Origin of the sequence: Mycobacterium yunnanensis (assembly GCF_025823185.1) — a bacterium.
GTDB classification, from domain to species: domain Bacteria; phylum Actinomycetota; class Actinomycetes; order Mycobacteriales; family Mycobacteriaceae; genus Mycobacterium; species Mycobacterium yunnanensis.
Genome location: NZ_JACKVK010000004.1, coordinates 171,325 through 363,248 on the forward strand (window position 1 = coordinate 171,325; position 191,924 = coordinate 363,248).

A 191,924-nucleotide genomic window follows, 5' to 3' on the forward strand; every position below is an offset into this window, starting at 1 on the left:
TGATGCTCATCGAGCCCGGTACCAAGGATCGCTGCCGGCTCGACCGGTTGAGTCTCGTCACCGCCTGCACCACCAGGTTTTCCGAATTGCCCGTTGCCGTCGACGGCGGGGTCACCGAGGAGATCGCACCCCTGTGCGCCGCCGCCGGTGTCCAGCAGATGGTCGTCGGCCGGGCCCTCTTGACCTCCGAACGAAGGGAAGCAATGTGACCAGCACGATGCGCGCCAGTGTGATGACCGGCGTGGGCACACTCGTGATCGAAGACCGACCGGTTCCGACGCCGGGGGCCCACGAGGTCCTCGTCGAGGTCGCCGCCGTCGGGGTGTGTGGTTCCGACGTGCACTACTACCGCCACGGGCGCATCGGCGACTTCGTCGTCGACGAGCCCATGATCCTGGGGCACGAACTGTCCGGCCGCATCACCGCGGTCGGCGACGGGGTCGACCCGACCCGGGTCGGGCAGCGGGTGGCCGTGGAACCGCAGCACCCGTGCCGACGGTGCAAGCAGTGCACCGCAGGCCGGTACAACCTGTGCCCGTACATGGAGTTCTACGCCACCCCGCCGATCGACGGCGCGTTCTGCCGTTACGTCGTGATCGACTCCGAATTCGCGCATCCCGTACCGGATTCCATGTCCGACGAAGCCGCCGCGCTGCTGGAGCCGCTGTCGGTCGCGGTGACGACGATGCGCAAGGCGCACGTCGCGCCGGGCACCTCGGTGCTCATCGCCGGTGCCGGACCCATCGGCGTCATTTGCGCGCAGACCGCACGCGCGTTCGGCGCCGCCCGCATAGTGGTGTCCGATCCGCTCGAGTCGCGCCGCGAGGCGGTGCTCGAGTTCGGTGCTACCGAGGTCGTCGATCCCATGGTCGACGACGTCGCCGCGCTGGACCCTCAGGTCGACGCGTTCATCGACGCCAGTGGTGCCGCGCCGGCGGTCGTCAGCGGCATCAAGGCGGTCGGTCCGGCCGGCTACGTCGTGCTGGTCGGCATGGGCTCCGGTGACTACCCGCTGCCGATCGGGCACATCCAGAACATGGAGATCAACGTGACCGGTGTGTTCCGCTACACCGACACCTGGCCTGCCGCAATCCATCTGGTGACCTCGGGCGCGGTCGACCTGGACGGCATGGTGACCGGGCGCTACGACCTCGAGCACGTCGGCGAGGCCCTCGACAGCGACACCGACCCGGCCAGCCTCAAGTCCATCGTCGTCCCGAAGTGAAGGACAGTTCTCTCGTGACCAAGCGTTCTCCATTCGACCTGACCGGGCGCACCGCCCTGGTGACCGGCGGCAACCAGGGCCTCGGACGTGCGTTCGCCTTCGGCCTGGCCGACGCGGGTGCCACCGTCGCCATCGCCGGTCGCAGCGCCGAACGCAACGACCAGGTCGTCGCCGAAGCCGCCGCCGAAGGCCACACGATGCACCCCATCACCGCCGACATCACCAAGTCGGCCGACGTGGAACGCATGACCGCCGAGGCGATCGAGGCGCTCGGACACGTCGACGTGCTGGTCAACAACGCCGGCACCTGCTACCACGCCGAGTCCTGGGACGTCACCGAGCAGCAGTGGGACGACGTGTTCGACCTGAACGTCAAGGCGCTGTGGGCCTGCTCCCTGGCCGTCGGAGCCCACATGCGCGAGCGCGGATCCGGTTCGGTGGTCAACATCGGGTCGATGTCGGGGCTCATCGTGAACCGTCCGCAGATGCAACCCGCGTACAACGCGTCCAAGGCGGCGGTACACCACCTCACCAAATCGCTTGCCGCCGAATGGGGCCCGTTGAACATTCGAGTCAACGCGGTGGCCCCGGGCTACTGCAAGACTGAGATGGCGCCGGTGGACCGGCCCGATCTGAAGCGCTACTGGATCGACGACGCCCCGCAGCAGCGGTACGCGATGCCCGAGGAGATCGCGCCGAGCGTGGTATTCCTGGCCAGTGACGCCGCGTCGTTCATCACCGGGTCGGTGTTGGTCGCCGACGGCGGGTACACCGCATGGTGAGCCCGGTGGCCCCCGGCGTGAATCGGCGCGTCGTCGTCAACGCGATCGACGACGTCGTCTTCGAGACCGTGACCGAAACCGGTCCCGCGGCAGGCGAGGTGCGCATTCGCGGCACCGTCGTCGGCATCTGCGGATCCGACACGCACGCCGCGTGCGGGCACCACCCGTTCATCGACCTGCCCTATCGACCCGGCCACGAGGTCATCGGTGTCGTCGACGCGGTGGGCGACGGTGTCGAGGATTCGTGGGTCGGAACCCGCGTCGTCGTCGAGCCCAACCTCGCCTGCGGGCACTGCACGCAGTGTCGTGCCGGCCGGTACAACATCTGCCGGGAACTCCTGGTGCTGGGGTGCCAGACCCCCGGTGGGCTGGCCGACAGCTTCACCGTTGCCGTCGACCGGGTGATCGCCCTGGACCCCGAGCTCGACGACGACCGCGCGATCCTCATCGAACCGTTGGCCACGCCGGTGCACGCCGTGCGCCGCGCCGGCGAGACGGTGGGCGATCTGCGCGACCGTCCGGTCGTAGTGATCGGCGCAGGCCCGATCGGACTGTTCGTCCTGTTGGCGCTGCGCGACGCGGGCGCGAAGGTCGTCGTGGCCGATCTGCTGGACTCCAAGCGCGAGCGCGCCGAACGTCTCGGCGCCGCAGGCACGTTCGACCCCACGGCCCCGGACGCGGTCTCCTCCGCGCTGGCGCTGCTCGGCGGACCCGCCGCGGTGGTCGTCGACTGCGTGGCCAGGGAGAGTTCGGTGGCCCAGGCGATCGAACTGGTCGACAAGGGCGGGGCCGTCATGGTCGTCGGCGTGGCGGCGGGTGCCGTGCCGGTGCGGTTGGATCTCATCCAGGATCGCGAGATCGCCCTCATCGGCAGTCTGATGTACGTCCGCGAGGATTACCTCGCCGCAATGGACCTGCTGGCCTCCGGTGCCGTCCCCGTCGACGAGATCATCACGGCGAGATACGAGTTCGAGCAGTCTGCCGAGGCGTTCAGTGCTTCGATGGACCCGGAGAACGTCAAGGTGCTCGTCCAATTGGGAAGTAGATCATGAGTTCAGCCATCCTCGAATGTGCCGAGATCACCAAGAGTTTCGGTGGGGTCCCGGTTCTGAAGGGCATCACGTTGGACCTGCAGCCGGGGACGGTCACCGCCCTGGCCGGGGAGAACGGTGCAGGCAAGTCGACGCTGATGAAGATCGTCAGCGGCCAGTACAGCGCCGACGGCGGATCGGTGACGGTGTCGGGAAACGCTCTGGTTCCTGGGAACCCGCGTGATGCCGTCCGGCACGGCGTGGCGATCGTCCCGCAGGAGCTGGCGTCCATCGAGGACATGACGGTCTACGAGAACCTGTTCGTCGGACGCGAGATCAAGGCCGGACCGTTTCTGAACCGCAAGGCGATGATCGGCGAGGCGAAGGAAGCGTTGGCGGTCTTCGGCGTCGACATCTCGCCGACCGCGCGCATGGGTAGCCTGCCCGTCGGCCTGCGGCAGATCGTCGAGATCGTGAAGGCCGCCCGCACCGGTGCGCAGGTCGTGATGCTCGACGAGCCGACCTCCGCCATCTCCGAACGCGAGGTCGAGGGCCTGTACGGCATCGTGCGGCGGCTGCGCGAACACGGCGTCGCGATGGTGTACACCACGCACAAGATGGCCGAGATCCGCGCGATCGCCGACCGCGTCGTGGTGCTTCGCGACGGCGGGCTGATCCTGGACAAGCCTCTCGCCGACGTCTCCGACGACGACATCGTGACCGCCATGATCGGCCGGGAACTCGACGCGCTGTTCCCCGAACGGGTGGCACCGAAGACCGACGCCGTGCTCGAAGTGCGCGACCTCCACGTCGACGGTGCCTCCGAGCCCGTGTCGTTCTCGGTGGGTTCTGGGGAGATCGTCGGTCTGGCCGGTTTGGTCGGGGCGGGGCGAACTGAGCTGCTGGAGGCCATCTTCGGAGCTCGGCACACCAGCTCCGGTGAGGTCGTCGTGCGCGGCAAGTCGGTCAAGCGCAACTCCCCGGCAGCGGCGATCACCGCGGGAATGGCGATGGTGCCCGAGGATCGCAAGATCAACGGCGTCGTGCTGTCCATGAGCGTCCTCGACAACGGATCGCTGCCAAGACTGTCGTCGTTCAGCGTTGCCGGATGGTTGCGTGGCAAGACCCGCACCAGCGCCGTGTCCGAGGTGATGAAGTCCGTCCGGTTGCGTAGCAGCGGGATGGGCCAACTCGTCGGCACGCTCTCGGGCGGCAACCAGCAGAAGGTGGTGCTGGCACGCTGGCTGACCGGTGACGTCAACGTACTGCTGCTCGACGAGCCCACCCGCGGGGTGGACGTCGGGGCGCGCAGCGAGATCTACCGCATCATCACCGAATTCGCCGAAGCAGGTATGGCGGTGCTGATGGCGTCGTCGGACATGCCGGAGATCATCGGACTGTCCCATCGCGCGTTCGTCATGCGCGAGGGCCGATTCGTCGGCGAGCTCGACCGCGACGCCCTCGACCATCCGGCGGTGCAGGAATCCGTGTTCCGGATGGCGACTGCGCTCGACGGACCCACACACGTCCCACATCCCGACCCGGAGGAAGAATCGTGACCACCCCAGTCGACACCGACACGACCCCGGAGCCGTCAGGCACACCGGTCGTCACGTCGCCGATCACGGGGGAGCCCGTGCGGCTGTTCTCCCGCGAGTGGATCGGCGGCATCGCCCTGCGCTACTCGATGGTCATCATCATGCTGTTGGTGATCGCCTACTTCAGCTACCGCAGTGCGCGTTTCGGCACCGTGGACAACCTGCTCACCATCCTGGTGGCGGCCGCTCCGTTCGCGCTGATCGCACTGGGGCAGACCTTGGTCGTGCTGACCGGTGGCATCGACCTGTCGGTCGGCTCGGTGATCGCGGTGTCCGCCATGGCGGGTGCGGCGACCGCGAAGGCCAACCCGGGTCAGGTCTGGATGACCGTGGGCGTGGCCATGCTCGTCGGTCTGGCGGTCGGATCGCTGAACGGAATCATGGTGTCGCGCATCAACGTGCCACCGTTCATCGCGACCCTGGGTACGTTGACGGCGGGGTCGGGTCTGGCCTACGTCATCGGCGGCGGCGCACCCATCAACGGTCTGCCCGCCGAGTTCGGTTCCATCGCCAACACCAAGATCATGGGTCTGACCATCCCCGTGCTGGTCATGATCATCGGCATCATCGTGTTGGCCGTCGTCATGAAGCGGACCACGTACGGCATGCGCGTGTACGCCGTCGGCGGCAACCGCAACGCCGCCGAGATCGCCGGCATCAACGCCAAGAACGTGTTGTTCAGCGTGTACGCCCTGTCCGGTCTGCTGGCGGGGATCTCCGGGGTCATGCTGGCCTCCCGCGTCATCTCGGGGCCGCCCAACCTGGGCCAGGGCTACGAGCTCGACGCCATCGCCGCGGTCGTCATCGGTGGCGCCAGCCTGATGGGCGGTCGGGGCACCATCTGGGGAACGGTGCTGGGCCTGTTCATCATTCAGACGCTGAACAACGGTTTGGACATCCTCGTCGTGCCGGCGTACTGGCAGGACGTGATCAAGGGGGTGCTGATCGTCGCAGCGGTTGCCGTCGACGTGTGGTCCACCCGTCGGCGAACGTGATCCATCCCCGTCAACCGATCGACCCAACGAAGAAGAGAGAGAACAGATGAGACTGACAACGAAGTTCGTCGCCATCGCCTCGGCAGGGGCACTGGCGTTGGGCATGACCGCGTGCGGCGCGGGGGACACCGAGTCCAAGAGCGGCAAGACGCGGATCGGCGTCTCGGTGTACGACATGAGCTCGTTCATCACCGCGGGCAAGGAGGGGATGGACCAGTACGCCAAGGACAACGACATCGAATTGGTCTGGAACTCGGCCAATCTCGACGTCTCCACCCAGGCCAACCAGGTCGACCAGATGATCAACCAGGGCGTCGCCGCGATCATCGTGGTTCCCGTGCAAGCCGATTCGCTTGCCCCGCAGGTGGCCTCGGCCAAGGCCAAGGGTATCCCGCTCGTCCCGGTCAACGCCGCGCTGAACAGCAAGGACATCGCCGCCAACGTCCAGCCCGACGACGTCAAGGCCGGTGAGCAGGAAATGCAGATGATGGCCGACAAGCTCGGCGGCAAGGGCAACATCGTCGTGCTGCAGGGTCCGCTCGGCCAGTCCGGTGAACTGGACCGCACCAAGGGCATTCAGAACGTCCTCGCCAAGTACCCGGACATCAAGGTGCTGGCGATGGACACCGCCAACTGGAAGCGCGACGAAGCCGTCAACAAGACGAAGAACTGGATCTCCGGTTTCGGACCGCAGATCACCGGGGTGGTCGCCGAGAACGACGACATGGGTCTCGGTGCGCTGCAAGCGTTGAAGGAAGCCGGGCGCACCGGGGTGCCGATCGTGGGCATCGACGGCATCGAGGACGGTCTCAACGCCGTCAAGAGCGGCGAGTTCATCGGCACGTCGCTGCAGAACGGCACCGTCGAACTGTCCGCGGGCCTGGCCGTGGCCAATGCGCTGGCCAAGAAGGAACAGGTCAACACCAACCCGGTCTACATCATGCCGGCGATCACCCAGGCGAACGTCGACGTGGCCATCGAGCACGTCGTCACCAAGCGCGCCGACTTCCTGGCCGGTCTCTCGGAACTGACCAAGAAGAACCTCGAGACGGGCGACATCGCCTACGAGGGCATCCCGGGCCAGAAGCAGCCCTGAACCAACCACTCCACCGATCACAGAAGAGAAAGCGAATAGATGAGACTGACCACCAAGTTGGGCGTCGTGGCCTCGGCAGGCCTGCTGGCACTGGGCATGACCGCCTGTGGGGCGGGTGACACCGACGCCAACAGCGGCACCACCAAGATCGGTGTCACGGTGTACGACATGAGCTCGTTCATCACCGCGGGCAAGGAGGGCATGGACACCTATGCCAAGGCCAACAACATCGAGTTGGTGTGGAACTCGGCCAACAACGACGTGTCCACCCAGGCCAGCCAGGTCGACTCCCTGATCAACCAGGGTGTCAAGGCCATCATCGTCGTTCCGGTGCAAGCGGATTCGCTCGGGCCGCAGATCGCGTCGGCGAAGGCCAAGAACATTCCGTTGCTGGCCGTCAACGCCGCACTCGACAGCCCGGACCTCGCGGGCAACGTGCAGCCCGACGACGTGGCAGCCGGTGCCCAGGAGATGCAGATGATGGCCGACCGCCTCGGCGGCAAGGGCAACATCGTCATCCTGCAGGGCCCGCTGGGTGGCTCCGGTGAGATCAACCGCGGCAAGGGCATCGACCAGGTGCTGGCCAAGTACCCGGACATCAAGGTCCTGGCCAAGGACACCGCCAACTGGAAGCGTGACGAAGCGGTCAACAAGATGAAGAACTGGATCTCCAGCTTCGGACCGCAGATCAACGGCGTCGTATCCCAGAACGACGACATGGGCCTGGGTGCACTTCAGGCGCTGAAGGAAGCCAACCGCACCGACGTCCCCATCGTCGGCATCGACGGCATCGAGGACGGCCTCAACGCCGTCAAGAGCGGCGAATTCATCGGCACCTCACTGCAAAACGGCACCGTGGAGCTGTCCGCGGGCCTGGCCGTGGCCAACGCGCTGGTCAAGGGCGAAGAGGTCAACAAGGCGCCGGTCTACGTGATGCCCGCCATCACCAAGGACAACGTCGACGTCGCGATCCAGCACGTCGTCACCGAGCGGCAGAAGTTCCTCGACGGACTGGGCGAGCTGACGGCCCAGAACCTCAAGACCGGCGACATCGCCTACGAGGGCATTCCGGGACAGAAGCAGCCGTAGCACGCAGCGACGAGACGGGGCCGGCCACACACGTGGCCGGCCCCGTTCGTCGTCCGCCGATGAGTTCGGTCGGCCGTCGTGGTCTGATTCGACATGACCTTCCAACACGTGCTCGCCGTCGTCCCCGTCACCACCCTGGGCGCGGCGAAGGACTTCTACGAGAAGCTGTTCGGCCGCGCACCGGACAACGAACCCATGCCGGTGCTCGCCGAATGGCAGGTGGTACCCGGCGGCTGGCTGCAGGTCTTCGTCGACTCCGAGCGCGCTGGCTCCGGCCTGGTGAACTTCGCCGTGGACGACATCGCGGCCCACGTCGCCGAGGCCGAGGATCGCGGGCTGGAGCCCGGTGACGTCGAGGTCGTGAACAAGGGCGTCGAGTTGGCGACGCTGACGGACCCAGACGGCAACCTGATCCGCCTCATCGGCAACTTCCGCGTGGAGTACTGACTCCTTCGTAGCGTCGCCGTTACGCGCGTCTCATCGTCACGACACGTGGTCGACGTATCCATTGTCGATGACCGACTACCCGCAAGCCATGACCGGCGAGGTGGACACCCCGGCGAGATCGCGGTGGTACACGTCGCTGTTCACCCAACTCTTGGTCGCCATCGTCGCCGGCATCCTGGTGGGCTGGCTCTGGCCCGCATTCGGTGCCGATCTCAAGCCGATCGCCGACGCCTTCATCAAGCTGATCAAGATGCTGATCGCGCCGATCATCTTCTGCACCGTGGTGATCGGGATCGCCCACGTCGGCGATCTCAAGTCGGTGGGTCGCATCGGCGTCAAGGCCCTCGTCTACTTCGAGGTCGTCACCACCTTCGCGCTGTTGTTCGGGTTGGTGATCGCCAACGTCGTCAAGCCAGGGGCCGGCTTCGACATCGATCCTCAGACCTTGGCCTCCGGGGCCGACGCGGTCGCCAAGAAGACCGGCAGCGGCGAACTGCCCCACACCGTGGAGTTCCTGCTCAACATCATTCCCACGTCGGTGTTCTCGGCCTTCGCCGAGAACCAACTGCTGCAGGTCCTCTTCTTCGCGGTGCTCTTCGGTTTGGCCCTCGCGAAGTTCGGTGAGCACGGTCCGCCGGTGGTGTTCGAGCTGATCGAACACCTCAGCAGCCTGCTGTTCACCATCATCGGGTGGATCATGAAGCTGGCGCCGCTGGCCGCCTTCGGTGCGATGGCCTACATCATCGGCCAGTACGGCATCTCGTCGTTGGGCAGCTACGCCAAACTGATCGGCGCCTGCTACCTCGGGGCTGCTCTGTTCATCTTGGTGCTGGGGGCCATCGTGTGGTTCGTTGCAGGTGTCAACCTGTGGCGCTTCGTGGTCTACATCAAGGACGAGCTGTTCCTCGCCTTGGGAACTGCCTCCACCGAAGTGGTGCTGCCACGCATCATGGACAAATTGATCTTCGCCGGATGCTCCAGGACGACAACGGGTTTGGTGGTACCGACGGGCTATTCGTTCAACCTCGACGGTGCCACGCTGTACCTGTCGATCTGTGTTCTCTTCCTCGCCCAGGCGCTTGGCGTCGACCTCAGCCTTGGCGAGCAGATCACGGCGGTGCTGGTGCTCATGCTGACCTCCAAGGGAATGGCCGGCGTCCCGGGATCGTCGTTCCTGGCACTGTCGGCGACCGTCGCCGCCATCGGGCACGGTGCCATTCCGGTGGCCGCGGTCGCCCTGCTCCTCGGCGCCGACCGGATCATGGATTCCATGCGGGTGTCGGTAAACCTGCTCGGCAACTGCGTGGCGACCATCGTGGTGGCACGCTGGGAGGGCCAGTTGGACTCCGTGCGCATGAGCGCGGTGCTCCGGGGGGACGTGACCGAACCCGTTGAGGCAGAAGAGCTTCCCGACGTCCCCGAGGTCGAGGTGTCGTCCCGCTGACGTGTCGTCAGCTCTTCGGCTCCAGCGGACGACGCGCCAACTCGAGGACTTCCTCGGTGGTGAGCGGACTGTTCGGGTGCTGCGACAGGCACCACGGCGTCGTGATCCTCTGGAACGCCGTGCCTTCGAGCGCAGCGTAGAAGTTTCCCGCCCGCAACCTGCTGATGTCGGGCACCAGGCCACCCTTCACCCGCGCCATCTCCTTGGCGACGGCGATCTGAACGGGCGCGTTGAGCAGTCCGAACAGTTGGGTCGCCGCATTGCCGGGAATATTGGGGTTGAGCCCGCGCGGCGCCTGGGTGGCGTACACCAACCCCAGGCCGTACTTGCGGGCCTGCGACGACAGCGCCAACGTGCTGCGGGTCGCCACCGTGGTGCGGCCCGAGGGCGCGAAGTTCTGCGCCTCGTCCATCACCAGCAGACCACCCAGCGGTCGGTCACCCGCCGGATTTCTCTTGATCCACGCGAACAACGCCATCTGCAGCTGATTCACGAACCCTTCGCGCTGCGTCCCCTCGGACAGCCCGACCATGCTGATCACCGACACCCTGGCGCGGTAGCCAGGCGACGGGGTCAGCAGCGACCCCGGATCGGCCGAGGCGCCGTCGCCGCCGAACAGCGGGTCGTTGACCATGGCGGCCCGCAGGTTTTGGCTCAGCTCCGCCGCTCGGTCCCGGGCGTTGGCGATGACGCTGACGCCGTCCGGTAGATCGGCGAGCGCGGCCAGGAATCCGGTCAGCGTGGGCGACGGCCGTCGGCCGTACCACTGAAGTGCCTCGCGGAGCACCGCCCGCGATTGGTTGGCCTTGGGGGTCTTACCCGCGATGTGAGCATGCGGTTCCATTGCGGCGAAGGCAGATTCGACTGCCTCGTTGAATTCGTCGTGATCGTCGACGACACTGGCGAAGTCGGGCAGCGGTTGAAACGACAGCGGTCGCCCCGCGGAGCGACGCGGCGTCCACACCACCACCTCGGTGTTGTCGAAATAGTCCGCGGCCAGCGCCGAGTCCGACGCCCGCCACCCGCTGGGGTGTTCGGTCCACGGCACGCCGAGCCGCGCCAGATCGTTGTTGGGGTCCAGCACGATCGACGACACCCCGCGCAGCGCGCACTCCTCGACGAGCCGGCGAATCAACACCGTCTTGCCGGATCCGGATCCGGCGAAGATCGCCGTGTGCTTGCGAAGGGCGAGCAACTCGACCCCGAGCGGTCGTCCCGTGGCGTCGTCGGTGCCGAGCGGGATGGCCGTCGCGCTGACGTGCTCGACCGGGGTGGCCGTCGACGACCGCTTGGCCCACGGTGCCGGTCGAGGCTCGGGCTCCGGCTCGGAATCCGTTGTCACCTCTGGTATCTCGGCCGAGTCCGGACCCGCTTCGTCACCGAGCGCATCGCGCAGGAACGCCAGCCCATGTGCCGGCTTGCGCGCCCGCAGCCATTCCACCAGCTCGGCGTCGTCGTCGTCGATGAGGTCACGTAACGCGGACAACGTCCGAAGGTCGTCGTCGGACAGGGCGATCGTGCGGCCACCGGACTCCTCGAAGGAGCTGACCACCTCGGCGGTCTTCGCACCGCCCGGCCAGGGGGTGTTCCGAAGCAGGAACAACCGGCGCTTGTCCAGGTTGGTGCCGAAACCGGCTGCGACACGAGCGTTCTTGATCCGGTTCTGCACCGCGATCGCGTTCGGGCTCGCAATTGCCCGAAACGCCCAGTGCAATTCGTCGTCGGTGGCGGTGTCCAGGGTCTGCCTGAGCCGGCCGTGCAGCCGCACCTGCTTGCCAGGCGGTGGGTCGAGCGCGAAGATCTGATCGGCGTCGCCGCGCTCGGCGATCCAGGCATCCAGCGCCGCCGACAGGAGAGCCGGCACCGTGGTGTCCTCTCCCTCGGGATCCAGTGCCGCCGCCCCGACCGCGCGTCGTCGGTAATCGGCGAACCGTCGGTCGAGATCTGAGGCCTGCGCCGGCGTCGCGTCGTCGTCACGCGGCGCCGGCGCGGCGGATTCACCGAGGTGCGCGAGTTCCTCGACCTCACCGCGGTCGAGGCAGGCGCGGACGTGGGCGTCGGCACGCTGAAGGAGTCGACGTGGGGTGTACGCGGGAGCGTCCTCGAAGGCCGACGGCAAGATCGGCCAACTGGGATACGGCGGGGTGAAGTCGACCGACCGGTAGCTCGCCGTGAACCGACGCTCCAGAATCGCCCGGCCGATGTCGGCATTGGGCAATTCCTTCAAGGGGGCGGTCTCGCGGAACCGGTCTGCCACCGTGGCCGTCGCCCCCGACCGGATCGACTCCCAGACCGACGGCAGGCAGGCGACGACCTCCGCGGTGCGGCGCATCGTCTCGCGGAGCGACATGAGCCCGTGCGCGACGTGCTCGAGGTCGCGGTTGTCCGAGGCGCCGTCGTCGCGGGCCGCCGTCGACGTGGCGGACTGCGCCAGCAGGGTGTCGATCTGGTCGACGGCCATGACAGACGGCCCGGCCAGGGCGACCAGCCGGGAGATGTCGCGCACGCACTCCTGCGGGGTCAACGTGGACACCCCGATCGACCAGTGCCTGCGGCCGGTGTCGTCGACGTCCTCCGCGGAGTTGAGGTAGGCCTGCCCGATGTCCTGCACGCCGAGATCGTCGGCGCCGAGCAAGGTGAGGGCGCGCAGGGTGTGCTGCGTCTGGCGGACGGTCTGCGGCGCCGCCTTGTGCAGGGCGTTGACAAAGGTGCCAAGCACCTCCGGCGTCAGCTCGTCCTCCCCGGACACGGCGCGGCGGTCGGCGCGCGACACGTGGGCGACCGACGCCAACTGCCACAGCAACTCCTTGAGTTGCGTCTCACGGTTCTGTGCCGGACGGCCGAGGCTCTCCAGGATGCTGCTCCGCGTGGACTCCCAGAAGCTCGTCGCGTCGAGCAGTTGCAACAGGAAGAAGAACCCGCCGCTTGACTGCACCCGCTCCCGGACTTGGCCCAGCAGATGCGTCTTGCCGGAACCGGCGGTGCCGCGGACCACCACGCCCAGCGGGCTCGACTCCGGGTGCCGCTCGGCGTCGGCGAAGGCGTCCATCACCTGCTCGAGCGCCTCGTCGTGGACGCCGGGCACGTGGAAGGCGCCCTGGGCGTGCCACAGATCGTCGGCCGACGGCGCGAAGGACAGGCGAAGGGACTTCAGGGCGTCCCGGGGCGCGGGGTCCATCACGACTCGATCGCGATCAGGTGCCGCGCCCGGTTGCCGATCTCGACCGCGGCGGCGCGGTCGCGATCGGTCAGGGTCTTTTGGTTCTCCTCGGGGATGAGGCTGACGTCCGGCTTGCGCTGCATCTGCGTCAGCGCGGCGTCCAACTCGGACTTCGACACGTCGGGCAATTCGGCGCGCAGACGCACCAGGTCCACCCAGCCGCCCGCCCGAGCGGCCAACCTGACGTAGGCGGCGCGGACCTGGGACTCGACGTCGACTGTGTCGTCCAGCGCGACGAAGACGTCCGCGGGGGCGAGGTCCTCCCGATCGAGATAGCGGCGCAGCGCACCGAGCACCGTGTAGAGCGCCTTGCCCTGACCGGAGGCACGTTCGGGCGTCTCGGTGCCGATGACGGCCGCGCACGTCGCCCATCCCCGGTCGGTCAGGTCCAGCGTGATCGCCGGCTTCGTCGCGGTGATCTCGACCAAACCCTTCTCGATCAGGCGTTCCCGACTGGGTTTGTCCAATTTGGGCCCCAGGACGGCGAGTTCGGGGTTGCGGACGGGTCGCGCTTGGGCCATCAGAACCAGCAGCACGGCCTGCTCGGTGCCGGTGAGTTCGTCGGGGGCGACGCTCAACTCGGATTCCCTTCGTTGGTGAAGCGCGGCACGGCGAAGCCGTCGAGGGTCAAGCCATTCTGTCCTACCCGCCGCGCGGCGGTCAGATCAGCAGCTCGCGCAGCCGCGTCGCGTTGCGCACCGCGTGGCCACCCAGATCGTTGTTGAAGTACACGACCACGCGTCGACTCTGCTCGTGCCATTCGCCGATGCGGTCGGCCCACCAGCGCAAGTCGTCGTCGGTGTAGGAGCCGTCGTAGAGGTTCTCGCCACCGGGCCCGTGCAGCCTGACGTAGACCAGATCCGAGGTCGCCCGCAGGACGCACGGCAGGTGGGCGCCGCTCATCACGACGTACGCGGCACCGTACTGCGCCAGCAACTCGTAGACCGGTTCGGCGTCCCAGGAGGGATGGCGCAATTCGAACGCCACCCGGATGTCGCGGGGCACCTGCCGAAGGAAGGCCTCCAGCCGACCGTCGTCGCGCTGCATCTGCGGATGCAATTGGATCAAGATCGCCTCGTGCTTGTCGCCAAGGGCGTCCCAGCACCGGCGGATGCGGTCGATCCACTCCTCGGGCGACGCCAGCCGCCGGTAATGGCTGAGCCCGCGGTGCACCTTGACCGCCATGGTGAAACCCTCGGGCAACCGCTCCCGCCACCCCGCGAACGTCGCGTCCTTGGGCTAGCGGTAGAAGCTGGCGTTGAGCTCGACGGTGTCGAAGACCTCGACGTAGCGGGCCAGTCGCCGCGCGACGGGCAGGCCGGGCCGGTAGAGCACGTCCGCCCAATGGTCGTAGGACCAACCGGAGGTGCCGATCCGGACCGCCATGTCGGTCAGCCGGTCACCGACGCCAGCAGGTCGTCGTCGAGGGACGCCCGCACCAGGGCCGCGGCGAACTCGGCGTCACGACCCGTGGCGAGCGTGCTCAACTCCTGAGGATCGGTCGGCAGCCCGAGCCGGCGGGCGGCGTCGCGCGCCCGTTGGTCGTAGTGGGGCCGCACCCACGTCCACGTGTGCTGCACCTCGCGAAGGAAGATGTCCGATCCGACCGCGCCGATGCCCTTGAAGCGCTGCAGCAGTGACGCGGCCTCGGCCGGATCGCCGTCGGCGGCGTCGGCGAGGTTGCGAAGGTCGTCTCGGTACTCGTCGTGAACGGTCTGAGCCATCTCGGTCAGTCGCGTCGCGGAACTCTCGTCGTAGCGGGCGTAGCCGGCGCGGCCGAAGGCGTCGATCATGGTCCGGCGATCGGCGTCGCGAACGGCCTCGGGCGTGCGCAGGCCGGCGTGAAACACTTCGCGGGCCGCGGTGACGGCGATGCCCGCGTCGATCGGCTTGCTGGCGAGCATGCACAGAACGAGAAGTTCGAACAGCGGCATCGGGGTGTCCTTCAGCGCGATGCCGGCCTCGGCGGCGTAGGTGGTCCCGGCCTCCTTCAGCAGCCGCGTGGCGATGTCGGCGGGGCGGGAGTCGTCGAGCGCCATGGCTTGGGCATACCCGAGAGGGTGGTCGACAAACGCCGCTACTTGGCAGGCAGGCCGGCGGCGTAGTGGGTGCCGCGCTCCACCCAGGAGCGCAGTTGGCGCGTGGTCGTCAGCCCCTCGGTGCCCACCCGGATCCAGCCGCGCGTCTCCCGCCCGGCCATCACCATCGGCTCGACGTGCTTGCGGGCCAGCAGCGCGTCGGTGTCCTCGGCGGGAACGCGCACCATCAGCCCGCCCTGGCCGCTCACGCAGACGGCCATGTTGCCACCGACCATGAAGGCCAAGCCGCCGAACATCCGCCGCTCCTCGGCGCCGCCGACGAGCTCACGGACGCGGTTCGCCAGGTCCTCGTCGTAGGCCATGGGTCAAGGTTCTCACGCCGTGGGCGTCCAGCCCAGCCGTGGCCCAAGGCGTTCGGCGAGGTCGGTGACGATCTGACGGTAGTCGGCCTCCTCGAACGAGAAGGGCAGGGCGACGGCCATCTCGTCGGCGCGCTGGAACCCGGCGTGTTCGAAGAGCTGGTCGGCCAGTTCGTCGGAGGTGCCGACGTAGTCGGGCGAGAACAGCATCCGGCGCGGGCCCTGCGGGGACGTGGTCCGGTCGAAGCGGCTGGCCGCATACTCTCGGTAGCGACGGATCTGGTCGTCGGTGGCCGAGTCGGTGGGAATGATCACCAATCCTTGTGACACTCGGGCACTTTCGGGTCGAGGGTGGTGGGCGCGGTAGGCGTCGATCTGTTCCCCCTGGATGGTGGCGAAGTCACGGGACTCCGTGCCCTCGGTGCTGACCACCGAGCTCGTCAGGTAGTTGACACCTTGGTCACCAGCCCATTTCGCCGATTCGAGGCCGCCGCCGTACCAGACGCGGTCGGCCAGGCCGGGAGAGTGCGGCTGCACGCGGCGGGTGAAGCGTTCGATGCCGACGACGCCTTCGAAGTCGCTGACGGGCTCGCCACGCAGGGCGCGCAGCAGGCGCAGCACCCGTTCCTTGGAGAAGTCCTCGACGTCGTGGGTGTCGGGGTAGAGCGCGGTCTTGTAGTGGTCGTACATCATCGGCGTGCCCACCGAGACACCAGGGTTGACGCGACCACCGGAGAGCACGTCGACCGTGGCGAGGTCCTCGGCGAGACGGAAGGGATTTTCCAGGCCCAGCGGGATGACGGCGGTGCCCAGCTCGATGCGCGAGGTGCGCTGGCTCGCGGCGGCCATGATCGCCACGGGGCTCGAGATGCCCGGTTGGAGATGTCGATCGCGCAGCCAGACGCTGTCGAAACCCAGTGCCTCGGCGCGTTCGATCACCTCGAGCGTCTCTTCGATGCCCGGGCCGGGGTTGGCGTCGTCGAACCGGCCGATGGTGAGGAATCCGAGCTTGCGCAACGGTTCTCCGCGTCTGGGCACGAGGTCTCCTTGGGGGCGGGGTGGTGGGTTGGTCGGCGGGGTGGGGTGGTGGTCGTCATCGGGTGATGACGTTCGTCAATTCTTGGTGACGGTGTGTAGCGCGGTGGTGGTTCGGTCTGGCGTCACACCGCAATGGTGTCAGACCCCCGTCGCATACTGCGATCGTGACGGCACCGACACCCTGGTGGGAAAACGACCCCGAACTGGAGGAGATCCGCAGGCGAACGGCCGAGCAATTCGGAATCGACTTGGACGCAGCCAGATCCGCCGAGCCAGGGGATTCCGACGGCTTCGACGACCTCGAGGATCTTCTGGTCGTCGAGGACGAGCCCGAGGACCCCGACCCGGTCATGGTCGAATTCCTCGTCGGCCGCTGCCGAGCGGAACTCGGGGTAGCCCGTGACGTCCTCGCCGACGCCAAGATGCGTTACGACGCAGCGGTACTCGGGGCTCGCGCGGCGGGGTACTCGTGGGGTGAGATCGGCAACGTTCTTGGCGTCTCGAAACAACAGCTGCACCGCCGGTTCCGCACACGACAGCGGGGCCGACCGTAGTCGACCCCGCTGCACATGCCACCGGTCAGGCCGCCGCGACCGTAGCCGCCTCCGCCGCAGGCTCCAACGCCTGGGCGACGATGTCGGCCACGTCGGTCATTGGCTTGACCTCCAGTGCGGCGAGCACCTCGGCAGGGACGTCGTCCAGATCGGCCTCGTTGCGGGCCGGGATGAACACCGTCTTAAGACCGTTGCGCTGCGCAGCGAGCAGCTTCTGCTTCACCCCGCCGATCGGGAGCACCCGACCGTTCAGCGTGACCTCGCCGGTCATGCCGACGTCACCGCGGACCTTGCGCCCGGTGGCCATCGACACCAGTGCCGTGACCATCGTGACGCCCGCCGACGGGCCGTCCTTCGGCACCGCACCCGCCGGGAAGTGCACGTGGATCTGACGATCCAGCGCAGCGCGGTCGACGCCCAACTGCTCGGCGTGGGCCTTGACGTAGGACAGCGCGATCTGCGCCGACTCCTTCATCACGTCACCCAGCTGGCCGGTCAACTGCAGACCGGCGTCACCGGAATTCGAGTTGGCCTCGATGAAGAGCACGTCACCACCCAGACCGGTGACCGCCAGGCCGGTAGCCACGCCGGGCACCGCGGTGCGCTCCTCGGACTCCGGCGTGAAGCGCGGACGGCCAAGGTAGCCAACGAGATCCGGCTCGTCGATCACCAGCTTGGTCGGGTCGGCGGCCAACTTCGTGGTCGCCTTGCGCAACGCCTTGGCCAGCAGTCGCTCGAACTGACGCATGCCGGGCTCGCGGGTGTAGTCCGCGGCGATCTTGCGGAGCGCCTCGTCGGTCACCGTCACCTCGTCGGCGGTCAGCGCCGCGCGGTCCCGCTGCCGAGGCAGTAGGAAGTCACGTGCGATGGCGACCTTGTCGTCCTCGGTGTAGCCGTCGATCTGCACCAGTTCCATGCGGTCCAGCAGGGCCGACGGGATGTTCTCGATGACGTTGGCCGTCGCGAGGAACACGACGTCGGACAGGTCGAGGTCGAGATCGAGGTAGTGGTCGCGGAACGTGTGGTTCTGCGCTGGGTCCAGCACCTCGAGCAGCGCCGCGCTCGGATCGCCACGGTAGTCCGAGCCCACCTTGTCGATCTCGTCGAGCAGGATGACGGGGTTCATCGACCCCGCCTCGCCGATGGCCCGGACCAGCCGGCCGGGCAGCGCGCCGACGTAAGTCCGCCGATGCCCGCGGATCTCGGCCTCGTCACGCACGCCACCGAGCGCGACGCGAACGAACTTGCGGCCCAACGCCCGTGCCACCGATTCACCCAGTGACGTCTTGCCGACACCGGGAGGACCGGCCAGCACCATCACCGCGCCGGAACCCCGGCCGCCGACGACCTGCAGACCCCGCTGGGTGCGACGGGCACGCACGGCCAGGTACTCCACGATGCGATCCTTGACGTCGTCGAGCCCGTGGTGGTCGGCATCCAGGATCTCGCGGGCCGACGCCAGGTCGGTGGAGTCCTCAGTCGACACATTCCACGGCAGGTCCAAGACGGTGTCCAACCAGGTCCGGATCCAGCCGCCCTCGGGGCTCTGGTCGCTCGAGCGCTCCAGCTTGCCGACCTCGCGCAGTGCGGCCTCGCGCACCTTCTCGGGCAGATCCGCCGCCTCGACCCGGGCGCGGTAGTCATCGGAACCCTCGGGCTCGCCCTCGCCGAGCTCCTTGCGAATCGCGGCCAGTTGCTGGCGCAGCAGGAATTCCTTCTGCGTCTTCTCCATGCCGCTGCGCACGTCGTCGGCGATCTTGTCGTTGACCTCGGTCTCGGCCAGGTGTGCGGCCGTCACGTCGATCAGCAGCCGCAGGCGCTGCGCCACGTCCTCGGTCTCCAAGAGCTCGCGCTTCTGGACGTCGGTCAGGTACGAGGCGTACCCGGCGGTGTCGGCCAACGCCGACGGGTCGGTGATCTTGTTGACCACGTCGACGATCTGCCACGCCTCGCGGCGCTGCAGCATCGCCAGCAGCAGTTTCTTGTACTCAGCGGTCAACGCCTTGGTCTCGTCGGTGATCTCGGGCTCGGTGGCTTCGTCCACCAAGACCCAGAGTGCGGCGCCGGGCCCGGTGGTGCCGGAGCCGATGTGGGCGCGCTTCTCACCGCGGATCACCGCGGCGGCACCTCCGCCGGGAACGCGGCCCACCTGCACGATCGAGGCGATGACGCCGTACGTGGGGTAGCGGTCCTCCAGCCGGGGCGCGATGAGCAGCTTGCCGCTCTCACTTGCCTGGGCGGCGTCGACCGCGGCGCGTGCGGCTTCGTCGAGTTCGATCGGGACGACCATTCCTGGCAGGACGATCGGCTCGCTGACGAAGAGCACGGGTACTGCGATGTTTTCAGACATCAGACTCCTTCAAAGTTCAGCCTGATGCGCTCAACTATGGGGCGAGTCGGTTTGTTCCCTCGTGCTAGGCGCTGGACCCGCGGCCGCCGCGGCCCGGCGGCCGATCACGACGGTCGCCAGCACCAGGAGGCCGATGACCGGCAGGGTGATGGCCGAGTTCACGCCGTTGGCGGCGTCGACCGACAGCCGGGAGATGACCACGAGCCGGATGGCGACCTCGATCAGCAGTCCGACTCCCCACATCGCCGAGAGCAGAACGTGCACACGCCGTCTCCGGCGGGCCTCTTCCGGGGTGGGTGCAGCTTCGTCGGCAGGACGGAAGCGCTCGCCGACGACCTGGGTCAGCGGGGTTCCGACGACGCAGCTGCCGAGGAACAGCAGCCCGCCGATTCCGTTGACGAGCGTGTTGCCGATCAGGATGAGCTTGGGATTGGTGGTGGCCAGTCCGACGGCAAGGCTCAGGCCAAAGGTGAGAAGGAGGTAGACGGCGAAGGGGTCCAGCCGGCGACTCTTGACCACGCCGTAGACGACCCGAACTCCAGAGAGGACCGTCGCCGAGAGCAACGCGGCGTATTCCGAGACGCCCATGGCGCGTAACCCGTAGTAGGCGACCAACGGTGGTGCCACGTCGAGCAGGATCGTCTGGAACAGCGGACGCATCGACCGACGCTGCGCCGGGGCCGGTTGGCTCACGGCGGCCACCATATGTACGTCACCTGGAGACTGGCTGGGAGGGAATAGACCCGGAGGCCGACCCGTCGTAGCTACCGTGACCGAGACCATGATGAGGGCAGTTCGTTTCGACGAGTACGGCGACGTCGACGTGTTGGACGTACGTGACGTCCCGCGTCCCGTACCGACGGGTGGCGAGGTACTCGTCGAGGTGAAGGCAGCCGGCGTCAATCCCGGCGAGGCGATGATCCGCCAGGGACTCCTGCACGACCGATATCCGGCCACGTTTCCCTCCGGAGAGGGCAGTGATCTCGCCGGTGTCGTCGTCGAGTTGAGCACCGGCGCATCGGGTTTCGCGGTGGGGGACGAGGTGCTGGGATTCTCGTTCGGACGCTCCAGCCATGCCGAGTTCGTGGCGGTCCCTGCCGAACAGTTGACGCGCAAACCCGCCGAGGTGTCCTGGGAGGCGGCGGGCGGCCTCTACGTCGCGGGGTCGACGGCCTTTGCCGCCGTCCGGTCGGTGAACCTGACCGCGGGCGACGTGGTCGCCGTATCCGCGGCCGCGGGCGGCGTTGGCACCCTCGCCGTCCAGCTCGCCGTTCAGACGGGTGCAACGGTTCTCGGCATCGCCGGACCCGCCAACCACGACTGGCTGGCCGACCATGGCGTCGTCCCGGTCAACTACGGAGACGGTCTGGCAGACCGGCTCCGGAAAGCGGCGTCCTCCGAAGCGGCGGGCCGGGTCGACGCCTTCGTCGACCTGTTCGGCGGCGGGTACGTGAAAATGGCGGTCGAAGAGCTCGGCGTCACGCCCGAACGGGTCGACACCGTCATCGACTTCGCCGCCGTCGAGCAGTACGGGGTCAAGGTCGAGGGCAGTGCGGTGGCCTCGACCGCAGAAGTGCTCGCCGAATTGGCCGGCCAGATTGCCACCGGTGACCTGGAGGTCCCCATTGCCGGAGTGTTCCCGCTCGAGGACGTCCGCGAGGCGTATCGGACGCTCGAGCAACGACATTCGCGCGGGAAGATCGTCCTGGTCACCGGCGGGCGGCCGTAGCCGACGAGCCGGGGCCGGCGACTCAGGCGGCGTGTGGCTCGGGAAGAAGCCGCGCGAGGAGGTCGGTCAACGTCACGAGCCCGAGCTCGCGACCGTCGCCGTTGAACACGATGGCGACGTGCGTCCTGGCCTCGCGCATGGTGCTCAGCGCCGCGTAGACGGGCGTCGCGGCCTCGAGCCGCAAGGCCGGTCGCATCAGGGTGGTCGCCGTCGCGTCCGGCGGAGCCGTCAGGGTGTCGCGGACGTGGACCACGCCGACCGCGTCGACGCCGTCCCGGACGATCAGGCGCATGTGGCCGGACAGCCGGGACGCCTCGCGAACGTCGAGAGCGCTCGCCCGGGGGGAGACCTCGGCGGGGTCACGACCGACGTCGACGATGTCGCCGACCCGGACCCCGTGCAGCCGCAGGGCGCCGCTCAACCCGAGGTGATGGTGTGAGTCGAGGGTGCCTGCCGTAGCCGAGTGCTCCACCAGATGTCTTAGGGTCTCGGGGTCCTGGCCGGTCGAGACGTGGTCGACCGGGTCGACGCCGACGCGTCGCAGACACCAGTTGGCGACGTGGTTGAGCCCGACGATGACCGGCCGTGTCACCCACATGAAGGCCCGCATGGGGAGCGCCAGCAGCACCGCCGACCGCTCGGGGTGGGCGATGGCCCACGACTTCGGTGCCATTTCGCCGACCACCAGGTGCAGGAAGGTGACGATGACCAACGCCAGTACGAACCCGCCGACGTCGGCCACCCATGACGGTGCACCCCACGATGCGATCGCCGGGGTCAGCCAGTCGTGGACGGCTGGTTTGGTCACCGCGCCGAGTAGCAGGGTGCAGACGGTGATGCCCAGCTGGGAACCGGCGAGAAGGACCGACAGCTCCGACGAGCTTCGCAGCGCGGCCCTAGCCGAACGGCTTTGCGTCGCAAGGTCTTCCAGGCGATGCCGCCGGGCGGCGATCAAGGCGAACTCCACTGCGACGAAGAAGGCGCTGGCGGCGATCAGACCGGCGGACACGAGCACGATCACGGTGAGGTCATTCATGGCGTCGTCCCGTCGTCGACGTGGTCTCGGACTTCTGTTCGATGGAGACGAATAGCTCTGCCGGAACGTGTCTTTCGACGGCGCGAACCTCGGCGATCAGGATGTCCGACGAGCCGTCGTGGGCACGAATCTCGACGACGTCACCTACCGCTGGAAGTCCGCCGAATCGTTCCACCACCAGGCCGGCGAGGGTCTCGGCGTCGCGTCGGCGCAGGTCGACCGCGAGCATCCGACACACTTCGTCCAGGTGCGCCTGTCCTCCGACGTGCCACCCGCCGTCGACCCGGACGATGTCCTGGTGCGGGGGATCGTGTTCGTCGGCAATCTCACCGACGAGCTCCTCGGCCATGTCCTCCACGGTCACGATTCCGGCAAAACCACCGTATTCGTCGATCACCAGCGCCATCTCCTCGTCGGCGTCGACCAACCTGGCCTGCACGGCCGTCAACGGCAGCGACGCGGGCACGATCACCGCGGGCCGGCAATGGGATTCGACGGTGTCCTGCGGCGGAGCGCCGAGGAGGTCTTGCAACCTGACCACCCCCAGGAGGTCGTCGGTGGAGCTACCGATGACGGGGTAGCGGCTGTGACCCGTCGCCATCGTGGCCAGCACGTCGGCGACGGACTCGCCCGCGCCGACCACGTCGGTCAACGCGCGCGGCACCATCGCGTGTTCGGCGGTGCGGGTGGGGAAGTCGAGGACCCGGTCGAGCAGGGTGGACAGTTCGGCGGGCAGATCGCCGGAGCGCCGGGACTCGGCCACAATGTGCGCCAGGTCGCGCGGAGTGGCGGCGTGCTCGACGTCGTGTACCGGCTCGATGCGCAAGAGTCGCAACAGCGCATTGGACGCTGCGTCGAAGATCGAGATCAACCAGCCGAACGCCGCGAGATAGAGAGTGGTCGACCGGGCCAGCCAGCGGGCCACCGGTGCCGGTCGGGCGATGGCCAGGTTCTTGGGGAACAACTCGCCGAACACCATCTGCACGACCGTCGAGAACACAACGGCCACAACGGCTCCCGCAGCGACGGACCATCCGCGGGGAACGTCCCCGCCGATGAGGGCGGCGATGCTGCCGCCGATGAGCGGCTCGGCGACGTAGCCGACCAGCAAACCGGTCACCGTGATGCCGAGCTGGGCGCCGGACAGCATGAACGAGGTACGACGGGTCACCGCGAGAGCTCGCGTCGCAGCGCCGTCACCGGCCTCGGCGCGGGCCTTCAGCTGCGACCGGTCGACGGCCATGTAGGCGAATTCCTGGGCGACGAAGTAACCGGTGAGCGCCGTGATCGCCAGTACGACCAGCACTCCGACGGCCAGGGTAAGGGCGGCGGTCACGCCGTCGGCCCCACGCATTCGAGTTTCGTGTCAGCCTGTCGGGGTGGGCGCGTGGCGCGTCTCATTGCTCTCTTCGGGTGTGGGCATCGGCGGGTCGTCTCCCTGTATGACGAACCGGCCCACCCGAGAGTTCCCCGTCGCTGAGAGTCTCTCAGCAACGGAACCGATGTCCCGCACGGGCGGCCCGTCGAGTGCGCTGTCCATCTCCACCGTGCCGTGCTGGCGGATGTCCACCGACCCGCCGGAGGCCTGATGCTGGCGTCGCCAGTCCGCGATCGCACCATGCGCCGCATGGTCGATGAAGTCGACCGACAGGTCGACGCTGACCTTGGCACCCGGTGGCACCGAGGCCAACACGCTGGTGAGGCGGGGCAGGGACAGGAAGCTGCACGAGCCCTCGATCACGATGCGCCAGTCGCCGTCGTCCTGGCCGCCATCGCCTGCGCCGAGGGGCTCGGCGACGATGTGGGTGCGCACCACCCGCCAGACGGTCAACGCGATGGACAGGGCCAAGCCGATGAGCACGCCTTCGAGCAAGTTGAGGAAGACGACGCCGAGGACGGTCACCGCGTAGACCGCGATGTCACCGGTGCGGCGGGCGGTTTCGATGTGCACCCGCTTGACCAACTGGATGCCGATGAAGACGAGCAGACCGGCGAGCGCGGCCATCGGGATCCGTTCGGCCAGTCCGGCGAAGGGAAGGGCGAAGGCCAGCACCCACACGCCGTGCATGACGGCCGAGGCCCGGGTGCGAGCACCCGCCGCCACGTTCGTGGAGCTTCGCACGATCACGCCCGTCACGGGCAGGCCGCCCAGGGTGCCCGAGGCTATGTTGGCCGCGCCCTGGCCGACCAACTCGCGGTCGAAGTTGGTGCGCGGACCGTTCTGCATGCGGTCGACCGACACCGCGGAGAGCAGACTCTCCACGCTGGCAATCAGCGCGACGGTGAGCACGCCGACGGCGAAGGCGCCCCACTTGCCCTCCGGCAGGCTTGGCAACGCGATCGCGTCCAGCAGCGACCCGTTCAGGGTCACGCGGTCCACGTCGAACTCGAACGCGACGGCGATCGCCGTCGAGGCCACGATGGCCACCAGGGGGCCCGGCACCTTGCCGAGCCGCCCGGGCACCCATTTCCAGCCGACCAGGACGGCGATGACGAGCGCACCCAGGAACACCCCTGGGCCGTGCGCGTCGAGTACCTGTCCTGGCAGTTCCGTCACGTTGGCCCAGGCCGAACTCCGAGATTCGCCGCCCAGCAATACGTGGACCTGTTGCAATGCGATCACGAGTCCGATGCCGGCCAGCATCGCGTGAACCACCACCGGCGAGATCGCCAGCGCGGCGCGGGCCACCTTGCTCAACCCGAAGAGCACCTGGAGGACGCCGGCCGCGACCGTGATGGCGCAGGTGACCTTCCAGCCGAACTCGCCGACGAGGCCGGCGACGATGACGGTGAGACCTGCTGCCGGACCGCTGACCTGCAGCGGTGAGCCGCCGAGCGCACCGGCGACGATGCCGCCCACCACTGCGGCGATCAGGCCGGCCAGTGCCGGAGCGCCCGACGCGATCGCGATGCCCAACGACAATGGCAAGGCGACCAGGAAGACCACCAGCGAGGCGGGTAGGTCGTAACGCAGTACCGGACCGAGTCGTGGGGAGAGTGCTCTCTCCGAGCGTTGCAAGATGTCGAACTCCTGTCGGTGGTGGCTGCCGGAGCCCGCCCGCCTCGCGGTGATCCGATACGCCGTCCGGTATTGACGTAGGCGAAAGTGATTCTCTTGCAACCCGAATAACGGGACTGCGCGTCAATTCACAAGGGCCAGAGTATTAATCGTCCGTCGGTGCGACAAGGACGTCGCCGAGACGCATAGAGAATGCAAAATTTGGCAGGTGATCCGGTGTTGGTGCCGTCACATCGCCGTTTCCCGTGGAATGCAGTCGGCACGCCCGAAGACGTTGTCGCGCAACGGTCGTCGAGCAAGATGGCTTCGCGGTGACGGGCGCCCGGCCGGCGCTCTACATGAGAGGAACCTGTGAGTTGGGTGACAGCGGCCCCGATCGTCAGCACACTCGGAGGCATGACGACGACGTCGACGAACACCGGCCCCCGGCAACCCCGCACGGCCGTACTCGGACAGTTGCCGCCAATCCGGCGGCCGGACGGGTCGGCGATCAAGGTGCTGCTGGTCGACGACGAGCGCGCACTGACCAATCTGGTCACCATGGCCCTGAAGTACGAGGGGTGGGACGTCGACGTCGCACACGACGGGCGCGAGGCACTCACCAAGTTCGCCGCGACCGACCCGGACATCCTGGTGCTCGACATCATGCTGCCCGACGTGGACGGGCTCCGAATCCTCCAGCGGGTCCGGGCTGCGGGCACCTACACCCCGGTGCTGTTCCTGACCGCGCGTGACTCGGTGAGCGACCGCGTCACCGGGCTTACCGCCGGCGCCGACGACTATCTCACCAAGCCCTTCGACCTGGAGGAACTGGTCCTGCGATTGCGTGGGCTGTTGCGCCGCGGTGTCGAGCCCACGGCGTCCGCCGACGAAACCGAGGACGAGACCCTTCACGTCGCCGATCTCACCCTCGACGTCGCCAGCCGGGAGGTGACCCGAGCCGGCGAGCGCGTCGAGTTGACCACCACCGAGTTCGACCTGCTGCGGTATCTGATGCGCCACCCGCGGCGGGCGTTGTCGCGCGAGCAGATCCTCGAACAGGTGTGGAACTACTCCTTCGGCGGCCGGACCAGCATCGTCGACTTGTACGTGTCCTATCTGCGCAAGAAGGTGGACCGCGGCCGCGAGCCACTGATCCACACGATTCGCGGTGTGGGATACCAAATCCGACCGCCTCGGTGACCCCCACCTCAAAGCCCTCGGCGCCGCGGGCTCCCTGGTGGCGTCCACGCACGCTCAGCAGGCAACTCGTCGGAGGCGTGGCCGTGCTCGTCACCGTGGTCACCTTGGGTACCGGTGCGCTCTCGGTGTACAGCCTCCACACCTACATGACGACGATGAGCGACGCCGAGGTGCAACACTCGCTGGCCGCCTTCGAACATTCCTACGACAAGCTGCGGACGGGTCCCTCCGGAGCCGACGGCGACCCGCTGACCGACTTCATCGGTCAGGCCCCTGGAACGCTCATCGCGGTCATGGACGGGGACTCCGTCGTCGACTCGGCCATGTTCTCCGAGGGCGACACGGACCCCACCCCGGGTCCAGCAGTCAACTCACTGCAGTCCACGACCTGGCACACCGGCCACCCCCAGACCGTCGAACTCAACGGACTGGGGAAATACCGGGCCGCCAGCACCGAGGCCGACGACGGTCGGCGGCTGGTGTCGGCGGTGTCGATGGAGAGCGCCAATCGAGTGCTGGCGGCGAAGACCGTTGCCGTCGTGCTGATCACGTTGGTCGCCGCCCTCTTCGCCGGCTTCGGAACCGTGCTGCTGGTGCGCTGGACGTTACGCCCGCTGCGCCGCGTCGCAGCCACCGCGGCCAAGGCTGCCAAGATGCCGCTGGCCGATGACGACCACCGCATCACCACCCGGGTGCGACGGGCCGACTCGGATCCGGACAACGAGGTCGGCATCGTCGGCGAGACGTTGAATCGCTTGTTGTCCAACGTCGATTCGGCCTTGGCCGCGCGTGCGATGTCCGATCGACGCATGCGCCGGTTCCTCACCGACGCCAGTCACGAACTGCGCACACCGCTGGCCGCCATCCAGGGCTATGCCCAACTGACCCGTCAAGAGAGCGCCGCCCTGCCGCCGACGACCGAATACGCGTTGGCACGCATCGAATCCGAGTCTCGTCGGATGACGGCATTGGTCGGAGACATGCTGCTGCTGTCCCGCCTCGACGAGCGGCAGGGCCTCGAGATTCAGCGAGTCGACCTGACCCGGTTGGTCGTCGACGCGGTCAACGACGCCATCGTGTCGTCGCCCGACCACGAGTGGCCCACCGACCTGCCTGACGAGCCCGTGTGGGTGATGGGGGACCGGGCGCGTCTGCACCAGGTGGTCAGCAACCTGCTGTCCAACGCGCGCCACCACACACCGCCGGGTGTCACCGTCACCACCGCACTGCGGATGGTGTCTGCCGAGTCGCCGACGATGGTGCACGTGACCGTCACCGACGACGGTCCGGGTATCGACGCCAAGCTGCTGCCGGAGTTGTTCGAGCGATTCGTCCGGGGGAACCGCGCCCGCGCCGACCAGCCGGAGTCGACTGGCCTGGGTCTGTCGATCGTGGCGTCGATCGTCGAGGCTCACGGTGGCACGGTGTCGGCTCGATCCGGCGGCGGCAGCACGGAATTCACGGTAAAGCTGCCTTCCGCCGGCGAGGTCGCCTAGGGGTTGTGGCACACCACGTCGACGTAGACGGTGCTGTGCAGGTCGGGATCGATCTTGTTTCCCGTCTCGTCGTAGTTGGACCCGTTCAGGCCGCTGGTGCCGGTGACCTTGCACTGCGACAGCGGCACGGCCCCCGTCGATCCGTTCAGCTGAACGTGGTGACCCTGGGCCTCGAGCTGGGCAATGGTGTCGGCAGTCGAACCGACGTTGGTCGCGGCCGCGGGGGCCGCGACGCCAAGGCCAAGGGCTGCCGCGAAGCCGATGGTCGCCGCCGAGATGAAGATCTTGGTCATCAGTGAACTCCTTTGTCCGTGGATGTGTTTGGCCTCTTCGTCTATCAGCCTAGAGCGGTGTGAACGGACGCCGGATCATCGCCAGACTGGGGGATGTGGAGTGAATTCCATTGTCTTGCAGTGAATTCGACGACTTTGACGGTGTGTCGACGCCGCGTCGGCCCCGCCGGCCTCATGTCGAATTCACATCTTTGGCCGGGCCGCCGACGTGTTTCATTTGCGTTTCGCATGAAGAACGGCTTGGACGGTGAAAGATGCTCTGCCGTCGGTAAATTGGTCCTTGTCAGACGAGAACCATTCTCGAAGCACCGAATAAGGGAGAAGAAGATGAAGATGCGTTACATCGCCGCCAGCCTCATGACCGGATTCGCCGCGGCGGCCATCGCGGCGGCCCCGATCGCAGGCGCTGCCGCGAACCCCAGCACCGTGACCGACAACGGTCGCGCCACCATCACCGACAAGAAGGGGCACAACGCGATCGTCGTGCAGCCGCCGACCGTGTCGTCCCCGAACTCGTACGGCAACTTCTCCTCGCCGGCGCCGTTCATGTTCTTCGACTGATGCTCGGCCGGCGGGTGACCGCCACCGGCGAGCAGACGTAAAAGGCCCTGAAACCTCGTGTTTCAGGGCCTTTTACGTCTGCTCGCGCGGAGGGGGATCGTGGGAAGGGGGTTCGGACATGAAGAAGGGGAACCTGCCGCCCGGGGGTGGCGACAGGTTCCCCTTGGTTCTTCGTGCGTACTGCCCCTAGGCGGAGGCCTGGGCTCCCAGCGTCTTCTGGACGTCGGGGATCATCTGCTGCAACTGCTGGCCCCAGTAACCCCAGCTGTGCGTACCGGTGGGCGGGAAGTTGAACACACCGTTGGTGCCGCCCGCGGCGATGTAGTTGTCGCGGAAGCTCTGGTTGGTGCGCAGCGTGAAGCCCTCCAGGAACTGGGCCGACATCAGGTTGCCGCCGTCACCGGTGTCCAGATCCGAGGGTGTGCCGGTGCCGCAGTAGATCCAGATCCTGGTGTTGTTGGCGACCAGCTGGTTGACGTTGACCATCGGGTCGTTGCGCTTCCAGGCCGGGTCGCTCGACGGGCCCCACATGCTCTCGGCGCTGTAGCCGCCGGCGTCGTTCATCGCCAGCCCGATCAGCATCGGCCACCAGCCCTCGGAGGGGTTGAGGAAGCCCGACAGGGACGAGGCGTAGATCCAGTTCTGCGGGTGGTAGATCGCGTAGGTCAGCGCGCTGCCACCGGCCATCGACAGGCCGACGACCGCGTTGCCGGTCTGCGACACCCCGTAGTTGGCCTCCAGGTAGGCGGGCAGCTCCTGATTCAGGAAGGTCTCCCACTTGTAGGTGTAGTCCTGGCCGTTGCCCTGCGACGGCTGGTACCAGTCGGTGTAGAAGCTGGACTGACCGCCGACGGGCATGACCGTCGACAGACCCGACTGGTAGGTCATCTCGAAGGCGTTGGTGTTGATGTCCCAACCGTTGAAGTCGTCTTGAGCGCGCAGCCCGTCGAGCAAGTAGATGGCGTGCGGACCGCCGCCCTGGAACTGGACCTTGATGTCCCGGTTCATCGCCGCCGAGTGCACCATGAGGTATTCGACCGGAAGCCCCGGCCGAGAGAACGCCCCAGCCGTCGCCGATCCTCCGACGAAGCCGATCAGCCCGGGCAAGGTCACCGCTGCCATCAGTCCAACGGCCAAGCGGCGCAACCACGTACCACGAATCATTCTGTCGAACTTCATAACGGCAACAGTCCGCCTCTCTCTTTGCATCTCGTGTCCACGAGCAATCGCCGTTGCTCTCGAAAGAGAGTGAATCACGCGGATGTGGTTCGGAACCGCCCTCGACACCGTGTGGTGACGTCGCGAATGGCTAACGATTCCGACTCGGGGCAGAGACCTTGACCGGGGGGCGACGACCAATTCGCCATGTGACCTGTGTGAATGATGTGACCACTGTGGTTGGCGACCAGCAAGAAGGCACGGCGCCCGGCGGGGGCGGGATGTCATCGACGATCGGACGGCGATACGTCACAGCCGGCGGGCGCGAATGCAGCAAACTTTGGAGTCGCTTCGGAGCGGTCAGTCGGTGGTCGCGGCCGACAGTGCTCGCGACACGTCGGCGTCTCGTTCTTCGATTGTGCGGCCGATCTCCTGTAGCAGCAACGGCTTTCGTGCGACCAGTTCCTCGACGTCGGCTCGCTCGATCTGCAGCACCGTCACCTCGTCGAGGGCATATGCCCCGCTGGTGACGGGTTCTCGCGTCAAGGTGCTCGAACCGAGGAAGTCACCCTCGTCGAGGGTGCGGACCGGGACGATCTCGCCGTCCTTGCCGCGGGCGATCAGGCGCACCCGGCCGTTGACGATGAAGGTCATCCGCTTCGGCACGGTGCCCGGGGTCTGAATCGCCTCGTCGGCGCCGTAGCGGGTGAGCCGTACGTGCGGGGTCAGCGATTCCCGGTCCTCCTCGTCGAGGCGCAACGTCGGCGCCACCATGCGAACAGATCGCTCGAGTCGCTCCGCGGAGGCGAAGTCGTCGTCGACGTCATCCAATCGCAGCCCCGCCCGCCGCGAGGCATACCAGGTCCACCGCAGAAAGGTGGCGCGGGCGGTGGCGTCGTCGACGGGGGAGCGCAGCGGAATGGCGGTCGTGTACTCCCCGGCGCCGGTCGTCACGCTCGACGGGGATGCCTCGGGTCGCAGCTGTGGCAGGCCGCTGGCCACCCGGGTCAGCATGGCGCACACGTCGTCGGGCGGGTCGTTGAGGGAGAACGTGGTGGCCACCGTGATGGAGTGCTCACCGGGTGGGCGGCTCAGATTGGCGAAGGACGCGGCGGCCAGCACCGAGTTGGGGATGACGTGCAGACCGCTACCGGTACGGATGTGCGTTGCGCGCCAGTTGACTTCGACGACGCGGCCCCGCGCTGAGGTCACGTCGACCCAGTCGCCGATCCGGAAGGGCTGCTCGAACAGCAGCAGCAGGCCCGAGATGATCTGCCCGACCGAGTTCTGCAGGGTCAGGCCCAAGACGATGGAGGTGATGCCGAGCGCGGTGAACAGGCCGCCGACGTTGGCTCCCCAGATGTAGGAGAAGATGACGGCCAGGCCGACGGCGATCACCACGAAGCGGGCCACGTCGAGGAAGATCGACGGAATTCGCTTGCGCCAGGACCCTTCCGGGGCCCCCTGGAAGAGCGTCGCGTTCAACCCCGAGAGCATCAGGACGAGCAGGACGAAGCCGAGCACGGTGGCGAGGATGCGAACGGGGGTTGCCTGGGCTGGCACCTCGGTGGCCTTGATGAGCAGCAGCAGCAGCGCGGCCAGCGGAAGGATGTAGTTGCGTATCAATCCCACCGGACGTGCCAGGCCACTGCCGCGTCGAGTCAGGGCGACGCGGATCTCGGTGAGCACCACCAGGCCGATTGGCAGTCCGATCGCGACGCCGATTGCCCAGTAGAACCACGAGGAGTCGACCACCCTGGTCACGGTTGACGCTCCTTGAGCCGCCAGATGGGTTGCGGCTCGTCGCCGACGGTCACCTCACCGGCCGGGGTGAACTCACGGGTGTCGCGCATCGCGTCGTACACGCCGGCGGTCACGTAGACCCCGGGCTGCGGCGATCCGCTCTGCACTTGATAGGCGAGATCCACCGCCGCGCCCCACATGTCGTAGGCCACGCTGGAGCGGCCGACGAGTCCGCTGCTGACCCGGCCGGTGTCGATGCCGGCCCGCAGTCGCAGGGTGTGCCGGCCCTCGGCGTTGAAGCGGTCGACGATGCGGTTCATCTCGACGGCGAAGTCGACGGTGCGCCGGACGTTGTCGATGCGCGGCACGTTCAGGCCGCAGCTGGCGAGATATCCGTTGCGTAGTGACCGAACCCGCTCGATGCCCAGACCCTCTGCGGCGGCGTCGAATTGGCGCACCAGCTTGTTGAGGATGGCAAGGGATTCCGCCGAGGTCAGGCTTGCCGACAGCTCGTCGAGCCCCACGATGTCGGCGAAGATGACCGTGACGTCCTGATGGTCCTGGGAGATGGTCTCCTCGCCCTCGCGGTACCGCGCCACGACCTGCTCGGGCATCAACGACAGCATGATGCGGTCGTTCTCGCGCCGCTGCTCGTTGAGCAGGTCTTCCTTGATGGCCAGATTGCGGCTCATGTCGTTGAATGCCACCGTCAGATCGCCGAATTCGTCGCGGGACACCACCGGCAGCGTCGTGCCGTAGTCACCGGAACTGATCTGCTGCGCGCCGCTCTCCAGCCGCCGGATCGGTCTCACGAACAACCGGGCCAGCAGCATCGCGGCGATGCACACCACGAGGATGATGGCCACCGTCGAGAGCACCAACCGCCTGGTGAACGCCGAGACCGGTGCGAACGCCTCGGACGTGTCGATCTTGGCGACCACGGCCCAGCGCAGCCCGGGAATGTCCGCGGGTGCGTAGGCCTGCAACGTCTCGTGGCCCAGATAGTCGTCGGCGATCAGGGTTCCGCGCCGCCCCTGTTGTGCCAGTTTCGTGGCTTCGGTCGCAACGGGTTGGACCAGCGTGGTGCCATGCTGACGAATCGCGTTCTGGGCGACGTCGGGAGGGGTGCCCGCCTCCACCGCGTCCTTCTCGTACAGCTCGTCGTCCTCGATGAACAAGCGTGAATTGGACCGCATCAGGTCGTCGGACCCCACGATGAACGTCTCCCCGGTGACGCCCATCCCGGCCTGTTCCCACTTGCCGTCGAAGGTCATGAGCTGGTTGATCTTCGAGATGGGGAACTGTAGTGCGAGTACGCCGTCGACGCGGCCCTGCGGTCCGACCGGCGAGACGAACCACGCCGTCGGCTCGGTGGCGGGTTGGTAGTCGCCGAAGTCGGTCAGTCCGACGTAGTCCACCTCGTTGGAGTCCAGCGCCTCCTGAAAGGCGTCGCCAAGCTTGCTGCCCTTGTAGGGCCCGGTGAGGACGTTGGTGCCGAGGTCGACGCCCTTGTAGGCGCTGTAGACGACGTTGCCCCTGGTGTCGAGCAGCAGCGCGTCCTCGAACTGAAAGCGGGTGACGATCTCCCGGAAGAAGTCGTTGAACTGGGCATTGGCCGCCGACCACGCGCTGCCGTCACGGGCGTCGTCGTTGTCGATCGCCCCGTTCCAGTCGGCGGTGGGCTTGTCGTAGGCGCCGAAGGGCACGGTGTAGAGCGACTGCAGGTAGGCCGCGGCCCCCGAGGTCGGCAACAGCGCCTCGACGTCGACGTCCGCGCCGGTTTGGGCGAACTCGTCTCTGGCGAACCGCTTTTGGTAGTACTCGGCGAGGGCCCGTTGCCGTGCGGGATCGACGGGGGCGGTGGCGAGTTGGTCGAAACCGGCGGTGAAGGCGGATATCGCCATGGTCGCCGTCGACCCGCGTGAGTACACCACCAGTGAGTTCTTCAGGTCCTGGAGGCCGTTTTGCAGGCTGCGGCTCTGCGACTGCCGAATCTCGGTCAGCCTGTCGAAGACCGACGCTCGCAGTGAGCTGCGCCCAGACTGATAACCAATGGCGCCCACCACGGCCGCCGACAGGATGCTCGTCATCAACAGCATTACGAGGAGCTTGGACTGAATGCTCACGCGCGACATCAGCCGGCGGTGGCTGCGCCTGGCCGATGCGGTCTGCTCGGCCGTCCCCACCCGTTCTTCGCTTCCGGTCGACGTCGTCATCGATTCGTCAGACTAGCCGTCGAACCCGCTGGTCGCGCTGACTCGCGAATGTTCGGCGCGGTCGGATCAGGGGCACTCCGTACCCATGGATGATCCACACCGGCTGCGGCGCTTCCTCGACGCCCAGGAACCCGTCCTCGGCGCCGTGCTCGACGAACTGCGCTCCGGTCGCAAGCGGTCGCATTGGATGTGGTTCGTGTTTCCGCAGATGCGTGGGCTGGGCCGCACCCCGACGGCGGAGTTCTACGGCATCGCCTCGCGCGAGGAAGCGTCGGCCTACCTCGCCCACGAGGTGCTCGGACCCCACCTGCGGCAGTGCGCGGCGCTGGTCGTCGGGTCGGGGGCGGTCAGCGCCGAGGCGCTGATGGGGCCGGTCGACGCGCTGAAACTGCGGTCGTCGATGACGCTGTTCGCCGAGGTGGCCGACGACGACCGCGACTTCGTGGCCGTTCTCGACCGGTACTACGACGGCGAGCGGGACGCGACGACCCTGGGACTGTTGGCCGGCCGTTAGACCGTCAGGACGGCCCATCCGTGCGGTTCGACGTCGACCGCGTCGACGTCGTCCTCCGGAGGCGCACCCGACCCTGCGACGACACGGCCGCTGCCAAGACCCCACTCCGCCAGGGGCATCCGCAGCGGCGCGTCGTCGACGTTGAGTGCGACGAGTAGCGTGCCCTCCGCCGAGAAGGTCCGGTAGACGTACTGTCCGTTGGTCAGATGCAGGGCCGAGGTGCGGGCACGGTACAGCCAGGGATGGCGTCGACGCAGGCCGATCAGATGCTGGTGCAGGCGGAACGTGTCGTGCCCGAGGTGCTCGGATTCGCCTGGGTGCGTGGGGAACTCGGGGCGGACGGCGTCGTCGCCGCCGACGCGCTCCTCCTTGACACCGCGGTAGGCCCACTCGTCGCCGGCGTACACGCTCGGCGTGCCCCCGACGGTCAGCAACACCGCAAGGGCGTGTCCGACGTGCCGTTCGTCGGTGAGCTGGCTGGCGATGCGGGTGACGTCGTGGTTGCCGACGAACGTCAGCGGCGCGAAGGTCTCGAGAAACGTGTCATGCCTGCCCAGCGCGTGGTCGAGTTCGTGGAAGTTGACGTCGTTGAGGCTGCTCCACATCGCCTTCCACAGCTCGTACTGCGTCACCGAGTCGAACGTCGACGCCGCCACCGTGCCCACGTAGTCGCCGTGGATGACCTCGCCGACGAACCACGCCTCGGGGAACTCGGCGCGCACCCGCGGCAGCACCGTGGCCCAGAATTCGTCGGGCACGGCGTATGCCGCGTCGAGTCGCCAGCCGTCGGCCCCGCGGCGCAGCCAATGGAGCATGACGTCGACGACGTAGTCGACCACCTCGGGGTTGCGATGGTTGAGCGTGATGAGCCCGCCGTGCCCCTCGAAGGTCGCGAAACCGTTACGGCCCTTGCGGAACCAGGAGTCGTCGCCACCGGCCAGCGCCTCCTGATGTCGTCCGAACTCCGTGCCGACGTGGTTGAAGACGCCGTCGAGCAGCAGTCGGAGTCCGCGGCTGCGGGCCTGTTCGACGAGGTGGTCGAAGTCGGCGTCGTCCCCGAGACGGGGGTCGACGGCGTAGTGGTCGGTCGTGTCGTAACCGTGGGTCTGGGAGGCGAACACGGGACCCAGCGCGACGCCGGATGCACCCAGTTCCAGTGCGTGGTCGAACCACTCCGCGACGCGGCGCAGGCGATGCTCGTCGGCGGTGGGCGCCGGGTCGGCCGGGAACGCGCCGACGAAGCCCAGCGGGTAGACCTGCCACCAGATCGCGTGCTCGACCCAACCCGGAGTGCTCACGAGCGGAATGCCTTTTGGTACATCGCCTTCATCTCCTCGGCCAATTCGGGTGCCGGACCGTCGACCTGCACGCCGGGGGCGATGGTCGGGATCGGCAACGGGGCCACCGGCGACGCGGCCACCCCCCACCCCTGCTGCCAGGCGACTAGCTGGGCGCTGGATGCCGCGTAGACGATCCGCCCAAGTCCTACCCATGCGTGCGCGGCGGCACACATCGGGCAGTGCTCGCCGGAGGTGTACACCGTGGCGCGGGCCCGGTCGTCGGCGGTCATGTTGTCCGTCGACCATCGGGCGATCGCGAATTCGGGGTGACGCGTCGCGTCGCCGTCCTTGATCCGGTTGCGGTCCTCGAAGCGAACCACGCCCTCGGCGTCCACGAGCACCGAGCCGAAGGGTTCGTCACCCGCGGCGAGGGCCTCCCCGGCCAGTTCCACGCAGCGGCGGAGATGCCCGAGGTCCTCGTCGCTGATCGCCACAGCGGGAGTGTACGCAGGAGCCGAGGCGCGGCGGCCACGCGTCAGGGGGTAGCAGGCCAACCCGATGAGCAGCGCGCACAGATGTCCCAGCGAGGTGAAGGTGGTCTGGTAGAGCAGCCCGCCCACCACCAGCGCGGCCGTCGCCGCCAGGTAACCCCAGCGCCACCGCCGCGGCACGCGGTAGAACAGCACCCCGGCGATGCCGACGACGAAGTAGCTCACGCCGACGTCGCGGGCGTCGATCAGTCGCGAGGACGCCCCGTTCTCGTGGATGATCCAGTAGAGGTAGCCCTCGCTGAGGTAGGTCGCCCCCACGTGACAGATGAGCCCGGCAACGGCCCAGCGCAGGTGGCCCAGCCACCGTTCGGCCGGCGCGACGAACACCGTGAAGATCAGCAGGTAGGGCCACCAGTACCGGCCGTCGATCCACAGCAGGCTTTGGAACAGCACGCGCAGCGGGTCAGACGCCAGGTGGTGAATGTTGGTCGACGTCGACTGCAGCAGCGTGCGCAGTACGCGGGGCGTGAGCTGATGCTGCACCAGCGTCGTGGCCAGCAGTATGGCGAGCCACGCGTAGGTCAGCGGGGCGCTACGGACGTAGTCCTGGACCCGATCCCACACGCGGTTCACGGTCATCGACGATAGAGGGCGCCGCTGTCAAGACCGGCGTGATCACGCCGAGCCGCAGCACCCGTCGATATCCGTGGTGTCCAGCCGGCACGCGCACGACGCGGTGATCGGCACGTCGGCGCGGGCGGCGGCGGCGTGCAGTCGACCGGCCACGGCGGCCGCTTCCTCGTCGCGCCCCAACCGGGTCAGGCATTCGTGGTACCCGTGCAGCGCCCACACGTTTCCCGGGTGCTGGCAGCAGCGGCTGAGGGTGTCGTCGAGCCCGAGGTCGGCGGCGTACACCGCGGCCGCCTCCTGCACCCGGCCCTGCTCGAGGAGCAGCGCGCCATAGGCGTGCCGGGTTGGCTGCATCCAGCCCCACGGTTCGTCGTACGGCAGCGCGTCGTCCAGTTCGACTGCCCGCCGCAGGTGCTCGAAGGCCTCGTCGAAACGTCCGTCGCGGTAGGCGATCTCGCCGTCGAGCATCTCGACGGCCACGGCGAGGATGTCGCGGCTGGTGTTGTTGAAGAGGTACCTGCTGTCGGGGATCGCGGCGTAGGCGGCGTGCAGGGCGTCGCGTTCGGCGAGCGCCTCGGCCACGCGCCCGGTGGCGGCGTAGGCGATGCCGCGGCCGTAGTGGACGGTCGCGGTGGTGGTGCAGTACAGGTCGGGATCCTCGGGCAGGGGATGGGCGAGGAGGTCCTCCCAGCGGCCGAACCGGATGAGCACGTGCACCCGCAGTGGGACGAACGCCTCGAGCCAGTCCGCCATCGGCGGCGATTCGATGGACAGCAGATCGGGTGTCAGTTGAGCGGCGAGTTCGTCGGCCGCGTCGACCGCCGTCTGATAGCGGCCCTCGAACATCGCCGAATAGACCACGAAGTGCAGGTCGTGCGCCCGGTAGAGGGAGTAGAAGTTGAGCGGACCCTCGCGTTCGACGAATCGTCGGTCTGCCTGCACCGCAGCGGTATTGGAGTCGATCGAACTGCGATAGTCGCCGCAGAGCACGTCGATGTGGCTGGGCATGTGCTGGAGGTGGCCGGCGTCGGGCACCAACCCACGCAACAGGTTGGCCGCGGGCAGGGCGACCTCGGGACGGGCGGACATCTCCATCGCGTGCAGGTACAGATGCAGGACTCCGGGGTGTCGTCGGCCCTCCTCGGTGGCCAGGGCCGCCTCCAGGAGCCGGGTGGCCGCCACCACCCGTGAACCCGGTGCCGGCTCGCCGGTTCTGGTGTCCCACAACGCCCATGCGCTCACGTTCATGGCGGCGTCGGCGCCCAGCGCCTGCACGTCGACGTCGTGCGGATTCTCGGCGGCCAGGGTGGCCATCGCGTCGGCGTAGCGGGCGTGCCCGGCCGCCAGGTCGTCGGTGGGGAAGCGGGTGGCCAACGCGGCGATCAGGCCACGCTCGACGTCGTTGGCACGGCCGTGGGCCGCCAGCTCGAGCTCGTCGCGTGCCCGGGCCAGCGACTCGGCCAGGTCCTTCGGGTCGAACGCGTCCCAAGCCTTGTTGTAGTTCGGGCCGACGGCATACGCGATGCCCCAGCGCGCGATCGCGAGGTCGGGGTCATGCGTCAACGCCCGTTCGAAACAGCGGATCGACTCCTCGTGGTTGAACGCGTACGCCCAGACCATGCCGCGGTCGAACCACAGCTGGGCCTGGGCGGACGGCGTGTCAGTCGACCGATGAAAGGACCCGAGGTCGTAGTACGGCTCTTCCGGCGCGGACGCGGTAGCGGTCATGACTGGCACGATAAGTCGTCCACGCCTTGGGGGCGAGCACGGCGATCACCGCGAGTGTTAGACCGGCCGCGCCCCAGGCGGTCAGGGTGAGGATCGGAGTCAGGGCGCCGTTGCCGCCGAAGTAGGTCACGCTGCGCAGCAGCGCCACGCCCGAGCCCTGGGGCACGATCGCGTTGAACGTCCGGTAGAAGCCGGTGAGCAGCGGCAGTCCGACGGGCCCGGCGGCCGCGGCGTTTCCGACGATGATGAGGAACAGTGTCACGACGGCCGACGCGACGGTCCCGAAGGCTGCCGCGACGCCGGTGACGGCCCCCGCGACGCCGAAGGCATAGAGCCACAGCGCTCCGAACACCTGCCAGGTGTGGGCGGTCAGCGCACCGAGTACGGCGTCGACGTACACGGTGACCGCACCCGCCAGCAGCGCGGAGTAGGCGGCGAGGCTCATCGTGCGCAGCGCCAAGGTCGACAGCCTGCGGACGCTGCCCATCATCAACCCGAATGCGGCGGCGCCCATCGTCGCCCCGATCGAGAGGAAGATGACGGCGTAGAACTCGACGGTGCCCTGCGGGTCGGCGGCCGGAGTGGGTGCGACGTCCTCGACGCGGGGTGTCAGGCCGGCCTTGGCGGCGACGGCACGGCCCACGGCCTCCGAGGCGTTGGCGACGCTGCGGCCACCGCCGCCCGCGACGTAGATCGTCAGCTCACCGGTCGGGCTGACGGCCATGGCTGCGTCGGTCTTGCGTTCGTAGACCTGGGCGCGAGCGGCGGCGGCGTCGGCCACCGGTGTCACTTCGAGATTGTTTTGGGCTGCCATGCCGTCCACCAGTTGCGGGGGCCCGGCGACGGCGACGTCGAGGTGGTGCAGCGTCGGCTTGGCGAATGCGCCGGAATAGCTTGCGATCATGGCCACGACGAAGACGGTGAGTGCCGCCATCGCCATGGCCATCTTGCGGACGTCGGCGCGCGAGACGTGCCGGTTGGCCAGCGGAAGGCTCGGAACGTGGTGTTCGTGGGGAGCTTCGTGCCTACCCATGGGTGAATGCCTTTCTCAGCGAGTCGAATTGGGGTGTGCGGGCAGACGCAGCAGTGCGTCGACCGTGTCGAGTGCGGCGCCAACGCGGGCGCGGAGGTCGGAGGTCGGGTCAACGGGGGAGGGGTCCTCCATCCAGGACCGCAACACTTCCTGGAAACCTCCGACCAGGAAGCGGCTGACGGCTTCTGGAGCGACGTCGGCGATCGGGGCGACGACGGCCATGCCTTGGGCGGCGATCTCCTCGCAGGCGGGCAGCAACTCCTCCCGGAAGGCCATCACCACGCGCTGGGTGACGGCGCTGGGCACCACGTTGCGGTACACCGCGCGGTGCTCGGCGGCGAAGGCGAACAGGCCGGTGATCCTGGCGCGAGCATCGCCGTCGATGTCGGCGACCGCCGCCGCGAACGCCGCGATGACGGCGGTCGCGACCGCGTCGTCACGGTCGGTGAAGTGCCGGTAGAACACCTGGCGGCTGACCCCGGCGCGGGCCACGAGATCACCGACGGTGATCTCGTCGACCGGACGCTCGTGCGCGAGGTCGAACGCGGCGGTTCGCAGCAGGCTGCGAACGCGTTCGGCGCGCGGGTCGGCGCTGAGGGTGCGACTGGGCATGCCATCAGCATAGGCCTTTTCGTGGACAACTGACTACGAAGTCCAGGGTTAGTCGCGACACGCTGGCGCGGTGGTGTGACCGGCGCCTCCGCCGTGCGACCCCTCCTGTCCCGCGAACAGACGCAAATGTGCGCGACACGCCGGGCATCGACGCACATTTGCGTCTGCTCGCGGGAGGAACGGGAGGGTCAGTCGGTGAACGACCGGGAGTAGCGGCAGCCGTCGCGGTCCACCCACGGCACCATCGCCCCGACCCGGGGGCCGAAGGTGAGGCGTTCGGGAAGCCTTGGGTCAGCGCCGATCCGGAAACTCGAGCCCTCGAGGTGCACGAGTTCCATGTCCTCGGATGGAGCCTCAACCCCGCCCGCGGCGACGAGGAAGGGTCGTCCTCGCCGAAGGACGACCCGGAAGTTGGTGAACCAGGGGGTGTAGGAACGGTAATGGCCACACAGCGGTTCCCAGTCGTCCACCGGGGCAGGCAGGGGAACCGGATCGCCAGCGCGGGTGAACTCGCGGGGACCCCACCGCCACACCCCGGCCTCGTAGTCCAGGGCAAAGCGTCGCAGCGACGGGTGTGTCGTGACGCCCCGGCCCGACCAGTTCCGCCAAAGTGGCGACCGGGTGCCGTCGCACTCCACCGACATCGCAACCCGCTCACCGTCGCGGTCCTCGACTCGAACCGTGATCGACGTTGCCGCGGAGGTGAATACGACCGTATCGGCGGGATGCTCGAGCACGCCGGCGTCCCACCAGCGCGGGTCGAGCGCCTCGGGGTCCACAGCGCCGGGGGACCGGTACTCCGCGGCCACGCAGCGCGCGATCGCCTCGGCGACGGGGGAGTCGCCGTTGGCATTGGTCAGGACGCACACCGCGACACCGTCGTCGAGGTCGGCGAGGAGAAATGAGGCGTACCCAACCATGCCGCCGCCATGCGACAGCACGGTCCGGCCGCAACTGCGTTCGACGTTGACGCCAAGCCCGTAGTGGCTGGTGTCGGCAGGGGTCACGCCGGGCAGCGCGAGAACGTCCTCGCCGTCGGGAGCCGTCGACGTCCACATCGTCGCGAAGTCCGCGGCGTCTAGGACCGACGAGCCCTCCAGCTCGCCGCGACCGAGCAGCATGCGCGCGAACCGGCCGAGGTCCGATGCGGTCGCTGCGACGTTGCCGTCGGCGCCTGCGACTTCCAGCCACGGCGCACCGACGAGGGCGGCCCCTGGCGCCCACGGCCGATCATCGTGCAGCGGTTGACATCCGCGGGCCAGCGACCGGTAGTCGTCATGGGTGACGCACGCGATGGATGACGTCATTCCGAGAGGTGCGAAGACGTCGTCGCGCACTAGGTCGACGAGCCGGCGCCCGGACACCCGACGCACGACGAGGCCGAGCAGGATGAAGCCCAGGTTCGAGTAGTGGAAGAACGACCCCGGTGAGGCGGGCGACACCTCACCGGTGAAGGACGCCACCTGCCCGATCTCGTCGGGGAGCGCGTCGACGCTCGCCACCAGACCCGCGGTGTGGTTGAGCAGTCGCCGGATGGTGATGCCGTCGGCGCGCAGCGGCTCCGGCAACCAGTCCAGCACCGAGCCGACCGACTGGTCGAGGTCGACCAGCCCCCGGCGACGAAGGTGGAGCACGACGATCGAGGTAAACACCTTGCTGATTGATCCCACCTGGAAGAGGTGATGCGGCGCAACGAGATTGGCCCCGGCGACGTCGGCGAACCCAAACTGGTGCGAGAACACCTCCCCGCTGCGGCCGACGATCAGGACCGCACCTCCCGGCACCGCCCACTGTCCGGCAATCCCGTCGACGAGGGTGCGGAGGGAGTCAGTCATCGGTGCCCGGCAGCAGCCGCTCCCGGCGCAGCAGGTCGTCGAAGGTCTCCCGACGGACGGCCAGCCGAGACTCGCCGTCTCGGCAGAACACGACGGGTGGTCGCAGCGCCGCGTTGTAGTTGTTCGACATCGTGTAGCAGTACGCCCCCGTCACGGGGACGGTGACGAGGTCGCCGACCCGTGGGGACACGACCTCCACGTCGTGAGCGAGTTCGTCACCGGATTCGCAGTGCCTGCCGACGAGGTCGACGACTTCGGCGGGCCCGCTGCGGTCGATCACCGATGGTTGAAAGGCCTGTCCGTAGAGCGACACCTCGAGGTTGTCGCCCATGCCGCCGTCGACCGCGACGTGGGTGCGCGCCCCGCGCTTGACCGTCACGACGCGATAGGAGGTGATTCCGTTGCGCGCCACCATGGATCGTCCCGGTTCCACCAAGAGCTCGACGTCCTCGCCAAGGTGCCGGTGGACCGCGGTGACGAGGCGTTCGGCGTAGTCGTCGATCGACGGTGCGTCGTCGGCGCTGGTGTAACGGACGCCGAGGCCGCCGCCGAAGTCGTAGACCGGGAATCGTTCGAACGCCGCGAGGGCCCGCACCGCCGCCTCGAATTGGTCGAGGTCGAGGAGTTGGGAACCGACGTGCGCATGGAGGCCGCGCAGATCAAGCATGGGCTCGCGTCGGATTCGTCGGATCACGTCGTCGACCTGACCCGACGGGATACCGAACTTGGAGGCGTCGTGACCGGTCATCATGGCGGCGTGGGTCTTGGCGTCCAGCGAGGGACTCACTCGAAGCAGCACCGGCACGGGCTGGCGGGCCAGGCGACCGATGCGTTCGACGTCGTCGAGATTGTCGACCACCACGTAGCGCACGCCGGCGGCCAGGGCGCTCCGAACGTCGTCGTCGGTCTTGGCGTTGCCGTGGAACACGATTCGGGTGGCGTCGGCTCCGCCCGCGAGCGCGAGGCCGAGTTCCCCCGCGGCGGCGGCGTCGACGCCGCACCCCTCCTCCGCGAGGACGCCGATCACCGAGGCGGACGGAAAGCTCTTGGACGCGAACAGGACCAGGGAGTTGCGATGACGGCTGGCGAAGGCGTCGACGTATGAGCGTGCCGTCCGGCGCAGGGCTCCCTCGTCGACGAGATACGCCGGCGTCCCGTAGGTCTCGGCGAGGTCGGCCACCGCGCACCCGCCGATGAGAAGCCGCCCGTCGGCGTCGAGCGAGGTCCCGCCGGGGTACAGACTGAGGTCGACGGCGGCGGTAGAACTCGTGTCGGTCATGTTGACCTCTCGTCACGTCTGGCGGTTTGGGACTGGCGTGCTGCGTCGTGGCGTTCGAAGCGGTGTGCCCAGCGCTTGGCTTGCGCTGGGTCGGGTTCGACGACGCTGGTCTCGCCCGCGGAGTCGGTCGTCTCCGGCCAGTGCAGTGTGGCATGACCGGCCAGCAAGGCGGCGCCAACGGCGGAGTGGTCGAGTTCGTGACGGTCGAAGGACACCGTCCGTCCGGTCGCGTCGGCGAGATCCTGACGGAAGACCTGGGCGGCGGCTCCCGACCCGCTCATCAGGATCGTGCCGCGTCGTCCGGACGCGTGCTCCAACACGTCGAGGCATCGGCTGGACTCCAGGACTATTCCGGCGAGCAGGCCCCGCGCCAGTTCGGCGGCCGTGGTGCGCAGGGTCAGGCCCTCGACGGCACCGGTCAGCCGAGGGTCCCACAGTGCGCCTTGCTCTCCCGGCGAAAAATACGGCAGGACGAGCGGAGCGGACGCTAGGTCCGCCGTCGCGGCCAGTTCGGCGAGCGCCGCGGGTCCGCCGGCGACACCGAGCAGTCCAGCCAGCCATTCCATCGCGGAACCCGTTGCCAGCAAGTCCATCTCGAGACCGTATCCCTCGCTGGCCATCGGGGTCACCAGATAGCGCCCAGCCTCGTCGACGCGGGGTGACGCCGACCATCCCAGGATGACGTTGCTGGTGCCTGCGATGTATGCGACGTCGCCGGCGGCTCGTACCCCGAGTGCATGGGCTCCGAGGACCGAGTCGGCGGCCCCGACCACTACGGGAATGCCGGGCCGACAACCCCACCTGGCGGCCGTTGCCGAGCTCAGTGGGCGGCTCTCCCGTGAGTCGACCACGGCGGGCACGTGGGTGACCCCGGCCGCTGCCAGCACGGCGTCGTCCCAGGCCTTGGACCTCAGGTCGTACGCGCCGTAGCCCGACGCAGTACTCGGATCGGTCAGCAGCTCGCCGGTCAGCGCCTCCAGGAGGAAGTCCTTCGCCCCGGCGACGATCGTGTCGGACGGCAGTCCGAGGCGGACCCGTCTGGCGTGCATGGCGAGCAGGTAGCGGCCGTCGACGCGCTGTCCCGTTCGCCGGTACAGCGCGTCTGGCCCGACGGTGGCCGCGATGCTCCTGCCCTCGGGTTCGGCGCGACCGTCCTTCCAGGTGATGGCCGGGCCGACCGGTGTGCCGTCGGGTGCGATGCTGACCAGGGTCGGCATCATGCCTGACAACCCGATGGTCAGCCACGACGACGGGTCGGTGACGGTGGCAAGCTGACCGATCGCGGTGTCACAGGCGATCAGCCAGTCGCTCGGATCCTGTTCGGCGGCATCGGGTTCCGGTTGCGCCGTCGGGTATCCGGCGCGGGCCTGCGCGACGCATCGGCCCCTCTCGTCGACGGCGACGACCTTGAGACTGCTCGTCCCAAGGTCGACGCCGACGGCGAGGGGACCGGTTGGTGACCTACCGCTCACGCGCCACCACGGTGAGTGCGGCCTCGGCAGCGGTGAGCGTCTCGTCGATGTCGGTGTCGGTGTGTACCAGCGAGACGAAGAGGTTCTCGAACTGCAGCGGGTGGAAGAGGACGCCGCGCACCACCATCTCCTGGTACCACCGCGTGAACACCTCCTCGTGTGCGTGGGCAGCAGCGTCGCGCCAGTTCTTGATCGGGCGGTCGGTGAACCACAGCTGGAAGACGGTGCCGATGCCCTCCACGTAGGCGTCGACGCCCTTCTCGTCCGCGATCGCCTTCAGGCCGCGCCCAAGACGGTCGCCAAGCGCGCGCTGCCGCTCGTACAGGCCGGGTGTCGACAGTACGTCCATGGTGGCCGACACCGCGGCGCATTGCACGACGTTGGCGTTGTAGGTGCCCGAATGCGAGTACGTGCCGTCGGCGACGAGCCGCATCGCCTCCGTCGTACCTGCGACCGCGGCCACGGGGAAGCCGCCGCCGACGCCCTTGGCGTAGGTCGTGAGGTCGGGCGTGACGCCGAACCATTCCTGGGCGCCACCGCGGGCGAACCGGAACCCGGTGATGACCTCGTCGAAGATGAGCATGGCGCCGTACTTGGTGGTCTGCTCGCGCAGCAGTTCGAGGTAGCCGGGCTCGGGGAGGATGCACCCGGTGTTGAACACGGCGGGCTCGGTGAGGACCGCGGCGATCTCCTCGCCCCGCTCCTCCATGAGGCGTACGAAGCTCTCTGGGTCGTTCCAGGTCAGGACGACGAGGGTGTCCTGAAGTTCGGCCGGTACGCCCGGGCCCATCGCGACGGGGCTGGGCCGGTCCGCCGGGCCTGCGAGCTCGGGGTCGACGTGGTTGGACCAGTACACCGTGTCCTGCCACCCGTGGTAGTGGCCCTCGAAGCGAACGATGATGCGGCGTCCGGTGGTCGCGCGGGCGAGGCGGACCGCGGTGCCGACGGCCTCTGAGCCCGAGTTGGTGAATCGCACCTGCTCCACCCCTGGCACGGCCGCGACGACCTTCTCGGCCGCCTCGATCTCGAGTTCGTAGGGCAGGCCGAAGCACGTGCCGAACTCGCGTACTGCGTCGACGACGGCCTTCGTGACCACCGGGTGCCGATGTCCGAGGATCATCGGTCCGAGGCCGAGTAGGTAGTCGACGTACTCGTTGCCGTCGACGTCGCGCAGGCGCGAGCCCTGCCCCTCGGCCATGAAGAGGGGGTAGGGCTTCCAGCCGTTGCGCGGCAACCGGGCCGTGCTGCCCGCGCCTCCGGGGATGGTGTGGAGCGCGCGCTCGTATAGAGACTTGGTGACTGCGGTGCGCCCGGCGTATCCGGTGTCGAACGTCGTCATGATGCTCTTCTTCTTTCACTGGTCGTCTAATGCATGCTTAGTATACTAAGTATGCACCGCGATCGGGCAAGCTGTCAGGGACCTGGATGTAGGAATTCCAGAAGGGCCCGCAGCGGGGTCCCGGTGGCACCCGCCGGCCAGGGATACGCGTCGCGCTCGAGCCACGCCGCCGAGCCGTTGTCCACGTGCACCCACGGCACGTCGCCGACGAACGTGCTCAGGTAGGTGGCGGCCACCAGGCTGGAGTCCGGTGCGTCGGCGGGCGCGTTGGCGACGTCGGCGACTCGAGAGGACAGCAAGGCCAGGTAGGTCGGATGCAGCGGGAGCGCCCAGCCGGGGTCGAAGGCGCGCACCCCGGCGTCCACCAGGTCCGTCGCGACCCCCGCTACGTTCGACCAGCAGCCCCAGTACGCGGTGCCGAGCGCTCCTGAGTCGAAGAGCGTGCCGACGTCCACGATTCGCTCCGGGCGTTGCCCGCTGAGGTAACCGAGCGCGTCGGCGAGCACCAGGCGACCCTCGCAGTCGGTGTCGAGCACCTCGGTGGTGCGTCCGCCGGGATGGGTCACCACGTCACCGGGCCGAAGCGCCGACCCGCCCGGCATGTTCTCCGCCACCGGCAGGATAGCCACGACCGAAGCCGAGCGGCCGAGTGCCGCCGCCGCGATCACCGCGGCGGCCACCGACGCGGCCGCCGCCATGTCGGACTTCATCCAACTCAGTTCGCCCGCATCGCGTTTGAGATTGACGCCACCGGAGTCGAACGTGATGCCCTTACCCGCCAGCGCCGTGGTGGGTCCGTCGCCGGTGAGGCGAAGCTCGACCACCAGAGGAGAATGGACGCTTCCCGCGCCGACGGCCAGCGTCGCTCCGAAGCCGAGGGCCTTCAGCGTGGCCTCGTCCCACGCCTCCACGACCACCGACTCGGGAGCCAGCTCGCCGGCCAGGGCGCTCACCGCGTCGGCGAACTCATTGGGGCGCAGGGTGTTCGGCGGAGCCTCGACCAGTTGCCGCACCCATCCGGTGACCCGCGCGATGACGGCAGCTCTGGCCAGGACCGCCTCGGCGGTCCCGTCGGCCACACCAGCGTCGACGAGGGTGACCGGCACCGTGGGAGCCGGCACACCGGGCTCACGCCGATAGCGCCATGCACCAAGGGCATGGCCCAGCGCGACGGCGCCGAGTGCACCGTTGGCCTCCGCGGCCAGGGTGGACGTGGACGGCCTGGCGACGTTGGCGGCCACTGCCGCGTCGAACAGGGTTGCGGGAGAGGCGGGATGCTCGCCGAGGCCGACGAGCACCAGCCGCGTGGTGCCCGCCGGCCCGGTGACCACCGCCACGGTCCTGGCGGACCGCGTGCCGTCGAAGTCCGGGTCGGTGGAAGCCACCGCGACGACGTCGACGCCAAGTGCGTCACCGGCGAGGGCGGCTCCCCGCCCGCCGCGCACGCCGTCGGGCCCCGAGAACAGCCCGACGACGACGTCGTGGTCACCGGGGCGGATCAGGTCCGCGTCGGCAAGGTCGGCACGGGTGACCGACACGGTGCTCACGAGGCCGGCCGCACCTGAAGCAGCGTCTGGGTCGACAGGTTGTTCACCGAGCCGACCAACGGCGAGAGCAGGAAACCGGTCCACTTTGGGGTGCGCGCCTCGATGACGTTTTGGTAGACCAACACGATGTACGGCCGGTCGTCGAAGGCGATCTGCTGCATCTGGTCGACGATCTTCTGGCGTTCGGCGCGACCGCGGGCCACCCCCTGCGCGGCGTATAGCTCGTCGTACTTGGGGTTGCAGTAGCCGCTGTCGTTGTTGTTGCCCCACTGCGCACACGTCAGCACGCTGAGCTGAAAGTCCGGATCAACCGGTGGGATCCAGTCCCACAACGCGAGGTCGAAGTCGTCATAGGTGCTGTCCGGGCCCATGATGGCCGCACTGGCGGCGTCGGTGTCCATCTTGCGCATCACCAGGTTCACCCCGGCCTCGCGGAGGTTGTTCTGCATCGTCTGGAACATCCGATCCCCGGCGCCGTTGATCTCGGTCGGGAAGATGACGTCGTAGGACATCGGCACGCCGTTGGCCACCCGGATGCCGTCCGCGCCCTTCCGGAAACCCAGCCCGTCGAGGATCGCGTTGGTCTGGGACACGTCGAACGGCAGGGCCTTTATGGAGTCGTCGTGCCATCCGGTGGCGGGCGCGACGATCGTGGACCCAGGGGTGGCCATGCCCAGCCAAGCCGTCTTCACCATCTCGTCGCGGTTCATCGCGTACTCGAAAGCCCTGCGTACCTGGGGATCGAGCAGTTCGGGGTGGTTCTTCTTCTTGGGGTTCGTGTTGACGATGAGCTCGTAATACCCCGTGCTGGCGGTGGTCCCGACGTCGAGGTTGGCCTCCTTGAGCGAGGGCACCGTGGTGGCGGGCGTCGACTCACCGATCATGTCGACCTGACCGGTCCGTAGTGCGGTCACCATCGCGTCGGAGTTGGCGAAGATCTGCAGACCGAATCCGGCGATGTGCGGCTTGGTCGTTCCCCACCATTGGGGATTGCGATCGAAGAGTGCGAGCTGGTCCTTCTTGTACTCCGTGAGCCGGAAGGGGCCGCCCGAGACCATCGGCGCCTCGTTTTGAAAGGTGGTGAGCGCCTTGCCGTCTCCTTCGGCGTACTGGGACCAGATGTGCTCGGGAAGGATCGGCAGCTGCGTCATCTGCGCCAGCACGTTGGACACCGGCGCGGAGTACGTCACGGTCAGGTGGTCGTCGTCGGTGGCCACCGCGGAGGTCACCCCCTGCATGAAGCCGGCCAGCTTGCCTGCGGTTCCGTCCTTCAACCGTTGAATCGTGGTCAGCGTGAACGCGGCATCCTTGGCGGTGAGCGGTTCGCCGTCGGACCACTTCGCACCGCTCACCGTCTGAAACGTCCACGTCAGCCCGTCGGGCGAGGTATCCCACTTCTCGGCGAACGAGGGCTTCAGCGACATGTCGCCGGTGTCGTATTCGGTGAGGTGCGGGTAGACGTACTCGAAGACGACACTGCTGTAGTCCGAGCTCGACACGAACGGGTTGAGCGAGTCGATGGTGGCGCTCACTCCGATGCGCAACACCGAGGACGCGGAGTCCGTAGACCCGCTGCCGCCGCCACCGCATCCGGCGAGCGTGATCACCGTCGCGGTGCTGGTGAGTACTGCGACAAGACGTCTGAACCTCATCTACGACCTTCCCTTAGGGGGCTCCGACCGGTCGTCGCCGACCGCTGACGCCACCGGCACGAACGCCTCGAGGGACCTCGTCGTTCGTAACACGTGGTTCACTTTGCGTGCTTAGTATGATGACCATCTGAAGTCGCGTCAACAGGAAGGAGCACGGGTGCGCGGATACCTCTGGAAGCGTTCTCTGTTCGCCGTCGTCACCGTCTTCGTCGCGCTGACCGTGAACTTCGTCCTCTTCCGGGTCCTGCCGGGCGACGCGGTGACGCGGTTCTCGCGCATACCCAACGCCTCGCCGGCACTCAAGCACACGCTCGAAGTCGAGTTCGGACTCGACAAGTCACTGTGGGAGCAGTACGTCCTGTACCTGCAGCAGCTGTGCCAAGGCAACCTCGGGGTGTCCTTCACCAACCGGCAACCCGTGCTGGACAACCTGATCGAGGCCTTCGGCAACACCCTGCCCATGGTCACGCTCGGGACGGTGATCGCCATCGTGCTCGGGGTGTCGGTCGGCGTCTACGCCGCCGTGCGCCGAAACACCGTTGGCGATCACCTGGCAACCGGTGTCGCCGTGGCCTTCTACGCGTTTCCCACGCAGTTCCTCGGCATGATGCTGCTCATCCTCTTCGCCGGGGCGCTGCCGTCGGTGGGCATGAGCGACCCCTTCGCGGTGGCACTCTCGCCTGGCGAACAATTCGTCGACCTGATGCGACACATGACGCTTCCCGTGCTCACCCTGGTCCTGACGCTCTATGCCGAGAACGCGCTCATCGTCCGATCGGCAATGCTGGAAACCCTTGGCGAGGACTACATCCTGACCGCGCGGGCCAAGGGGCTGACGCGCCGCAAGATCATCTGGTCCTATGCGCTGCGCAACGCCGCACTGCCCACCATCACTCAGGTCGCGCTCTCACTCGGTGCGGTCGTGAGCGGATCGATCCTCGTCGAGGTCATCTTCTCCTGGCCGGGAATTGGACGCGCACTGTATGACGCCGTCCTGCAACGCGACTACCCGATGCTCCAAGGCGGCTTCCTCGCCATCACCGTCACGGTCGTCGTCCTCAACTACCTGGCCGACCTGCTGTACTTCCGCCTCGACCCGCGGGTCGCCCAGTGAGTGAGGAGATCGACGTGACGGCCACCGAACCCGCGCTGGCGCGCCGGCGAGGAGTATGGGGCGCCATGCGCACGGCGGTGGCAAGTCCGCCGGCGATCATCGGACTGGTGGTGATCGGTCTTTTTCTGACCGCATCGGTGTTCTCGGGCTTCCTCAAGCCCTACAGCACCACCGCCCCGTCCTGCGGCGTCTTCGAGCCGCCGTCGGCGCGGCACTGGCTTGGTTGCGACGACGGTGGCGTCGACGTGCTGAGCCTGGTGCTCCAGGGCGGGCAGGTCTCGATGTTCGTCGGCTTCACGGCCGCGATGATCGCCATCCTCATCGGTGCCATCTTCGGCGTGGTGTCGGGTTACTTCGGTGGCTGGGTGGACGCGGTGCTGATGCGAATCACCGATTACTTCATGGTCATTCCGCAGATCGTGCTGATGATCGTCGTCGCCGCGGTCTGGGGCCCGAGCCTCAGCCACGTCATCATGGTGATCGGCTTCCTGATGTGGACCAGTACCGCCCGGGTGGTGCGTGCTCAGGTCAAGAGCCTGCGCGAGCGGGTATACGTACGACGAGCCGTGTCGATCGGCGCCGGTCACATCCGAATCATCCTGACGCACATCGTTCCTCAGCTCGGTCCGCTGTTGATCGCGAACACCGTGCTGGCGATCACCCTGGCCATCTTCAACGAGACGGCGCTGGCCTTCCTCGGACTCTCGGATCCCACCGCGGTGACGTGGGGGACCATCATGGAGCACGCGTTCGAACGCGGCGCGATCAGTACCGGTGCGTGGTGGGCGATCGTGCCTGCCGGGGTGTGCGTCGCGGCGCTGATCGTCGGGTGCTACCTGGTCGGCAACTCGATCGAGGACGGGCTCAACCCGCGGCTGCGCGCGTCGTATCTCTCGACGAGATCCTGGCGGTTGCGACCCTTGGTCGGACGAGGGAAGGACGCACTGTGAGCCAACTGCACGCGCTCGAACTGGTCGACCTCGACGTGTGGTTCGATCCGCGAGATCACAAGGGTGGCAACCCCGTTCATACCGTCAAGGGAATCTCGCTGATGGTCGACCCTGGCGAACGGGTCGGGCTGGTCGGCGAATCGGGGTGTGGAAAGACCACCACCATCCTGGCCGCGATGGGACTGCTACCGGCCTCGGCCACCGTCGGCGGTCAGGTGCTCGTCGACGGCGTCGACGTGATCGCCGACGGGGAGTCCGGGATGCGCCGACATCGATGGACCGACGTCGCGATGGTGTTCCAGGGCGCGATGAGCGCATTCAACCCGGTCAAGACGATCGGTTGGCAGATCCGCGAGGCCCTCGAGGTACACGGGATTGCCCGCGGCCGCGGCGCCGTGGACCGCACCAGGGAACTCCTCGACCTCGTCGACCTTCCACCGGGCACCGACGGCCGCTACCCGCACCAACTCTCGGGTGGAATGAAGCAGCGGGCGGTGATCGCGATGGCACTGGCCTGCGAACCCAAGGTGCTGCTCGCCGACGAGCCGACCACCGCACTCGACGTCGTCGTCCAGGACCAGGTGCTTCGGCTGCTGGTGCGGCTGTCGACCGAACTCGGGCTGGCGCTTGTTCTGGTGACCCATGATCTCGGCGTGGTGGCGCAGGCGTGCACGCGCGCCGCCGTCATGCGCGACGGCGTGATCGTGGAGGACGGCCTCGTCGACGACCTCTTCCGCAGGCCGGCGCACCCGTACACGCGCGCGCTCTTCGAGTCGACGCCCAACCTCGACGACGTCGCTCCGAACCACACCACGGGTTCGGTCACCAATCCGGCCGCACCGGCACTGCTCGAGGTGTCCGACGTCCGCGTCACCTACGGCGGACTCACCCGCTCCCGGCGGCGACGGTTCTCCCGGACGGCGCCGGCGGTCGAATCCAGCGCGGTCGAATCCACCGACGCCGTCGCCGACGTCAGCATCCGGGTCGACGACGGCGAATTGGTCGCCCTCGTCGGTCAATCCGGCTGCGGAAAGACCACCACGCTGCAGGCCATCCTCGGGATGCAGCCGGTGCAGTCGGGTTCCATCCGCATCGACGGAGTCGAGACCACCGGACTCGGCGCTCGGGCGTGGCGTCCGTTGCGCCGCAACGTTCAAATGATCTACCAGGACCCGTATGAGGCGCTAGACGGCCGACTTCGCGTGGAGGACACCGTCATCGAGCCGCTGGTCGTGCACCACATCGGTGACGGCAAGCAGGCGCGCCGCGCCTTGGCGGCGGAGGCGCTGCGGGAGGTGGGCCTCGATCCCGATCTGTTCGCGGGACGCTATCCCCACGAGCTGTCCGGCGGACAACGGCAGCGGGTTGCCATCGCGGCCAGTCTCGTCCTGCGGCCCCGGCTGCTGTTGGCCGACGAGCCGGTGTCGATGCTCGACGTGTCGGTGCGGACCGGGGTGTTGGAGCTGCTCGACCGGCTCCGCCACGGGCATCGGATGGGCATCCTCATGATCACCCACGACCTGTCGACCGCAGCGGCCTACGCAGATCGGATCATCGTCATGCGCAACGGTCGCATCGTCGAGGTCGGCGAACCGTGGCAGATCGTCAACGAGCCGACCCAGGAGTACACCCGGCAGCTGCTGGACAGCGTGCCGAGCCCTGACCCCCAGCGTCATCGTGCCCAATGACCGGACCGCGGCCCAGCGTTCAGTCGGTGGGCGCGGGCGGGGGAGTGCCGAGCGGTCGCACCGACCAGGGTCCGCCGTCGTCGTGCTCCATCAGCCGCGGGCCCGAGCTGCCGGAGACGTAGAACAGGAACTCCCGCGCCGGATAGGTCTGCTGGAAGCTGTCGAACGCGATGCCCGCGGCGTTGACGCTGATGCCGCGGATGCGAACCACGCTCGCCTTGGCCGACAGCTGAAGGTGGGTGCGTTCCCAGGAGTTGGGCTGGTCCACCTCGAAGACCTGCTCGACGAAGTCGTCGGTCAATCCGTAACGCTCGGAAAGGAATTCGTAGAGCGATCCGCCGTCGGCGATGCGATTCTCGTCCAGGGAGGGCACGATGCTCAGCGGGAGAACGGCCTTTTCCAACACCTTTGGTGCGCTTCCGAGGAGGCGCAGCCGGGAGATCTCCCACACGGGTTGACCGGCGTCGATGCCAAGAGCGGCGGCGTGTTTGGCGCTGGGCAGGCCGACGATCATGGCCACCAGCCTGGTGTCGAGTTCGACTTCACCGCCCCGACCCCGCAGCGTCTCGAGAAGTGCGCCGGGGCGCGACGGTTCGCTGACCAAACGCTCCGGTGCGACGAAGGTCCCAACTCCCTGGTGCCGCACGATCTTGCCGCTGCGGGTGAGTTCGTCGAGTGCGCGGCGCACGGAGATCACGCTGACTCCGGCCATCTCGGCGAGTTCGGCGGTACTGGGCAGCTGGTCGCCCTCGCGCATTCCCTGCTCGTCGATCAGCGCGACCACGAGGTCGTACACGTGTTGATAGCGGAGAGCGCGTGGCGAGCCCTTGCTGCGCGGTGGTGCGCCGTCGTGCGGTGCGTCGTCGGTCACGAGGTCCTCCAGTCGGCGGGTCGACCCGTCGTTGTCACATACATCGTTATACAAGGAATGAGGAATGACGTGGAAATCATCATCGCAGGCGATGCCCGCGGCGTGTCCACCGCTGCGGCGGACATCGTCACCGACCTGGTGCGCGCCAAGCCGAACGCGGTGCTGGGCCTCGCCACGGGGTCGAGCCCCCTCGGTCTGTACGCCGAACTGGCCGCGCGTGTCGTCGACGGTCTCGACATGACCGCCGTGCGCGGCTTCGCCCTCGACGAGTACGTTGGTCTCGCTCCCGACGATCCACGCAGCTATGCCCACACGATTCGGACCACCGTCACGGAACCGCTGCGCCTGGATGCGGCGAACGTCCACGTGCCCAGTGGCGTGGCCACCGACCTGGAGGCGGCGTGTGACGGCTTCGAGAGCGAGATGGTGCGCGCCGGTGGCGTCGACGTCCAGATCCTGGGCATTGGACGCAACGGACACCTTGGGTTCAACGAGCCGGGGTCGGCCTTCGAATCACGCACCAGGATAACGACACTCGCCGAGCAGACGCGGCGGGACAACGCACGCTACTTCGCGCAACCCCAGGACGTGCCAACCCGATGCTCGACGCAGGGCTTGGCCACGATCATGAAGGCGCGCACCGCCGTGCTGATCGCCACCGGAACCGCCAAGGCCCACGCGGTCGACCGAGCCCTTCGTGGCCCCGTCACCGTCGACTGCCCGGCGTCGATCCTGCAGCGACACCCAAGCGTGGTCGTGGTGCTGGACGAGGACGCGGCCCATTCAATGTCCCGCGACTGCCTTCAGTGGCCGGCGACGACGTCCGACTCGTCGACGACCACGGGGTCCTTGGCCCCTGGAAGGAACGAATACGCCACGCACACCAGGCCGAAGAACAGATAGCCAAGCGCGACGGAGGGATTTGCGGCCCAGGCCACCTGCGGCGCGTGGATCAGACCAATGAACGACAGCACCGCACCGACGGCGGACGCGATGGCGGCGTACACGAACTTCTTCTCCAGGATGAACGTGACCATGGTGCCGAGCACCAGGCCGACGAGCACCGCGCCCTCACCGAGGGTCTGCAGGCCCTCGTACACCACACCCGCGCCGTTGAGCTTGTCCATGCCGACCGTGCTCGCCGACGTGCCCGCGGCGTTCAGCGCGTTGTCGATCAGACCGCTGGCCCACTGCGCGAGGTTCGGCAGGATGGCCGCCACGACGGCGATGGCGTGCAGCCTCGGCACGGCCTGGAACGCCTGGGCGCCGATCAGCAGCCCGATGTACAACAGGATCGGCACGATGGCCGGCACGGGGAGCAGCGCGTCCAGCACGCCAAAGAGGCCCAGGAAGCACAGGATTCCGATGACGACGCCGCTGGCCAATGAGTAGCCGGCGCGACCGCCCGCGTCCTTCCACCCGGGATGGCCGATGTACACCGCAGGCGGGAACGGCGAGCCGAACGCCGAGCCGATGCAGGCGCCTGCGCCGTCGGCCAGCAGGACGCTGCGCAGGTTGTAGTCGTCACCGGCGGCAGCGGCGCTCTCCACGTTGCTCATGGCCTCGGTGAAGTTGTAGACGCCCAACGGTATTGCGGTCCCCAGCAGGGGCGCGAGGTTCGCCAAGCCGGAGACGAGCATGTCGACGCGAAGGTCTGGCACGCCGATCGCAATGTCGGAGACCGCTTGGCTGACGTCGGGTGCGGACATGTAGCCGCCGATCCAGCCGATCGCGGTGCCGACGAGCAGCGCCACCAATCCGACCGGGATGCCGAACGGCAGGCGCACGTCGGTGAAGAAACCGATCAGGATGATCGCCATGACGGGCAGCCCGATCCACGCTGCCTCCCACATCTGCGCGGCGGGCCGCATCGAGATGAACGTGATCGAAATACCCGCCAACGTACCGAGCATGGCCGCGCGTGGGGTGAGCTTGCGGATGTACGGACCGACGAACGCGCCGATCATCACGATGATGCCGATCATGAACGCCCATGCGAGGCCGGCCTGCCAGGCCTGCATCGCATCCTTGGTGTTCAAGTACACCGGCAGCATCACCACGAAGACGACGATGAACATGTGCGGCACGCTGGGGCCGTAGGGCAACGCCGTGACGTCCGTGCGGTTCTCGCGACTGGCGAGGCGTCTGGCGAGGAACGTGTAGTACAGGTTGCCGAGGATCAGTGCGACGCCCAACGCCGGCAGGACCGTGCCGAGCACGTCTCCCGCGGGCACGTTGACCACGCCGATCATCAGCCCGGTCAGGGTGAGGACGTTGACCAGGATGTTGAACCCGAGCCCGAAGAAGGCGTTGGTGTCACCGCGCGTCCACCACGGAATGGACACTGCGGCAGTGGATTGCGGACCGTCGGCGGGTGGATCCGAAGGAGGCTTGGTGACTTCGGTGCTCATGGGGTGGTCCTCTCAGGCGGCGGTGGTCGCGAGCTGCTGCATTGCGGGAATGACGGCGGCGCTGTCGGCAACCCAACCGAAGATGCCGCCTTGGGCCTTGATCATCTCGAGACCCACGCGTTGGAATTCGGGGAAGTACGAACCCACGCAATCGGATACGACGAGGCACTCGTAGCCGCGGTCGTTGGCCTCCCTCGTCGTCGTGTGCACGCACACCTCGGTCGTCACGCCCGTGACCAGAAGCTGGGTGATGCCCGCACCCACCAGCACGTCCTGCAGCTCGGTGGCGTAGAAGGCGCCCTTGCCGGGCTTGTCGATGACGACCTCGCCGTCGACTGGGGCCAGTTCGTCGACGATGTCGTGGCCGTACTCACCCTGGATGAGGATGCGGCCGTACTTGCCGGGGTCGCCGATGCGTTTACTGGGCGCACCGCGATTCAGCTTGGCGGGCGGGCAGTCCGACAGATCCGCACGATGCCCCTCGCGGGTGTGGATCACCATGATGCCCGCCTCCCTGGCCGCGGCGATGAGGGCGGCCAGTGGGGGCACCACCCTCAGCAGCTGGTCGACGTCGTTGCCGAGGCTCTCGCCGAACCCGCCGGGCAGGATGAAGTCCCGCTGCATGTCGATGACGATCAGCGCGGTCGCGTCGGCCGACAGTGAGAAGGGCGTCGGTTCGGCGGGTATGTCGACGGAGGTGGTCATGACAGCTCCTTGCTGAGGGTGGACGCCGGTACGTCGGCGGGCGCGGCGGAGGCGGGGCGGGGTTCGTCCAGGATCTGCGAGGCCAGCTGCAGAACCGTGTCGTCGGTCTGCGCGGCGCCCAGAAGCATGGCGCTGTAGGGCTTTCCGGCGGCGTTGGTACCGAGTGGGATCGCGACGCCGAGGAGGTCAAGCAAATTTCCAAAGTGTGTGTAGTGGCCGAGCATCGTGTTGCAGTCGATGGGCCTGGCCAGCACCTCGTCGACGGTGAAGGTGGTGCCGATGGTGGGCACCACGATCACGTCGACCCCCTCCCACACCCGGCCGACCACCGCCTTGAGTTCCTGCAGCCGCTGCAGCGCCGCGAATGCGTCCACTGCGGTGTACTTCTCCCCGCTGCGCAGGATGTCGCGCACGACGGGATGGATGGAATCGGGGTGCTCGGCGAGGAAGTCGCCGAACTCGACGAGCCTCTCGGCCACCCAGGGACCTTGGTACAGAAGGGCGCCCGCGGCCAGGAACGGTTCGAGGGAGACGTCGACGATGGTGGCGTGGCGGGCGAGGTGTTCCCGGAACCCGACGTGGGCGGCCGCCATGGCGTCGTCGCCGAAGAACTCGAGTTCGGCCACCGGGGGAAGCCCGACGCGGATGGGCCCACCCGCGTATCGGGCCCCCCGGTCGCGCGACCACGCATCGGCGTCGTCGCGGCCGATCATCACCTCCATCACCCGGTCGACGTCGTCGACCGATCCCGCCATGAGGCTGATGCAGTCCAGCGACTTGCAGGCCGGCACCAGGCCGACCGTGCTGATGAGCCCGCGGGAAGGCTTGTAGCCGACGACGCCGTTGAGCGCCGCCGGCACCCGGCCCGAGCCCGCGGTGTCGGTCGCCACCGCGAACGGCACCTGACCGAGCGCCACCGCCAGGGCCGACCCCGAACTCGAGCCGCCCGAGATCATGTCGCCGCCGTACACGCTGCGCGGCACGGTGTACGGCGTCCTCGTTCCGTTCAGCCCGGTGGCGAACTGGTCCAGGTTGGTCTTGCCGACGTAGAGCGCACCGGCGTCGAGCAGCCGTTGGACCGCGGGTGCGGTCGCCGTGGCCACGTAGGCGTAGTCCGGACAGGAAAGCGTGGTCGGCACGCCCTCGACGTCGATGCTGTCCTTGACCCCGAACGGCACCCCGTAGAGCGGCAGAGTCCTTGCCCCAGGCCGGTTCTCGATGTCGGCCGCCGCCGCCAGGAGTTCGTCTCGCGGCACTGTCGAGAGCCAGGTGCCGTCGTCTCCGCGGGCCGCGATGGCGTCGGCCACCCGGGTCGCCGTCTTGGTGGGCGATCCCGTGCCGCCGGCGTGGGAGGCGAGGATCTCGGCCACCGACGGGCCGATCGACGGTCCGTGTGCGTCATGAGCCATAACTGTCGATTGTCGACAGAATGATTCCGGTCCTGGTACGGCTGTGTGTCGATCGTGTTAGCGATGCGCTCCCAGGTCGAGGTAGTCCAGGTGGCCGTGGCCCTCCAGGGCGGCCAGCACCGTGGCCGCGTCGTTGGTCTCCAAGGCCGTGAGGATGTCGCGATGCCGCGCGACCCCGTCCTCGGCGTGGTGGTGCCGTGCCTCGGACCGAAGGTTGATCGCCATGGGCAGTTGCAGCTTGAGCAGGATCGGCTCCAGCGTGATGTTCAGCTGGCGGTTGTCGGCGAGTTCGACGACGGCGGCGTGGAACACGCGGTGGGCGTCGTCGCGCGCCAGGTCGTCGGCCGCGTCGTGCATGCCGTCCAAGGCGATGCGGACCGGGTGCAGGGCGGTCGCCGGATCGGCGAGCGGCAGCGCGGTCTGGACGGCGTGGCGCTCCAGGACGTGGCGGAGCGCGAAGAGTTGCAGGATGTCGGTCGGCGACCACTCCGCCACGCGGGACCCCCGGCGCGGCAGGTGCTCGACGAGGCCTTGCTGCGCGAGCAGTCGCAACGCCTCCCTCAGCGGCGCCCTGCTGATCCCGAAGTCGGCGCACAGCTGCTCTTCGACGATCTTCTCGCCTGGCTGGAGCGCACCCCGCAGGATCGCGTCGCGGAGTCGTTGGGTGGACAGCTCGACCAGGGTGGCCGGCAACCCGGACCCGTCCGACCCCTGCGACCCCACTGCTCACCACCTTTCGTGACCGTCACGTCGACGCTCCGTTGGTGGCCGATCCTAGGGGAGCCGGGCGTCCGGCACGAGGCAGCGGCCGCAGCCGTACTCGACACCAGAGCTGGAACGTGTTCTAGTTTCAGGCGTGCTTGACTTCCCCGTGGAGAACCTCAGCGCCGAGGACGTCGAACGGCTCCGCGGCATCTTCGAGCCGCTGACCCGCTCCGTGCGCGAGCTGATCGACGCCACCATCCGCACCGAGGCCGACGCGGACGCGGTCGCCCAGGCGAAGGCCGAGATCGACGCCGCCACCGCCCGCCTTCGCGAACGACAGCTGGAGGGCTCGTTCGGGGTGCGCTTCGGCAGCGACGGCGACCAAATGCCTTGGGGCAACGTCGTGATCGGCATGCGCAACCCCGTCGCCCCGCCGCTGGTGTTCGTGCCGTCGGAGATCGGCGGGGTGCGCGCCGACTTCCACCTCGGCGCGGCCTACGAAGGGCCGCCAGGACACGTTCACGGTGGCGTCGCCGCGTTGATCCTCGACCACGCCCTCGGCGGCGCGGCGAGCTCGATGGACCAACCACGACTGACCGGCACCATCACCATGCGCTACCGCCGGATGACGCCGCTGGGCGACCTCCACGTCGACGCCGCCGTCGTGCGCACCGAGGGGGTCAAGACCTTTGCCGTTGGCCACCTCTCCGACTCCGAGGGCGTCACCGTCGAGGCGGAGGGCGTGTTCATCCGGCCCCGCTGGGCCAGGGAATGACGTCGGCCGTCAGTCGGTGATGCCGACGAGACTGCGCGTGATGTCGCCAATCTCGGCCACCAGGACTCGGCTCGCGGTGTCGTCGGGGCCCAGACTGCGGCCCGCCTCGCGAATGCGTTGCTCTGCGGCGGCCAGTCGGTCCCCGTCCAGGCGCCACGGGGCGCCGGGTGCGGTGGGTGCACCAGAGAGTGCCTCGGCGTACTCGTCGACGGCCACGACGAAGTCGGTGTGCAGCGTGGCGGGAGGCCGGGCGGGCAGGTTGGACTCCAGCGTCGCGCACGACGTGGTGATCGCGTTGAGCGCCGTGCGGTAGGACTTCAGCCAGCGCCGCAGGTCACCCGAGTCCGACGTCGTCGCGCCCGCGGCCGCCTCGAACGCCGCCCGCGCGCGGAAGGCCCGCTCCCACGCCGCTGCCAGGGCCTCACCGGGATGGTCGAGACCGTGGACGAATGCCTTGATGACCGTCGCGGCGTAGTCGATCTCGGTCTTCAACAGTTCGCCGGCCCGCTGCCGCAGGCGCACCATCGAGTGGTCGGGCAGCACCACGTGGACGAGCACCGCCAACGCGCCGCCGATGAGCGTCGCGATCAACCGGTCGGTCGCGGTGCCTGCGTCCGCGGCGTCACTGACGTCGACGAGGAACACCACGACCGCGGCCAGGGCCGCGCTCGTCGCGACGTACCCGTACCCGGAGACGACGTAGGCGACCCCGAGGGCGAGTACCGCCAGGACGGCGGCCGCGAGCCCGGTGGGGTGCCAGATGACCGTCACCACCGACGCCGCCACGATGCCGACGGCATTGCCGGCCACCCGCCCCGCACACCGCGTGTAGGTGTGGGCGGTCTCGGGCCGAAGGACCATCAGCACGGTCAGCGGGATCCAGTAGCCGTAGGGGACGTCGGCGAAGCGTTCCACCGCCACGGCGGCGCCGACGCCCGCCGACAGCCGGACCGCGTGCCGCAGAATTGGCGATCCCCAGGACAGATGCGCCCGGATCGCCGCCGCGGCGATCGGCAACGCGGACAGGGCGCCCCGTCGCCGCAGCCGCGAGACGTGCTCGACGTCGGGCGTCAACTCGCCGAAGCGCAGCGCGACGGCCTCACGCAGCTGGTGGGAAAGGCGGTGTGCGAGAGCCACGTTGATTACCGCGACGGAGTCGCTGGCCGCTTCGACCTGTAGCACTCCGAGACTGGCGTCCCGTTTCGCGGTGTGACTGCGGCTTGCGACCACGTCGAGAACCCCCGCGGCGGCGCGCAGCACGGTGGGCACCGCCGGGTCGTCGGCCGACCGGGCCGCCAGCGCGGTCAGCGTCACCGATATCCGTTGGGGCAGGCCGTACCAGGCGCGGTAGGCCAACGGCCGGCGTCGGGCCTGGCGGTCGGTCATGGTCACCGTGTCGCGCAACCACTGCAGCGGTGCCGCGTCGACCCCGGCGTTCGGGTCGGCGGCGAGGCGCTTGGCGTCCTCGCCAAGGGACCGGTAGGCCCTCGTCAAGGCGTCGCGTTGCGTCCGCCACCGGCGCCGCGGCCACAGGCCGATCAGCACGGCTTGCACCAGGCCGCCACCGAGGGTCAGCAGCGCCGTGGTCAGCACGCTCGTCGGCGTCGGTGGCACCGGCGGTGCGGTGACGAGCAGCGCACCCGTCGCGGCTGCGATCAATCCGGCATTGACGCTGACTGCCCACTGGATGCCGGCCAGGAAGCACCACGCCGTCGCGGCCAGCACGAAGAGCACGCCGTAGGAGGACGTCGACGTGCCCAGCGCCACCGCGAAGCTCATCTGTACCGAGATGGCTCCGACCAGGGCCAGTGGTCCGCGTGGACTGTCCTGCAGCGCAGCGGCTCCCGCGATCGCAGCCGCCCCTGCGGCCGCCGTCGCCGCGCCGGCGGTGCCCCATTGCAGGCCGGCGATCGCGGCCAGCAGGACGCCGACGAGGCTGCGCCCCACCGCACCGAGATCGGGCATGGCGAGTCGCTCCGGCAGCCCCTTCATCGCCTGTCCATCACAACGCCTCGAAACTACCGGGCCGATCGGCGATTGTGGGTCAGGGGTGACGGCCGTGGCGGTACGTTCGAACCGTGGAGAAGGTGATCGCGACCCTCAGGGCGGCCCCGGGTGACGACGCGTGGTGCACACGGTTGCGCACCGAGGTCGCCGACGACCTGCTGGCGCTGGGGGCCTCCGGGCTCGCCGTCAACGTGCGGGACGCGGCGGTCACCGACTCGCTGATGACGCTGACGACGCTCGACCCGCCCGTCGTCGCCGTCGTCGAGATCTGGACCCAGCAGTCCTACGGCCCACACGTCACCGGCGCGCTGAGTCGGTTGACGGGCGAATGCGCCCGGGTCGACGCCTACCTGGTGACCGAATCGGTGCCGCTGCCACCGCCTCCGACCGAACCGGGCGCGCGCACACCCGGTTTTGCCAACATCGCGCTGCTGCGGCGCCCGGCCGATCTCGACGAGGAAACCTGGCTGGCCCGCTGGCATCTCGACCACACCCCGGTCGCCATCGCCACCCAGTCGACGTTCGGCTACACCCAGAACACCGTCGTCCGCCCGCTGACCCCGGGCGCACCGGTGGTCGACGCGATCGTCGAGGAGCTGTTCCCGTTGGAGGCGACGCGGGACCTGCACGCCTTCTTCGGCGCGGCCGACGACGCCGACCTTGGCGATCGGATGAACCGCATGGTGGCCAGTACGTCGGCCTTCGGGGCCAACCGCGACGTCGACACCGTGCCGACGAGCCGCTACGTGCTGCGGTCACCGTTTGCCGCCGAGGTGACGCGATGACCCTCGACGAGGCCGTGGCGCTCGCATCGGCCGAGAGCGGTCTGGCGGTGGTCTCGACCGTCCGTGGTGACGGCACCGTGCAGGCGTCACTGGTCAACGCGGGCGCCGTCCGGCACCCGGTGACCGGTGAGCCGGTGTGTGCGTTCGTCACCTACGGCAAGGTCAAGCTGGCCAACCTGCGCGCCCGGCCGCCGATCGCGGTGACGTTCCGGGACGGCTGGCGGTGGGCGACGGTCGAGGGTGACGCCGAACTCGCCGGCCCCGACGACCCGAAGCCGTGGCTCGACGGGGAGACCCTGCGGTTGCTGCTGCGCGAGGTGTTCACCGCCGCCGGTGGCACGCACGACGACTGGGCCACCTACGACCGAGTGATGGCCGAGCAGCGGCGCACGGTGGTCTTCGTCACACCCAGCCGCGTCTACTCCAACGGCTAGCGCATACGCTGCAGCCGTGCTGGTGGAGATCGAGGACGACCGCGGGGTGCGAACCCTGACCCTGAACCGCCCGGAGGCGTTGAACGCCTTCAACGAGGCGCTCTACGACGCGACGACCGTCGCCCTGCGCGAGGCCGACGAGGATCCGTCGGTCGCCGTGGTGCTGCTGACGGGGTCGGGGCGCGCGTTCAGCGCCGGCAACGACCTCGTCGAGATGCAGGCGCGAATCACGGATCCAGAGTTTCAGTCCGGCCAGTACGGCTTTCCCGGGATGATCGAAACGCTCACCGCGCTACGGAAACCGTTGATCCTGGCGGTCAACGGCCTCGGCGTCGGCATCGGCGCGACGATCCTCGGATACGCCGACCTGGTGTTCATGTCCACTGCGGCGCGGCTGAAGTGCCCGTTCACCAGTCTCGGCGTCGCGCCGGAGGCGGCGTCGTCGTATCTGCTGCCGCAGCTCGTCGGCCGGCAGAACGCGGCGTGGATGCTGCTGTCCTCGGAATGGGTCGACGCCGCCGAGGCTCAGCGGATGGGGTTCGTCTGGAAGGTGTGCGAGCCCGACGACCTCCTGCCCGACGCCCGTCGGCACGCCGAAGTCCTTGCCTCGCGGCCGATTTCGAGCCTGATCGCCGTCAAGCAGACGATGGTCGAACCCACCCGCGGTGAGATCACCGCCGCCGCGGCACGCGAGTACGCCCAGTTCGCCGAATTGCTCGGGGGAGTGGCCAACGCCGACGCGCTGGCGTCGTTCGCCAACCGGCAGGAGTCGAAGTAGTCAGCTGGCGGCGTGCAGGGGGCAGGCCGTCGTGGCGCTGGCCGCCTCGATGATGGCGCGCACGGTGCGACGGCAACGCCCGCAGTCCAGCCCGGCTCCGCAGGCCTCGGCGACCTGCTTGGAGGTCGACGCCCCGGAGGCGACGAGATCGGTGACGGCTTGGCTCGTCACGCCGGTGCACAGACACACGAACATCAGTCGATCGCGTCCCTTCTCATCGGCTGGGGGTTCACCACGTCAGGTTAGCTCAGACTAACCTTAGTTAGGGTAGCCAGTCCATCACTATCTGATGATTTCGGCGGTTTGGCTATCCTCACCTGCGGCTTCGTCGAGGCGGCTGATCTCGGCGACACGCCACCAACTGCTCGCGTTCCCGCGCTTCCGTGCCTGCGGTCATCTAGATTGTGGGGACGATCACGCCTCGCTCGAGGCGCTCGACAGACAGCGGCCGAGGAGCGACACATGAACGGCGATCCCGAGGTCCTCAAGTTGCTCAACGAGCAGCTGACGAGCGAATTGACGGCAATCAACCAGTACTTCCTGCATTCGAAGATGCAGGAGAGCTGGGGCTTTACCGAACTCGCCGCGCACACCCGCAAGGAAGCCTTCGAGGAGATGAACCACGCGGAGGCGATCACCGACCGCATCCTGCTGCTCAACGGCCTGCCGAACTATCAGCGGCTGTTTTCCTTGAAGGTCGGCCAGACGCTGCGTGAGCAGTTCGAGGCCGACCTCACGATCGAGTACGACGTGGCGGCCCGCCTGAAGCCCGGTGTCATCATGTGCCGTCAGAAGGAAGATTCCACCAGCGCGATCCTCCTCGAAGGCATCCTCGCCGACGAAGAGGGGCACATCGACTACCTCGAGACCCAGCTCGAGTTGATGGACAAACTCGGCGAGCAGTTGTACGCCGCACAGTGCGTGGCTCGGCCGCCGCAGTAGAGGGCGTCAGGCGCGGAGGCGTCAGGCGCGCAACGATTTCGTCATGCTCCGCAGGATTCGCAGGGCGGCATCTTGATCGGCGCTTGACAGTCCCGAGGTCATCGTGAGTTCGACGGACCGTACCGCCGCGGAGGCGTGGGCCAAGCTGCGCCGGCCGCGCGCGGTGAGCCGTGTGGGAAGCGCCTTGCCGACGGGCGCTTCGGCGGGCCTGGTCACGTAACCATCGCGTTCCAGGTTCTGCAGGAGCACGTTCATCGACTGCCGGGTGACGAATGCGCCGCGGGCCAGTTCGGAGTTCGACGATCCGGGGCGTTGGGCCAGCAGTTCCAGGCACGCGTAGTGCGTCACGCTCATCCCCAGTGGCCGCAGCACGTCCTCCATGGCGTTCCGAAGCGCGCTCGCCGCTTCCTTCAGCAGGTAGCCCAGTGACGTCTCGAGCTCCACCCCGTCTTGACTCATGTCAGCATTCTGACATACGGTCGGTTGTGTCATATAACTGACACATACGATTCGACCGAGGAGTTCACATGCCCGTGACCGGACCCGACTTCATCTCCCTGCAGGCAAGGGATCTCGAGGCGTCCCGCGCCTTCTACGAGCACTACCTCGGACTGGTCCGGTCGCCGTCCGGTCCACCGCACGCCGTCGTGTTCGACACGGCGCCAATCGCCTTTGCGCTGCGCGACGTCGCCCCGGGAACCGATTTCGCGTCGGTGGCCCACCCGGGCGTCGGTGCCGGAATCTGGCTGCACGCCACCGACGTCCAGGCCATTCACGACGCCATGGCCGCCGACGGGCACACCGTCGTGGCACCGCCGTACGACGGACCATTCGGTCGAACGTTCACCTTCGCCGACCCCGACGGCTACCACGTCACGCTTCACGACGGGGCCTGAGCACTGGAAAACTAGAACCTGTTCCAGAAATGCGGTCTCCGGCGTACGATGCGCCCATGAGCAGAATCGGAGACTTCGCCGACGACGACGCCGCGGCCTGGATCACGCGCTCACCCGACATCGGCGTGGCCATGGCCGGCTTCACCCACGCGGTCTACAACAAGAACCGGCTGCCCATGCGCACGCGCGAGCTGGCCCGCATGGTGCTCGCGCTGGACAACGAGTGCGTGGTCTGCCAGAACACCCGCGACGCCGAAGGGGCCGCGGCGGGCGTCGACGAGGACCTCTACGACCATGCCGCGCAGTGGCGCACCTGGCCCGGCTATTCCCCTCAGGAGCGCGTCGCGGCCGAGTTCGCCTCTCGGTTCGCCAACGGCCACACCGAATTACGCGACGACGAAGACTTCTGGGCGCGCTGCAACGAGCAGTTCAGCCCCGAAGTGCTGACCGACCTCGCCCTGTCGTGCGCCATGTGGCTGGGCATGGGTCGCATGCTGCGGACGCTCGACATCGGTCAGGCCTGCAAGATCACGCTCTAACCTGCGCCACGGCCCGGCCCGTGCAGAATGGTGGCCATGGCAGCCACACCGCTCACCGCCGCGGCCACGTCCACCCTCGAATCGGCCGGCGTCACCACGCTCGTCGGCACCGTCGTCAACGCCGCCGGTCTCTGTCACGCCAAGACCGTTCCCTTGAGCAAGATGAGCGGGTTCGCCAACCCCGGCCTCGGGGCCAGCCCGGTATGGCACGTGTTCACCGTCGACCAATCGGGCATCGCCCTCGGCGGTGCCATCGGCGTGGTCGGCGACCAACGGATCCGCGTCGACCTCGACGGGTTGAGGATCCTCGGGGACGGCCTGGCGTGGGCACCGGGATCGTTCTTCAGCCAGGACGGCGCTCCCGATCCGTTCTGCAGTCGAGGCGCCCTGACGCGCGTGGAAGACCGGTTGGCCGCAGCAGGTCTCACCGCGCTCGTCGGCCACGAGATGGAGTTCGTCTTGGTCGGGCCGGACGGCGCGGCCCTGCCGTCGCACCTGTGGGCGCAGTACGGACTGGCGGGCGTCCTGGAATACGAAGGCTTCGTCCGCGACGTCATCGAAGCTGGCACCGCCGCCGGGGTGTCGATCGAGCAGTTCCATCCCGAGTACGGCGCCAACCAGTTCGAGATGTCGCTGGCACCGAAGACGCCGGTCGCCGCCGCCGATCAGTTGATCGCCGCGCGCATCGTCGTCGGAAGGACCGCGCGCAAGCACGGCCTGCGCGTCAGCCTCTCGCCGGTGCCGTTCGCCGGTGCCGTCGGTTCCGGTGCACATCAACACTTCTCACTGCGTCACGACGGCGTTCCGCTGTTCTCCGGCGGCCAGGGCGCCCAGGGGATGCGTCCCGCTGGGGAGGCCGCCGTCGCCGGTGTGCTGGCCGGTCTGATCGATGCGCAGGCTCTGCTGTGCGGATCCATCCTTTCGGGACTTCGGATGCAGGTGGGCAGCTGGTCGGGTGCCAGCGTCTGCTGGGGTACCGAGAACCGCGAGGCCGCGGTTCGCTTCCTGCGCGGTGGCCCGGGCAACGCGCACGGGGCCAACGTCGAGGTGAAGGTGGTCGACCCCTCGGCCAACCCGTACCTCGCATCCGCGGCGATCCTCGGTCTCGCCCTCGACGGCATCGAACGCGAATTGCCGCTGCCGGCGGAGGTTCCGGTGGATCCGGGGACGCTGTCGCCCGACGAGCGGAGCGCGGCCGGAATCGGGCTGCTGTCCGACGATCAGGCTGCCGTGGTGGGCGCCCTGGCCGAATCAAGCCTGTTGCGAGGCATTCTCGGGGACGCCGCGGTCGACTCTGTCGTCGCGGTTCGCCGGTACGAGCACGAGCACTTCGCCGATCTGACGCCGGAGCAACTCGCAGAACGGTTCAGGCTGGCGTGGAGCGTGTAGGTGGCTCGATGCCAGGTGTGCGGTTCGTCCGGCGCGTGGACGGTGTGACCTATGACTTCGTACGCGATGGAGAGGCTCACGGCCATCCGTCCTTCAAGCGAGTCGACGCGGACGTCTGGTGCCGACGACTCCCGGAGTTCGGGTGGGTGGTGTGTGACGGGGCCGCCGCGGTGTCGAGCCGCCCATTCGGTGATGCGGGGTGGGGCGATCTTCCGCCCGCCGGCGTGTGGGTGAGTTACAAGGGTGATCGGTCGTACGTGTACGACTTGGCGCACGTCGCTGCGAGGGTGTAGCACGCACCTCTGACATTTCGGGGCGTCTGGGCGGGGTTGTCCACAGTGCGGCGTTCATCCACAGAACGCTTGTAGCAGAACACTTTTCGTCGGTGTGTCACCGTAGACTGGGTTCATGTTCGACGACTTGGTTGACGCGACGACCGGCACCCGCGGTGCCTGGGCACTGTCGTCATGGGCGCGGGTGGAGAACGCGGCCTGCGCCCGTCGGGTCGCGACGATGGCCGCCATGCTCGACGAGGCCCATGCCGCCTCCGGATCAGCCGACCGAGACCAATGGTGCCTGGACAACCTCGACGCCGTCGCCGCCCACATCGGCGCCGCCCAGAACATCACCCCCGGCACCGCCTCCCACCAACTGTTGATCGCCGTCGCGTTGCACGACCGGTTCCCCCGCGTGGCTGCCGTGTTCGCGGAGGGGTTGATCACCTATGCGTTGGTGAAGACCGTGGTGCAGCGCGGCGCCCTGGTCATCGACCCCGATGCCCTGCGGACCCTCGACGGCTTGCTGGCCGAGGCGTTCGGGGACTGGGAACCGCGGTCGGTCGACAAGACCGAGAAAGCCATCGACTCGTTCGTGGCCCAGGTCGACCCGAACGCGGTCCGCCGGAGCGAGGCCAAGGCGCGAGGCCGGTCGGTGGAGGTGCACATCGAGGAGGACGGCAGCGGAATGGCCACCGTGTTGGCCACCCTGTTCGCCCACGACGCCAAGGCATTCGAGGGCCGATTGAAGAACCTGGCCGCCACGGTGTGCTCGGGTGACCCGCGGACCGCCGACCAACTGCGCGCCGACGCCGTCGGTGCCCTCGGGACCGACCGCATGGCGTGCCTGTGCGGCAACGACGACTGCCCGGCCGCGCAGAACCCGCCCGCGACGGGGGTGGTGGTCTACGTGATCGCCAGTGAGGACACGCTGGCCGACCCCGCAGATCCGCCAGAGTCCGGCCCGCCTGCGCCCAAGCCCGAGACACCCGCACCGACGACCCCTGTGGACACCGACGAATCTTCGGCGGCCGATGAGCGCGCGGCCATTGACGGCGACGAACCACCGCTATTCGACAAGCCCCTGCGTGACCTCACCCTCACCGAGGCCCTCACCCCGGCACCCGGATACTTCGCCAAGCTGCGCCCCGCGGCATTGATGGGCGGCCAGTTCCTCCCCGGCGCGATTGCCTGCCGCGCCACCGTCGGGGCCACGATCACCCGAATCGTGCACCCCGGCCAAGCCCCACCAGAGAATCGGTACCGACCGTCGAAGAAACTGGCCGACTTCATCCGCTGCCGCGACATGACGTGCCGCTTCCCGGGCTGCCGCGTACCCGCCAGCCAGACCGACATCGATCACACGATTCCGTGGCCACACGGACCGACTGCCGCGTCCAACCTCAAGTGCGTCTGCCGTCGACACCACCTACTCAAGACGTTCTGGGGTGGTGAGAATGGTTGGCGCGACAAACAACTCGACGACGGCACCGTCATCTGGACCGCGCCCGACGGCCAAGAGTTCGTCACCACGCCGGGCAGCCGGTTGCTGTTCCCCGAACTGTCCGCACCCACCGCCACGGTCACGACGACCGGACGACCCGCGCCGCACACGGCCGGGCTCACCATGCCGCGGCGCAGAATCACCCGCGCCCAAGGCAACGCGGACCGCGTCCGCCGAGAACGCGGGGGCCCCTACTAGACCACGCCGGTCGCGTCGTACATCCACGACATGTCGGCGTTGGCGAAGTCCTCCAGCCACGTCGGGGGAGCATGGTTGGCAAGAGCGCTCATGTCCCAGTAGTCCTTCCAGAGCGAGATCTTGCCGTTCTCGACGCGGTGCACGGTGACGAATCGCAACACTGCCGACTCACCCGTCGCCCAGTGCCATTCCTCGTGGTGCTCGTACATTGCGTCCGCACCGTCGACGACGAGCAGGCCGGTGAAGTTCTCGTAGGACGCCAGTGGCTCGAGGCCGATCTTCAATCTCTTGACGATGTTCTCGGGCCCCTTCGCCGCGGCGGTCGGGCCGACCGGGACGTCGAGGTAGATGCAGTCCTCGGACAAGAAGGACTTCAGCGACTCCCAATCGCGTGCCGACAATGCGGCCCACATGCCGAGAACCGTATCCTCAACCGACACTGGACAACTCGTCCTTCGGTGCGCCGACGGCGGGGGACTGGTGCGCTGCGCGTAGGAAGCGGCCGGTCCGCTGCCGACCGACCAGCTCGGTGGGCTCGCCGCCCAGGAACACCGCCCGGCCGCCGACGAGGACTGCCCGCACCGTCTCCCGGTTGCGGTTGACCATGCGCGACAGCCCGCCATACTGCTGCACCGATTCCTCGGCGTAGGCATCCAAGCGGTCGTCGAGACAGGCCGGGTCGACGATCGCGACGTCGGCCCGGTCCCCAATCCGCAGATGTCCGGCGTCGAGCCGGTACCAATCGGCCAGCTCACCGGTCAATCGGTGCACCGCCTGTTCCACCGTCAAGAACGGCGTGCCCGCGGCCTCGGCGTCGCGGACGTGGCGCAGCAGGCGCAAGCCCATGTTGTAGAAGGCCATGTTCCGCAGGTGCGCCCCGGCGTCGGAGAACCCCATCTGCACGCCCGGGTCGCGGGCCAACTTCTTGAGCACCTCGGGCCGATGGTTGGAGATCGTGGTTCGCCACCGCAGCGCCGAGCCATGGTCGAGCACCAGGTCCAAGAAGGCGTCCACGGGATGCAGGCCGCCGCGGTCGACGCCGACCTGACCGAAGGACTTGCCGACGACCGTCGGATCGGGGCACTCGACGATCTCGGCGTCGAAGAAGTCGCGGTGCCAGACACGCATCCCGAACTTGCTCTCGTACTCCTTGCGGAACCGGCGGCGGTACTGCTCGTCGCGCATCATCTCGTTGCGCTCGACTTCGTCACGCAGGTGCAGGGCGGCCGCGCCGGCGCCGAACTCCTCGAAGATCACCAGGTCGATACCGTCGGCGTACACCTCGAACGGCACGGGCAGGTGCTGCCAGCGGAAGTTCCCGCCAAGGCGGTTGACCAGTCGGGCGACCGGCCCCATCAACGCGATCGCGTACGGGTTGGACTTCACGTCGGCCGCCGAGAGCAGGCTGGTCTTCAGCGGGTTGCGCAGCACCCCGACCGACTGCGCGACCTGTGACAGCAGGTTGAGCGGGTTCTCGATGTTGGGCCCCGACTGCAGCACTCGTCCGGCCCTGCGCAGCAACGACTTCAGGCGGCGTTGTTCGCGAGCGCCGGCGTAGGTCGACGGCAGGGTGCGCGACCGGCAGACCTCGCCGTCGATCTTGTCGAACAGCAACTGCATCGACGACATGCCGACGAAACCGGCGCGCAGCGCCTCGGCGAGCATGCGCTCCATCTCGGCCTGCTCGACCCGGCTGGGACGCTCGCGCTTGCGGGTCGCCCGGTCGAGGCCCATCACCGCGGTCCGCATGTCGGAGTGTCCGATGAACGCCGCCAGATTCGGTCCTAGCGGCAGGGCCTCGAGCGCCTCGACGTACTCCTCGCAGGTGCGCCAAGTCTTGCGGCCGTCGACCGCGGCGATGACGTGCTCGCGGGGGATCGCCTCGACGCGACCGAAGAGGTCACCGGCCTGCGTGCCGTCGACGTGGATGGTCGACAACGAACACGAGCCCAGCATCACCGTCGTCACGCCGTGACGCAGCGACTCCGCCAACGCGGGACCGTTGAGCACCTCCACGTCGTAATGGGTGTGGATGTCGAGCAGTCCGGGCAACACCCACAGACCGGTCGCGTCGATCACCCGGGGGCAGTCGGTCGCGTCGAGATCGTCGGCCGAGACCGCTGCCACGTGCCCGCCCCGGATGCCGACGTTGCGGATCGCCGATGCGGCGCCGGTGCCGTCGAACCAGCGGCCGTTGCGAATGATCGTGTCGTAAGTCACTCCGTCATAGAACAGCCGTCGCGCACCGGTGTCAACGAAATCGTGAACAGATTTCTAGAATTGTCTACTGCTCGGCCCAGGCGTCGGGTTGGCGACCGTCGACGTCGGTGAAGCCGTACTCGCGCGCCAACTGCACCGAGCTCGCCGACCGCTGATTCCAGCGGGCCCGGTCGGGATCGGCCGCGATCGCCGCCACTCCGCGACCCACGAAGCGTGGCGTCTCGGACTCGGTGAACGCATGCGGGGCGACGGGCCCGCCGTCGGCGCGGCACGGGTCAAGCGCGTCACGCCAACTGGCTTCGCTCACCCCGTAGTTCTCCAGCATCATCTCCGAGCGCAGCCACCCGGGCGTGACGGCGACGGCCACACCCCCGTAGGGCGCCAGGTCGTGGCCCTGGCTGAAGGCGATGCGGTTGACCGACACCTTGGCCAGGTCGTAGAACGCCGAGAGTCGGTAATGGTGGGCGTTGAACTCGGCCGTGCCGTCGGTGACCTCCACCAGCAGGCCACCAGGTCGAGTGACGATCAGCGGTAGGAGGCAGTGCGAGGTGATGAGGTGCGTGTCGACGCCCAGCCGCAGGATCCGCAACCCGTCCTCCAGGTCGTGCTCCCACAACGGACGGTTCCACGTCGACGGCGGCCCCTTGAGGTTCTCCGCCCCCCAAATGTCGTTGACGAGGACGTCGATCGCGCCGTAGTCCGACCGGAGACGGTCGGCCAAGGCGCGCACCTGCGCCACGTCGAGATGATCAGTCGGCACCGCGACACCCACGCCGCCCAACTCGGTGACGAGTCGTGCTGTGTCCTCGACGGTTTCGGGCCTGTCGTAGTCGGAGCGCAGAGTCACCTGCGAGCTGGTGCGACCCGTGCACACCACCGTCGCACCCGCTTCGCCGAGTGCCGCCGCGATGCCCCGACCTGCGCCACGAGTGGCCCCGGCGACCACGGCCACCCGCCCAACCAGGGCGCGGCTACCCGCTGGGGCGATCATGACGTCGAGTATCGGGTGTGGAGAGCGCCGCCATCGCAACTTGGAAAATCTGCGGGCATACTCGATCCGGTGACTCCGCTGCAGCGCTACATCGCCGAAGAGATCGCCACCGACCACGTCGAGGGTCTGATGTCGCGCCGCGAGGCGTTCCGACGACTCGCGCTCATCGGAGTGGGCGCCGCCGCGGCCTCCTCGCTGATCGCCGCCTGCAGCTCAGCCGAGAAGCCCGCCGCCGAGTCGCCCGTCACCTCCACCGACGCGTCGACCGAGAAGGCGCCCCCGCCCGGCATCGAGAACGCCCTGCAGACCGAACCCGTCACATGGCCCGGACCGCGTGGCGAATTGCAGGGCGCATGGGCGGCCGCGCAGACGCCCAAGGGTGCCGTGCTCGTCGTGCACGAGAACAAGGGCCTCACCGATTGGGCGCGGTCGGTTGCCGGACGCTTCGCCGGCATCGGCTACTCCAGCCTCGCGGTGGACCTGCTGTCCGGCAAGGGCGGCACGGCGAAGTTCACCGACCCGGCCGAGGCCACCGCCGCGCTGAGCAAGATCTCCCCGCAGGACTTCACCGCCGACTTGAAGTCCGGGGTCGAAGAACTGCAGCGCCGCACCCCCGGGGTGAAGGTCGCTGCCGTCGGATTCTGCATGGGCGGCGGCCTGGTTTGGCAACTGCTCGCAGCCGGGGAGCCGCAGCTGGCCGCCGCGGTGCCGTTCTACGGTCCGACGCCGGACGATGCGGACTTCAGCGGTTCCAAGGACGTCGCGGTGCTGGCGTTCTACGGCTCCAAGGACGCCCGCGTCACCGGCACCAAGGACGCCGCCCAGCAGGCCCTCGACAAGGCCGGGGTCGTCAACGAGCTCGTCGTCGAACAGGGCGCCGATCACGCGTTCTTCAACGACACCGGCGAGCGCTACGACCCCACGGCCGCTGCGGACGCCTGGCAACGCGTCCAAGCGTGGTTCACCAAGTACGTCGGATAGCAGCTCCGGCGGCCCCCGGTTTGAAGATCCGCGGTCCAGGGCAACCCCTCCTCCAGCGTGCGCGTCAATAATTGGCGCGCGTAAACGAAGGAGCGGACATGAGCACCAACACCGTCATCGCAATCGTCGTGGCCGTCGTGGTGGTCCTGCTGGTGATCCTCGGGCTGTCGTTCATGGCCCGCAGCGCACGCGACAAGAAACGCCGAGCCGAAGCCGACCGCATCCGCGATGAGGCCCGTGAGGAGAGCGCTCGCGTGGAGAAGCGCGAGGCCATCGCCGCCGAGACGGAGGCCAAGGCGCGCGCCGCGGCGGCCGAGGCAGAGGCCAAGGCAGCCGAGGCGGCCCGGCTTGCCGACCGTGCCGCCAGCCATCGCGACGAGGCCGCGTCATCCCGCGAGCAGCTCGACTCCAAGTTCCAGCACGCCGACGAGCTCGACCCGCGCCGCAAGGACGATGCCGACGCCGCATACGCCCTCGCCGAGAAGGAGCGCGCCAAGCACGAGGATCTGAACGACGGCACGCACGCCGATCACGTCGAGCGGGTCGAGCACGACCCTCAGCACCGGGTCGTCAACTAATTCGCGCTAGCGCGGGGGAGTCCACGCGACGGGCAGTCGCTTGATGCCGTGGATGAACGCCGATTGCAGCCGAGCGGGCTCCTCGACCGCCGCCAGGTCGGGGACCCGCCGGTGCAATTCCTCGAAGGCGACCGTAATTTCGCGGCGCGCCAGGTTGGCGCCCAGACAGAAGTGGGCACCGCCGCCACCGAAGCCGACGTGCGGGTTGGGGTGACGGCGCACGTCGAATAGGTGCGGGTCGTCGAACTTCGACTCGTCGCGATTGGCCGACCCGTACCAGAGCGAGACCTTGTCGCCTTCGGCGAGCCTCACCCCACCGAGGTCGGTGTCGCGGGTGACGGTGCGCCGCATGTAGGCCACCGGCGAGGCCCACCGCACCACCTCCTCGACGGCGGTGGGGGCGACGGCGTCGTAGTCGTCCCACCAGACGTCGCGTTGGTCGGGGTAGCGGCTCAGCGCAAGGACGCCGTGGCTGATGGCGTTGCGGGTGGTTTCGTTGCCCGCCACGACGAGAAGGATGAAGAAGGACGCCACCTCGGCCGAGGTCAACCGTTCGCCGTCGAGTTCGGCCTGCACCAGGCTGGTGGTGAGGTCCTCGGCCGGCCGGGCCCGCCGGTCGTCGGCCAGGGCAGCGGCGTAGGCCCCGATGTCCATGGCTACCTTCACGAATTCGTCGAAGTCCGCCGTGATCTCGGGGTCGCCAAAGCCCAGAATGACGTTGGTCCAGTGGAAGACGTTCTGATGCTCCGCCTCGGGAATGCCCATCATGTCGCAGATGATCTGCAGGGGGAGCGGCCCGGCCAGCTCGGCCACCAGATCGCAGGAACCGTCGGGGTGACCGGTGATCATGGCCTGCACCAACCGGCGGGCCCGATCCCGGACCGAATCCTCGATACGGGCGAGAACCCTTGGCGTGAAGGCACTTCGGACGATGTTGCGCAGACGGCTGTGCCGCGGATCGTCCATCGCGATCATGGAGCCGAAGTACTCGGCCAACTCCGGTGACTGGTCCCCGATGACGATGCCCTGGGCGGAGCTGAAGATCTCTGGATGCCTGCTGGCGTGGAACACGTCGTCGTAGCGGGTGACGGCCCAGTGCCCTCGGCCCTCCTCGAAACCGTCCTGGACGAACTCGGGGTGCTTGGACACCGGCGCCTCGCGCCGCAGCGTCGCGAAGGCACCCTCACGCACGTCGTCGTCGGCGGCCCAGAAGTCCCACGACCCGAGATTGACCTCGGAGAGCGCGACGTCGGGCGGCGGTGCCCCGTTGACACGTGTCGAGATACCCATTGACGCGAGCGTAGCGTCACGGCCGCGCTTCGTGCCCCGATCGGCCGCGACTGCGTCGGTCCTCCTTCATGTTGGCCTCGAACAGGTGGCGTTCACCGCCGACCAGTTCGTCGCGCACCCGAGCGTCGTGCTCGCGGAACCTGCTCCAATAGCCGTCGTCGAACTCCTCGACGATCTGAAAGGTCCACCGTCCGTGCAGGACGTTCCGACCCACCATGTCGGTCTCGAGACGGTCGGCCACCTCGCCGTGGCCTGCTGTGCGCAAATCGTCGCACGCCTCTCCCAGCGTCAGGTCGGCGTGACCCATCAGCTGATGAAAGGAGTACAGGTGGCCGCGGGCGCGTTCGACGTACTCGAGGGCCTCGGACACCTTGCCGACCGCGGCGACGGTGTCGTCGTCATGGGCTGTCATGCGGGCCTGATACCCGGCCCATAAGGCACCCAACCGCCCGTGGCGTGTGGTAGCACCGACGGGTGCGCAACCCACATGCAGGGCAACCGTTTACGACCTCTGATGTCGAGATCGCCGAAGCGCTGCTCGACGTCAGCATCCCCACGCTAATGCTCAGCCTGGTGCACATGTCCGGCGATCCGGCCCTGATCCGCGGCGCGTTGCGGCCGGCCGGCCTGTTCCTCAACGAAGTGCAGGGCTACATGTCCGAGGACGACAAGGCGGCGGCCCGCGCCCTCGCGCTTCGCGTGATCGCCGACTACCGCGATCGCGGCTGTCCCGAACCGGCACCGGTCGACGGCGCTCTGCTCAAGGAGATGATGGAGTGGCTGGTCTGCGAACCGGTGCCCGACGAGTACGTCCCCATGGTGCTCGAGGAGATGGAGCTCGACGGCACCGACGGCCGCGCGGTGAGGGACGGCCCGTACGCGGACGCGTCGGCGGCCGCGCGCCGAGACTTTCCCGTCGTCGTCATCGGCTGCGGGGAGTCCGGTCTGCTGGCAGGCATCCGGCTGCTCGAGGCGGGAATCCCGTTCACCATCGTCGAGAAGAACGCCGGACCTGGTGGCACCTGGTACCAGAACACCTACCCGGGCGCGCGGGTCGACGTGGGAAACCACTTCTACTGCTACAGCTTCGAACCGACCGACCAGTGGACCCACTTCTTCGCCGAACAACCCGAATTGCAGGCGTACTTCCAACGCGTCATGGACGACCGCGGCGTCACGCCGCACGTCCGGTGGCAGACCGAAGTCGTCGCCGCAACGTGGGACGAGGCCGCCGCGACGTGGGACGTTCGCACCCGTGCCGCCGACGGCACCGAGTCGACGCTACGTGCCCGCGCGGTGATCAGCGCGGTCGGTCAGCTCGACCGGCCGCACATCCCCCCGATCGACGGGCGGGAATCGTTCGCCGGCAACGCCTTTCACTCCGCCCGGTGGGACCACTCGGTCGACCTGCGGGGTCGTCGCGTGGGGTTGATCGGCGCGGGCGCCAGCGGCTTTCAGATCGCGCCGGCCATCGCCGAGGACGTCGAACATCTCACCGTCTTCCAGCGCACCGCCCAATGGATGTTCCCCAATCCCAACTACCACGAAGCCGTCGGACCCGGCGTGCAGTGGGCTCTGCGCCACCTGCCGTTCTATGGTCGGTGGTACCGGTTCCTGCTGTTCTGGCCGGGGTGTGACAAGGGATTGGCGGCGGCCCGCGTCGACCCCGACTATCCCGATCAGCAACGGGCCGTCAGCGAGATCAACGAGCTCACCCGGCTCGTGTTCACGGAGTGGATCACGAGCCAAGTCGGCGACGACACCGAACTCGCGGACAAGGTCGTCCCGGACTATCCGGCGACCGGCAAGCGCACTCTGCAGGACAACGGCAGCTGGCTCAAGACGCTGACCCGCGACGACGTCGACCTGGTGCGCACCCCCATCGACCATCTCACTCCCGACGCGGTGGTGACCGCCGACGGCACGCACCACCACGTCGACGTCATCGTCTACGCCACCGGCTTTCGTGCCGGGGATCTCTTGTGGCCCATGACCGTCACCGGTCGAGACGGCCGCGACCTCCGCGGTCAGTGGGGCGAACGACCCGCGGCCCACCTCGGCATCACGGTGCCCGGCTTCCCGAACTTCTTCTGCATGTACGGCCCCGGCACCAACCTCGCCAGCGGCGGCAGCCTGATCTTCCACTCCGAATGTCAAATGCGCTACATCGCAGGCTGTTTGGAGCACCTGATCACCGACAACCATCGTTCCATGGAGCCGCGCCAAGACGTCACCGACGAGTGGGTGCGACGCAGTCAGGCGGAGATGCGCACCCTGGTGTGGGCGCATCCGAGTATCGAGCATTCCTTCTACAAGAACAGCCACGGCGAGGTGTACACCCTGAGCCCGTGGCGACTGGTCGACTACTGGGCCTGGACGCGGGTCGTCGACCCGGACGACTTCGTCTTTCGTTGATTCGTCACCCCCACCAGTCCAAACATGAATTCCTGCAGCCACATTGGCTGCAGGAATTCCCGCGCCACGCGTCGGCGTCACGCCTCGACGACGGCCTTGATTCGCTCCAGGGTCTTGCGCATGTCGCGGACGTTGCGGCGAGTGCGCAGCTGCCCGCCGAATACGCCGAACAACGTCGTCATCAGCCCCTCGTTCATCCGGAAGGATTCGGTAACCTCGGTGCCGCCCCCGGCCGGGACGAATCGGTAATGCCAGTTGTTCACCGGCCGGTCGCCGATGAGCACTTCGAAGCCGAACTCCCGGCCGGGGTCGCACGCCGTGACGCGACACGTCGTCCAATAGACGGGGCCGATCTCGTTGCGCTTGACGTGCCCCCGGAACATCGCGCCGAGCGCCGGCCCCGTAGCGCCGCCGAGCCACTCCGCCTCGAACGTCTCAGGGGAGAACCGGCCGGTGTTGCGAACGTCGGCGACGAGATCCCACACCTTCTCCGCGGGGGCATCCATCGCCACGGTGACAGCTGCCTGCATCCGGGAACCCGCCTTCGTCAGTCGAACGCCATGGTCAGCTGTCACGATAGGCGGGTGACCGACTGGAACGGGGACGAATACGCCGAGCTCAGCGGGTTGCAGCGGATGATGATCACCGAGGCGATGGCGGGGCTCGAGTTCCGCGCCGACGACCACGTCCTCGACATCGGTTGCGGTGACGGCTTTCTCACCGGCGCCATCGCTTCCCTGGCGCCGCGCGGGATGGTGATCGGAGCCGACCCGTCGCACCGGATGATCGCCACCGCGGCCACCGCAGCCACCGTCGGGGATGCCGGCCCGCAATTCGTCGTCGCCGACGTCCGCGCGCTGCCGTTCGCCTGCGTCTTCGACGCGGCGGTGTCCTTCAACGCGCTGCACTGGGTGCCGGAAGGACGCCTGGCCCTGAGTCAGATCGCCGCCGTGCTCAAACCCGGTGGGTCGTTGGTGGTGCAGGTGGTCTGCGCCGGACCGCGCCCCAGCCTGGAGGACGTGACGACCACCGTGTCCCGTCGACCTCGGTGGGCGCCGTGGTTCGAGGGCTTCGACCCGCCGTTCGTGCACGTGAATCCCGATGGATACGAGGCGTTGGCAGCGTCGGCCGGCTTGGTGCTCGACGATCTCGTGGTCAACGACCGGCAGTGGGACTTCGGATCCCGGGAGGCCTTCCAGCGCTGGTCTGCAATGGGGTCGACGGCCTGGACCGATCGCCTGCCAGTCGAGGAACGCGAACGATTCGTCGCCGATCAGGTCGACGCCTACGAGCGAGTGACCGGAACCGCGGGTCTGTTCGCCTTCATGCAGATGCGGGCGCGCATGCATCGCGGGCAGACTGGGTGAGGTGAAGATTCGATTCGGCGTGAGCCTCGGCTCTGGCCCCGCCGCCAGTCCCACCGAGTTGGCCGATCTCGTCGACCGACTGGAAGCTGCCGGCGTCGACTCGCTGTGGTTCTCCGAACTGGTCTACGACGACGCCGTCGACCCCGTCGTCGGCATGGCCTACGCGCTGGCACGCACCACCAAGCTCAAGGTGGGCACGTCGGTGGCGATCCTGCCCGGCCGCCACCCGGTGCTCGTCGCCAAGCAGCTCGCGTCGCTCGCCGCCCTCGCTCCCAAGCGGGTACTGCCCGTCTTCGGACTCCGGTCGGCGCTCCCCGCCGAGCGGGACGCCTTCGTCGTGCCCGACGGCAGTCGCGGCGCGGTCTTCGACGAAGCCCTCGCCATGCTCCGGGCGGCACTGCGGTCCGACGGCGACGACTTCACCGGTGAGTTCTTCTCGGCGCGATCGATGGCCGTCGGTCCCCGCGCGGCCCGGCCGGTCGACATCTGGCTGGGCGGATCGGCGCCGAGTGCGTTTCGCCGCATCGGCCGGCTCGCCGACGGCTGGCTCGGCTCGTTCCTGACCCCCGAGGAAGCGCGCCGCGGTCGCGAAGCGATCGAGGTGGCCGCCGCCGAGGCGGGTCGAGCCGTCGAGGCCGACCATTACGGCATCAACGTCGCCGTCGCCGAGAACGGCTTGTCCGACGACGTCGTCGCCGCGGTGCGGGCACGACGGCCCGACGTCGACCCGGCCGAGTTGGTCGCCGACGGGTGGCCTGCGTTGCACCGAATGATCGACGGGTACGTCGGCGCGGGGTTGACCAAGTTCGTGATTCGCCCGACCGGCGGCACGCGTGCCGTCGACTTCGTCGACCGCTTCGCCAGCGAACTGCTACCGAGGGAGAATTGAGCACGTGACCGAGGACGTGGACCGCAGCGTCGTCGTCGCAGGACATCTGATGGTGGACCCCGACGGGCGCGACGACTACCTGGCCACCTGTGTCGAGGTCGTCCGGCAGGCGCGTGCCGCATCGGGGTGCCTGGACTTCGCCATCTCGGCTGACGTCCTGGATCCGGGTCGTGTCAACGTCTACGAACGGTGGGTCTCGCAAGCCGCTGCCGAGACCTTTCGCGGTAGTGGTCCGAGCGACGAACAGGGCGCCGCGCTGCTGGGGGCGTCGGTTGCGGAGTACGACACCACCTCGCAACGATTCCTCACGTGAGCGGTCAGCAAACCGTGCTTACGGCTCGGTGACACCGGCGGTTGCTGGCCGCACCGAATTAGAGGTGCACTCGCCGTTTCGGGTAGTCTTCCTCAGATTGCGCGGACCTACGGGGGATGGCTCTCGAGAACGCGGAGCCGCCGACTCTACTCAAAATCCTGACGCCGAAGGCTGAACTGTGCCAGATACGAAGAACGACACCCAGGGCTTGACGCCGCACTTCGAAGACGTGCAGGCGCACTACGACCTCTCCGACGACTTCTTCCGGCTGTTCCTGGATCCCACCCAGACCTACAGCTGCGCGTACTTCGAGCGTGACGACATGACGCTCGAGGAAGCCCAGATCGCGAAGATCGACCTGTCGCTCGGCAAGCTCGGACTCGAGCCGGGGATGACGCTGCTCGACATCGGCTGCGGCTGGGGTGCGACGGTCAACCGGGCCCTGGAACGCCACGACGTCGACGTCGTCGGGCTGACGCTCAGCAAGAACCAGCAGGCCTACGTCAAGGAGTTGCTGGCGAAGTCGGACAGCCCCCGTCGCAAGGACGTGCTCCTGCAAGGCTGGGAGCAGTTTCGCGAGCCGGTGGACCGCATCGTGTCGATCGGTGCGTTCGAGCACTTCGGCCGCGACCGCTACGACGACTTCTTCGAGATGGCCTACGGCGTGCTGCCCGAGGACGGCGTCATGCTGCTGCACACCATCGTCAAGCCCAGTGACGACGAATTCGCCGACCGCAAGCTGCCGTTGACGATGAACAAGCTGAAGTTCTTCAAGTTCATCATGGACGAGATCTTCCCCGGCGGAGACCTTCCTCAGGTCACCAAGGTGGAGGAGCACGCCACCAAGGCCGGCTTTACGGTGACCAGGGTCCAGCCGTTGCGGCTGCACTACGCCCGCACGCTGGAAATCTGGGCGGCGGCACTCGAGGCCCGCAAGGACGAGGCCATCGCGATCCAGTCCCAAGAGGTCTACGACCGCTACATGCGGTACCTGACCGGCTGCGCGGAACTGTTCACCGAGGGCTACACCGACATCTGTCAGTTCACGCTCGCGAAGTCCTAACGGCGCCCGGGCGGCCCCATCTCGGCTCCCGCAGCGTCGCGGCGCCGGGCCGCCATGCCGGCGAGGGCCTCGAACACCACTCGGTGCGCGGCGTTCACCGTCAGCTCGGCATGGTCGTAGGCGGGTGCCACCTCCACCACGTCGACTCCCGCGACATCGTGGTCGTAGCAGAGCTGGCGCACCATCCGAAGCAAGTCGACGCTGGTGATCCCGCCGGGCTCCGGGGTGCCCGTGCCAGGGGCGTGGGCGGGGTCGAGGACGTCGATGTCCACCGACAGATACAGCTTGTCGGCCTTGGCCAGCGCCTCGCCGACCGCGTCGGCCATCACGGCCTTGAAGCCGCGCTCCCAGATCTCCTGCATGGTGTGCCACACCATGCCCTGTTCCTGCATCCACTCGAAGGTGTCCTGCGGCGGCCAGTACCCACGCAGACCCACCTGCACGAAGTGGGTGCCGGGGACCGCGCCGGACTCGATCAGCCGGCGCATGGGGGTGCCGTGGCTGGCCAGGTTGCCGTCGATGATGTCGGCGGTGTCGGCGTGCGCGTCGAAGTGCACGATGCCGACGTTGCCGTAGCCGTGCACGTCGGCGACCGCGGTGGCCGACGGCCAGGTGATCGAGTGATCCCCGCCCAGCACCACCGGCACGATGCCGCGGGAGGCGACCGCCGCCACGCGCTCACGGATGTTGGCGTGCGACACCTCGGTCATGCCGTGCGGGCAGAACGCGTCGCCGAAGTCGACGACCTCCAGCCAGTCGAAGATCTCCAGGCCCAAATCCATGTGATAGGTACCCGGTTCGTAGGCCGTCGCCCGAATGGCCCGCGGGCCGAACCGCGCACCAGGGCGATTCGTCGTCGCGACGTCGAACGGTGCTCCCACGATCGCGACGTCGGGTTGCCACGCGTCGAGTTGCTCGACCTCGGTCAGGAACGGTCGATGGCCGAAGGTGGCAAGCCCCGAATAGGGCAGGTCCAGTTGCTCGGCCATGCCCGGCGGGAGTTCGCGACGGGGTGCGTCGGCGTGCGAATGGTCCCCGTGATCATGGCTCATGGGGCGACGGTACCGCCATCGGGCGCGTCAAGCCCTTGACTCGCAACGCGAGTGAGCGCGTCGCGCACTTCGGGAGGGATCTCGCGGCTGGTCCAGTCCTGCGTCGACACCACGACGTAGACGTTGCGGCCCCGGGTCGTGGTGACCTCGGTTCCGTCGGCGGCGCGGCGCACCGCCTCGAAGGCCAACGAGAAGCTCGTCCGCCCGGTCGACACGCAGCGTGCCTCGACGCGGACGTCGTCGCGCCAGCGCACGGGGGCGAGGTAGTCGAGCTCGGCGTGCACCAACTGCAGATCCAGGCCCCATTCCTCGAATCGGGCGATCGACACCCCGAGGTGGTCGAGGTAGGCCGTCGAGGTCTCGTCGAACCAGGTGAGGTAGTGGCCGTGGAACACCACGCCCTGCTGGTCGACTTCGGCGTAACGGGGGACGATCGGCAGGCAGAACGCGTCGGTCACACCGACACCCTTGCAGTCGACGCCTGCTGACAGACTCGAGGCATGCACGTGGTCACCGTCGACGACATCAGGGCCGCCGCCGAACGCATTCGTGGATCGGTCGTGCGGACGCCGCTGATCCCCGCCCCGTGGGGCGATCCGGAGCGTCCGCTCTTCCTCAAACCAGAGAACCTGCAGGCAATCGGTGCGTTCAAGGTCCGTGGCGCGTTCAACGCGATCAGCCACCTCGATCCCGCCGTCCGGGCGCGGGGTGTCGTGGCGTATTCCAGCGGCAACCACGCCCAGGCCGTGGCGTACGCGGCCGCGACGTTCGGCGTCGCCGCCTCGATCGTCATGCCGGAGGAGACGCCGACGGTCAAGGTGGACGCCACCCGCAGCCACGGCGCCGAGGTCGTGCTGTGCGCCGCCGGCCAACGCGAGAAGGTGGCCGCGGACGTCGTGGCCAGGACCGGCGGGGTGCTGATCCCGCCGTTCGACCATCCCGACGTCATCGCCGGGCAGGGCACCATCGGGCTGGAGATCGTGGAGGACCTGCCCGACGTCGCGACCGTGATCGTCCCGGTGAGCGGCGGGGGCTTGGCGTCGGGCATCGGCACCGCGGTCAAGGCGCTCGCGCCCGGTGCCCGAATGATCGGCGTCGAACCCGAACTCGCCGCCGACACGGCCGCGAGCCTTGCGGCGGGGCGCCGGGTCGACTGGTCGATCGAGGATCGCAACCGCACGATCGCCGACGGGCTCCGATCGCAGCCCTCGGAGCTGACCTTCACTCACCTTCAGCGGGTACTCGACGATCTGATCACCGTGTCCGAGAACGACATTCGGGCCGCCGTGCGAGAGATCGCGCTGCGGGCGCACCTGGTGGCCGAACCCAGCGGCGCAACGGCGTTGGCGGCCTACCGAAGCCGCGACACCCCGCCCGGTCCGACGGTGATCGTGCTGTCGGGCGGCAACGTCGAACCGGCTCTGCTCGCGGAGATCCTCGCCAGCTGACTGGTACGGCCGTACCGGACTACCAGGTCAGCACCAGTGGGGTCGACACCTCACACCGGTCGCGCATGGCGTGCGCCCACGCGTCCTGCTCCGCGGCGGCCGTCAGCACTCGGCGGCGGCCCGACCACCCGCACGAACAGCTGGCGGTCGCGTCGAACCGGCCGAGCCGACGCACGGAAGCCACGCCGGATTCCACCAGCAATTCCGGTGCCGTCATGACGCCTCCTTCGCCGAAGCTCTCGGGTTCCATCATCGCGCCGACGTGGCGTGGATTCGGCCTACGACAGGTCACAACTCGGCCAAGGCGCCGGTCGCGACGATCAGTGCACGCCCTCCATGAGTGAACTGATCCACCCGCTCAGGGCGAAGACCACCACGCCGACGGCGATGGCGACGACCCCCAGAATGCCGAAGTACGCGAATTCCCTCGCCGGGTCGTAGTACTTGGCCAGCACCCCCGACATCGACGTGCCCAGGCCCACGGAGAAGAAGTACAGCGCCATCATTTGTGCGCGAAATGCCTTGGGCGCCAGCTTGGTCGTGACCGACAGCCCGATGGGGGAGAGCATCAGCTCCGACACGGCGAAGACGGCCAGGATCGCGGCCACCAGCAGCGCGGGCACCGCCTTGCCCGTCGTCCCCGCCATGGGCAGGAACAGCAGGAACGCCACACCCATGCCGACGACGCCGTAGGCGAACTTGCGCGGGGTGGTCGGAGCCCGGTTGCCGAGCTTGGTCCACAGGGCGGCGAACACCGGCGACAGCACGATCACCCATACCGGCTCGATCGACCCGATCCAGTTCGACGGCGCCGTCCACCCGAACACCGTCCAGTTCATCCGCTCGTCGGAGTACACCGCCAGGACGGTGAAGATCTGCTGGAACAACGACCAGAACACCGCGTTGGCGACGAAGAGCGGGATGAACGCGCGAACCCGGGTGCGTTCGACGCGGTCGACCTTGGGGCTGCGCAGCATCACCACGAAGTAGACGACGGCGGCGACGACGATGACGCCGGTCGTCACCTGCGACAGGTTGTCCAGCCGCACCAGCCCGAGTGCCAGTGACGCTGCGACCACCGCCACCACGACGACCAGGGCGCCGACGTAGACCTTGATCTGGCCGTGCGGCAACGGGTTTGGCACGTCTCGGCCGTGCGTGCCCAGGTTGCGTCGAAAGACGACGTACTGGCCCAAACCCAGCGCCATCCCGACCGCCGCGGCGCCGAATCCCCAGTGGAAGCCGACGCTGGTCTGCAACAGCCCGGTGATCAAGGGCCCGACGAACGCGCCGAGGTTGATCCCCAGATAGAACAGCGTGAACCCGCCGTCCGAGCGCGGGTCGCCCTCGTCGTAGAGCGTGCCCAGCAGTGAGGACGCGTTCGCCTTGAGCGCCCCGGATCCCAACGCGACGAGCGACAGCCCGGCACCCACGCCCGTCAGCCCGGGAAGGACGGCGAGTGCGATGTGACCGAGCATGACGACGACGCCGCCGTAGAACACGGTGCGCTCCATGCCCAGTACGCGGTCGGCGATCCAGCCACCGAGCACCGTCGACAGATACACCAAACCGCCGTACGCGCCGACGATGCCCGTGGCCGTGGCCTGTGGGAGGCCGAGGCCGCCGTCGGTCACCGAGTAGTACAGGTAGTAGCCGAGGATGGTCAGCATCCCGTAGAAGGAGAAGCGCTCCCACAGTTCGACGCCGAAGAGGTTCACCAACCCGATGGGGTGGCCCATCACGGTGCGCGTCGACCTCTGATCCTCGGTCCTTCCGTCAGTCATGGGGTCACCCTGCCACGCGCGGGTGGGGGACAACGGGTAATGTCGCGCGCAATGGTCCTCCACGCTGATGCTGCCCGTGTGAGGCGGCCTCGTGGCTCCGAAGGGGAACGTGTGGACGCCGTCCTCGGTTTGTCGATGACGCCGACGTCGGTCGGTTTGGTGCTGGTCGAAGGCCAGGACGCCGACGGCGCCACGATGGATCGCGATTCCATCGCGTTCTCCGACGGTGACGTGCACTCTTCCGCGCAGGCGACCGCCGCGGTGCTGCGGACCGAGGCGATCGCCGCGACCAGGGGATTGCGCCTGCACTCCATCGGCGTGACCTGGAGCGAGGACGCCGACCTGCAGGCCTCCATGCTGATGGAGTCGCTGTCGGAGTCTGGCTTCGACAACGTCGTGGCGATTCGCATGCCCGAGGCCACCGAGGCGCTGGCTCGCGGTATCGCCGACGTGCTCGGCTACACGACCACCGCGGTCTGCGTGATCGACCCCGACTCGGTCATCTCGCTGATCGTCAACACCGACGACGGGGCGGTGCAGACCGCGTTCAACCACTCGGTCGACTCCGACGACGCCCTCATCAGCTGGTTGAGCACGGTGTTCACCCGCGCCGACTGGGCGCCCGAGGCGTTGGTCGTCGTGGGCTCCGCCGGTGATCTCGACCCCGTACTGCACCAACTCGAGGACGCTTTGTCGGTGCCGGTCTACGCACCCGAAGAGGCCAAGCTCGCCCTGGCCCGCGGCGCGGCGCTCGCCTCGGCGCAGACCACCGAGATGCCGCGTGCCGCGCTGGAGGACGCCTTCGTCGTCCAGGCCCGCGACGATCGCACCGAAAGGGACGCCCTCACCGCGCGACACGGCCGACGTCGCACGCTGGCCATCGCCGGCCCACTTGCGATGCTCGCCGTCGGCGCCGTGACCTTCGTCGTGTCGGTGTCGATCGCGATCAGCACCCAGCTCACTCCGACGCGCGCGGCGCTGCCCAGCCAGCCCGCCCCCGCCGTCCGGGCCGACATCCCGCAGGTCGCCTCGGTTCCGCCGCCCGCGGCACCCCCGCCACCGGTCGTGCTGCCGCCGGAGCCCGTCGTCGAGGCCGTGACTCCGGCCCCGTCGGAGGCGCCGCCGTCGGTCGACGACCAGGTGCCCGTGGCCGTCGTCGACGCACCCGCCGACGCGCCGTCCGTGGATCAAGCCCCCGTCGACCAGGCACCCGTCGACCAGGCACCCGTCGTCGCACCCGACGCACCCGCGCCCGTCGACCCCGCAGTCGAGACGCCCATGGTCGGCACGCCGCTGCCGCCGTCGGTCGCACCTCCGTACGTCGCGCCGGTTCCCACGAAGAAGCCTGGCATCCTGACCCGCATCAAAGAGAAGTTGACGCCCGGGCCGGGCTAGTTTGACGACCTTTCTCCCGCCGACGACGCGCGCCGCCCTGCACCTCGTCCTTCGCCTCGCGATCGTGCTGGCGGTCGCGACGGCGCTCGTCGTCGTGGAACTGACCTCGCGATCCGGGGTGGCCTGGCGGTTGATCACCTTCACCTATCAGGCCAACCTGCTGGCCGCGGCCTACTACGCGTGGACGCTGTTCTCGCGGCGCGCCGACGACCGCGCGGGCCTGCGAGGTGCCGTCGTGCTCTACGTCGTCGTGGCCGGCGTGGTGTGGAACCTGCTGTTGACCGGGCGCAGCATGGGCTACACCCCGGCCAACTTCCTGCTACACGTCGTCGTGCCGGTGCTCGCGGTCGCAGACTGGGTCCTGGTGCGGCGCGGCGCCGCCCGCTGGTGGCAGCCGTTGGCGTGGCTGGTGTATCCCGCCGCCTACTTGGGCGTGGCGCTGGTGGTCCTCAACCGGGTGGGGCGGCGCGCGCCGTATTACTTCCTCGATCCCGGCAGCGTCGGCGCGGCCGGGGTGACGGTGAACGTCGCGGTGCTCGCGGCGGGTTTCGTCGGGCTGGGCTATCTGTTACTGGCAGTGGCGCGCCCCACACCGGCTAACGTCTTGGCGCCCCCGACCGATCTATCATCGAGCTAAGCCCGACACCACCCGGAGGTTGTTCACGTGCGTATGACTCTGCGACATGCGTTGGCGGTGGCGGGAATTGCGACCCTGCTGCTCAACGGTTCCGCGGCGACCGGTCTGGCGGCCGTCCCGGCACCGGACGCCGTCGCAAACGTCTCCCCGGCGCCGGGGCAAGTCGTCGGCGTCGCCATGCCCGTCACGGTGACCTTCGCCAGCCCCGTCGCCGACCGCGCCGCGGCGGAGCGGTCCTTTCGGGTCACCTCGCCGGACGCCCCGAAGGGCACCTTCGCGTGGTTGACCGACGACGTCGTGCAGTGGACTCCGAGCAGCTACTGGCCGGCCCACACCACGGTCGCGCTGTCGGTGGGAGGGGCGAAGACCACGTTCCAGGCAGGCGCGTCGGTCGTCGGCGTCGCCGACTTGGACGCCCACACCTTCACCGTCAGCGTCGACGGTCAGGTGGCCCGCACGATGCCGGCCTCGATGGGCAAGCCCAAGCACACCACCCCGATCGGTTCGTTCACCGCCTTGGAGAAGCAGTCCCCGGTGATCATGGATTCGCGCACCATCGGCATCCCGCTCAGCGACCCCGAGGGGTACAAGCTGACCGTGTACGACGCGGTGCGGGTCACCTGGGGTGGGGTCTACGTGCACGCCGCCCCGTGGTCGGTGGCCCAGCAGGGGATCTCCAACGTCAGCCACGGCTGCATCAACCTCAGCCCCGACAACGCGGCCTGGTACTACGACCAGGTCAGCATCGGAGACCCGATCATCGTCCAGGCGTAGCCGAGTGGAGGTTCTTCGCCGTCGGCGATGACGGGACCTCAGCCGGGTCCGGGTAGGTGCCGAACATGCGGTCGGCGGTGCCCGCGCTGGTCACGGTGAACCAGTAGTGCTCGTTCTTGTAGTGGTGCTGCCGGTGATTGCGCCAGATCGCCCGGTAGAACCGCGTCTTGGGCTTTATGGTCAGAGGTCAAGTGGTAAGACCAGTCCTCTCTGTGGTCCTCAGCGTGCTGCGGCGGACCCCGTGTAGTCGACCTGCCAGTGCTTGATCCCGTTGAGCCATCCCGACCGCAACCGCTCCGGTGGGGACAGCGGCGTAATGTCCGGCATCGCGTCGGCAATGGCGTTGAACATCAGGTCGATGGTCATCCTGGCCAGGTTCGTCCCGATGCAGTAGTGCGCCCCGGTGCCGCCGAAGCCGACGTGGGGGTTGGGGTCACGGAGGATGTCGAAGGTGAACGGGTCGTCGAAGACGTCCTCGTCGAAGTTGGCCGAGCGGTACATCATCACGACCCGCTGCCCCTTCTTGATGGGCACGCCGGCGAGCACGGTGTCCTGCAGCGCGGTGCGTTGGAACGACGTCACCGGGGTGGCCCACCGGACGATCTCGTCGGCGGTGGTCGCCGGACGTTCCCGCTTGAACAGCTCCCACTGGTCGGGGAACTCGGTGAAGGCCATCATGCCCTGGGTGATCGAGTTGCGGGTGGTCTCGTTGCCCGCGACGGCCAGCAGGATGACGAAGAAGCCCAGTTCGTCGTCGGAGAGCTTGTGTCCCTCGACGTCGGCCTGGACCAGTTTGGTGACCAGGTCTTCACCCGGCTGGTCGGCCCGCTCGGCCGCGAGTTGCATGCCGTAGGTGATCAATTCGACCGACGCGCTGATCGCGTCGTTGCCTGCGAACTCCGGATCCATGTCACCGACCATCTGATTCGACCAGTGGAACAGCTTCATCCGGTCTTCCTGTGGCACGCCCATCAGCCCGGCGATCGCCTGCAGCGGCAGCTCGCACGACACCTGCTCGACGAAGTCGCCGGTGCCTTCGCTCAGCGCTTTGGCCGCGATGTCCCGCGCGCGCTCGGCGAGCTCCCCGCGCAAGCGCTCGACGGCCCGCGGCGTGAAGGCGCGCGAAACGATCTTGCGAAGGTGGGTGTGGTGCGGGGCGTCCATGTTGAGCAGGACGAAGCGGCCGGTCTCGATTTGCGCGCCCACGGTGCCGTCGGCGTACCGGGGCAGGGCCGTCTTCTCCAGGCTCGAGAAGACGTCACTGCGCCGCGACACTTCCTTGACGTCCGCGAGCTTGGAGACGACCCAGAAGCCGCCGTCGCCGAACCCGCCGACGTCGTCGGGTTGAGCGTTCCACCAGATCGGGGCGACCCGGCGCATCTCCGCGAGTTCGTCGACGGGGAGGCGTTCGGCGTAGACGTCGGGGTCGGTGAAGTCGAATCCCGGAGGCAGATGTGGGTTCGTCTTAGCGTTCGGCATGGTGTGGAGGCTCCTCACGATGACGCGGTCTAGCGGTATGAGGCATTGCTACACCACAGATGAGGGGCGTCGCGGCGGCTTGTCGAAAGTCGCGACTAGAACGTGTTACCGCTGATCATTAGACCTTCGTTAATCAATCGCTCAGGGATTGCCCTGTAACGCGAAGGGGTCGATTGTGGATGCACCCATTGGCAACATCAGTCCCTGAGGCCACAGGGGAAGGGGTCATGCACATGCAGGCATCGAAGAACGCCGTCGCGGCGAGCGCCGTCTCGGGATTGTTCCTCGCGGTGATGGCCACGGCGTGGCCCGCCGCGGCGGATCCGGTGAATCCCGGTACGCCGCCGCCGCCCGCTCCGGCAGTGGTGCTTCCACCCGCACCGGGACCCGCACCCGGACCGGACGCGATCGTGCAAGCCGCGGCTCCCGCGGATCCCGCCGCCCTACCGGCCGCCGCGCCTGGTGACCCCGCCGCCGCGCCGGTGGCCGCGCCGCCGAACGGCATACCGCACCTCGCCAGCCCCGACGCGCTGCCGCCGGGCTCGACGCTCGATCCCCAGGGGCAGGATTCGCCGAACGTCAGCTACCTCAAGGACCTGTGGCAGGCCGTCCAGAATCACGAGATCAGCGGCAAGGAGGCGCTCATCATGGGCCTCGCCCAGCGGGGGATGAACACGCCGATCCCCGCTCAGGCGCCAGGCCCGAACGTTCCGATCACACCGGGTGACCCGGCCCCCGCCCCGCCGCCGCCCGCACCCGCCGCGGACCCAGCCCCGCCGACGCCGTAGCCGCGTCCGGGTCTTACTGCCACACCCGGACGTAGTCGACGAGCATGTCCGCGGGGTAGGTGCCGCCCGACGGGTCCCCGCCACCGGACCCGGCGACGGCCAGGTTCACGATCGGGAACAGCGTGTAGCCAGGAGTGTTGAACGGCCAGTCCGGCAGCGCGCTGGCGGGCACGTCGAAGTACGGCTGCGCGCCGTCGACGTAGTCCTTCCAGAAGCGGATGCCGTTGGCGTCCCACTGGGTGCGCCAGGTGTGCCATGCGCTGTCGACCGCGATGGTCTGGCTCGAGTGCTCGCCACCGTTGAGCTTGGCGTGCACGGTGGTTCCGGGCGCCCAGCTCCCGTTGCCGTACCACTCCATGATGTCGACCTCGCCGCCGTTGACGGGGTTGTTGTTGGCCAGATACCAGGCCGGCCACGCACCGGGGGTGAGGCAGTTCAGCTTGATCCGCGCCTCCCAGGTGGTGCCGATCGGACCGCGGTACTTGCCGAACAACTTGCCGCTGTAGAACGTGTTGCCGTCCTTGGCCGCGTGGAAGACGAGGTTGGACTTGCCGTCGAGGTACACGTTGCGGCGGTCGTCCCGGTACTGCCCGACATTGCCCGGCAGCTCCCAGAACGTCGGGTCCTCCATCGACTCGCGCTCGGTGGCCGTCTCCCACTTGAAGGGGTCCGGCGCCGAACCGGCCGGACCGTCGAATTCGTCGCGGAACAGGTACTTGACCGCCGGGGGAGCCGCATGTGCGGTGGCTCCGGGTAGGGCGACCGCGGCGCCGAGCACGCCGATCCCCGTCATCAGCATCCGGCGTCGATCCATTTCGGGCATGCCGACCATGTAAGTCGCTCCGTCGCGCCGGGTGCAAGTCAGCCCGCGGTGGGTACTGCCTCGACCCGTGCCGGCACGTGCTTGTGCCACGGCGTGCCCGCGTAGGCGTCCCGCCAGTCGGTCGAGGTCAGGGCGTTGGGAGCGACGCCTGGTGTGGTCGAGGACCCGTCGGCCTCCCGGTAGTCGACGCCGTAGCCGTTGGGCAGGGACACGTGGCCGGCCAGCATGGTGTCGGTGATCTCGACGGTCGCCTCCGCGCTACCCGCCGCCGTGGTCACCCTGGCCCGGCCACCCGCGGCGAGCCCGATCGCGGTGGCGTCCTGCGGGCTTATCCGCAGCGCACCCTCGACGTCGCGAGTGCGCCAGCGCGGGTCACGCAAGATGTCGTTGGCGGTGAATGCTCGGCGTTCTCCGGCCGAGAGCACCATCGGAAACTCCGGGGAGGTCAGCGCCGCCGGTGCCGACCGCAACGCGCGCACGTCGTCCAGCAGCTCGGGGATCGCCAGGGCGATCCTGCGGTCGGGATGGGTGATCAACGCGAAGTCGTCGGCGTACTCGTGCACCGTGAACGTCACGCCCGACGGCTCGGTCAGGATCGCCTCGAACAGTGCGTTGCCGTCGGCGTGCCCGGCCCGCCGGACCGCCTCGGGGTAGGTCATCGCGGCCTTCTGGGCCAACCCCCACAGCGCGGCCGCGCCGGCCAATCCGTCGGGCAGCACCGGACCCAACGTCTCGTACAAGACGTACGGCAGCACCCGGCCGAGACCGGGGTTGGCCCCGACGGCGGTCAAGAACGCCCCAGCGTAGGCGTCCAACCCGTCGGCGGCCGCCCGACGCAACGGATCCAGCTCGGCGTCGTCGACCACGCCGAGGGCGCGGACCAACCGCGCCCAGATCTCCGGTTCGGCCAACGTGCCCGCCAGCGGTTCGAGCACGGGGTGACGAAGGTGAAAGGTGTTGTGCGGGAACTCCAGATTGAAGAACGTCGCCTCGGGCTTCTCGAACTGACTCGACGCGGGCAGCACGTAATGGGCGAGTCGGGCGGTCTCGGTCATGGCGACGTCGACGACGACGAGCAACTCCAGCGAGCGCAGCGCCTCGACCACCGCCGCGGAATCGGCCACCGAATGCGCCGGGTTGCTGCTCTCGACGATCATGGCGCGGATGCGGTCGGGATGATCGGTCAGGATCTCTTGCGGCACGACGTTGCTGGGCACCAGGCCGGCGATGATCGGGGCGCCGGTGACGGGCGTGCGCCCGACGCCCGAGCTGGCGAACAGTGGTGCGAACGACGAATGCAGATGCTGCGCACCGCGTTTGGCGAAGTTGCCGGTGAGGATCCACAGCATCTTGTTGAGGTAGGAGCTCAGCGTGCTGTTCGGCGCTTGTTGGATGCCGAGGTCCTCGAACACCGAAACGCTCGTCGCAGAGGCGATTCGGCGAGCTGCGGCACGCAGCAGTTCTTCGTCCACGCCACATCGCCGGGCGTAGTCGCCGACCGGAACGTCGGCGAGCACCTCGCGTACGGCGTCGGCCCCGGTGACGTGTTCGGCGATGAACGCCTCGTCGCAGAGCCCTTCTTGCACCAGTACAGCGGCCAGCGCCGCCAGGCACCAGGCGTCGGTGCCCGGTCGCACGCGCAGATGGAAGTCGGCCAGCTTGGCGGTGTCGGTGACCACCGGATCGATCACGATCATCGAGCGGGCGGGGTCCTTCGCGATCTCGTTGAGCACCACCCGGGCTCGCGGAAAGCTCTGCGACATCCACGGGTTCTTGCCGACGAACACCGACACCTCGGCGTGCTCGAACTCGCCACGGGTATGCCCGCCGTAGAGCTGCGCGTCGACCCAGTGCTCACCGGTCTTCTCCTGCGCCAACGCATTCGAGCGGTAACGGGACCCGATCGCCTTGAGGAACGCGCCGCTGTAAGCCCCGCCGAGATGGTTGCCCTGCCCGCCGCCACCGTAGTAGAAGACCTTGTCACCACCGTGCTCGTCGCGGACGGCCGCGAAGGCCGCGGCGATCTCGTCGACCGCGGTGTCCCAGTCGATTTCCTCGTAGCTGCCGTCGGGCCGACGGCGCAGCGGGGACGTCAGCCGGTTGCCGCTGTTCTGGTAGTGGTCCAGCCGCAGCGCCTTGTTGCAGGTGTACCCCCGTGACGCCGGGTGCTCCTTGTCGCCGCGGATCTTTACCAGGGTGCGGTCCTGCACCTGAACCACCACCCCGCAGTTGCACTCGCAGAGGATGCAGGCGGTCGGTTGCCAGTCAGCGGTCATCGCGGGTACTCCCCATCTCGGCGTGCAACAGCGCCGCCAGTTGGCGGTGCGTGGAGTCCAGTGGCGCGAGGTCGCGCGTCGCCCGGGCGACCACGACGGCGCCCTCGATGGCGGAGGTGAGGAACAGCGTCAGTTCGCGGGCGCGAGCCTCGGCGAGGCCGTCGGCGACGAGGCGTTCGGCGATCAGGTCGTGCCATCGCGTGAACGCTGCGCCGGCACGGTCCAGCACCGGGCCGTTGTCGGCCTCGACGGCCACCGCCGCCACGGGGCAGCCGGCGCGGAAGTCCGACTCCAGCAGCGCGTCGCGGAATCTGCCCACCACGCCGTCGAGCAATTCGAATCCGGTCGTGGCGCCGGCCATCTGGGTGGCCACGTGCTCGGCCGCGAAGTCGACGGCCTCACCGAGCAGCTGGGTGCGGCCCCCCGGAAAGTGGTGGTAGGCCGATCCGCGGGGCGCGCCGCTGTGCTCGAGCACGTCGGAGATGGCGGTCGAGTGCGCACCACGCTCCCGGATCAGCAGGGCCGTCGAGATGATCATGCGTTCGCGGGGACTCGCCATTATGTAGAGCATCATACATAGCGCGACCCGTGTCGAGAATGCACTCAGGGCTGCGATTCACGATGAATCGCAGCCCTGGGCGCAGTGTCGCCGTGGGTTTACACGCTCGCCGCCTCGTTCAGCGCGTTCAGCGCGCCGGTGGCCTCGAGGTATTCCTGCACCCAGCGCTCGATGACCGCGGAAGTCTTCTCCACCTTGGAGAACTGACCCACCACTTGGCCGACCGGGTTGAACGCGACGTCGACGGATTCGTTGGGGTACTTGTTGGTGGCAGCCACCGCCAGCCCGGACACCATGAATTGCAACGGCATTCCCAGCGGCTTGGGGTTTTCGGGGTTCTCCCACGCCTCGGTCCAGTCGTTCTTCAGCATGCGGGCGGGCTTGCCCGTGAACGAGCGGCTACGGACCGTGTCGCGGCTGCCCGCCTTGACGTAGGCCGCCTGCTGCACCGGGGTGTTCTCGGCCTCCTCCACCATCAGCCACTGAGAGCCGGTCCAGGCGCCTTGCGCGCCGAGGGCCAACGCCGCCGCGATCTGCTGGCCGCTGCCGATGCCGCCGGCGGCCAGCACCGGTACCGGGGCCACCTCCTTGACCACCTGGGGCCACAGCACGATCGAGCCGATCTCACCGCTGTGCCCGCCCGCCTCGCCGCCCTGGGCGATGATCACGTCGACCCCCGCGTCGGCGTGCTTGCGCGCCTGGCTCGGCGATCCGCAGAGCGCGGCCACGGTGCGGCCCTCGGCGTGGATGTGGTCGATCATGTCCTTCGGCGGGGTACCGAGGGCATTGGCGATCAGCGTCATCTTCGGGTGCCTCAGCGCCACCTCGACCTGCGGTGTCGCGGTCGCCTCGGTCCAGCCGAGGAGCTGCAGCGTGCTCTCGTTGTCCTCGGCGGTCAGCGGTACGCCGTGGTCGGTGAGGATCTTCTTGGCGAAGTCGAGGTGCTCCTGGGGCACCATGTCGACCAGCATCTTGGCCAGCTCGTCGGCCGACAAGTTGGAGTCCATGCCCTCGTACTTGTTGGGGATGACGATGTCGACGCCGTAGGTGTGGTCGCCGATGTGTTCGTCGATCCAGTTCAGCTCCACCTCGAGCTGTTCGGGGCTGAAACCCACCGCGCCGAGCACGCCGAAGCCGCCGGCCTTGCTGACCGCGACGACGACGTCGCGGCAGTGGGTGAACGCGAAGATCGGGAACTCGATCCCGAGACGATCGCAAAGGGGAGTGTGCATGGGAGTCGCTCCTCGAGGTGGCGGGCAGTGTCACGGCACGAACTGAAACGTGTTCTAGTTTAGTACGTCGCCGCGAATCCCGCGGCCACCGGGCGGCCCGCCGTACGATGAGCCCACTCGAACGCCGGAGTTCTCCGATCGCGAGGCACGCCGTGACGCACTGGCTCCACCACTCCCTGGTGCTGGCCTCCGACCACCGTGCGACCCACCCCGAACGCGTCGGCCCGCTGTTGCGCCGACGACAGGCCGCGCTCGCCGAGATCGGGGCCCATCACGTCCTCGTGTACACCTCGATCACCGACCCCGAGCGCGTCTTGGTCGTGATCGCCGTGCACGCCCGCGAACCCCTGCTCGACATCCTGCACTCGCGGGCCGTCTTCGAGTGGTTCGACGCCGTTGGCGTGGACGACATCCCCGCGGTGTTCGCCGGTGAGCTGGTCGAGGCGCTCACCGTCGACCCCGCGGACCCGGTGACCGTCCCCGAGGTCGTGGTGTCGATGGTGACGCCGGTCGACGACCTGGCGGGACTGCGCGAGCACGTCCTGGCCAGCGGTGCGGATCTGCGCGCGGCCGGTGTGCGCAGGCTGTCGGCCTTCAGCGCCTTCGACGATCCGCTCGAGGTGATGCTCCTGCTGCAGATCCACGACGAGGCGCACGCGCACCACTGGTTGCGCTACTCCGACCTGGCCGCCGAGTGGCTGACCAAGGCCGGCGTCGGCGCCTACCCGCCGGTGTTCGTCGGACGCCTCCACAGCCTGGTCCGCGTCGACCCGCGACGCCGCTGATCGTCCCCGACGCGCAGGACGGGCCACCCCTGGCGAAGCGCCTCGGCGGCCAAGCCGGACCGCGGGTTGACCGGGCGGGGATGACCGATCACCCGCATGAGGGCGACGTCCTCGTCGCCGTCTGCGTAGAAGTAACTGCTCGACACGTCGACGCCGCACCCGTCGGCGAACCGCGTCACCGCCGCGGCCTTGTTGGGGCCCCAGACGATCGGCGTGACGACGCCGCCGGTCAACCGGCCGTCGTCGTCGACCTCGAAGTGGTTGCAGATGACGGTGTCGATGCCCAGGAAGCGCGCGACCGGATCGGCGTGAATCGCCAACGCCGAGGAACTCAACACCACGGTGTGACCGCGGTCTTGGTGGGCGCGAACCACGGCCTGCATCTGGGTGAAGATTCGACGCTCGATGTGGCGGCGGAACAGGTACTCGCCCAGCTCGTCGAGTTCGGCGATCGAATCGCCGCGAAGATAACCCGCCGCGCGGACGACGAGTCGCTCGAACTCCATCCGACCCAGCCGGTACCGCACCGAGGCCTCCAAGACGCCGAGCACCTCGCCGAGGCTGGCCTGGCGGGCGTGGACGCGATGCCCTGCGTGCGCCGTCGCCGTGAACCCCGAGACCAGCGTGCCGTCCAGGTCGAAGAACGCGCCGACCCGACGGGTGGGCGGCGCGGTGGCGATGTCGTCGAGCAGCAGCGCGACGGCCGAATCGGAGTTCATTGCACCCCAGGTATACATGCCGATGGTGACCGCCGGATGTGGGTGGCACCCGGGCGCGACGGGGCGAACCACCGGCTGATGGGGACTATGGAGCAACGATCGGATAAGTTCAAGGTCGGCGGTTTCGAATTCGCGCCGGGTTCAGCCGGAGCCCCAGCGGACGAGAATCACGGCGCCGCGTCGCTGCAGTGTCGCGGTTGAACATGGAAGACGGGTTTTGAACGAACAACGGGAATCGACCGATGGCAGCTCGACGGCATCCGGCTCGACCTGCGAAGTCAACGAGCGGTTGATCGGTCAGGTTGCTGTCGTGTCCACCTCGGGCGTCGTCGACATGATCACGGCGCCGCAGCTCGAGGACGCCATCACCGCAGCGCTGGCCAAGTCGCCAGCAGGCCTCGTCGTGGACTTGACCGAGGTCGAGTTCCTGGCGTCGGCGGGCATGGGCGTGCTGGTCGCCGCCCACGACGCCGCGCCCGAGGGCGTCGCCATCCTGATCGTCGCCGACGGGCCCGCCACGAGCCGCCCGCTCAAGCTGGTCGGCATCGCCGACATCATGCCGCTGCACGCCACCCTGGACGAGGCGCTCGCCACCTTCACGGCCTAACCGCGCATAGACGGTCGATCGACTGGGTACCAGGACCCTTGCGATGATCGACTCAATGAGCAAGACAGTCACCAGCGCAGAACGCTTCGAGCGAGTGGGCGTTCCTGCGCAAGCGAACGCGGCCACCACGACCCGCGACGACTTCGCTCGGTGGTTGAAGGCCACCTTCGACCTCGATCCCGCCAAGGCCAACGACTTGGTGTTGGCGATCTACGAGGCGCTGGCCAACGTCGCCGAGTACGCCTACCTCTCGACCCCCTACGCCGGCACCATGGACCTCAGCGCCGCCCACGACGCTCGCGAAGCCGCGCTGTCGGTCACCGTCGCCGACCGAGGCAGATGGCGTACTGCGCCCTCGCATCCCGCGGACCGCAGCCGGGGCCGGGGCATCGCGTTGATGAAGGCCCTGTCGGACCGGGCGTCGATCCAGACCTCCACCACGGGCACCACGGTGCGGCTGGTGTGGACGGAAATCCACCGGCGCTGAGGTCGTCACCCCAGGGCGACGACGCCCCTGCCCGTCGGCAACGGCAGATCCAAGGTCGTGCGGATGCCTGGGGGCGCGGCGATGACGTCGGGGATGGAATTCACGATCCGAGCCGCAGCCGCCAGAATGGCCGCGTACGGCGCACCGCCGTGCTCGCTGGTGGGCACGATGTCGGCGAAGTACGACGGTTCTCCGGTGATCTCCACGCGGTAGGAACCGCCGGGGTGTGCGGGCTGGGCCCAATCCGGGCGGAGGTCGGCCCGCAGCCGCGTGACGTGCTCGACCACGATGACGGGTTTGCCGCCCACCATGCCCTCGATCTGGAAGCGCAGTGCCGCGACCGTGCCCTTGCCGATGCGCCCGGCGGCGACCTCCAGATCCTCTGGCGCCGGTTCCTGCTCGACCGAATCCCTGATCTCGTCCACCTCGACGCCCAGGCCCGCGGCGAGCTGACGGATCGCGGTGCCCCAGGCGATGCTCAACACACCGGGCTGGAACAGCATCGGGAACTCGCCGATCGGGTTGCCGAAGCCCATCACGTCGAACATCACGGTGACGCCGTCGTAGGTGGAGTAGTCGGCGATCTCCATGGTGCGGACCTGCTGGATGCTCTGGCACGTGCTCGCGAGGGTCAACGGCAGTAGGTCGGTGGCGAAGCCCGGGTCGACGCCGGTGATGAAGACACTCGAATTGCCTTGCTGGGCAGCCTCTTCGACACGTTCGATGAACTTGTCCGGCACCACCTGCCACGGATACTGCAACACCCCGGGTGCCGACCCCACCACGTCGACGCCCGCCGCCAGGAACAGCCGGACTTCGGCCATCGCCTCCTTGAGGCGGACGTCGCCCATCGCGCAGTAGACGACGCAGTCCGGCTCGCCGGCCACGATCGCGTCGAGGTCGGAGACGGCCCGAATTCCCGTCGTCTCGTCGAGCCCGGCGAGCTCGCTCGCGTCCCTGCCAACCTTGGCCGACGAGGACACCCACACGCCGGTCAGCACGAAGCGCGGATCGGTGATCACCTGGCGCAGCGCGAGGCTGCCGCAGTTGCCGGTGCCGATGACTGCGACGCGAATCGCCATGTGTCCTCCTTCGAACGGATGCCCAGCAGTATGCGGTCGCCGCGACGGAATTGGAACAAGTTCTAGTTCGAAAGGGGTATGCGGTAGCCTGACCCGTCATGGGACGCGTGGACGAAAAAGTTGCACTGATCAGCGGCGGGGCCCGGGGGATGGGCGCCGCGCACGCCCGGATGCTGATAGCCGAAGGCGCCAAGGTGATCATCGGCGACATCCTCGACGACGAGGGCAAGGCACTCGCCGACGAGCTCGGCGAATCCGCGCGTTACGTGCATCTCGACGTCACCGAGGCCGACCAGTGGGAGGCCGCCGTCGCCACCGCGGTCTCCGAGTTCGGCAAGCTGAACGTTCTGGTCAACAACGCAGGCATCGTGGCGCTCGGCAAGATCGGCAGCTTCGACATGGCCAAGTGGCAGAAGGTCATCGACGTCAACCTCACCGGCACGTTCCTCGGCATGCAGGCCTCCGTCGAGGCGATGAAGGCGGCCGGCGGCGGCTCCATCATCAACGTGTCGTCGATCGAGGGCCTACGCGGTGCACCGATGGTGCACCCCTACGTGGCGACCAAGTGGGCCGTGCGCGGTCTGGCCAAGTCCGCGGCCATCGAACTGGGCAAGTTCAACATCCGGATCAACTCCCTGCACCCGGGGTTCATCAGGACCCCGATGACCAAGCACTTCCCCGACGACATGGTGACCTCCCCGCTGGGCAGGCCCGGTGAGTCCGACGAGGTGGCGACCTTCGTGGTGTTCCTCGCCAGCGACGAATCGTCCTTCGCCACCGGATCGGAGTTCGTCGTCGACGGTGGACTGGTCACCGACGTCCCGCACAAGGACCTCTTCTGACCCGACCGGTCGTCTGATCTGCACATCGTCGACGCGCGCTGCCGCGCCGTGGGGCGCCATGCACAATGGGGGACCCCGGTTCGTCCCGTCGCTGCGCTCGCCCTAGCCACGTCACCGTGACGCACCCCCGCGCCAGGACGGAGTAGCCCCATCGCGCCCACGATGCGCCGCACTGCCGTCTTGGGCTTGGTGGTCCTGCTCGCCGTGCTCGTCCTCGGCGTCGGCGACGTCCCCCGCTTCGCCAGGCCCGAGCCGCCTGCCAGGGACGTCGCGCTCTCGGCCGGCTGGCAGCTCGCCTCGGCGCGCGACGTCACCGACGACGGCCCGTCGATCTCGACGGCGGACTACCGCACGACCTCGAGTCGGGGCCAGTGGCACGACGTCCGCCAGATGCCCGCGACCGTGCTGCAGGCCCTGCAGGCCGACGGCACCTACCCGAACCTGTACTACGGCAAGAACCTGCTCGACGAGGTTCCTCAGGACCTGTGGAAGCAGGATTGGTGGTACCGCACCACCTTCGACGCCGAAGCCGGGCACCGCACCTACCAACTCGACTTTCCCGGCATCAACTACCGCGCCCAGATCTGGCTCAACGGCCAACTGGTCGCCGACGACCGCGAGATCGTCGGCATGTATGTCGACCACGACCTCGACGTCACCGCGTGGATCCGCCCCGGGCAGCCCAACACCCTCGCCGTGAAGGTAACCCCGGAGCGGTCCCTGCAGGACGTCGACGGCGTCGAACTCGCCGACAGCTGGTTCGACTGGATCAACTGGAACTTCCTGGGCTACCGAGGACCCAACAAGAACCCTGCCAACGGCAACTCCTTCGTCGCCGACCGCAATGCCGGCGTGTGGAAACCGGTGACGCTGCGGATGTCCGGTGCGGTGGCGATCGCCGCGGCGACGGTGAATACCGAACTGCCGCTGCCCAATACCGACAGCGCCAGGCTGTCCATCTTCACCACCCTGCGCAACTTCTCGTCCGACCGCATCCGCGGCGTGCTGCGGGCCACCATCAGCCGCGCGGGCAAGCCCGACGTCGAGGTGGAGAAGCCGGTCAGCCTGGGCCCCGGTGAGTGCCGAGACGTGGAGTTCACCCCCGACGACTTCAGCCAGCTGACCGTCCAGCATCCGGATCTGTGGTGGCCGTACACGATGGGCGCACCCAATCTGTACGACCTGCGCCTCGAGTTCCGTCAGTTCGGCAGCGCGGTGGACGACACGCACCAGCGCTTCGGGGTCCGCACCGTCACCCAGTTCCGTGACGACGACGACCGCTTCCCGGAACTGGGCGCCGGCGGCAACTTCTACCTGCAGGTCAACGGGCGGGACTTCCTGGTCCGCGGCGCGACCTACACCCCGGACCTGTTGTACGCGTACGACCCGAACCGCGAGGACGCCATCCTGTCCTACGTTCGCGACCTGGGGCTGAACATGTTGCGGCTGGAGTCGAAGATCCCGGACGAGAACTTCGCCGAGAAGGCCGACGAGCTCGGCATTCCGCTGATGGTCGGCTGGATGTGCTGCAACCAGTGGGAGAAGTGGCCGCAGTGGGACGACGAGGACAACCGCGTCGCCCGCGACAGCCTGCGATCGCAGATCACCATGCTGCGCTCGCATGCCTCGGCCTTCGTCTGGGCCAACGCCAGTGACGGGCGGCCGCCGGACGAGGTGCGCGAGGACTACCACCAGATCTTGACCGACCTGCACTGGCAGAACGCCGTCGTCGACACCGTGTCGTCCTACGTCACCGACGCCAGTGGCGAGCGACTGTGGGACGGCATCCAGATGGCCGGGCCCTACACGTGGCGACCACCGTCGTACTGGTTCAGCGGCAAGTACCGCGCGGCCAGGGGCGCCTCGGCCGAGCAGGGCGACAACGAGCACATTCCGCCGTTCGCGAGCCTGCAGGAGTTCATCCCGCCCGACAAACTGTGGCCCATCAACGACTTCTGGTACTTCCACGCCGGTTCCAACCCCGACAACACCGCCCTGACGAGCACCCAGCTGGCCGTCAACCGGCGCTACGGCGCCTCCGGCAGCGCCTACGAATTCGCGCGCAAGGCGCAGCTCGCGCACTACGAGTCCACCCGGGCCCAGTTCGAGTCCTACGCCGCCCTGGGCTGGGCCGGGCACAAGATGACCATCTACTGGATGCTCAACAACCATTGGCCGTCGTTCTTCGGCAACCTGTTCGACTACTACCTGCGGCCCGGCGGTGCGTACTACGGCGCCAAGCAGGGGATGCGGCCACTGTCGGCGGTGTTCGACTCCTACGCGACCGGCGACCGCAGCCGAGCCAACGTCACCCTGGTCAACCAGACGCCCGGCGAGGCCAAGGACGTCCGCGTCCGGGTCCGCGTCTACGACCTGCAGGGCAGACTGCGCGACGACCAGACCAGCCCCACCCTGACCGTGGGCTCCGGGGACACCGCGCGTGCGCTGACCCTGCCCAGGGAGGCGCGGGACTCCCGGGTGTTCTTCGTGCGGTGCGAGGTCCTCGACGCCTCGGGCAAGGTCGTCGACGAGAACGTCTACTGGCAGTCCCAAGCCAACGACGACGTCGGCGACCCCGACGGGGACTTCGCCTTCGAACTGCATCAGGACACGTGGGCCGACATGACCCCGTTGAACTATCTGACCAAGGTGCCGTTGTCGGTCACCGCGCGCCGGGCGCCCGATTCCGTTGGCGCCGTGATGATCTCGCTGCGCAACCCCACCAAGCAGGTCGCCTTCTTCGAGCGCGCCGAGGTCACCGCGACCCGCGACGGCGACGAGGTACTCCCCATCACCTATGACGACAACTACGTGACGGTGTTCCCCGGTGAGACCGTCGACGTCCGCGCGACGCTGCCTGCGGGTTCGGCGCCTGCGGACTGGGTGCGCGTCACCGGGTACAACACCGCCCCGGTCGTGGTGCCGGTCTCGTGATGCGGCCGGGGGCGTAGCCACCAGGCCGTCGCGGCCAGGACAACGACGAAGGCCGCCACATAGGCCGCCGGAAGGACGACGTCCCATCGCCCGCCGGGCCGCAGCGACAACAGGCCGGTCTCCGGGGTGTCACCCGGCGCCGAGGTCACCCAACCGGCGAACACTCCGCAGAACACCCACGTCGCGACCAACGCCGCCCGGCTTCCCGTCACGTAGGCGAGGTGGACGACCAGCGGTACCAGCCACACCCAGTGGTGGCTCCAACTGAACGGTGACACCGCGGCCGAGGTCATGCCCACCACCGCCACCGCGAGCACCGCGTGCCCCCGTCGCCACGCCAGGACGGCCACCGTCAACCCGAGGAGGCCCAGGGCCACCGTCGCCGCAACCGCGGGTGCGCCGCCGAGGTGCAGCCGGATGAACAGACCCTTGAGGCTGGTGTTCGCGACGGGATCGCTGGTGATGCGGGCGACGTCGTCGAAACCGCCACGCAGCCAGAAGTAGGTGGAATCGCGGGGGAGGACCAGGAATCCGACGACGACGGTGGCGACGAACGTCGCCGTCGCCGTCACCGCGGCGCGCCGTCGACCGGTGAGGAACAGGAAGACGACGAACAGGGCGGGCACTAGCTTGATGCCGGCGACGATCCCCACGCCGACACCCGCCCACCGGCGCGTGTCCGGGCCGAGCAGGTCGGCGACCACGACCGCGAGGATCAGCAGGTTGACCTGCCCGAGTTGCAGCGACAGTCGCACCGGCTCGAGCCAGCAGAGAAGGCCCATCAGCAGCGCGCCAAGGCCCCACAGCTCCGCGGCCGTGCTCACCCCGAGTCGCAGCAGCGCCCGCCGGACCACGAAGACCATCAGCGCGAGGTTGCCCGCCAGCCCGACGACCTGTGCCGTCGCCGTCGTGACCAGGCTCAGCGGCACCGCGCACAGCGCCGCGAAGGGCGTGTAGTCGAACAGCAGCGTCCGCGGATTGCCGGTCAACCCGATCGAGTACAGGTCCGCACCCGCGAGCACCCGTTGCGCGCCGAAGCGGTAGACCAGCAGGTCTACCTGGGTGGCCACGCTTGGCCACCGCGCGTACAACCCGACGTACGCGATGAACGCGGCGAGGAGGACGACCGGTCCGTAGCGGCGCATCGACGCGTTCGCCTTGGTCGACATCCTGGCGAAGCTACCGAGACCCGCTGGACGGTTCCTGAAAGTCGGGGTGCCCGCACGGGACCGAATCGCAACCGGGAGGATGTCCCCATGAGCTCATCGGAAGAGGAGGTGGCGGTGACCACGACGGACCTCCGGTCAGAACTCGCAGAGACCACCGCCGCCGCGGGCTGGAACCGCCGCGTCGACGGCCGCGTGGACATCTACCTTCGCGGCGAGACCCGGGTGCGCGTCATTTGGCGAGGTGATGACGCCATCAGCGGGGGGTCACGGTTCCAGGAGGACAACTTGGAGACGTACTCGCGGGATCTGAACACGGTGAAGGGCTGGCTGGCCCGCTAACGGCCGCCCGGCGCCGGGCACGATAGGCCTGCAGCGCCGACGCCGCCACCGGCAGCGTGGACAACCCGGCGATCACGACGACCATCAGCTCGAGGTGGTCGTCGACGAAGGCCACGGTGCCCAGCTGGAAGCCCACCACGGTGAGGCCGGCTCCCCACAGCGCCGCCCCCACGACGTCGTAGAACACGAAGACGCGGTACCGCATCGCCGACGCTCCGGCGATGACGGGCATGAACGTCCGCACCACGCCGACGAAGTGTCCGATGACGATCGCCTTGCGTCCGTGGCGCGAGAAGAACGCCTGCGACGACGTCAGGTAGTGCTTCTTGAAGATGCGGGCGTCCTCCTTGGCGAAGATCGCCGGCCCAAGCCGCCACCCGATGAGGTACCCGACCTGTCCGCCGGCCACGGCGGCGAGCGCGGCGCAGGGCGCCAGCGTCCAGACGTCGACGGGTGCGTCGTCCTGCGCGGCCAGTAGGCCTGCGGTGAACAGCAGCGTGTCACCGGGCAGGAACGGACACAGCAGGCCGGTCTCGACGAAGACGATCAGCATGACCCCTGGCAGCACTGCCGAGCCGAACAGGCCGTCATGGCCCAGCCAGTACATCGGGTCCAGAATGGCGGGCAGGGCGCTGACCACCGACGTCGTCACAAGTGCCGACCGTAGCGGCCCGACATTGCCACCCGGCCAACGACGCCTGACCGCGCAGCGTCGTAATGTCTTACCTCGTGAGCGCACGCGCGGGAATCGTCGTCACCGGAACCGAAGTCCTCACCGGCCGTGTCCAGGATCGCAACGGCCCCTGGCTCGCCGACCGGTTGCTCGAATTGGGTGTCGAGTTGGCTCACGTCACGATCTGCGGTGACCGGCCTGGCGACATCGAGGCCCAGTTGCGCTTCCTCGCCGGTGAGGGTGTCGACCTCATCGTCACCAGCGGGGGGCTCGGACCGACCGCCGACGACATGACGGTGGCCACGGTGGCGAAGTTCTGCGGCCGGGACCTGGTGGTCGACGCGGCGCTGGAGGCCACCATCGCCGACATCCTGAAGACCATGATGAGCCGCTCGCAGTCGTGGGCCGGCGCCGACTTCGAGGCCGTGATGGCGGCCAACCGCAAGCAGGCCATGGTGCCGGTGGGGGCGGAGATTCTTCCTCCGGTGGGGACCGCGCCCGGGGTGGTGGTGCCTGGGTCGGACGGGCAGCCGACGGTGGTCGTCCTGCCCGGGCCGCCGCGGGAGCTTCAGCCCATGTGGGACAAGGCGATTGCTACCGCCGCCGTCCAAGAGGCGCTGGCGGGTCGCACGGAGTTCACCCAGGCGACGATCCGCATGTTCGGGCTGCCGGAGTCCGCGCTGGCCGAGACCCTGCGCGACGGCGAGGCTTCGATCCGCGACTTCGAGCGGCTCGAGATCACCACGTGCCTGCGGCGTGGCGAGCTGGAGATCGTGACCCGTTACGAGCCCGACGCCGCCCCGGTGTACTCGGACTTGGTGACGCTGCTGAGCGACCGGCACGGTGATCAGCTGTTCTCCGTCGACGGCGCCACGGTCGACGATCAGGTCGCCGCATTGCTCGCCGGCCGGACGATCGCGACCGCCGAATCGTGCACCGCGGGAATGGTTGCCGCCAGGCTCACCGACCGGGCCGGCTCGTCGAGCTACGTGGCGGGAGGGGTGGTCAGCTACTCCAACCAGGCCAAGATGGACCTGCTCGGCGTGGACGCCGACCTGCTGGCTGCTCACGGCGCGGTCTCCGAGCCGGTGGCCGAGGCGATGGTCGCCGGCGCCCTGGCCCGATTCGGCGCCGACACCGCCGTCGCGATCACCGGCATCGCCGGACCGGGCGGTGGCAGCGCCGAGAAGCCGGTGGGCACGGTGTGCTTCAGTGTGCGGCTCGCCGAAGGTCCGACCGTGACCAGGACCTTGCGGCTGCCCGGCGACCGATCCGACGTCCGCGAACGGTCGACGACCGTCGCGATGCACCTGTTGCGAAGCATTCTGCTGACTGCCGGCGACGCCGCCTGAGTGCCGATGACCTTCTCGCTCAGCGACTCCGAGCTCAACGATCGTCTCGATCGCCTGCCGGTGCTCGCCGGGCGAGAGCGCGTGGTGGAGGATCTCGTCGGCGGGCTCACCAACCGCAACGTGAAGATCACCACGGCCGATGGGGTGTACGTGGCGCGCTGCTCGGGCAGCGATTCGGAGTTGCTCGCCATCGACCGCGACGACGAATACGCCAACTCTCGAGCCGCGGAGCGGGCCGGGGTCGGCGCACCCGTCGTCGACTATCGCCCCGATCTCGGGATCCTGCTGATTGGCTATCTCGACGGCGTGACCCTCACCGCGGCGGACTTCGCCCGCGACGGGGTGATCGCCCGGGCTGCCATGGCGTGCCGGACGCTGCACGGCGGGCCCCGGTTTCGCAACGACTTCGACATGTTCGCCAGGCAGCAGGCGTACCTTCGCATCGTCGACCAGCACGGATTCCGGCTGCCGGACGGCTATCTCGACCTCGCCGACCAGTTCGCGGCGATCCGGGCGGCGCTGGATCGACCCGGGTTGGTCACGGTGCCGTGCAACAACGACCTGCTGGCGGCCAACTTCGTCGACGACGGTGAGAAGATCTGGTTGATCGACTACGAGTACTCCGGCAACAACGACCCGTGCTTCGAGCTGGGCAACATCTGGCGCGACAACGGATTGTCCCTCGACCAGCTCGAGGCGCTCGTCACCGCGTACTTCGGCCGGACCACCCGGCACCAATTGGCAAGGGCCAGGCTGCAGGGCACCGTCTCGCAGTACGGTTGGACGCTGTGGGGTTGCATCCAAAACGGAAGCAGCGCACTGGACTTCGACTTCTGGGAGTGGGCGATGCAACGCTACGACAACGCGGTGGAGGAGTTCAGGGGCCGCGACTTCACTCGCCTGCTCGACGACGCGGGAGCCACCGGACGAGAACGAGGAGTGACGAGTTGACCAGCGCCACCAGCATGCCCGACCGGGCGAGAGTCGTCGTGGTCGGCGGCGGCGTGATCGGCACCAGCGTGGCCTATCACCTGACCAAGCTCGGCGTCACCGACGTGCTCCTCCTGGAACAGGGCCAGCTGTCCTCGGGCACCACCTGGCACGCCGCGGGTCTGGTTGGGCAACTGCGGGCCTCGGAGAGCGGCACGCGGCTGGTGCAGTACTCCACCGAGCTGTATCGCGAACTCGAAGCCGAGACGGGCCTGACCGCGGGATACAAGCAGTGTGGCGGTGTGACCTTGGCGCGCACCGAGGATCGGATGATTCAGCTGCGGCGCACGGCCGCCAACGCGGCGGCATTCGACCTCGAATGCGACCTGCTCACCCCTCTGCAAGCCCTGCAGCGCTACCCCGTGATCCGCATCGACGATCTGGTCGGCGCCATCTGGCTGCCTGCCGACGGGAAGGCCAACCCGTCGGACCTCACCCAAGCCTTGGCCAAGGGTGCGCGAATGCGCGGCGCCCGAATCATGGAGCGCACCAGGGTCGTCGGCGTGAGGACCGTCGACGGTCGGGTCACCGGGGTCAGCACCGACCGGGGTGACGTCGAGGCCGAGATCGTCGTCAACTGCGCGGGCCAGTGGGCCAAGCAGGTCGGCTCGCTGGCGGGGGTCAACGTGCCGCTGCACTCCGCCGAGCACTTCTACGTCGTCACCGAACCGATCGTCGGCGTGCACCCCGACATGCCGATCCTGCGCGACCCCGACGGTTACACCTACTTCAAGGAAGAGGTCGGCGGCCTCGTCATCGGTGGCTTCGAGCCCGAGGCCAAGCCCTGGGTCAGTCCCGACGCGATTCCGTACCCCTTCGAATTCCAACTGCTGGAAGAGGATTGGGATCACTTTCAGATCCTCATGGACAGCGCCCTGTGGCGCATCCCCGTGCTCGAGGAGACCGGTCTGAAGAAGTTGTACAACGGTCCTGAGAGCTTCACCCCCGACAACCAGTTCATCCTCGGTGAGGCCCCCGAGGTCGCCAACTTCTACGTCGCAGCCGGTTTCAACTCCGTCGGCATCGCCTCGGCCGGCGGCGCGGGACGCGCACTGGCCGAATGGATCTGCAACGGATCGCCGACCACGGACCTCACCAGCGTCGACGTCCGCCGCTTCGCGCCGTTCAACGGCAACACCAGGTGGTTGCACGACCGAGTCTCCGAAGTTCTCGGGTTGCACTACGAAATCCCTTGGCCCAACCGGGAGATGACGTCGGCGCGGCCCTTCCGTCGCTCGCCGGTGCACCACCTCCTCGACGCCGCGGGCGCCAACTCCGGCAGCCGGATGGGCTGGGAACGGGCCAACTTCTTCGCCCCCGCGGGGGTGCAACCGGTCATCGAGTACTCGTGGGGCAAGCAGAACTGGCTGCCGTACTCTGCCGCCGAGCAGGTCGCCTGCCGCACCGCGGTCGCGGTGTTCGACCAAACGTCGTTCTCGAAGTACCTGCTCACCGGGCCGGACGCCGAGACGGCGCTGCAGTGGCTGTGCACCGCCGACGTCGCAGTCGACGTCGGGCGGTGCGTGTACACCGGGATGCTCGACGAACGCGGATGTTACGAGGCCGACGTGACCGTCACCCGCACCGCCGCCGACGAATTCCTGATCGTCAGCAGCGCCGCGACGACCGAGCGGGACAAGGACCACATCACCCGCAACCTCCCCGCCGGCACCCAGGCCCGACTGGTGGACGTCACGTCGTCGATGGCGGTGTTCGGCGTGATGGGTCCGCGCTCGCGCGACCTGTTGGGCAAGCTGACCGACGCCGACCTTGGCGACGACGCCTTTCCCTTCGGCACCAGTCGGCGAATCGGCTTGGGCTACTCCACCGTTCGTGCGACCCGCATCACCTACGTTGGCGAGCTCGGCTGGGAGTTGTACGTGCCCACCGAGTTCGCGGTCGGCGTCTACGTGGACCTGATGACCGCGGGCGCCGACGTCGGGGTCATGCGCGGCGGCTACTACGCCATCGAATCGCTGAGATTGGAGAAGGGGTATCGGGCCTTCGGCCGCGAGCTCACGCCCAACGACACGCCCGTCGAGGCCGGACTCTTGTTCGCCTGCAAGCTGGACACCGACGTCGACTTCCTGGGGCGCACCGCCCTCGAGAAGGCCGTCGCCGCGGTCGAGGCCGACGGTCATCGGCGGCGCGTCGTCGGCTTCCGCGTCGATGCTCCCGAGGCGATGCTGTGGGGCGGCGAGGTCATCCTGCGCAACGGCGAGGTCGTCGGGCAGGTGACGTCGGCGGCGTGGGCACAGACGACCGGCGCGTGCGTCGGCCTGGCCTACGTGCGGTCCGATGAACGGGCCAACGTCGACGCCGCCTGGATCGCCGACGGCGACTACCAGGTCGACGTCGGCGGCGACCGATATCCGGTGACGATGTCACTCAAGGCGCTCTACGACCCGGCCAACACGCGGATCAGATGAGCGGGGATCGTCACCTCGGCGGCCCGAAGATGGGTACCCGTTGACCAGGTCCCGGCAAGACAGGTCAAAGAACGCACGTCCTCAGATGGGAACGAACGGCTCGTGAAGATACTGCTCGACGACACGGAGATGGACGCTCAACTCGGGCGGACGATGATCGCCGTCTCGGCCAACGCCGCCGATCTCGGAGAGGTCATGACCACGGCGGCGCGGGTGGTCGACGGTGACTACGACTCCTGGTTCACACAGTGGTCGGCGACCGCCCAGGTTGCGCAAGATCTGGCCGAGGAGGCCTTGCGCGGCGGCCACGTCGTGACGGCCCGCAAGGCATTCCTGCGCTCCTCGGAGTACTGGCGGCAGTCGTACTTCTTCATCAGGCACGACCTCGACGACGAACGGCTGCAACGTGCGTGGCGCCGGCACCGCGAGACCTTCCGCTCGGCGGTGCCGCTGCTCGACTGCCACGTCACGGCCGTCGACCTCCCGTACGACGGTGTGACGATGACCGGGTATCTCTTCCGCCCGGCCGACGCCGACACCCCGAGGCCGACCATCCTCGCGCCGTGCGGAATGGACTCGACCGCCGAGTCCGGGTACGTCTCCACCGGATACATGGCGCTGCCTCGGGGGTACAACTTCTTCGTCTTCGAGGGCCCTGGGCAGGGCGGCACCCTCTACGAGCACCGGCGGCCCTTCCGCCCGGACTTCGAGGTGCCCTTCGCCGAGGCGTTCGACTGGCTATTGCAACAGGATGGCGTGCACCCGCACGCGATCATCGTGATGGGCCGCTCGTTCGGCGGATACCTCGGTCCGCGGGCCGCGGCGTTCGAGCCGAGAGTGGCCGCGCTGGTCGCCGATCCGGGGCAGTACGACTTCGCCTCCCGCATCGGTGCCTTCGCCGCGAGTCTCGGCTTCGCCGACGCCGACGACTTCCTGACCCGTCTGCTCGCCCGCGACGCCGATCTCGACGCCCGACTCGAGAAGACCGTCGACGGTCCCCGCAACGTGGAGTGGTACGGCGCCCGGATGGCGGCGATGGGAACGGCCACGGTGGGGGACTTCCTGCGCAAGCAGTTGACCTTCACCCTCGAGCACGTCGCCGCCGACATCAAGTGCCCGACGCTGCTCACCGAGGGCGAGGGTGACTTCGCGGCGCAGGGTGAGTTGCTGTTCGACAAGCTCACGTGCGAGCGACGCCTGACGACCTTCAGTGAGGCCGAAGGCGCGGGCGGGCACTGCGAAGGCCTCGGCAGCACCCTGTTCGAGGGCTACGCCTTCGACTGGGTCGACCGCATCCTGGGCCGCGCCCAGGGCTCGATCACGCCGCCCTAGTCACGACTCCGCGTCGAGGTCGTCCCACGACGTCGTCAGGCGGTCCAAGATCTCCTCGGCGTAGCCGAGGCCGGCGAGATGACTCTCACCGGGCAGCGCGTACAGCTCGGCGTCCGGCAACCGCGCCACCACGTGCTCTCCATGAGCGAACGGGATGATGTGGTCGGCGTCGCCATGCCACCAGCGCACCGGCACCTTGACCTCCTCGAGCCGAATCCCCCAGTCCCTAGCGAAGACGACGACATCGGCGAACGGCGCTGCCATCTGCTTGCGGCTCCCGTTGAGCAGATCGTCGAGGAACATGGCCTTGAACTCTGGCCGGGCGAGCAGTCGTCGGTCACCTACGGGCGACACGCGCCCGTAGGCGTCGACGGCTCGCTCGCCGAACGGCTTGACGAATCTGATCAGGCTGACGGCCGCCAGCCGTAGCGGCAGTCCGATGAAGGGCATCAGCGGGGCCATCACCGAGCCCAGCGCCATCGCGCCGCCACCGATGCGGTCGGGTCCGACTGTCGGCGCAACGCCGCCGAGCACGCCCACCGCCACCACGCGCTCGGGCATCGCCGCCGCACACGCCAGCGTGTAGGGGCCGCCGCCGGAGAGCCCGATGATCGCCATCTGGCCGATGCCCAGCACGTCGGCGATGGTCCGAAGGTCGTCGGCGAACGCCCGCACGTTCTCGTACTGGTGCGGCGTCGACGAGCCGATGCCGGGCCGGTCGACGCCGATCAACCGAATGCGGTGCCGTTCGGCGTACACCCGTGCCTCGACCGGGATCTGGCGGCGGGCGCCGGGGGTCCCATGCAGCCAGAACACGGCGCGGCCGAGCGGATCGCCGAACTCGGCGAAGCCGATTTGACGGTCGTCGCCGACGGCGACGTTGCCCTCCAGTCGGGGACGGGCGATGGGCTGAACCATCCTCGAAGTGTCGCATGCGGGTTTCGCCGAACATCCCGAGCGTTGGCTGCACGCGCCGACGCGGGGTGCGACAATCAGCGGCGATGAATGCCGTGCGTGTGGTCGTCGCCGACGACGACGTCCTCCTGCGGGAGGGCTTGGCGAGTTTGTTGACCCGGTCGGGTTTCGACGTCGTCGGTCAGGCCGGCAACGCGGTGGAGTTGCTCGACATGGTCGCCGACCGTCAGCCGGGGTTGGTGCTGACCGACATCCGGATGCCCCCGTCGCACGACACCGAGGGCCTCGACGCCGCCAAGTCGATCCGGGAACGGTGGCCTGAGGTCGCCATCCTGGTCCTGTCGGCGCACGTCGACGTCGAGCACGCGATGGAGTTGCTCGCCGGGGGCCACTCCGTGGGGTATCTGCTGAAGAGCCGCATCACCAACGTCGACGACTTCGTCGAGACCGTGGGCCGCATCGCCGGCGGCGCGTCGGTCGTCGACCCCGCACTGGTGCAGGAGCTCGTCACCGCCCGCCGCCGCGACGATCCACTCGAGGCGCTGAGCACCCGGGAGCGCGAAGTCCTGACGCTGATGGCCGAGGGACTGTCCAACTCGGGTATCGCCGGACGCATCTGGGTGACCGAGGGCACGGTCGAGAAGCACGTGCGCAGCATTCTGACGAAGCTGAATCTGCCGGAGACTCACGAGGAGCACCGCAGGGTGCGTGCGGTGATCATGTATCTCGACTCGTTGTGAGCGCCCGTCAGCGCCCCACCATGCGCCGGATCGCCGTGGGGGACAACGCGAACTTCGCCAGGAACCCGAGCGCCGAGCTCTCGGCGATCATCTCCGCGTAGTCCTGTTCGGAGTGTGTCGAGATGAGGATGACCGAGGGTGCGGGACCGTCCGTGGCGTGCAGGCGCTCGACGACGTCGAATCCGCTCTCGCCGTTGAGCTCGACGTCGACGAGGGTGACGTCGGGGTGTAGGTCGGAGTAGCGGGCTACCGCCTCGTCGGCCGTGCAGGCCACCCCGACGACGTCGATGCCGGCGCGTTCCAGCATGTCGGTGGCGGCGTCGCGGAAGTCGGAACTGTCGTCGACGATCAAACAGCGCATCGCGACCCCCTGGAGAACGGCATGACACGACCTTCTCAGGTCGCCAGTCCCGAGGCATTGCTGCTAGCCGGAAAGTTCCCTGTGAAGGCATTACGATCCGGGGCGATGACCGAGCGCCCGACCACAGCAGACCACCAGCAGGACGCGTGGTTGGGCGACGTCCGCCGTCGGCTCTTGACCACGTTCCTTCGCCCGACCGCGCGCCCGTTGGGGTGGGGAATCGTCGTGGCGGCTGGGCTCCTGCTGGTCGAGACGCTGGTGGTGCGCTACCTGACGAGGGTGGCCCCGGAGAATGCCTTCGGCGCGATCTTCCTGCTCGGGGTGCTCGTCATCTCTGCGGGCTGGAGCTTCGGCTTGGCCATCGCGACGTCCATTGCCAGCGCGCTGGTCTGTCTATCTGTCGTTCCACCTCGACGGCATCACGGCCGCGCTGACGGTGTTCCTGCCGGTGGCTCTGTTGACGAACGTCCTGGCGGGCCAGGCGCGGTTGCGCGCGCTGGAAGCCGAGGAACGACGACGCGAGGCCGCCGCGCTGGCTACGCAGCAGGCCGCGTTGCGCCGGGTGGCGACCCTGGTGGCCCGCGGCGCGGAACCGTCGGCGGTGTACCCGGTGACGGTGACCGAGTTGGCGCGGGGCCTGGACGTCGAGCACGTCACGCTGGTCCGGTTCGACGCCGACGACCTCTGCACGGTGCTGGCGACGCACGACCGGCCGGGTCGCGAAAGGCTCCTGGTGGGGGAGCGCATGCCGATCGACGGCGACAGCATCACCGGCCGGATCCGCTCGAGCGGTAGTCCGGCCCGGGTCGACGACTACTCGGTGCTGACCGGGACGATCGCCTCCCGCATGCGCCGCCTCGGGATGAGGTCGGCCGTTGGGTCACCGGTGAGCGTCGACGGCACGGTCAAGGGCGCGTTGATGGTGGGCTCGGGGCAGGACGGGCCGTTGCCGGAGGGTACCGAGGACCGCGTCTGCGACTTCGCCGACCTCGTGTCCACGGCCGTCTCCAACGCCGAGACGAAGGCGGAGCTGAGGGCGTCGCGGGCTCGCGTCGTCGCGGCGGCCGACCAGGCGAGGCGGCGTTTCGAACGCGATCTCCACGACGGCGCCCAGCAGCGGATCGTGGCGCTGGGCCTGGGTTTGCGCACCATCGAGGCGTCGGTACCTGCCGAGGACGTCACCGTGCGCAACCAGCTCGACAACGTCATCAACGGCTTGGCCGACCTGTACGCGAACCTCCAGGAACTTTCGCGCGGAATCCATCCGGCGATCTTGTCCAAGGGTGGATTGGGACCGGCGCTGCGCGCGCTGGGGCGTCGGTCGGTGGTGCCGGCCAGCGTCCGGGTCGACCTCGACCGCCGGTTCCCCGAGCCCGTGGAGGTGGCCGCGTACTACGTGGTCGCCGAGGCCATGACCAACGCCGCCAAGCATGCGCAAGCGCAGGGGATCACCATCCAGGTCGGACTCGTCGACGACGCGCTGCGCATCGAGGTCGCCGACGACGGCGTCGGTGGCGCCACGGCCGACGGCGGTGGATCCGGCCTGATCGGTCTGCGGGACAGGGTGGAGGCGGTGTCGGGCCGGCTCGAGGTCAGCAGTCCGAAGGGGGAGGGCACGACCCTGACTGCGACCATTCCCGTGCCGCCAGAGGAGCTGGCCCCCGCCGCGGCGAGTTAGCCGACCCAGCCGGCGGGGCGCCTGTCGGCCCACGGCATCGCGGTCTCGAGCTGGGCCGCCACCTGAAGAAGGACCGTTTCGTCGGGCGCCATCAACTGGACGCCAATGGGCAGACCCGTCGTCGTCGTCCCGAGCGGAAGTGAGACGGCCGCCCAGCCGGTGACGTTGGCCATCGTGGTCCAGCCGGTGGTGGCGAACTCGACGTCGAAGAACGCCCGCGTGGTCCCGCGCGGCTGGTTGAGCAACCCGTACGGCGGCGGGGGAGTCAGCAGTGTCGGCACGAGCAGCACGTCGTGGGCCGTCATACCCGCGGCGAAGCGCCGCGTCTGGGCGTGCACCGCCCCAATCGCCTCGGCGTACGCCACACCGGTGGTCTCGAAGCCCTCGCGCATCATCACCCAGCTGCTGGGCTCGAAGTCGTCTTCGGTGGGTTCCCGGCCCAGCACCTGCGCGCCGAAGGCATGCAACTGGGCGTTGCTGACGGTGTGCAGGACGGCGATCGCATCGGCGACGGCGTCGGGGTCGAAGCTCGGCGCCCCCGAGTCGACGTAATGCCCGAGGTCGGTGAGGACGGTGGCCACCGCCTCGACTGCGGCGATCACCTCCGGATCGGTCGGTGGGCCCGGGAACGGGGAGTCGGTGGTGGTGAGCACCCGCACCCCCGTCGGCGGCCGGGTGATCGCCGTGAGGAACGGCATGTCGGGCCGCGCCACGGTGTACGGGTCGCCGGTCGCGGACCCGGCGATGACGTCCAGCAGCGCCGCGCTGTCACGGACGGTCCGCGTCAGGGCGTGCCCGTTGACCAGCCCCTCCATCCCTTGACCGCCGTCCGGGGCGAACGAGCTGCGTCCGCGCCGGGGTTTGAGGCCGACCAGCCCGCAGCACGACGCAGGCACCCGGATCGAACCGGTGCCGTCGCCGCCGGACGCCGCGGGCACCACCCCGGCGGCCACGGCGGCCGCGGAACCTCCGCTCGAACCGCCGGGGGTGACGTCGGGCGACCACGGGTTGACCGTGGGGCCGAAGACGACGGGCTCGGTGGTGCAGTGGTTGCCCCATTCCGGGGTGTTGGTCTTGCCGAACACCACCAGGCCGGCGTCCAGGTACCGCTCCACCACCCAGGACGACTCGGTCGGGACGTAGCCGCGCAACGCCCGCGACCCCATCACCTCGGGCGCTCCCGCGAGGGACGCGCCCAGATCCTTGAGCAGGAACGGCACGCCGGCCAGCGGGCCGAGTTCCCCGGAGCGCAGGGCGCCGGAGTCGTCGAGTGCCGCCGCCTGCCGACGTCCACGGTCGACGAGGTCGGTCACGACGGCGTTGAGACCGCGGGCCAGCTCGAGTCGGATGACGGCGGCATCCAGTAGTTCGACGGCGGTCAACTCACCCGCGGCCAGGAGTTCTCCCTGCCCGAGTGCGTCCAGCGATGCCAGGTCACGAGCGCGTTGCGTATCCATTGGCTCGAATCCTCAAGCCTGGCATCGCTTTCGGCAAGTCGACGCTAGCTGGTCTCCTCCACGTGCTCGGTCTTCTTCTCGTCGACCGCATCGGGCTTCTTGTCGACCACGCGGGTCTTGTACAGGCTCGCGGCCGTGGTGATGACGAGCGTGACGATGATGACGCCGAGGCTGGCCAGGGTCGGGATCTCCGGCACCGGAACGTGTTCGCCACCGTTGATGAACGGCAGCTCGTTCTCGTGCAGCGCGTGCAGCACCAGCTTCACGCCGATGAACGCCAGGATGAACGCCAGCCCCTGGGACAGGTAGACCAGGCGCTTGAGCATGTCACCGAGCAGGAAGTACAGCTGGCGAAGACCCATCAGGGCGAACACGTTCGCGGTGAAGACGATGTAGGGCTCCTTGGTGAGCCCGTAGATGGCGGGAATCGAGTCCAGCGCGAAGAGCAGGTCGGTGGTGCCGAGCGCGACGATCACGAGGAACATCGGCGTCATCAGCCGCTTGCCGTCCTCCTTGATCCACAGCTTCAGCCCCTCCCACTTGTCGGTCAGGGTCAGGTGCTTGCGGGCGAACCGCACCACGCTGTTCTCGGCGTCGTCGTCATGGTCGGTGTCGCGGATCAGGGTGATCGCGGTGTAGACGAGGAAGGCGCCGAAGACGTAGAAGATCCAGGAGAACTGGTTGATCGCGACCGCGCCGATGGCGATGAAGATGCCGCGGAAGATCAGCGCCAGGATGATGCCGATCAGCAACGCTTCCTGCTGGTACTTCCTTGGCACCTTGAAGCTGGCCATGATGATCAAGAAGATGAACAGGTTGTCGATCGACAGGCTGTACTCGGTGAGCCAGCCGGCGAAGAATTCGACGCCGAACTGCGTGCCGTGGAAGTAGGTGACCCACACGCCGAACGCAACGGCGAGGCCCACGTAGAACGACAGCGCGATCGCGCATTCCTTGAACGTCGGCTCGTGTGGCCGGCGGGCGATGAAGATGATGTCGAACAGGAGGACCGCCAGCGTGACGCCGAGGGTGACGATCCATTCGATTTGGGTGACTTGCATGGCTGAAGCTGCCTCCGGTCGTGTTTCTACGGCCGAGGTCTCTGCCACCGCACACCTGGTGCGATCCACGGCACCGGCTGCCCAGCGTTGGGCAACGTGATGACGACACCGTGGCGAAGGAATACTCCCCTCGCGGTCCAGTGTGGCAGACGACCGCCGCGACGGGCAATCAGCCCCGCCCGCGGCGGCGCTGCGAGAAGCCCGGCACCGCGACGTCGTCGACGGGCGCGTGGGTCAGGGCCAGCGCAATCAGGATGTCGCCGGTGGTGACGAACAGGCCGGCCCAGTACAGCCACTTCGTGTCCGGTTCGGGCTGCACCGCGAAGAAGACGATCAGGAAGATCGGGCCGACGATGCCGCACAGGAAGACGAAGAGCTGGATCTTGACGTAGCGAATGAACGTCTCCATGCGGCGATCTTCCCTCCCCGAGTCCCACCGGCGACCATTCTTCCGCGCGGGTGCCCGGTGCACCCCTACATTGAGCCCGTGATCCTGGACCTGCTCAGCCCCGGTGTCGAGATCGGCCTCGTCACCACCAACGTCGACGCCATGGTGGACTTCTACGAGGGCTTCCTCGGCCTCGAGCCTCAGGGTCAGATCGACTTCGCCGACGGCACGCAGCGGCGGTACACCCTCGGCGGCAGCGTGCTGAAGCTCGTCACCTACACCACACCGCCGCCGTTGCCCGTCGCCGCGGGGGGCGGCCGCGCGCAGGCCGGTTTGCGGTACTTCACCGTCGGGGTGCGCAACCTGCGTGCCCTGGCCGCCACGGTCGAGGCCGCGGGCTACGACGTCGTCGAGCCGCCGACGGAGTTCGCTCCGGTTCCTGGAATGGGGTGGATGTTCGTCGCCGACCCCGACGGCAACTCCATCGAGTTCTTCGGGACGCTGTAGGGATTAGCGGTCCGCGGCCAGGTAGCGCAGCAGGACGGCATCGCCAGGGAACGTCCGCGTCTCCACCAGTCGCAGTGCACTCAGGCGGGGACCACGACGACCAGGTCGTTGCCGGTGCGCTCGACGCGCATGCCCGCTCGACGGGCCAGGGTGGCGACCGCCGCGGCGTCGCCCGGTTCGGCGCGGCTCGACGCGAGCACCCGGGCCAGCCGGCCCTTGTGCGCCTTGTTGAAGTGGCTGACGACGGTGCGGCGACCGTCGTCGTGCTCGGCGACCACGTCGACGTCGACCGCGCCGGGCACCCTGCCCAGCGCCGCGTACGACCCCGACCTCAGGTCGACGACCAACTCCTCGGCGGCCAGCCGGGCCAGGACGGGTTCGAGCACCGGCCGCCACCGCGACGCCAGCGTGGCTCCGCCGGGCAGCTTGGAGCCCGCCGACAGTCGGTAGGCGGGGACGGCGTCACCTGCCCGCAGCAACCCGAACAGGGCCGACCCGACGGCGAGACGGGAGCGGGCACGGGAAGCGGCTGCGCCACTGAGTGATTCGACGTCGAGGGCGTCGTAGAGCACGCCGGTGTACCGCTCGATGGCGGGCATGGTGTTCGCCGTCCGCAGAGCGGCGTTGCGGTCGATCTCGGCGTCCTGGGCCGCGGAGATCCCGAGGGCGCGGCGCGCCGCGGGCCGGTCGGCGGACAGGTCGACGAGCTCGTCGACCAGGGTGGCCCGCAGCTCACCCAACTCGGGGGAGCTCAGGGAGTTCAGCCCCAGCGGCGGACCGTCGCCCCCGCCGCGCTTGGTCTCCGACGGCGGCAGCAGCACGATCACGGCGACGAGACTAGCCGTAGGCCAGCAGCAGGGGGACGCGCTGTTCGGCGGTGGTCAGGGAGCCGTGGTGGCCCACCAGCCCCGACTCGACGGGCTCGGCGGTGCGGCGCACCAGCGCCGTGCTGTCGCGCCCCGCGGCCACGACGTCTCCGATGCGGTCGGCGACGCGGTCGGTGACGCGGTCGCCGAACCAGCCCGCGGCGATGGCCTCGTCGCGCGAGACCACCCACGCCCGTCGGCCCAGGACCTCCCGCCACGCTGCGAGCACGTCGCCGGCCGCGCCGTCGACGGCGTAGACGTGCCTCGCGCGCGCCTCGCCCCCGATCGCGTGGACGCCGTCGAGCAGTTCCGGCGTGGTGTCCACGTCGACCCGGTCGTCCTCACCGACGGCGACCATGCCGTGGTCGGCGACGACGGCCAGCAAGGTGCCCGGGGGGAGACCCTCGACGATCGACTCGACCAGCCGGTCGACCTGACGCAACTGCAGCCGCCACGCCACCGAACCCGGGCCGTGAAGATGACCGATGAGGTCGAGGTCGCCGTGGTAGCCGTAGCAGAAGCCCCCGCGTGCGACGGCGTGCTGGATCGTCGCGGCGAGGTCGCCGAGGCCGTGGACGCCGACGAAGCGCCCGCCTCGCAGGACCGCGCGGGTCAACCCGGTGCCCGCGAACTGTGCGTTGGACGCGACGGTCACGGCGAATCCGGACGCCGCGGCCCGTTCGAAGACGGTGGGCAGGGGTTGCACCTGCTCGGGTAGCTGCACGTCACGCAGATCCTCGCCGCCAGGGTGCCTGCGCCACTGCAGGGCGTTGACCACGCCCGAATCGCCCAACCTGAAGGAATACCCGACCATGCCGTGCTCGCCACTGCGGCACCCGGTGCCGACGGCAGCCAACCCGGCGGCCGTCGTGGACGGGAAGCCCACGCTCAGGGACTGCCCGCGAAGGCCGGCCAGGACCGGGGCGTCGGCGGCGTGGGCGTCCAACAGGTCGGCGCCAAGACCGTCGACCAGCAGCACACACGCCCCGGCCAGCCCGTCTCGCAACGGAATTCGTCGGTCGAACTCGGGGCCGCCGAGGGCCGAGAGCACCGAGGGCGCGACGTCGGCGAGGTGGGGGAGACCCGGGTCGGGGCGGGGCAGGTCCATCGGTCACCGAGCCTGCCACAGGCTCCGATGCGGGAGTGGGCTCCGGTGCCGAATACCCTCACCCCATGGGCCAGGCGGTGACCGGATCGGTGGTGACGGCCGTCGGTCTCAGCGCGCTGCTGATGAGCTGCGGCACGACCTCACCTCCCACCTCCGCGCCGCCCACCTCCGCGCCGCCGCCCACGGCCGCCGTCGCCGTCGAACCGTTGTCGATCGGCACGGCCGCCGAGGACACCACGGGCGGCCTGGTCGCCGACGGCCAGCTCATCTCGCCGTTCGACGTGGAGAACCCCGCCGTCGGCTTCCTCGAACCCGCGCTGCTCGCGGCGATCCAGAACGCCGCCACGGCCGCGTCCGCCGACGGCGTCGACGTGAAACTCACCTCGGGGTGGCGCTCCACGGGATTTCAGAAGCGACTGTTCGACCAGGCCGTGACCACCTACGGCAGCGCCGACCTGGCGGCCCAGTTCGTGGCGTCACCGGAGAAGTCGATGCACGTGGTCGGCAAGGCGGTCGACGTGGGCCCCGTGGTGGCCGATCAGTGGATGATCGCCAACGGCTCGCGGTTCGGGTTGTGCCAGATCTACGCCAACGAGATCTGGCACTTCGAGCTCGCGGTCGACGCCGCGGGCATCTGCCCGCCGCTGCGACCCAACGCCGCCGGTTAGCCAGCGACGATCGATTCGCCCTGCACGGTCACGGCCTTGGTCTCCAGCGGCTTCTTCGCAGGGCCCTTGGCGACGGAGCCGTCGAGATTGAACTCGCTGTCGTGACACGGGCAGATGATCTTGCCGTCGGTGATCTTGTTGACGTTGCACCCGGCGTGCGGGCACACCGTCGAGAAGCCCTTGAAGTCCCCGGCCGTGGCTTGGGTGATCACCACGTCGTCGACGATGACCCCCGAGCCGACCGGAACGTCGGCCGTCTTGGCCAACGCGGCGCCCGGCGCGGCGGCGGCCGAGGAGGACGCCGCGGGTGACGACGACGATTCCGCGGTGGCCGTCTCGTCTTTGGAGCTACAGGCCGCGACGGCGGCAGCGAGGGCGCCGACGCCGGCGCCGACGATGACCGTGCGACGCTGGGGACGAATGTGTTCGAGCATGGGGTGGCAGTCCTTCTCAGTGGGTGGGCCCCGCGGGGCTGCACGAGGTCCTGCACGAATTGTGGCCCGCGGACCTGGTAATCGGCCACCGAACGCGGAAGTGGCGCCGCGTGCCAGCAAGTACACAGCGTTGCGGACCCGCCACCGCGATGGCGGCGCTGTTACCCTCCCAAGAGCCGACAGCAGGCCCCGACCGCGCGGCAGCTGACGCAACGGCGCGGAGTCACCCGCGACCCGGCCGGCTCGAATCACGGAAAGAGTGTTGTGCGCACCGGAGAGATCAAGGCCCTGTCCGGCCTGCGCATCGTTGCGGCCGTGTGGGTCGTGATGTTCCACTTCCGACCACTGCTGCAGATGGCGTCACCGCCCCTCTACGACTCGCTCAAGCCGGTCCTCGACTGCGGCGCACAGGGCGTCGACCTCTTCTTCATCCTCAGCGGGTTCGTCCTGACGTGGAATTACTTGGAGCGCATGGGCGATCGCTGGTCGACGCGAGCCACGTTGCACTTCCTGTGGCTGCGGCTAGCGAGGGTGTGGCCGCTGTACTTGGTGACGATGCACCTGGCCGCGTTGTGGATCATCTTCACGTTGAACTACGGCAACTTCCCGTCTCCGGAGGCGGGGTCGCTGACGGCGATCAGCTATCTGCGCCAGCTGGTGATGGTGCAGCTGTGGTTCCAGCCCTTCTTCGACTTCTCCAGCTGGGACGGGCCCGCCTGGTCGATCAGCGCCGAGTGGCTGGCGTACCTGCTGTTCGGGGTGCTCATTCTGGTGATCCACCGGGTCGACCGCGCGACGCGGGCGCGGGGTCTGCTGCTGCTGGCCTTCGCCGCGACCCTGCCGCCGCTGATCCTGCTGGTCGGCTCCGGCGGCCAGTTCTACACGCCGTGGAGCTGGCTGCCGCGCATCGTGCTGCAGTTCACCGCGGGGGCGCTGGCCTGCGCGGCGGTGCGCAAGATGCGGCCGTCGGACCGCGGTCGGACCGTCGCCGGACTGGTGTCGGTGCTGTTGCTGGTGGCCATCATCGGCGCCCTGTACTGGTTCGAGGCGCACCCGCTGCCGAACATCCGGGACGACTTCGGTCTCGTCGACGTGCTGTTCATGCCGTTGGTCGTGGCATTGGCGCTCGGGTCGGGCACCCTGCCCGCGCTGTTGTCCACCCGGGTGATGGTCTACGGCGGGCAGGTCTCCTTCGGGTTGTACATGGTGCACGAGCTGGTCCACACAGCCTGGCTGTGGATCATGGCGCAGTATGAGATCACCTTCGCGCCGAGCATCGGCGCCAAGCTCGTCTACGTCGCGCTGCTGCTGGTGTCGCTCGGCCTGGGGATCCTGCTGTTCCACTTCGTGGAGGAACCCGCGCGAATGTGGATGCGCCGCATGGTCGGTGAGCGCAGGCCGCCTGTCGACCTCGAACACACCCCGCAGTCCGACGTGCCCGAGCCTCACCTCGTCCGGGACTCGGTGGACGATCGGCCCACGACACTTCGAATCCAGGCGGGTTGATGCACGACTTCGGTAGCCGGTTCGCCACGTTCGTCCTGTCCCTGACCCTGGTGGTCGGGGTCCTGCTGAACGCGCCGTCGTCCCGCACGACGCCCTATGACGTCACGACGGCTGGTACGCCGGTGACACGGATCGCCGTCGTCGGCGATTCGTACACCAACGGCACCGCGATCGGTGGTCAGGGCCCCAACGCCTGGCCTGCGCTGGCCTGGAAGACATTGGCCCGACGGGGAATGCCGGTCAGCGCCGACGTCGCCGCCGAGGGCCGGGCGGGCTACGGCGTGCGCGGCGACCAAGGCAACCTGTTCGTGGACCTCACGCCGCGAGCGGTGCGGCCCGACGACGCCGTCGTCGTCTTCTACGGGTCGCGCAACGACCAGGGGGTCGACCCCAACGCCCTCAACGGGCAGGTCTTCAACGCGCTGTCCCTGGCGCGCAGCATCGCCCCCGGCGCGCGGCTCTTGGTGATCGGTCCGCCGTGGCCGACGGCGGACGTGCCGCCCGCGGTGCTGCAGATCCGCGACATCCTGTCGTTTCAGTCGATGCTGGCCGGCGCGACGTTCGTCGACCCGATTGCCGAGCGGTGGTTCGTGGACCGCCCGGATCTCATCGGCGCCGACGGCGTGCACCCCACCAACGCCGGCCACGCCTACATGGCCGACAAGATCGCGCCGCTGATCGGCGACCAGCTGCCGCGCCGGGTGTGACCTACTTCGTGCCGAAGATGCGGTCGCCGGCGTCACCGAGGCCCGGCAGGATGTAGCCGTGCTCGTCGAGCTGTCGGTCGACGGCGGCGGTGTAGACGGGCACGTCCGGGTGGGCCTTCGCCATGGCCGCGAGCCCCTCGGGGCAGGTCAGCAGGCACACGAACTTGATCGACTTCGGGCCGCACTCCTTGAGCCGGTCGACCGCGGCAATCGCCGAGTTCCCGGTGGCGAGCATGGGGTCGACGACCACCACGTCGCGCTCCTCCAAGTCGCCCGGCATCTTGAAGTAGTACTCGACCGCCACCAGGGTCTTGGGGTCGCGGTACAGACCGATGTGCCCCACCCGGGCGCCCGGCACGACGCTCAGCATGCCGTCCAGGATGCCGGTGCCGGCCCGCAGAATCGACACGAACACCAGCTTCTTGCCGTCGATCACCCTGCCGGTCATGGTCTCCAGCGGTGTCTCGACCTCGACGTCGTGCAGCGGTATGTCACGTAGCACCTCGTAGGCCACCAGTGCGGCGATCTCGTTGACGAGTTGGCGAAAGGTCTTCGTGGACGCCTCCTTTCGTCGCAGCAGAGTCAGCTTGTGCTGTACCAGTGGGTGGTCCACCAGGTGCAGCGTGTCCTGACTGTCGTCCACGTGTCGTCCCCTTTCTGAAGGCGGTCTAGAAGACGGTGCCGTCGCTGACGACGACCAGCGGTGGCAACCCGCCACGGTGGCGGTTGGCCAGGACGCGTCCGGCTGCCCAGGTGCCACCCTCCAGCACGCAGGCCAGCGGCATCCGGGTCGCGTCCACTCCCAGCTCGTCGCGTACCCGTGGGGCCAGGTCGTCGAGCAGCGCCACCGTCAACGCCCGCCATTCGACGACGAGCTCGTCGCCGACGGCCCAGGAGGAACCGAGCCAGTCGGGGTCGCGCAGCCGGAGCACGCCGGTGTCCAGCAGCAGTCCGCCGTTGCGGTATTCGGGCAGGGCGGTCAGTGCGTCGAGACCGGTCACCGGTACGCCGGCCCAACCGAACGGCTCGAGCAGCGAGTAGGTCAACCACTGCGAGAGCTTGTGAAACGGCATCCAGCCGTCGGTGAGGCCAGGTCCGGTGACGGCGCGGTGGCGCCAGCAGTCGCCCAGGGGTTGATCGCCGATGGCGTTGTCCGCCAGCCAGATTCGCGACAAGGACCGCAGCAGCTCGGAGAGGATGTCGTGCGCGGCGACCGTCGCCGGGCCGTTCCGGGGCACCAGTCGGTCGAACAATCCGCCGGGGCGTCCAGGCGAGCCGAAGGTCTCGGGCTGTGCGCTCATTGCCCGGCCGAGCCGGTGCAGCAGCTCCACCCGGCCGTCGACGCCGACCAGCGGATTGTCGGGGCCGATCTGGAACGCCGCGGCCAGCCGCGCGGGGGTCAGGGCCGCCAGACCCTCGGCGTCGACCCGCAGCGGATCGTCGGGATCGGAGGAGAAGACGCCGTCGACGAACGCGTGCCATGACGCGACGCCGAGGCCCTCCGAGCGCTCGAACCGCTTGCCGCTGACGGCTTCGTCGTAGTGCCAGTCGGGTCCGGCGCCGGCGTCGAGCAGGACGCTGACCACCGCGAGGTCGACCATGGCGCGCGCCCGGCCGCTGGAATCCCTGGCTGATAGCAGCGCGTCGAGCTCGGCCGTGCGGTCGACGCCGCCGGCCTCGAAGTGTCGCCATCGGCTGTGGAACGGAATGTCCAAGTGCGGGTACCGCTCTCGCGTCACCGTCACGACTTCGGCGACGGCTGCGGGCGTCGACTCGTCGTCGACGACGAACCACGCCGAGTCGCCGGTTCGCGCGCGCTGCAGCAGCGCGGTGGCGCGGTCCCGGACGGCGGCGGTGGTGCGCAGCAGCGTCGCGGCACCGTCGGCCTCGCCGGTGCTCATCCGTTCAACCCGCGGCCCTTCGTGTTCCTGAGGTCTTCGGCGTCCGGCACCGGTCCGGGGGTGAAGTAACCGGCGGCCATCTTGGCGTCGATTTCGACCCGGGCGTCGGCGGGCACCAGTTCCTCGGGGATGTTGACGCGCTCGCCGACCTCGATGCCCGATCCGGTGATGGCGTCGTACTTCATGTTGCTCATCGAGACGAGGCGGTGGATCTTGCGCACGCCGAGCCAGTGCAGTACGTCGGGCATCAGTTCCTGAAATCGCATGTCTTGCACGCCCGCAACGCATTCGGTGCGCGCGAAGTACTGGTCGGCGGTGTCACCGCCAACCTGCCGCTTGCGGGCGTTGTAGACCAGGAACTTGGTGACTTCGCCCAGCGCCCGGCCCTCCTTGCGCGAGTAGGCGACCAGCCCCACACCGCCACGCTGTGCGCCGAGGATGCATTCCTCGATGGCGTGCGTGAGATACGGCCGGCACGTGCAGATGTCGGAGCCGAAGACGTCCGAGCCGTTGCACTCGTCGTGGACTCGCGCGGTCAACTCGACCGACGGATCCGCCAGGTGGGCGGGGGCGCCGAAGACGTAGACGGTCTGCCCGCCGATCGGCGGGAGGAACACCTCGAGGTCCGAACGGGTGACGAGCTCGGGGTACATGCCACCGGTTTCCTCGAACAACACTCTGCGCAAGTCGGTTTCGGAACAGTTGAAGCGCCGCGCCACCCCGGGCAGATACCAGACCGGTTCGACCGCAGCCTTGGTGACGAGCGCGGCCCCGCTGGGCAGCAGCACGCGGCCGTCGGGGACCAGCCGACCCGTGCGGACGGCGTCGACCACCTCGGGCAGGATGACGTGCGCCTTGGTGATGGCGATCGTCGGGCGCATGTCGTGGCCCGCCGCCAGCTCGTCGGCGAACACCTCGGCGACCATGGCACCCCACGGATCGAGGCTGACGATCTTGCCCGGCTCACTCCACTGCGGGTAGGGCCCGATGACGTCGGTGGGTGCGGTGTTGGTGAGGTCGGCCCTGTGCTCCTTGGACAGGGCGCCCGCGGCGACGGCCAGCGCCCGGTACACGCCGTAGGAGCCACTGTGGGTGCCGATGACGTTGCGGTGGGCGCGTTTCGTGGTGGTTCCGATGATCGGTCCGCGTTCGCCGGCGGTCGGGGCGTCCCACGTGATGGGCAGCGCACCCACCCCGCCGCTGTGCGAGGTCAGTCGGATGTGCGCGACCATGCTCGCTCCTCGGGGGTCGAACGTCCGGCCGTCGGGCCGTCGGAATGCGCCAGCATAGCGACTCGCCCCCGACGACGCCGGGTGTCTAGGGCTGGGGGCCGAAGGTGGTCAGACAGAACGGATGTCCGGCCGGGTCGAGGAACACCCGCCACAGCTCCGGAGCGGGTTGATGCCGTGCGAGCCGGGCTCCGACGGCCAGCGCGCGGGCCTCGGCGGCGTCGAGATCGGCGACCGAGACGTCGAAGTGCATCTGCTGTCCCTGTCCGGGCTCGGGCCAGGTCGGCGGTACGTAGTCGTCGACCTTCATCATGGCGAGCGTGTGAGTGCCGTCGGAGATGGCGACGACCCGACCGTCGGGGGTCTCGGCGACCCGCGTCATGCCGAACAGGTCGGCGTAGAAGTCCGCAAGCTGGCCGGGGTCGGGACAGTCGACCGACACCGATCCGATGTGCAGTGCGGGGGAGTCTTGGGGCGTCGTCGGGGTCACGACGACGACCCTGCCACGTCGGGGCGACGGTGCACCGACACCGCGTAGTCGCCCCGGTCGTAGGGTTCGCGGTCCCAGGTCGCCCATCGTGCCGCGGCCGTCGCTCCGGCGCGTGCGGCGAAGTGGTCGTACTCGTCGAGGGTGAGTCGCCCAGGGCGCAGGGAGAACCCGGTGACGAGTAGGCCTCCGGGGGCCAGGCGGTCCACCATCTGCCGCACGACGCGTTCCTCGGACCCGGGGGTCAGGAAGATCATCACGTTGCCGGCGAGGAGGACGAGGTCGAAGGACTCCCGACGGTGATCGTCGAGCTCGGCGAGGTCGGCCTGGATCCATTCGAGGTCGGCGGCCTTCGCGCGGGCAGCGGAGAGCATGTCGGGGTCTGCGTCGACCCCCACCACGAATCGTCCGCGCCGGGCCAGTTCGACGGCGACCCGGCCCGTGCCGCACCCGGCGTCGAGCACCCTGTGGCCCCCCGTCTGCGCCAGCAGGCCGTCGACGAGGTCGGCCTCACCGTGGATGCTGGCGCCCGATTCGGCGAGTCTGGCCCACCGCTGGTCGTAGTCGTCGCCGCGCGGTGCGTCGGTGTCCTGCCAACGGGTGCTCACCGCGCCATCATCGTGCACGGTGGTCGACGGCTGTCCTTTGGGCACGTCAACCGGGGTAACATGGCCGAATGACGGTTCGCGATCTGGGGGCCGATCGAGACTTCTACGACCCCGACGACGGGTGGTTCGGTGCGGAAGCATCCGCCGAGGACGAGCCGCCCCAGCCGGCGCCGCCCCCACCGCCAACACCACCTCCACCGCCGCAGTACCGCGACGCGTCCGAGGCCGACACCGACCGCTGGTTCGTTCGGGACATGGACCTGGCAGAGCCCGTCCCTGCCGCCGCACCCCCCTCGTGGGAGTCCCGAATCGCCGACAGCGGCGCCTGGGAGTTCACCCCGTCGAGGTCGTCGAGGCGTCCCCCTCGGGCGGCGCTGGTCGTCGCTGCCGTCGTCGCCGGCGTGGCGGTCGTCGTGGGAATCGTCCTGCTGGTGCGTGGCCCCGGCGGTGACGACGCATCGCCGGCGCCTGCGAGTCCGTCCGCCTCGCCGCCGGCTCCCTCGACGTCGCCGCCCGTCGTCGCGACCGTTGCTCCGCTGCCGCCGCCGCCGCCCCCGGTGCTTCCGCCGCCACCGCCACCGGAGGACCCTCCGCCGGTCGTCACGCGGGACTATTGGCCACCTCAGCAGACGCCCGACGAACCGAAGAAACCGCAGCAGAACGTGACACGGGCTCCGCTGAGCGCGACGCCTCCGCCGCCGCCGCGCCAGACCGACCGCGGCCGCGCGACTCCGGGGCAATCGGGCGCGCACGGATTCTTCGGCTGAGCGCCACAGATGTGATGCGCACCCGGTCGTTGGGCTGGGCCACCGATCTCGCGGTGCTCGAACTGACCGGTTCGATCGTCGAGGAGCGTCAGGACCACGTGCTCGTCCGGACGCCGGCCAACCCCGACTTTCATTGGGGCAACTGCCTTCTCGTCACCGACGAACAGGCAGTCGACGACGCAGACCGCTGGGTGGCGGCGTTCGAGTCGGCTTTCCCGGACGCGGACTGGGTCGCGGTGGGGCTGGCGCGGATGCCCGCCGATCGAACCGGCTGGGGTCGGCATGGGGTGCAGCTCGAAGTCGACGACGTGCTGGCCGCCGCGGAACCGCCGCGCCGCACCGCCCCACCGACCGGATACGTCGTCCGCGAGCTGGCCGGCCTGGATTGGGAGCAGTTCGTCGCCCGGGACGTCGCCGTGAACGCCGAGGGCCTCCGGTACGAGGAGGTGGCCCACGAGCGGTTCGCCAGAGCGCGAATCGCGTCTCAGCGCGCGCTGGTGGCCCGAGGTGCGGCCCGGTTCGTCGGCGCGTTCGCCGACGGCCGCCTGGTTGCCGAACTTGGAATCGTCGACTGCGGTGGCACGGCGCGTTATCAGACCGTCGCCACCGCCCCCGAGCATCGTGGCACGGGGCTCGCCTCGCACCTCCTCGGTGTCGCGGGCGCGTGGGCGGCCGCCCGCGGATGCACGCAATGGGTAATCGTCACCGAGGCGACGAATCCGGCAGGGCGGGTCTACCGCAGGGCCGGCTTCGAGCCCGTCGCGCCGATCGTGCAGGCCTACCGCATGCCGCCTCGGGCCGTTGGATTAGCTTGTCCCCGATGAAGGCCTGCTCTCGATGAAGGCGATGATCGACTTCGACGCCGCGCCGATCTTCGGCATCCCCATGGCCGACGGCTCCGGCGTTCACGAGGGCATGTTGATCGAGGGCCCACAGGGGTGGGGCGAGTTCAGTCCGCTTCTGGCGTGCGCCGACGACGAGGCTTCCCGGTGGCTGACCGCCGCCGTCGAGGGAGGCACCGTGGGCTGGCCGGATTCGCGGCGCGGCCGGGTGCCGATCGCGGTGGTGGTCGGCGCGGTCGACCCCAGCTCGGCGCGTCGGGTCGTCGAGGCGTCGGGCTGCCTGGCCGCCGACGTCGCCGTCGGGACGGGGAGCCTGGCCGCCGACGCCGACCGGGTCGCGGCGGTCCGTGACGCGTTTGGTCCCCAGGGGCGAATTCGGTTGTCCGGCAACGGCACCTGGGGGGTCGACGCCGCGGTGTCGGCGATCGCCGTTCTCGTCGACGCCGCCGGTGGCGTCGACTTCGTCGCCGATCCCTGTGGCAGCGCCGCCGAGCTGGGCGCGTTGCGCGGCAGAGTAGAGGTGCCGATCGCCTCGGGGCCGTCGTGCGCCGGGGTGGTCGACGTGGTGGTCCTGCGAAGTGGGCCGCTGGGCGGGGTACGCCGTGCGTTGCGCGTCGCGGAACGGCTCGAGCTGCCGTGCGTGGTGGCGTCCTCGGGCGAGACGAGCATTGGGCTGGCCGCCGGCCTGGCGTTGGCCGGGGCGCTGCCGGAGCTGCGGTACGCATGTGCGCTGGGCACGGTGTCGGAGTTGACGGGCGACCTGGTCGCGCCTGGCCGATCGCTGCGGCCGGTGGACGGTCATCTTCCGGTGGCACCGACGCCGGCCGCTCCGTCCGCCGACCTGCTCCGCCAGTACGCGATCACCGACTCCGACCGCGCCGACCTCTGGCGCCGCCGGCTGCGGGCGGCCAGGGGGACCGCCTGATCAGGCGGACTGGGACTTGGTGTTGAGGTGGTTGTCGGCGATCCACTGGGCGGCCTTCTTGACCAGTCCCGACTGGGGATAGCGGACGTGGGAGGTGAAGTCCTTGCCGAGGGAGCAGATGGGGTCGTTGGTGTTGCACATGTCGGCCGTCTTGGGTCCGTAGAGCGCGCTGAGCGTGGTCAGGGGCTGACCGAGACGTGCCGACGGGTTGCCGAACACCGCGACCGCGCTGATGTGGTCGGTCATGGCGGCGGGTAGCGGCGCCTGGAAGCCGAGCCCGGTGATGGGGGAGGTGGTGACCACGTCCATGACCGCCGCGCCCTGGGAATACCCGCCGAGGACGATCTTGGTCTTGGGGCAGCTCTTCGCCGTGGCCTGGGCGTGCAGGCTGGCGTCGGTGGCGCCGGTGGCCACGCCGAGGAAGTCGTAGGACGCCGGATACTTCACCGCGTAGGACCGGATGGACTTGCCCTTGACCAGGGGTTTCAGGGAGTCGACGAGTGCCTGGCCGACGACGCCGATGCCCGGGGGCTCGTCGGTGCCGCGGGCGAATACGACCTCGATGTCGGGGCAGTCGTTGGCGGCCGCGGCGGCCGGCGCGGTGCTCAGCGCGACGGCCGAGGTACCGCCCAGGACGAGGGCGGACGCCATCACGGCCGCCGCGCGTGACCACCGAGAGGTTGCCCCTTGCACGTGCACGGCCGCTCCTTGACATCGGTGGGGTGAGTTGGGTGGTGGGTCGACGTCGGTGTCGTCCTCAGCTCGTACCCAATTTTCACTTCCGTCACTCTGACAACAGGATATCGTCGCCGAGAAGTTCCCGGGCGATGCGTCGAACACGACCCGGTTTCGATTCGTGGGGGGTGGGAAACCCACACCGCGCCGAGCGAGCAGGGGGCCGCCCGGCATCGACGAAGGGTGGCTTGACATGACCGATCGTGCTTCCGCCGAAGACCAGGCCTCCCGCCCGCATGCCCCGGACGGCAGTCTCGGCACCAGCCTCAAACCACGTCACATCACCATGATCTCTATCGCCGGCGTCATCGGCGCCGGCCTCTTCGTTGGCTCCGCCAACGCCATCAAGGAGGCCGGCCCCGCGGTGCTGATCTCCTACTTCCTGGCGGGCACCCTGGTGGTGCTGGTGATGCGGATGCTCGGCGAGATGGCGACGGCCAATCCCGACACCGGGTCCTTCTCCGTGTACTCGGACCGGGCGCTCGGCGGCTGGGCCGGCTTCTCCGTCGGCTGGCTGTACTGGTGGTTCTGGGTGCTGGTCATCCCTGTCGAGGCCACCGCCGCGGCGGCCATCCTGTCGGACCTCGTCGGTGCGCCCCAATGGGTCTGGGCCTTGGCCGTGACCCTCCTGCTCACGGTCACCAACCTCGTCAGCGTCGGCAACTACGGCGAGTTCGAGTTCTGGTTCGCCCTCATCAAGGTGGTCGCGATCATCGCCTTCATCGCGATCGGCATCGCGGCGATCCTCGGCCTCATCCCCGATTCCCAGGTCAGCGGGATCGACTCACTCTGGCAGCCAGACGGTTTCATGCCCAACGGGTTCGGGGCCGTCATCGCCGGCATGTTGGTGACGATGTTCTCCTTCATGGGCACCGAGATCGTCACCATCGCCGCCGCCGAGTCGCCGGACCCGACCACCGGCATCAGCAAGGCCGTCAACTCGGTGATCTGGCGGATCTCGTTGTTCTACATCGGCTCCATCTTCGTCATCGTCGCGCTGATGCCCTACGACAAGCTCGAGAACGGCTCGTATCAGAGCACTTTGGAGGCCATCGGCATCCCCGGGTCGAAGATCATCATGGACCTGGTCATCCTGACGGCGGTGGCGTCGTGTTTGAACTCCGCGTTGTACACCGCATCCCGGATGCTGTTCTCGCTGGGGGACCGCCGGGACGCGCCGCGCGCGGTGCGCAAGCTCACCGGCAACGGCGTGCCCTGGGTCGCGGTACTGGCGTCGATGGTGGTCGGCTTCCTCGCCGTCGTCGGCAACTACCTGCTGCCGGAGAAGATCTTCGGCTACCTCCTGGCGACCAGTGGCGCCATTGCCCTGTTCGTCTACCTGGCCATCGCGGTCAGCCAGTTCGTCCTCGGGCGCACGATGCGTGCCCAGGGTGAACAGGCGCCGGTGCGGATGTGGTTGTTCCCCTACCTGACAGTCGTGGTGATCGTGGCCATCGTCGCGGTCCTGGTGTTGATGGCGTTCGACCCCGATCAGCAGTCGGCGATCTTCCTGTCGTTGATCTCGGCGGTGTTCATCGTCGGGGCCGGAGTCGTCGTGCACCGGCGCCGGGGGCACCACCCGTCGATCTCGACGCGCTAGCCCCGCTTGACCTTTCGGACGCGGTCGCGAAGGCCCTTGGTGGCGGTGTCCAGCAGGCCCTTGGCGCCACGCTTGATCAGGAACGACGGCAGCGGCACGGTGGGGTCGACCGTGATGTCGAACCGGACGTGGGTGGAGTCCTCACCGACCGGGGTCAGGGTGTAGCGCGCTTCTTGTGAGCGCTGCTGTTGCGAGCTGACCAATGTCCACGCCACGCCGTCCGGGTGCACGGTGTGGGCGAGTTCCTGTTCGTCGGTGACGCCGACGATCTTCACCACTTGGCGGGTTCGCTTGGGGTGCCCGTCGGCGTCGCGTTCGAGTACCTCCACTTCCTGGTGGGCCGGTGACCACTCCGGCAGGGTTTCGATGTCGAACAGAACGTCGAGGATTTCCTCGGGGGTTGCCTCGATGGTGATTTCGCGCGATTCGTTGACGGCCACCAGGGAAACGTAGCTCACAGATCGGGATGTTTTGCGCAAAATACTTAGTGGTACTCGCGTCTCATGAGCAAGCAATTCTTCACACAGATTCTCGTCGCCGGCGCCGGAGTCACCGCGATTGCCCTCGCCCCCCTGGCCGGAGCCGCCCCACCGCCCCCGTGCGGTGTCGAGGGCACGCCAGCGTGCGCCGTCGCCGGTCCGGACGGCACCAGCGCCGGAGCTCCTGGCACGGGTGCGACCGCCGGACCCGACGGAGCCGGCGCCGTAGTCCCAGGTGCAGGAGCGACGGCCGACCATGACGGCGCCGACGTGAACGTCCCGGGTGCCGGTGCCCAAGCTGGCCCGGACGGAGCCGGCGCCGTGGTCCCCGGCGCCGGTGTGCAGGCGGGTCCGGGTGGCACCGAAGCCACGGTGCCTGGTGCCGGTGCCTCGACCAGTCCCGGCGGCGCCAGCGTGTTCGTGCCGGGCGGCAGCGCCAGTGCAGACCAGGGTGGCGCGAGGTTCTGCGTACCCAACTTCTGCGCCAACGCCGGGTAGCCCGTCTCCCCAGGCGCCGGGTAATTCGACCGTCCGAACCGACCACCCCGACTCGAGGGTTTCGGGTGGACTTGGCAGACTGTTCCCATGGCACAGATAACGCTAGGCGGAAATCCCATCAACACGGTCGGCGAGCTCCCCGCGGTCGGGTCACCCGCACCTGGCTTCACCTTGACCGGCACCGACATGAGTGCCGTGACCGACGAGCAGTTCAGCGGAAAACCCTTGTTGCTCAACATCTTCCCGTCGGTCGACACTCCTGTCTGCGCCACTAGCGTGCGGACGTTCAACGAACGCGCCGCCCAAGCCGGCGTCGCAGTGCTGTGCGTGTCCAACGATCTGCCCTTTGCGCAAAAGCGCTTCTGCGGGGCGGAGGACATCGAGAACGTCACGACGGCCTCGGGCTTCCGGGACAGCTTCGGCAAGGACTACGGCGTCACCATCGCCGACGGCGCGTTCGCCGGGCTGCTCGGCAGGGCCGTCGTGGTGATCGGTGCCGACGGCAACGTCACCTACACCGAATTGGTGCCCGAGATTGCCCAGGAGCCGAATTACGACGCGGCGCTGGCCGCCTTGGGCTGACCCGACCACCGACACTCTCCACCGACGGCGAGGACCCCATGGGTCCTCGCCGTCGTCGTGTGTCCCATGCCACGCGACCGGCACGCGGCGTCACCGTTCGGTCACGGAATGGCGGCTCATCGGCGTTGCGGCAACCAGGCATTGGTGTGCCTGCGTTGAGGGGTAGTACAAGTAAATCGTCGCCCCGACACAGCAGAGAGATGGAAACCCCGATGAGACGCATATTCGCCTTCGTGATCAGCTTCGCCGTGTTGGTGGCGACGCCGGGACTCGCGTCGGCCGACCCCTATCAGCGGCCCGCGCGCAACCAGCAGGCCGTCGACTTCATCATCAAGCGTGCTCTCTCGCAACAGGGTGTTCCCTTCGCCTACGGCGGCGGCGACGCCAACGGTCCCTCGCTGGGCCGGGGTCCGTCGGTCGACGAGCTCGCGACCGAGCAACTCCCCAACGTCCCTGGTGCGGTCCCGGGGAGCGCGTTCGGGACGGTGCCGGGCACCTCCATCCTCGGCGCGGCGCCCGCGCCCGTGCCGGCCCCCGCTCCCAGCGTCGTGGGCTTCGACGCCTCCGGAATCATCGTGTATGCCTTCGCCGGTGCGGGGATCAAGCTGCCGAGGTCCTCCGGTGAGCAGTACCGGGTCGCGCAGAAGATCGCGCCCAGCCAGGCGCTGCCCGGCGACCTGATCTTCTTCGGCCCGGATGGCACGCAGAGCGTGGCGCTGTTCGTCGGCAACGGTCAGATGCTGGAGGCCACCGACACCGGCATCAAGGTCTCCCCGGTCCGCACCGCCAACATGACCCCGTACCTCGGCCGCATCATCGCCTGAATCGCCTCGTGGTGTCGGACCTGACGAACCGCCAGATCGTCTTGCGTCGCCGGCCGCACGGGCTCGTCGCGCCGGACGACACCGAGCTGGTGGTCGCGCCGGCACCGCGGCCGGCCGACGGCGAGGCACTCGTCCGGATGACCTACGTCGGCATCGACGCCGCAGCGCGAACGTGGCTCAACGACCAGCCGGGCTATCTGCCACCCGTGGCGTTGGGCGAGGTCGTCCGAGCGGCGGGTATCGGAGAGGTGGTCGAAACCCGTTGCGACGCTTACGCCGTCGGCGACGTGGTGACGACCCTGTCCGGGTTCCAGGAATACGCCATCGTGCGCGACGACGTGTTCTGCACACCCGTCACGGACGGCGTCGACCAACTGGCGGTGATGTCGATCTACGGACCAACGGGGGCCACCGCCTACTTCGGCATGCACGACATCGGCCGACCGAAGGCGGGGGACACCGTCGTGGTCTCGGCGGCCGCGGGTGCCACGGGTTCGGTGGCCGGTCAGATCGCGAAGATCGCCGGTGCCCGTGTCGTGGGGATCGCCGGCGGCCCGGAGAAGTGTCGTGCGGTCGTCGAGGACTTCGGCTTCGACGAGTGCGTCGACTACCGGGCCGGGGACGTGCCCGCCGCGCTGAAGGCGGCGTGCCCACGCGGTGTGAACGTCTACTTCGACAACGTCGGCGGCCCCATTCTCGACGCGGTGCTGGGCCGCCTGGCCGCCAAGGCCAGGGTGGTGCTGTGCGGTGTCATCTCCAGCTATTTGACCGGTGAGCACCCCGGGCCGGCCAACTACGTCAACATCCTGGCCAAGACCGCCACCGTGCAGGGGTTCAACGCCCTCGACGAGTGGGGCCGATTCGACGAGGCGTTCGCGGCGTTGCGGGAGTGGGAGAAGCAGGGCCTGCTCGTCCACCGCGAGACCGTGTACGAGGGCATCGAGTCGTGCGTCGATGCCCTCAACGGTCTCTTCACCGGTGCCAACATCGGCAAGATGCTCGTCCGCGTCGGCTAGCCACCTGATTCGACGAGGAGTCGTTCGGGGTGGTGTAGGTAGTTGACGCGCGCTTGCCCGACGTCGAGTTCCGGTGGTGGGATCCACTGCACCACCCCATCCTTGAGCTGCACGGTCCAGCCGTTTTCGGCCAGGCGATTGTCCCCGCCGCAGGCCAGGGTGACGTCGTCGACGTCGGTCAACCCGTTCTTCGCCCATCCGGTCATGTGGTGCACCTGGGTGCCGTAGCCGGGGACGCTGCATCCGGGTTTCGTGCAGCCCCGGTCGCGGGCGTGCAGGACGATCCGCTGCCCCACGGACGCCAACCGCTTCGTCCGGCCCAAATACAGGGCTTCGTTGGTGTGCTTGTCGAACACCGCCAAGTAGTGATGGGCGTGCGACGCCATCCGGATCAGGTCGGCCATCGGCAACAGACTGCCCCCGCCGGTGACCCCACTGCCGGTTCCGTTCTCGAGGTCTTGCAGGGTGGTGGAGACGATGACGGTGACCGGTAACCCGTTGTGCTGACCCAACTCACCTGAGGACAGCACGCTTCGCCCCATTGCGATCAACGCGTCGTGGTTGCGTTGGGTCGCGGTGCGGTCGTCAGTGTCGATTTGCTCTTGGGACGGTGTCCCCGACGTGCGGGGTTCGTGGTCGGCGGGGTTGCACATCCCGGGAGCACCGTACTTGGACAGGATTGGTTCGATGGTCGCCCTGGCTTTGGGGTCCAGGAGCCCGGTGAAGGGGGTCATCCCGTCGGCTTGCTGCTTGCCCAACCGGAAGAACCGCTTCCTGGCTCGTTCGACGTCGTCGGGTTTGGGCCCGTCCTGGTCGATGGCGGTCATGAGTTTCTTGGCCGTGTTGCCCAGTTCCTCGGGGCCGGCGCCGGACCCGATGTGCACCAGCGTCTTCTCCGACAGTTCCCGGACCTCGGGGTCCACCCACGTGGGCAGCTTGTCGAGGAACCCGCGGATCACCGACACGTGTTCGGGCCCCAATGCCCCGTCGGCTTGGGCGTCGGCGGTCGGGGCCAGCTTGGGGTCCAGCGGCTGCCCTGTCACGGTCGCCCGCGGCCCGAGATCTTCTGCCTCGTGAAGCGGCCTCCGGACTTCCTTATTGGAGATGCGCAACCGCTGGGTCAGCACATCACCGAGCGATTTCGCGCCCAGTTCGGTTGGCGACGCTTCGCGGTGCAACCGCGCGATCACCCGATGCCCGACGGTGGGCAGCTGCCAGGTCACGGTCTCCAGTTCCCCCAACAACTCGACCAGTTCGAGGTGGGTGAACCGATCACAGTCCAGGGTGACGAGTTCGGCGACGGCAGCGCGGATCCCCGCGACTGCTGCGGTGACCCGATCCGACCTCATACTCGAACACTAGTACGACCCACCGACAAGACAATCCAACGATGTGACTGCTGAAACTCATGTGGCACAGGAGTTTTGACGCAGGGTCAGGCCCGACTCACGGGCCGACGCCATCCGCTCACCACCTCGCCTGCCGCAGCGCGCGCCCGTGCGACCGGATCGTCGGGCCCCCTCGCGCCGAGTAACCCGCCATTTCATCGACGTCGCTAGCCCGCATCACCCCCCAACGTGGTGACCCTCACGTCTTCGGCGGTGTCACAACGGCTTTGCCGAGGATCACGCCGCCTAGAATGGCGGCATGGCCCGTGGTTCCCGTCAGGTGTTCGCGGCCCCGGAAGGTCTGCTCCGCATCGAGGACTGCCTGACCTCCGCCGGCGCCGTCGCGCTTCCCCCGGGAGTCACGTTGCCCTCGCTGATCGATCGCAACGTCGCCCACGTCGGCGATGCCGTCGCCTACCGGTATCTGGACTTCACCCGCTCCGAGGCCGGGGTGGCCGTGGAGCTCACGTGGGCCGGGCTTGGCGTCCGGGTTCGGGCCGTTGCCGCCCGCCTGCGCACCGTCGCGGCCGCAGGCGACAGGGTCGCGATCTTGGCGCCGCAAGGGCTCGACTACGTCACGGCGTTCTTCGGGGCCATCAAGGCGGGCACGGTAGCGGTGCCGTTGTTCGCACCGGAACTGCCCGGTCATGTCGAACGTCTGGACACCGCGCTTCGTGACTCGCGGCCGTCGGTGGTGCTGACCACCGCCACCGCGCTGTCGTCGGTGGAGGCGTTCCTGGACACGCTGCCGTCCCGGCTGCGGCCGAAAGTGATTCTGCTCGAGCACATCCCAGACCACGAGGGCGACGGTTTCGCACAGGTCGCGGTAGACGTGGACGACGTCTCGCACCTGCAGTACACCTCCGGTTCCACGCGCCCGCCGGTGGGAGTGGAGATCACCCACCGCGCGGTCGGGACGAATCTAATTCAGATGATCCTGTCGATCGACCTTCTGAACCGAAACACCCACGGCGTCAGTTGGTTACCGCTCTACCACGACATGGGCCTGTCGATGATCGGCTTCCCCGCGGTCTACGGTGGGCATTCGACTCTGATGTCGCCCACCGCGTTCGTCCGTAGGCCGCAACGGTGGATCAGCGCGCTGTCCGACGGGTCGCGCGAGGGCCGGGTGGTCACCGCGGCGCCGAACTTCGCCTACGAATGGACCGCGCAGCGGGGGCGCCCGTCGCCCGGTGACGATGTCGACCTGGCCAACGTGGTGCTCATCATCGGCTCCGAACCGGTGAGCATGGGGGCCATCACCGCGTTCCGCGAGGCGTTCGCACCGCACGGCCTGCCCGCCACCGCGATCAAACCGTCCTACGGCATCGCCGAGGCCACGCTGTTCGTCTCGACCACGGCTCCCACGGCCACGCCTTCGGTGCTGCACGTCGACCGCGACGAATTGGAGGCCGGCCGCGCGGTGCCCGTGGCGGCCGATGCGGTGACTGCGGTGGCGCAGGTGTCCCTGGGTCAGGTGGCGCGCAGCCTGTGGGCGGCGGTGGTCGACCCCGACACCGCCGCAGAGCTGCCCGACGGCCACGTCGGGGAGATGTGGCTGCACGGCGACAACGTCGGTCGCGGCTACTGGGGTCTGCCCGAGGAGAGCGCCCGTACGTTCCACGCCCGGTTGGCCGACCCGCTCGTGTCCGGGAGTCACACCACCGGGGTCGCCGCGGCGGCAGACTGGCTGCGCACCGGCGACCTCGGGTTCTACCTCGACGGGGAGCTCTACGTCACGGGACGGCTCGCCGACCGCGTCATGGTCGGCGGACGCACGGTGTACCCGCAGCACGTCGAGGCCACGGTGGCCGACGCGTCACCGATGGTTCGCCGCGGGTACGTCACGGCGTTCACGATCCCGGGCGAACGTCTCGTGATCGTCGCCGAGCGTGCCGCAGGCACCAACCGCAGCGATCCGCAGGAGGCGCTCGCGGCCGTCACGGCAGAGGTGTCGCGCCGCCACGGCCTGACGGTGCACGACGTGAAGATCGTCCCGGCCGGCGCGATTCCACGGACCACCAGCGGCAAACTCGCCCGGCGGGCGTCCCTGGCGCAGTACCTCGACGGCGCCTGGGACTAGATCTGCCCGTGACGGGGCGGTCGCGTTCCAGACAGGGCATGGCGACCGATGTGCTGAATCTTCCACCGCACCGGATCGTGCAGGGTGTGGGTGCGCGCGTCGCGCCAATAGCGCGACAGGTTGCCGCTCGCCGAGGCGCTGCGGGTCCCGCCCAGTTCGAACAAGGCGGACGACGCCTCCAGTGAGGCGCGCACCGCGGCGACCTTGGCGACGGCGACGGCGATCGACGCGGCCGCCGTCGTGTCCGCGGTCGGGTTCGCCCGGGCTGCGTCCACCTGACGCGCCGCCTCGCCGAGCAACGCCTGTGCGCCGCGAACGGTGACCACCAATTCCCCGGCGAGCGCGACGACGGTGGGATCGTCGCCGGTCGAATCCACCCGAGCTTCGAAGTGTGGGCGGCCCTTGGCGGCGTTCCGGATGCCTTCGCCGAGTGCGCCCGTGGCGATGCCGACGTCGATCGCGGCGTGCAGCAACTGGGCTTGGGCGCCGTAGGTGGTCGGCTCGGCGAAGATGGGGGAGAAGGGGATGACGTGCTCGCCGGGCACCCGCACGTCGTCGAGTGTGACGGTGCCCGACGCGGTGGTTCGCTGCCCCATGCCGTCCCAATCGTCGACGATGTGCAGACCTGGCGCGTCCCGCGGCACGAAGGCCAATGCCTTGGGTGTGCTGGACGTCGGCGCGTCACCAGAGCCGTCGGCGACCGACGCCCTGACGATCACCCAGTCGGCGAACAGCGCCCCCGTCGAATAGAACTTGCGACCCGTGAGCACGTAAACACCGGACTCGCTCTTGGTGAGCGTCGTGGCGTCGACGTCGATCGGGTGCGGGCCGCGTTCGGACTGTGCGTTGGCGAGCAGTCCGCCTCCGGTCACGACGCCGTAGAAGAAGGCCCGTTGCGACGGCGTCCCCTCGAGCCGCACGGCTTCGAGAAAGGTGAAGTGCGAGTGCGGGATTTGAGCCAGCGACGGGTCGGCCTCGGCGATCGACCGAAACACCTCCGCCACGACCTCATAGGAGGCGTCGACTCCGCCGAACTCCGCGGGCACCGTCAGGGCCAGGAGCCCAGATTCCTTCAGCGCCCGCACCTGATCGTGCGGGAGGGCGCGTTCGGAGTCGCGGACACTGGCCTCGGCGCCGAACTCGACCGAGAGCCGACGTGCCAGCGCCACCGCGTCGGCGGCGGCGGTGACGCCTCCCGTCGCGGTTGGGGCGCTCACCGCGAGGTGCCCAGAAAGGGAATCGAGGTGGGCGCCGAGTCGACTCGACCGGCGTCGAACAGCCCGCGCTCACGCAGCACCGGAACCACGCCCTCGCCGAACCAGTACAGCTCCTCCAGATGCGGGTAGCCAGAGAAGATGAACTCGTCGATGCCGACTTCGGCGTATTCGGCGATGCGGTCGGCGACCTCGACGTGGCTGCCCACCAGAGCGGTGCCCGCTCCGCCACGGACCAGGCCGACACCGGCCCACAGGTTGGGCGCGATCTCCAAGCTGCGGGCGTCGTTCCACGATCCGTTGGCACGATTGGCTTCGTGGAGGGCGAGCATCCGCTTCTGTCCCTCGGATTGACTGCGGCTCAGCCCGGCTTGCGCCTTGCTCACCGTCTCCTCGTCGAGCGCGTCGACGAACTTGCCGGCTTGGGCCCACGCCTCGTCGGCGGTGTCGCGCGAGATGGTGTGCAGCCGAATGCCGAAGCGCACCGTGCGGCCCTCGTCGGCGGCCTCCTTGCGGATCCACTCGATCTTCTGCTGCACTGCTTCCGGCGGTTCTCCCCAGGTCAGGTAGACGTCGGAGTGCTTGGCGGCCACCGGTCCCGCGGCCTTCGAACTACCGCCGAAGTACAACGGCGGGATCGGATTTGGAGGGAGCGCCAGCGCCGCCTCCTCGACCTGAATGTGCTTGCCGTCCAGGGTCACCGTCTCGCCGGCCCACAGTCGGCGAACCACCTCGAGGAACTCGTCGCACCGCTCGTAGCGGGCGTCCTTGTCGAGGAAGTCCCCGAAGGAGCGTTGTTCGTGGGCTTCACCGCCGACGACGACGTTGAGCAGGAGCCGACCGGGTGCGTGCCTGGCGAACGTCGCCGCCATCTGCGCCGACAGCGTGGGACTGACCAGGCCGGGACGGAAGGCGACCAGGAAGGCCAGCGAGGTGGTCTCCCGAGCCAGCAGGGCCGCGGTGATGAAGGCGTCCTCGCACCAGGCGCCGGTCGGGATGAGCGCGCCGGTGAAACCGAAGGACTCGGCCGCCCGGACGATGGACCCGAGATAGTCGATCGACGCGTCGCGGTCGCTGTGTGCCGACCCGGCGGGGGTGCCGTGGCCGCCGCCGACGATCAGTCGGCTGTCGCCGTAGGTGGGTAGAAACCAGTGGAGCTTGACGGGCATGGCGGGACTCCTAGCGGCTGGCCGTCGGCTGCGAGGCAGTCGACGACGATGACGAGGGCTTGGTGGACGGTCGTTCGATTATCGTCGACGACGGCCCGCCCACGCGATACCGGGACCCGCGATGTTCGTCGGGTAGGCGGTCGCCGCGACCAAACAGCTTGTTGCGCAACGTTCCTGGCGCATATTCCGATTGGTAGGCTCCTCGGGCGGTCAAGACCGGCACCACGTGGTCGACGAAGTCGGCGAAGGTCCCGGGCGTGATCGCATAGGCGAGGTTGAACCCGTCGACGTCGGTTTCTTCGACCCATTCCTGCAGCACGTCGGCGACGTGTTCTCCGGAGCCGACGATCAGCGGGCCGATGCCGCCGATCTTTCCCCAGTTGGCGATGTCCTCGACGGCCCATTCGCCGCCGTCCGGATCGGCGGACTGGAAGGCCTTCACCGCGGAGAGGATGGCGTTGGAGTCGACGTTGCCGATGGGCTCGTCGAGCCCGTAGCTGGCCAGGTCGACACCCATCCAGCCGGACATGAACACCAGGGCGCCCTCGGGGTCGCCGTAGGAGAGGTACTCGGCGTGCTTGGCCCGAGCCTCCTGGTCGGTCGCGGCGGTGATCACGGTGGACAGGTTGAAGATCTTCGCCGCGTACGGATCTCGGCCGGCGAGTTCGAGTTCGCGACGAATGGTCGTCACCGTCTCGCGCAGGATGGCCTTGGTCGGCGCTGCGGTGAAGATGGCCTCGGCGTTCTCCGCGGCGAACCGGACGCCGCGTGGCGAGGCGCCCGCCTGGAACAGGACGGGGGTCCGCTGCGGTGACGGTTCCGACAGGTGAATGCCCGGGACGGTGAAATGCGTTCCGGCATGGCCGATGTGGTGGACCTTGTCGGGGTCGGTGTACACCCCACGCTCGTGGTCACGGATGACGGCGTCGTCCTCCCAGGACCCCTCCCACAGCTTGTAGAGCACCTCGAGGTACTCGTCGGCGTGGTCGTAGCGCGCATCGTGCGCGGGCTGGTCGGTCTGGCCCATGTTGCGCGCCGCCGAGGGCAGGTATCCGGTGACGACGTTCCAGCCGACCCGGCCCTTGGTGAGGTGGTCGAGCGTCGACACGCGCCGCGCGAACGGATACGGGTGCTCGAATCCCGTTCCGGTGGTGATGCCGAAGCCGAGGTGCTCGGTCACCAGCGCCATCGCCGACACCAGCAGGAGCGGATCGTTGACGGGGACCTGCGCGGCCTGTCGAATGGCCGCCTCGTCGCTGGCGCCGTACACGTCGTAGGTGCCGAGCACATCGGCGATGAACAGCCCGTCGAACCGACCCCGCTCGAGGAGCCGGGCGAGGTCGGCCCAGTAGGACAGGTCCTTGTAGTGCGAGGACTGGTCCTGCGGATGCTTCCACAGGCCGGGTGACTGATGGGCGACGCAGTTCATGTCGAACGCGTTGAAACGGATCGGTCGGCTCACTGGCACGAGTGTGTCGGTCACATCCGTCGACGTCACTGCTTTGCGTCAGGACGATTCGAACGTCACCCGCGCTACACGCAGAAGGGTCCCAGGCAGAAACCGCCGATGGGTTCCCAGCCGCCGTTCCAGCCGCCCGGGATCGGGCCGCCACCGTTCCACGGCGCAGGCGGCGGAGGCGGGGGAGGCCCGCCCCAGCCGGCAGGACCCGGGCCGCCCCAACCCGGCCCGGGCGGCGGGGGACCCCAGTGAGCGGGGATGGGTGTACCGCCGGGCGCGGGAGCGGCGTTGGCCACCCCGCTGCTGAGTCCCAATGCAGCAGCGGACAAGCCGCCGGCCAGTGCGATTCCGGAGATGATCGTGGTGGACTTCATCATGGTGTCCTTCCGGTTTGGGCGCCGGGGAGACTGTTCGGCCGGCAACACATCCGCAAGGTTATTTAGCCGAGTTAAGCACCAGCTGTGGGTGACATCAGAGTCGGCTATCGAACCGAGGTCGCACGCCTTTGACTCAGGCCGATCCCTAACCTGTGCGGCCCTCGCGGTCCTCCGTAGGTTCACTCATCTACGGCGCTGACGGCGTAGAACGCTGCGCATCGACGGATTGCAGCAGTTGCCGGATCCACCGCGAACCCCCGCCGATGCGAAGTGAGCCAACATGATCGAGATCGAGAACCTGACGAAGCGATTCGGGGATCGGGTCGTCCTCGACGACATCTCACTAGCGGTCCCCAGCGGGAAGATCCTGGCGGTCGTCGGGCCCAGCGGCGCCGGCAAGACGACGCTGTCGCGGTGCGTGAGCTTCCTGGAGCGCCCTACCAGCGGCTCCGTGCGGGTCGACGGCAAGGACTTCACCAGGCTCGAGGGTAAGGAGCTACTCGCGGCGAGGCGCAGCGTCGGCGTCATCTTCCAGACGGCCCCGCTGTTGCGCCGCCGGACCGTCGCCCAGAACATCGCGCTGCCACTGGAATACCTCGGTGCCACCGACGCCTCCATCGAGAAACGAGTGGCTCAGCTGCTCGACCGGGTCGGCCTGGCCGACCGGCGCAACGATCGCCCGGCCCAGCTGTCCGGCGGCCAGCGGCAACGCGTTGGGATTGCGCGCGCCCTCGCCCTCGGCCCGTCCTATCTGCTGTCCGACGAAGCCACGTCGGGATTGGACCCGAGTACGACGAAGTCGATCCTGGCCCTCTTGAGCCACCTTCGCGACGAGTTCGGCCTGTCCATCATCCTGATCACCCACGAGATGGAAGTCGTGCGCGAGGTCGCCGATTCGGTCGCCAGGATCGACGGAGGCCGCATCATCGAGAGCGGAGCGGTCGACGACGTGATCCTCGACCCGACCTCCTCGTTGGCCCGGGAGCTGTTGCCGGACCGCCCCAGTGTGCCGTTTCACGGGTCCGGGGAAGTGTGGGAGGTCTCCTACGCTTCCCGTGAGGTGCCCCTGGACTGGCTCACCTCGATCCACACGGTGCCCGGGATCTCCGACTCGCGGGTCGACGTGCTCAGCGCGAGCGTGGAGGCCATTCGCGGGGTGGCCGTGGGACGGGCGTTGCTGGCCGTCTCGCCCTCTGCGCCAGCCGGATTCCAGCGTCATCTGCGAGACCGCGGACTGCACGTCACGGCGGCCAGTCCGAAGCCCGAGACCGCGGAGACGGCGGCATGATCCTCGCTGCGGGGGAGGACTTCAGCACTCCGTGGGCCGACGTGCCCACTCTGCTCTTGCCCGCCTACGGACAGACCTGGCTGATGGTCGGCGTCACCATGATCCTGGTGCTGCTGATCGGCACTCCGGTGGGAATCACGTTGCACAACACGTCGGACTTCGGGCTCTTCCCCGACCCGCGAGTCTTCAGGGTCCTCAACACGATCGTCAACGTCGGCCGTTCGCTGCCGTTCCTGATCCTCATGACGGCGATCATCCCCGTCACGCGCTTCATCGTCGGCACCACGATCGGCATCGCCGCCGCGATCGTGCCGATGACGGTTGCGGGTGTGCCCTTCTTCGCCCGTCTCGTCCAGAATGCCTTGCGCGACGTGCGATCCGACGTCACCGACATGGGTCAGGTCTCCGGTGGCACGCACGTGCAGCTGATTCGCACGGTTCAGTTGTCCGAGGCGTTGCCCGCACTTGGTGGCGCGTTGACGGTCAACCTCATCGCCATGATCGAGTACTCGGCGATCGCCGGTTCGATCGGCGCTGGAGGGGTGGGCAACCTGGCAATCACCTACGGCTACAACCGTTTCGACCACAACATCATGATCGCCACGGTGATCACCCTGATCATCACCGTCCAGGCCGTTCAGTTCGCGGGCGACCGCCTCGTCAGAGCCCTGACGCGGTAGACGCCCCAGCCACCAACGACACCCACTACGAAGGAACCTCCGTGACCGATCAGATCAGCCCACCCTCAGACTCGGACATCGAGCTCAAGAAGAAGAGCCGCTGGCCGTGGATAGCCGGCGCCGTGGTAGTCGTCGTCGCGATCGTGGGCGGGATCGTCTACGCCACGTCGGCCAACGAGGACAAGCCGTTCGGGACCAACCTCAAGGTCGCGACGTGGAGTACCGACATCGCCGCCGAGGACCTGCTGAAGTTCATCACCGACGAGGTGGCACCCGCGCACGGCATCACCATCGAGCCGACGAAGATCGACAATCTGATCGAGATCAACCGTGCCGTCGACGCCGGCACGGTGGCCGGGAACTTCTTCGAGCATCAGCCGTTCCTGAACGACGCAATCGCCGCCAATGGGTTCCATCTCACCCTCGCCGCCCCGACGTTCACCTGGGACCAGGCCTCGTATTCCGACAAGTACCGGAGCTGGGAGCAAGTCCCCAACGGCGCCAAGATCGCCCTGCGCGACGATCCAGCTGGACAGGCCATCGCCCTTCTCGACCTGGCCCATGACAAGCAGATCACGCTCAAGCCGGGCAAGGACACGATCAAGGGCCTTCCGCAGCTGTCGGACATCCAGACCAACCCGAAGAACTATCAGTTCGTTCAGGTGCCGATCGGGCAACTCGCGCGCAGCCTCGCCGACGTCGACGTCATCGTGGTGCACATCTCCGACGTCTACGCCGCAGGTCTGAGGGAGAACCAGATCATCGCGCGCGAGCCGGCGCCGAAGGGTAGCGAGGGCGGGCTGGTCGTCAGCGACAAGCACCTCGACGACCCGAACGTGCAGAAGTTGATCGCCACCTTCAAGGACCCGAAGATCGCCGAGTTCCTGCAGACGACGGACAACGAGCTGATTCGCAACACGCTGGGGCCGATCAACCCGTGAGCAAGCGACCGCTGTACTACTCGGCGTTCGTGATGAACACTGCGTCCCACGTGCTGCACGGCCTGTGGCGCGCCCCGGAAGCCAGGAACCACGAGTTCAATTCGTTGCGGCACTGGACCTCGTTGGCGGCCGAGATCGACACGGCAGGTTACGATCTCCTCTTCTTCGCCGATGTGTTCGGACTACGGGCACCGTGGAATGGCAACTGGCGCAAGGCCGTCGAGGGTGGCATCCAGATTCCGGTCAACGACCCCTCGGTGCTGGCGTCGGCGTTGGCGGCGGTGACGGAGAACCTGGGCATCGTCTTCACGAGTTCGATCGTCCAGGACCACCCCTTCAACTTCGCGCGGCGGATGTCGTCGCTCGACCACTACACCGAGGGGCGCCTCGGCTGGAACATCGTGACTAGCTTCAACGCCAACGTCTTTCGGAGTTTCGGCCACGAAGGCACGTTGAACCACGACGAGCGCTACCGGTGGGCCTACGAGTACGTCGACGTGGCCTACAAGCTGTGGGAAGGCTCCTGGGACGACGACGGGCTGGTGCAGGACAAGGCTGCCGGCATTCACGCCGATCCGTCGAAGATTCACCGGATCAACCACGTCGGAGATCGCTACTCGGTCGAGGGTCCGCACTTCGTGTCGCCCTCGCCGCAGCGCACCCCGGTGCTGTTCCAAGCGGGCTCGTCGCCCGCGGGCCAACTGTTCTCCGCCCGCAACGCCGAGGGCGTCTACATCAGCAGCCCAAGTCCGGCGGACGCATTCACGCTCACGACCGAGACGCGCGCATTGGCCGCCGACAACGGTCGTGACCCGGAGGACGTGACCTTCGCCCAAGGCCTGTCCTTCGTCATCGGCGACACTCACGCCGAGGCGGTCCGTCGCAACGACGAGCTCAAGCGCTATCTGGACTTGGAGGGCATCGCACTGCACGCGTTGGGGGATGCGGGCATCGACGCGGGCAGCCTGCCCCTCGACACCCCGATCAGCGAGCTTGGCGAATTCACCGGCGTGAAGAGCTTCATTCGGTGGGCGTCCGAGGTCTCCGGCAGCGACGAGCCGACCATCCGCCACATGGCGTGGGTCATGGAAGGCGCGAACCGAGTGGTCGGCACGCCGGAGGAAATAGCCGACTATCTGGAGGAGTGGCGGGAAGCGGGCGTCAACGGCGTCAACGTCTACCACGCAACGGTGCCGGGCTCGTTCCGCGAGGTCGCGGACCGCCTCTTCCCCACGTTGCGGGAACGCGGCCTGATGTCGACGGACAAATCGGGCACGCTGCGACACAAGCTATTCGGACGTGGAGACCACCTGCCGGACTCGCATCCGGCTGCCGCGCACCGGGGCGCGTTCGCCGACAACGACCTACTCGACGGGGTCGACCAAGACCTCGGCGCTGCGCTCTAACCTACCGACGGGGAGCGGGTCAGCCCTGACTCTGCTGCAGCGCGATGCACTTGCCGTAGTTCTCCGGCGTGCAGGGGATGCCGTTGACCGACCCGTAACCGTTGAAGTTGGGGTCGACGACGGCGCCGCCCGGGGATGCCTGCGGCGGCACGACGACGCCGGGAGCCCCGAAGCCACCGGCCTGGCCCTGCACGCAAACTCCGTCGAACTTCGTGGGCACCGTGCCGTAGGGGCAGTCCTTGGCGGCGGCCGGGGAAGCGGCGACCAGTGGCGCGGCAACGAACGCGGCGGCGCAACCGAAGACCCACATTCCGCGTCTGACGTTGATCATTTTGCTCCAAACGGTTAGCCCGACTCGGGGTCAGCTTAGCCTGACCGCCTCGGGTGTCGCTCACATACAGTGTCGGGATGCCTGACCGCCCGTTCGCAATCGTCCGTCGGCCGGCGGAGACCCTGGCCGACGGGATCGTCACCTTCATCGAGCGGCACCCCCTCGACCTCGACCTGGCCAAGCGCCAGTGGCACGACTACGTGGCGGCCCTGGAGCGCAACGGGTGGCCCACCGTGGTGGTCGAGGCCGACGTCGACGGTGACGAGGCGATGCCCGACTGCGTCTTCGTCGAGGACACGGTGGTGATGTTCGGCGACCTCGCGGTGGTCACCAATCCGCGCCAACCGACTCGCAACCCGGAGACCGCGGCAGTGCGGCGCACCCTCGAAGAGCTGGAACTGCAGTCGGAGACCATCACCGAGGGAACGCTCGACGGGGGAGACGTCCTCAAGGTGGGTTCGACGGTGTACGTCGGGCTGAGCGGCACCACGACCGCGCAGGCGGTCGACCAGCTGGCCCGCATCCTCGCCCCGCGCGGGTACACGGTGACCGGGGTGCCCCTGACCAAGGCGTTGCACCTCAAGAGCGCGGTCACCGCGCTTCCCGACGGCACGATCATCGGGTACGACCCCGTCGTCGACGACCCCGGCGTGTACCCGTCCTTCCTGGCCGTGCCGGAGGAACCCGGCGCCCACGTGGTCATCCTCGACGACGACCTGCTGCTGATGAGTTCGGCCGCGCCCGAGACGGCCGCCCTCTTCGCCGACCGGGGATACCGGCTCGAACTCGTGGACGTCTCGGAGTACGAGAAGCTCGAGGGGTGCGTCACGTGTGTGAGCGTGCGAGTCCGCTGAGCGCGACGTCGGCCTGATGTTCCTCGTCGTCCTCGGCGCGATCCTGGCGTCCATGCACCTCTACGTGTGGGTGCGACTGGTCAAGGACACCACCCGTCCCGGGCGGGTCCGCTGGCTCCTGTCGGCATTCGTGGTGGCCTTGGCGCTGCTGCTGGTTGCGACGCTGGCGCTGAAGGGCGTGGTCGCCCCGGTGATCGCCTGGCCGGTTTACCTGTGGTTCGGCCTCGTCGCCTATCTCTTTCTGGTGCTGTTGGTGCTGGAGCCGATCCGGTGGCTGCTGCGACGGCGAATCCGGCGACGCCCGGAGCCGCAGGCAGCGCCGGAGGCCGAACCCGACGCCGTCAACCGGCGGTTGTTCCTGGCGCGGGCCAGTGCGGTGGCGGCGGGTGCGGTGTCGGTCGGCGTGGTCGGGGTGGGGGCCGCAACGGCGCTGGGGCCACCCAACGTGCTGCACGTCCCGGTGCGGCTGCGCCGGCTCGACCCGGCGCTGAGCGGTTTTCGCATCGCGGTGGTGTCCGACGTGCACCTGGGTCCGCTGGCGGGGCGCGCCCACACCGAGCGCATCGTCAGGATGATCAACGAGACGTCGCCAGATCTGGTGGCCATCGTCGGCGACCTGGTGGACGGCACGGTCGCCGAACTGGGGTCGGCGGCAGAGCCATTGCGCGACTTGCATTCTCGCGAAGGCGCCTTCTTCGTCACCGGAAACCACGAGTACTTCGTCGAGGACACCTCGTCATGGCTGCACGAGCTCGAACGCCTCGGCGTGCATCCGCTGCGCAACGAGAACACGGTCATCCGACGGGGTTCGGCGTCCTTCGACCTCGCCGGGGTCAACGACGTCGCGGGGGCATCGCGGTCGGATCCGCCGGACTTCGACAAGGCGCTCGAGGGCCGCGACCGGGCCCGCCCGACGGTGCTTCTCGCCCATCAACCGGTGCAGGTGGCCACTGCGGCCGAGCGGGGCGTCGACCTGCAACTCTCAGGTCACACCCATGGGGGCCAGATGTGGCCGTTCCACTACGCCGTGCGAGCGGTCCAGCCGTCGCTGGCGGGTCTGTCCTCCGTCGGCGACACTCAGCTCTACGTGTCCAGGGGCGCCGGGTTCTGGGGTCCTCCCGTGCGCGTGGGCGCGCCGCCGGACATCAGCGTGATCTCGTTGCAGCAACCCTGAGCGAGGTCGACCGCGCTGGTGCGCGATTAGGGCAGAATCGTGAGCGTGACGACACCGCCGCAGGGTCCCCGTCGACCGGGTGAGCGCGGTGGGCCCGTCCGCCGGGAGCCGCCGACCACGCGTATCCCGCGCCCGCCTCGTGCCGAGCCGCCGACCGAACGGATGCGTGCTCCTCGCCCACTTGGTCCACCGGTCGACGCGACACCCACGGAGCGGATGCCCAGGCGCACCGCCGGACCGCCGCCGGAGATCGGTCCGCCGTTGCCGGGCAGCGCCGGCGCCGAGCCGCCGCCCAAGGCGCCGCGCCGGTCGTGGCTGCGCGATCCGCTGTCGCTGACGCTGCTCGCGGTCATCGTGGTGGCCGTTCTGATTCTCGGTCTTGCCGGTGGAGAACTGTATGCGCGGCACCGGGTGGACGGGCTGCTTGTCGACGTCGCCGAGTGCGTGGTGCGCGACGGCGCGGAGGTCTCGTTCGGCGTCAACCCGCCATTTCTCTGGCAGCACGTCACGGGGCACTACACCAACATCTCGGTGACCACCGCCGGTGACAACGTGCAGGACGCGAAGGGCATGAAGGCCGAGGTGACGGTGTCCGACGTCCGGTTGCGGGGGACGTCGGACTCGAAGGGCACGATCGGTTCCCTGACGGCCACGCTGACGTGGACGGCGGCGGGCATCAAGGACACGGTCGCGGCCAACCTTCCCGGCGTGGGCAGTGCGATCACGGGCGTCACGACGGATCCGGCGGCGGGCACCCTGGTCATGAACGCAGGCGACATCGAGGTGACGGCCAAGCCGGTGGTGACCAACGGTGATCTTGGCCTACAGGTCGTCGACGTCAAGGGACCGCTGGCCAAGGACACCGTCCAGACCGCGCTCGACGGGCTGACCGACAAGCTGAACGCCCAGTATCCGCTCGGCATTCACGCCGACCGCGTGGAAGTCACGCCCACCGGGGTGATCGGCACGTTCTCGACTCGCGACGCGTCGATACCCCAAGACGACGCCGACCCGTGCTTCGCCTCGCTGTGACCGCGACCGTCAGTCGCCCCGCGTCGAATCCCAGGTCAGCGCAAGCCAATTGAGTCGTGCCTCCCGGGCGGCGCCCTCGGCGTTACCAGCCTCGGCGAGGTCGACCATGCGGGTGTGTTGGGCGACGGAATCGCGGCCAATCGAGGAGGCGAAGCGGGCGCGCTCCATGCGTCGCAGCAGCGGCGAGTACTGGTCGAGCACCGCCCGCACCGCCTGATTGGCGCACAGCTGCACGGCCACGTCGTGAAAGGCGTCGTCGGATGCGATGGCCGCGTCGACGTCGGCGTCGTGCAATGCGGCGTCGAAGCGTTCGTTCGCCGAGCGCATCGCGGCGATGTGCTCGGGTCCCATGTGGGGCACGGCGTCACGCACGGCGAGTTCGTGCATGGCCGCGGCGACGCCCTGGGCGTCCGTCATGGCCCGGGTGTCCAGCGGGCTGACGATGGTGTACTGCCCGGGGCGCGTTCGCACCAGGCCCGCGGCGTCGAGCCGGGCCAGTGCCTCGCGGATCGGCGTGCGGCTGACCCCCAGCCACTCGCTGAGCTCGGCGTCGACCAGGCGCTCCTCCGGTTGCAACGTGCCGTCGACGATGGCGGCCCTGATGGCGGTGAACGCATCGTCGCGAAGCAAGCGTCGCTGAGGGCTGGCGGACTGGCGGGGCACGGGCATGAGACCAGTGTACGATCCTGCAATATATTGCGTATCGCAACCCGGAAAGCAGGACGAGTCGTGGCCATCGAGGACTTTCAGAGATATCCGCTGACGTTCGGGCCGAGCCCGGTACATCCGCTCGACCGGTTGACCGAGCACCTGGGTGGAGCGCGGATCTGGGCCAAGCGGGAGGACTGCAACTCCGGACTGGCCTACGGCGGCAACAAGACCCGCAAGCTCGAGTACATCGTCCCCGACGTCCTCGCCTCTGGGGCGGACACGTTGGTCTCCATCGGCGGCTACCAGAGCAACCACACCCGTCAGGTCGCCGCGGTGGCCGCCAAGCTGGGTCTCAAGGCGCGCTTGGTGCAGGAGAAGTGGGTCGACTGGCCGCAGGTGTGGGCCCAGAACCCCCTAGACGAGTCGGTCGGCAACATCCTGTTGTCGCGCATCATGGGCGCCGACGTCCGACTCGACCCATCGGGGTTCGACATCGGCATCCGCTCGTCCTGGGAGGATGCGCTGCGCGAGGTCACCGAGGCCGGTGGCACGCCCTACCCGATCCCGGCGGGCGCCTCGGAGCATCCGCTCGGTGGACTGGGTTTTGCCAACTGGGCCTACGAGGTGCAGCGGCAGGAGGCCGAACTGGGCGTCTTCTTCGACACGATCGTCGTCTGTACGGTGACGGGCTCGACGCACGCCGGGATGATCGCCGGATTCGCCGGCCAAGATCGGCCGCGCACCGTGCTGGGCGTCGACGCGTCCGCGACGCTGGAGAAGACCCGGGCTCAGGTTGCCCGAATCGCCAGGCACACAGCCGATCTCATCGGCCTCGGACGTGACCTGCGAGACGACGAGATCACCGTTCTGCAGGGGTGGGCCGGTGACCTCTACGGGATTCCGGTGGAGTCCACGATGGACGCCATCAAGCTCACCGGCCGCCTCGAGGGCATGATCATCGACCCTGTTTACGAGGGCAAGTCGATGGCCGGTTTGATCGACATGGTGCGCGACGGCACGATTCCGAAGCAGTCCAACGTCCTCTATGCCCACCTGGGCGGGCAACCGGCCCTCAACGCCTACTCGGGCCTGTTCTCGTAGCGCGCAGGGGAGTGGGCCGACGGTTGCGCGCCGTGGGCGAGACCGTTGGCAGCGTGGACGCCTGCCAGCGCCGCGGCCACCGCTTGGTAGGCGCGGGTGCGTGTGATCTTCTGGATGCGAGACGACCTCGTGTAGAACATGATTCGATACTCGTCGCCACCCGGTGACCCGCACAGTGGCACCGAGGCCATTCATCGCTAAGATAGTGACATGCATACGGTGGCCATCCTCGCCTACGACGGCATGTCGGGTCTGGAGTCCGGCTCGGCGGCCGAGATCTTCGGAATGCACGACCTGTCCCCAGCCTTCTGCGCCGGCATCCCGACGCCCTGGTACTCGGTACGTCTGTGCTCCAAGGAGCCCGAGGTCCGAATGCTGGGCGGTGCCACCTTGCGGACATCCTTCGGGCTCGCCGACCTGGCCGAGGCCGACACCGTCGTCATTCCCAGCGTCGCCGACGCCAACAAGATCGCCTCGCCGGCGGTCGTCGAGGCCATTCGTGCTGCGTCGCAACGTCATTCGCGACTGGTGTCGATCTGCTCTGGTGCGTTCGCACTCGCCGAGGCCGGGGTGCTCGACGGCCGACGGGCCACCACGCACTGGATCTACGCCGACCTCTTGCAGGAGCGCTTCCCCGACGTCGACGTCGACCCGACCCCGCTCTACGTCGACGAGGGTGACGTCCTCACCAGCGCGGGCTGTGCGGCCGGGTTGGATCTGTGCCTGCACATCGTGCGTTCCGACCACGGCGCCCACATCGCCAACGACGTGGCACGCCGCCTCGTGATCTCGCCCCACCGGGCAGGCGGCCAAGCGCAGTACATCGAGTCCCCGGTGCCCGCGCCGACCACCGACGGTGAGATCGCTCGCGGAATGGCATGGGCCATGGCTCATTTGGACTCGCCGATCACCCTCGACGAGCTTGCGGCGCAATCCTCGCTGTCGCGGCGAAGCTATCTGCGGCGGTTCGCCAAGGCCACCGGCACCACCCCGATCAAGTGGCTCATCGCGCAGCGCATCCAAGCCAGCCTGGCCCTGCTGGAGTCCTCCGACCTCTCGGTCGAACAAATCGCCGCCAGGGTGGGCTTCGATTCGCCCGTCACGTTTCGGCACCACTTCGTGCGGTCGCTGCACACCACGCCCAGCGAGTACCGCGGCTGCTTCACCGGGCGGGTCCTCGGTGCCTGAGCCGCTGCACTACGACTGGGAGACGCCGGCCCCCGGGGTACACCGCTGTCGGCTGCCGTTCCTCGACGTCACGGTGGGGGTCGTCCGGGGCAGTGCGGCCACCCTGCTGGTCGACTGCGGCACCACCCTGGTCGAGGCGGCCGCCATCGCCGCCGACGTGCGAACCCTCGGCGGCGGCGCCGTCACGCATCTGGTGATGACCCACGCCCACTTCGACCACGTGCTTGGCTCGGCCGGGTTCCCCGACGCCCAACTCATCGGGGCTCCGGCGGTCGCGACGGCCCTCACCACCGGACTCGACGGCGTCCGCGCGCACGCGCTCGCGTACGGCGCCGAGCCCGCCGAACTCGATCGCGCCATGGCCGCCGTCCGCCGTCCGGAGCGCCAGGTGACCGACGCCGACCTCGACCTCGGTGACCGAGTCGTCCACGTTCGGCACCCGGGGGTGGGCCACACCGACCACGATCTGGTCGTCGTCGTGCCTACCGTCGCGCCGGGAGCACGCACCGTGGTCTTCTGCGGCGACCTGGTCGAGGAATCGGGTGACCCCGTCGTCACCGACGAATCCGACCTGGTCTCGTGGCCACCCACCCTGGACCGGTTGATCGAACTGGGCGCCGACGACGCGGTCTACGTGCCCGGACACGGAGCGTTGGTGGATGCTGGGTTCGTGCGTGGACAACGCGAATGGTTGACCCGTCGTCGCGCGTCGGGGACGACCGCGTGACGGGGCCGGTGGAATCGGCCCGGGTGGACCGGTGGTTGTGGGCCGTCCGGCTGACCAAGACCCGCCCCGACGCCGCGGCGGCTTGCCGGGGCGGGCACGTGCGTGTCAACGATCGTCCCGCCAAGCCGGCCACGATGGTGGTCCCCGGTGACGTGGTGCGAGCACGGGTGGGTGAGGCGACACGCGTCGTCGAGGTGGTGCGCGTCATCCAGAAACGGGTGGGCGCGGCCGACGCGGTGACGTGCTTCCTCGACCGCACGCCGAAGCCGGCGCCGACGGCCGCAGTCCCGGTGGCCGTGCGTGACCGAGGCGCCGGCAGGCCCACCAAGCGCGACCGGCGGTTGCTGGAGCAATTGCGCGCCCAACGCGGCTGAGCCCGCTGAGGCGCCGATGCTGGGTCAGGTGGGGCCAATGTGTGCGACGATGACCGTGCGTCAGCAGAGAGGACACCCGGTTACATGACTGAACGACGTCGCATCACGGCCGTCGACGCCGCGAAGATCGCCTGTGCAGGGGTGTTCCTCGCCGGTGGCGCGCTCGGCGTGGCCGCACAGGCCGCCGCCGACCCGGACGTGCCCGTGACCCCGGTGCCAGCCGTTCCCGGTCCACCTGCGCCCGACCAGCAGATGGTCGCCGGCGGAGACGCGCCGCCTGCTCCGCCGCCCGTCGGGGCGCCCGTCGTACCCGAGATCTCCAATCCGCAGTATGGCTCGGGCTCCGGGCCGCTGGGGTTCATCCGGGACGCATGGCACCAGGCGAAGGACCCGTATGGCGTGGGTGACTCGCCCGACGGGATGCCGGTCGGTGCCGCGCCGCCGCCCGGGGCCGGCCCGCCACCGCCATTGCCTCCCGGCTTCAAGTCGCTGAACTTCCCCGAGTCCGACACCGCGCCCGTGCAGGCAGCGCCGAACTCTGGTGGCCCGGCTCTGCCGCCCGGGTACTACCCGCTCAACGGCCCGCCGCCGCCCGGGTACGACGCGCCGCCACCGGCGCCCGCCGATCCTGCCGCGCCGCCGACGATCGTGCCCCTGCCGCCGGGCTAGCCGCCCATCGTGCCCCTCGACCATTGAAGCCCGCGTCGGACGTAGTTGGAACGAGCACGTAGTCGAAGCTGGGCGGATCAGTCCCGCTGTTCGACCTCATTCGATTCGCGTTCGCGGGTGTTTTTGCGCCGCGGCATGGTGAGGCCTGCGGTGTGGCTCGCTGGGACGTCGCGCACCCTCACCGTGGCGGTGGGTCTGGACAGTTCGGGGAACAGCAGTCGGCTGCCGGGCGTGGTGACGAACTCGCGTCCGTCGGGTGCGGTCCAGATGACGGTGCCGTCCTCGAGTTGCCTGTCCCGCCAACCATTCTCACCTCCCCAGAAGGTCTTGAGCAGGTGGTGTCTTCGGCAGACGCATTTGAGGTTGGATGCCGCGGTCGGGCCATGCGGCCACGGAATCGTATGGTCGACATCGCAATTCGTCGCGGGTACGCGGCAGCCGGGGAAGCGGCACGTCATGTCGCGGCAGCGGATGAAGTCGGCCAGTTTCTTCGACGGTCGGTAGCGGTTCTCCGGTGGGGCTTGGCCGGGGTGCACTATTCGGGTGATGGTCGCTCCGATGGCGGCACGGCAGGCGATCGCACCGGGGAGGAACTGGCCGCCCATCATCGCCGCGGGCCGCAGTGCAGCCAGTCTGCCGGGAGTCGGAGTCATCGCCTCGGTCAGGGTGAGGTCGCGCAGCGGCTTGTCGAAGAGCGGTGGCCCTTCCCCGTCGAGGGCTGCGCGCTCCTCGGCGGGAGTGGGCGTGAAAGTGGGTGTGGCCGGCGGTGAATCGCTCTGCGGCGCTGCGTCATCGGATGTTGGTGCGGCATCCGCGTCTTCGGCGGTGTCCTCCGGGACGAGGTCCGGTGGCGGCGCGGGTGACTCCGGCTTCGGCGCGGGCGGCTCGGACCTAGGCGCGGACTCGGGGTCGGCCAGTGTGTCGTCACTGGTGATGACGTAGACGACCACGCCGGTGGCGGGCGGGTTCTGGGCGGCGGAGCAGTCGTCGTTGCCACAGAGGCAGGCCATCCGGTCGGTGCCGTTCCCGATGGCGCCGTAGGCATCGGCACGCAACTGGTCGGCGGTCCGCGGGTCGGCCGGGCACACGGTGGCGGCCAGGTTCTTCAGTCGTGCCTGGAACGCCTTGGCGTCGTGGGCGAACAGGGTGGCCAACACGGTGGCCATTCCGCTGCCGTCCTCCTCGATGTGCACTTCCACCGACCGGCCTCGCGCCTTGGTCTCGTCCCGGCGCACCGCCTGCGGGTCGACCTGGTGGATGAAGACGTCGATGGCCTTCTCGGTCTTGTCGACTGACCTCGGTTCCCAGTCCCCGAACGCCTCGGCCAGCAGTTCGTCCAGCGCCCGTAGGGCGTCGGGGTCGACGACCAGGGCCCCGCGGTGCACGACGGTCTTCACCAAGGCATAGGTGATGAGGCCCTCGGCGAACACCGCGGCCACCTTGGGGAATCGGTCGTGCAATGCGACGGCGATCAACAGTTGGTGGGTGGCGGTGCCGGGGGTGATGTTTTGTGCGGCGCCGATGTGGGCGGCGACGGCGTCGAGGTTGTCCAGGCACCATTGGTCTCGGTCGGCTGACCCGGAGGCGGCATGTGCCTCGTCGAGCATGGCGGCCATCGTCGCGACCCGGTGGGCGCAGGCCGCGTTCTCCACCCGTGACCACGACGACAGGGCCCCGGCACCGTGGGTGCCGGTCGTGGCGTCCACCAGATCGTCGAACATGAACCCAGTCTAGGGCGGCATACCGACGAAAGTCGTTCTGCTACAAGCGTTCTGTGGATAACCTCAAGATCTGTGGACAACCCCGCCTAAGCCGCCGAAGATGTCGGACCCACGTGCTAGAGCGCTGCGGCTTGTCAGCCCTAGGTGCGGTGCTTGCACCCCGGCCAACAACACGGCCGGCGCTTGCCCTCTTCGAGTTCTTCCCTGGTGCGCCGAACGCGGCGTGCCCGGGTCGCGTCCTGCTTGGCGTCCTCGACCCAGCAAATGAACTCGTTGCGGGCCAGTGGCGTGATATCGCGCCAGGCGTTCAGCGCCGTGTCGTTGGCGACCAGTTCGTCTCGCAGGTCCGCGGGCAGGTCGTGAACCACGCCACCGGGCAATCGAGTGCTCATGTCGATCGACAACCTACTCCGGGCCGCCCGGAGCGAGCGCACGATTCACTCCATCGCGTAGCGGCTGACCGCGTCGGGCTGCAGGAGCAGCCGTACCCAATCTTGCGCCTGGATGTCTGCAAGGTCGCGGGCCCTGGCCGGGTCGTCGAGATCCCAGTAACGCGCGGCCAATCGCGCGGCCAGGTCGTGGGCACCCGTGGTCACGATCTCGACGTGGCCCGCCACCGACACCCACCGCTCGCGTTCGCCGACCGGCGCTGCGACCACCAGCGAGGCACGTGGCACTTCGACGAGGTGGCGAATCTTGGATGTGCCTGGGCCCGTGAACAATTCGATGTGGCCCTCGTCGGTGGCCTCGAACCACACGGGCCGGGGCTGCGGCGGGTGCGGGCCGGCGGCAACGGTGAAGAATCCGTGCAGCGGGCGCCGAAGGAACGTCAGGTCGTCGGCGGTGAGTGAAGTCGTCGTACCCATGACATCAGTCAACTGCACGATGCACGGACGATCCATGGGTAATTAGCCGAAATGCATGTGTGATCGTCTAACCTCGCCGAGGTGAGCGTCTTCGACGACATGATTCGCGGGGTGCGGGCCAACGGCTCGCTGTTCGGCAGTACGACACTGTCGCCGCCGTGGGCCCTGCAATTCGTCGACGGTGCTCCGCTGACCCTGTGCACCGTGTTGGGCGGAGCAGGTTGGATCGTGGTCGACGAGCATCCGCCCGCACTGTTGCGGCCCTATGACACGATCGTGGTGCGCGGACCAGCGACGTTCACCTTCGTCGACGAGGTGGGGACCGCCGCCGAACCCGTCCTCTGCGGCGAGGACTGCGCCACCCCCGATCAGGGCGGCACCCGGCATCGGCTCGGGTGGAGCGACGCCGGGGACGGAGCGGGCGCCACCACGCTGATCGTCGGTGCCTACCCGGTACGCGGCGAAATCAGCCGGCGCCTTCTGGACGCCCTGCCGGTCATCCTGCGGGTGGACGCCGGGGGCACGGGTGACCCGGTGCTCGACCACCTCGCTGCGGAGGTGGCCCTCGACGTGCCCGGCCAGCAGGTCGTCCTCGACCGACTGCTGGACTGGATGCTGGTCTGCACGCTGCGGGCGTGGTTCGACCGCCCGGGCGGCGAGCCGCCGGGATGGTGGGCCGCCCAGCGTGATCCGGTGGTCGGTGACGCGCTACGCATGTTGCACGCCGACCCGGCGGCGCCGTGGACGATCGCGGTGCTCGCCGATCGCGCGCGGGTGTCGCGGTCGACGTTGGCCAAGCGATTCGCCGATCTCGTCGGAGAACCTCCGCTGAGTTATCTCACGCGGTGGCGCATGACGCTCGCAGCGGATCTGCTGGCGCAGCGCGGGGACGCCACCGTCGCCGAGGTGGCCCGTGCGGTGGGCTACGCCGACCCGTTCGGGTTCAGCGCCGCGTTCAAGCGGGTCCGTGGCGTGAACCCCAGCGAGTACCGTCGCGCGGTCAGCCCGTGATGCCGAGGATCTTGATGGCGAATACGAGCGAGTCGCCCTTCTGGATGCCTGCGCTGGGCTGACCTTCGGGGTATCCGTCGGCCGGGTCCATGGCCACGGCGACGGTGGAGCCGACCTTCTGGCCCGCGATGGCCTTCTGGAAGCCCGGGACGACGCCGTCGAGCGGGAATTCCGCGGGCTCGCCACGCTCGTAGCTGCTGTCGAAGGTGCTGCCGTCGCGACCGTTGACGCCCATGTAGCAGACCGAGACGGTCGCGGTGTCCGGGACCACGGGGCCGTCGCCGGCCACGAGGGTGTGCACCTGGGTGGCGGTCACGCCGAACGGGCCGGCCACCTTGATCTCCGGTGCGGCCGAGTCCGTCGACCCGGTGACCGCGACGTTGCCGGTCGTCCCGGGCAACGTCCACTCCGGCGTTCCACCGGCGGCGGGGGGTGCCGACGGGCAGGACGCCGCGACGGGGGATTGGCTGGGCGCGGCCACGGCCGAGGAGCTGCCGTTCGCGGCAGGCGAGGTCGGGGTGGGCTCGGCGCCTGCGTCGGAACCGCAGGCGGCGAGCAGGGCGACGAACGGCGCGGCACCTGCCACGATCGCGGCGGAACGGAATGCGCGGGTTGACTTCATCGTCGCCACGCTACAGAAGGCATCTCGTGCAGCCGACGCTCACCTCAGCCGCAGCGTCACCCCGGCGTCGTCGAAGGCCGCGCGCACTGCCTCGACGAACGCGGTGCCGCCGCGCGTGACGCCGCGGAGCCGTCGGCGCGACGACTCGCTGTGCCGCCACTCGAATTCCACCGGCTCATCCGGCTCGGTGCCGAAGCCGCCGCGCAAGCAGTCGGCGAGCGCGTCGAGGTTGGTGCCGAAGTATCCACCGGGGCCGTTGACCGCTTCGCCGATCTCCCGGTAGAAGTCCTCGGGGGCCCCGATCCGTCGACCGTCGAGGCGAATCGTCCGCGTCACGATCGCCCGCCGGCGCCGGTCACCAGGCAGAAGGAGTCGTAGTGATCGGCGGTGTAGAAGTACTCGGGCGGATCGGTGACCGGTGACCCGCCGGTGACCATCCGTCGGGTCGAACGGTTGGTCGCACCCGGGGTGAGCACCGTGTACTCCCGGTAGTACCCCCGTGCCTGCGCTGGCAAGTGACCTTCGCGGTTGCCGAACACCACACCGTCGTCGCGGGGATAGCGGAAGGGACCGTCGGAGTGAATGGCCCGGACGGTGTCGGCGGCCTCGCGCGGCAAGGTGCTCAGCGGGCACACCGACGTGCCCGACGAATTCGGTGCGGCGGGCGGCGACGCCGGCGAGAGGGCCCAGGCGACGGCGACGGCGACGAGTCCGCACAGCACGACGAGCACGAGCTTGCCGCGTGTACCCACCTCGCGCTCCTCTCGATCCCACTGTCCGCCGACTACATCATCACCCTGCGGCGCGCCGTGAACCGCGGCCCTCTCCTCGCTGGCATCCTCGCCCCATGGTCGAGGTGGCGCTTGCCGAACCCGGTGCGCTAGGTCCGGCGGAGTTGGCCGTCGCCGAGGCGCTGGTGCGTTCGGCGTTTGGTGCCGACTTTCGCCCTCACGACTGGCTGCACGGCGTCGACGGAGTTGGTTGGCCGCACCCTTTGGCACGCTGGACGCGAGTTCTCGACCGGGTACGTCGAGGCCGTCGCCGTCCGCGAGGACCAGCGCGGCCGCGGCTTGGGGCGGCTGGTGATGGACCATGCAGAGTCGGTCATCCGTGATCGCTACACGTTGGGTGGGCTCAACGCGGTCCACGCGGCGGTGCCGTTCTACGCCGGGCGCGGCTGGACGCCGTGGGAGGGCCCGACGGCGGCCGACTCGCCCGGCGGTCTGGTGGACACCTTCGACCGCGACGACCGCATCCTGCTGTTCGGAGCGCCGGCGAATGACGGAACTGGGCTCGCCAAAGACGTTGCGCTGATTTGTGATTGGCGCATCGGCGACCTCTGGTAGCGCACATCGATTCTGCGGCAGTGACTCTCCACGGGATCTCCACATGACCTTCACGTAACGGAAGGTCCGAATCGACACAGTGGTCTCATGACCACCAACGAGTACCTGGCCATCCGTCCGCTCGTCACCGAAACCGCTCTACCCGAACCAATTTGGACGCAGACCACCGTCGAGAAACCGGGTAAGCGCGGCTGGTTCTCCTGGGTGTCCCGTCGTGGCGGTCGGGTGCGGCGCGAGGCTGCGCCCTCGACCCGCCACGCCCGGCGAGAGGACTTCCTCGAACGCGCCGCCATGTCGCGTGAGATGCATCGGCTATGACCCAGCGGGAGACCAGGCCCAGTTCTGCCGCTCGTAGAGCGGCCGGAGCCCGCTTCGCCGCAAGTTGTTCAGCGACGGGTTGACCTCACCGTCGGCGGGCCGGCCGGTCTCCGCCGAAAGCCAGCGACAGCCTGCGGCGGCGGCGGCCGCGGCGCGTGCGGCGATGAGTGCCGACTGCGCGCCACGGTTTTGGTGAGTCGGCAGCGTGGCGGTGGCGTTCAGGCTCCCGACGGTCCCGTGGACGAAGAGGTTGGCGGCCGCGACCATGTCGTCGCCGTCCCAGGCGGCGAAGGGGCGAAACCCCGGATGGGTCAACGCCGCGGCGAACATGTCCGCCAGTCCGTCGGTCGGCATGCCGAAGCCTCGGAGCACCGTCGACGACCACAGGGGGTAGTCGACGGGGTCGACCGCTCGAACGGACAGGTCGGTGTGATGATGCGTGGCGACGTCGCCGATGTCGCCGACCAGCTTGATCCACGGTGAGGTTGGCGTCAGGCCGTGCCGTCGGCGGATCTCCGACCAGTCCTCTGGCAGCAGGGAGGGCGCGATCTGAAGGATGGCCCCCGGTGCGTTCTGCACGCGATAGAAGTCGGCCACGTCCGCGACCAGTTCGGCCGTCACGGGTTCGGTGACCCCGAAGCCGAGCGCCTTGTTCCAGTAGCCGGTGACGTCGTGTCGCATCGCCAGGGCCACGCCGCCGCCGATCCGAGCGGTCGTGATGCCTAGCAACCGTGCCGTGGACGGCGTTGCCGCCGACTCGTAGTGGTACATGAATTCCGCCTCGGCGGACTCCACCAGCGGACTGATTTCCTCGGTGTGCATCCTGACCCTCATTGTGACGTGGGTCCGCCGCCGTCGGCGGTCCTCACCCAACACGATGCGTGGGAGAGTCGAATGGTTCGATACGGCCAGGAACATCTCGTGCGACGTGCGTCACACCGATGCGTCAGTCTGTGCTCGTCCACGGTTGGCGGGCGAAGACGCGCTCCACCATCGGACGGAAGAAGTCGAGTGGACGGTGCTCGAAGTCGGCGTCGAAACAGTTCTGGTCGTACTTCTCGCAGAACTCGACGCAGTCGTCGAACCACTGGTGCCCGCGGTACTTCTCGCGGGCATCGCGCAGGCCGCCCATGTGGGGTGCGTAGTAGTACTGCTGAAACTCGGGGTGCACCTTGACGATCCACGCCATCCGCTCGGACACGTACGGCGCGACGACGGCTGCGGCGAAGGCGCCGTGGGCGTGCGGTGCGTAGGTGTCACCCACGTCGTGCAGGAGCGCGGCGACCACGTACCCGTCCGAACGTCCGTCGTCGAGCGCGCGGGTGGCTGACTGCAGGGAATGGTCGAGTCGGCTGATCGGATAGGCCTGCTGGCCGTCTGCGAGAGCCTCCACCAAGCTGAGCACGCGGGGCACCAGCCCCGAATTGTTCGCCGCCTCCGCGCGGTCGATGAGGGCATAGTCCTCCGCCGTGCCCTCGGCCATCGTGCGGTAGGTGGCACGCGTCTTGGTGCTCATGTCTGACTCCTGTCGACGAACGTCCCCGTCCACCGTAGTGACTGGGAGGCGTTAGTGCCCGCGGCCGGAAACCCGATCGGCGACCGTCGCGATCGGCGAGGTGGTGGGTCGGCCGCCGAGCTCGGCCCGGTCGGCGGCATAGTACGCCTTGTACATGGCTTGAACGGCGATGTATCGCAACGGTTCCGGCTCCCATTTGCGCACCCGGTGGTTGACCCACGGCAGCTCGGTGAGCGTCGACGGCTGGTCGAGGATGAGGTCGCGCAGGGTGCGACCGGCGAGGTTGGTGGAGGTGACGCCCGTGCCGACGTACCCGCCCGCCCACGCCAAGCCGCTGGAGCGGTCGAGCCCCACGGTCGCCGACCAGTCCCGCGGCACCCCCAACACGCCAGACCACACGTGTTCGATCGCGGCCTGCGCCGTCGACGGGAAGAAGCGCACCAGGATGTCGCGAAGCAGCCCAACGGTTCTCGGGTCGGTCGCGCCGTCGACGTCGGTGTTCGAACGGTAGCGGTACGGCGCTCCGCGGCCTCCTATCGCGATGCGGTCGTCGGCGGTTCGCTGGGCGTACATGTAGGCGTGCGCCTGGTCACCGAGCGTTTCGTAGCCGTTCCAACCAATTTCGTCCCACACGTCGGCCGACAGGGGCTCGGTGACGATCAGCGAGGAGTTCATCGGCAGCCAGGTCCGCCGCAAGCCCTCGATTCGCGCGGTGAACCCCTCGGTGGCCCGCACCACGGTGCCGGCCGTGACGGTCCCGGCTGCGGTCACCGCCTGGTGGGCGCGAATCTCGGTGACCCTGGTCTGTTCGTAGATCTCCACGCCCAGCGACTCGACGACCCGGGCCAGCCCAGCGGCGAGTTTCGCCGGATGCAGTCGCGCGCAATGCGGATGCCACATCGCGCCGGTCGTGCCGCGCACGTTGATCCGCGCGGTCGCCTCGGCCGCACTCAACGATTCGACGTCGGTCATCGGCCAGGTGCGGGCCTCCTCCACCGCGTGTAGCAGGCGGGCCTGCTGGGCGGCGTTGGTGGCGACGGTGAACTCGCCGCCCTTGACGACGTCACAGTCGACGCCCTCGTCGCGCGTGACGCGGATGACCTCGTCGACCGTCTCGTTCATGGCGGTCTGCTGGCGGGCCACGGCCTCGCGTCCGTGTGACTTCAGGTATTGGCCGCGGCCGCCGGTGATCTCGTTGGTGAGCCAACCACCGTTGCGTCCCGAGGCCCCGAACCCCGCGAAGCGTTGCTCCAGCATGACGACGCGCAGGTGAGGCGCCGCCTTCTTCAGGTAGTACGCGGTCCACAGCCCGGTGTATCCGGCCCCGACGATGCACACGTCGGCCTGAATGGAGCCGGGCAGCGGTGTACGCGGTGGGGTGGCCCCAATGCTGTTCCACCAGAACGACACCTTGCCGTTGGTCAGTGTGCTGCTCACTTGCCCACCATCGCACTCGTCAGACCGGCGGCGCCACCGCCGGAGCCCGTCGGGTCCCGTCGCAGTATCAGCGCGGCGATGCCAAGCGCAATCAGGGTCAAGACGAGCATCATCGTCGACATCGCGGCGATGTCGGGCCGCAAGGACGCCTTGAGCGAGGCGAAGATGTAGACCGGCCACGGGGTCGAACCGGCCACGGACACGAAGGACGACACGACGGTGTTGTCCAAGCTCAGGGTGAAGGCGAGCAGGGCCCCCGACAGCACCGCCGGCCGGATCAGCGGCAGCGTGATGTCGGTGAAGCGCCGGATCGGTGTGGCGTAGAGGTCGGCCGCGGCCTCCTCGAGGAACTCGTTCATGCCGGTCATCCTGGCGCGCACGATGAATGTGACCACGGCGCTGGCAAACAACGAGTTGGCGATGATCAGGCGCACCTGGCCGACGTTGAACGCGGGCAGTCCCCAGTCGACGCCGAGGGTGACGAACCAGGGGAGCAGGGAGATGGCGGACACGATCTCCGGCGTCACCAGGACCAGTCCGAGGAGGACGAGCAGCCCAGGGGCCCACCAGCCCGGTCGACGGGTCAGGGCCACCCCGGCGAAGGTCCCCAGAAGGGTGGCGACCACGGCGGTGCCGGTGGCGGTGATCAGCGAGACGGTGATGGCGTTGGTGATTGCCGGGTTCGACAGGGCGGAGAGGTAGGCGTCGACGCCGAACCCGTCGAAGGTCTGCAGGGTGCGACCGTCGTTGAACGAGAACACCACGATCACCACGATCGGGAAGAACAGGAACACCAGCCCCAGGACGCCCCATGCGTTCAGCGCGGCGTCCCCGGGACGGATCCGCTGCCGGCGAACGGGTTTCGCGGTGGGTTCGACGGTCATCACGCGGTCTCCTTCGACGGCAGTTTCAGTGACGTCGCCGCATTGACGACGACGCCGACGATCTTGAGTGCCGCCCCGACCACGGCGCTGGTGCCGAAGATCGCCAGCATCAGCAGGACGGCCATCGCCGAGCCGAGCGCCCAGTTCTGGGCACTCTGGAACTGCGCGGCCACCATCTGTCCGACCATGCTGCCGCTGGCCCCGCCGAGCACGGTGGGGGTGATGTAATCGCCCATCAACGGGACGAACACCAGCATCATTCCGGCGGTCACCCCGGGCAGCGCCAGGGGAACGGTGACGTGCCAGAACGTGCTCCATGCCGTGCCGCCGAGGTCACGACTCGCCTCGAGCAGCTTCGGGTCGAGACGTTCGAGGGCGACGTAGAGCGGCAGGATCATCAGCGGCAGGTAGTTGTAGACCACGCCGAGCTGGACGGCCCCCGAGGTGTAGAGCACGTGCAGAGAGCCCTCGGTCAGGTGCGCCCACTGCAGGACCTTGGACACGAAACCCTCTGGGCTCAGCGATATCTGCCATCCGATGGTGCGCACCAGGAAGTTGGTCCAGTAGGGGATGAGCACGAGTGCCAACACGACACCGCGCCACTTGGGGGCGAGTTTGACCGCCATCCAGTAGGCCATCGGGAAGGCGATGAGCAGGCAGAGCACCGTCCCGGTGACCGCGATCTTGAGCGTGCGGACGAAGATGGCGAGGAAGGCCGGCGACGCGGCCTGGCCGTAGCGATCCAGGGACAGCACGTCGTTGGCGTGGGTGACGTAGATGCCCGGCTTGTAGCCAAAGCTGTACCAGACCACCAAGCCGAACGGCAGGATGAAGAACAGCAGGATCCAGACGCTGATCGGGAGCGCTCCAAGGCCTTTGGGCATTCGCAGCCGCCGACCGGGAGGCGCCACGTCGGCAACACCTGGGGGCGCCGCCACCCCTTCGAGGGTGGTCACTTGCCCGCCGCGGCCTTGAGCTCGTCGTAGATGCCGATGATGGTGCCGTCCGCGGACGTCATCTCGCTGTAGACAAGCTTGCTCATGACCGCGTCGTTGATGAAGACCAAGTCGGGACGCTTGATGCCGGCCTTGGTGGCGGCCTCCTCGATGCCCTGAATCCCCGTGTTGTACCCGATGTAGGTCAATTCCTTGAGAGACACGGTCGGGTCGAGGACGTAGTTGATGAACTCGTAGGCGGCGTCCTCGTGGGGCGCCCCCTTGACGATCGCCCAGTTGTCCTGCCAGAGGTTCGCACCCTCCGACGGCCAGACCCACTTGTACCGCTCCGGCTCGGAATTGGCGAGGATGCCAAGGCGGGCGTCGCCGTTCCAGCAGTGGATGAGGGCGCGCGCGGAGGACGAGATGGACGCGTTGGTCGACGACTCGAAGGCCTGCACGTGGGGCGCGATCTTGTCGATGATGAAGGAGCGATAGGCCGCGATGTGACCGGGGTCGGTGGTGTTCTCGTCGATTCCGTTGGCCCAGAAGTAGGTGAACGCGACCTCGCCCTGGTCCTCGAGCAGCGACATGCTGCCCGACGCCTCCTTCTGCGCACAGTCGAGGAAGTCGGCCCAGGACTTCAGATCTCGCTTGACCACCGTGGTGTCGTAGACGTAGCCCGTCGACCCCCAGTCCTTGCAGACGCTGTACTTGTTGCCGGGGTCGAACGAGGTGTTGACGACCTTGGGGGTGAGGTTCTTCATGTTGGGCAGCTTGGAGTGGTCGAGCTCGGTGAGCAGCCCGCCGGTCGCCATCTGCTGAACCGAGGAATGAGTGGGAACGCAGATGTCGTAACCGGTGGTGCCCTTGGCCGCACTGAGTTTGGCGATCATCTCGGGGTTGGAGCCATAGGAATCCACGGTGATCTTCGGGCCCTTGGCCGCGGTGAAGTCGGTAAGGGTCGCGGGGTCGTCGTACTCGCCCCAGGTGTAGATGTTCAGACCGCCGGACGAGGCGCCACCGCCACCGCCCGAGGAGCTGGAACAGGCGGCGAGGAAGGCACCGGCCCCCAGTGCGGCGGTGCCACCGAGGAAGGCGCGTCGCGACAGCGAGCTCTTCAGCGCATGGGGTACCAGGGCGCGGACGGTGTCAGGCTGATTCATGGTGGGGCCTCCGGATCGGTATGTCGGTGAACGGATTTGGTGTCTACGAGGTGAAGATCCGGACGGCGTCCGCCGACCAGGAGCACAGCACGGGCGATCCGAGCTCGGTGGGCGGGTTGGCGGCACGGGGTAGTCGGGCGAGCACCTGGTCGTCTTCGCGGGTGTGGACGACCAGCTGCAGGCTGTGGCCGAGTTCGGAGACGCCGAGCAAGGTGCCGGCGACGGTGTTGACCGCGGTGTCCGTTCTCGACTCCGGTTCGGCGGCGGTCACCACCACCGATTCCGGTCGGACGGCGGCACTGACATCGGCGCCGCTGGCGGCGGGTACGTCGCCCTTGGTGGGACGTGAGGAGTACAGCGACAGGCCGTTGGTGCGGACGGTCACGCCGTCGCCGTCGAACGAGGTGATGGTGCCCGCGAACGAATTCTGGCGGCCGATGAACCCCGCCACGAACGCCGACTCGGGTGCGTCGTATACGCCTGAGGCGGTGCCGATCTGCTCGATGCGGCCGTCCTTCATCACCGCGACGCGATCGCTCATCGACAGCGCCTCCTCCTGGTCGTGGGTGACGAAGATGAAGGTGGTACCGAGTTCGTGCTGTAGCAGTTTGAGTTCGACCTGCATCTCCTCGCGGAGCTTGCGGTCGAGCGCGCTCATCGGTTCGTCCAACAGCAGCACCGCGGGCCGGTTCACCAGCGCCCTGGCCAGGGCGACGCGCTGCTGCTGGCCGCCGGACAGCTGCGCCGGCTTCCTGTCGGCGAAGGCAGTCATCCGGACCATGTCCAGGGCACGACTCACGCGATCGGCCATGTCCGACTTCGGCACGCCCGAGCGGCGAAGGCCGTAGGCGACGTTGTCGGCGACCTTCATGTGCGGGAAAAGGGCGTAGGCCTGGAAGACCGTGTTCACCGGCCGCTTGTGCGGCGGAAGGTTTTCGACGTTTTGCCCGGAGATTTGGATCGACCCGTCGTCGGGGAACTCGAATCCACCGATCATTCGCAGCGTGGTGGTCTTGCCGCACCCGCTGGGACCCAGCAGGCTGAGGAACTCTCCAGGGCGCACGTCGAGGCTCAGATCGTCCACCGCGACCGCCGAGGCGTAGGTCTTGGTCAGGGAACGCAGTTCGACCGATCCGGCCACCGAACTCGGAGCGGTCTTGGCCGGGGCGGCCACGTCGACGGTGCTCACGCCGACACCAGGGCCGCGCTTGCGTCGAATACGACGTCGCCGCCGATGATCGTGTAGGCCACCGTGGCCGACCCGATCTCGGCGACGGGGGCGGCGAAGATGTCGCGGTCGAGGATGACGATGTCGGCCGCCTTTCCGAGTTCGATGCTGCCCGAACGTCCTTCGTCGTGGTTGAGGTAGGCGGTGCCGAGGGTGTGGGCGATCAACGCGTCGGCGAGCGACAACGCTTGTTCACCAAGGAACGGCATCACCGCGGACCCCGTGGCGCCCACCGGCGCACGGTTGACGGCGGTGTGGATGATGTGGATCGGGTTGCCCGTGCTGACCGGCCAGTCGCTGCCCGACGCCAGGGGCGCGCCCGCTCGATGCAGCGATCCGAAGGGGTACTGCCACGCGGCGCGACGGGTGCCGAGGAAGGGGATGGTGAGGACGTCCATCTGGGGTTCGTGTCGAGCCCACAGCGGTTGCATGTTGGCCACCACACCCAGTTCGGCGAAGCGGGGGACGTCGTCGGGGTGCACCACTTGGATGTGGGCCAGGGTGTGCCGAAGGTCGTTGTCGCCGTTGGCCTTCCTGGCCGCTTCGACGGCGTCGAGTGATTCGCGGACGGCCCGGTCGCCCAGGGCGTGGAAGTGCAGTTGGAAGCCCAGTGCGTCGAGCTGGGTGGCGATGTCGATGAGGGTGGTCGGATCCACGAAGCTCTTGCCGGTGTTCTCGCCGGGGCAACCGCACGAGTCGAGGTAGGGCTCGAGCATCCCGGCGGTGAAGTTCTCGGCGACGCCGTCCTGCATGATCTTGACGGTGGTGGCCTGGAAGCCTGCCGCCAGCGCGCGTTCGCGCTTCTCGACGAGCTCGGGTATCTGCTCCAGACCGCGATTGCGGTCCCACCAGAGGGCACCGACCACGTGGGCCTTCAGCTCGCCGGATGCGGTGACCCGCAGGTAGGAGTCGAGGATGTCGGGGGTGTCGTTGGTTGCGCCGACGATGGCGTCATGCCAGGCGGTGACGCCCCACTCGAGGAGTTGGCGCTGTGCGACCCTCAGGGCCTCGTCCAAGTCCTCTTGGGTGGCCAGGGGGATGTGGCGGGCGACCAGACCCATGGCTCCCTCTTGCAGGGTGCCGATCGCGTGGCCGTCGGCGTCGCGTTCGATCCTTCCGTCGAAGGGGTCGGGCGTGGAGTCGTCGATGCCGGCGATCTCCAGGGCCTTGGAGTTGACCCAGGCGCCGTGTCCGTCGCGGTTGGGAAAGAACGCCGGACGGTCGGGGACGACGGCGTCGAGTGCGGCGGCCGTCGGCAGGCCGCCGGGGAACGAATCCATGGACCAGCCGCCACCGCTGACCCACGGCACGTCGGGATTGTCGGCGGCGTACTCGGCGATGCGGGTGAGGTAGCCCTCGGCGGTGTCATACGGCGTGAGGTCGCAGGCGATCATGTCCAGGCCCGCGTGGTACGGATGGATGTGACAGTCCTGAAAACCGGGGGACACCAGGCCTCCCGCCGCGTCGATCTGCACGGCGTCGGACGCCTCGAGCGCCGCGGCGCCGATGGCGGCGATGACGCCGTCGGAGACGAGGAGCGGCTCCTCGACGATGCCTGCGGGCGTGAAGACGTGGCCACCTGTGATCAGGAGTCGGTGCGGTGCGGTCATGGTGTCATTCCTCGAGGTGGGGTGATCGGGTCGGCGTCGATGGGCGGGGTGAGGTGCGAGGTGATCCACATGGCCTGGGCCGGAGTGGCTCCGACGTTCACGGCACGGTGGGGAACCGAGGAGAGGTATTCGACGCTGTCCCGAGGGCCCAGGATGTGTGTCTCGGTGCCGATCGAGATCTCCATGTGGCCGGTCAGCACGTAGAAGAGTTCCTGGGCGTCGTCGTGGGCGTAGGGCTCCGGTCCGGTCGACCCGCCGACGTCGAAAGTGCCTTCGTAGACTTCGAGTTGGCGGATCGGTGGACGCGACAGCAGCAGCTTTCGAAGCCCGCCTTCGCTGGAGAACACGGGGCGTTCGTGGGCCCGCAGGATGGGTCGGGAGACGGGGGCTTCGTCGCTGAGCAGGTCTGCGACCGAGACGCCGACCGCGGCCGCGATGCGCTTGAGCACACTTACCGAGACCCCGCACTTGCCGTTCTCCAGCTGACTGATGAAGCCTGCGCTCACCCCGGCCCGGCCTGCCAAGTCTCGGGTGGACAGCCGTGCGCGTTCGCGGGCGTCGCGCAACCGGATGCCCAGCGTGGCGCGCACGGCGCCGTCAGTCGTGGGGGTGGCCGTCACGGACTCGGAAATCACATGCCTCTTTTCGCTAAGACCTACTTAACGCTTTGCTTACTGCGGGACGGTAGGGCCTTCCCAGGGTTCTCGCAACAGAACGGCACGATTCGGCCCAACTCGTAACATCCACGAAACGCCCGGCGGCCGTGGAGAACCCACGGTGCCAGCTGGAAGTCGTTGTAGGTCAACGACTCCGAGCTAGTGTCTTGCGTCGACCGGTGTCAGCCGACGTTGGCGATGCCGCCCGTCGAGATGGTGAATCCGCGGCCCTGGGCCGCCGTGCACGTGACGCCGGTCCGGGCCGACGAGCACCGGAACGGTCCCAGCACAACGGTCTGGCCGTAGGCCAGGGTCGGGGTGCCCTCGGCGGCGTCACCGACGCATGACGGACCCGAGCAGGTCGTGACGGTGCCGCGGTCGTCCATCGACGCCGATCGTGCCGGCTCGAGGGTCTTGCAGTACACCGAGTCCGGGCCCGTGCGGCCGCCCGTGTCGATCTCGCAGTCGATGCGGTGAGACGGGGAGTAGAAACCGCAGAAGCCGCCCACCTGGGGGCAGATGGTGTCTGCGTTGGCGGCAGGCGCGGCGACGGCGGCGCCGACTGCTGCGGCCGCTGCGGCGGTCGCGATCCATGTCGAGAACGAGCGTCGGCGGCGGGTGGTCTCACTCACGCCGACCACCATCGCAGACTCGTGGTCCTCGTGCGGGTGGAATCGCCAACGAGCACCGCCGTACCGGGAGGGTGTGTCGCTGGATAGCGTGGTGTGAGGCGCGTACCGACGAAGGGAGCCCGCCATGGCAGCCGAGCCGTTCGAGGTCAGCATCACCGACGACGAGATCGCCGATCTGCGTGACAGGTTGCGACGGACCCGGTGGCCGGAGCCAGAGCCGGTCGACGACTGGTCACAGGGCGTTCCGTTGGTCTACGCCCAGGACTTGTGTCGCAGCTGGGCCGAGGACTACGACTTCGGATTTGCCAAGCGGCTCAACGCCTTTCCGCAGTACCGCGACACCGTGGACGGGCTCGGCATTCACTTCGTCCACGCCCGCTCTCCAGAGCCCGACGCCCTTCCACTCGTCATCACGCATGGCTGGCCGGGATCGGTGTTGGAGTTCCTCGCCGTCATCGGCCCGCTGACCGATCCGCGCGCTAACGGCGGTGATCCGGCGGACGCGTTCCACGTCGTCGCGCCGTCCCTGCCGGGATACGGCTGGAGCGACAAGCCGTCGACCACCGGCTGGGGTGTCGAGCGCATCGCGCGGGCCTGGGACGCGCTCATGGTGTCGCTGGGATATGAGCGGTACGGCGCCCAGGGTGGAGACTGGGGTTCGGCGGTCTCCGGAGCGCTCGGTGAGGTTGCGCCGGAACGAGTTGCCGGAGTTCACGTGAACATGGGGTCGACATCGCTGGGCACCTTCGCCGACCCCACGCCGTCGGAGCGGGCGAACTTGGCGGCCGCCAAGGAATTTCAGCAGACCGGTCGGGGATATTCCGGCCAGCAGTCGACCCGGCCGCAGACCCTCGGTTACGGCTTGACCGACTCGCCGGCCGGCCAAGCCGCCTGGATTGCCGAGAAGTTCTGGGCGTGGACCGACAACGACGGCCACCCCGAGGACGCACTCTCGCGACAGACGATCCTCGACGAGATCTCGGCGTACTGGTTCACCGCGTCGGCGACGTCGTCGGCGCGGTTGTACTGGGAGAGCTTCACCAGCTTCCGCGACCAGGTCACCGCCCCGTCCGGGTTGTCGGTCTATCCGCACGACATCATTCGACCCTCGCGCCGCGAGGCCGAGCAACGGTTCACCGACCTTCGATGGTTCGAAGAAATGCCACGGGGTGGGCATTTCGCCGCGTTGGAACAGCCCGAGTCGCTCGTCGAGCAGGTTCGCGGGTTCTTCCGCCTGGTGCGGTAGGCGGCAGACCCAGGTGCCTCAGCAGCGTGGGGGAGCCAGCGACGTCGGCGAGTCTGGCGTTCCCTCGGTGCTGTAGAGCGTCGCGGGCATGCCGCGGAATCGCATGTTCGGGGCGCCGCCGTCGGCAGCAGGCACACCGTGGGGGTAGGCGATGACCAGGTTGCCGAAGAACATGGTGCCCGCCGGACACGAGGCGTCGGGAGCCTGCGGCTGCGGTTCGTCGGCGTGGATGACTGCCGGGAATGAATCACGATGTCCGGCAACACAGCTCGGTTCACACACCTGATAGCTGTACGTGCCGGTGCCCTCGGCGCCGTCCGGGCCGAAGCGGGTCCAGGTGATGTCGGTCAACTCCTTGGACCCGTCGGCGCACGTCTGGAACAGGGCCTGTGAGGGCCGTTCGACGGGCAGGGTCGCGCCCCCGTAGCAGGCTGGAAGGGCGTAGACGGTCGGCTCGGCACCGGCGACCGCGGCGCCGAAAGCCGTTGCGGAATAGAGTATTCCGCCCGTGATCAGAAGGGTCGTCGATCGTCTGAGTGCAGTCGCCATGGGCGGAGTCTAACCAGCCGCTGCCAGCCGGGGGACGGGATTAGCTGGACGGCAGCAGTCCAGCCTCCCGGTAGCCGTCGACCAGGGCGTCGTAGAGCGCGATGTCGGAGCGGCTGCGCGCGACGAGCTGAGCCCCCGCGATCGCGGCGAAGATGGCCCGTGCCCGAGCCTCGTTCTGATCCGAGGCGGTGGTAGGGGCGGCCGAGAGCATCTTGGCCAGCCACGTCACGTTGACGTCGGTGAAGGTCTGCACCTCGTGCTTCACCGGGTCCGGCAGGTCGTCGTACTCGGCCGCCATGTAGCTACACAGACACATCCGGTTGTCGTTCTCCAGCGCCCTGCGGAACGTCTCGGGATAGCGACTGAGCGCGTCGACGGCATCGTCGTTCTCGGCGGACAGTTCGTCGAGCCTCGCCGCCGCGTCCTCCCAGTAGCGTCTGGCGACGGCGGCGCCGAGGTCGGCCTTGGCCGGGAAGTAGTGGTAGATGCTGGCCGCCTTGATGCCGACCTCTCGTGCGAGGTCGCGGTAGCTGAGCCCGCCATAACCGCGGGTCTGGGCAACGGCGGTGGCCGCAGCCAGAATTCGGTCGCGTGTGCTCGTCTGTGGCTCGGTCACGTCGGTCACCCCTTCCTCGGCGTGCCTCAGCCTACCAAGTGCCAGATAGACAACCTACCTGTCGGCAGGTAACTTCCCTGCCAAGTGGCAGGTAGGCAGGTAACGAAGGGACCAACGATGGGCTCGTCCGAGATGACGTACTTCGACGCGACGGCGCTGGCGGAACTGATCCGCACCCGCCAGGTGTCACCCGTGGAAGTGATGCAGGCGCACCTGGATCGCATCGACTCGGTCGACCCGGCCGTCAACGCGATCGTCACCATTGCACCGGCGGCGATGGAGCTGGCGCGAGCCGCCGAGGCCGCCGTCGTGTCCGGTCGCGATCTCGGTGCGCTGCACGGTGTTCCGATCTCGGTGAAGGACTCGATCGACACCGCGGGCATCCTGACGCAACGCGGATCGCCCATCTTCGGTGGCCGCATCCCGGATCGGGACGCCGTCAGCGTGGCCCGGTTGACCGGCGCGGGTGCGATCGTGCTGGCGAAGACGAACCTGCCGGAATTCTCCTACTCGACCGAGAGCGACAACCTGCTCACGGGGCGGTCCAACAATCCGTGGAATCTCGACCGCACCCCTGGCGGCTCAAGCGGCGGCGAGTCCGCGGCCATCGCAGCCGGGATGTCGCCGTTGGGCCTGGGCACCGATCTCGCCATCTCGGTGCGCGGGCCGGCGGCTCAGACCGGCATCGTCGGTCTCAAGGCCACCCACGGGCGCATCCCGATGACGGGCATCTGGCCGCGAGCGCCGCGGCGCTTCTGGCACGTCGGCCCGATGGCGCGCAGCGTGCGCGACGTCGCGCTGGCCCTGTCACTCCTCGAGGGACCCGACGGCGCCGACGCCTTCGCCTCGATCACCGGGCGGTCGGACGCGGCCACCGGCGAGGCGGTGTCACGCCCCCTGCGGGTCGGCTGGTTGGTCGGGCCGGGATTCGGGCCGATCCACCCCGAGGTCGCCGCGACGGTGCAGTCTGCGGCCGATGCTCTCGGCGCCGCGGGATGCGTCGTCGAACCGGTGCGGATTCCGGCCCTCGAACGCGACTTCGCCCTCGAAGTGTTCATGCGTCTGCACGTCATGGAGCTCAAACCCGCCTTCGCGCAGGCGACCGCCGGCCGGGCGCCCGACGAACTCTTTCGGATGGCCAAGGGGATGCTCGCCGCCCCCGAGACCTCGATGGCGGACTTCGTCGAGGCGGAGCAGGCGGCCGACCGTCTCAGGGACGGCTTCGCCGACTTCTTCGGGCGCTTCGACGCGTTGCTCTGCCCGGTGCTGCCCCTGCCGGCTCACGGGCACGGTGCCACGGAGTTCGTGATCGACGGCAGAACCGTGGACGCGTCCTACGTGATGGCCGCGACCGTGCCGTTCAACGTCACGGGGCTACCCGCACTGTCGATGAGGTTCGGCACCAGCAGTGAGGGTCTGCCGATCAACGTGCAGCTGGTGTCGAGCTGGCGGGCCGAGTCGACCGTCCTGCACCTGGCGTCCCAACTGGAGTCGGTGAGTCCGGCCCGAGGCCTGCACCCCGATCTGTAGGCGCGGCCGTTTTGCGGTCGGTCCGGCCGGGAACAGCTCTCGCCATGGCACTTCGCGTAGCAGTCACCGGGCCGACGGGGGAGATCGGAATCTCCACGATCGAAGCGCTGGAGGCGCATCCCGACGTCACCCAGATCCTCGGCATGGCGCGGCGGCCCTTCGACCCGGCGGAGCGTGGGTGGTCCAAGACGGTGTACCGGCAGGGCGACATCCTGGACCGCGATGCCGTCGACGACCTGGTGAGCGAAGCCGACGTGGTCGTGCACCTCGCCTTCATCATCATGGGCACGCGCGAGGAGAGCGCCAAGATCAACCTGGCCGGGACGCGCAACGTCTTCGAAGCCACGGTGTCCGGAGGGCCGCGTCGTCTCGTCTACACCTCGTCGGTTGCCGCCTACGGGTACCACTCGGACAACCCGGTGCCGATCACCGAGGACGTCCCGACCCGCGGCACCCCCGCGCACTATTACTCCGAGCAGAAGGCCGCCTGTGAGCAGGTGCTGGCCGAGGTGACCGCCGGGTCGGGCCTGGAGGTGTTCGTGCTGCGGCCGTGCATCGTCGCGGGGCCGAAGGCACCCGCCCTCGCCGAGGCCATGCCGTGGAACCAGCTGCCCGATCCAGTGCGTCGACTCGTTCGGGCCGTGCCGGTGCTCAAGCCGCCGATGCCCGACCCCGGCACCCCCGTGCAGCTGGTGCACCACGACGACGTCGCGTCGGCGGTCGCCCTCGCGGCGACGACGACCACCGCGCCGCCCGGGGCCTACAACATCGCCGGGGACGGGTTGCTCACCTTCTCCGACGTCGGCCGCGCCTTGGGCGCGCGACCGGTGAAGGTGCCACACGTCGCGGCGGTCGCCACGTCGGAGGTTCTGGCCCGCCTGCCGTTCGTGCCGTCGGCGCTGGAGTGGTTGCACGCCGGCCGCGCCTCGACGGTGATGGACACCAGCAAGGCCAAGGACGAACTCGGCTGGCAGCCCACCTTCACCGCCGCCGAGACCTTGGCCGCCCTGGCCGAGACCGTCGACTGACGGAAGTGCTACGCCGGCGTCTCGGTGAACGTCACGACCGGGATCCGACGCCCGCCCGCCCGCCGCTCGTAGTCGGCGTAGTTGGGCACGAACTGCTTGGCAAGGGCGAACAGTCGATCGCGCTCGGTGCCGGTTGCGTCCTCGGCGAGGAAGGTGCCGGTGTAGCCGCGTGACGACAACGTGACGCGAGGATGAGCCACGACGTTGTGATACCAGGCCGGGTGACGCTCACCGCCGTAATTGGAGGCGATGGTGACGACCCGGCCCCCGTCGGTGAAGTAGGTCAACGGGGTGCTGCGACGGTTGCCCGTCTTGGCGCCGGTGTGGGTCAGCAGCACCTCGGGGAGTACGAGCGACAACGAGACGTGTCCGCGGGTCAGTCGGATCACCGCGCGGTCGACGCGCCAGCCGTACCGTTTGAGGAACCGGCGCGCGGGCTCGGTGCCCATCAGCTTGGCGCCGGCCGTGAACAGCGGTGACGGCGCCGTCGGCTCGACCTCGGGAATGCCCATGACCGGTGACGCTAGCGCAATCGTGCGGTCGCGCGATGCGGACCGCCATCGGGCTCGTGACCTTGCGGCGTGGTCGGCAAAGGTGTCGTAAACGTCAGAATTGTGACGTGAACACGGCGGTTTGGCGCGGTGGCATAGGTGCATGCGTGTGGAATGACCGCACGACCGCAGCGCATCGTGGTGACCGGCGCGTCGGGCAACGTCGGCGCGGGAGTGCTTCGCGCGCTCGCCCGGTCCGAACCGACCGCCGAACTGGTCGGCGTCTGCCGCCGGCCCCCCTCGCGAGGTGAGCTCTACCGCGGCGTCCACTGGCACGCCGTCGACCTCTCCTCGGCGAGCGCGGCCGCGGACCTGGCACCGGCGCTGCGGGGTGCCGACGTGGTCATCCACCTTGCGTTGGCCATTCTGCCGGTCGACGACGAGGCGTACCTGTACCGGGCCAACGTCCTTGGGACGCAAGCGGTTCTGGACGCAATGCTGGCCGCGGGGATTCGACAGCTGGTGTACGCGTCGAGCCTGGGAATCTACGGCCCCGGGGTGGGTGTGCCGGTTTCCGAGACGTGGCCGACCACCGGTCAGCCCACGTCGACCTACAGCAGGCACAAGATCCTGGTGGAAACCATGCTCGACGAATTCGAGCGCAAGCATCCGTACGTCGTGGTCGCTAGGTTCCGGCCGACGGTCGTGGTGCAGCGCGAAGCGGCGTCGGAGCTTCGGTCGGTCTACGTGGGCCCGTCGGTCCCGCGGGTGGCTTTCGAGCTCCTTCATCGCCGGCTCCTGCCGGTGCTGCCGCTGCCGGCCGGTCTCGCGCTGCAATTCGTCCACGCCGACGACGTCGGAGACGCGGCAGTGCGTTTGATGCAACGACGCGCACGCGGCTCCTTCAACGTGGCCGCCGACGCGTTGGACGCACGGGGCATCGCAGGGTTGGCGGGTGCGCGCCCCGTCGAAGTACGACCCGAGCTCGTGCGACGCGCCGTCAGCGCGCTACACCGAATGCGCGTGGTGGCGGTGACACCCGGTTGGTACGACGTGGCGACCCGGTCGCCCCTGATGGACACCACGAAGGCTCGCGACGAATTGGACTGGCGCCCAACGTGGTCCTCGGCGGATGCGGCGCGTGAATTGATCGACGGCTTAGCCCACGGCGTGGTGGGACCCAGCCCCGCGATGGGTTCGACGGAGGGACGACGAATGACGAAGACGAAGACGGTCGAGCGCATACACGACACGACGCTGGCGCTGTGGTGCCTCGTGGCGATCGCGCGCGCCGGGCGACCGGGGCCACCGGGGCCGCTGCACGGCGCCGTCATCGCGGCCAATCTGCTCTCGGGAACACCTGCGGCGCTGGCCCGGGTGCGCCAACGACGTCGCGACCCGCTCGCCTTGGCGGCGCCACCCGCGGTGGGAGCGGCGGTGTTGGCCAGCCTTCGTGGCGGTCGCAGCGCCGCGGCGGTCGCCGTCGCCCTCGGTCTTCTCGGAATGGCCGAGCGTCGCCGTGCCACTCGGGTAGTCAGTCGATGACCGCCAGCGTGCACGCGGGCCAACCCAGGGTCGTGGTGATCACCGGAGCGTCCAGCGGCATCGGCCGGGAGACGGCATTGCGCTACGCCGCGCGGCACGATCTCCTCGTGGTGGCGGCCCGCACCGAGAGCATGCTGCTCGAGGTGGCCGAGGAGTGCCTCGCCGCCGGTGCCAGGAACGTGGTGGTACACCCGACCGACATCGGCGACGCTGACGCGGTGCAGCGACTGTTCGACGTGGCCCTCGAGTCCTTTGGCCGCGTCGACGTGGCTGTGCAGTGTGCGGCCGTCACCGCGTTCGGCAGATTCGAAGACGTACCCGCCGAGGTGTTCGAGAGGATCATCCGCACCAACCTCATCGGGGCGGCCAACGTGGCACGGTGCGCACTGGGCCACTTCCAGGGCCGCGGCGACGGGCATCTGGTCCTGGTCGGATCTCTACTCGGCCGAGTCGCGGTGCCATACCAATCTGCCTACGTGGCAAGCAAATTCGCCCTCAACGGGCTCGTTCGATCGCTGCGCCAGGAGAATCGGAGCATGCCAGGGGTGCGCGTGCACGGCATCTATCCGGGCCCGGTGGACACACCCGTGTACGGCACTTCCGTCAACTACCTGGAGCAAACGCCACGCGTACCGCCCAGCGCCGATGCGCCGGCGACCGTCGCCAGGGCGATCGTGGGGGAGACCGACCACGACCGCTCCACCGAGCGCTACGTCGGGTGGGTCAACGTGCCCGCCATCGTCGCCTACCACGTGGTGCCGGGAGTCTTCGACGCTCTGGTCGGTCCGTTGGTGCGGGCAACACTTTTCACGACGACGCGGGGTCACTCGCGTCCACGGCGACGGTTGCCGTGGCGCACCGTCGGTCAGCTCTGGTGCCGAACCGCCCCGTGACGTTGCCGAGGGGTGCGGCCGACGACGGCGCTCAGGGAGTCGGGCCGGCCGAAGTGGAAGCCCTGTCCGTAACGGCAGCCGAGTCGGCGCACGGTGTCAGCCGACGCCTCGGTCTCGATGCCCTCGGCGATCACGTCGAGTCCCAGACCGTCGCAGATGCCGATCAGCGACCGGTACAGCGTGGGGTCGTTGGCGACCCACGCGGTTAGGCTCCGGTCCAGCTTGATGACGTTCACCGGCAACTCGTGCAGGTACCGCAGGGAGTTGTAGCCGGTGCCGAAGTCGTCGAGTGCCACCCGAATGCCCCAGTGCTGCAGGCGTCGTATCGCCGCAGCGGCGTCACCGAGATCCTTCACCGCTTCGGTCTCGGTGATTTCGAAGACCAGTCGACCCGGCGGGATTCGGTGGGTGGTGAGCGCCTCGCTCACCGCGGCCTCGAACTCCACGTCACCGAGTCGTGCCGCTCCGATGTTGACGTGAACGGTGAGTTCCGCTGACACGTCGGCGATGTCGGCGCACACCGCGTTGACCACCATGACGTCCAGCACGCGGCCAAGCCCGGCTTGCTCGGCCGAGGGGACGAACAGGCTAGGTTCGACGTCGCTACCGTCGGATGCCTTCCACCGAGCCAGAGCCTCGAGCGCGACCACGGTTTCGTCGTCGAGTCTGACCACGGGTTGGTACACCATGCAGAAACCGATGGGTCTGTCGCCAAGTGCCGAGCGCAGCGCGCTGGTGAAGTCGGGCACGTCACCGATCGACGGGCGGTAGATGACCACGGCGTCCTTGCCGGTGCGCTTGCCGGCATACATGGACCCATCGGCCCGGCCGAGCAACACGTCACCGTCGAGGAAGGGCTCGTCGAGGTCGGGCAGCACCACACCCATGCTCACGCGCAGCAAGACGGGCACCTCGTCGACGAGGACCGGTGTCCTCAGCGCGGTGCGAATACGGCTCACCAGGTCGGTCGCCGTCACCGCCGCCCCTTCGACCAGGATCGCGAACTCGTCGCCACCGATGCGCGCCACGGTATCCCTGGGTTCGGCGACCTCGTGCAGGCGTCGCCCCACCTCCTGGAGCACTCGATCTCCGGCGGGGTGCCCGAATCGGTCGTTGACTTCCTTGAAGTCGTCGACGTCGACGAGGATCAATGCCATCGCCCGGCGATGTGCGATGGCGTCGTCGAGCCGACTTGCGAAGCTCAACCGGTTCGACAGTCCGGTGAGGGAGTCGTGGTAGGCCAGGTGCAACAGCAACCTCTGGTCGGCATACACGCGATCGATCAGTGAGCGGTTCTGAAGGACGGTCAGCAACTGGCGAACCACCACCAGCAGCACCACGAGAAGCCCGGTCGACGTGGCCACCACGCCGAGTGGGGGACCGACCATCAGCCGAGCGGCGACGACCAGTCCGACGGCGAGCAGAGCGGCATACGGCAGGCCAAGGGCCCACCAGTCGGCGTGACCGACGGGCCGCACCACCCTCGTGCCGCCGGAGGCCCGCTCGAGTGCCGCGAACGCGATGAGCAGCGGCCCGATGACGTAGCCAGAGTTCTCGAGGGGCTTCATCGTGCTGGCGTTCGCGGCGACCAAGTAGGCGTACACGCTGTCGGACAGCGCGAGTGCCACGATGCCTGCGGTCAGGAAGAGGAACGCGGTGCGGTCGGACTCGCGTACGCGGCCGAAGACGACGGCCAACACCGCGACCGAGACCATGACGAGGTCGGTCACCGGGTAGGCGACGGCCACGACCAGGGTGACCCGGTTCGGTGCGCCGGCGGTGACGACCGGGCCGAGCGCACCAAGCCAGCTGAGGAAGAACAGCGACGCGGTCACGATCAGACCGTCGAGCATCAGTCCCGCCGTGAAATGGTGCCCTTGGGCGCCACCGTCGTCACCGGTGGACTTAGCCGCACCCGCGATGGTGAACAACGCAGCCAGTCCGAAGGGCACGTAGAGCAGGAACCCGGCGTCCGCCAACGACGGACTTGGCAAACCTCGACCGTCGACGACTTGGTACCAGGCCCAGAGCGCCACGCCCGTCGTCCACGTGGCCATGCCGACGGCGACCAAGAGCCGCCAATGTCGGCGCACGCCGGTCTCTCTCGCACCCCAGATCAACGCCGACAGCGTGGCCGCAGCACCGGCGCTGAATTGCATCGCATTGTCCACGACGTCGGTCGTCGTCTCATTCCACCGCGCAGTGGCGTTCACCAGCACCAGCGCACCGGCGGCGACGAGGATGCCCACCTGCCAGCGCCTGGCCCGCGGCGTGCTCACCTCACCCACGCGGTGCCGCGTTTGCTGACGACGCCATGTCCGGACCACCTCACTACCCTGCCATGACCATCGCCATTTCGATCGATCAACGCCTCTCGCTGGGCGAGAACGGACGATTCCGACACGACGCAGAGCGCGCGAGTCGGACGGTCAGGCACTGCCAGGACGTTGCGACTTCCCGCCGGTGGTGACGCGGCGACGGTCGTCATGGGGCTACCGGACAGTCACGCGGACGCTCTTTTGGCAATCACGGAGGAGGCCGGACCAGGTACGACTAGCTTGTCACCATGCCCAACCCCTTCGTGCCGCGCGAACTGTTCGGTCAGGCCGTCGGTGCAGCTCGAGTGAGCCTCGACGTCTACAGCTGGACCGGTAAACGGATCATCGACACGCTGAGGCATGGGCTCGACTCCTTGGAGGGCAAGACCGCGGAGACTCCGCCCGACTCCGACTCGGCGAGCGAGCCGCCTGCGCCGGTCGCGCAAGGGCAACCCGCCACCAGCGGGCTGGGCGGAAAGCTGCACGACCTGCTGGATCGTTCCCTGGAGCAGAACACCCGGGAGAGTCGCGCCGAGCTCTTCCATCACCTACTCGACCAACTCGTCGCCGATGAGGCGCGGATCTTGGGCGCGCTGTCGGACGGGTCGTCGTCGCCGATGGTCAACGTGTACAGCTGGGGGCAACCGCGCCAGTCCGGCCGCGCGCTCTTGGAGAACGCGTCGCTGATCGGTCGAAGCGCCAATGTCGCGTTGCCGGAGCTCGTTCCGCACTACATCGGTCATCTCCTGGCGTTGAACCTGGTCGAAACCAAGCCCGAAGATCCCAGCCTGGAGACCGAGTACGAGTTGTTGATGGCCGAGTCGTCGGTACTGGCGGCGGTCAAGAACGGGGGACGGGGTCCGATTCCGGCGAAGGTCGAGCGGATGGCGGTGGCCATCTCCCCCTTGGGCTCGGAGTTCTGGGCTGCCGCCACCGGGGAATCGCCCGACGAATGACGACCACCACGCTGGCCATGGCTAGCTGGAGTGAGATCACCCACGACGTCAAGGCCTACTGGTGGATCTATCTGTCGATGCCGCTGATCGCCGCGTTCGTGGGGTGGAGCACCAAGATCGTCGTGGTGGAGATGCTCTACCGACCAAAGGACTTCAAGGGCATCGGCGTCATCGGTTGGCAGGGCATCGTGCCCCGCCGCGCGGGCAAGGTGGGCTCCACGACCATCGAATTGCTCACCGCCAAGCTGCTCAAACCAGAAGAGCTGCTCGACCGCTTCGACATCGACGAGGCCCTCGACCGCCTGCACGGTCCGCTCGCTTCGGCGGTCGAGGAGATCTCCCGCGACCTCGCCGAACAGGTCCGACCAGGTCTCTGGGACAGCATGCCCGAGCTTGGTCGCCGGGCCGTGCAAGATCGCATTGCCGCGCAGCTGCCCGAACTCACCACCCACTTGATCGACGAGATCAAGTCCGACCTGCCGCGCTACCTCGACGTCCAGTTCCTGGCGGTCACGACCCTGGTGCGCAACAAGGAGAAGCTCGTCAGGTTGATGCGGGGCGTCGGCGACGACGCGATGGCGTTCGTACGGCGCAGCGGCATCTACTTCGGTTTCGCGATCGGGATCGTCCAGATGGTGGCGTGGGCCCTGTTTCAGAACCCGTGGATCATGCCTGCATTCGGATTCGCCGTAGGATTCCTCAGCGACTACATCGCCCTCAACATGCTCTTCCGCCCCATCCATCCGCAGAAGATATTGGGCTTGTTCACCTTTCAAGGCCTGTTGCACGCGCAACGCGACACGATCACGCGCAAGTACGCCAAGATCCTGGCCGAGGACCTGTTCGCCCCCGAGATGCTGTTGGACGCCCTCGTCACCGGCCCTGGGGCCGACAAGTTGTTCGCGTTGGTCGCCCGGGAGATCGAGACCGCCATGGACAAGCAGGCCGGAGGGGTGGCGGCCCCGATCGTCGCACTGACCATCGGCACCAAGCGGTACCGGGCGATGAAGGACCGAGTGGTGGCGTTGGTGTTCGAGAGGGTGCCGTCGACTCTGTCGCAGGCTCAGGACTACGCCGCCGAGGTGATCGACCTGGAGCACACCATCATCGACAAGATGAGCCAGCTGACCAATGAGGAGTACGAGTCGATCCTGCGGCCGATCTTCAAGGACGACGAGCCGTTGATGATTGCCGTCGGTGCGATCCTCGGTGGCGTCGTCGGCGAATTACAGGTTCAAATCATCGAATTGGTGACCCACTGATGACCCCGGCGATCCGGGGTGTCGAAGACGAGGTCGACGATCGACGATCGACGTCGTTCGGCCCTCGAACAGCTGATTGAATGGTGCCCGTGTCGACAGTCATGCCCGGTCCACGACCGCAGCCCATCACCGATGTGAGTCCGACGAATTCGCAGTCGGATGGTTCGGTCGACGCTGGATCGCAGTGGGCCCAGTTCGACGGACTGGACAGCACCGTGTGGAGCAGTCTGAACCAGTTGAGTCGCGCGTTGCGCGTACCCGAAGCCAGCCTGCACGACACGCTGGTGGCCATCTTGCAGGGTGCCCTGGACCTCCTCCAGGGGGCGGCCCACGGTGCGGGCGTCAACCTTCTGGTCAAGGGCCAGTTCCGTCCGCAAGCGGTGCTCGGCGAGGCGCCCCCGTTGCTCGACGAGTTGCAGCGACGCACCGGTACCGGTCCGTGCATCGAAGCCTCTGAGAGGCAATGTCGCATCGAGATCACCGACACCAACACCGAGAGCAGATGGCCCGAATTCACCTCCCGGGCGGTGGCCATGGGGGTGAAATCGATGCTGTGCGTTCCCTTGTGGGTCCAGGACCACCGATTGGGCTCGCTCAGCCTCTACGGCTCGAGACCGCATGCGCTCGGCGGCACGGCGATCAACCTCGCGGACCTGTACGCCACCCACGCGGCGCTGGCCCTCGGCGATGCGCAACGCACCGAGAGTCTGCGTCGAGCGTTGTCCAACCGCGACACGATCGGCCAAGCCAAGGGAATCTTGATGCACTCCCGCAAACTCTCCGCCCAGGATGCCTTCGAATTGCTGGTCGCAGCCTCCCAGCGGCTCAACCGAAAACTCGTCGAGGTTGCCCAGGAAGTCGCCGACACCGGCGCGCTGCCCGCCGGGCTTGGGTAGAGCCGAACCCGGGGGGTCCTGGCGGTACCCGTACTGACGGGGTCTCCGCAGCGAGCGCACGAGTGCCTAGCGTGTCGAGGAGAGATGCCGGCGCCGCCGTCGTCTCCTTCCAGAAGGGTGACACGTGACGGACGGCCAATTCTCAACGCAGGCAGAGCTATTCGACCTGAGCGGCAAGTGTGCTCTGGTCACCGGTGGAACCAGGGGCATCGGCATGATGATCGCCCGCGGGCTGTTGCAAGCCGGAGCGCGCGTCACCATCAGCGCCCGCGACGCCGACGCCTGCGCAGCCGCCCAGGAACGACTGTCCGCCTACGGTGACGTGCGCGCGGTCCCGGCAGATCTGTCCCGGCACGACGAATGCGGGCGACTGGCTGGCGTCGTGACGGCGACCGGCAGCATCGACGTCCTGGTCAACAACGCTGGCGCGATGTGGGACGAGGCGTTGGAGACGTTCCCGGACGCCGCGTGGGACACGGTCCTCGACCTCAACGTCAAGTCGCCGTTCTGGTTGGTGCAGGAGCTGCTTCCGACCCTCCGAAGTGCGGGAACGGCCGAGGACCCCTCGCGGATCGTCAACATCGGCAGCATCGCCGCCATCCACGTCCCCAACCGGCCCAACTATTCGTACTCCAGTAGCAAGGCCGCGCTGCATCAGCTCACCCGAGTGCTCGCCAAGGAACTGGGCCCTCGACACATCACGGTGAACGCGGTGGCGCCCGGGCCGTTTCCCTCGGCGATGATGGCGGCAACGCTCGACGAGTTCGGTGAGGCCATCGCGGCGTCGGCCCCGCTGCGTCGGATCGGCCGGGCCGACGACATGGCGGGCGTCGCCGTGTTCCTCGCCAGCCGCGCAGGGGCGTACCTGACGGGCGCCGTCATCCCCGTCGACGGCGGGATCGCGACCACCGCCTGATCCGAGGGCCGGGGTCGGGGGTACCGGCGGTACCTCCCGTGGCGCGTCGTGCGGGCCTACGGTGGGTGAATGACCGCCACGCTCGACCTGCGTTTCGAAATCCGCGAGTTCCTGAGGTCGCGCCGTGCCCGGGTCACCCCTCAGACCGCAGGACTGCCCGCCTACGGCGGGCAACGCCGAGTCGAGGGTCTGCGTCGCGAGGAGGTTGCCATGCTCGCGGGTGTCTCCGTCGACTACTACGTGCGCATGGAACGGGGCGGCCTGGCCGGCGCCTCGGACGACGTGCTCGACGCTCTGGGGAGGGCGTTGCGCCTCTCCGCCGACGAGCACGAGCATCTCTTTCATCTCGCGCGCCAGTCGCGTCTGCCCGGTGGTCCACGTCAGCGCACGCCGGTTGCGGCGGTACGTCCAGCGCTACAGCAGGTACTCGACGCGATCACCGGTGCGCCGGCGGTGGTCCGCAACGGGCGCCACGACGTGCTCGCGATGAATCGGCCTGGTCGCGCGCTGTTTTCACCAATATTCGCCGACCATCGGCGACCGGCGAATGCGGCGCGGTTCGTCTACACGTGTCCCACGGAGGCCGAGGCGTTCTTCGTCGACTACGACCGTGCGGCGACGAATGCGGCTGCGGTGTTGCGCATGGAGGTGGGCTGCAATCCCCACGATGAGGAGCTCATTGCCTTGGTGGGCGAATTGTCGTCCTGCAGTGAACGCTTTCGGCGCGAATGGGCATCGCGGGACGTGCGGTTGCACGGCCATGGGAGCAAGCGTCTCAATCATCCGGTGGTGGGTCGACTCGACCTGGACTTCGAATCGATGGTCCTACCTACTGATCCGGGGCTTCATCTGAACGTCTACACCGCACCCGCGGGAGGGCCCACTGCCGACGATTTAGCCCGCTTGGCGACGTGGGCCAGCGAGCAGCCGTGGTGACCACCTTCACCTCCCGCGTGACGCGATGCATCGGCCTGGGAATCCTGTGACCACCAGCGCTCCGTCGGCCGGTCGGCTGTGGAATTGCTGTGCCGGAAAGCTCGGGTAGAGCGCTCCCCACTCGACGGCCGCACGAGTCCGACGGGCGTCGGCGACCGGGTAGGCCGTAGCACCGACATCGCAATGTCATTGACGTCGACACCGGCCCAATGACGAGGATCCGCGGCTGTCGACCGGGCAGCTTCCTTCGCCGTGATCACGTTTTGCTGAACGCCGATTCGTCGTTGGCGGTAACCTACGACCCGTGGGCCGACGACTGACCTTCGCTCTCCGCGACCGTCGACCCATCTCCAAGCGATGATGCGTCGTGGCGCATTGGCCTGACCGTCTGAGGGACGACATGATCAACGATATCCACGATCCTGGTACGCCGTTGCGAAGTTCTGGTGCGGCAACACTTCTCATCGGGCAGCGGGTGCGTGCGGGCCGTGAGGACGACTATCTGGCCTGGCAAGGGAAGGTTGGTGCTGCGGCGGGTCGGTACCCCGGTTTTCGGGGTGTGGAGCTGCGGGAGCCGGCTGACGGTCAGTCCGATTGGGTGGTGGTGTATCACTTCGATTCGGTGGCCACCATGCAGACGTGGCTCAACAGCGCCACACGCCAGGAGTTCCTCGATCGCGGTGCGGACCTGTTCGACGGTCCCGGCACCCAGCAGGTAATCGCGCAGGAGGGCCGGGTCGACGACTCCTTGGTGACGGTGGTGGTCAGTCACCGCGTCGACGCCGAGCAGGTGGCCGAGTTCTTGGCCTGGCAGGAGGAGATCCGCGCCGCTGAGGCGACGTTCGCGGGGTTCCGAGGGTCGGACCTTGGTGACGGTGGTGGTCAGTCACCGCGTCGACGCCGAGCAGGTGGCCGAGTTCTTGGCCTGGCAGGAGGAGATCCGCGCCGCTGAGGCGACGTTCGCGGGGTTCCGAGGGTCGGAGATCTTCCGTCCCGTCGAGGGGGTGCAGGAGGAGTGGACCATCTCGTACAAGTTCGACGACGCCGAGCATCTGGATGCGTGGTTGACCTCGGAGGTGCGTCAGCGGTTGTTGTCCGATGAGCGTTTCGCCGATTTCTCGTTGCGTCGCATCGATCATTCGTTTGGCACGTGGTTTGACTACGGCGACACCGATGCCCCGCCGCCGTCGGATTTCAAGACCTCCATTGCGGTGTGGATGGGGCTCTATCCGACGGTGGTGATCTTGACCTTGCTGACCGCGCCTTTGGGTATGCCGCTGTGGTTGGGCATGTTGGTGGGCAACCTGTTGTCGAGTTTCGTGATGAGTTATGTGGTGATGCCGTTCTACGGGAACCCGATCTTGCGGTTCTGGATGTCACCGGGCAAGGACGCTCGTCAACCGTTGACCAACCTGGCGGGCTTCGCGTTGGTGTTGGCGATCAACGCCGCATGGGCCATCCTGTTCTATCTCGTCACCACCAAGTTCTGGACCCTGCCATGACCAACGCTCCCGCACCGCCTCGTCACCTCCTCGCCATCCTGCTGTGCGTCATCCCGCTGAGTCAGATCCCGCTTGACGTGTACACCCCGGCGCTCCCTCAGATGGTCGTCGACCTGGGATCCACACCGGCCGCACTGCAAGGCACCGTCACCGTCTACATGCTGGGCTTGGCCGTCGGGTTCATTCCGGTGGGGGTGATGGCCGACGCATGGGGTCGCAAGCGCGTGCTTCTGGCGTCCCTCGTGGTGGTGGTCGCCACCAGCGTCCTGTGCGCCGTCGCTCCAAACGTGGGTTTCCTCCTGGCGGTCCGCTTCCTTCAGGGGCTCGCGGCGTGTGCGTGCATGGTGCTGTCGTATGCCGTTGCGGCGGACTCCTTTCGCGGTCCCAAGCTGACTTCGGTGTCCGGCATTCTGGGTGCGGCGTGGGGCTTGGCCCCGGTTATCGCGCCCGCCGTCGGCGGCGTGTTGGTGCAGTACACGACGTGGCGGATGGTGTTCGGGTTGGTGGCCGTCCTGGCCGCCGCGGTCGCCGTCCTCGTCGCGACCGCGCTGCCCGAGACCCTGGCGCCAACGAATCGCACGCCCATAGCCGTGCGCGCCACGTCGCAGGCCGTGGCGCACACCATGCGTAACCCGGTGTTCGGTTGTTTCGTGCTGGTCTTTGGGCTCATGGCCTCCACGCAACTAGCCTTTGGCGTTGCGGGACCGTTCCTGTATCAGGCTGGACTCGGTTTCGCGCCCGCCGCCTATGGGGCAATCGCGCTGGCGGTCGGAGCGGCGAACCTGTTGGGCGAGTTGGCGTGTGGGTACTTCGCGGTACGCATCAGCACGAGGAAGCTCGCCTGCGGTGCGCTGGCAGCGTTCGCGTTGGGCACGGCGGTGCTGCTGGTGTCCGCGCTGACGATTGGTCTCGACGCGTGGGCTCTGACGATCGGTGCGGCGTTGGCACTGGCGGGCTGCGGCGTGCTGTGCCCTCAGATGTACGGGTTGGCCCTCGGGCTGTTCACCAAGAACCTCGGGTTGGTGGGCGGAATCGCCAGCGCCGGCTGCTATTTGATCGTGAGTGTGGCATTGGCGGCCGTGGGCGCCCTGCCCGAGAACGACCAAAGTACGTTGGGCTGGCTGTATGTCGTGTGCGGCGCGGCCGCCTTCGTGCTCCTCATCTGGGCGACGGCCGAGCGCCGTGCCCGCCATTCGCAGCTAGAGTCACCACCACCGATCAGGGAGCAGAGTTCATGACGCAGGTTCATTTTGGTCACGTCTTCCACGTCGCGGGCACTGCGTTGGTGACCGAGGCTGCCGCGGCGTTGGTGTCGATCCCTGATGGTGCGTTGGTCGTCGACGACGACGGTGTGATCGTGTTCTGCGGCCAACGAGACTCGCTGCCAGAGGAATACGCGTCTGTGCCGGTCAACGATCATCGTGGTGGGTTCTTGTTGCCGGGTTTCGTCGACACTCACGTGCACTTCCCGCAGACCTACGCTGGTGACTCCTACGGTGGGGGCCAGTTGTTGGAGTGGCTCAACCTTTGCATCTTCCCCTCGGAAGCCAAGTTCGCTGATCCTGAGTTCGCCGCGCGGGCGGCGGTGGAGTTCTGCAACCGGCGCATCGCCGTCGGGACGACTGCGGCGATGGTGTTCGGGTCGGCGTTCCCGCATGCGCAGGATTCGTTGTTCGAACGNACCCGGGAGGCTGGGTTGCGNGTGGTCAGTGGTCGGGGGATTCAGACTGTGGGTGGGGAGACCGCGCAGCCGTTGATCACCTCCGAGGAGGAGGCGGTTCGGTTGACGCGTGCGGAGATCGAGAAGTGGCACGCCGCGGACACCGNGTGGTCAGTGGTCGGGGGATTCAGACTGTGGGTGGGGAGACCGCGCAGCCGTTGATCACCTCCGAGGAGGAGGCGGTTCGGTTGACGCGTGCGGAGATCGAGAAGTGGCACGCCGCGGACACCGGGGACGTGGCCACGGCGTTGTTGCACGTGGCGATCGTGCCGCGGTTTGCGTTGTCGGTGACCACCGAGACGTTGCGCAATCTTGGTGAGCTCTACGACGAGGTCAAGGGGCGTGGGGTGTATGTGCACAGTCACCTCAACGAGAATGATCGTCCCGGTACTGGTGAGGTNGACACGACCAAGCAGGTCTANCAGGTGAAGTCGTATCTGGACACCTATGACGGGAAGTTCCTGCCCGGGTCGCAGGTNGGCGGGAAGAGTTTGTTGGGTAGGCGGACCATCTTGGCGCATTGCGTGCATTGTCAGGATGTCGAGTTGGAGCGGATGGCCGAGACGGGGACGTCGATTTCGCATTGTCCGGTGTCGCANTTGTTCTTGGGGTCGGGGACGATGCCGTGGACGCGGACGGTGGCCTCGGGGGTGAACATCTCTTCGGGCACNGATTTTGGTGGGGGGGATGAGTGGTTGATTCCCCGGGTGTTGGGGGATGCGTTCAAGCAGCACATCACCGAGCCGGGGGAGGCTGGGGTGTCGATGCATCCGGCGGAGATGTTGTTCATGGGGACCTTGGCTGGTGCGCGTGCTCTGGACATGGAGGACCGGTTCGGTAATTTCGACGTCGGCAAGGAGGCCGACTTCGTGGTGGTGGAGCCGGCGGATGCGTTGAAGGGGTTGTTGGACAACGCCTATCGTGCTGATGATGCCGACCTGGCTCGTGATCAGACGTTGTTCGCCCTGCTGATGGGTCTGCGCGAGAGCTCCATCG

At 68.3% G+C, this 191,924-nt stretch carries 185 protein-coding genes and 8 pseudogenes (1 of these 193 running past the window's edge); 95 read left to right on the plus strand and 98 right to left on the minus strand.

Translation table 11 applies throughout. The features are described from left to right. From H7K45_RS06200 to dctA, 10 genes are all read left to right on the plus strand, one after another. A protein-coding gene (locus H7K45_RS06200; protein ID WP_263994905.1) for a beta/alpha barrel domain-containing protein crosses the window boundary here: on the plus strand, positions 1 to 209 show its end. 433 nt of this gene lie to the left of the window's left edge; only the last 209 of its 642 coding nucleotides appear in the window; the start codon falls outside the window, past its left edge; it ends in the stop codon at positions 207 to 209. A gap of 23 nt (positions 210 to 232) precedes the next feature. Next, positions 233 to 1,225, plus strand: coding sequence for an NAD(P)-dependent alcohol dehydrogenase (locus tag H7K45_RS06205; RefSeq protein ID WP_263995086.1), 993 nt, complete (start codon positions 233 to 235; stop codon positions 1,223 to 1,225). A 14-nt stretch (positions 1,226 to 1,239) separates the two neighbouring features. Continuing rightward, positions 1,240 to 2,007, plus strand: coding sequence for an SDR family NAD(P)-dependent oxidoreductase (locus tag H7K45_RS06210; protein ID WP_263994906.1), 768 nt, complete (start codon positions 1,240 to 1,242; stop codon positions 2,005 to 2,007). A gap of 5 nt (positions 2,008 to 2,012) precedes the next feature. Continuing rightward, a complete protein-coding gene (locus tag H7K45_RS06215) occupies positions 2,013 to 3,059 on the plus strand; it encodes a zinc-dependent alcohol dehydrogenase (RefSeq protein WP_263994907.1) in 1,047 nt (348 codons plus the stop codon). Continuing rightward, the gene (locus tag H7K45_RS06220; protein ID WP_263994908.1) at positions 3,056 to 4,597 is read left to right on the plus strand and encodes a sugar ABC transporter ATP-binding protein; all 1,542 of its coding nucleotides are present in this window, start codon (positions 3,056 to 3,058) and stop codon (positions 4,595 to 4,597) included. The genes H7K45_RS06215 and H7K45_RS06220 overlap by 4 nt, the downstream gene beginning before the upstream one ends. Then, positions 4,594 to 5,631 (plus strand): ABC transporter permease, encoded by a 1,038-nt coding sequence (locus tag H7K45_RS06225; RefSeq protein WP_263994909.1) that lies wholly within the window; start codon positions 4,594 to 4,596, stop codon positions 5,629 to 5,631. The genes H7K45_RS06220 and H7K45_RS06225 overlap by 4 nt, the downstream gene beginning before the upstream one ends. A 46-nt stretch (positions 5,632 to 5,677) precedes the next feature. Further along, entirely contained in the window at positions 5,678 to 6,727 is a 1,050-nt protein-coding gene (locus H7K45_RS06230; protein ID WP_263994910.1) for a substrate-binding domain-containing protein, read from the plus strand. Positions 6,728 to 6,766: 39 nt separating this feature from the next. Continuing rightward, on the plus strand, positions 6,767 to 7,816 hold the full coding sequence (locus tag H7K45_RS06235; protein ID WP_263994911.1) for a substrate-binding domain-containing protein: 1,050 nt from the start codon (positions 6,767 to 6,769) through the stop codon (positions 7,814 to 7,816). 93 nt (positions 7,817 to 7,909) lie between these two features. After that, entirely contained in the window at positions 7,910 to 8,263 is a 354-nt protein-coding gene (locus H7K45_RS06240; RefSeq protein ID WP_263994912.1) for a VOC family protein, read from the plus strand. Positions 8,264 to 8,330: 67 nt separating this feature from the next. Continuing rightward, complete coding sequence (gene dctA / locus H7K45_RS06245; protein ID WP_263994913.1) at positions 8,331 to 9,707, plus strand: C4-dicarboxylate transporter DctA; 1,377 nt, start codon at positions 8,331 to 8,333, stop codon at positions 9,705 to 9,707. A gap of 7 nt (positions 9,708 to 9,714) precedes the next feature. Here the strand turns inward: dctA and H7K45_RS06250 are convergent, their stop codons facing one another. The 6 genes and pseudogenes from H7K45_RS06250 to H7K45_RS06275 form a co-directional block, all read right to left on the minus strand. Next, complete coding sequence (locus H7K45_RS06250) at positions 9,715 to 12,885, minus strand: helicase HerA domain-containing protein (RefSeq protein WP_263994914.1); 3,171 nt, start codon at positions 12,883 to 12,885, stop codon at positions 9,715 to 9,717. Beyond that, a complete protein-coding gene (locus H7K45_RS06255; protein WP_263994915.1) occupies positions 12,885 to 13,505 on the minus strand; it encodes a hypothetical protein in 621 nt (206 codons plus the stop codon). Before H7K45_RS06255 ends, H7K45_RS06250 begins: the two co-directional genes overlap by 1 nt. Before the next feature lie 82 nt (positions 13,506 to 13,587). Continuing rightward, positions 13,588 to 14,313, minus strand: a pseudogene (locus tag H7K45_RS06260) (DUF72 domain-containing protein). Between the two features lie 5 nt (positions 14,314 to 14,318). Next, positions 14,319 to 14,966 (minus strand): endonuclease, encoded by a 648-nt coding sequence (locus H7K45_RS06265; protein WP_263994916.1) that lies wholly within the window; start codon positions 14,964 to 14,966, stop codon positions 14,319 to 14,321. 38 nt (positions 14,967 to 15,004) lie between these two features. Continuing rightward, positions 15,005 to 15,328, minus strand: coding sequence for a TfoX/Sxy family protein (locus H7K45_RS06270; protein WP_263994917.1), 324 nt, complete (start codon positions 15,326 to 15,328; stop codon positions 15,005 to 15,007). A 12-nt stretch (positions 15,329 to 15,340) separates the two neighbouring features. After that, a complete protein-coding gene (locus H7K45_RS06275; protein ID WP_263994918.1) occupies positions 15,341 to 16,363 on the minus strand; it encodes an LLM class flavin-dependent oxidoreductase in 1,023 nt (340 codons plus the stop codon). Positions 16,364 to 16,527: 164 nt separating this feature from the next. On the opposite strand from H7K45_RS06275, the gene H7K45_RS06280 reads away from it, so the two are divergent. Continuing rightward, entirely contained in the window at positions 16,528 to 16,917 is a 390-nt protein-coding gene (locus H7K45_RS06280) for a hypothetical protein (RefSeq protein ID WP_263994919.1), read from the plus strand. Between the two features lie 25 nt (positions 16,918 to 16,942). Here H7K45_RS06280 and lon read toward each other — a convergent pair whose 3' ends face one another. Both lon and H7K45_RS06290 read right to left on the minus strand, forming a co-directional pair. Further along, positions 16,943 to 19,267: an endopeptidase La gene (gene lon / locus H7K45_RS06285; RefSeq protein WP_263994920.1), complete on the minus strand. Its 2,325-nt coding sequence runs from the start codon at positions 19,265 to 19,267 to the stop codon at positions 16,943 to 16,945. A gap of 30 nt (positions 19,268 to 19,297) precedes the next feature. After that, positions 19,298 to 19,960, minus strand: coding sequence for a VC0807 family protein (locus H7K45_RS06290; protein ID WP_263994921.1), 663 nt, complete (start codon positions 19,958 to 19,960; stop codon positions 19,298 to 19,300). Positions 19,961 to 20,048: 88 nt separating this feature from the next. On the opposite strand from H7K45_RS06290, the gene H7K45_RS06295 reads away from it, so the two are divergent. Beyond that, entirely contained in the window at positions 20,049 to 20,996 is a 948-nt protein-coding gene (locus H7K45_RS06295; RefSeq protein WP_263995087.1) for an NADP-dependent oxidoreductase, read from the plus strand. 22 nt (positions 20,997 to 21,018) lie between these two features. Here the strand turns inward: H7K45_RS06295 and H7K45_RS06300 are convergent, their stop codons facing one another. From H7K45_RS06300 to H7K45_RS06310, 3 genes are read right to left on the minus strand one after another with little or no spacing between them, the layout of a single operon-like run. Further along, positions 21,019 to 22,032 (minus strand): hemolysin family protein, encoded by a 1,014-nt coding sequence (locus H7K45_RS06300; RefSeq protein WP_263994922.1) that lies wholly within the window; start codon positions 22,030 to 22,032, stop codon positions 21,019 to 21,021. Then, entirely contained in the window at positions 22,025 to 23,368 is a 1,344-nt protein-coding gene (locus H7K45_RS06305; RefSeq protein ID WP_263994923.1) for a hemolysin family protein, read from the minus strand. The genes H7K45_RS06300 and H7K45_RS06305 overlap by 8 nt, the downstream gene beginning before the upstream one ends. 30 nt (positions 23,369 to 23,398) lie before the next feature. Further along, the gene (locus tag H7K45_RS06310; protein WP_263994924.1) at positions 23,399 to 25,051 is read right to left on the minus strand and encodes a SulP family inorganic anion transporter; all 1,653 of its coding nucleotides are present in this window, start codon (positions 25,049 to 25,051) and stop codon (positions 23,399 to 23,401) included. 396 nt (positions 25,052 to 25,447) lie between these two features. On the opposite strand from H7K45_RS06310, the gene H7K45_RS06315 reads away from it, so the two are divergent. Further along, positions 25,448 to 26,233, plus strand: a complete 786-nt coding sequence (locus H7K45_RS06315; RefSeq protein ID WP_263994925.1) for a response regulator transcription factor — start codon at positions 25,448 to 25,450, stop codon at positions 26,231 to 26,233. Beyond that, entirely contained in the window at positions 26,230 to 27,729 is a 1,500-nt protein-coding gene (locus H7K45_RS06320) for a sensor histidine kinase (RefSeq protein WP_263994926.1), read from the plus strand. The genes H7K45_RS06315 and H7K45_RS06320 overlap by 4 nt, the downstream gene beginning before the upstream one ends. Here the strand turns inward: H7K45_RS06320 and H7K45_RS06325 are convergent. After that, complete coding sequence (locus H7K45_RS06325; protein ID WP_263994927.1) at positions 27,726 to 28,022, minus strand: hypothetical protein; 297 nt, start codon at positions 28,020 to 28,022, stop codon at positions 27,726 to 27,728. The genes H7K45_RS06320 and H7K45_RS06325 overlap by 4 nt on opposite strands. A 327-nt stretch (positions 28,023 to 28,349) precedes the next feature. On the opposite strand from H7K45_RS06325, the gene H7K45_RS06330 reads away from it, so the two are divergent. Beyond that, positions 28,350 to 28,583 carry a hypothetical protein gene (locus H7K45_RS06330; RefSeq protein ID WP_263994928.1) on the plus strand — a complete coding sequence of 78 codons (234 nt, stop codon included), beginning with the start codon at positions 28,350 to 28,352 and terminating at the stop codon, positions 28,581 to 28,583. A 186-nt stretch (positions 28,584 to 28,769) separates the two neighbouring features. Here H7K45_RS06330 and H7K45_RS06335 read toward each other — a convergent pair whose 3' ends face one another. The 3 genes from H7K45_RS06335 to H7K45_RS06345 form a co-directional block, all read right to left on the minus strand. After that, positions 28,770 to 29,762, minus strand: a complete 993-nt coding sequence (locus H7K45_RS06335; protein ID WP_263994929.1) for an esterase family protein — start codon at positions 29,760 to 29,762, stop codon at positions 28,770 to 28,772. Positions 29,763 to 30,101: 339 nt separating this feature from the next. Beyond that, complete coding sequence (locus H7K45_RS06340) at positions 30,102 to 31,505, minus strand: mechanosensitive ion channel domain-containing protein (protein ID WP_263994930.1); 1,404 nt, start codon at positions 31,503 to 31,505, stop codon at positions 30,102 to 30,104. Beyond that, the gene (locus tag H7K45_RS06345; protein WP_372512511.1) at positions 31,502 to 33,700 is read right to left on the minus strand and encodes an adenylate/guanylate cyclase domain-containing protein; all 2,199 of its coding nucleotides are present in this window, start codon (positions 33,698 to 33,700) and stop codon (positions 31,502 to 31,504) included. Before H7K45_RS06345 ends, H7K45_RS06340 begins: the two co-directional genes overlap by 4 nt. An 85-nt stretch (positions 33,701 to 33,785) precedes the next feature. On the opposite strand from H7K45_RS06345, the gene H7K45_RS06350 reads away from it, so the two are divergent. Then, on the plus strand, positions 33,786 to 34,214 hold the full coding sequence (locus tag H7K45_RS06350) for a DUF1810 domain-containing protein (RefSeq protein ID WP_263994931.1): 429 nt from the start codon (positions 33,786 to 33,788) through the stop codon (positions 34,212 to 34,214). Here H7K45_RS06350 and H7K45_RS06355 read toward each other — a convergent pair. The 12 genes and pseudogenes from H7K45_RS06355 to H7K45_RS06410 form a co-directional block, all read right to left on the minus strand. After that, positions 34,211 to 35,512, minus strand: a complete 1,302-nt coding sequence (locus H7K45_RS06355; protein ID WP_263994932.1) for an alpha-amylase family protein — start codon at positions 35,510 to 35,512, stop codon at positions 34,211 to 34,213. The two genes, H7K45_RS06350 and H7K45_RS06355, sit on opposite strands and share 4 nt — an antisense overlap. Beyond that, entirely contained in the window at positions 35,509 to 35,988 is a 480-nt protein-coding gene (locus H7K45_RS06360) for a nucleoside deaminase (protein WP_263995089.1), read from the minus strand. Before H7K45_RS06360 ends, H7K45_RS06355 begins: the two co-directional genes overlap by 4 nt. A gap of 39 nt (positions 35,989 to 36,027) precedes the next feature. Beyond that, a pseudogene (locus H7K45_RS31430) lies at positions 36,028 to 36,624 on the minus strand (rhomboid-like protein); the annotation flags it as partial. Between the two features lie 36 nt (positions 36,625 to 36,660). Beyond that, the gene (locus H7K45_RS06370) at positions 36,661 to 38,343 is read right to left on the minus strand and encodes a tetratricopeptide repeat protein (protein ID WP_263994933.1); all 1,683 of its coding nucleotides are present in this window, start codon (positions 38,341 to 38,343) and stop codon (positions 36,661 to 36,663) included. After that, a complete protein-coding gene (locus H7K45_RS06375) occupies positions 38,276 to 39,376 on the minus strand; it encodes an ABC-2 transporter permease (RefSeq protein WP_263994934.1) in 1,101 nt (366 codons plus the stop codon). Before H7K45_RS06375 ends, H7K45_RS06370 begins: the two co-directional genes overlap by 68 nt. Before the next feature lie 15 nt (positions 39,377 to 39,391). Continuing rightward, the gene (locus H7K45_RS06380; protein WP_263994935.1) at positions 39,392 to 39,988 is read right to left on the minus strand and encodes a TetR/AcrR family transcriptional regulator; all 597 of its coding nucleotides are present in this window, start codon (positions 39,986 to 39,988) and stop codon (positions 39,392 to 39,394) included. 188 nt (positions 39,989 to 40,176) lie between these two features. After that, entirely contained in the window at positions 40,177 to 41,823 is a 1,647-nt protein-coding gene (locus tag H7K45_RS06385; RefSeq protein WP_263994936.1) for a serine hydrolase domain-containing protein, read from the minus strand. After that, the gene (gene lysA / locus H7K45_RS06390) at positions 41,816 to 43,102 is read right to left on the minus strand and encodes a diaminopimelate decarboxylase (RefSeq protein WP_263994937.1); all 1,287 of its coding nucleotides are present in this window, start codon (positions 43,100 to 43,102) and stop codon (positions 41,816 to 41,818) included. Before lysA ends, H7K45_RS06385 begins: the two co-directional genes overlap by 8 nt. After that, positions 43,099 to 44,574, minus strand: coding sequence for a xylulokinase (locus tag H7K45_RS06395; RefSeq protein ID WP_263994938.1), 1,476 nt, complete (start codon positions 44,572 to 44,574; stop codon positions 43,099 to 43,101). Before H7K45_RS06395 ends, lysA begins: the two co-directional genes overlap by 4 nt. Continuing rightward, on the minus strand, positions 44,564 to 45,913 hold the full coding sequence (locus H7K45_RS06400) for an aspartate aminotransferase family protein (RefSeq protein WP_263994939.1): 1,350 nt from the start codon (positions 45,911 to 45,913) through the stop codon (positions 44,564 to 44,566). Before H7K45_RS06400 ends, H7K45_RS06395 begins: the two co-directional genes overlap by 11 nt. A gap of 74 nt (positions 45,914 to 45,987) precedes the next feature. Then, positions 45,988 to 47,460 (minus strand): M17 family metallopeptidase, encoded by a 1,473-nt coding sequence (locus H7K45_RS31435; RefSeq protein ID WP_263994940.1) that lies wholly within the window; start codon positions 47,458 to 47,460, stop codon positions 45,988 to 45,990. Beyond that, a complete protein-coding gene (locus H7K45_RS06410) occupies positions 47,457 to 49,112 on the minus strand; it encodes a peptide ABC transporter substrate-binding protein (protein ID WP_263994941.1) in 1,656 nt (551 codons plus the stop codon). Before H7K45_RS06410 ends, H7K45_RS31435 begins: the two co-directional genes overlap by 4 nt. 157 nt (positions 49,113 to 49,269) lie before the next feature. On the opposite strand from H7K45_RS06410, the gene H7K45_RS06415 reads away from it, so the two are divergent. From H7K45_RS06415 to H7K45_RS06425, 3 genes are read left to right on the plus strand one after another with little or no spacing between them, the layout of a single operon-like run. Further along, positions 49,270 to 50,226 carry an ABC transporter permease gene (locus H7K45_RS06415; protein ID WP_263994942.1) on the plus strand — a complete coding sequence of 319 codons (957 nt, stop codon included), beginning with the start codon at positions 49,270 to 49,272 and terminating at the stop codon, positions 50,224 to 50,226. Between the two features lie 14 nt (positions 50,227 to 50,240). Continuing rightward, positions 50,241 to 51,176 carry an ABC transporter permease gene (locus tag H7K45_RS06420; protein ID WP_263994943.1) on the plus strand — a complete coding sequence of 312 codons (936 nt, stop codon included), beginning with the start codon at positions 50,241 to 50,243 and terminating at the stop codon, positions 51,174 to 51,176. Beyond that, the gene (locus H7K45_RS06425) at positions 51,173 to 52,864 is read left to right on the plus strand and encodes an ATP-binding cassette domain-containing protein (protein WP_263994944.1); all 1,692 of its coding nucleotides are present in this window, start codon (positions 51,173 to 51,175) and stop codon (positions 52,862 to 52,864) included. Before H7K45_RS06420 ends, H7K45_RS06425 begins: the two co-directional genes overlap by 4 nt. Positions 52,865 to 52,883: 19 nt before the next feature. On the opposite strand, the gene H7K45_RS06430 is transcribed toward H7K45_RS06425, so the two are convergent. Next, entirely contained in the window at positions 52,884 to 53,735 is an 852-nt protein-coding gene (locus tag H7K45_RS06430; protein ID WP_263994945.1) for a GntR family transcriptional regulator, read from the minus strand. A 69-nt stretch (positions 53,736 to 53,804) separates the two neighbouring features. Here H7K45_RS06430 and H7K45_RS06435 point away from each other — a divergent pair, with 69 nt between their 5' ends. After that, positions 53,805 to 54,638, plus strand: coding sequence for a glucosamine-6-phosphate deaminase (locus H7K45_RS06435; protein WP_263994946.1), 834 nt, complete (start codon positions 53,805 to 53,807; stop codon positions 54,636 to 54,638). On the opposite strand, the gene H7K45_RS06440 is transcribed toward H7K45_RS06435, so the two are convergent. Genes H7K45_RS06440 through H7K45_RS06455 form a run of 4 tightly spaced genes read right to left on the minus strand, consistent with a single transcriptional unit; the run spans position 54,539 to position 58,983 of the window. Next, a complete protein-coding gene (locus H7K45_RS06440; RefSeq protein WP_263994947.1) occupies positions 54,539 to 56,146 on the minus strand; it encodes a SulP family inorganic anion transporter in 1,608 nt (535 codons plus the stop codon). The genes H7K45_RS06435 and H7K45_RS06440 overlap by 100 nt on opposite strands. Before the next feature lie 12 nt (positions 56,147 to 56,158). Then, a complete protein-coding gene (locus H7K45_RS06445) occupies positions 56,159 to 56,851 on the minus strand; it encodes a cysteine hydrolase family protein (protein ID WP_263994948.1) in 693 nt (230 codons plus the stop codon). Beyond that, positions 56,848 to 58,260 carry an allophanate hydrolase gene (locus H7K45_RS06450; RefSeq protein WP_263994949.1) on the minus strand — a complete coding sequence of 471 codons (1,413 nt, stop codon included), beginning with the start codon at positions 58,258 to 58,260 and terminating at the stop codon, positions 56,848 to 56,850. The genes H7K45_RS06445 and H7K45_RS06450 overlap by 4 nt, the downstream gene beginning before the upstream one ends. Positions 58,261 to 58,317: 57 nt before the next feature. Next, positions 58,318 to 58,983: a GntR family transcriptional regulator gene (locus H7K45_RS06455; protein ID WP_263994950.1), complete on the minus strand. Its 666-nt coding sequence runs from the start codon at positions 58,981 to 58,983 to the stop codon at positions 58,318 to 58,320. A 133-nt stretch (positions 58,984 to 59,116) separates the two neighbouring features. Between H7K45_RS06455 and H7K45_RS06460 the strand changes: the two genes are divergently transcribed. After that, positions 59,117 to 59,740: a PaaI family thioesterase gene (locus H7K45_RS06460; protein ID WP_263994951.1), complete on the plus strand. Its 624-nt coding sequence runs from the start codon at positions 59,117 to 59,119 to the stop codon at positions 59,738 to 59,740. Positions 59,741 to 59,749: 9 nt separating this feature from the next. On the opposite strand, the gene H7K45_RS06465 is transcribed toward H7K45_RS06460, so the two are convergent. Then, entirely contained in the window at positions 59,750 to 61,732 is a 1,983-nt protein-coding gene (locus H7K45_RS06465) for an FUSC family protein (protein WP_263994952.1), read from the minus strand. Positions 61,733 to 61,818: 86 nt separating this feature from the next. Between H7K45_RS06465 and H7K45_RS06470 the strand changes: the two genes are divergently transcribed. The 3 genes from H7K45_RS06470 to H7K45_RS06480 are packed head-to-tail and all read left to right on the plus strand — an operon-like array spanning position 61,819 to position 63,744. Further along, positions 61,819 to 62,532 (plus strand): EthD domain-containing protein, encoded by a 714-nt coding sequence (locus H7K45_RS06470; RefSeq protein WP_263994953.1) that lies wholly within the window; start codon positions 61,819 to 61,821, stop codon positions 62,530 to 62,532. Further along, on the plus strand, positions 62,529 to 62,966 hold the full coding sequence (locus H7K45_RS06475) for a TIGR03618 family F420-dependent PPOX class oxidoreductase (RefSeq protein WP_263994954.1): 438 nt from the start codon (positions 62,529 to 62,531) through the stop codon (positions 62,964 to 62,966). Before H7K45_RS06470 ends, H7K45_RS06475 begins: the two co-directional genes overlap by 4 nt. A 16-nt stretch (positions 62,967 to 62,982) precedes the next feature. Next, positions 62,983 to 63,744: an enoyl-CoA hydratase/isomerase family protein gene (locus H7K45_RS06480; protein WP_263994955.1), complete on the plus strand. Its 762-nt coding sequence runs from the start codon at positions 62,983 to 62,985 to the stop codon at positions 63,742 to 63,744. On the opposite strand, the gene H7K45_RS06485 is transcribed toward H7K45_RS06480, so the two are convergent. Then, entirely contained in the window at positions 63,745 to 63,939 is a 195-nt protein-coding gene (locus tag H7K45_RS06485; RefSeq protein WP_263994956.1) for a (2Fe-2S)-binding protein, read from the minus strand. It abuts the gene before it with no gap. 267 nt (positions 63,940 to 64,206) lie between these two features. On the opposite strand from H7K45_RS06485, the gene bfr reads away from it, so the two are divergent. Further along, entirely contained in the window at positions 64,207 to 64,686 is a 480-nt protein-coding gene (bfr, locus tag H7K45_RS06490) for a bacterioferritin (RefSeq protein ID WP_263994957.1), read from the plus strand. A gap of 21 nt (positions 64,687 to 64,707) precedes the next feature. Here the strand turns inward: bfr and H7K45_RS06495 are convergent, their stop codons facing one another. After that, positions 64,708 to 65,145, minus strand: coding sequence for a MarR family winged helix-turn-helix transcriptional regulator (locus H7K45_RS06495; protein WP_263994958.1), 438 nt, complete (start codon positions 65,143 to 65,145; stop codon positions 64,708 to 64,710). A 68-nt stretch (positions 65,146 to 65,213) separates the two neighbouring features. Between H7K45_RS06495 and H7K45_RS06500 the strand changes: the two genes are divergently transcribed. The 4 genes from H7K45_RS06500 (at position 65,214) to H7K45_RS06515 (ending at position 69,487) form a co-directional block, all read left to right on the plus strand. Beyond that, positions 65,214 to 65,582: a VOC family protein gene (locus tag H7K45_RS06500; RefSeq protein WP_263994959.1), complete on the plus strand. Its 369-nt coding sequence runs from the start codon at positions 65,214 to 65,216 to the stop codon at positions 65,580 to 65,582. Positions 65,583 to 65,638: 56 nt separating this feature from the next. Further along, complete coding sequence (locus tag H7K45_RS06505; protein WP_263994960.1) at positions 65,639 to 66,121, plus strand: carboxymuconolactone decarboxylase family protein; 483 nt, start codon at positions 65,639 to 65,641, stop codon at positions 66,119 to 66,121. 27 nt (positions 66,122 to 66,148) lie between these two features. Then, the gene (locus tag H7K45_RS06510; protein WP_263994961.1) at positions 66,149 to 67,510 is read left to right on the plus strand and encodes a type I glutamate--ammonia ligase; all 1,362 of its coding nucleotides are present in this window, start codon (positions 66,149 to 66,151) and stop codon (positions 67,508 to 67,510) included. Between the two features lie 408 nt (positions 67,511 to 67,918). Next, on the plus strand, positions 67,919 to 69,487 hold the full coding sequence (locus H7K45_RS06515; RefSeq protein ID WP_263994962.1) for an HNH endonuclease signature motif containing protein: 1,569 nt from the start codon (positions 67,919 to 67,921) through the stop codon (positions 69,485 to 69,487). Here the strand turns inward: H7K45_RS06515 and H7K45_RS06520 are convergent. The 3 genes from H7K45_RS06520 to H7K45_RS06530 form a co-directional block, all read right to left on the minus strand. After that, the gene (locus tag H7K45_RS06520; RefSeq protein WP_263994963.1) at positions 69,484 to 69,900 is read right to left on the minus strand and encodes a nuclear transport factor 2 family protein; all 417 of its coding nucleotides are present in this window, start codon (positions 69,898 to 69,900) and stop codon (positions 69,484 to 69,486) included. The genes H7K45_RS06515 and H7K45_RS06520 overlap by 4 nt on opposite strands. A 16-nt stretch (positions 69,901 to 69,916) precedes the next feature. Beyond that, complete coding sequence (locus H7K45_RS06525; protein ID WP_263994964.1) at positions 69,917 to 71,707, minus strand: N-acyl-D-amino-acid deacylase family protein; 1,791 nt, start codon at positions 71,705 to 71,707, stop codon at positions 69,917 to 69,919. Between the two features lie 64 nt (positions 71,708 to 71,771). After that, positions 71,772 to 72,698, minus strand: a complete 927-nt coding sequence (locus H7K45_RS06530) for an SDR family oxidoreductase (RefSeq protein WP_263994965.1) — start codon at positions 72,696 to 72,698, stop codon at positions 71,772 to 71,774. A gap of 69 nt (positions 72,699 to 72,767) precedes the next feature. On the opposite strand from H7K45_RS06530, the gene H7K45_RS06535 reads away from it, so the two are divergent. Together H7K45_RS06535 and H7K45_RS06540 are read left to right on the plus strand one after the other, a co-directional pair. After that, a complete protein-coding gene (locus tag H7K45_RS06535; RefSeq protein ID WP_263994966.1) occupies positions 72,768 to 73,679 on the plus strand; it encodes a dienelactone hydrolase family protein in 912 nt (303 codons plus the stop codon). Positions 73,680 to 73,777: 98 nt separating this feature from the next. Next, positions 73,778 to 74,257, plus strand: a complete 480-nt coding sequence (locus H7K45_RS06540) for a hypothetical protein (RefSeq protein WP_263994967.1) — start codon at positions 73,778 to 73,780, stop codon at positions 74,255 to 74,257. 6 nt (positions 74,258 to 74,263) lie between these two features. Here H7K45_RS06540 and H7K45_RS06545 read toward each other — a convergent pair whose 3' ends face one another. Beyond that, complete coding sequence (locus tag H7K45_RS06545) at positions 74,264 to 75,547, minus strand: cytochrome P450 (RefSeq protein WP_263994968.1); 1,284 nt, start codon at positions 75,545 to 75,547, stop codon at positions 74,264 to 74,266. Between the two features lie 16 nt (positions 75,548 to 75,563). Beyond that, positions 75,564 to 75,959: a hypothetical protein gene (locus H7K45_RS06550; RefSeq protein ID WP_263994969.1), complete on the minus strand. Its 396-nt coding sequence runs from the start codon at positions 75,957 to 75,959 to the stop codon at positions 75,564 to 75,566. Positions 75,960 to 76,021: 62 nt separating this feature from the next. On the opposite strand from H7K45_RS06550, the gene H7K45_RS06555 reads away from it, so the two are divergent. After that, positions 76,022 to 77,962, plus strand: a complete 1,941-nt coding sequence (locus H7K45_RS06555; RefSeq protein ID WP_263994970.1) for a flavin-containing monooxygenase — start codon at positions 76,022 to 76,024, stop codon at positions 77,960 to 77,962. A gap of 77 nt (positions 77,963 to 78,039) precedes the next feature. Here the strand turns inward: H7K45_RS06555 and H7K45_RS06560 are convergent, their stop codons facing one another. After that, positions 78,040 to 78,492, minus strand: coding sequence for an SRPBCC family protein (locus tag H7K45_RS06560; RefSeq protein WP_263994971.1), 453 nt, complete (start codon positions 78,490 to 78,492; stop codon positions 78,040 to 78,042). Between the two features lie 54 nt (positions 78,493 to 78,546). On the opposite strand from H7K45_RS06560, the gene H7K45_RS06565 reads away from it, so the two are divergent. The 4 genes from H7K45_RS06565 (at position 78,547) to H7K45_RS06580 (ending at position 81,594) form a co-directional block, all read left to right on the plus strand. Beyond that, a complete protein-coding gene (locus tag H7K45_RS06565) occupies positions 78,547 to 79,329 on the plus strand; it encodes a class I SAM-dependent methyltransferase (RefSeq protein WP_263994972.1) in 783 nt (260 codons plus the stop codon). A 1-nt stretch (position 79,330) separates the two neighbouring features. Further along, entirely contained in the window at positions 79,331 to 80,218 is an 888-nt protein-coding gene (locus H7K45_RS06570; RefSeq protein WP_263994973.1) for a TIGR03854 family LLM class F420-dependent oxidoreductase, read from the plus strand. A gap of 4 nt (positions 80,219 to 80,222) precedes the next feature. Next, a complete protein-coding gene (locus H7K45_RS06575) occupies positions 80,223 to 80,531 on the plus strand; it encodes a putative quinol monooxygenase (protein WP_263994974.1) in 309 nt (102 codons plus the stop codon). 178 nt (positions 80,532 to 80,709) lie between these two features. Beyond that, on the plus strand, positions 80,710 to 81,594 hold the full coding sequence (locus tag H7K45_RS06580) for a cyclopropane mycolic acid synthase family methyltransferase (protein WP_263994975.1): 885 nt from the start codon (positions 80,710 to 80,712) through the stop codon (positions 81,592 to 81,594). On the opposite strand, the gene speB is transcribed toward H7K45_RS06580, so the two are convergent. Together speB and H7K45_RS06590 are read right to left on the minus strand one after the other, a co-directional pair. Continuing rightward, positions 81,591 to 82,583 (minus strand): agmatinase, encoded by a 993-nt coding sequence (gene speB / locus H7K45_RS06585; RefSeq protein WP_263995090.1) that lies wholly within the window; start codon positions 82,581 to 82,583, stop codon positions 81,591 to 81,593. The genes H7K45_RS06580 and speB overlap by 4 nt on opposite strands. A gap of 59 nt (positions 82,584 to 82,642) precedes the next feature. Then, the gene (locus tag H7K45_RS06590) at positions 82,643 to 83,152 is read right to left on the minus strand and encodes an acyl-CoA thioesterase (RefSeq protein ID WP_263994976.1); all 510 of its coding nucleotides are present in this window, start codon (positions 83,150 to 83,152) and stop codon (positions 82,643 to 82,645) included. On the opposite strand from H7K45_RS06590, the gene H7K45_RS06595 reads away from it, so the two are divergent. After that, positions 83,147 to 84,094: a threonine ammonia-lyase gene (locus H7K45_RS06595; RefSeq protein ID WP_263994977.1), complete on the plus strand. Its 948-nt coding sequence runs from the start codon at positions 83,147 to 83,149 to the stop codon at positions 84,092 to 84,094. The genes H7K45_RS06590 and H7K45_RS06595 overlap by 6 nt on opposite strands. 19 nt (positions 84,095 to 84,113) lie before the next feature. On the opposite strand, the gene H7K45_RS06600 is transcribed toward H7K45_RS06595, so the two are convergent. Then, on the minus strand, positions 84,114 to 84,311 hold the full coding sequence (locus tag H7K45_RS06600; RefSeq protein ID WP_263994978.1) for a hypothetical protein: 198 nt from the start codon (positions 84,309 to 84,311) through the stop codon (positions 84,114 to 84,116). Positions 84,312 to 84,414: 103 nt separating this feature from the next. Further along, the gene (locus H7K45_RS06605; protein ID WP_263994979.1) at positions 84,415 to 85,878 is read right to left on the minus strand and encodes a peptide MFS transporter; all 1,464 of its coding nucleotides are present in this window, start codon (positions 85,876 to 85,878) and stop codon (positions 84,415 to 84,417) included. 111 nt (positions 85,879 to 85,989) lie between these two features. Between H7K45_RS06605 and H7K45_RS06610 the strand changes: the two genes are divergently transcribed. Genes H7K45_RS06610 through H7K45_RS06620 form a run of 3 tightly spaced genes read left to right on the plus strand, consistent with a single transcriptional unit; the run spans position 85,990 to position 88,684 of the window. Continuing rightward, positions 85,990 to 87,273, plus strand: coding sequence for a DUF7159 family protein (locus H7K45_RS06610; protein WP_263994980.1), 1,284 nt, complete (start codon positions 85,990 to 85,992; stop codon positions 87,271 to 87,273). 1 nt (position 87,274) lies between these two features. Continuing rightward, positions 87,275 to 87,910, plus strand: coding sequence for a Pr6Pr family membrane protein (locus H7K45_RS06615; RefSeq protein WP_263994981.1), 636 nt, complete (start codon positions 87,275 to 87,277; stop codon positions 87,908 to 87,910). 33 nt (positions 87,911 to 87,943) lie between these two features. Then, positions 87,944 to 88,684 carry a L,D-transpeptidase gene (locus H7K45_RS06620; protein ID WP_263994982.1) on the plus strand — a complete coding sequence of 247 codons (741 nt, stop codon included), beginning with the start codon at positions 87,944 to 87,946 and terminating at the stop codon, positions 88,682 to 88,684. On the opposite strand, the pseudogene H7K45_RS06625 reads toward H7K45_RS06620, so the two are convergent. Both H7K45_RS06625 and H7K45_RS06630 read right to left on the minus strand, forming a co-directional pair. After that, positions 88,668 to 88,859: pseudogene (locus H7K45_RS06625) on the minus strand (sterol desaturase family protein); the annotation flags it as partial. The gene H7K45_RS06620 and the pseudogene H7K45_RS06625 sit on opposite strands and share 17 nt — an antisense overlap. 44 nt (positions 88,860 to 88,903) lie before the next feature. Then, the gene (locus tag H7K45_RS06630; protein ID WP_263994983.1) at positions 88,904 to 90,163 is read right to left on the minus strand and encodes a cytochrome P450; all 1,260 of its coding nucleotides are present in this window, start codon (positions 90,161 to 90,163) and stop codon (positions 88,904 to 88,906) included. A gap of 233 nt (positions 90,164 to 90,396) precedes the next feature. On the opposite strand from H7K45_RS06630, the gene H7K45_RS06635 reads away from it, so the two are divergent. Beyond that, positions 90,397 to 90,951: a hypothetical protein gene (locus H7K45_RS06635; protein ID WP_263994984.1), complete on the plus strand. Its 555-nt coding sequence runs from the start codon at positions 90,397 to 90,399 to the stop codon at positions 90,949 to 90,951. Positions 90,952 to 90,964: 13 nt separating this feature from the next. Here the strand turns inward: H7K45_RS06635 and H7K45_RS06640 are convergent, their stop codons facing one another. From H7K45_RS06640 to H7K45_RS06655, 4 genes are all read right to left on the minus strand, one after another. Continuing rightward, entirely contained in the window at positions 90,965 to 91,774 is an 810-nt protein-coding gene (locus H7K45_RS06640) for a glycoside hydrolase family 16 protein (protein WP_263994985.1), read from the minus strand. Positions 91,775 to 91,812: 38 nt separating this feature from the next. Continuing rightward, a complete protein-coding gene (locus tag H7K45_RS06645) occupies positions 91,813 to 94,050 on the minus strand; it encodes a molybdopterin-dependent oxidoreductase (RefSeq protein ID WP_263994986.1) in 2,238 nt (745 codons plus the stop codon). After that, positions 94,040 to 94,609, minus strand: coding sequence for a TetR/AcrR family transcriptional regulator (locus tag H7K45_RS06650; RefSeq protein WP_263994987.1), 570 nt, complete (start codon positions 94,607 to 94,609; stop codon positions 94,040 to 94,042). The genes H7K45_RS06645 and H7K45_RS06650 overlap by 11 nt, the downstream gene beginning before the upstream one ends. 98 nt (positions 94,610 to 94,707) lie before the next feature. After that, positions 94,708 to 95,841 carry a nitronate monooxygenase gene (locus tag H7K45_RS06655; protein WP_263994988.1) on the minus strand — a complete coding sequence of 378 codons (1,134 nt, stop codon included), beginning with the start codon at positions 95,839 to 95,841 and terminating at the stop codon, positions 94,708 to 94,710. Positions 95,842 to 95,993: 152 nt separating this feature from the next. Here H7K45_RS06655 and H7K45_RS06660 point away from each other — a divergent pair, with 152 nt between their 5' ends. Next, positions 95,994 to 96,626: a fatty-acid--CoA ligase gene (locus tag H7K45_RS06660; protein WP_263994989.1), complete on the plus strand. Its 633-nt coding sequence runs from the start codon at positions 95,994 to 95,996 to the stop codon at positions 96,624 to 96,626. Here the strand turns inward: H7K45_RS06660 and H7K45_RS06665 are convergent. Further along, complete coding sequence (locus H7K45_RS06665; RefSeq protein ID WP_263994990.1) at positions 96,563 to 97,345, minus strand: HAD family hydrolase; 783 nt, start codon at positions 97,343 to 97,345, stop codon at positions 96,563 to 96,565. The two genes, H7K45_RS06660 and H7K45_RS06665, sit on opposite strands and share 64 nt — an antisense overlap. Positions 97,346 to 97,634: 289 nt before the next feature. Between H7K45_RS06665 and H7K45_RS06670 the strand changes: the two genes are divergently transcribed. Both H7K45_RS06670 and H7K45_RS06675 read left to right on the plus strand, forming a co-directional pair. Continuing rightward, positions 97,635 to 97,952 (plus strand): STAS domain-containing protein, encoded by a 318-nt coding sequence (locus tag H7K45_RS06670; protein WP_308206386.1) that lies wholly within the window; start codon positions 97,635 to 97,637, stop codon positions 97,950 to 97,952. A 55-nt stretch (positions 97,953 to 98,007) separates the two neighbouring features. Further along, positions 98,008 to 98,439 carry an ATP-binding protein gene (locus tag H7K45_RS06675; protein ID WP_263994992.1) on the plus strand — a complete coding sequence of 144 codons (432 nt, stop codon included), beginning with the start codon at positions 98,008 to 98,010 and terminating at the stop codon, positions 98,437 to 98,439. A gap of 5 nt (positions 98,440 to 98,444) precedes the next feature. Here H7K45_RS06675 and H7K45_RS06680 read toward each other — a convergent pair whose 3' ends face one another. Beyond that, positions 98,445 to 99,521 (minus strand): NAD(P)H-dependent amine dehydrogenase family protein, encoded by a 1,077-nt coding sequence (locus H7K45_RS06680; protein WP_263994993.1) that lies wholly within the window; start codon positions 99,519 to 99,521, stop codon positions 98,445 to 98,447. Positions 99,522 to 99,619: 98 nt separating this feature from the next. Between H7K45_RS06680 and H7K45_RS06685 the strand changes: the two genes are divergently transcribed. Together H7K45_RS06685 and H7K45_RS06690 are read left to right on the plus strand one after the other, a co-directional pair. Next, positions 99,620 to 100,363 carry a glucose 1-dehydrogenase gene (locus H7K45_RS06685; RefSeq protein WP_263994994.1) on the plus strand — a complete coding sequence of 248 codons (744 nt, stop codon included), beginning with the start codon at positions 99,620 to 99,622 and terminating at the stop codon, positions 100,361 to 100,363. A gap of 162 nt (positions 100,364 to 100,525) precedes the next feature. Continuing rightward, complete coding sequence (locus tag H7K45_RS06690; protein WP_263994995.1) at positions 100,526 to 103,297, plus strand: glycoside hydrolase family 2 protein; 2,772 nt, start codon at positions 100,526 to 100,528, stop codon at positions 103,295 to 103,297. Between the two features lie 281 nt (positions 103,298 to 103,578). Here H7K45_RS06690 and H7K45_RS06695 read toward each other — a convergent pair. Continuing rightward, a pseudogene (locus H7K45_RS06695) lies at positions 103,579 to 104,466 on the minus strand (glycosyltransferase 87 family protein); the annotation flags it as partial. Positions 104,467 to 104,719: 253 nt separating this feature from the next. Beyond that, the gene (locus tag H7K45_RS06705; protein ID WP_263995092.1) at positions 104,720 to 105,412 is read right to left on the minus strand and encodes a DedA family protein; all 693 of its coding nucleotides are present in this window, start codon (positions 105,410 to 105,412) and stop codon (positions 104,720 to 104,722) included. Between the two features lie 122 nt (positions 105,413 to 105,534). On the opposite strand from H7K45_RS06705, the gene H7K45_RS06710 reads away from it, so the two are divergent. The 4 genes from H7K45_RS06710 (at position 105,535) to H7K45_RS06725 (ending at position 111,581) form a co-directional block, all read left to right on the plus strand. Next, entirely contained in the window at positions 105,535 to 106,830 is a 1,296-nt protein-coding gene (locus H7K45_RS06710; RefSeq protein ID WP_263994996.1) for a competence/damage-inducible protein A, read from the plus strand. A gap of 6 nt (positions 106,831 to 106,836) precedes the next feature. Next, on the plus strand, positions 106,837 to 107,781 hold the full coding sequence (locus H7K45_RS06715) for a choline kinase family protein (protein WP_263994997.1): 945 nt from the start codon (positions 106,837 to 106,839) through the stop codon (positions 107,779 to 107,781). A 14-nt stretch (positions 107,782 to 107,795) separates the two neighbouring features. Then, on the plus strand, positions 107,796 to 110,249 hold the full coding sequence (locus H7K45_RS06720) for a GcvT family protein (RefSeq protein WP_263995093.1): 2,454 nt from the start codon (positions 107,796 to 107,798) through the stop codon (positions 110,247 to 110,249). Between the two features lie 102 nt (positions 110,250 to 110,351). Next, complete coding sequence (locus H7K45_RS06725; RefSeq protein WP_263994998.1) at positions 110,352 to 111,581, plus strand: alpha/beta hydrolase family protein; 1,230 nt, start codon at positions 110,352 to 110,354, stop codon at positions 111,579 to 111,581. On the opposite strand, the gene H7K45_RS06730 is transcribed toward H7K45_RS06725, so the two are convergent. After that, on the minus strand, positions 111,582 to 112,499 hold the full coding sequence (locus H7K45_RS06730; RefSeq protein WP_263994999.1) for an alpha/beta fold hydrolase: 918 nt from the start codon (positions 112,497 to 112,499) through the stop codon (positions 111,582 to 111,584). Positions 112,500 to 112,582: 83 nt separating this feature from the next. Here H7K45_RS06730 and H7K45_RS06735 point away from each other — a divergent pair, with 83 nt between their 5' ends. Next, positions 112,583 to 113,236 (plus strand): response regulator, encoded by a 654-nt coding sequence (locus tag H7K45_RS06735; RefSeq protein ID WP_263995000.1) that lies wholly within the window; start codon positions 112,583 to 112,585, stop codon positions 113,234 to 113,236. A 7-nt stretch (positions 113,237 to 113,243) separates the two neighbouring features. Here H7K45_RS06735 and H7K45_RS06740 read toward each other — a convergent pair whose 3' ends face one another. Then, positions 113,244 to 113,597: a response regulator transcription factor gene (locus H7K45_RS06740; protein WP_263995001.1), complete on the minus strand. Its 354-nt coding sequence runs from the start codon at positions 113,595 to 113,597 to the stop codon at positions 113,244 to 113,246. Between the two features lie 373 nt (positions 113,598 to 113,970). On the opposite strand from H7K45_RS06740, the gene H7K45_RS06745 reads away from it, so the two are divergent. Further along, positions 113,971 to 115,275, plus strand: a complete 1,305-nt coding sequence (locus H7K45_RS06745) for a GAF domain-containing sensor histidine kinase (RefSeq protein ID WP_443677446.1) — start codon at positions 113,971 to 113,973, stop codon at positions 115,273 to 115,275. On the opposite strand, the gene H7K45_RS06750 is transcribed toward H7K45_RS06745, so the two are convergent. From H7K45_RS06750 to H7K45_RS06760, 3 genes are all read right to left on the minus strand, one after another. After that, positions 115,272 to 116,732 carry an amidase gene (locus tag H7K45_RS06750; RefSeq protein ID WP_263995002.1) on the minus strand — a complete coding sequence of 487 codons (1,461 nt, stop codon included), beginning with the start codon at positions 116,730 to 116,732 and terminating at the stop codon, positions 115,272 to 115,274. The two genes, H7K45_RS06745 and H7K45_RS06750, sit on opposite strands and share 4 nt — an antisense overlap. 44 nt (positions 116,733 to 116,776) lie before the next feature. Then, positions 116,777 to 117,793, minus strand: coding sequence for a TerC family protein (locus H7K45_RS06755; protein ID WP_263995003.1), 1,017 nt, complete (start codon positions 117,791 to 117,793; stop codon positions 116,777 to 116,779). Between the two features lie 169 nt (positions 117,794 to 117,962). Continuing rightward, positions 117,963 to 118,202 carry a hypothetical protein gene (locus tag H7K45_RS06760; protein WP_263995004.1) on the minus strand — a complete coding sequence of 80 codons (240 nt, stop codon included), beginning with the start codon at positions 118,200 to 118,202 and terminating at the stop codon, positions 117,963 to 117,965. Between the two features lie 78 nt (positions 118,203 to 118,280). Between H7K45_RS06760 and H7K45_RS06765 the strand changes: the two genes are divergently transcribed. Next, complete coding sequence (locus tag H7K45_RS06765; protein WP_263995005.1) at positions 118,281 to 118,688, plus strand: VOC family protein; 408 nt, start codon at positions 118,281 to 118,283, stop codon at positions 118,686 to 118,688. Between the two features lie 80 nt (positions 118,689 to 118,768). On the opposite strand, the gene yaaA is transcribed toward H7K45_RS06765, so the two are convergent. Together yaaA and H7K45_RS06775 are read right to left on the minus strand one after the other, a co-directional pair. Beyond that, the gene (gene yaaA, locus H7K45_RS06770) at positions 118,769 to 119,515 is read right to left on the minus strand and encodes a peroxide stress protein YaaA (RefSeq protein WP_263995006.1); all 747 of its coding nucleotides are present in this window, start codon (positions 119,513 to 119,515) and stop codon (positions 118,769 to 118,771) included. A 10-nt stretch (positions 119,516 to 119,525) separates the two neighbouring features. Further along, on the minus strand, positions 119,526 to 120,662 hold the full coding sequence (locus H7K45_RS06775) for an alkaline phosphatase family protein (RefSeq protein WP_263995007.1): 1,137 nt from the start codon (positions 120,660 to 120,662) through the stop codon (positions 119,526 to 119,528). A 65-nt stretch (positions 120,663 to 120,727) separates the two neighbouring features. Here H7K45_RS06775 and H7K45_RS06780 point away from each other — a divergent pair, with 65 nt between their 5' ends. Continuing rightward, a complete protein-coding gene (locus H7K45_RS06780) occupies positions 120,728 to 121,330 on the plus strand; it encodes a M15 family metallopeptidase (RefSeq protein ID WP_263995008.1) in 603 nt (200 codons plus the stop codon). Here H7K45_RS06780 and H7K45_RS06785 read toward each other — a convergent pair. Beyond that, the gene (locus H7K45_RS06785) at positions 121,327 to 121,764 is read right to left on the minus strand and encodes a Rieske (2Fe-2S) protein (RefSeq protein WP_263995009.1); all 438 of its coding nucleotides are present in this window, start codon (positions 121,762 to 121,764) and stop codon (positions 121,327 to 121,329) included. The genes H7K45_RS06780 and H7K45_RS06785 overlap by 4 nt on opposite strands. 264 nt (positions 121,765 to 122,028) lie before the next feature. Between H7K45_RS06785 and H7K45_RS06790 the strand changes: the two genes are divergently transcribed. Both H7K45_RS06790 and H7K45_RS06795 read left to right on the plus strand, forming a co-directional pair. Next, the gene (locus H7K45_RS06790) at positions 122,029 to 123,270 is read left to right on the plus strand and encodes an acyltransferase family protein (RefSeq protein ID WP_263995010.1); all 1,242 of its coding nucleotides are present in this window, start codon (positions 122,029 to 122,031) and stop codon (positions 123,268 to 123,270) included. Then, the gene (locus tag H7K45_RS06795) at positions 123,270 to 123,977 is read left to right on the plus strand and encodes an Rv0518 family GDSL lipase (protein WP_263995011.1); all 708 of its coding nucleotides are present in this window, start codon (positions 123,270 to 123,272) and stop codon (positions 123,975 to 123,977) included. The genes H7K45_RS06790 and H7K45_RS06795 overlap by 1 nt, the downstream gene beginning before the upstream one ends. A gap of 1 nt (position 123,978) precedes the next feature. Here H7K45_RS06795 and upp read toward each other — a convergent pair whose 3' ends face one another. From upp to H7K45_RS06820, 5 genes are all read right to left on the minus strand, one after another. Then, on the minus strand, positions 123,979 to 124,620 hold the full coding sequence (upp, locus tag H7K45_RS06800) for a uracil phosphoribosyltransferase (protein ID WP_263995012.1): 642 nt from the start codon (positions 124,618 to 124,620) through the stop codon (positions 123,979 to 123,981). A 25-nt stretch (positions 124,621 to 124,645) separates the two neighbouring features. Then, positions 124,646 to 125,878 carry a URC4/urg3 family protein gene (locus tag H7K45_RS06805; protein WP_263995013.1) on the minus strand — a complete coding sequence of 411 codons (1,233 nt, stop codon included), beginning with the start codon at positions 125,876 to 125,878 and terminating at the stop codon, positions 124,646 to 124,648. Continuing rightward, complete coding sequence (locus H7K45_RS06810; protein WP_263995014.1) at positions 125,875 to 127,110, minus strand: GTP cyclohydrolase II; 1,236 nt, start codon at positions 127,108 to 127,110, stop codon at positions 125,875 to 125,877. Before H7K45_RS06810 ends, H7K45_RS06805 begins: the two co-directional genes overlap by 4 nt. 85 nt (positions 127,111 to 127,195) lie before the next feature. Then, entirely contained in the window at positions 127,196 to 127,597 is a 402-nt protein-coding gene (locus tag H7K45_RS06815) for a VOC family protein (protein ID WP_263995015.1), read from the minus strand. After that, the gene (locus tag H7K45_RS06820; RefSeq protein WP_263995016.1) at positions 127,594 to 128,202 is read right to left on the minus strand and encodes a class I SAM-dependent methyltransferase; all 609 of its coding nucleotides are present in this window, start codon (positions 128,200 to 128,202) and stop codon (positions 127,594 to 127,596) included. Before H7K45_RS06820 ends, H7K45_RS06815 begins: the two co-directional genes overlap by 4 nt. A 68-nt stretch (positions 128,203 to 128,270) precedes the next feature. Between H7K45_RS06820 and H7K45_RS06825 the strand changes: the two genes are divergently transcribed. Genes H7K45_RS06825 through H7K45_RS06835 form a run of 3 tightly spaced genes read left to right on the plus strand, consistent with a single transcriptional unit; the run spans position 128,271 to position 130,736 of the window. Then, positions 128,271 to 128,969: a hypothetical protein gene (locus tag H7K45_RS06825; protein WP_263995017.1), complete on the plus strand. Its 699-nt coding sequence runs from the start codon at positions 128,271 to 128,273 to the stop codon at positions 128,967 to 128,969. A 14-nt stretch (positions 128,970 to 128,983) separates the two neighbouring features. Further along, a complete protein-coding gene (locus H7K45_RS06830) occupies positions 128,984 to 129,793 on the plus strand; it encodes a GNAT family N-acetyltransferase (protein ID WP_263995018.1) in 810 nt (269 codons plus the stop codon). A gap of 13 nt (positions 129,794 to 129,806) precedes the next feature. Next, a complete protein-coding gene (locus H7K45_RS06835) occupies positions 129,807 to 130,736 on the plus strand; it encodes an enolase C-terminal domain-like protein (RefSeq protein WP_263995019.1) in 930 nt (309 codons plus the stop codon). Here H7K45_RS06835 and H7K45_RS06840 read toward each other — a convergent pair whose 3' ends face one another. Continuing rightward, positions 130,737 to 131,387, minus strand: a complete 651-nt coding sequence (locus H7K45_RS06840; protein WP_263995094.1) for a cutinase family protein — start codon at positions 131,385 to 131,387, stop codon at positions 130,737 to 130,739. 277 nt (positions 131,388 to 131,664) lie between these two features. Between H7K45_RS06840 and H7K45_RS06845 the strand changes: the two genes are divergently transcribed. After that, complete coding sequence (locus tag H7K45_RS06845; RefSeq protein WP_263995020.1) at positions 131,665 to 133,071, plus strand: amino acid permease; 1,407 nt, start codon at positions 131,665 to 131,667, stop codon at positions 133,069 to 133,071. On the opposite strand, the gene H7K45_RS06850 is transcribed toward H7K45_RS06845, so the two are convergent. Continuing rightward, the gene (locus H7K45_RS06850; protein ID WP_263995021.1) at positions 133,068 to 133,511 is read right to left on the minus strand and encodes an SRPBCC family protein; all 444 of its coding nucleotides are present in this window, start codon (positions 133,509 to 133,511) and stop codon (positions 133,068 to 133,070) included. The genes H7K45_RS06845 and H7K45_RS06850 overlap by 4 nt on opposite strands. Positions 133,512 to 133,574: 63 nt before the next feature. On the opposite strand from H7K45_RS06850, the gene H7K45_RS06855 reads away from it, so the two are divergent. From H7K45_RS06855 to H7K45_RS06870, 4 genes are all read left to right on the plus strand, one after another. Beyond that, positions 133,575 to 134,048, plus strand: coding sequence for a hypothetical protein (locus H7K45_RS06855; RefSeq protein WP_263995022.1), 474 nt, complete (start codon positions 133,575 to 133,577; stop codon positions 134,046 to 134,048). An 87-nt stretch (positions 134,049 to 134,135) separates the two neighbouring features. Beyond that, positions 134,136 to 134,630, plus strand: coding sequence for a thiol peroxidase (gene tpx / locus H7K45_RS06860; protein WP_263995023.1), 495 nt, complete (start codon positions 134,136 to 134,138; stop codon positions 134,628 to 134,630). 212 nt (positions 134,631 to 134,842) lie between these two features. Next, complete coding sequence (ripD, locus tag H7K45_RS06865; protein ID WP_263995024.1) at positions 134,843 to 135,454, plus strand: NlpC/P60 family peptidoglycan-binding protein RipD; 612 nt, start codon at positions 134,843 to 134,845, stop codon at positions 135,452 to 135,454. Positions 135,455 to 135,465: 11 nt separating this feature from the next. Further along, entirely contained in the window at positions 135,466 to 136,470 is a 1,005-nt protein-coding gene (locus tag H7K45_RS06870) for an NADP-dependent oxidoreductase (protein ID WP_263995095.1), read from the plus strand. Here the strand turns inward: H7K45_RS06870 and H7K45_RS06875 are convergent. Next, positions 136,467 to 137,819 (minus strand): HNH endonuclease signature motif containing protein, encoded by a 1,353-nt coding sequence (locus tag H7K45_RS06875; protein WP_263995025.1) that lies wholly within the window; start codon positions 137,817 to 137,819, stop codon positions 136,467 to 136,469. The two genes, H7K45_RS06870 and H7K45_RS06875, sit on opposite strands and share 4 nt — an antisense overlap. A 298-nt stretch (positions 137,820 to 138,117) precedes the next feature. On the opposite strand from H7K45_RS06875, the gene H7K45_RS06880 reads away from it, so the two are divergent. Further along, positions 138,118 to 139,941, plus strand: a complete 1,824-nt coding sequence (locus H7K45_RS06880; protein WP_263995026.1) for a fatty acyl-AMP ligase — start codon at positions 138,118 to 138,120, stop codon at positions 139,939 to 139,941. Here the strand turns inward: H7K45_RS06880 and H7K45_RS06885 are convergent. The 4 genes from H7K45_RS06885 to H7K45_RS06900 all read right to left on the minus strand — a co-directional run bounded on the left by H7K45_RS06885 (position 139,938) and on the right by H7K45_RS06900 (position 144,157). Further along, the gene (locus H7K45_RS06885) at positions 139,938 to 141,158 is read right to left on the minus strand and encodes an SfnB family sulfur acquisition oxidoreductase (protein WP_263995027.1); all 1,221 of its coding nucleotides are present in this window, start codon (positions 141,156 to 141,158) and stop codon (positions 139,938 to 139,940) included. The two genes, H7K45_RS06880 and H7K45_RS06885, sit on opposite strands and share 4 nt — an antisense overlap. Continuing rightward, positions 141,155 to 142,324 carry an LLM class flavin-dependent oxidoreductase gene (locus H7K45_RS06890; protein ID WP_263995028.1) on the minus strand — a complete coding sequence of 390 codons (1,170 nt, stop codon included), beginning with the start codon at positions 142,322 to 142,324 and terminating at the stop codon, positions 141,155 to 141,157. Before H7K45_RS06890 ends, H7K45_RS06885 begins: the two co-directional genes overlap by 4 nt. 10 nt (positions 142,325 to 142,334) lie before the next feature. Continuing rightward, positions 142,335 to 143,786: an LLM class flavin-dependent oxidoreductase gene (locus H7K45_RS06895; RefSeq protein WP_263995029.1), complete on the minus strand. Its 1,452-nt coding sequence runs from the start codon at positions 143,784 to 143,786 to the stop codon at positions 142,335 to 142,337. A gap of 71 nt (positions 143,787 to 143,857) precedes the next feature. Beyond that, on the minus strand, positions 143,858 to 144,157 hold the full coding sequence (locus H7K45_RS06900; protein ID WP_263995030.1) for a hypothetical protein: 300 nt from the start codon (positions 144,155 to 144,157) through the stop codon (positions 143,858 to 143,860). A gap of 283 nt (positions 144,158 to 144,440) precedes the next feature. On the opposite strand from H7K45_RS06900, the gene H7K45_RS06905 reads away from it, so the two are divergent. The 4 genes from H7K45_RS06905 to H7K45_RS06920 are packed head-to-tail and all read left to right on the plus strand — an operon-like array spanning position 144,441 to position 148,475. Next, entirely contained in the window at positions 144,441 to 145,448 is a 1,008-nt protein-coding gene (locus tag H7K45_RS06905; RefSeq protein WP_263995031.1) for a methionine ABC transporter ATP-binding protein, read from the plus strand. After that, entirely contained in the window at positions 145,445 to 146,128 is a 684-nt protein-coding gene (locus tag H7K45_RS06910; protein ID WP_263995032.1) for a methionine ABC transporter permease, read from the plus strand. Before H7K45_RS06905 ends, H7K45_RS06910 begins: the two co-directional genes overlap by 4 nt. 41 nt (positions 146,129 to 146,169) lie before the next feature. Next, on the plus strand, positions 146,170 to 147,069 hold the full coding sequence (locus H7K45_RS06915) for a MetQ/NlpA family ABC transporter substrate-binding protein (RefSeq protein WP_263995033.1): 900 nt from the start codon (positions 146,170 to 146,172) through the stop codon (positions 147,067 to 147,069). Next, on the plus strand, positions 147,066 to 148,475 hold the full coding sequence (locus H7K45_RS06920; RefSeq protein WP_263995034.1) for an NtaA/DmoA family FMN-dependent monooxygenase: 1,410 nt from the start codon (positions 147,066 to 147,068) through the stop codon (positions 148,473 to 148,475). Before H7K45_RS06915 ends, H7K45_RS06920 begins: the two co-directional genes overlap by 4 nt. A 19-nt stretch (positions 148,476 to 148,494) precedes the next feature. Here H7K45_RS06920 and H7K45_RS06925 read toward each other — a convergent pair whose 3' ends face one another. After that, the gene (locus H7K45_RS06925; protein ID WP_263995035.1) at positions 148,495 to 148,806 is read right to left on the minus strand and encodes a hypothetical protein; all 312 of its coding nucleotides are present in this window, start codon (positions 148,804 to 148,806) and stop codon (positions 148,495 to 148,497) included. A gap of 77 nt (positions 148,807 to 148,883) precedes the next feature. Between H7K45_RS06925 and ddaH the strand changes: the two genes are divergently transcribed. The 3 genes from ddaH to H7K45_RS06940 all read left to right on the plus strand — a co-directional run bounded on the left by ddaH (position 148,884) and on the right by H7K45_RS06940 (position 151,866). Then, positions 148,884 to 149,660, plus strand: coding sequence for a dimethylargininase (gene ddaH / locus H7K45_RS06930; protein ID WP_263995036.1), 777 nt, complete (start codon positions 148,884 to 148,886; stop codon positions 149,658 to 149,660). A gap of 16 nt (positions 149,661 to 149,676) precedes the next feature. Next, on the plus strand, positions 149,677 to 150,834 hold the full coding sequence (locus H7K45_RS06935; RefSeq protein WP_263995037.1) for a metallophosphoesterase: 1,158 nt from the start codon (positions 149,677 to 149,679) through the stop codon (positions 150,832 to 150,834). A gap of 216 nt (positions 150,835 to 151,050) precedes the next feature. Beyond that, a complete protein-coding gene (locus tag H7K45_RS06940) occupies positions 151,051 to 151,866 on the plus strand; it encodes an LmeA family phospholipid-binding protein (RefSeq protein ID WP_263995038.1) in 816 nt (271 codons plus the stop codon). A gap of 9 nt (positions 151,867 to 151,875) precedes the next feature. On the opposite strand, the gene H7K45_RS06945 is transcribed toward H7K45_RS06940, so the two are convergent. Then, on the minus strand, positions 151,876 to 152,535 hold the full coding sequence (locus tag H7K45_RS06945) for a GntR family transcriptional regulator (protein ID WP_263995039.1): 660 nt from the start codon (positions 152,533 to 152,535) through the stop codon (positions 151,876 to 151,878). Between the two features lie 60 nt (positions 152,536 to 152,595). Between H7K45_RS06945 and H7K45_RS06950 the strand changes: the two genes are divergently transcribed. Next, the gene (locus H7K45_RS06950; RefSeq protein WP_263995040.1) at positions 152,596 to 153,618 is read left to right on the plus strand and encodes a 1-aminocyclopropane-1-carboxylate deaminase; all 1,023 of its coding nucleotides are present in this window, start codon (positions 152,596 to 152,598) and stop codon (positions 153,616 to 153,618) included. On the opposite strand, the gene H7K45_RS06955 is transcribed toward H7K45_RS06950, so the two are convergent. Further along, a complete protein-coding gene (locus tag H7K45_RS06955) occupies positions 153,597 to 153,809 on the minus strand; it encodes a hypothetical protein (protein ID WP_263995041.1) in 213 nt (70 codons plus the stop codon). The two genes, H7K45_RS06950 and H7K45_RS06955, sit on opposite strands and share 22 nt — an antisense overlap. 19 nt (positions 153,810 to 153,828) lie before the next feature. Between H7K45_RS06955 and H7K45_RS06960 the strand changes: the two genes are divergently transcribed. From H7K45_RS06960 to H7K45_RS06975, 4 genes are all read left to right on the plus strand, one after another. Next, positions 153,829 to 154,806, plus strand: a complete 978-nt coding sequence (locus H7K45_RS06960) for a GlxA family transcriptional regulator (protein ID WP_263995042.1) — start codon at positions 153,829 to 153,831, stop codon at positions 154,804 to 154,806. A 4-nt stretch (positions 154,807 to 154,810) separates the two neighbouring features. Further along, positions 154,811 to 155,533 carry an MBL fold metallo-hydrolase gene (locus H7K45_RS06965; protein ID WP_263995096.1) on the plus strand — a complete coding sequence of 241 codons (723 nt, stop codon included), beginning with the start codon at positions 154,811 to 154,813 and terminating at the stop codon, positions 155,531 to 155,533. Positions 155,534 to 155,541: 8 nt separating this feature from the next. Next, positions 155,542 to 155,907, plus strand: a complete 366-nt coding sequence (locus H7K45_RS06970) for an RNA-binding S4 domain-containing protein (protein WP_372512513.1) — start codon at positions 155,542 to 155,544, stop codon at positions 155,905 to 155,907. Between the two features lie 84 nt (positions 155,908 to 155,991). After that, positions 155,992 to 156,576 carry a hypothetical protein gene (locus H7K45_RS06975; RefSeq protein ID WP_263995044.1) on the plus strand — a complete coding sequence of 195 codons (585 nt, stop codon included), beginning with the start codon at positions 155,992 to 155,994 and terminating at the stop codon, positions 156,574 to 156,576. A 77-nt stretch (positions 156,577 to 156,653) separates the two neighbouring features. Here the strand turns inward: H7K45_RS06975 and H7K45_RS06980 are convergent, their stop codons facing one another. The 3 genes from H7K45_RS06980 to H7K45_RS06990 form a co-directional block, all read right to left on the minus strand. Further along, on the minus strand, positions 156,654 to 158,297 hold the full coding sequence (locus H7K45_RS06980; RefSeq protein ID WP_263995045.1) for an HNH endonuclease signature motif containing protein: 1,644 nt from the start codon (positions 158,295 to 158,297) through the stop codon (positions 156,654 to 156,656). A 140-nt stretch (positions 158,298 to 158,437) separates the two neighbouring features. Then, complete coding sequence (locus tag H7K45_RS06985; RefSeq protein WP_263995046.1) at positions 158,438 to 158,689, minus strand: YdeI/OmpD-associated family protein; 252 nt, start codon at positions 158,687 to 158,689, stop codon at positions 158,438 to 158,440. Between the two features lie 45 nt (positions 158,690 to 158,734). Then, positions 158,735 to 159,163, minus strand: coding sequence for a pyridoxamine 5'-phosphate oxidase family protein (locus H7K45_RS06990; RefSeq protein WP_263995047.1), 429 nt, complete (start codon positions 159,161 to 159,163; stop codon positions 158,735 to 158,737). Between the two features lie 81 nt (positions 159,164 to 159,244). Here H7K45_RS06990 and H7K45_RS06995 point away from each other — a divergent pair, with 81 nt between their 5' ends. Beyond that, the gene (locus tag H7K45_RS06995; protein ID WP_263995048.1) at positions 159,245 to 160,174 is read left to right on the plus strand and encodes an AraC family transcriptional regulator; all 930 of its coding nucleotides are present in this window, start codon (positions 159,245 to 159,247) and stop codon (positions 160,172 to 160,174) included. Here H7K45_RS06995 and H7K45_RS07000 read toward each other — a convergent pair. Genes H7K45_RS07000 through H7K45_RS07010 form a run of 3 tightly spaced genes read right to left on the minus strand, consistent with a single transcriptional unit; the run spans position 160,164 to position 161,548 of the window. Beyond that, complete coding sequence (locus H7K45_RS07000; RefSeq protein WP_263995049.1) at positions 160,164 to 160,796, minus strand: FKBP-type peptidyl-prolyl cis-trans isomerase; 633 nt, start codon at positions 160,794 to 160,796, stop codon at positions 160,164 to 160,166. The two genes, H7K45_RS06995 and H7K45_RS07000, sit on opposite strands and share 11 nt — an antisense overlap. 39 nt (positions 160,797 to 160,835) lie before the next feature. Beyond that, complete coding sequence (locus H7K45_RS07005; RefSeq protein ID WP_263995050.1) at positions 160,836 to 161,132, minus strand: barstar family protein; 297 nt, start codon at positions 161,130 to 161,132, stop codon at positions 160,836 to 160,838. After that, the gene (locus H7K45_RS07010) at positions 161,129 to 161,548 is read right to left on the minus strand and encodes a guanyl-specific ribonuclease (RefSeq protein ID WP_372512512.1); all 420 of its coding nucleotides are present in this window, start codon (positions 161,546 to 161,548) and stop codon (positions 161,129 to 161,131) included. Before H7K45_RS07010 ends, H7K45_RS07005 begins: the two co-directional genes overlap by 4 nt. 180 nt (positions 161,549 to 161,728) lie before the next feature. Between H7K45_RS07010 and H7K45_RS07015 the strand changes: the two genes are divergently transcribed. Continuing rightward, positions 161,729 to 162,142, plus strand: a complete 414-nt coding sequence (locus tag H7K45_RS07015) for a GNAT family N-acetyltransferase (RefSeq protein ID WP_263995051.1) — start codon at positions 161,729 to 161,731, stop codon at positions 162,140 to 162,142. A gap of 87 nt (positions 162,143 to 162,229) precedes the next feature. Continuing rightward, a complete protein-coding gene (locus tag H7K45_RS07020; RefSeq protein WP_263995052.1) occupies positions 162,230 to 162,460 on the plus strand; it encodes a hypothetical protein in 231 nt (76 codons plus the stop codon). On the opposite strand, the gene H7K45_RS07025 is transcribed toward H7K45_RS07020, so the two are convergent. The 10 genes from H7K45_RS07025 to H7K45_RS07070 all read right to left on the minus strand — a co-directional run bounded on the left by H7K45_RS07025 (position 162,455) and on the right by H7K45_RS07070 (position 172,524). Further along, a complete protein-coding gene (locus H7K45_RS07025; protein ID WP_263995053.1) occupies positions 162,455 to 163,282 on the minus strand; it encodes a GNAT family N-acetyltransferase in 828 nt (275 codons plus the stop codon). The two genes, H7K45_RS07020 and H7K45_RS07025, sit on opposite strands and share 6 nt — an antisense overlap. Before the next feature lie 124 nt (positions 163,283 to 163,406). Beyond that, positions 163,407 to 163,976 (minus strand): HD domain-containing protein, encoded by a 570-nt coding sequence (locus H7K45_RS07030; protein WP_263995054.1) that lies wholly within the window; start codon positions 163,974 to 163,976, stop codon positions 163,407 to 163,409. Positions 163,977 to 164,027: 51 nt separating this feature from the next. Beyond that, entirely contained in the window at positions 164,028 to 165,413 is a 1,386-nt protein-coding gene (locus H7K45_RS07035) for an NAD(P)/FAD-dependent oxidoreductase (RefSeq protein WP_263995055.1), read from the minus strand. Beyond that, positions 165,410 to 166,297: an ABC transporter permease gene (locus tag H7K45_RS07040; RefSeq protein WP_263995056.1), complete on the minus strand. Its 888-nt coding sequence runs from the start codon at positions 166,295 to 166,297 to the stop codon at positions 165,410 to 165,412. The genes H7K45_RS07035 and H7K45_RS07040 overlap by 4 nt, the downstream gene beginning before the upstream one ends. Then, a complete protein-coding gene (locus H7K45_RS07045) occupies positions 166,297 to 167,253 on the minus strand; it encodes an ABC transporter permease (RefSeq protein ID WP_263995057.1) in 957 nt (318 codons plus the stop codon). The genes H7K45_RS07040 and H7K45_RS07045 overlap by 1 nt, the downstream gene beginning before the upstream one ends. Continuing rightward, positions 167,250 to 168,398, minus strand: a complete 1,149-nt coding sequence (locus tag H7K45_RS07050; RefSeq protein ID WP_263995058.1) for a polyamine ABC transporter substrate-binding protein — start codon at positions 168,396 to 168,398, stop codon at positions 167,250 to 167,252. Before H7K45_RS07050 ends, H7K45_RS07045 begins: the two co-directional genes overlap by 4 nt. A 43-nt stretch (positions 168,399 to 168,441) precedes the next feature. After that, positions 168,442 to 169,587 carry an ABC transporter ATP-binding protein gene (locus tag H7K45_RS07055; protein WP_263995059.1) on the minus strand — a complete coding sequence of 382 codons (1,146 nt, stop codon included), beginning with the start codon at positions 169,585 to 169,587 and terminating at the stop codon, positions 168,442 to 168,444. Continuing rightward, positions 169,584 to 171,236 (minus strand): amidohydrolase, encoded by a 1,653-nt coding sequence (locus H7K45_RS07060; RefSeq protein WP_263995060.1) that lies wholly within the window; start codon positions 171,234 to 171,236, stop codon positions 169,584 to 169,586. The genes H7K45_RS07055 and H7K45_RS07060 overlap by 4 nt, the downstream gene beginning before the upstream one ends. Further along, positions 171,233 to 171,856 (minus strand): helix-turn-helix domain-containing protein, encoded by a 624-nt coding sequence (locus H7K45_RS07065; RefSeq protein ID WP_263995061.1) that lies wholly within the window; start codon positions 171,854 to 171,856, stop codon positions 171,233 to 171,235. The genes H7K45_RS07060 and H7K45_RS07065 overlap by 4 nt, the downstream gene beginning before the upstream one ends. Positions 171,857 to 172,074: 218 nt before the next feature. Then, positions 172,075 to 172,524 carry a hypothetical protein gene (locus H7K45_RS07070; RefSeq protein ID WP_263995062.1) on the minus strand — a complete coding sequence of 150 codons (450 nt, stop codon included), beginning with the start codon at positions 172,522 to 172,524 and terminating at the stop codon, positions 172,075 to 172,077. A gap of 124 nt (positions 172,525 to 172,648) precedes the next feature. On the opposite strand from H7K45_RS07070, the gene H7K45_RS07075 reads away from it, so the two are divergent. Next, positions 172,649 to 173,770: an epoxide hydrolase family protein gene (locus H7K45_RS07075; RefSeq protein ID WP_263995063.1), complete on the plus strand. Its 1,122-nt coding sequence runs from the start codon at positions 172,649 to 172,651 to the stop codon at positions 173,768 to 173,770. Positions 173,771 to 173,788: 18 nt separating this feature from the next. On the opposite strand, the gene H7K45_RS07080 is transcribed toward H7K45_RS07075, so the two are convergent. Beyond that, positions 173,789 to 174,319: a hypothetical protein gene (locus H7K45_RS07080; RefSeq protein WP_263995064.1), complete on the minus strand. Its 531-nt coding sequence runs from the start codon at positions 174,317 to 174,319 to the stop codon at positions 173,789 to 173,791. A gap of 40 nt (positions 174,320 to 174,359) precedes the next feature. Then, positions 174,360 to 174,935, minus strand: coding sequence for a TetR/AcrR family transcriptional regulator (locus tag H7K45_RS07085; protein WP_263995065.1), 576 nt, complete (start codon positions 174,933 to 174,935; stop codon positions 174,360 to 174,362). A 117-nt stretch (positions 174,936 to 175,052) separates the two neighbouring features. On the opposite strand from H7K45_RS07085, the gene H7K45_RS07090 reads away from it, so the two are divergent. Then, positions 175,053 to 176,465, plus strand: coding sequence for an amidase (locus tag H7K45_RS07090; RefSeq protein ID WP_263995066.1), 1,413 nt, complete (start codon positions 175,053 to 175,055; stop codon positions 176,463 to 176,465). A 44-nt stretch (positions 176,466 to 176,509) separates the two neighbouring features. Further along, positions 176,510 to 177,493 carry an NAD-dependent epimerase/dehydratase family protein gene (locus tag H7K45_RS07095; RefSeq protein ID WP_263995067.1) on the plus strand — a complete coding sequence of 328 codons (984 nt, stop codon included), beginning with the start codon at positions 176,510 to 176,512 and terminating at the stop codon, positions 177,491 to 177,493. Positions 177,494 to 177,501: 8 nt separating this feature from the next. Here the strand turns inward: H7K45_RS07095 and H7K45_RS07100 are convergent, their stop codons facing one another. Beyond that, the gene (locus H7K45_RS07100; RefSeq protein WP_263995068.1) at positions 177,502 to 178,005 is read right to left on the minus strand and encodes a nitroreductase family deazaflavin-dependent oxidoreductase; all 504 of its coding nucleotides are present in this window, start codon (positions 178,003 to 178,005) and stop codon (positions 177,502 to 177,504) included. Between the two features lie 153 nt (positions 178,006 to 178,158). Here H7K45_RS07100 and H7K45_RS07105 point away from each other — a divergent pair, with 153 nt between their 5' ends. Then, complete coding sequence (locus H7K45_RS07105) at positions 178,159 to 179,529, plus strand: NAD-dependent epimerase/dehydratase family protein (RefSeq protein ID WP_263995069.1); 1,371 nt, start codon at positions 178,159 to 178,161, stop codon at positions 179,527 to 179,529. Further along, positions 179,526 to 180,422 (plus strand): SDR family NAD(P)-dependent oxidoreductase, encoded by an 897-nt coding sequence (locus H7K45_RS07110; protein ID WP_263995070.1) that lies wholly within the window; start codon positions 179,526 to 179,528, stop codon positions 180,420 to 180,422. Before H7K45_RS07105 ends, H7K45_RS07110 begins: the two co-directional genes overlap by 4 nt. Here the strand turns inward: H7K45_RS07110 and H7K45_RS31440 are convergent. Further along, the gene (locus H7K45_RS31440; protein WP_263995071.1) at positions 180,395 to 182,710 is read right to left on the minus strand and encodes a putative bifunctional diguanylate cyclase/phosphodiesterase; all 2,316 of its coding nucleotides are present in this window, start codon (positions 182,708 to 182,710) and stop codon (positions 180,395 to 180,397) included. The two genes, H7K45_RS07110 and H7K45_RS31440, sit on opposite strands and share 28 nt — an antisense overlap. Before the next feature lie 278 nt (positions 182,711 to 182,988). Here H7K45_RS31440 and H7K45_RS07120 point away from each other — a divergent pair, with 278 nt between their 5' ends. From H7K45_RS07120 to H7K45_RS07165, 10 genes and pseudogenes are all read left to right on the plus strand, one after another. Beyond that, positions 182,989 to 183,696: an Abi-alpha family protein gene (locus H7K45_RS07120; protein WP_263995072.1), complete on the plus strand. Its 708-nt coding sequence runs from the start codon at positions 182,989 to 182,991 to the stop codon at positions 183,694 to 183,696. Further along, positions 183,693 to 184,958: a DUF445 domain-containing protein gene (locus H7K45_RS07125; RefSeq protein WP_263995073.1), complete on the plus strand. Its 1,266-nt coding sequence runs from the start codon at positions 183,693 to 183,695 to the stop codon at positions 184,956 to 184,958. The genes H7K45_RS07120 and H7K45_RS07125 overlap by 4 nt, the downstream gene beginning before the upstream one ends. Before the next feature lie 89 nt (positions 184,959 to 185,047). After that, positions 185,048 to 185,854, plus strand: coding sequence for a GAF and ANTAR domain-containing protein (locus H7K45_RS07130; RefSeq protein ID WP_263995074.1), 807 nt, complete (start codon positions 185,048 to 185,050; stop codon positions 185,852 to 185,854). Between the two features lie 124 nt (positions 185,855 to 185,978). Further along, on the plus strand, positions 185,979 to 186,770 hold the full coding sequence (locus H7K45_RS07135) for an SDR family oxidoreductase (RefSeq protein WP_263995075.1): 792 nt from the start codon (positions 185,979 to 185,981) through the stop codon (positions 186,768 to 186,770). A 69-nt stretch (positions 186,771 to 186,839) separates the two neighbouring features. Continuing rightward, complete coding sequence (locus H7K45_RS07140; RefSeq protein ID WP_263995076.1) at positions 186,840 to 187,706, plus strand: helix-turn-helix domain-containing protein; 867 nt, start codon at positions 186,840 to 186,842, stop codon at positions 187,704 to 187,706. A gap of 400 nt (positions 187,707 to 188,106) precedes the next feature. Then, positions 188,107 to 188,430: pseudogene (locus tag H7K45_RS31660) on the plus strand (antibiotic biosynthesis monooxygenase); the annotation flags it as partial. Between the two features lie 120 nt (positions 188,431 to 188,550). After that, positions 188,551 to 189,208: pseudogene (locus H7K45_RS07150) on the plus strand (antibiotic biosynthesis monooxygenase); the annotation flags it as partial. Beyond that, on the plus strand, positions 189,205 to 190,446 hold the full coding sequence (locus tag H7K45_RS07155) for a multidrug effflux MFS transporter (RefSeq protein WP_263995078.1): 1,242 nt from the start codon (positions 189,205 to 189,207) through the stop codon (positions 190,444 to 190,446). The pseudogene H7K45_RS07150 and the gene H7K45_RS07155, both read left to right, overlap by 4 nt. Then, positions 190,443 to 191,003 (plus strand): annotated as a pseudogene (locus tag H7K45_RS07160) (amidohydrolase family protein); the annotation flags it as partial. The gene H7K45_RS07155 and the pseudogene H7K45_RS07160, both read left to right, overlap by 4 nt. Before the next feature lie 125 nt (positions 191,004 to 191,128). Next, positions 191,129 to 191,924 (plus strand): annotated as a pseudogene (locus H7K45_RS07165) (amidohydrolase family protein); the annotation flags it as partial.

Bases quoted from the DNA above. Each gene is read 5' to 3' on its own strand.
- H7K45_RS06205 (WP_263995086.1), top strand. From the start codon at position 233: ATGACCGGCGTGGGCACACTCGTGATCGAAGACCGACCGGTTCCGACG.
- H7K45_RS06220 (WP_263994908.1), top strand. From the start codon at position 3,056: ATGAGTTCAGCCATCCTCGAATGTGCCGAGATCACCAAGAGTTTCGGT.
- H7K45_RS06230 (WP_263994910.1), top strand. From the start codon at position 5,678: ATGAGACTGACAACGAAGTTCGTCGCCATCGCCTCGGCAGGGGCACTG.
- H7K45_RS06235 (WP_263994911.1), top strand. From the start codon at position 6,767: ATGAGACTGACCACCAAGTTGGGCGTCGTGGCCTCGGCAGGCCTGCTG.
- H7K45_RS06240 (WP_263994912.1), top strand. From the start codon at position 7,910: ATGACCTTCCAACACGTGCTCGCCGTCGTCCCCGTCACCACCCTGGGC.
- dctA (WP_263994913.1), top strand. From the start codon at position 8,331: ATGACCGACTACCCGCAAGCCATGACCGGCGAGGTGGACACCCCGGCG.
- H7K45_RS06250 (WP_263994914.1), bottom strand. From the start codon at position 12,885: ATGGACCCCGCGCCCCGGGACGCCCTGAAGTCCCTTCGCCTGTCCTTC.
- H7K45_RS06265 (WP_263994916.1), bottom strand. From the start codon at position 14,966: ATGGCGCTCGACGACTCCCGCCCCGCCGACATCGCCACGCGGCTGCTG.
- H7K45_RS06270 (WP_263994917.1), bottom strand. From the start codon at position 15,328: ATGGCCTACGACGAGGACCTGGCGAACCGCGTCCGTGAGCTCGTCGGC.
- lon (WP_263994920.1), bottom strand. From the start codon at position 19,267: ATGTCTGAAAACATCGCAGTACCCGTGCTCTTCGTCAGCGAGCCGATC.
- H7K45_RS06295 (WP_263995087.1), top strand. From the start codon at position 20,049: ATGATGAGGGCAGTTCGTTTCGACGAGTACGGCGACGTCGACGTGTTG.
- H7K45_RS06300 (WP_263994922.1), bottom strand. From the start codon at position 22,032: ATGAATGACCTCACCGTGATCGTGCTCGTGTCCGCCGGTCTGATCGCC.
- H7K45_RS06315 (WP_263994925.1), top strand. From the start codon at position 25,448: ATGACGACGACGTCGACGAACACCGGCCCCCGGCAACCCCGCACGGCC.
- H7K45_RS06325 (WP_263994927.1), bottom strand. From the start codon at position 28,022: ATGACCAAGATCTTCATCTCGGCGGCGACCATCGGCTTCGCGGCAGCC.
- H7K45_RS06330 (WP_263994928.1), top strand. From the start codon at position 28,350: ATGAAGATGCGTTACATCGCCGCCAGCCTCATGACCGGATTCGCCGCG.
- H7K45_RS06335 (WP_263994929.1), bottom strand. From the start codon at position 29,762: ATGAAGTTCGACAGAATGATTCGTGGTACGTGGTTGCGCCGCTTGGCC.
- H7K45_RS06345 (WP_372512511.1), bottom strand. From the start codon at position 33,700: ATGACGACGTCGACCGGAAGCGAAGAACGGGTGGGGACGGCCGAGCAG.
- H7K45_RS06350 (WP_263994931.1), top strand. From the start codon at position 33,786: ATGGATGATCCACACCGGCTGCGGCGCTTCCTCGACGCCCAGGAACCC.
- H7K45_RS06370 (WP_263994933.1), bottom strand. From the start codon at position 38,343: ATGACCGCTACCGCGTCCGCGCCGGAAGAGCCGTACTACGACCTCGGG.
- H7K45_RS06375 (WP_263994934.1), bottom strand. From the start codon at position 39,376: ATGGGTAGGCACGAAGCTCCCCACGAACACCACGTTCCGAGCCTTCCG.
- H7K45_RS06380 (WP_263994935.1), bottom strand. From the start codon at position 39,988: ATGCCCAGTCGCACCCTCAGCGCCGACCCGCGCGCCGAACGCGTTCGC.
- H7K45_RS06385 (WP_263994936.1), bottom strand. From the start codon at position 41,823: ATGACTGACTCCCTCCGCACCCTCGTCGACGGGATTGCCGGACAGTGG.
- lysA (WP_263994937.1), bottom strand. From the start codon at position 43,102: ATGACCGACACGAGTTCTACCGCCGCCGTCGACCTCAGTCTGTACCCC.
- H7K45_RS06400 (WP_263994939.1), bottom strand. From the start codon at position 45,913: ATGACGACGTTCGACACCGGATACGCCGGGCGCACCGCAGTCACCAAG.
- H7K45_RS06410 (WP_263994941.1), bottom strand. From the start codon at position 49,112: ATGAGGTTCAGACGTCTTGTCGCAGTACTCACCAGCACCGCGACGGTG.
- H7K45_RS06440 (WP_263994947.1), bottom strand. From the start codon at position 56,146: ATGAGCACCGAAGTCACCAAGCCTCCTTCGGATCCACCCGCCGACGGT.
- H7K45_RS06445 (WP_263994948.1), bottom strand. From the start codon at position 56,851: ATGACCACCTCCGTCGACATACCCGCCGAACCGACGCCCTTCTCACTG.
- H7K45_RS06450 (WP_263994949.1), bottom strand. From the start codon at position 58,260: ATGGCTCATGACGCACACGGACCGTCGATCGGCCCGTCGGTGGCCGAG.
- H7K45_RS06465 (WP_263994952.1), bottom strand. From the start codon at position 61,732: ATGAAGGGGCTGCCGGAGCGACTCGCCATGCCCGATCTCGGTGCGGTG.
- H7K45_RS06475 (WP_263994954.1), top strand. From the start codon at position 62,529: ATGACCCTCGACGAGGCCGTGGCGCTCGCATCGGCCGAGAGCGGTCTG.
- H7K45_RS06485 (WP_263994956.1), bottom strand. From the start codon at position 63,939: ATGTTCGTGTGTCTGTGCACCGGCGTGACGAGCCAAGCCGTCACCGAT.
- bfr (WP_263994957.1), top strand. From the start codon at position 64,207: ATGAACGGCGATCCCGAGGTCCTCAAGTTGCTCAACGAGCAGCTGACG.
- H7K45_RS06495 (WP_263994958.1), bottom strand. From the start codon at position 65,145: ATGAGTCAAGACGGGGTGGAGCTCGAGACGTCACTGGGCTACCTGCTG.
- H7K45_RS06500 (WP_263994959.1), top strand. From the start codon at position 65,214: ATGCCCGTGACCGGACCCGACTTCATCTCCCTGCAGGCAAGGGATCTC.
- H7K45_RS06505 (WP_263994960.1), top strand. From the start codon at position 65,639: ATGAGCAGAATCGGAGACTTCGCCGACGACGACGCCGCGGCCTGGATC.
- H7K45_RS06510 (WP_263994961.1), top strand. From the start codon at position 66,149: ATGGTGGCCATGGCAGCCACACCGCTCACCGCCGCGGCCACGTCCACC.
- H7K45_RS06515 (WP_263994962.1), top strand. From the start codon at position 67,919: ATGTTCGACGACTTGGTTGACGCGACGACCGGCACCCGCGGTGCCTGG.
- H7K45_RS06520 (WP_263994963.1), bottom strand. From the start codon at position 69,900: ATGTGGGCCGCATTGTCGGCACGCGATTGGGAGTCGCTGAAGTCCTTC.
- H7K45_RS06530 (WP_263994965.1), bottom strand. From the start codon at position 72,698: ATGATCGCCCCAGCGGGTAGCCGCGCCCTGGTTGGGCGGGTGGCCGTG.
- H7K45_RS06540 (WP_263994967.1), top strand. From the start codon at position 73,778: ATGAGCACCAACACCGTCATCGCAATCGTCGTGGCCGTCGTGGTGGTC.
- H7K45_RS06545 (WP_263994968.1), bottom strand. From the start codon at position 75,547: ATGGGTATCTCGACACGTGTCAACGGGGCACCGCCGCCCGACGTCGCG.
- H7K45_RS06550 (WP_263994969.1), bottom strand. From the start codon at position 75,959: ATGACAGCCCATGACGACGACACCGTCGCCGCGGTCGGCAAGGTGTCC.
- H7K45_RS06560 (WP_263994971.1), bottom strand. From the start codon at position 78,492: ATGCAGGCAGCTGTCACCGTGGCGATGGATGCCCCCGCGGAGAAGGTG.
- speB (WP_263995090.1), bottom strand. From the start codon at position 82,583: ATGGCCGAGCAACTGGACCTGCCCTATTCGGGGCTTGCCACCTTCGGC.
- H7K45_RS06595 (WP_263994977.1), top strand. From the start codon at position 83,147: ATGCACGTGGTCACCGTCGACGACATCAGGGCCGCCGCCGAACGCATT.
- H7K45_RS06600 (WP_263994978.1), bottom strand. From the start codon at position 84,311: ATGACGGCACCGGAATTGCTGGTGGAATCCGGCGTGGCTTCCGTGCGT.
- H7K45_RS06605 (WP_263994979.1), bottom strand. From the start codon at position 85,878: ATGACTGACGGAAGGACCGAGGATCAGAGGTCGACGCGCACCGTGATG.
- H7K45_RS06620 (WP_263994982.1), top strand. From the start codon at position 87,944: ATGACTCTGCGACATGCGTTGGCGGTGGCGGGAATTGCGACCCTGCTG.
- H7K45_RS06630 (WP_263994983.1), bottom strand. From the start codon at position 90,163: ATGCCGAACGCTAAGACGAACCCACATCTGCCTCCGGGATTCGACTTC.
- H7K45_RS06635 (WP_263994984.1), top strand. From the start codon at position 90,397: ATGCAGGCATCGAAGAACGCCGTCGCGGCGAGCGCCGTCTCGGGATTG.
- H7K45_RS06640 (WP_263994985.1), bottom strand. From the start codon at position 91,774: ATGCCCGAAATGGATCGACGCCGGATGCTGATGACGGGGATCGGCGTG.
- H7K45_RS06645 (WP_263994986.1), bottom strand. From the start codon at position 94,050: ATGACCGCTGACTGGCAACCGACCGCCTGCATCCTCTGCGAGTGCAAC.
- H7K45_RS06650 (WP_263994987.1), bottom strand. From the start codon at position 94,609: ATGGCGAGTCCCCGCGAACGCATGATCATCTCGACGGCCCTGCTGATC.
- H7K45_RS06655 (WP_263994988.1), bottom strand. From the start codon at position 95,841: ATGCACACTCCCCTTTGCGATCGTCTCGGGATCGAGTTCCCGATCTTC.
- H7K45_RS06665 (WP_263994990.1), bottom strand. From the start codon at position 97,345: ATGAACTCCGATTCGGCCGTCGCGCTGCTGCTCGACGACATCGCCACC.
- H7K45_RS06675 (WP_263994992.1), top strand. From the start codon at position 98,008: ATGAGCAAGACAGTCACCAGCGCAGAACGCTTCGAGCGAGTGGGCGTT.
- H7K45_RS06680 (WP_263994993.1), bottom strand. From the start codon at position 99,521: ATGGCGATTCGCGTCGCAGTCATCGGCACCGGCAACTGCGGCAGCCTC.
- H7K45_RS06685 (WP_263994994.1), top strand. From the start codon at position 99,620: ATGGGACGCGTGGACGAAAAAGTTGCACTGATCAGCGGCGGGGCCCGG.
- H7K45_RS06690 (WP_263994995.1), top strand. From the start codon at position 100,526: ATGCGCCGCACTGCCGTCTTGGGCTTGGTGGTCCTGCTCGCCGTGCTC.
- H7K45_RS06705 (WP_263995092.1), bottom strand. From the start codon at position 105,412: ATGTACTGGCTGGGCCATGACGGCCTGTTCGGCTCGGCAGTGCTGCCA.
- H7K45_RS06715 (WP_263994997.1), top strand. From the start codon at position 106,837: ATGACCTTCTCGCTCAGCGACTCCGAGCTCAACGATCGTCTCGATCGC.
- H7K45_RS06720 (WP_263995093.1), top strand. From the start codon at position 107,796: ATGCCCGACCGGGCGAGAGTCGTCGTGGTCGGCGGCGGCGTGATCGGC.
- H7K45_RS06730 (WP_263994999.1), bottom strand. From the start codon at position 112,499: ATGGTTCAGCCCATCGCCCGTCCCCGACTGGAGGGCAACGTCGCCGTC.
- H7K45_RS06735 (WP_263995000.1), top strand. From the start codon at position 112,583: ATGAATGCCGTGCGTGTGGTCGTCGCCGACGACGACGTCCTCCTGCGG.
- H7K45_RS06740 (WP_263995001.1), bottom strand. From the start codon at position 113,597: ATGCGCTGTTTGATCGTCGACGACAGTTCCGACTTCCGCGACGCCGCC.
- H7K45_RS06750 (WP_263995002.1), bottom strand. From the start codon at position 116,732: ATGGATACGCAACGCGCTCGTGACCTGGCATCGCTGGACGCACTCGGG.
- H7K45_RS06755 (WP_263995003.1), bottom strand. From the start codon at position 117,793: ATGCAAGTCACCCAAATCGAATGGATCGTCACCCTCGGCGTCACGCTG.
- H7K45_RS06760 (WP_263995004.1), bottom strand. From the start codon at position 118,202: ATGGAGACGTTCATTCGCTACGTCAAGATCCAGCTCTTCGTCTTCCTG.
- H7K45_RS06775 (WP_263995007.1), bottom strand. From the start codon at position 120,662: ATGGACCTGCCCCGCCCCGACCCGGGTCTCCCCCACCTCGCCGACGTC.
- H7K45_RS06780 (WP_263995008.1), top strand. From the start codon at position 120,728: ATGGGCCAGGCGGTGACCGGATCGGTGGTGACGGCCGTCGGTCTCAGC.
- H7K45_RS06785 (WP_263995009.1), bottom strand. From the start codon at position 121,764: ATGCTCGAACACATTCGTCCCCAGCGTCGCACGGTCATCGTCGGCGCC.
- H7K45_RS06795 (WP_263995011.1), top strand. From the start codon at position 123,270: ATGCACGACTTCGGTAGCCGGTTCGCCACGTTCGTCCTGTCCCTGACC.
- H7K45_RS06805 (WP_263995013.1), bottom strand. From the start codon at position 125,878: ATGAGCACCGGCGAGGCCGACGGTGCCGCGACGCTGCTGCGCACCACC.
- H7K45_RS06810 (WP_263995014.1), bottom strand. From the start codon at position 127,110: ATGGTCGCGCACATCCGACTGACCTCGCACAGCGGCGGGGTGGGTGCG.
- H7K45_RS06825 (WP_263995017.1), top strand. From the start codon at position 128,271: ATGACGGTTCGCGATCTGGGGGCCGATCGAGACTTCTACGACCCCGAC.
- H7K45_RS06830 (WP_263995018.1), top strand. From the start codon at position 128,984: ATGCGCACCCGGTCGTTGGGCTGGGCCACCGATCTCGCGGTGCTCGAA.
- H7K45_RS06835 (WP_263995019.1), top strand. From the start codon at position 129,807: ATGAAGGCGATGATCGACTTCGACGCCGCGCCGATCTTCGGCATCCCC.
- H7K45_RS06840 (WP_263995094.1), bottom strand. From the start codon at position 131,387: ATGGCGTCCGCCCTCGTCCTGGGCGGTACCTCGGCCGTCGCGCTGAGC.
- H7K45_RS06845 (WP_263995020.1), top strand. From the start codon at position 131,665: ATGACCGATCGTGCTTCCGCCGAAGACCAGGCCTCCCGCCCGCATGCC.
- H7K45_RS06855 (WP_263995022.1), top strand. From the start codon at position 133,575: ATGAGCAAGCAATTCTTCACACAGATTCTCGTCGCCGGCGCCGGAGTC.
- tpx (WP_263995023.1), top strand. From the start codon at position 134,136: ATGGCACAGATAACGCTAGGCGGAAATCCCATCAACACGGTCGGCGAG.
- ripD (WP_263995024.1), top strand. From the start codon at position 134,843: ATGAGACGCATATTCGCCTTCGTGATCAGCTTCGCCGTGTTGGTGGCG.
- H7K45_RS06875 (WP_263995025.1), bottom strand. From the start codon at position 137,819: ATGAGGTCGGATCGGGTCACCGCAGCAGTCGCGGGGATCCGCGCTGCC.
- H7K45_RS06880 (WP_263995026.1), top strand. From the start codon at position 138,118: ATGGCCCGTGGTTCCCGTCAGGTGTTCGCGGCCCCGGAAGGTCTGCTC.
- H7K45_RS06890 (WP_263995028.1), bottom strand. From the start codon at position 142,324: ATGCCCGTCAAGCTCCACTGGTTTCTACCCACCTACGGCGACAGCCGA.
- H7K45_RS06900 (WP_263995030.1), bottom strand. From the start codon at position 144,157: ATGAAGTCCACCACGATCATCTCCGGAATCGCACTGGCCGGCGGCTTG.
- H7K45_RS06905 (WP_263995031.1), top strand. From the start codon at position 144,441: ATGATCGAGATCGAGAACCTGACGAAGCGATTCGGGGATCGGGTCGTC.
- H7K45_RS06910 (WP_263995032.1), top strand. From the start codon at position 145,445: ATGATCCTCGCTGCGGGGGAGGACTTCAGCACTCCGTGGGCCGACGTG.
- H7K45_RS06925 (WP_263995035.1), bottom strand. From the start codon at position 148,806: ATGATCAACGTCAGACGCGGAATGTGGGTCTTCGGTTGCGCCGCCGCG.
- ddaH (WP_263995036.1), top strand. From the start codon at position 148,884: ATGCCTGACCGCCCGTTCGCAATCGTCCGTCGGCCGGCGGAGACCCTG.
- H7K45_RS06935 (WP_263995037.1), top strand. From the start codon at position 149,677: ATGTTCCTCGTCGTCCTCGGCGCGATCCTGGCGTCCATGCACCTCTAC.
- H7K45_RS06940 (WP_263995038.1), top strand. From the start codon at position 151,051: ATGCCCAGGCGCACCGCCGGACCGCCGCCGGAGATCGGTCCGCCGTTG.
- H7K45_RS06945 (WP_263995039.1), bottom strand. From the start codon at position 152,535: ATGCCCGTGCCCCGCCAGTCCGCCAGCCCTCAGCGACGCTTGCTTCGC.
- H7K45_RS06955 (WP_263995041.1), bottom strand. From the start codon at position 153,809: ATGGCCTCGGTGCCACTGTGCGGGTCACCGGGTGGCGACGAGTATCGA.
- H7K45_RS06960 (WP_263995042.1), top strand. From the start codon at position 153,829: ATGCATACGGTGGCCATCCTCGCCTACGACGGCATGTCGGGTCTGGAG.
- H7K45_RS06975 (WP_263995044.1), top strand. From the start codon at position 155,992: ATGACTGAACGACGTCGCATCACGGCCGTCGACGCCGCGAAGATCGCC.
- H7K45_RS06980 (WP_263995045.1), bottom strand. From the start codon at position 158,297: ATGTTCGACGATCTGGTGGACGCCACGACCGGCACCCACGGTGCCGGG.
- H7K45_RS06985 (WP_263995046.1), bottom strand. From the start codon at position 158,689: ATGAGCACTCGATTGCCCGGTGGCGTGGTTCACGACCTGCCCGCGGAC.
- H7K45_RS06990 (WP_263995047.1), bottom strand. From the start codon at position 159,163: ATGGGTACGACGACTTCACTCACCGCCGACGACCTGACGTTCCTTCGG.
- H7K45_RS07000 (WP_263995049.1), bottom strand. From the start codon at position 160,796: ATGAAGTCAACCCGCGCATTCCGTTCCGCCGCGATCGTGGCAGGTGCC.
- H7K45_RS07020 (WP_263995052.1), top strand. From the start codon at position 162,230: ATGACCACCAACGAGTACCTGGCCATCCGTCCGCTCGTCACCGAAACC.
- H7K45_RS07025 (WP_263995053.1), bottom strand. From the start codon at position 163,282: ATGCACACCGAGGAAATCAGTCCGCTGGTGGAGTCCGCCGAGGCGGAA.
- H7K45_RS07030 (WP_263995054.1), bottom strand. From the start codon at position 163,976: ATGAGCACCAAGACGCGTGCCACCTACCGCACGATGGCCGAGGGCACG.
- H7K45_RS07040 (WP_263995056.1), bottom strand. From the start codon at position 166,297: ATGACCGTCGAACCCACCGCGAAACCCGTTCGCCGGCAGCGGATCCGT.
- H7K45_RS07050 (WP_263995058.1), bottom strand. From the start codon at position 168,398: ATGAATCAGCCTGACACCGTCCGCGCCCTGGTACCCCATGCGCTGAAG.
- H7K45_RS07060 (WP_263995060.1), bottom strand. From the start codon at position 171,236: ATGACCGCACCGCACCGACTCCTGATCACAGGTGGCCACGTCTTCACG.
- H7K45_RS07075 (WP_263995063.1), top strand. From the start codon at position 172,649: ATGGCAGCCGAGCCGTTCGAGGTCAGCATCACCGACGACGAGATCGCC.
- H7K45_RS07080 (WP_263995064.1), bottom strand. From the start codon at position 174,319: ATGGCGACTGCACTCAGACGATCGACGACCCTTCTGATCACGGGCGGA.
- H7K45_RS07090 (WP_263995066.1), top strand. From the start codon at position 175,053: ATGGGCTCGTCCGAGATGACGTACTTCGACGCGACGGCGCTGGCGGAA.
- H7K45_RS07095 (WP_263995067.1), top strand. From the start codon at position 176,510: ATGGCACTTCGCGTAGCAGTCACCGGGCCGACGGGGGAGATCGGAATC.
- H7K45_RS07100 (WP_263995068.1), bottom strand. From the start codon at position 178,005: ATGGGCATTCCCGAGGTCGAGCCGACGGCGCCGTCACCGCTGTTCACG.
- H7K45_RS07105 (WP_263995069.1), top strand. From the start codon at position 178,159: ATGACCGCACGACCGCAGCGCATCGTGGTGACCGGCGCGTCGGGCAAC.
- H7K45_RS07110 (WP_263995070.1), top strand. From the start codon at position 179,526: ATGACCGCCAGCGTGCACGCGGGCCAACCCAGGGTCGTGGTGATCACC.
- H7K45_RS07120 (WP_263995072.1), top strand. From the start codon at position 182,989: ATGCCCAACCCCTTCGTGCCGCGCGAACTGTTCGGTCAGGCCGTCGGT.
- H7K45_RS07125 (WP_263995073.1), top strand. From the start codon at position 183,693: ATGACGACCACCACGCTGGCCATGGCTAGCTGGAGTGAGATCACCCAC.
- H7K45_RS07140 (WP_263995076.1), top strand. From the start codon at position 186,840: ATGACCGCCACGCTCGACCTGCGTTTCGAAATCCGCGAGTTCCTGAGG.
- H7K45_RS07155 (WP_263995078.1), top strand. From the start codon at position 189,205: ATGACCAACGCTCCCGCACCGCCTCGTCACCTCCTCGCCATCCTGCTG.